Origin of the sequence: Natrinema sp. SYSU A 869, assembly GCF_019879105.1 — an archaeon.
Lineage (GTDB): Archaea > Halobacteriota > Halobacteria > Halobacteriales > Natrialbaceae > Natrinema.
Genome location: NZ_CP082249.1, coordinates 901,788 through 1,130,241, shown reverse-complemented (window position 1 = coordinate 1,130,241; position 228,454 = coordinate 901,788). Strand labels below are relative to the sequence as shown.

Annotated in this window: 212 protein-coding genes, 2 tRNA genes, 1 other RNA gene and 13 pseudogenes (1 of these 228 running past the window's edge); 123 read left to right on the top strand and 105 right to left on the bottom strand. The window is 62.9% G+C overall.

Annotation, left to right across the window (positions count from 1 at the left end; all coding sequences use genetic code 11):
- From K6I40_RS13760 to K6I40_RS13740, 5 genes are all read right to left on the bottom strand, one after another.
- A protein-coding gene (locus tag K6I40_RS13760; protein WP_222919604.1) for a PQQ-binding-like beta-propeller repeat protein crosses the window boundary here: on the bottom strand, positions 1–836 show its 5' portion. The gene continues 790 nt to the left of window position 1, outside the view; only the first 836 of its 1,626 coding nucleotides appear in the window; it begins with the start codon at positions 834–836; its stop codon lies beyond the left edge, outside the window.
- A gap of 140 nt (positions 837–976) precedes the next feature.
- Positions 977–2,203: an iron-containing alcohol dehydrogenase family protein gene (locus K6I40_RS13755; protein ID WP_222919603.1), complete on the bottom strand. Its 1,227-nt coding sequence runs from the start codon at positions 2,201–2,203 to the stop codon at positions 977–979.
- A gap of 105 nt (positions 2,204–2,308) precedes the next feature.
- Complete coding sequence (locus K6I40_RS13750) at positions 2,309–3,232, bottom strand: 2-dehydropantoate 2-reductase (RefSeq protein ID WP_222919602.1); 924 nt, start codon at positions 3,230–3,232, stop codon at positions 2,309–2,311.
- Between the two features lie 62 nt (positions 3,233–3,294).
- On the bottom strand, positions 3,295–4,257 hold the full coding sequence (locus tag K6I40_RS13745; RefSeq protein WP_222919601.1) for a ring-cleaving dioxygenase: 963 nt from the start codon (positions 4,255–4,257) through the stop codon (positions 3,295–3,297).
- A gap of 122 nt (positions 4,258–4,379) precedes the next feature.
- Positions 4,380–4,547, bottom strand: a complete 168-nt coding sequence (locus tag K6I40_RS13740; protein WP_222919600.1) for a hypothetical protein — start codon at positions 4,545–4,547, stop codon at positions 4,380–4,382.
- 31 nt (positions 4,548–4,578) lie between these two features.
- Here K6I40_RS13740 and yqeC point away from each other — a divergent pair, with 31 nt between their 5' ends.
- From yqeC to K6I40_RS13720, 5 genes are all read left to right on the top strand, one after another.
- Positions 4,579–5,328, top strand: coding sequence for a selenium cofactor biosynthesis protein YqeC (gene yqeC, locus K6I40_RS13735; RefSeq protein WP_222919599.1), 750 nt, complete (start codon positions 4,579–4,581; stop codon positions 5,326–5,328).
- A 539-nt stretch (positions 5,329–5,867) separates the two neighbouring features.
- Positions 5,868–6,380 carry a multicopper oxidase domain-containing protein gene (locus K6I40_RS28440; protein ID WP_345779436.1) on the top strand — a complete coding sequence of 171 codons (513 nt, stop codon included), beginning with the start codon at positions 5,868–5,870 and terminating at the stop codon, positions 6,378–6,380.
- Complete coding sequence (locus K6I40_RS29005; RefSeq protein WP_345779444.1) at positions 6,365–7,129, top strand: multicopper oxidase domain-containing protein; 765 nt, start codon at positions 6,365–6,367, stop codon at positions 7,127–7,129. Before K6I40_RS28440 ends, K6I40_RS29005 begins: the two co-directional genes overlap by 16 nt.
- Positions 7,130–8,380 (top strand): metal transporter, encoded by a 1,251-nt coding sequence (locus tag K6I40_RS13725; protein ID WP_222919598.1) that lies wholly within the window; start codon positions 7,130–7,132, stop codon positions 8,378–8,380.
- A 29-nt stretch (positions 8,381–8,409) separates the two neighbouring features.
- Positions 8,410–8,832 carry a plastocyanin/azurin family copper-binding protein gene (locus K6I40_RS13720; protein WP_222919597.1) on the top strand — a complete coding sequence of 141 codons (423 nt, stop codon included), beginning with the start codon at positions 8,410–8,412 and terminating at the stop codon, positions 8,830–8,832.
- 186 nt (positions 8,833–9,018) lie between these two features.
- Here K6I40_RS13720 and K6I40_RS13715 read toward each other — a convergent pair whose 3' ends face one another.
- Both K6I40_RS13715 and K6I40_RS13710 read right to left on the bottom strand, forming a co-directional pair.
- Positions 9,019–9,663, bottom strand: a complete 645-nt coding sequence (locus tag K6I40_RS13715; RefSeq protein WP_222919596.1) for a molybdenum cofactor guanylyltransferase — start codon at positions 9,661–9,663, stop codon at positions 9,019–9,021.
- A 58-nt stretch (positions 9,664–9,721) separates the two neighbouring features.
- Positions 9,722–10,288: a hypothetical protein gene (locus K6I40_RS13710; protein WP_222919595.1), complete on the bottom strand. Its 567-nt coding sequence runs from the start codon at positions 10,286–10,288 to the stop codon at positions 9,722–9,724.
- A 192-nt stretch (positions 10,289–10,480) separates the two neighbouring features.
- On the opposite strand from K6I40_RS13710, the gene fdhF reads away from it, so the two are divergent.
- Positions 10,481–12,625, top strand: a complete 2,145-nt coding sequence (gene fdhF / locus K6I40_RS13705) for a formate dehydrogenase subunit alpha (protein ID WP_222919594.1) — start codon at positions 10,481–10,483, stop codon at positions 12,623–12,625.
- Positions 12,626–12,635: 10 nt separating this feature from the next.
- Here fdhF and K6I40_RS13700 read toward each other — a convergent pair whose 3' ends face one another.
- Positions 12,636–13,493: a hypothetical protein gene (locus K6I40_RS13700; protein WP_222919593.1), complete on the bottom strand. Its 858-nt coding sequence runs from the start codon at positions 13,491–13,493 to the stop codon at positions 12,636–12,638.
- 297 nt (positions 13,494–13,790) lie between these two features.
- Between K6I40_RS13700 and K6I40_RS13695 the strand changes: the two genes are divergently transcribed.
- Positions 13,791–15,719, top strand: a complete 1,929-nt coding sequence (locus K6I40_RS13695) for an aldehyde ferredoxin oxidoreductase family protein (protein WP_222919592.1) — start codon at positions 13,791–13,793, stop codon at positions 15,717–15,719.
- A gap of 133 nt (positions 15,720–15,852) precedes the next feature.
- Here the strand turns inward: K6I40_RS13695 and K6I40_RS13690 are convergent, their stop codons facing one another.
- Positions 15,853–16,572 carry a helix-turn-helix domain-containing protein gene (locus tag K6I40_RS13690; RefSeq protein ID WP_222919591.1) on the bottom strand — a complete coding sequence of 240 codons (720 nt, stop codon included), beginning with the start codon at positions 16,570–16,572 and terminating at the stop codon, positions 15,853–15,855.
- Positions 16,573–16,837: 265 nt separating this feature from the next.
- On the opposite strand from K6I40_RS13690, the pseudogene K6I40_RS13685 reads away from it, so the two are divergent.
- From K6I40_RS13685 to K6I40_RS13675, 3 genes and pseudogenes are all read left to right on the top strand, one after another.
- Positions 16,838–17,739, top strand: a pseudogene (locus K6I40_RS13685) (hypothetical protein).
- A gap of 6 nt (positions 17,740–17,745) precedes the next feature.
- Positions 17,746–19,455: a PQQ-binding-like beta-propeller repeat protein gene (locus K6I40_RS13680; protein ID WP_222919590.1), complete on the top strand. Its 1,710-nt coding sequence runs from the start codon at positions 17,746–17,748 to the stop codon at positions 19,453–19,455.
- A gap of 36 nt (positions 19,456–19,491) precedes the next feature.
- Complete coding sequence (locus K6I40_RS13675) at positions 19,492–20,757, top strand: plastocyanin/azurin family copper-binding protein (RefSeq protein ID WP_222919589.1); 1,266 nt, start codon at positions 19,492–19,494, stop codon at positions 20,755–20,757.
- Between the two features lie 299 nt (positions 20,758–21,056).
- Here the strand turns inward: K6I40_RS13675 and K6I40_RS13670 are convergent, their stop codons facing one another.
- Complete coding sequence (locus K6I40_RS13670; protein ID WP_222919588.1) at positions 21,057–21,476, bottom strand: heme-binding protein; 420 nt, start codon at positions 21,474–21,476, stop codon at positions 21,057–21,059.
- 200 nt (positions 21,477–21,676) lie between these two features.
- On the opposite strand from K6I40_RS13670, the gene K6I40_RS13665 reads away from it, so the two are divergent.
- The gene (locus tag K6I40_RS13665; RefSeq protein WP_222919587.1) at positions 21,677–22,837 is read left to right on the top strand and encodes a glutathione-independent formaldehyde dehydrogenase; all 1,161 of its coding nucleotides are present in this window, start codon (positions 21,677–21,679) and stop codon (positions 22,835–22,837) included.
- A gap of 87 nt (positions 22,838–22,924) precedes the next feature.
- Here the strand turns inward: K6I40_RS13665 and K6I40_RS13660 are convergent, their stop codons facing one another.
- Positions 22,925–23,086 (bottom strand): hypothetical protein, encoded by a 162-nt coding sequence (locus K6I40_RS13660; RefSeq protein WP_222919586.1) that lies wholly within the window; start codon positions 23,084–23,086, stop codon positions 22,925–22,927.
- A gap of 218 nt (positions 23,087–23,304) precedes the next feature.
- Here K6I40_RS13660 and K6I40_RS13655 point away from each other — a divergent pair, with 218 nt between their 5' ends.
- Positions 23,305–23,472, top strand: coding sequence for a hypothetical protein (locus tag K6I40_RS13655; RefSeq protein WP_222919585.1), 168 nt, complete (start codon positions 23,305–23,307; stop codon positions 23,470–23,472).
- Positions 23,473–23,475: 3 nt separating this feature from the next.
- Here the strand turns inward: K6I40_RS13655 and K6I40_RS13650 are convergent, their stop codons facing one another.
- A complete protein-coding gene (locus K6I40_RS13650; protein ID WP_222919584.1) occupies positions 23,476–24,597 on the bottom strand; it encodes a GTP-binding protein in 1,122 nt (373 codons plus the stop codon).
- 456 nt (positions 24,598–25,053) lie between these two features.
- Positions 25,054–25,347, bottom strand: a complete 294-nt coding sequence (locus tag K6I40_RS13645) for a winged helix-turn-helix domain-containing protein (RefSeq protein WP_222919583.1) — start codon at positions 25,345–25,347, stop codon at positions 25,054–25,056.
- Positions 25,348–25,461: 114 nt separating this feature from the next.
- Between K6I40_RS13645 and K6I40_RS13640 the strand changes: the two genes are divergently transcribed.
- Positions 25,462–25,764 (top strand): amphi-Trp domain-containing protein, encoded by a 303-nt coding sequence (locus K6I40_RS13640; protein WP_222919582.1) that lies wholly within the window; start codon positions 25,462–25,464, stop codon positions 25,762–25,764.
- A gap of 273 nt (positions 25,765–26,037) precedes the next feature.
- On the opposite strand, the gene K6I40_RS13635 is transcribed toward K6I40_RS13640, so the two are convergent.
- From K6I40_RS13635 to lrpA1, 7 genes are all read right to left on the bottom strand, one after another.
- On the bottom strand, positions 26,038–26,928 hold the full coding sequence (locus K6I40_RS13635; RefSeq protein ID WP_222919581.1) for a DMT family transporter: 891 nt from the start codon (positions 26,926–26,928) through the stop codon (positions 26,038–26,040).
- A gap of 53 nt (positions 26,929–26,981) precedes the next feature.
- On the bottom strand, positions 26,982–27,596 hold the full coding sequence (locus tag K6I40_RS13630; RefSeq protein WP_222919580.1) for a nitrous oxide reductase accessory protein NosL: 615 nt from the start codon (positions 27,594–27,596) through the stop codon (positions 26,982–26,984).
- A gap of 93 nt (positions 27,597–27,689) precedes the next feature.
- Positions 27,690–28,169: an SRPBCC family protein gene (locus K6I40_RS13625; protein ID WP_222919579.1), complete on the bottom strand. Its 480-nt coding sequence runs from the start codon at positions 28,167–28,169 to the stop codon at positions 27,690–27,692.
- A 348-nt stretch (positions 28,170–28,517) separates the two neighbouring features.
- Positions 28,518–29,516: a hypothetical protein gene (locus tag K6I40_RS13620; protein ID WP_222919578.1), complete on the bottom strand. Its 999-nt coding sequence runs from the start codon at positions 29,514–29,516 to the stop codon at positions 28,518–28,520.
- A 215-nt stretch (positions 29,517–29,731) separates the two neighbouring features.
- Complete coding sequence (locus K6I40_RS13615; protein ID WP_222919577.1) at positions 29,732–30,688, bottom strand: hypothetical protein; 957 nt, start codon at positions 30,686–30,688, stop codon at positions 29,732–29,734.
- Positions 30,689–30,690: 2 nt separating this feature from the next.
- Positions 30,691–31,974 (bottom strand): DUF4157 domain-containing protein, encoded by a 1,284-nt coding sequence (locus K6I40_RS13610; protein ID WP_222919576.1) that lies wholly within the window; start codon positions 31,972–31,974, stop codon positions 30,691–30,693.
- Positions 31,975–32,161: 187 nt separating this feature from the next.
- The gene (gene lrpA1 / locus K6I40_RS13605) at positions 32,162–32,590 is read right to left on the bottom strand and encodes an HTH-type transcriptional regulator LrpA1 (RefSeq protein ID WP_222919575.1); all 429 of its coding nucleotides are present in this window, start codon (positions 32,588–32,590) and stop codon (positions 32,162–32,164) included.
- A 152-nt stretch (positions 32,591–32,742) separates the two neighbouring features.
- On the opposite strand from lrpA1, the gene K6I40_RS13600 reads away from it, so the two are divergent.
- From K6I40_RS13600 to K6I40_RS13590, 3 genes are all read left to right on the top strand, one after another.
- Positions 32,743–33,057 (top strand): hypothetical protein, encoded by a 315-nt coding sequence (locus tag K6I40_RS13600; protein WP_222919574.1) that lies wholly within the window; start codon positions 32,743–32,745, stop codon positions 33,055–33,057.
- 177 nt (positions 33,058–33,234) lie between these two features.
- The gene (locus tag K6I40_RS13595) at positions 33,235–34,407 is read left to right on the top strand and encodes an outer membrane lipoprotein carrier protein LolA (RefSeq protein ID WP_222919573.1); all 1,173 of its coding nucleotides are present in this window, start codon (positions 33,235–33,237) and stop codon (positions 34,405–34,407) included.
- 52 nt (positions 34,408–34,459) lie between these two features.
- Complete coding sequence (locus K6I40_RS13590; protein ID WP_222919572.1) at positions 34,460–35,602, top strand: hypothetical protein; 1,143 nt, start codon at positions 34,460–34,462, stop codon at positions 35,600–35,602.
- A 69-nt stretch (positions 35,603–35,671) separates the two neighbouring features.
- Here the strand turns inward: K6I40_RS13590 and K6I40_RS13585 are convergent, their stop codons facing one another.
- Both K6I40_RS13585 and K6I40_RS13580 read right to left on the bottom strand, forming a co-directional pair.
- Positions 35,672–36,607: a thiamine pyrophosphate-dependent enzyme gene (locus tag K6I40_RS13585; RefSeq protein WP_222919571.1), complete on the bottom strand. Its 936-nt coding sequence runs from the start codon at positions 36,605–36,607 to the stop codon at positions 35,672–35,674.
- Between the two features lie 3 nt (positions 36,608–36,610).
- Positions 36,611–38,515, bottom strand: a complete 1,905-nt coding sequence (locus K6I40_RS13580) for a 2-oxoacid:acceptor oxidoreductase subunit alpha (RefSeq protein ID WP_222919570.1) — start codon at positions 38,513–38,515, stop codon at positions 36,611–36,613.
- A gap of 313 nt (positions 38,516–38,828) precedes the next feature.
- Between K6I40_RS13580 and K6I40_RS13575 the strand changes: the two are divergent.
- Positions 38,829–40,657 (top strand): annotated as a pseudogene (locus K6I40_RS13575) (2-oxo acid dehydrogenase subunit E2).
- 82 nt (positions 40,658–40,739) lie between these two features.
- On the opposite strand, the gene K6I40_RS13570 reads toward K6I40_RS13575, so the two are convergent.
- The 5 genes from K6I40_RS13570 to aroC form a co-directional block, all read right to left on the bottom strand.
- Positions 40,740–41,759 (bottom strand): NAD(+)/NADH kinase, encoded by a 1,020-nt coding sequence (locus K6I40_RS13570; protein WP_222919569.1) that lies wholly within the window; start codon positions 41,757–41,759, stop codon positions 40,740–40,742.
- A gap of 12 nt (positions 41,760–41,771) precedes the next feature.
- Entirely contained in the window at positions 41,772–42,779 is a 1,008-nt protein-coding gene (locus tag K6I40_RS13565) for an alpha-ketoacid dehydrogenase subunit beta (RefSeq protein WP_222919568.1), read from the bottom strand.
- Positions 42,776–43,768: a thiamine pyrophosphate-dependent dehydrogenase E1 component subunit alpha gene (locus tag K6I40_RS13560; protein WP_222919567.1), complete on the bottom strand. Its 993-nt coding sequence runs from the start codon at positions 43,766–43,768 to the stop codon at positions 42,776–42,778. The genes K6I40_RS13565 and K6I40_RS13560 overlap by 4 nt, the downstream gene beginning before the upstream one ends.
- A 229-nt stretch (positions 43,769–43,997) precedes the next feature.
- Complete coding sequence (locus K6I40_RS13555; protein WP_222919566.1) at positions 43,998–44,777, bottom strand: PHP domain-containing protein; 780 nt, start codon at positions 44,775–44,777, stop codon at positions 43,998–44,000.
- 89 nt (positions 44,778–44,866) lie between these two features.
- The gene (gene aroC, locus K6I40_RS13550; RefSeq protein WP_222919565.1) at positions 44,867–46,069 is read right to left on the bottom strand and encodes a chorismate synthase; all 1,203 of its coding nucleotides are present in this window, start codon (positions 46,067–46,069) and stop codon (positions 44,867–44,869) included.
- Positions 46,070–46,339: 270 nt separating this feature from the next.
- Here aroC and K6I40_RS13545 point away from each other — a divergent pair, with 270 nt between their 5' ends.
- The gene (locus K6I40_RS13545) at positions 46,340–47,392 is read left to right on the top strand and encodes a hypothetical protein (RefSeq protein ID WP_222919564.1); all 1,053 of its coding nucleotides are present in this window, start codon (positions 46,340–46,342) and stop codon (positions 47,390–47,392) included.
- A gap of 217 nt (positions 47,393–47,609) precedes the next feature.
- Here K6I40_RS13545 and K6I40_RS13540 read toward each other — a convergent pair whose 3' ends face one another.
- From K6I40_RS13540 to K6I40_RS13525, 4 genes are all read right to left on the bottom strand, one after another.
- Positions 47,610–48,797: an MFS transporter gene (locus K6I40_RS13540; RefSeq protein WP_255682029.1), complete on the bottom strand. Its 1,188-nt coding sequence runs from the start codon at positions 48,795–48,797 to the stop codon at positions 47,610–47,612.
- Between the two features lie 310 nt (positions 48,798–49,107).
- Complete coding sequence (locus K6I40_RS13535) at positions 49,108–50,250, bottom strand: thiolase family protein (protein ID WP_222919563.1); 1,143 nt, start codon at positions 50,248–50,250, stop codon at positions 49,108–49,110.
- A 95-nt stretch (positions 50,251–50,345) separates the two neighbouring features.
- On the bottom strand, positions 50,346–51,644 hold the full coding sequence (aroA, locus tag K6I40_RS13530) for a 3-phosphoshikimate 1-carboxyvinyltransferase (RefSeq protein ID WP_222919562.1): 1,299 nt from the start codon (positions 51,642–51,644) through the stop codon (positions 50,346–50,348).
- Positions 51,645–51,740: 96 nt separating this feature from the next.
- Positions 51,741–52,895, bottom strand: coding sequence for a DUF2092 domain-containing protein (locus K6I40_RS13525; RefSeq protein ID WP_222919561.1), 1,155 nt, complete (start codon positions 52,893–52,895; stop codon positions 51,741–51,743).
- 111 nt (positions 52,896–53,006) lie between these two features.
- Here K6I40_RS13525 and K6I40_RS13520 point away from each other — a divergent pair, with 111 nt between their 5' ends.
- On the top strand, positions 53,007–54,203 hold the full coding sequence (locus tag K6I40_RS13520) for a Xaa-Pro peptidase family protein (protein WP_222919560.1): 1,197 nt from the start codon (positions 53,007–53,009) through the stop codon (positions 54,201–54,203).
- 477 nt (positions 54,204–54,680) lie between these two features.
- On the opposite strand, the gene K6I40_RS13515 is transcribed toward K6I40_RS13520, so the two are convergent.
- From K6I40_RS13515 to K6I40_RS13495, 4 genes and pseudogenes are all read right to left on the bottom strand, one after another.
- Entirely contained in the window at positions 54,681–55,697 is a 1,017-nt protein-coding gene (locus tag K6I40_RS13515) for an aldo/keto reductase (protein WP_222919559.1), read from the bottom strand.
- Between the two features lie 946 nt (positions 55,698–56,643).
- Positions 56,644–56,745 (bottom strand): annotated as a pseudogene (locus tag K6I40_RS13505) (LLM class F420-dependent oxidoreductase); the annotation flags it as partial.
- Between the two features lie 149 nt (positions 56,746–56,894).
- Positions 56,895–57,098: a hypothetical protein gene (locus K6I40_RS28425; RefSeq protein WP_255682027.1), complete on the bottom strand. Its 204-nt coding sequence runs from the start codon at positions 57,096–57,098 to the stop codon at positions 56,895–56,897.
- A gap of 15 nt (positions 57,099–57,113) precedes the next feature.
- A complete protein-coding gene (locus tag K6I40_RS13495; protein WP_222919557.1) occupies positions 57,114–58,070 on the bottom strand; it encodes a TIGR03557 family F420-dependent LLM class oxidoreductase in 957 nt (318 codons plus the stop codon).
- Between the two features lie 358 nt (positions 58,071–58,428).
- Here K6I40_RS13495 and K6I40_RS13490 point away from each other — a divergent pair, with 358 nt between their 5' ends.
- Together K6I40_RS13490 and K6I40_RS13485 are read left to right on the top strand one after the other, a co-directional pair.
- The gene (locus tag K6I40_RS13490; protein ID WP_222919556.1) at positions 58,429–59,418 is read left to right on the top strand and encodes an ABC transporter ATP-binding protein; all 990 of its coding nucleotides are present in this window, start codon (positions 58,429–58,431) and stop codon (positions 59,416–59,418) included.
- Positions 59,415–60,188: an ABC transporter permease gene (locus tag K6I40_RS13485; protein WP_222919555.1), complete on the top strand. Its 774-nt coding sequence runs from the start codon at positions 59,415–59,417 to the stop codon at positions 60,186–60,188. Before K6I40_RS13490 ends, K6I40_RS13485 begins: the two co-directional genes overlap by 4 nt.
- Positions 60,189–60,242: 54 nt before the next feature.
- Here the strand turns inward: K6I40_RS13485 and K6I40_RS13480 are convergent, their stop codons facing one another.
- Positions 60,243–60,923, bottom strand: a complete 681-nt coding sequence (locus K6I40_RS13480; RefSeq protein ID WP_222919554.1) for a hypothetical protein — start codon at positions 60,921–60,923, stop codon at positions 60,243–60,245.
- Between the two features lie 108 nt (positions 60,924–61,031).
- On the opposite strand from K6I40_RS13480, the gene truD reads away from it, so the two are divergent.
- The 13 genes from truD (at position 61,032) to K6I40_RS13415 (ending at position 68,295) form a co-directional block, all read left to right on the top strand.
- Complete coding sequence (truD, locus tag K6I40_RS13475) at positions 61,032–62,411, top strand: tRNA pseudouridine(13) synthase TruD (protein ID WP_222919553.1); 1,380 nt, start codon at positions 61,032–61,034, stop codon at positions 62,409–62,411.
- A gap of 131 nt (positions 62,412–62,542) precedes the next feature.
- On the top strand, positions 62,543–62,839 hold the full coding sequence (locus K6I40_RS13470) for a hypothetical protein (protein WP_222919552.1): 297 nt from the start codon (positions 62,543–62,545) through the stop codon (positions 62,837–62,839).
- 86 nt (positions 62,840–62,925) lie between these two features.
- A complete protein-coding gene (locus K6I40_RS13465; RefSeq protein WP_222919551.1) occupies positions 62,926–63,252 on the top strand; it encodes a hypothetical protein in 327 nt (108 codons plus the stop codon).
- A gap of 101 nt (positions 63,253–63,353) precedes the next feature.
- On the top strand, positions 63,354–63,806 hold the full coding sequence (locus tag K6I40_RS13460) for a zinc ribbon domain-containing protein (protein ID WP_222919550.1): 453 nt from the start codon (positions 63,354–63,356) through the stop codon (positions 63,804–63,806).
- Between the two features lie 26 nt (positions 63,807–63,832).
- A complete protein-coding gene (surE, locus tag K6I40_RS13455; protein ID WP_222919549.1) occupies positions 63,833–64,678 on the top strand; it encodes a 5'/3'-nucleotidase SurE in 846 nt (281 codons plus the stop codon).
- A 346-nt stretch (positions 64,679–65,024) separates the two neighbouring features.
- On the top strand, positions 65,025–65,786 hold the full coding sequence (locus K6I40_RS13450; RefSeq protein ID WP_222919548.1) for a DUF2103 domain-containing protein: 762 nt from the start codon (positions 65,025–65,027) through the stop codon (positions 65,784–65,786).
- A 159-nt stretch (positions 65,787–65,945) separates the two neighbouring features.
- Entirely contained in the window at positions 65,946–66,152 is a 207-nt protein-coding gene (locus tag K6I40_RS13445) for a hypothetical protein (RefSeq protein ID WP_222919547.1), read from the top strand.
- A 105-nt stretch (positions 66,153–66,257) separates the two neighbouring features.
- Entirely contained in the window at positions 66,258–66,524 is a 267-nt protein-coding gene (locus tag K6I40_RS13440; RefSeq protein ID WP_222919546.1) for a 50S ribosomal protein L37ae, read from the top strand.
- Between the two features lie 18 nt (positions 66,525–66,542).
- Complete coding sequence (locus K6I40_RS13435) at positions 66,543–66,677, top strand: DNA-directed RNA polymerase subunit P (RefSeq protein WP_124196427.1); 135 nt, start codon at positions 66,543–66,545, stop codon at positions 66,675–66,677.
- Between the two features lie 5 nt (positions 66,678–66,682).
- Positions 66,683–66,949, top strand: a complete 267-nt coding sequence (locus K6I40_RS13430) for a KEOPS complex subunit Pcc1 (protein WP_222919545.1) — start codon at positions 66,683–66,685, stop codon at positions 66,947–66,949.
- Positions 66,950–67,032: 83 nt separating this feature from the next.
- A complete protein-coding gene (locus K6I40_RS13425; RefSeq protein WP_222919544.1) occupies positions 67,033–67,575 on the top strand; it encodes a DUF2243 domain-containing protein in 543 nt (180 codons plus the stop codon).
- 66 nt (positions 67,576–67,641) lie between these two features.
- The gene (locus tag K6I40_RS13420; RefSeq protein WP_222919543.1) at positions 67,642–68,040 is read left to right on the top strand and encodes a prefoldin subunit beta; all 399 of its coding nucleotides are present in this window, start codon (positions 67,642–67,644) and stop codon (positions 68,038–68,040) included.
- A complete protein-coding gene (locus K6I40_RS13415) occupies positions 68,041–68,295 on the top strand; it encodes a DUF3194 domain-containing protein (RefSeq protein ID WP_222919542.1) in 255 nt (84 codons plus the stop codon).
- Between the two features lie 121 nt (positions 68,296–68,416).
- Here K6I40_RS13415 and K6I40_RS13410 read toward each other — a convergent pair whose 3' ends face one another.
- The 3 genes from K6I40_RS13410 to K6I40_RS13400 all read right to left on the bottom strand — a co-directional run bounded on the left by K6I40_RS13410 (position 68,417) and on the right by K6I40_RS13400 (position 71,807).
- A complete protein-coding gene (locus tag K6I40_RS13410) occupies positions 68,417–68,860 on the bottom strand; it encodes a hypothetical protein (protein WP_222919541.1) in 444 nt (147 codons plus the stop codon).
- Between the two features lie 111 nt (positions 68,861–68,971).
- Positions 68,972–71,299 (bottom strand): LUD domain-containing protein, encoded by a 2,328-nt coding sequence (locus K6I40_RS13405; RefSeq protein WP_222919540.1) that lies wholly within the window; start codon positions 71,297–71,299, stop codon positions 68,972–68,974.
- A gap of 1 nt (position 71,300) precedes the next feature.
- Positions 71,301–71,807: an LUD domain-containing protein gene (locus tag K6I40_RS13400; protein ID WP_222919539.1), complete on the bottom strand. Its 507-nt coding sequence runs from the start codon at positions 71,805–71,807 to the stop codon at positions 71,301–71,303.
- A 226-nt stretch (positions 71,808–72,033) separates the two neighbouring features.
- Between K6I40_RS13400 and K6I40_RS28420 the strand changes: the two genes are divergently transcribed.
- From K6I40_RS28420 to K6I40_RS13390, 3 genes are all read left to right on the top strand, one after another.
- Complete coding sequence (locus K6I40_RS28420; protein WP_255682023.1) at positions 72,034–72,462, top strand: hypothetical protein; 429 nt, start codon at positions 72,034–72,036, stop codon at positions 72,460–72,462.
- Between the two features lies 1 nt (position 72,463).
- On the top strand, positions 72,464–73,429 hold the full coding sequence (locus tag K6I40_RS13395) for an alpha/beta hydrolase (RefSeq protein WP_255682022.1): 966 nt from the start codon (positions 72,464–72,466) through the stop codon (positions 73,427–73,429).
- A gap of 171 nt (positions 73,430–73,600) precedes the next feature.
- Positions 73,601–73,738 (top strand): hypothetical protein, encoded by a 138-nt coding sequence (locus tag K6I40_RS13390; protein ID WP_222919538.1) that lies wholly within the window; start codon positions 73,601–73,603, stop codon positions 73,736–73,738.
- Between the two features lie 121 nt (positions 73,739–73,859).
- On the opposite strand, the gene K6I40_RS13385 is transcribed toward K6I40_RS13390, so the two are convergent.
- The 3 genes from K6I40_RS13385 to K6I40_RS13375 form a co-directional block, all read right to left on the bottom strand.
- A complete protein-coding gene (locus K6I40_RS13385; RefSeq protein WP_222919537.1) occupies positions 73,860–74,765 on the bottom strand; it encodes an NmrA/HSCARG family protein in 906 nt (301 codons plus the stop codon).
- 403 nt (positions 74,766–75,168) lie between these two features.
- On the bottom strand, positions 75,169–75,666 hold the full coding sequence (locus tag K6I40_RS13380; protein ID WP_222919536.1) for a DUF892 family protein: 498 nt from the start codon (positions 75,664–75,666) through the stop codon (positions 75,169–75,171).
- Between the two features lie 101 nt (positions 75,667–75,767).
- Positions 75,768–76,322, bottom strand: a complete 555-nt coding sequence (locus K6I40_RS13375; RefSeq protein WP_222919535.1) for a GMP synthase subunit A — start codon at positions 76,320–76,322, stop codon at positions 75,768–75,770.
- Between the two features lie 155 nt (positions 76,323–76,477).
- Between K6I40_RS13375 and K6I40_RS13370 the strand changes: the two genes are divergently transcribed.
- The 3 genes from K6I40_RS13370 to K6I40_RS13360 all read left to right on the top strand — a co-directional run bounded on the left by K6I40_RS13370 (position 76,478) and on the right by K6I40_RS13360 (position 77,618).
- Entirely contained in the window at positions 76,478–76,699 is a 222-nt protein-coding gene (locus tag K6I40_RS13370; RefSeq protein WP_222919534.1) for a hypothetical protein, read from the top strand.
- An 84-nt stretch (positions 76,700–76,783) separates the two neighbouring features.
- Entirely contained in the window at positions 76,784–76,921 is a 138-nt protein-coding gene (locus tag K6I40_RS13365; RefSeq protein ID WP_222919533.1) for a hypothetical protein, read from the top strand.
- A gap of 295 nt (positions 76,922–77,216) precedes the next feature.
- Positions 77,217–77,618: a DUF5684 domain-containing protein gene (locus K6I40_RS13360; protein WP_222919532.1), complete on the top strand. Its 402-nt coding sequence runs from the start codon at positions 77,217–77,219 to the stop codon at positions 77,616–77,618.
- Positions 77,619–77,781: 163 nt separating this feature from the next.
- Here the strand turns inward: K6I40_RS13360 and K6I40_RS13355 are convergent, their stop codons facing one another.
- Positions 77,782–78,999, bottom strand: a complete 1,218-nt coding sequence (locus tag K6I40_RS13355; protein ID WP_222919531.1) for a proteasome-activating nucleotidase — start codon at positions 78,997–78,999, stop codon at positions 77,782–77,784.
- Positions 79,000–79,125: 126 nt separating this feature from the next.
- Here K6I40_RS13355 and K6I40_RS13350 point away from each other — a divergent pair, with 126 nt between their 5' ends.
- The 4 genes from K6I40_RS13350 to rad50 all read left to right on the top strand — a co-directional run bounded on the left by K6I40_RS13350 (position 79,126) and on the right by rad50 (position 85,229).
- Complete coding sequence (locus tag K6I40_RS13350; protein WP_222919530.1) at positions 79,126–79,395, top strand: helix-turn-helix domain-containing protein; 270 nt, start codon at positions 79,126–79,128, stop codon at positions 79,393–79,395.
- A 318-nt stretch (positions 79,396–79,713) separates the two neighbouring features.
- A protein-coding gene (locus K6I40_RS13345; RefSeq protein ID WP_222919529.1) for an IS630 family transposase occupies positions 79,714–80,714 on the top strand; the annotation gives its coding sequence in 2 pieces (ribosomal slippage) (positions 79,714–80,206 and positions 80,206–80,714; 1,002 coding nt in all).
- Positions 80,715–81,114: 400 nt separating this feature from the next.
- Entirely contained in the window at positions 81,115–82,551 is a 1,437-nt protein-coding gene (gene mre11 / locus K6I40_RS13340; protein WP_222919528.1) for a DNA double-strand break repair protein Mre11, read from the top strand.
- On the top strand, positions 82,548–85,229 hold the full coding sequence (gene rad50 / locus K6I40_RS13335) for a DNA double-strand break repair ATPase Rad50 (RefSeq protein WP_222919527.1): 2,682 nt from the start codon (positions 82,548–82,550) through the stop codon (positions 85,227–85,229). The genes mre11 and rad50 overlap by 4 nt, the downstream gene beginning before the upstream one ends.
- A 41-nt stretch (positions 85,230–85,270) precedes the next feature.
- Here rad50 and K6I40_RS13330 read toward each other — a convergent pair whose 3' ends face one another.
- The 3 genes from K6I40_RS13330 to K6I40_RS13320 are packed head-to-tail and all read right to left on the bottom strand — an operon-like array spanning position 85,271 to position 86,500.
- Positions 85,271–85,732, bottom strand: coding sequence for a hypothetical protein (locus K6I40_RS13330; RefSeq protein WP_222919526.1), 462 nt, complete (start codon positions 85,730–85,732; stop codon positions 85,271–85,273).
- Entirely contained in the window at positions 85,729–86,283 is a 555-nt protein-coding gene (locus K6I40_RS13325) for a hypothetical protein (RefSeq protein WP_222919525.1), read from the bottom strand. The genes K6I40_RS13330 and K6I40_RS13325 overlap by 4 nt, the downstream gene beginning before the upstream one ends.
- Before the next feature lie 52 nt (positions 86,284–86,335).
- A complete protein-coding gene (locus K6I40_RS13320) occupies positions 86,336–86,500 on the bottom strand; it encodes a hypothetical protein (protein ID WP_222919524.1) in 165 nt (54 codons plus the stop codon).
- Between the two features lie 550 nt (positions 86,501–87,050).
- Between K6I40_RS13320 and K6I40_RS13315 the strand changes: the two genes are divergently transcribed.
- The 6 genes from K6I40_RS13315 (at position 87,051) to K6I40_RS13290 (ending at position 94,895) form a co-directional block, all read left to right on the top strand.
- Positions 87,051–89,789 carry a DNA-directed DNA polymerase gene (locus tag K6I40_RS13315; RefSeq protein WP_222919523.1) on the top strand — a complete coding sequence of 913 codons (2,739 nt, stop codon included), beginning with the start codon at positions 87,051–87,053 and terminating at the stop codon, positions 89,787–89,789.
- Positions 89,790–90,097: 308 nt separating this feature from the next.
- Entirely contained in the window at positions 90,098–91,006 is a 909-nt protein-coding gene (locus tag K6I40_RS13310) for an ABC transporter ATP-binding protein (protein WP_222919522.1), read from the top strand.
- Between the two features lie 59 nt (positions 91,007–91,065).
- Positions 91,066–92,496 (top strand): Fe-S cluster assembly protein SufB, encoded by a 1,431-nt coding sequence (sufB, locus tag K6I40_RS13305; RefSeq protein ID WP_222919521.1) that lies wholly within the window; start codon positions 91,066–91,068, stop codon positions 92,494–92,496.
- Between the two features lies 1 nt (position 92,497).
- Positions 92,498–93,718, top strand: a complete 1,221-nt coding sequence (gene sufD, locus K6I40_RS13300) for a Fe-S cluster assembly protein SufD (RefSeq protein WP_222919520.1) — start codon at positions 92,498–92,500, stop codon at positions 93,716–93,718.
- Positions 93,719–93,829: 111 nt separating this feature from the next.
- Entirely contained in the window at positions 93,830–94,324 is a 495-nt protein-coding gene (locus K6I40_RS13295) for a ferritin-like domain-containing protein (protein WP_222919519.1), read from the top strand.
- 136 nt (positions 94,325–94,460) lie between these two features.
- Positions 94,461–94,895 (top strand): metal-dependent transcriptional regulator, encoded by a 435-nt coding sequence (locus K6I40_RS13290; RefSeq protein ID WP_222919518.1) that lies wholly within the window; start codon positions 94,461–94,463, stop codon positions 94,893–94,895.
- A 425-nt stretch (positions 94,896–95,320) separates the two neighbouring features.
- Here the strand turns inward: K6I40_RS13290 and K6I40_RS13285 are convergent, their stop codons facing one another.
- From K6I40_RS13285 to K6I40_RS13275, 3 genes are all read right to left on the bottom strand, one after another.
- Positions 95,321–97,147, bottom strand: coding sequence for a phospholipase D-like domain-containing protein (locus tag K6I40_RS13285; protein WP_222919517.1), 1,827 nt, complete (start codon positions 97,145–97,147; stop codon positions 95,321–95,323).
- Between the two features lie 412 nt (positions 97,148–97,559).
- On the bottom strand, positions 97,560–98,903 hold the full coding sequence (locus K6I40_RS13280; RefSeq protein WP_222919516.1) for a HEAT repeat domain-containing protein: 1,344 nt from the start codon (positions 98,901–98,903) through the stop codon (positions 97,560–97,562).
- 66 nt (positions 98,904–98,969) lie between these two features.
- Complete coding sequence (locus tag K6I40_RS13275; RefSeq protein WP_222919515.1) at positions 98,970–99,695, bottom strand: protein sorting system archaetidylserine synthase; 726 nt, start codon at positions 99,693–99,695, stop codon at positions 98,970–98,972.
- Positions 99,696–99,801: 106 nt separating this feature from the next.
- On the opposite strand from K6I40_RS13275, the gene K6I40_RS13270 reads away from it, so the two are divergent.
- Both K6I40_RS13270 and K6I40_RS13265 read left to right on the top strand, forming a co-directional pair.
- Positions 99,802–100,233 (top strand): plastocyanin/azurin family copper-binding protein, encoded by a 432-nt coding sequence (locus K6I40_RS13270; protein ID WP_222919514.1) that lies wholly within the window; start codon positions 99,802–99,804, stop codon positions 100,231–100,233.
- 66 nt (positions 100,234–100,299) lie between these two features.
- Positions 100,300–100,605, top strand: coding sequence for a putative quinol monooxygenase (locus tag K6I40_RS13265; protein ID WP_222919513.1), 306 nt, complete (start codon positions 100,300–100,302; stop codon positions 100,603–100,605).
- Positions 100,606–100,675: 70 nt separating this feature from the next.
- Here the strand turns inward: K6I40_RS13265 and K6I40_RS13260 are convergent, their stop codons facing one another.
- The 6 genes and pseudogenes from K6I40_RS13260 to K6I40_RS13235 all read right to left on the bottom strand — a co-directional run bounded on the left by K6I40_RS13260 (position 100,676) and on the right by K6I40_RS13235 (position 107,378).
- Positions 100,676–101,314, bottom strand: a complete 639-nt coding sequence (locus tag K6I40_RS13260) for a 30S ribosomal protein S3ae (protein ID WP_222919512.1) — start codon at positions 101,312–101,314, stop codon at positions 100,676–100,678.
- Complete coding sequence (locus K6I40_RS13255; RefSeq protein ID WP_222919511.1) at positions 101,307–101,645, bottom strand: KEOPS complex subunit Pcc1; 339 nt, start codon at positions 101,643–101,645, stop codon at positions 101,307–101,309. The genes K6I40_RS13260 and K6I40_RS13255 overlap by 8 nt, the downstream gene beginning before the upstream one ends.
- Positions 101,642–102,865 carry an exonuclease gene (locus K6I40_RS13250; protein WP_222919510.1) on the bottom strand — a complete coding sequence of 408 codons (1,224 nt, stop codon included), beginning with the start codon at positions 102,863–102,865 and terminating at the stop codon, positions 101,642–101,644. The genes K6I40_RS13255 and K6I40_RS13250 overlap by 4 nt, the downstream gene beginning before the upstream one ends.
- A gap of 6 nt (positions 102,866–102,871) precedes the next feature.
- Positions 102,872–103,345 carry a 30S ribosomal protein S15 gene (locus tag K6I40_RS13245; RefSeq protein WP_222919509.1) on the bottom strand — a complete coding sequence of 158 codons (474 nt, stop codon included), beginning with the start codon at positions 103,343–103,345 and terminating at the stop codon, positions 102,872–102,874.
- Between the two features lie 208 nt (positions 103,346–103,553).
- Positions 103,554–105,621: pseudogene (locus tag K6I40_RS13240) on the bottom strand (type II secretion system F family protein).
- Entirely contained in the window at positions 105,618–107,378 is a 1,761-nt protein-coding gene (locus K6I40_RS13235) for a type II/IV secretion system ATPase subunit (RefSeq protein WP_222919508.1), read from the bottom strand. The pseudogene K6I40_RS13240 and the gene K6I40_RS13235 overlap by 4 nt, the downstream one beginning before the upstream one ends.
- Before the next feature lie 143 nt (positions 107,379–107,521).
- Between K6I40_RS13235 and K6I40_RS13230 the strand changes: the two genes are divergently transcribed.
- From K6I40_RS13230 to K6I40_RS13210, 5 genes are all read left to right on the top strand, one after another.
- Positions 107,522–107,992, top strand: coding sequence for a DUF5793 family protein (locus K6I40_RS13230; RefSeq protein WP_222919507.1), 471 nt, complete (start codon positions 107,522–107,524; stop codon positions 107,990–107,992).
- 107 nt (positions 107,993–108,099) lie between these two features.
- A complete protein-coding gene (locus tag K6I40_RS13225; protein WP_222919506.1) occupies positions 108,100–109,272 on the top strand; it encodes an ABC transporter ATP-binding protein in 1,173 nt (390 codons plus the stop codon).
- Between the two features lie 116 nt (positions 109,273–109,388).
- Entirely contained in the window at positions 109,389–110,033 is a 645-nt protein-coding gene (locus tag K6I40_RS13220) for a DUF998 domain-containing protein (protein WP_222919505.1), read from the top strand.
- A 68-nt stretch (positions 110,034–110,101) separates the two neighbouring features.
- Positions 110,102–110,380 (top strand): UPF0058 family protein, encoded by a 279-nt coding sequence (locus K6I40_RS13215; RefSeq protein ID WP_006186471.1) that lies wholly within the window; start codon positions 110,102–110,104, stop codon positions 110,378–110,380.
- A 48-nt stretch (positions 110,381–110,428) separates the two neighbouring features.
- Entirely contained in the window at positions 110,429–113,218 is a 2,790-nt protein-coding gene (locus tag K6I40_RS13210; RefSeq protein WP_222919504.1) for a transcriptional regulator, read from the top strand.
- Between the two features lie 634 nt (positions 113,219–113,852).
- On the opposite strand, the gene K6I40_RS13205 is transcribed toward K6I40_RS13210, so the two are convergent.
- Positions 113,853–114,158, bottom strand: a complete 306-nt coding sequence (locus tag K6I40_RS13205; RefSeq protein WP_006429686.1) for a hypothetical protein — start codon at positions 114,156–114,158, stop codon at positions 113,853–113,855.
- A gap of 397 nt (positions 114,159–114,555) precedes the next feature.
- Between K6I40_RS13205 and K6I40_RS13200 the strand changes: the two genes are divergently transcribed.
- From K6I40_RS13200 to K6I40_RS13190, 3 genes are all read left to right on the top strand, one after another.
- Complete coding sequence (locus tag K6I40_RS13200) at positions 114,556–115,920, top strand: adenylosuccinate synthase (protein ID WP_222919503.1); 1,365 nt, start codon at positions 114,556–114,558, stop codon at positions 115,918–115,920.
- Between the two features lie 78 nt (positions 115,921–115,998).
- Complete coding sequence (locus tag K6I40_RS13195; protein WP_222919502.1) at positions 115,999–116,193, top strand: methytransferase partner Trm112; 195 nt, start codon at positions 115,999–116,001, stop codon at positions 116,191–116,193.
- Between the two features lie 15 nt (positions 116,194–116,208).
- On the top strand, positions 116,209–116,799 hold the full coding sequence (locus K6I40_RS13190; RefSeq protein WP_222919501.1) for a hypothetical protein: 591 nt from the start codon (positions 116,209–116,211) through the stop codon (positions 116,797–116,799).
- Positions 116,800–116,965: 166 nt separating this feature from the next.
- On the opposite strand, the gene K6I40_RS13185 is transcribed toward K6I40_RS13190, so the two are convergent.
- The 4 genes from K6I40_RS13185 to K6I40_RS13170 all read right to left on the bottom strand — a co-directional run bounded on the left by K6I40_RS13185 (position 116,966) and on the right by K6I40_RS13170 (position 121,872).
- Positions 116,966–118,135, bottom strand: coding sequence for a DR2241 family protein (locus tag K6I40_RS13185; RefSeq protein WP_222919500.1), 1,170 nt, complete (start codon positions 118,133–118,135; stop codon positions 116,966–116,968).
- A 3-nt stretch (positions 118,136–118,138) separates the two neighbouring features.
- Positions 118,139–119,056 (bottom strand): CbiX/SirB N-terminal domain-containing protein, encoded by a 918-nt coding sequence (locus tag K6I40_RS13180; RefSeq protein ID WP_222919499.1) that lies wholly within the window; start codon positions 119,054–119,056, stop codon positions 118,139–118,141.
- 157 nt (positions 119,057–119,213) lie between these two features.
- The gene (locus K6I40_RS13175) at positions 119,214–119,558 is read right to left on the bottom strand and encodes a BsuPI-related putative proteinase inhibitor (RefSeq protein ID WP_222919498.1); all 345 of its coding nucleotides are present in this window, start codon (positions 119,556–119,558) and stop codon (positions 119,214–119,216) included.
- A gap of 67 nt (positions 119,559–119,625) precedes the next feature.
- Complete coding sequence (locus tag K6I40_RS13170) at positions 119,626–121,872, bottom strand: alkaline phosphatase D family protein (protein WP_222919497.1); 2,247 nt, start codon at positions 121,870–121,872, stop codon at positions 119,626–119,628.
- 213 nt (positions 121,873–122,085) lie between these two features.
- On the opposite strand from K6I40_RS13170, the gene K6I40_RS13165 reads away from it, so the two are divergent.
- Positions 122,086–122,841 carry a DUF2797 domain-containing protein gene (locus K6I40_RS13165; RefSeq protein ID WP_222919496.1) on the top strand — a complete coding sequence of 252 codons (756 nt, stop codon included), beginning with the start codon at positions 122,086–122,088 and terminating at the stop codon, positions 122,839–122,841.
- A gap of 235 nt (positions 122,842–123,076) precedes the next feature.
- Here K6I40_RS13165 and K6I40_RS13160 read toward each other — a convergent pair whose 3' ends face one another.
- Both K6I40_RS13160 and K6I40_RS28415 read right to left on the bottom strand, forming a co-directional pair.
- Positions 123,077–123,232: a hypothetical protein gene (locus K6I40_RS13160; RefSeq protein WP_222919495.1), complete on the bottom strand. Its 156-nt coding sequence runs from the start codon at positions 123,230–123,232 to the stop codon at positions 123,077–123,079.
- A gap of 5 nt (positions 123,233–123,237) precedes the next feature.
- Complete coding sequence (locus K6I40_RS28415) at positions 123,238–124,392, bottom strand: hypothetical protein (protein WP_255682020.1); 1,155 nt, start codon at positions 124,390–124,392, stop codon at positions 123,238–123,240.
- Positions 124,393–124,520: 128 nt separating this feature from the next.
- Between K6I40_RS28415 and K6I40_RS13145 the strand changes: the two are divergent.
- Positions 124,521–124,918 (top strand): annotated as a pseudogene (locus K6I40_RS13145) (hypothetical protein).
- A gap of 82 nt (positions 124,919–125,000) precedes the next feature.
- Here K6I40_RS13145 and K6I40_RS13140 read toward each other — a convergent pair.
- From K6I40_RS13140 to K6I40_RS13130, 3 genes and pseudogenes are all read right to left on the bottom strand, one after another.
- Positions 125,001–126,707 (bottom strand): ABC transporter substrate-binding protein, encoded by a 1,707-nt coding sequence (locus tag K6I40_RS13140; RefSeq protein WP_222919494.1) that lies wholly within the window; start codon positions 126,705–126,707, stop codon positions 125,001–125,003.
- 230 nt (positions 126,708–126,937) lie between these two features.
- Positions 126,938–127,800: pseudogene (locus tag K6I40_RS13135) on the bottom strand (phosphatase PAP2 family protein).
- A gap of 5 nt (positions 127,801–127,805) precedes the next feature.
- Positions 127,806–129,602: an ABC transporter substrate-binding protein gene (locus K6I40_RS13130; protein WP_255682018.1), complete on the bottom strand. Its 1,797-nt coding sequence runs from the start codon at positions 129,600–129,602 to the stop codon at positions 127,806–127,808.
- Between the two features lie 215 nt (positions 129,603–129,817).
- Here K6I40_RS13130 and K6I40_RS13125 point away from each other — a divergent pair, with 215 nt between their 5' ends.
- The 3 genes from K6I40_RS13125 (at position 129,818) to K6I40_RS13115 (ending at position 131,351) form a co-directional block, all read left to right on the top strand.
- Positions 129,818–130,096, top strand: coding sequence for a ribonuclease P protein component 4 (locus tag K6I40_RS13125; RefSeq protein ID WP_222919493.1), 279 nt, complete (start codon positions 129,818–129,820; stop codon positions 130,094–130,096).
- Between the two features lie 95 nt (positions 130,097–130,191).
- Positions 130,192–130,440 carry a YhbY family RNA-binding protein gene (locus K6I40_RS13120; protein WP_222919492.1) on the top strand — a complete coding sequence of 83 codons (249 nt, stop codon included), beginning with the start codon at positions 130,192–130,194 and terminating at the stop codon, positions 130,438–130,440.
- On the top strand, positions 130,437–131,351 hold the full coding sequence (locus K6I40_RS13115; RefSeq protein ID WP_222919491.1) for a mechanosensitive ion channel family protein: 915 nt from the start codon (positions 130,437–130,439) through the stop codon (positions 131,349–131,351). Before K6I40_RS13120 ends, K6I40_RS13115 begins: the two co-directional genes overlap by 4 nt.
- Positions 131,352–132,005: 654 nt before the next feature.
- Here K6I40_RS13115 and ffs read toward each other — a convergent pair.
- The 3 genes from ffs to K6I40_RS13100 form a co-directional block, all read right to left on the bottom strand.
- An RNA gene (gene ffs, locus K6I40_RS13110) (signal recognition particle sRNA) lies at positions 132,006–132,317 on the bottom strand.
- Positions 132,318–132,625: 308 nt separating this feature from the next.
- Complete coding sequence (locus K6I40_RS13105) at positions 132,626–134,893, bottom strand: CDC48 family AAA ATPase (RefSeq protein ID WP_222919490.1); 2,268 nt, start codon at positions 134,891–134,893, stop codon at positions 132,626–132,628.
- Positions 134,894–135,109: 216 nt separating this feature from the next.
- Positions 135,110–135,478: an Hsp20/alpha crystallin family protein gene (locus K6I40_RS13100; RefSeq protein WP_222919489.1), complete on the bottom strand. Its 369-nt coding sequence runs from the start codon at positions 135,476–135,478 to the stop codon at positions 135,110–135,112.
- Between the two features lie 173 nt (positions 135,479–135,651).
- Between K6I40_RS13100 and K6I40_RS13095 the strand changes: the two genes are divergently transcribed.
- Both K6I40_RS13095 and K6I40_RS13090 read left to right on the top strand, forming a co-directional pair.
- Positions 135,652–135,990 carry a DUF5798 family protein gene (locus K6I40_RS13095; RefSeq protein ID WP_222919488.1) on the top strand — a complete coding sequence of 113 codons (339 nt, stop codon included), beginning with the start codon at positions 135,652–135,654 and terminating at the stop codon, positions 135,988–135,990.
- A gap of 96 nt (positions 135,991–136,086) precedes the next feature.
- A complete protein-coding gene (locus K6I40_RS13090) occupies positions 136,087–137,067 on the top strand; it encodes a PLP-dependent cysteine synthase family protein (RefSeq protein ID WP_222919487.1) in 981 nt (326 codons plus the stop codon).
- Between the two features lie 53 nt (positions 137,068–137,120).
- Here the strand turns inward: K6I40_RS13090 and K6I40_RS13085 are convergent, their stop codons facing one another.
- The 4 genes and pseudogenes from K6I40_RS13085 to K6I40_RS13070 all read right to left on the bottom strand — a co-directional run bounded on the left by K6I40_RS13085 (position 137,121) and on the right by K6I40_RS13070 (position 139,849).
- Positions 137,121–137,531 (bottom strand): CoA-binding protein, encoded by a 411-nt coding sequence (locus K6I40_RS13085; RefSeq protein ID WP_222919486.1) that lies wholly within the window; start codon positions 137,529–137,531, stop codon positions 137,121–137,123.
- A 279-nt stretch (positions 137,532–137,810) separates the two neighbouring features.
- On the bottom strand, positions 137,811–138,443 hold the full coding sequence (locus tag K6I40_RS13080; RefSeq protein ID WP_222919485.1) for a recombinase RecA: 633 nt from the start codon (positions 138,441–138,443) through the stop codon (positions 137,811–137,813).
- Positions 138,444–138,618: 175 nt separating this feature from the next.
- A pseudogene (locus K6I40_RS13075) lies at positions 138,619–139,478 on the bottom strand (geranylgeranylglycerol-phosphate geranylgeranyltransferase).
- 188 nt (positions 139,479–139,666) lie between these two features.
- Complete coding sequence (locus tag K6I40_RS13070) at positions 139,667–139,849, bottom strand: hypothetical protein (RefSeq protein WP_222919484.1); 183 nt, start codon at positions 139,847–139,849, stop codon at positions 139,667–139,669.
- A gap of 149 nt (positions 139,850–139,998) precedes the next feature.
- On the opposite strand from K6I40_RS13070, the gene K6I40_RS13065 reads away from it, so the two are divergent.
- Positions 139,999–140,073, top strand: a tRNA-Arg gene (locus K6I40_RS13065).
- A gap of 79 nt (positions 140,074–140,152) precedes the next feature.
- On the opposite strand, the gene K6I40_RS13060 is transcribed toward K6I40_RS13065, so the two are convergent.
- The 9 genes and pseudogenes from K6I40_RS13060 to K6I40_RS13020 form a co-directional block, all read right to left on the bottom strand.
- Positions 140,153–141,514 carry a restriction endonuclease gene (locus tag K6I40_RS13060; RefSeq protein ID WP_222919483.1) on the bottom strand — a complete coding sequence of 454 codons (1,362 nt, stop codon included), beginning with the start codon at positions 141,512–141,514 and terminating at the stop codon, positions 140,153–140,155.
- 162 nt (positions 141,515–141,676) lie between these two features.
- Positions 141,677–141,919 carry a hypothetical protein gene (locus tag K6I40_RS13055; RefSeq protein WP_222919482.1) on the bottom strand — a complete coding sequence of 81 codons (243 nt, stop codon included), beginning with the start codon at positions 141,917–141,919 and terminating at the stop codon, positions 141,677–141,679.
- A 228-nt stretch (positions 141,920–142,147) separates the two neighbouring features.
- Positions 142,148–142,561 (bottom strand): cytochrome P450, encoded by a 414-nt coding sequence (locus K6I40_RS13050; protein ID WP_222919481.1) that lies wholly within the window; start codon positions 142,559–142,561, stop codon positions 142,148–142,150.
- The gene (locus tag K6I40_RS13045) at positions 142,542–142,871 is read right to left on the bottom strand and encodes a hypothetical protein (protein WP_222919480.1); all 330 of its coding nucleotides are present in this window, start codon (positions 142,869–142,871) and stop codon (positions 142,542–142,544) included. Before K6I40_RS13045 ends, K6I40_RS13050 begins: the two co-directional genes overlap by 20 nt.
- 175 nt (positions 142,872–143,046) lie before the next feature.
- Positions 143,047–144,378 (bottom strand): PQQ-binding-like beta-propeller repeat protein, encoded by a 1,332-nt coding sequence (locus K6I40_RS13040; protein ID WP_222919479.1) that lies wholly within the window; start codon positions 144,376–144,378, stop codon positions 143,047–143,049.
- Positions 144,379–144,512: 134 nt separating this feature from the next.
- A complete protein-coding gene (locus tag K6I40_RS13035; protein ID WP_222919478.1) occupies positions 144,513–145,169 on the bottom strand; it encodes a MaoC family dehydratase in 657 nt (218 codons plus the stop codon).
- A gap of 364 nt (positions 145,170–145,533) precedes the next feature.
- Positions 145,534–146,361, bottom strand: a complete 828-nt coding sequence (locus tag K6I40_RS13030) for an alpha/beta hydrolase (protein ID WP_222919477.1) — start codon at positions 146,359–146,361, stop codon at positions 145,534–145,536.
- A 99-nt stretch (positions 146,362–146,460) separates the two neighbouring features.
- A pseudogene (locus tag K6I40_RS13025) lies at positions 146,461–148,070 on the bottom strand (solute carrier family 23 protein).
- 157 nt (positions 148,071–148,227) lie between these two features.
- Positions 148,228–150,411, bottom strand: a complete 2,184-nt coding sequence (locus tag K6I40_RS13020; protein ID WP_222919476.1) for a VWA domain-containing protein — start codon at positions 150,409–150,411, stop codon at positions 148,228–148,230.
- Between the two features lie 34 nt (positions 150,412–150,445).
- Between K6I40_RS13020 and cobN the strand changes: the two are divergent.
- The 3 genes and pseudogenes from cobN (at position 150,446) to K6I40_RS13005 (ending at position 155,958) form a co-directional block, all read left to right on the top strand.
- Positions 150,446–154,341 (top strand): annotated as a pseudogene (gene cobN, locus K6I40_RS13015) (cobaltochelatase subunit CobN).
- Positions 154,342–154,402: 61 nt separating this feature from the next.
- Positions 154,403–155,152, top strand: a complete 750-nt coding sequence (locus tag K6I40_RS13010) for a precorrin-8X methylmutase (RefSeq protein ID WP_222919475.1) — start codon at positions 154,403–154,405, stop codon at positions 155,150–155,152.
- A complete protein-coding gene (locus K6I40_RS13005; protein ID WP_222919474.1) occupies positions 155,149–155,958 on the top strand; it encodes a cobalt-precorrin-7 (C(5))-methyltransferase in 810 nt (269 codons plus the stop codon). Before K6I40_RS13010 ends, K6I40_RS13005 begins: the two co-directional genes overlap by 4 nt.
- 76 nt (positions 155,959–156,034) lie before the next feature.
- Here the strand turns inward: K6I40_RS13005 and K6I40_RS13000 are convergent, their stop codons facing one another.
- The 6 genes from K6I40_RS13000 to K6I40_RS12975 form a co-directional block, all read right to left on the bottom strand.
- Entirely contained in the window at positions 156,035–156,721 is a 687-nt protein-coding gene (locus K6I40_RS13000) for a hypothetical protein (protein WP_222919473.1), read from the bottom strand.
- 134 nt (positions 156,722–156,855) lie between these two features.
- Positions 156,856–157,023 (bottom strand): hypothetical protein, encoded by a 168-nt coding sequence (locus K6I40_RS12995; RefSeq protein ID WP_222919472.1) that lies wholly within the window; start codon positions 157,021–157,023, stop codon positions 156,856–156,858.
- 60 nt (positions 157,024–157,083) lie between these two features.
- Positions 157,084–157,641, bottom strand: coding sequence for a DUF1802 family protein (locus tag K6I40_RS12990; protein WP_222919471.1), 558 nt, complete (start codon positions 157,639–157,641; stop codon positions 157,084–157,086).
- 85 nt (positions 157,642–157,726) lie between these two features.
- Positions 157,727–158,629, bottom strand: a complete 903-nt coding sequence (locus tag K6I40_RS12985) for an ArsR family transcriptional regulator (RefSeq protein WP_345779435.1) — start codon at positions 158,627–158,629, stop codon at positions 157,727–157,729.
- Between the two features lie 80 nt (positions 158,630–158,709).
- Positions 158,710–159,669, bottom strand: coding sequence for an NADP-dependent oxidoreductase (locus tag K6I40_RS12980; RefSeq protein ID WP_222920362.1), 960 nt, complete (start codon positions 159,667–159,669; stop codon positions 158,710–158,712).
- A gap of 88 nt (positions 159,670–159,757) precedes the next feature.
- Complete coding sequence (locus tag K6I40_RS12975) at positions 159,758–160,357, bottom strand: NAD(P)H-dependent oxidoreductase (RefSeq protein WP_222919470.1); 600 nt, start codon at positions 160,355–160,357, stop codon at positions 159,758–159,760.
- A 301-nt stretch (positions 160,358–160,658) separates the two neighbouring features.
- Here K6I40_RS12975 and K6I40_RS12970 point away from each other — a divergent pair, with 301 nt between their 5' ends.
- The 32 genes and pseudogenes from K6I40_RS12970 (at position 160,659) to K6I40_RS12820 (ending at position 192,095) form a co-directional block, all read left to right on the top strand.
- The gene (locus K6I40_RS12970; protein WP_222919469.1) at positions 160,659–161,966 is read left to right on the top strand and encodes a cobyrinic acid a,c-diamide synthase; all 1,308 of its coding nucleotides are present in this window, start codon (positions 160,659–160,661) and stop codon (positions 161,964–161,966) included.
- Between the two features lie 106 nt (positions 161,967–162,072).
- Positions 162,073–162,978 (top strand): annotated as a pseudogene (locus K6I40_RS12965) (glycosyltransferase).
- Positions 162,979–163,114: 136 nt separating this feature from the next.
- Positions 163,115–163,897: a 3-oxoacyl-ACP reductase family protein gene (locus K6I40_RS12960; protein ID WP_222919468.1), complete on the top strand. Its 783-nt coding sequence runs from the start codon at positions 163,115–163,117 to the stop codon at positions 163,895–163,897.
- Positions 163,898–164,086: 189 nt separating this feature from the next.
- On the top strand, positions 164,087–164,770 hold the full coding sequence (gene cbiT / locus K6I40_RS12955; protein ID WP_222920361.1) for a precorrin-6Y C5,15-methyltransferase (decarboxylating) subunit CbiT: 684 nt from the start codon (positions 164,087–164,089) through the stop codon (positions 164,768–164,770).
- The gene (locus tag K6I40_RS12950; RefSeq protein WP_222919467.1) at positions 164,767–165,681 is read left to right on the top strand and encodes a cobalt-factor II C(20)-methyltransferase; all 915 of its coding nucleotides are present in this window, start codon (positions 164,767–164,769) and stop codon (positions 165,679–165,681) included. The genes cbiT and K6I40_RS12950 overlap by 4 nt, the downstream gene beginning before the upstream one ends.
- Positions 165,678–166,577: a cobalt-precorrin-4/precorrin-4 C(11)-methyltransferase gene (locus K6I40_RS12945; protein ID WP_222919466.1), complete on the top strand. Its 900-nt coding sequence runs from the start codon at positions 165,678–165,680 to the stop codon at positions 166,575–166,577. Before K6I40_RS12950 ends, K6I40_RS12945 begins: the two co-directional genes overlap by 4 nt.
- Positions 166,578–166,774: 197 nt before the next feature.
- A complete protein-coding gene (gene cbiG / locus K6I40_RS12940) occupies positions 166,775–167,773 on the top strand; it encodes a cobalt-precorrin 5A hydrolase (RefSeq protein WP_222919465.1) in 999 nt (332 codons plus the stop codon).
- A complete protein-coding gene (locus K6I40_RS12935) occupies positions 167,770–168,648 on the top strand; it encodes an SAM-dependent methyltransferase (protein WP_222919464.1) in 879 nt (292 codons plus the stop codon). The genes cbiG and K6I40_RS12935 overlap by 4 nt, the downstream gene beginning before the upstream one ends.
- Before the next feature lie 18 nt (positions 168,649–168,666).
- On the top strand, positions 168,667–169,728 hold the full coding sequence (cobJ, locus tag K6I40_RS12930; RefSeq protein WP_222919463.1) for a precorrin-3B C(17)-methyltransferase: 1,062 nt from the start codon (positions 168,667–168,669) through the stop codon (positions 169,726–169,728).
- A 38-nt stretch (positions 169,729–169,766) separates the two neighbouring features.
- Positions 169,767–170,033, top strand: a complete 267-nt coding sequence (locus K6I40_RS12925) for a ferredoxin (RefSeq protein ID WP_222919462.1) — start codon at positions 169,767–169,769, stop codon at positions 170,031–170,033.
- Positions 170,030–170,743: a cobalamin biosynthesis protein gene (locus K6I40_RS12920; RefSeq protein WP_222919461.1), complete on the top strand. Its 714-nt coding sequence runs from the start codon at positions 170,030–170,032 to the stop codon at positions 170,741–170,743. Before K6I40_RS12925 ends, K6I40_RS12920 begins: the two co-directional genes overlap by 4 nt.
- A 56-nt stretch (positions 170,744–170,799) precedes the next feature.
- Positions 170,800–172,032 carry a CbiX/SirB N-terminal domain-containing protein gene (locus K6I40_RS12915; protein WP_222919460.1) on the top strand — a complete coding sequence of 411 codons (1,233 nt, stop codon included), beginning with the start codon at positions 170,800–170,802 and terminating at the stop codon, positions 172,030–172,032.
- Between the two features lie 43 nt (positions 172,033–172,075).
- On the top strand, positions 172,076–172,447 hold the full coding sequence (locus tag K6I40_RS12910; protein ID WP_222919459.1) for a DUF3209 family protein: 372 nt from the start codon (positions 172,076–172,078) through the stop codon (positions 172,445–172,447).
- A 2-nt stretch (positions 172,448–172,449) separates the two neighbouring features.
- A complete protein-coding gene (locus tag K6I40_RS12905; RefSeq protein WP_222919458.1) occupies positions 172,450–173,742 on the top strand; it encodes a PQQ-binding-like beta-propeller repeat protein in 1,293 nt (430 codons plus the stop codon).
- A 111-nt stretch (positions 173,743–173,853) separates the two neighbouring features.
- A complete protein-coding gene (locus tag K6I40_RS12900) occupies positions 173,854–174,825 on the top strand; it encodes a hypothetical protein (RefSeq protein ID WP_222919457.1) in 972 nt (323 codons plus the stop codon).
- Positions 174,822–175,364 carry a hypothetical protein gene (locus tag K6I40_RS12895; RefSeq protein ID WP_345779434.1) on the top strand — a complete coding sequence of 181 codons (543 nt, stop codon included), beginning with the start codon at positions 174,822–174,824 and terminating at the stop codon, positions 175,362–175,364. The genes K6I40_RS12900 and K6I40_RS12895 overlap by 4 nt, the downstream gene beginning before the upstream one ends.
- Positions 175,348–176,274, top strand: a complete 927-nt coding sequence (locus K6I40_RS12890; protein WP_222919456.1) for a hypothetical protein — start codon at positions 175,348–175,350, stop codon at positions 176,272–176,274. Before K6I40_RS12895 ends, K6I40_RS12890 begins: the two co-directional genes overlap by 17 nt.
- A gap of 69 nt (positions 176,275–176,343) precedes the next feature.
- Positions 176,344–177,228, top strand: a complete 885-nt coding sequence (locus K6I40_RS12885) for a hypothetical protein (protein WP_222919455.1) — start codon at positions 176,344–176,346, stop codon at positions 177,226–177,228.
- Between the two features lie 110 nt (positions 177,229–177,338).
- Positions 177,339–177,683 (top strand): hypothetical protein, encoded by a 345-nt coding sequence (locus K6I40_RS12880; RefSeq protein ID WP_255682014.1) that lies wholly within the window; start codon positions 177,339–177,341, stop codon positions 177,681–177,683.
- A complete protein-coding gene (locus K6I40_RS28410) occupies positions 177,656–177,802 on the top strand; it encodes a hypothetical protein (protein WP_255682013.1) in 147 nt (48 codons plus the stop codon). Before K6I40_RS12880 ends, K6I40_RS28410 begins: the two co-directional genes overlap by 28 nt.
- Positions 177,803–177,954: 152 nt before the next feature.
- Complete coding sequence (locus K6I40_RS12875) at positions 177,955–178,872, top strand: substrate-binding domain-containing protein (protein WP_222919454.1); 918 nt, start codon at positions 177,955–177,957, stop codon at positions 178,870–178,872.
- Positions 178,873–178,911: 39 nt separating this feature from the next.
- A complete protein-coding gene (locus K6I40_RS12870; RefSeq protein ID WP_222919453.1) occupies positions 178,912–179,583 on the top strand; it encodes an ABC transporter permease in 672 nt (223 codons plus the stop codon).
- 55 nt (positions 179,584–179,638) lie between these two features.
- Positions 179,639–180,442, top strand: coding sequence for a phosphate ABC transporter ATP-binding protein (locus K6I40_RS12865; RefSeq protein ID WP_222919452.1), 804 nt, complete (start codon positions 179,639–179,641; stop codon positions 180,440–180,442).
- Positions 180,443–180,510: 68 nt separating this feature from the next.
- Positions 180,511–181,227: a TOBE domain-containing protein gene (locus tag K6I40_RS12860; protein WP_222920360.1), complete on the top strand. Its 717-nt coding sequence runs from the start codon at positions 180,511–180,513 to the stop codon at positions 181,225–181,227.
- 537 nt (positions 181,228–181,764) lie between these two features.
- A complete protein-coding gene (locus K6I40_RS12855; RefSeq protein ID WP_222919451.1) occupies positions 181,765–182,187 on the top strand; it encodes a universal stress protein in 423 nt (140 codons plus the stop codon).
- A gap of 50 nt (positions 182,188–182,237) precedes the next feature.
- Positions 182,238–182,738 carry a universal stress protein gene (locus tag K6I40_RS12850; RefSeq protein ID WP_222919450.1) on the top strand — a complete coding sequence of 167 codons (501 nt, stop codon included), beginning with the start codon at positions 182,238–182,240 and terminating at the stop codon, positions 182,736–182,738.
- A 104-nt stretch (positions 182,739–182,842) separates the two neighbouring features.
- A complete protein-coding gene (acs, locus tag K6I40_RS12845) occupies positions 182,843–184,843 on the top strand; it encodes an acetate--CoA ligase (protein ID WP_222919449.1) in 2,001 nt (666 codons plus the stop codon).
- A gap of 132 nt (positions 184,844–184,975) precedes the next feature.
- On the top strand, positions 184,976–187,192 hold the full coding sequence (locus tag K6I40_RS12840; RefSeq protein ID WP_222919448.1) for a bacterio-opsin activator domain-containing protein: 2,217 nt from the start codon (positions 184,976–184,978) through the stop codon (positions 187,190–187,192).
- A 269-nt stretch (positions 187,193–187,461) separates the two neighbouring features.
- Positions 187,462–189,441: an acetate--CoA ligase gene (acs, locus tag K6I40_RS12835; protein ID WP_222919447.1), complete on the top strand. Its 1,980-nt coding sequence runs from the start codon at positions 187,462–187,464 to the stop codon at positions 189,439–189,441.
- A gap of 59 nt (positions 189,442–189,500) precedes the next feature.
- Complete coding sequence (locus K6I40_RS12830) at positions 189,501–189,947, top strand: DUF4212 domain-containing protein (RefSeq protein ID WP_222919446.1); 447 nt, start codon at positions 189,501–189,503, stop codon at positions 189,945–189,947.
- Positions 189,944–191,692: a cation acetate symporter gene (locus K6I40_RS12825; RefSeq protein WP_255682012.1), complete on the top strand. Its 1,749-nt coding sequence runs from the start codon at positions 189,944–189,946 to the stop codon at positions 191,690–191,692. Before K6I40_RS12830 ends, K6I40_RS12825 begins: the two co-directional genes overlap by 4 nt.
- A complete protein-coding gene (locus tag K6I40_RS12820) occupies positions 191,634–192,095 on the top strand; it encodes a universal stress protein (protein ID WP_222919445.1) in 462 nt (153 codons plus the stop codon). Before K6I40_RS12825 ends, K6I40_RS12820 begins: the two co-directional genes overlap by 59 nt.
- Positions 192,096–192,249: 154 nt before the next feature.
- On the opposite strand, the gene K6I40_RS12815 is transcribed toward K6I40_RS12820, so the two are convergent.
- Positions 192,250–192,468 carry a hypothetical protein gene (locus tag K6I40_RS12815; RefSeq protein WP_222919444.1) on the bottom strand — a complete coding sequence of 73 codons (219 nt, stop codon included), beginning with the start codon at positions 192,466–192,468 and terminating at the stop codon, positions 192,250–192,252.
- A gap of 199 nt (positions 192,469–192,667) precedes the next feature.
- Positions 192,668–193,144 carry a cupin domain-containing protein gene (locus K6I40_RS12810; RefSeq protein ID WP_222919443.1) on the bottom strand — a complete coding sequence of 159 codons (477 nt, stop codon included), beginning with the start codon at positions 193,142–193,144 and terminating at the stop codon, positions 192,668–192,670.
- A gap of 154 nt (positions 193,145–193,298) precedes the next feature.
- On the opposite strand from K6I40_RS12810, the gene K6I40_RS12805 reads away from it, so the two are divergent.
- Complete coding sequence (locus K6I40_RS12805; protein WP_222919442.1) at positions 193,299–194,528, top strand: PQQ-binding-like beta-propeller repeat protein; 1,230 nt, start codon at positions 193,299–193,301, stop codon at positions 194,526–194,528.
- Positions 194,529–194,592: 64 nt separating this feature from the next.
- Complete coding sequence (locus tag K6I40_RS12800; RefSeq protein ID WP_222919441.1) at positions 194,593–195,153, top strand: tRNA (cytidine(56)-2'-O)-methyltransferase; 561 nt, start codon at positions 194,593–194,595, stop codon at positions 195,151–195,153.
- Positions 195,154–195,206: 53 nt separating this feature from the next.
- Here K6I40_RS12800 and K6I40_RS12795 read toward each other — a convergent pair whose 3' ends face one another.
- Positions 195,207–195,875, bottom strand: coding sequence for a hypothetical protein (locus K6I40_RS12795; protein WP_222919440.1), 669 nt, complete (start codon positions 195,873–195,875; stop codon positions 195,207–195,209).
- A 157-nt stretch (positions 195,876–196,032) separates the two neighbouring features.
- On the opposite strand from K6I40_RS12795, the gene K6I40_RS12790 reads away from it, so the two are divergent.
- A complete protein-coding gene (locus tag K6I40_RS12790) occupies positions 196,033–197,610 on the top strand; it encodes an AMP-binding protein (RefSeq protein WP_222919439.1) in 1,578 nt (525 codons plus the stop codon).
- Between the two features lie 64 nt (positions 197,611–197,674).
- Here K6I40_RS12790 and K6I40_RS12785 read toward each other — a convergent pair whose 3' ends face one another.
- Positions 197,675–197,857 carry a DUF2080 family transposase-associated protein gene (locus K6I40_RS12785; protein WP_222919438.1) on the bottom strand — a complete coding sequence of 61 codons (183 nt, stop codon included), beginning with the start codon at positions 197,855–197,857 and terminating at the stop codon, positions 197,675–197,677.
- Between the two features lie 2 nt (positions 197,858–197,859).
- Positions 197,860–198,249: a cupin domain-containing protein gene (locus K6I40_RS12780; RefSeq protein WP_222919437.1), complete on the bottom strand. Its 390-nt coding sequence runs from the start codon at positions 198,247–198,249 to the stop codon at positions 197,860–197,862.
- Positions 198,250–198,695: 446 nt separating this feature from the next.
- Here K6I40_RS12780 and K6I40_RS12775 point away from each other — a divergent pair, with 446 nt between their 5' ends.
- Positions 198,696–198,974 (top strand): hypothetical protein, encoded by a 279-nt coding sequence (locus K6I40_RS12775; protein ID WP_222919436.1) that lies wholly within the window; start codon positions 198,696–198,698, stop codon positions 198,972–198,974.
- A 141-nt stretch (positions 198,975–199,115) separates the two neighbouring features.
- Here the strand turns inward: K6I40_RS12775 and K6I40_RS12770 are convergent, their stop codons facing one another.
- Positions 199,116–200,111 (bottom strand): MBL fold metallo-hydrolase, encoded by a 996-nt coding sequence (locus K6I40_RS12770; RefSeq protein WP_222919435.1) that lies wholly within the window; start codon positions 200,109–200,111, stop codon positions 199,116–199,118.
- Positions 200,112–200,442: 331 nt separating this feature from the next.
- Between K6I40_RS12770 and tfe the strand changes: the two genes are divergently transcribed.
- From tfe to K6I40_RS12755, 3 genes are read left to right on the top strand one after another with little or no spacing between them, the layout of a single operon-like run.
- On the top strand, positions 200,443–200,967 hold the full coding sequence (tfe, locus tag K6I40_RS12765) for a transcription factor E (protein WP_222919434.1): 525 nt from the start codon (positions 200,443–200,445) through the stop codon (positions 200,965–200,967).
- Positions 200,967–201,650, top strand: a complete 684-nt coding sequence (locus K6I40_RS12760) for a DUF2110 family protein (protein WP_222919433.1) — start codon at positions 200,967–200,969, stop codon at positions 201,648–201,650. The genes tfe and K6I40_RS12760 overlap by 1 nt, the downstream gene beginning before the upstream one ends.
- 1 nt (position 201,651) lies before the next feature.
- Positions 201,652–202,422 carry a DUF5803 family protein gene (locus tag K6I40_RS12755; protein ID WP_222919432.1) on the top strand — a complete coding sequence of 257 codons (771 nt, stop codon included), beginning with the start codon at positions 201,652–201,654 and terminating at the stop codon, positions 202,420–202,422.
- 51 nt (positions 202,423–202,473) lie between these two features.
- On the opposite strand, the gene K6I40_RS12750 is transcribed toward K6I40_RS12755, so the two are convergent.
- Positions 202,474–202,926 (bottom strand): chemotaxis protein CheW, encoded by a 453-nt coding sequence (locus K6I40_RS12750; protein WP_222919431.1) that lies wholly within the window; start codon positions 202,924–202,926, stop codon positions 202,474–202,476.
- 254 nt (positions 202,927–203,180) lie between these two features.
- Between K6I40_RS12750 and K6I40_RS12745 the strand changes: the two genes are divergently transcribed.
- From K6I40_RS12745 to K6I40_RS12705, 9 genes and pseudogenes are all read left to right on the top strand, one after another.
- Positions 203,181–203,972 (top strand): chemotaxis protein CheW, encoded by a 792-nt coding sequence (locus tag K6I40_RS12745; RefSeq protein WP_222919430.1) that lies wholly within the window; start codon positions 203,181–203,183, stop codon positions 203,970–203,972.
- A gap of 135 nt (positions 203,973–204,107) precedes the next feature.
- Positions 204,108–204,470, top strand: a complete 363-nt coding sequence (gene cheY, locus K6I40_RS12740) for a chemotaxis protein CheY (RefSeq protein WP_006181855.1) — start codon at positions 204,108–204,110, stop codon at positions 204,468–204,470.
- Entirely contained in the window at positions 204,467–205,621 is a 1,155-nt protein-coding gene (gene cheB, locus K6I40_RS12735) for a chemotaxis-specific protein-glutamate methyltransferase CheB (RefSeq protein ID WP_222919429.1), read from the top strand. The genes cheY and cheB overlap by 4 nt, the downstream gene beginning before the upstream one ends.
- Complete coding sequence (locus K6I40_RS12730; RefSeq protein ID WP_222919428.1) at positions 205,614–209,420, top strand: chemotaxis protein CheA; 3,807 nt, start codon at positions 205,614–205,616, stop codon at positions 209,418–209,420. Before cheB ends, K6I40_RS12730 begins: the two co-directional genes overlap by 8 nt.
- A 34-nt stretch (positions 209,421–209,454) precedes the next feature.
- Complete coding sequence (locus tag K6I40_RS12725; protein ID WP_222919427.1) at positions 209,455–210,060, top strand: chemotaxis protein CheC; 606 nt, start codon at positions 209,455–209,457, stop codon at positions 210,058–210,060.
- Complete coding sequence (locus K6I40_RS12720; protein WP_222919426.1) at positions 210,057–211,325, top strand: chemotaxis protein CheC; 1,269 nt, start codon at positions 210,057–210,059, stop codon at positions 211,323–211,325. Before K6I40_RS12725 ends, K6I40_RS12720 begins: the two co-directional genes overlap by 4 nt.
- Entirely contained in the window at positions 211,322–211,837 is a 516-nt protein-coding gene (locus K6I40_RS12715; RefSeq protein WP_222919425.1) for a chemotaxis protein CheD, read from the top strand. Before K6I40_RS12720 ends, K6I40_RS12715 begins: the two co-directional genes overlap by 4 nt.
- Complete coding sequence (locus K6I40_RS12710) at positions 211,834–212,742, top strand: protein-glutamate O-methyltransferase CheR (protein WP_222919424.1); 909 nt, start codon at positions 211,834–211,836, stop codon at positions 212,740–212,742. Before K6I40_RS12715 ends, K6I40_RS12710 begins: the two co-directional genes overlap by 4 nt.
- A gap of 126 nt (positions 212,743–212,868) precedes the next feature.
- Positions 212,869–214,160 (top strand): annotated as a pseudogene (locus K6I40_RS12705) (hypothetical protein).
- A gap of 48 nt (positions 214,161–214,208) precedes the next feature.
- Here the strand turns inward: K6I40_RS12705 and K6I40_RS12700 are convergent.
- From K6I40_RS12700 to K6I40_RS12665, 8 genes and pseudogenes are all read right to left on the bottom strand, one after another.
- Positions 214,209–214,970, bottom strand: a complete 762-nt coding sequence (locus K6I40_RS12700; protein ID WP_222919423.1) for a hypothetical protein — start codon at positions 214,968–214,970, stop codon at positions 214,209–214,211.
- Positions 214,967–215,461 carry a hypothetical protein gene (locus tag K6I40_RS12695; protein ID WP_222919422.1) on the bottom strand — a complete coding sequence of 165 codons (495 nt, stop codon included), beginning with the start codon at positions 215,459–215,461 and terminating at the stop codon, positions 214,967–214,969. Before K6I40_RS12695 ends, K6I40_RS12700 begins: the two co-directional genes overlap by 4 nt.
- A gap of 1 nt (position 215,462) precedes the next feature.
- Positions 215,463–215,966, bottom strand: coding sequence for a hypothetical protein (locus K6I40_RS12690; RefSeq protein ID WP_222919421.1), 504 nt, complete (start codon positions 215,964–215,966; stop codon positions 215,463–215,465).
- Between the two features lie 11 nt (positions 215,967–215,977).
- Entirely contained in the window at positions 215,978–216,328 is a 351-nt protein-coding gene (locus tag K6I40_RS12685) for a hypothetical protein (protein ID WP_222919420.1), read from the bottom strand.
- Complete coding sequence (locus tag K6I40_RS12680; RefSeq protein WP_222919419.1) at positions 216,322–216,963, bottom strand: hypothetical protein; 642 nt, start codon at positions 216,961–216,963, stop codon at positions 216,322–216,324. The genes K6I40_RS12685 and K6I40_RS12680 overlap by 7 nt, the downstream gene beginning before the upstream one ends.
- Before the next feature lie 4 nt (positions 216,964–216,967).
- Positions 216,968–217,489 (bottom strand): hypothetical protein, encoded by a 522-nt coding sequence (locus tag K6I40_RS12675; RefSeq protein ID WP_222919418.1) that lies wholly within the window; start codon positions 217,487–217,489, stop codon positions 216,968–216,970.
- Position 217,490: 1 nt separating this feature from the next.
- Positions 217,491–219,544: pseudogene (locus K6I40_RS12670) on the bottom strand (type II secretion system F family protein).
- Positions 219,541–223,407 (bottom strand): ATPase, T2SS/T4P/T4SS family, encoded by a 3,867-nt coding sequence (locus tag K6I40_RS12665; RefSeq protein WP_222919417.1) that lies wholly within the window; start codon positions 223,405–223,407, stop codon positions 219,541–219,543. Before K6I40_RS12665 ends, K6I40_RS12670 begins: the two are co-directional and overlap by 4 nt.
- A gap of 413 nt (positions 223,408–223,820) precedes the next feature.
- Here K6I40_RS12665 and K6I40_RS12660 point away from each other — a divergent pair, with 413 nt between their 5' ends.
- On the top strand, positions 223,821–224,588 hold the full coding sequence (locus K6I40_RS12660) for a glucose 1-dehydrogenase (protein ID WP_222919416.1): 768 nt from the start codon (positions 223,821–223,823) through the stop codon (positions 224,586–224,588).
- 162 nt (positions 224,589–224,750) lie between these two features.
- Positions 224,751–225,514, top strand: a pseudogene (locus K6I40_RS12655) (acyl-CoA dehydrogenase family protein).
- Between the two features lie 272 nt (positions 225,515–225,786).
- Here K6I40_RS12655 and K6I40_RS12650 read toward each other — a convergent pair.
- Both K6I40_RS12650 and K6I40_RS12645 read right to left on the bottom strand, forming a co-directional pair.
- Positions 225,787–225,859: transfer RNA gene (locus K6I40_RS12650), tRNA-Arg, on the bottom strand.
- Between the two features lie 15 nt (positions 225,860–225,874).
- Positions 225,875–226,189 carry a twin-arginine translocase TatA/TatE family subunit gene (locus K6I40_RS12645; protein ID WP_222919415.1) on the bottom strand — a complete coding sequence of 105 codons (315 nt, stop codon included), beginning with the start codon at positions 226,187–226,189 and terminating at the stop codon, positions 225,875–225,877.
- Positions 226,190–226,484: 295 nt separating this feature from the next.
- Between K6I40_RS12645 and K6I40_RS12640 the strand changes: the two genes are divergently transcribed.
- Together K6I40_RS12640 and K6I40_RS12635 are read left to right on the top strand one after the other, a co-directional pair.
- Positions 226,485–226,964, top strand: a complete 480-nt coding sequence (locus tag K6I40_RS12640; protein WP_222919414.1) for a redoxin domain-containing protein — start codon at positions 226,485–226,487, stop codon at positions 226,962–226,964.
- A gap of 66 nt (positions 226,965–227,030) precedes the next feature.
- Positions 227,031–227,846 (top strand): HD domain-containing protein, encoded by an 816-nt coding sequence (locus K6I40_RS12635; RefSeq protein ID WP_222919413.1) that lies wholly within the window; start codon positions 227,031–227,033, stop codon positions 227,844–227,846.
- A 303-nt stretch (positions 227,847–228,149) separates the two neighbouring features.
- On the opposite strand, the gene K6I40_RS12630 is transcribed toward K6I40_RS12635, so the two are convergent.
- Positions 228,150–228,374: a helix-turn-helix domain-containing protein gene (locus K6I40_RS12630; RefSeq protein WP_222919412.1), complete on the bottom strand. Its 225-nt coding sequence runs from the start codon at positions 228,372–228,374 to the stop codon at positions 228,150–228,152.
- Positions 228,375–228,454: the final 80 nt, after the last annotated feature.

The window sequence follows — 228,454 nt, the reverse complement described above, 5'->3', positions numbered from 1 at the left end:
CCGGAAAACGTGCTCGAGGCCCAGTCTTCGACGCGGTCCGTCCACCGCTCGTCCCCGGTTTCGATGTCCAGGGCGAACAGCTGATTGATGCCCAGGGCGAACACCGTCCCGTTAGCGACGGCGACGGAGTCTCGCTGAAGGTAATCGCCCCGTTCCTTCCCGTCGTCAGTCGTCACCGTGCCCGGCTCGAACTGCCACTGCTGCTCGCCGCTGTGTGCGTCGAGCGCGTACAGGACCTTGTCGGCGACGAGAAATACCAGTCCGTCCGCGACCGTAGGTGATAGATTCGTCTCGGACCCGAGGTCGCTCTTCTGCCAGCGGGGCTCTCCGGTCGCGACGTCGAGCGCGGTCAGATTCGGCTCTCCCCTCTTGCTGGTGACGTAAACCGTGTCGTGTGCGACCGCCGGTGGCCCCATGGCGACCACCGGTTCCTCCCGACTCGCCGTCGTGATTTCGGTTTCCCAGTGGAGCGACCCGTCGGCCGCGTCGATCGCACGCACTTGGCCGTCGTCAGCGACGAGGTAGACCGTCCCGTCGACGACGGCGAACGTTCCGCCGTGGTCGTACTCCCAGTCGACAGCGACCGGCGATTTCGGCCCGGCCGCCCCCGGAACGAAACCCGTGTTTCCCGCATCGCCGCGGATCGACGACCAGCCGCTCGCGCCGTTCGTGGTCGTCGATTCGTCGGCCGTCGATTCTCCGCCCGCGGTTTCGTTGTCCCCGGCTCCGCCGGCGTCGGTTTCTTGGGCTGCTACCGTACCCGTCGTTGCACCTGTTCCGACAGCAAGCGTGAGTCCGGCGTACCGTAGCACGTTCCGTCTTGCGTACTCGCTCATACTCTATTCGGACGGCGGTATCGAGTACTGTTACTTATCGGTTCGATAACACCGTCCCATCTGGGAAACACGGGAGTGAGAACGGTTGCTACAGCGGAAATACGTGGCAGTGTAAGTGGGTGCTGCTGTTTTTCAGGTACTTACCACGCCCGCTCGAGCACGCCTTCGATCTCTTCGACAGTCGGGTCCAATCCCGGCGGCGCGTTGGCCATGAACGGGTCCTCGAGAATCGCTTCGGCAACCGCGGTGAACTCGTCCGGTTCGGGGCCATCGACATCCCGAAGCCGCGAGGGCAGGCCGAGCGCGTCCCGAACCTCGGTGACTGCCTCGACGACCGCAGCGCGCTGATCCGCGGCCTCCCCGACGCCGAGCGCGTTCGCGAGCATTCCCGATCGGGCGTCCACGCCCTCCTGCCCGAAGCAATACTCGAGGACGCGGGGGACGACGATGCCGTGTGCGGCTCCCTGCTGGACATCGTATGTCCGCGTAAGTCCGTGGCCGAAGGCGTGGACGATCGAGGCCGTCGTCTCGCCGGGCCGCGAGATACCGTACTGGACGAGCACGATCCCCTCGAGGATCGTCTCGAACGTCCCGATATCGCGGTCGCCGTCGCCGAACGCGCCGAGGCCGTCCTCGAGTTTCTCGAGGCCATGTCTCGCCATCGCGTCGGTCACCGGCGTCGCGTTACTCGCGTAGAGCGTCTCGATTCCCTTGTCGAAGCCGTTCATCGCCGAGCCCGCGAGCACGGAGTCGGGCGTGGTCGCGACCAGTTCCGGATCGTAGAACGCGGCCACGGGCATCAGTCCGGGATCGGAAACCCCGCCACCGATCTCCTCATCGACCAGCCCCGACTCGGGCGCGGCGGTGACGCCGGCAACCATCGAGAGGTCGGCACCGGCCAGCGTAGTAGGGATCGCGACGATCGGGACCAGTCCGTCCTCGGGGACGCTGATCGCCCCCGTCTCGGCGAACTCCTCGGCCACGTCCGCCGCCGGTCGGTCGGTCGCCGCGAGAACACTGATGACCGTTGCGACGTCGAGACTGCTGCCGCCGCCGAGGCTGACGAGGACGTCGGCGTCGTCTATCCGCAGTTGCTCGCGGCCGTCGACCGCCGTCGCGAGCCGTTTCTTCGGCGTCGTCTCGTCGAAAACGCCGGCCAGCCGATCGCCGAGGCCCGTCCTGACCGGGTCGATGACTTCGGGCGTGCTCCCGACGGTCGAGCCACAGACGACCAGGGCGCGCTCGAGACCCTGTGCCTCGAGTTCGGTCGCGAGGTCGTCGACGCAGCCGGAACCGAACCTGATCGTCGCGGGGTCGTACTCGAATCGGAAGGCCGGATCACGGTCGCTCGAGTCGGCTCTCGTCATGGACTCCTATACGGGGCGATCGGTGTTAAAAGCGAGAGCAGCGGCCACCCGTTCGTGGCCGCAGTCGATATCGAAATCTCTCGAGCGTCGAGTCCCGACGCCGGATTACCGCTCGTTTCGGTCGGCCCAGGGACGCAGGATCGCGTGGACCGCCTCGTTCATCGGCGTCTCGACGCCGACCTCGTCCGCGTGTCGAACGACGGAGCCGTGGAGTGCCTCGAGTTCCAGTTGCTTGTCGTGTGTCAGGTCGTAGTGCAGCGACGAGTACATCCCCGGATCGAGGTCGCGAGCGAACTCGAGCCACCCGTCGACGGTATCTTCAGGGATGTCAACGCCTTCCGCATTCCCGACGGTACAGACCTCCTCGATGAGTCGACGGTACATCGTCCAGGAGGCGTCGGTCTCACGGAGTTCGCCGACCGGGAGCCGAGTCGTTGCGGTCATCCCGGCATGTGCACAGATGAACGCGAATTTCCGCCAGCGTTCGACGGTGATGTCCTCGGCGAGTACGGCGTCAACGCCCTCGCTCTCCGAGAGTGCGCCATCGAGTCGCTCGATTCGGTCAGTTCGCTCGTCGTCGAGTTCACCGTAGATGAACCGGGCCGGGCCGCCGGTGTGCTCGACGACGCCGGGTGCGCCGATAGTCGAGAAGATGTAGGCCACCCCGCCGACGACGTGGTCCTCGCCGATTTCCTCGGCAAGCCACTGTTCGTTGTCGACGCCGTTCTGGAAGGTGACCACGGCCGTGTCGGCACCGAGCAGTGGCTCGAGATCAGTCGCCGCATCTCGCGTGTCGTGGGCCTTCACGCAGAACAGGACGTAATCACAGGCCCCGATATCCGCCGGGTCGTCGGTCGCCGGTAGCTCGACAGACGTATCGCCGCGGATGCTCTCGACGCGCAGGCTGTCGGACTCGAGGGCGGCGAGGTGGTCGCCCCTCGCGATGAGATGGACCTCGTGGCCCGCATCCGCGAGTCGGGCTCCGAGGTAGCCGCCGACGCCGCCGGCACCGAAGACAGCGAATTTCATACCCGCAGTACGGACAGATCGATCAAAGGAGTTGTGGCGGGCAAGCGGCCCGATGACTCGACTCAGTCCTCGCCGGATGCGACGTTCGGGCCGTCGAACTCTGGCAACTGCGCCTCGATTTGCTCGCGCTCGTCCTCGAGTCGCTCCGGGAGTGTGAGCCGCGAGCCGAGTTCCTCGAGGGCCTCGTCTTCCGTGAAGCCGGGGCCGGTCGTCGCCATCTCGAAGAGGATGCCGCCGGGGCCGCGCGTGTAGATCGACTGGAAGTACTTCCGGTCGATAACCGCCGACGGAGCGAGTCCCGCATCGGCGAAGGCCTTGCGCCACTGCTCTTGCTCTTCGACGCTCTCGGCTTTGAACGCGATGTGGTGGACGGTTCCGACGCCCATCTGCCCGCGGCCGGCGTCGGTCTCGACGAGGTCGACGATCGAACCGGGGCCGCCGGTCGCGCTCCGGTAGCGATGACGGCCGTCGACGTTGACCTCGAGTTCATAGCCGAGGACGTCGGTCAGGATCGTCTCGGTGGGGCCGTAGTCGTCGACGGCCAGCGTGACGTTGTAGAAACCCCGTAGCTGGTACTCGGTCGGAACGGGGCCGTCCTCCCACGGCGTCGCGTCGAACGCGGCGTCTGTAGCCGCTACCAGTTCGAGTTCGATCCCGTCTGGGTCCGAAATCCGGAGGACAGTCTCGTCGAACCGTTCTTCGTCCTCGAATTCGATGCCGTTCGACTCGAGGCGGTCGCGCCAGTAGTCAACCGAATCCGTGGGAATCCCGTAGGCGGTCGTCTGCGTCTGGCCGGCACCGAATCGGCCCTGCCGACCCTGATCTGCCCACGGGAAGAAGGTGATGTTCGTGCCGGGCGACCCCTCGCCGTCGCCGAAGTAGAAGTGATCGGTACCCGTATCGTCGTGATTGACGGTCTGCTTAACGAATCGCAGTCCAAGAGTCCCAACGTAGAAGTCGGCGTTTTTCTGGGGGTCGCCGGCGATTGCGGTCACGTGGTGGAGTCCGGGCGTGTTCGGTGACATTACTGTCGCTAGGGATCCACTGCTTGAATCGTTTGCTCGCGTCCGCGTCACCCGGGGACACGAAGGTTACCGCCTCAAATCAGCCGCGGTCGACTTCACATATCCGCGACTCGAGACGCAACTCACCGCTCGATGGAAACGACTGTTAACACCCCACGGGCGTAACAGGACGTCGCGTCGCCGAGGAACTGGGCTGAGAGGTCGCGACGCCGGCGCGAGCGCGGGAGATCCTCAGGCTGTGACCGCGTCCCCTCGAGCATCGACCGGCCCGCATCACCGGATCGACCCAAATGATTAGCGTGAATCCGTGGTAGTACCGTTATGAACGTCCTCGAAGCGCTTCGAGCCGAGTCCGGCGTCGTCGCGGTCGTCGGTGCGGGCGGCAAGAAGACGACGCTCTATACGCTGGCCACGCGGGCCGCTCGCAGCCACTCCCTGCGAGCGGTCGTGACGGCGACGGTTCGAATCCCCATCTTCGACCGGCACGTCGAGGCGGTCACCGTGACAGACGACCCGGTCGCGGCGCTCGAGCAAGCGGACGAATGGCCGGTCGGCGTCGTCCCGGAACGGGAGGGGGAAGACCGGTACGTGGGATACGACCCCGCGGTCGTCGACGACCTCGCGGCGGCCGACGTCGCCGATCTCGTCCTCGTCAAGGCCGACGGTGCGCGGACGCGGGAGTTCAAGGCTCCCAACGAGCGCGAACCACAACTCCCCCGGCGCGTCGACACCGTGGTCCCGATCGCGAGCGTTCAGGCCGTCGGCAAGCCGCTCTCAGCCGAGCACGTTCACCGACCGGAGCGAGTGACGGCGATCACCGGACTCGATCGCGGTGACACGATCCGCCCTGTCGACGTGGCCCGCGTGCTCGCGAGCGAGCGCGGCGGACTGAAGAGCGTGCCGGCGGGGGCGACGGTCGTCCCGCTGCTCAACAAGGTCGACGACGACGATCTGCGGGACGTCGCCGCAGAGATTGGGACGGAGGTACTCGAGCGAGCGCCGGCCGTGAGGCGAGTCGTTTTGACGCGGATGGTCGCGGAGGAACCGGTGGTCGACGTCCTCGAGAACTAGTCTCCGACTCGTGTCACGGTTCGAGGACCGGAGTCGGATTGTTTCCTCGAGCCGATCCGCTCCGCCTCGATCGCGAGTGCAATCGCATTTCATCGTTCGAAAACGGGGTTGTCGGCCGGAATCTCTCACGAGACACGGATGGGCCGGTCTTTCAGCGAGGCTGATCCGGGTTCGAATTCCCCGCCTGCGTCAAGCGGGGGATCAGGACCGAAACATAGGTTTAGCCCCGTCTAATTATAGTGGGTTCAAGTGACACCACGATGAGTCGCTCAAAGCGACCGATTCCTTCCGCGAAGAATCAGCCGAGCGGGTGAAAACCTCTGCTACCGCCGAATGCATACGCACTGATACATCGTCAGTGACCAGTAGTAACGAAGGAGCTGTCCCGTCGAGGACGTCATCCGCTACTTCCCATCTGGAATTTTACCAGCCCCTACTTTCGATTAGACTCAACCTAGGTTTAGACGCGTCAAATTAATATAGAAGGTTGTCTAACACCCGAACGTGAACAGTCGAGTTCCCAGGTTGGAAACGAGAAAATGCCATCGATAGATTATAACAGCGCAGCTGAACTGACAGAACAGCTCGAGGAGCGACTCGTCGAGGCAGTCGGTGAGAAGCCGGACGTCAGCCGACGAACGGTGCTCGGCGGGCTGGGGATCGCCGGGAGTGCAGCTATCGGGATCGGGAGCACACAGGCGGGTGCCAATTCCGGTCACGATGACGAGGACGAACACGGTACATTCGGTGCCGTCGACGAATATCGCGATGCGAATTTCGATCCCCACGAGTTCCTGACTACGTTCAACACCGGGGACGGCGGTCAGGACACCGTCCCACAGCGGGTTTACGAGGAGGACGGTCGAACCGTTCGAGAGTTCGAGTTCACCGCAGTCGACACGACGATCACGATCGCACCCGGCATCGAGTTCGAAGCCTGGGCGTTCAACGGGCAGGTGCCGGGGCCGACGATCCGCGCCGTCGAGGGTGATCTCATTCGAGTCACGTTCGAAACCTCGGGCGGCACGCCCACACGATTCATCCTCACCTGAAGAATCTCAACCCCGAAATGGACGGGATCCCCCAGAACGGACCCGGCGTGCTCGAGACCGGCGAGTCGTACACCTACGAGTGGATTGCACAGCCCGCCGGCGTGCACTTCTATCACTGCCACTCGCTGCCGTTAAAAGAGCACATCCATCGAGGCCTTTACGGCACGATCATCGTCGACCCGGATCCCGAACGAGTCAGGAATACCCCGGCCGACTACGTGACCGATCATCCGAGCCAGATCACCGACACGATGGTCGATGACCTGGTCACCGAAGCCAGGACGCGCAACCACGAGTACGCCGAGAACGACGCCGTCAACGAGCTGGTGATCGTGATGAACTCGTTCGACACCGACTTCGACGGCGAAAACGAGGTGTACGCCGCGAACACGCGGGCCTTCGCCTACGGTGTCGGCGAGACCGACGGGAACGGCGACTGGAAGGCTGGCGAGACGAAACACCCCATCCAGATCGACAAGAACGAACGTCAGCGGGTGTATCTCGTGAACACGACGGAGTTCGACCCCATCAATTCCTTCCACACCCACTCGCAGTTCTTCGAGTACTACGACCACGGAACGACATTGTTGCCGACGCGACAGACCGTCGACACTATCATGCAGACGCAGGCGCAGCGGGGTATCATCGAACTCGACTACTCCGATCACGAACCGGGGCTGTACATGTTCCACGCTCACCAGTCGGAGTTCGCCGAACTCGGCTGGATGAGCTTCTTCGAGGTGGTTTAAATGGCGGATAACCGACGAGAGACGACGACGGACGGAGGCGTAACGGCCGAGAACGAGCTCGGGCAGCCATTCGGCGTCCCACGATGGGTCACCGCGTTGCTCCCGATCGTGTTGCTCGTACTCGTCTTGGGCGCGTTCGTGTTCACCTCTCCCCTCGCAGGGGTACAGAGCGGTGAACCGCTCCCCGACGTGACGGTCACTCACACCACGCTGCCGAGTGATGACACCGTCGTCCTGCACGTCACGAACAACGGCCCGGAGGAAGTGACGATCTCTCAGGTCCTCGTCGACGAGGCCTACTGGGACTTCCGCGTCGAGGGCGCTGGTGGTGACCGGACGCTCGAGCCGCGAGAAAGCGCACGCGTCACTGTTCCGTATCACTGGAACCCGGGCTGGGATCTCGAAGTCGATCTCGTGCTCTCGGACGGCACGACGATCGGTCACGATATCGAAGCACCCCAGCAGACGCCCGGATTCAGCGCTGACGTCCTGTGGACGCTGGCGCTCATCGGACTGTTCGTCGGGGTGATTCCGGTCGCGCTCGGAATGCTCTGGTTCCCGTACATCCGGACGATGAGTGACCGCACTTTGCACGCCGTTCTCTTGTTTGCCACCGGCGTGCTCGGCTTCCTTGCGTTCGACGCCGGGTTCGAGGCGTTCGAACTCGCCGAGCGAATCCCGGGTGCCTACGAAGGCAACCTCCTGGTCGTCTCCGGCATTCTTGGTGCCCTGTTACTCGTCCAGTCGATCAGTTCGTGGCGGGAGGGACGCGCCGCCGCCGGTGACAGTCGAGCGAGCAGCGGTCTCTGGGTCGCGTATCTGGTGGCGCTTGGAATTGGCTTACACAACCTCGCGGAGGGACTCGCCATCGGGAGTTCGTTCGCGCTCGGTCGCGTCTCGCTCGGTGCGTTCCTCGTCATCGGGTTCATGCTCCACAACGTGACCGAAGGGCCGGCCGTCGTTGCGCCGGTCGCGCGCGACGAGCGCCCGGCCTGGTGGCACTTCGTGGCACTCGGTCTCCTCGCCGGCGCACCCGTCATCCTCGGCGGATGGATCGGGAGCCTCGCCTACTCGCCGACGGTCGGTGCGTTCTTCCTCGCGATCGGTGTCGGTGCGATCCTCCAGGTCGACTGGGAGATCGCACGGATGGTTCGTGACGCGGGTGGACGCGTCGGAAGCGCCACAAATCTGCTGGCCTTCCTGATCGGCTTCGGCGTGATGTACGCGACCGATCTCTTCGTCGCGATCTAACACGACCCACGTTTCATCCATCGTATCCAATGCCATCCGACTGCTGTGATCGGCGGACGATCTTACGTCTCAGCGGTGCCGCGCTTGCGACGATCGGTACCGCCGGGTGTCTGAACAGGCGGTCGTCGACCGATCGGACCGTCACGATGACCGGTGATTTCGGGTTCGATCCGGCGGTGATGACGATCGGAACCGACCGGACCGTGATCTGGGAGAACACGAGCAACGTCGATCACACGGTCACCGCTTCCGAAGCCGAGCTCCCGGACGATGCCGCGTACTTCGCAAGCGGGGGCTTCGAGTCCGAGCGTGCCGCGAGAAATAACGTGACAGCGGGCCTCTTCTCGCCGAATTCCGAGTACGAGCGGACATTCGAGGTACCCGGAACGTACGAATACTACTGTATTCCCCACGAGAGTTCCGGGATGGTCGGGACGGTTCAGGTCGAGTAGCTCTGGACACGCGTCAGGCACGGAGAGGCAGAATCGACGAGAGCAACGCGCTGTGCTTCGTCGCAGCGGCGGCAGTGGACTTACGGCTGCCCCGGTGGAGTCGTAGTGCACCGAACCGATGGGGACACCCCGATTGTACCGGCAGTGTGGACGTCCTCGAGCGGTGACAGCCGGACGTAATCGGCGTTACGTTCGGTCCTCTTGAAGCCGCTCAGTCGCGTCCTCGACCTCCTCGCGGGTGTTGATGTTCTCGAAGGTCTCGAGCGCTGCGTGGTCGCGAATCTCGTCCTCGTCGACGACGACGTAGTCGAGGTCGAACAGTGGTTCGACGATTTTTCGCTCGTCGCGCTCGAGGGCGCGCTCACAGGCGTCGATCATCGGCTCGGCCCGGTAGACGGCTTGGGTGGTCTGGAACCACTGGTCGTCGAGCCGCGGAACCGCGGCCTCGTGGCCGGCCGCTCGGTCGAAGAGGTGGTCGACGAGGGCGGGATCGACGAACGGCATGTCGCAGGCGACGACGAGAGCGTACTCGCCCGCGGCTGCTCGAAGCCCGGTCATGATTCCCGCCATCGGCCCGCGGTCGGGGATTGGATCGGTTGCGAACGAGGCGTTGGGTCCGCCCTCGAGTGCCCTGCGGATCGCCGGGACCTGCGCTTCGCGGCAGTTGACGACCAGGTCGTCGACGACGGGCTCGATCCGGTCGGCGACGTGGCGGATCATCGGTGTTCCGGCGAGGTCGGCGACGGCCTTGTCGTCATCACCGAAGCGGGTCGAGTGACCGCCTGCGAGGACGACCCCCGTGCGCTCGTCTCGGCCAGTTTCGCGGTTCATGGTCGACCGTTCGTCCAGCGATACCAAAAACTTCTGGTCGAACACCCGGGTCATAGTCCTACTCGGTCGCGTATTCCGATAGCCGCCAGAGCGCCCGGTACAACGTCCACAGATCGCAATCAAAGCGGGCTGCAAGCGAGCGGCAGCACTCGAGATAGGTCTCGTACTGCGAAACGGACGGCGGATCGGGATATGGCCGGGAGAGTTCGCCGGCCTCCCGGAGTGCCGACCACTCTCGAGGGCCGACGACGACGTATTCCTCGGGGTCGATAAACATGAGGAACGCCGAGGCGACGGGCACGTCGACAGCCTCGAGAGTGGTCAGCGAGTCAACTCCCGCGGCGGCGTCGCTCGCGTCGACGGCGTCGGCGATGGCGTCTCGGACGGCCTCGACGTCGTTGTTCCGGAACCGCTCCTCCGCGTCCCGTCGCTCGTCGTCAGGGTAGTCCCCGAGGAATCGTCGGTAGTACCATCTGACGACCCAGACCGCGTCCCGCCGGCCGTACTCGCCCGACGTGAACGCCGACGGGAGCGTCTCGAGTTGTTCCTCTTCTACGGCGTACAGGGGTTCCTGCTCCCGATACTCGTGAGCCCGAGAGTTCACGAGCGAACGCGTGAGCACCATCGTTCGAGGGTTTTACACGCATGGTCGTCAGCGTTACCCCACCGCGTTGGTCTCGGCCGACGCCGCCAGTATTTGGTCGATCCGGTCGCTCAACCCGTCGCTCGCGGCTACATACCGTTCATGTGGTAGAAAGTATCATGCATATGCAGGTAGTTTGATTCGACTAACGGGTGCGATACCTGGAGGAGACCAATGTCCAGTGATCAGCAAGAACCAGTCAAGACGATCTGTCCGTACTGCGGTGTCGGCTGTGGAATCAAGGTACAGCCAGGCGAGGAACCCGGCGACGTCCGATTCATGCCGTGGGGTGAGGCCCCGGTCAACGAGGGCCGCATCTGCATCAAAGGCGGGGCGGCGACGGAAGTCGTCGACCACGAGGACCGACTCACCGATCCGCTGATCAAGGAGGACGGCGAGTTCCGCGAGGCCACCTGGGAGGAGGCCTACGAGTACATCGTCAGCGAACTCGAGCGGATCCACGAGGAGTATGGTCCGGACGCGATGGGCTTTTTCGGCTCCTCGAAGGTGATGAACGAGGAGAACTACCTCCTTCAGAAACTGGCCCGCCGCTACGGGACCAACAACGTCGACAACTGCACGCGGATGTGTCACGCCTCAACGGTCTGGGCGCTGCGGACAAGTCTGGGTGCGGGGGCGATGACCAACAGCATGCGCGACCTCCGCGAGGAGGCCGACGTGTTCTGGATTCAGGGGGCGAACCCTGGCGAGCAACATCCCATCGCAAACAGCCAGTACTTCCGGCAGGCAGTACTGGAGGGGGCGACGGTCATTCAGGTCGATCCACACGCCAACAAGACATCGCGGTCGTTCCAGATCGACGACACCGACCGTCACCAGCACCTCCAGTTGAACCCCGGCACCGACATCCCGCTGTTGAATATCGTCCTCAAGACGGTCCTTGAGAACCACGAGGAAAACCCCGACGAGGGCTGGATCGACGAGGAATTCATCGAGGAACGCACGGAAGGGTTCAACCACCTCAAAGAGACGCTCGAGGACTTCGACAAGGAGGCCGCCGCCGAGGAGTGCGGCGTGCCACTGGAGGAGATCGAACTGGCGGCGGAGAAGTACGCGATGGCAAACAACGCGGCCATCTTCACCGGGATGGGGATGAGCCAGCACGCCTGCGGCGTCGACAATGTACAAAACGAGATCAATCTGGCGCTGATCACGGGTAACCTCGGCCGGCCCGGCACGGGCGTCAATCCGCTGCGCGGTCAGAACAACGTGCAGGGGACCTGTGACGTCGGTGCGATGCCGAACGTCCTGCCGGGCTACCAGCTCGTCGACGATGACGAGGCCCGTGAAGCCGTCGAGGAAGTCTGGGGCTTCGAAATCCCGGACGAGCCCGGCCTGACGAACGTCGAAATCTCCTACGAGGCAGGCGATTCGATCAAGGGCCTCTACGTCATGGGCGAGAACCCAGTGATGAGCGAGCCCGACGCCAACGAGGTCGCGGAACGGCTCGCAGACCTCGAGTTCACGGTCGTCCAAGATATCTTCCCGACCGAAACCGCGGAGTACGCCGATGTCATCCTCCCTGCCACAACCTGGGCCGAGCGCGGCGGCACCGTCACCAACACCGACCGTCGCGTCCAGCGGATGCGCGGCGTGGGGAAAGTCCACGAGAACACGAAACACGACCGCGAGATTCTGAGCGAGATCGGAACGCGTCTGTTCGGCCCCGGTGGTTTCGACTTCGAGGACCCCGAGGAAATCTTCGAGGAGCTCCGGCAGGTCTGTCCGAGCTACCACGGAATGACGTACGACCTGCTCGGTGAGGAAGGACTGCACTGGCCCTGCTACGAACCCGGCGACGAAGGTGATCCGTTCCTCTACGAGCACGAGTTCGACACCGAGAGCGGACGGGGCCACATCGAGGGCGTCGCCCACCAGCCGCCAGCCGAGACGCCCGACGACGAGTACCCGCTGATCCTCACGACGGCGCGCCTCGAGGAACACTACAACACCGGGACGATGAGCACGCGATCGCCGACGCTCAACAAGCAAACGCCGGAGAACTTCGTCGACGTCCACCCCGCCGACGCAGAGCGCTACGGGATCGAAGACGACGAGTACGTCCGACTCCGCTCCCGGCGCGGGGAGATCACGCTCGAGGCCCACGTGACCGAGGACACCAAGGAGGGCGTCGTCTGGACGACGCCGCACTTCGCCGCCGCGTCGGCGAACAAGCTCACGAATCACGTCCTCGACGAGCGGTCGAAGATCCCCGAGTACAAGGCCGCCGCTGCGGAGATCGATGTCGATATCGAACCCCTCGGCGAGACCGCCGATCCGGCGGCCGACGACGACTGAGCCGCCGTGCCTACGGCCGAGACACCTGGCCGTTCGCGGCCGTCACTCCGGCCAGTTCGAGCCAGGGATCGGCGCTCGACTCGGACACGACGAGTTCAACCAGCGGTCGGTCACAGCCCTCGCAGACGGATCGAATCCCGATTCGGGGCCGTCGACAGCAGTGCTCGAGTCGCTCTGCGGTCGTCAGCAGCTCGCTGCCACAGACCGGACAGCGGTCACGTACCAGTCGCAGTCCCGTCAGGAGGTCGCGTCGTTCGTCGACCTCGAGTTCGGTCCAGCCGTCGATTCGGGTTCGGAGTCCGGGTGCTGCGGCCACGTCCGCTATGAGTGCCGCGGACGATTCCCATCGAACCTGCTTCTGCCCGTCGAGGACGAACGAAGTCTCGTCGAGACGGTCGACCTCGGTCGCGCCGAGCATCGATTCGATCTCATCCGTGCTTGAGTCGGCCGCGCCATCGTTTGCGAGTCGGTCGTCCCACCGCGTTTCGAACGCGGCGGCCAGTCGGATCTCGTCCCCCTGATCGGTCAGGATACCGGCGGCGATCAGGACGGTTGTCAGTTCTTCGGGCGATACCGTCTCGATCGTCGGGCCCGCCTCCGTCGACTTGCCGAACCTCTCGAGCACGCGCTCGGGAAGGTATCGCCGGGTGATCGTCGGAGTACCTGGGATCAGGTAGCCCCGGAGACCGATGAGCACCAGCGAGACTGCAAACGCCAGCGTGCCGGCGAGAGCCGAGACCGCGACGCCGAGACCGGCTGCAAGAGCGAGCGCGATGATGACGTTTACCGCCGTACACGGGAGACACCGGTTCGCACCGGTGTATTCTGGTTGCTCGAGCCGTACGAGTGCATCGGGGATGTCGATCACCGGCGATCGCTGTGATAGTACGCTCCGAACGGTGAAAAAACGCCCTCGCTCGCACACGCTCATCGAGCACGTGACGATCGGCCTCGAACCGATGGCCGATCGCGCCGATTGTCGGCCGTCCGAACCGAGTCCTCGCGTCGCTGACCGTCTGGGTGGGTTCGTTTCCTCATTCGTGACCCAGTATAGTCAAACGAATATCGTAAAAATGGTAATGTTAGTGAACGAAATGGTCGTCCGTTATTGGTTTGTGGTAACAATTAACACGACTCGACACAAAGAGAACGAGTTAGAGGAACCATGACTGAACTTGGCGGTTTCCAGGACCGCGTCGCACGAATCGATCTCTCGGATGGGGAGGTCGCGTACGAGTCGATCCCAGACGAAGACGCGAAGAAGTATATCGGCGCGCGGGGACTCGGGGTGAAGTACGTCTTCGATCAGGGGCCGGACGTCGATCCGCTCGGACCCGACAACCTGCTAGCGTTCATGAACGGCCCGTTGTCGGGGACGCAGGTCACGATGAGCGGCCGAATTGCTATCTGTACGAAGTCGCCACTGACTGGCACTGTCACCGACAGCCACCACGGCGGGTGGTCCGGTGCCCGGCTCAAGTGGGCTGGCTTCGACGGGTTGCTGTTCGAAGGGCAGGCCGACGAACCCGTCTACGCCTACGTCGAGGACGGGGAGGTCGAACTTCGAGACGCCTCCCACCTCTGGGGGAAGGGGTTCCACGAGACCCGTGATACGATCGAAGAGGAGGTCGACGGCTCCTACGGCAAGAATCTGAGTATCATGGGGATCGGGACCGCAGGCGAGAACCTCGTCCGATACGGTAACATCATGAACGAGGACGACCGCGCCTCGGGACGCGGCGGCACGGGCTGTGTCGCCGGCTCGAAGAATCTCAAGGCGGTCGTCGTCAAATCTGGGACGAAGATGCCGAAGCCGGCCGATTCGGAGACCTTCAAGGAGGGCCACATGCAGGCGATGCAGGCCATTCAGGAGTCGGAGGTCACCGCGCCCAACGAGGGCGGCCTCTCGATGTACGGGACGAACGTCCTCATGAACATCACCGAGGAGATGGACGGGCACCCGACGAAAAACGGCGTCTACACCTCCGGCGATTCCTACAACGAGGGCGAAGCGGACCGACCGCACGATCTCGACGCCGAGCGCATCAGCGGTGAGAACGTCCGGGAGAACATCCTTGTCGACGAACCGACCTGTCACTCCTGCCCGGTCGCCTGCAAGAAGGAGGTCGAGGTCCAGACCATGCACAAGGGCGAGGAGATGAACGTTCGCATGGAGTCCTTCGAGTACGAGTCCGCCTGGGCGCTCGGGACCAACTCCGCGAACGACGACCGCGACAAGATCGCGGTCATGATCGATCGGTGTAACGACTTCGGCATGGACACCATCGATACGGGCAACATCCTCGCAATGGCCATGGAGATGAGCGAGAAGGGGTACATCGACGAAGAGATCGACTGGGGCGACCCCGAGCAGATGATCGACATGATCGAGCGGATCGCCCACCGCGAAGACGATCTCGCACACACGCTGGGTCAGGGTGCAGAACGGATCGGCGAGGCGTTCGACGCCCACGACAGCCGACTGGACGTGAAAGGCGAGACCATCGCCGCTTACGACCCACGCTGCATGAAGGGCATGGGCATCGGTTACGCCACCTCGAACCGCGGGGCCTGCCACCTGCGCGGCTACACCCCTGCCGCAGAGATCCTCGGGATCCCGGAGAAGGTCGATCCCTACGAGTGGGAGGGCAAGGGCGAACTCACTGCCCAGTTCCAGGATCTCCACGCCATCAGCGACTCCTTCGATATCTGCAAGTTCAACGCCTTCGCGGAGGGGATCGAGGAGTACGTTCTCCAGTACAACGGCATGACCGGACGCGACGTCACCGAGGAGGAACTCCTCGAGGCCGGCGAACGAGTCTACAACTTAGAGCGCTACTACAACAACCTCAACGGCTTCGACGGCAGTGACGACTCGCTCCCAGCACGCTTCCTCGAGGACGGCATCCGCGGCCAGGGTGCCAGCGAGGGCGAGTACTGCGAACTCGATGAGATGAAGGCGGAGTATTACGACTACCGTGGCTGGGTCGACGGCATCGTCCCCGACGAGAAACTCGACGAACTCGAGATCGAAGTCGGACCCGGAACGGGCGTCAGCAGCGAGGGCGGTGCGCCCGCGGCAGGCGACGATTGACGGCGTACTCGCCTCGCGCCTCGCTCTCGATCGATTTTGCAGTTCGTGATTGTGGTTCGTAACTCGTGACTGATGGCCGCCCATCTCGCGATCCGATTTCGGGATCTCGCACTGGTGGCGACGGTTTCGATCGCTAGCAGCGGGGGATCGCCGTGATAGTCCTCGATGGTAGCTGTAGCGGCGGACGGGCGATTCTCTCTCGGCTCGCCGCTGGTGGACTGACGATGGAGTCGATCGTTTCCACGACCCGGGTTCTGACGGATTTCTCTTGAACGCTGTAGCCGCTCGAGCGGATCGAATACGACGATGTCGGCCCGTAATCGCGATCTCGGGACTCTACGTCGAACGCGTCGTACCACGCCGCCGCGATCGCCGCGTGGAACGGCAGGTGAAGGGCGTTCGACCGCCAACTCAGGGCGACCTCGAGCGGCGGGGACGGCGACGAGCTAGCACTTCGCGCTCGCTGCCCCGTCGACTCAGGCTCCCGGAGCGCGTCGGCGAGATCGAGCAACGCCTCGGCGTGTCCGTCGTACGTTTCCTCGAGCGTCCATTGGGTGCCGGCGGTCGGCAGCCATGCCGTTCGCGGCCGCCCGCCGGCAGAATCCGACGGTCGAACGGTCGTCCGTTCGACCAGATCGCGGTCCTCGAGTCGCGTCACCGCCTCGTTGATCGTCGTTCGATCCACTCCCGTGCCGATCTGGAGATGGATGCTCGTAGTCGGGTCGTCCTCGCGGTCGGTTCGCAAGAGCAGGTACGCGAGGAGTCGCGCCGGCGTCCGGCCGAGTCCAGCCGCGAGCCGACTGACGAGCGGGTCGTCCTCCTCGTCGAGTTCCCAGAGGGACCGCGAACGCATTGTGTGTCGTGTTATCTATCAACGGTATCGGACATAAGGGCACCACTACGGTCCGGTAGCCCGTTCGAAACGGACGACGGGCCTGAGTATCGGTCCTGAGAAACGAACCAGACTATGTGAAAATTACATTCTCCTACTGATGATGGACACCAAGTAGACATTCATTTCTACCTTACCCAAATACATTTAGATAGTCCATATACATCGGGATATCATTGATAAGTATTATCAAATCCGATAGTGGCGTACTATGCGTGGTGTCAGCATGAATCAAACACTCACTATATCGAACACGACAGTCGCGGACCACCGCGATCTGGCAACAACGCTCGGCGTCGATGCGCCGGACGGTGGGGAGGTAACGTGGGAGCTACTCGCGGGCCAGATTGAGCCGCGGGCCGAATCGGTATTCGCCTCGAGGGGCGAAGCGATTCGGACCGATCTGGCCGGACAGCTCGATCACGACTTGCTCGAGCGGGAACGCGATAACATCGCGGACGAAATCGGTCGCTTGCCGACCGTTCGCGATGCCGGCGTCCCCAACGGAGAAGCGGGACCGTATACGGCGGCCGCAGCACCGGGCTGGCGGCTCTATGACCACTTGCTCGAGGTCGGGTTCTTCGAGAGTCTCGACGAGAACCTGCCGCGGTTTACGGCGGACCACATCGAGACGACGGCGCGCGAACTGGTTTTGGCGGATCCGCTGTCGTCAGCGCTCGATGATGTCGGTTTCGAGGAATCGGAGAAGACGTCGTTACTGATCGACGTCGCGAACAACGACGAGCGACTCGCCCGATGGGTTCCGTCGAATCAGATCCCCGATGGCGTCGAGTTCGACACGGCGAACGTCCCGCCGCTCCATCAGCGCGCGATGGGGGGGCATTGCTGTGGATTCGGGGGCTCGACAGGCACCTCTGGCAAAACGAAGTGATGATCACCGACGAGATCCTCGACGACGCGGTCAGGTACGTCAAGGCGATGCTGGGCGGACTCTTCGTCTCGGCGACCGCCGCCTGCGATCTCGCCGGCGACGGACAGTTGACGGACGAACAGCTGACAGCAGCGCTCACTGCGGGCTCAGCCGTCCAGATCGTCAGCCAGGAGGAGCTGCTCCACTCCGTCTTTTACATTACGGACGAGATGCGCGCGCCGAGCGAACTGAGGTGATAACGCATGGCATTACGCAACGACAAGGCCGTTCAGGCCGCACGAGACATCGAACTCAAAGAAATCGAAGACGGTTATACGCTGGTCGGAGGACCCGACGAATCGATCACCGAACAGCACAACACCGACCGGATTCCGGAGGGCGACGTCGACCAGGAGATGCTGAGCAACACCGGGGACGATCCCGAGTCGTGGCTCATGTACGGCGGGAACTACGAACAACACCGGGCCACGACTGCCGACGTCATCACCCCCGAGAACGTCGGCGACCTCGAGCTCGAGCACGAGATGTCGGTCGGGACGGGCTCGAGCATGGAGGGGACGCCCATCGTGATTCCGGGTGACCCGCCGATCATGTACCAGACGAACGGGCCGAACCACATGAAGGCGATCGACCCTCGCGAGGGGGAGATCCTCTGGAGTTACACCTACGCGCCGCCGGTCGGGGTCGAACTCTGCTGTGACGACAACAATCGCGGGGCCGCCGTCCTCGGCGACAAGGTGTACATGACGACGCTCGATTCGGGAGTCACTGCACTGGATCGCTACACCGGCGAGGAGGTCTGGCATACGAGCACGGCCGATCACGAGGAGGGCTACTCCGCGACGTGGGCACCGGTGATCCGGGACGGGACGCTGTACACGGGTAGCGCCGGCGGCGAGTACGGCGTCCTCGGGTTCATGGCCGCCCTCGACGCCGAGAGCGGCGAGATTCAGTGGCAGACCGAGACGCTTCCGGAGGACGAGTGGGTGGGCGCGAGCCGCGAGCACGGCTGTGGCACGACTTGGATGACCCCGACGATCGATGAGGAGCGCGGCGTCCTCTACACGGCGGTCGCAAATCCCGGTCCCGACTTCGACGGGACGGTACGGCCGGGACCGAACTTCCCTACCTGCGGAACCATCTCGCTGGACCTCGAGAGCGGCGAGTGGGAGTGGGGGTTCCAGAGCAGCCCGCACGACGTCTGGGACTACGATGCGGTCGCGCCGCGGGTGCTCGTCCGCGACGTGGAGACCGACGACGGAACGATGGATATGGTCGCTGGCTCGGACAAGACCGGCTGGGTCTACATGCTGGACGCCGAGTCCGGCCAGCTCCACGAGCGCAGCGAGGAGATCTGCCAGCACATCAATATGTGGGAGATGATCCCCCACATCAGCGAGGACGAACGGACTCCGTTCGTCCCCGGTGCGCCGGGTGGCAACGACTGGCAACCGCCGTCGTACAACCCCGAGACGGGACTGGTGTACGTCGTCCACCAGAACTACCCGCAGGACCTCTACTGGCGCTACGAGGAGTACAGCGAGGGCAACCCCTACTGGGGCGGCAACCTCGACGATCCGGCCAGCGAGTTCCCCGACGAGTGGAACGAGTCGATCACCGCCTTCGCGGCGGTCGATCCGGCGACGGGTGAGCGCGTCTGGCGCGAGTGGATCGAGAGCGAGGAAGAACGGTACATGTGGGGCGGCTCGCTGTCGACCGCGACCGGACTCGTCTTCAACGGGACCCAGAACGGCAACTTCGTCGCCTACGACGGCGAGAGCGGCGAGCGCCTCTGGGAGCACGAGTTCGATGTGCCGATCAGCGCGTCGCCGATGAGCTGGTACGATCCAGGCGAAGAGACGCAGTACGTCGCCGTGCAGGTCGGCGGCAGCGGCTGGCTCCGACAGGGACCGCGCGGCGACACGCTCGCCGTGTTCTCGATGGGCGCCTGATAACAACTGAACCTACAACTGACACACCACACAACGATGACGAACGAACAACGTTCACGCGACGACGTTTCGCGCCGCAGGCTGTTACAGGGAACGGCGGCGCTCGCCGGAACGGCCGCGACCGCCGGCAGCGCGAGCGCGTACCGCGACACCGACTTCCTGCTTCCAGCCACACAGAACGACGGCGGGGGCCGGACGTTCCAGCTGCTCGGCATCGTCGGCGGCTGGATGGGAGTCTCCCCCCATGACATCGACGCCGTCTCGAACCCGACGCTGCGGTTGATCGAAGGCGAACAGCACGAAATCATCTGGACGAACGGCGACGGCGCGACCCACAACCTCAACATCACCAGCGGCAGCGCCGTCAGCGGAGACGGCGAGGTACTGGAGTCGACGGAGACGGTGTCCGAACAGGGAGCGACAACCTCCCTCGAGTTCACCCCACAGGAGGGAATGGAGGAGTACTTCTGTGCGCCGCACCCGGCCCAGATGCGCGGCCCGGTCGAACTGATCAGCCCGGACGAGGCTCACGAACTGGTGATCCACGTCGAAGACGAGAACGGCGAGCCGCTCGGCGCGGAGGTGTTCATCGGCGACCGACACTCGTTCTCGAACATCGCTGCTCGGCCGACCCCGCCCGAGGAGACATCGGACGAACAGGCGATGGCCCGCTTCGATCTACTCGAGGACGGCGAATACGACGTCGAGATCTGGACCTACGGCCACGAACGGATTACGGATACGGTGACGATCGACGGCAGCGACAGAGAGTTCGTCGCGACGCTCTCACCTATCGAACCCGGCGAGCCGACCGAGACCTACTCCATGCAACTCGAGGAGGGCCAGTGGGTCGGCCAATCGCCCGACTCGATCGCCGACGAGACGAACCCGACGCTCGAACTCGAGGCGGGTGAAACCTACGCGGTCGAGTGGGAGAATACGATCGGCCGCCTCCAACCGGAGGCGGAGAACAGAACGTACGAACCCCTCCCCGGCCACAACTTCGCGATCGCCAGCGGCGGCAACACGAACCAGTGGAACACGTACCTCCGATCGGACTTCACCGCCGAAGAAGGTGCGACCCAAAGCGTCGAGTTCGTCGCTAACGAAGCGATGGCCGTCTATCTCGACCAGTCACAACTCGATGCGCTCGGTGAGATCAGCGTCAGCGGTGGGGGCGGCGAGACGACCGCTCCCGAGGATGCGACGACCGGTACGAACGGAAACGAGACGGCCACCGTCGGTGGTAACGAGACGGCCACCGTCGACGGTAACGAGACGGCCGGAACGGACGGAGACTGAACGGACGACGGCGACCGACGTCGCTTCTCCGTTCGGCGGGCCTTCGTTTTCTTTGGAGCGGTTCCGACTCGGTCATCGAATCCACCGTTGACACTGCTGTTCGGGTCGATGACGCGCACCGTCGTCGAAGTTGACGCCGAGGATGAGGAGGGAGTGTGCCCCGATCGGTCCGGCGAGAGGCCGCCGGCGAGATCGTCGAGCGGACCGGACCATCATCGACAAAGCCAGTCCGCCTGTTTCGGCGCGATAGTCCGTCGTTTGCGTCGGATAGCGACGGACGCCGTACTCGTAGCGGGTCGTTACGACGAGAGTTCGTCGAATCTGTCGACGCCGGATTCCGCGACGTCCATGTCCTGCTCGACCGCTCCCCCGCTCACACCGATCGACCCGACGACGTCACCGTCTCGCATCAGCGGGTAGCCGCCGCCGAAGATGACCATCCGTCCTTGGTTGGTGTTCTGCAGACCGTACAGCGATTCGCCCGGCCGGGTCGGCTCCGCCAAGTCGTCCGTCGGCATGTCCAGGGCGGCCGCCGTGTAGGCCTTGTTCCGCGAAATATCGACCGACGCGAGCCACGCACCATCCATCCGGTGTTGGGCGATGAGGTTGCCCTCGGAATTCGCGACCGTGATCACCATGGGATTGTCGATCTCTTCCGCTCGCTGTTCAGCCGCGTCAATGACCTCCTTCGCCGTTTCGAGGCTTACTGTGTCTACCATGCGAGTTTGTTCCACACTCTAGAGAGCTATAAACACCCTTTGTGAAAATCTCCATATATCAGGTATATCCACATGTGAGTTCTATATGATATACATATCCACACTCAGATGATGTGAACATCTTGGTTATCGTCGGTATCCACACGAACATTTACAACGGCGCTTGTGGTCTGTTCACTGAGGTCTGATACCAAATGTCAATGGACGCCGTCGTATACCAGGGACCGCACGACGTGGCCGTCGAGGAGGTGGAGGAGCCCGAGATCGAACACGAAAACGATATTCTCGTCGACATCACGACGACGTGCATCTGTGGCTCGGACCTCCACATGTACGAGGGACGAACCTCGGCCGACCCGGGGATCGTCTTCGGTCACGAGAACATGGGGATCGTAAGCGAGACTGGCGATGCCGTCACGTCGCTCGAGGAGGGCGACCGTGTCGTGATGCCATTCAACGTGGCCTGCGGGTTCTGTCGAAACTGTGAGAACGGCTACACCGGCTTCTGTACCAACGTCAACCCGGGCTTCGCCGGCGGTGCGTACGGGTACGTCGCGATGGGGCCGTACAAGGGCGGCCAAGCCGAAAAACTCCGAGTGCCGTTTGCCGACTTCAACGCGCTGAAGCTGCCGGAGGGTGATGAGCACGAGGACGCCTTCTCGCTCCTCGCGGACATCTTCCCGACGGGGTGGCACGGCACCCGGCTCGCGAACCTGCAACCCGGTGAGTCGATCGCAATTTTCGGGGCCGGCCCCGTCGGTCTGATGGCCGCCTACAGTGCCAAGATTCAGGGTGCCTCCGAGATTTACATTGTCGACCGCGTGGAGAGCCGCCTCGAGTTAGCCGAGGACCACTGTGACGCGCGTCCGATCAACTTCGAGGAGAGCGATCCCGTCGAACAGATCAAAGACGCACACGGCGGCGGCGTCGATACTGGCGTCGATGCCGTGGGCTATCAAGCGATCGACCCTGAGACGGATCCGGGCGACGACGCCTACGATCCGGCCCGCGAAAACCCTGCAGTCGTGCTCAACCAGCTCATCCAGGCTGTCCGACCGACCGGCGAGCTCGGGGTTCCGGGGCTGTACGTCCCGTCAGACCCCGGCGCGCCCGACGAGATGGCGGCCCAGGGCCGACTCGGTATCGACTTCGGCACACTCTTCGAGAAGGGGCTGAAGTTGGGCACCGGCCAGTGTAACGTCAAGGAGTACAACCGGGAGCTGCGAGACATGATCATCGAGGGACGCGCCGACCCCAGCTGGGTCGTCTCCCACCGCGTTGACCTCGAGCGCGCACCGGAGATGTACGAAAAGTTCGACGAACGCGAGGAAGGCGTCATCAAGGTCTTGCTCGAGCCGTAGCCATCCCGCTGCCGTTTCCGATCGGTCTCCGTCGATTCAGGCCGATCGGATCGGTACTTCACCTCGATCCGCGAGCGAGCCCCAGCGTCAGCTTCGCAGCCACACCGTCGGGTGTTCGTCGCGAAGATGATCCTGATACTGTTCGATCAGGTCCGGGTACGATCCCGCAACCGCGTGCCACTCGCAGTGATCACAGTCCCGTTCGATCGTGTCGGTCGCGTTTCGCATGTATCCACCCCGTCGAGTCATGTTCACCGTCCCTCTCCGGTAACGAAATGATTCTTCCGGCACATCCGGCTATCACTCGCGTTCGATGCCGCCGTGACTTCCCCCTGTTGCTTGCGACCGATCCGAGTGAGCCTCGATCGTCGTCTGAGATAATGGAACGTGCCTCGATCGCCGTCCGGGATACTGGAACGTGCTCGATCGGAGAAACCGGTATACCGTCGACCGACGTAGCCGGATGTATGTGCCAGTACTGCAGCTACTCCCTGCACGACGGCTGGACGCGGCTGCTCGAGTACGACGATGTTTACCAGAACGCCCTCCCGGACCGGACGGTGGATCAGTCGACCCACGGCTTTCACGAGTCCTGGGAAGAACTCAGTGACCAACTGGAACCGTCGAAGCCGTAACGGCTACAGTGGGAACGGATCGGCCATTGCTTCCGTCTCCGCCGCTTCGTCACCCGCAACCAGACACGCCTCGAGCTCCCGGCGAATTCGATCCTCGTTCATTGCTCGGCCGATGAATACGAGCTGCGTGCGATGGTCGTCGTCCGGTCGCCACTCGCCGATGGGGCCAGCCCTGACGGACGGGCCAGCCTGACTGACACCGATCACCTCGTCGTGGTTTGCGACGTAACAGACGCCTTTCGCTCGGATGATCGCTCCATCCCAGTCCTCGAGCCAGGCTGCGAGTCGCCCCGGGTCAAACGGCTGGTCGGACCGGAAGACGAACGATGAGACGCCGTGGCGCTCGGCAGCGCTTGGTTCTGTGTCGTGGTCGTCTGTATCGCCGCCGTGATCGTGACTCTCTCCGCGTAAGTGACGTTTCCACCCCTGAGAGCGCTTCGCCGTCTCGAAGTCGAACCGGCCGGTGTCGAGGACGACATCCGGATCCACCTCGCAGTAGGCCGTTCGGAGCCGTTTCGCTCGCGGTTGGAGGGTCTCGACGACCGCTTCGATCTCCTCGAGGACGTCGTCCGGGACCATATCGGACTTGTTGAGAAGCAAGACATCGCAGAACTCGATCCCCTCGACGAGGACCTCGCTCAACGGTCGGTCCTCGTCGGGTTGGGCACCCTCCGGTAGCTGCGCCCCGGCGTCAAATTCTTTCCAGAACCCGTACGTGTCGAGAACGGTGACCATTGTATCCAACCGAAACAGGGTCGTCGGATCCACGTCGCTGGCGTCCGTCCCTTCGGTAAACACCTGCGCGACGGGAACCGGTTCGCTGATCCCCGAGGATTCGACCATCAGGTAGTCGAACGCCCGACTCTCCGCCAGCCGCGCCGCTTCCTCGAGAAGATCCCCCTGTAACCGACAACAGATACAGCCATTCGAGAGGTCCACGATTCCCTCGTCCTCGTTTTCTCGTGCGATTAGCTCCGCGTCGACGTTCACTTCTCCCATATCGTTGACGATCACCGCCACTTGCCGATCTCCCGGATTCGACAGCACGTGATTGATCAGCGTCGTCTTTCCTGCCCCGAGGTAGCCGCTGACAACGGTTACGGGAATTGCGCCGTTGTGAGTCATACGATATCGGATGTCACGATCGGTGCGATACTAAGTAACCGGGTTGATCTCGCCGACAGTATCGATCGCGAGACGGTTCCGCATCGATCGGGAAGCACTCTCGAAGCGCTTTCAGTCACGGAAGCGCGCACCTAAGCAGTCATCGAACCCGATCCGGCACCGTCGCCACCACTCCGACCCACAAACTCCTCGCAACCCATGAACTCCTCGAGGAGTGAACTGATCGTCTTCAGGCAGTTCAACGGCCGTCAGGTCGGGACCGGAACGAACTGGACACCGATGATCTCGTCGAGAGTCGCAATCCCACAATGAACGGTTTGACCCCGGCACGGCGGTGACGGTCTCGGTCACTGCATTTCACCAGTTGCCGGTCTTTGGGCATCATCCCGTCCGATGACAGAACTGTCGGTCTGTCGATCGCGAGGCGCGTGAGCCGTACAGATCGCCTCAAATCGATCACTGATCCGTCGAATCTGGCGCGTCGACCTCGTCAGCCTGAAGGACGAACTGCCGTTCCGGCGGCGGCGCGATTCGCAACTCGAGGGTGCTGGTGAGCCGATAGTACTTGCGGTTGCCCCGCATATACCACTCGACCAGCTCAGCATCCTCGAGCGTCGATAGGTGGTGGACGGCACTTTTCCCGTCCATCCCGACTTTCTCGGCGAGTTCAGAGACGTACTTCGGCCCCCGTGAGAGTTCGCGAAGGATCTCGAGTCGCGTTCCGTTCCCCAGCACCTCGATCAGTGACATGCCCACACAGTGGGCGGCCGGAGGGAGAAGGATTTCGCAGGTATGGTCCCCTTACATACAGTTTCTGAAGGAGGTTGGTCCAGATTTATGCCGCTTCTCGTGGTGTTTGATACCATGTCCGACCGAGTGACGCTCCCCGAGGATCGCGATCACGAACTGCGAACGATCACGGACGGCTTCTTCGAACGTGAGGTATACCTCTCACGCGAGGAAACGGCCGCGTTTCTCCGGGACCTCGCCGACCAGCTCGAGGCCGAGACGACGGTGACGGTCGCGGGGTCAACGTGGGAGATCCCCTTCGAATACCGGACCCCGATCGAGGTCGAGATCGAGTTCACGGGCCAGCGTGACCGCGAACTCGAAATTGAACTCGAGTTCTCCGAGCAACGCGGCGGGTCGGATCTCGCCGTTCGATAGCGCGGAGGAGACGCCATTCGATACACAGACGGTTACCCCCTCCCCCGACCCCCGGAACCGCTAGCCGACGCAATAGGCATCCCGACGCTGTAGTCAGACCGGTCGCCATGCGAGCGGCGGGGCTCTCGGACACTCCTGTAGCCGCGCCGGATGGCGACGCCGAGTCCGCCGTCTCCCACTCGAGGCAGGCAGCGAGTTCGCCGTCGGGTCGTGCTTTCGGGTCCGTTCTACACCGTTACTTGCCCTCGAGAGCGAATTCAGCAGTCCCTCGGCTCAGCCACTGCGCTCTCGGTCGAGCGTCGTCACGGCGACCCCTGCGATCACGACGACGCCGCCGACGATCGTGATCGCGTCGGGAACCTCCGCGAGCAAGACGAGTGCGAGCAGGGTCGCGCCCACGGGCTCGCCGAGCCAGGCGACGCTGACGACGACCGACTCGAGGTGCTCGAGGACCCAGTTGCTCACGGTATGGCCGAAGACGCCCGGACCGACGGCCAAACCGAGAAAGAGTATCCACTCTCGAGCGGGGTAGCCGACGTAGGGGTGGCCCTGCACGCCCACGAGGAGGAACAGGGCCGCAACGCAGGCCCCGTAGACGACGGTCACGTAGGGAAACACTGGGACGCGCTGGCGGATCGAGCGGCCGGCGAGCGTGTAACAGGCGATGGTCACCGCACCCAGCAAGGCGAGCGTGTTGCCGTACACCGTCGCACCGGAGAGGGCCGCGTGGTCGGTGTCGCCTAGCGACATCGCAACGGCCCCGGTGATCGCGACGACGATCCCGACCACCGTCGCGCGGTTGATCCGTTCGCCCAGAAAGAGCCCTGCGCCGATCGCTACGAATACCGGCTGGACCTGGACGATCGTGACGCTCGCGGCGACGCTGGTATGGGAGAGGCTCTCGAACCAGGCCGCAAAGTGGATCGCCAGCGCGACGCCGGCGACGACGGCACCCACGAAGTCGCGACGCGAGAGCCGCGCGAAGGCTGCTCGATGGCGGGTCAGGGCAATCGGGGCGACGAGCACCGTCGTAAAGAGGACGCGGTAGAAGGCCGCGACAGAACTCGGCGCTGCACTCCAGCGCACGAGAATAGCGCTGGTGCTCGCCGCGAAGATCGCGATGGCGAGCGCGATCAGCGGCGTGGCCTCGAGGTCGACAGTCACGTCGTCTCACATTCGTCTGCTGAGACAAACGGCTACCGAAAGTGGCCGGAGCGCTACTCCGGACGTTCGTCGGGAAGCCGGCTCTCGCGGTAGATCGACGCGAGTTCGAGGTCGACGTCGTCCAGCCCGACGATGATGTCCTCGTCGGGCGAGAGGTCCTCAGCCTCCCATTCCTCGAGAAAGGCGACGGCGTGTTCGCGGTCGGCGTAGGGTCGCGGATCGATCCCCATCAGGTCCTCGGCGGCCTCCTTGTCAGTGATGAGGACGAAATGGGCCTCGGTCGCGTCGATCAGATCGCCAGTCTCATAATCAGTCGTCCAGGCACCGGCGATCGGCGAGTCCGGCATCGACGAGGCGAGATAGGCGAACAGACAGCCCGGCGATTCGACGGTCGCCGCCAGCCCGTTCTCGTGAACGAGTTGCCCATTGCCGAAATACTGGGTCAGCGACATGCTACAGACCGCACAGTGGTGCTCGTCCGTGATCTCTACCGGTCCCTCGGCCACGTCCTCAAGGTTGGGTTCGTATACCTTCGCCGGGGAGCCGTCGGTGTCGTCCCCGCCGCTGCCGGGTCGGTCACCGCCGAAACAGCCCGCGATGCCTGCAGTCGCGCCCGCTCCGAGCGCACCCAGAAGCCCCCGGCGCTCGAGTCCCTCGCGTTCAGTCATGGCCGGCTCTATTATCCCGATCGGCAAAACGAGCGTGGTACATCTCTCGAATCCGATCGGCGTGGCTCGGGGTTCCGGCTGCGAAACTGCCTGTCATTCCAACTGCGCTTTCGTCAGCCGATGGCGCGCTTGGAACATGGCCTCGAAGCCGAACCGCGAGAGCGGCGCGACCGCGTCGCCGAGTCCGCCCAGCGGGAGTTCGTATTCCACGTGATCCCGGATGACCGTCCGAGTCCCGTCGGCGAAGAAGGAATGTGTGTGTTCCCAGTGATCGAACGGCCCGTGTACCATCTCGTCGCGAAAGTACGCCGATCCCTCGTCGCGCTCCCGTGCCGTAATCACCGACGTCCAGTGCTGGCGGGGCCCCACTCCGAACGGCCGCATCGACAGCGCGATCTCCGAGCCGGGCTCGAGCACGTTCGGATCCGGCTCCCCGTCCGGGCCGATCACGCGCTCGACGCGCAGATGCAGCCAGTCGGGCGTCACCGCCTCGAGGCCGGAAATCCGTGAATTGAACGCCCAGACGTCCTCGAACGGCGAGTCGACGGTCGTTTCGCGATCGTATGTCTGCATGTTCCGTTGTCTCTAGGTCGGCGACCGTCAAAACAGCCATCCGTGGGTCACTCGTGGTCACAGGCACTCAGGACAGGTGCGTTCTAACTGCATTCCAAGCCCGACGGGCTTCGAAAGTCACGTTTCGTTTCCGCCCCTCGAGAGAACCGCCCCACAGGACGACAGCCGCTTCGGCGTCTGCGCTGTGCTCTCCCCAACACCGGTCGTCAGTACGGGTCGACAACCGACACGGTCACGCCCTCTGGCCGTCCGGCACGGCGGATGTTCTCGAGGGAAACATGGGCAACACGCGGGACGGAAATGAGGGCGGCGGACTCCGTTTAGTGCCGTCAGACCGAGACAGCAGACTCAGATGCGGAGTTCTTCGGGCGTGTGTTCTTCCTGCCAGTCGTCAATCTCGACGCGGGTGTCGTTGTACGCGGGGTAGAAGTCGTCCATTTTGTAATTCCCGATGTAATCGTAGAGACCGAGTCCCTGTACCCGAGCGTCTTCGGGTGGAGCGATCCCCATTCCGATATAACAGTCTCGAATCTGGCATCGGAGATGGTGGATGAGTGACTGCTGGAACCCGTCGATGTCCGTGAATTCGTAGAGGTTCGTGAACATCTGCAAGCAAACGTCGGGGTCGTCGTCAGGAACAGTACCGGTTCCGGTACCAGCGACGGTTTTGCTCCGTCGATTCGATCGACGGGGGCCATCCTTCCAGCGGACTCGCAGCGGTCCGCACGCCTCAAGCAGTGATTCTCCGAGTGTCGATGTTACAGTTTCTACGTCGATCCCGTGGTCGGCTAACTGCGCTTCGATCTCCGACAAGAGAGCAGCTGAGGAGTCACCAGCAGTCTCTTCAAGCGACTCGAACAGACCGGTTGCGGCGACATCTTCAGCCGTCGACTGGGCCAGTTCTGTGTCACAGTCGAGGTAGATGTCCTGCTCGAGCCAACTAATATCTCCGGCAGGGATTTCGGATGTCTCGACGATAGGCTCGCTAGCACCGTCGTAGTAGCGGAGTTGCTGGTAGTAGTCACCGAAATACTGCTGGAATGTGTCGCTATCTAGGCTGCCAACTGCAAGCAGGAACGTGGCGATCCGGTCGGGATTCTCCACAGGGGGAAGCGTCTCGTGGCCGCGCTCACGGTAGACGTGAAACTTGGCGAACCGACGAGCCTGATTGACGTGTTCGTTCCCTTCGGACGTTCGTTTCGAGGCATCGTCCGGATACCCGTCTTGTTTGTGTGCCGTTATCTCGCCGTCACTGTTCCGTACATCTAAAACATGCTCTATACCATTATTGTCAATTATACTTAGTCCAACTAACTCATCAGTTTCACCGGTGATTTGTGCATCCATACTTAGTCACCTGAACTTCGACTTTGACCTGCTCGAGATTCATCGCCAGTGCTCTGCTCAGCCCGATACTCAGCAACCTGTTCTGAGATATCGGCAACCTGCTCGTCCGAAAGGGAGATCGGACCATCTTCAGCAGCGGACTCGATACCGTGTTTGACCGCCATACCGGTTGCCATGGGTTGGGTGAGCGGAATCCGGAATACTCATCGATCGAATTATGGGATCAGTGAACGGTGATCTCCGTCTCGCTTGTGCAACTGCGGATACATCTCGAAGTGATCGTATCGGCGTGCGTCACGGAATTTGCCAAAGCCAACTACCTGAAACGCCTCGGGCGGAACAACACCCATCTTGACGAAACAGTCCCGAATCTGGCAACGAAGATGATGGTCGAGGAATTCTCGAAACTCATCGAGGTCGGCAGGAGCGTATGGTAACAATTCCACTCGAGCATCGGTCTGACGGTCAAGTGGGTCGTCACCCTTCTGAATCCGATGTTGCTCGTTCGCATCGGGGTAACCCACACGAATTCCAGAGACCGCACTGATCGTCAGTTCGGGATCGAGAGTATCACGCTCAACGATCTCTGCCAGATCATCTCCAAACGACTGCCAGCGCTCGAGGTCTGTTTCGGTCAGATCTGACATCGGCTGAATACCCCCGTTCTCATTCAAATCTAGTCCGTGAGTGTTTGCCAGTCTACGTCCTTGCTCGGCGATCTCGTCATCCTTCAGGTCGATTCCCAAGTAGAGTTTCTGTTCGTAGAACACAGCATCTGGCTTCCGAACGCTCTCCGGAAGTTCGATGAGACGCTCAACATCCTCATGGTGGCTTCGTATCTGTCGATGCAACGCACCGAAATACCGCTCAAACGCTACCGGAGATAACTCGCCGATCGCCCGCCGTACCGCGTCAATGTAGATTGGGTTTTCCGTGTGCTCGAGTGTGTCATAGCCTTTTTCAAAGAACACGTGGTACTTTGCAAATTGACGGGCTTGGTTATTGTGTTCATTTTCGTCAGATGTTCGATTTTGGGCATTATCTGGATAGCAATTACATTCGTGATATTTTATTTCCCCATACTCCGTCATTTCAATGAGGTGTTCAGCACTATTATTATCGATAACGCTCAGACCTACTCGTTCGGACTCTCCTGTAATTATGGCATCCATATTTAGTTCCCTCTGCTCTGAGCATCGCCCGTAGATTCGCCACCGTGATCTTCTCTGGTCTCAAGGAAGTCCTCGTACATTTGAGCCATTTCCGCGTACATCGCCTCGATTGTATCCGCTTCACCACCAGGGCGGTTACTCATGAGCGTATCGAGCGTTTCTTTGGCGACATCTCCGGCAACGGCACTTGCTACGCCGGCAACTGCACCACTGGCACCGGTTACAGCTGCACCGGGACCAAGGAACGACCCAGCGGCTGTACCAGCGGCAAAACCGCCAACCCCCTTCACTGCTGCTTCGCTCAAGTCGAAGCCATCAGAGGTACCAGGCGCGGTTTCCAGAATCGTCTCCATAATCTGGCCCTGCCGATTTTCTATCCCCTCAACCTGATTCTGTAGGTCCTCTACGGCTTCGTACAACATTCCTTCACCTTTTGTAGCCCGCTGAATGCGTATCGATGCACCCATCCGATTGATCGTCACCGGCCTGTCGGCCATCGTCTGCTGGGCCGCGTCCTCGGCTTCCTGCTCGAGTTGGGGATCGGGATCGATTTCCAACCCGCTATCGTCTTGGGGCATCATGCTGATATCGGCCCCAGTCTGCTGACGGACATGCGCGAGTTCGTGCGCGAGGATGTGCTGCCCTTCCGGCGATTTGGGATCGTACTCACCGTGATTGAACGCGATGTGATTCCCGACTGTAAACGCCCGCGCGTTGATCTCCTCGCAGGCCTTCGCGGCGGTCGCGTCGGCGTGAATCCGCACGTTGCCGAACGAATCGTCCATTCGCTCTTCCATCGCCCGCTGGATGCCGTCATCCAGCGGTTGGCCGTTCGACTGAATCACGTCTCGGACTGGGCCGGGAACGCCCGCATTTCCAGCAGGACCCGTATCACTGGCGGCCTTCTCGCTTCGCTGGAGCGAGCGTTTGTTCCGTCGTTCGATGTCGTCGGGGACGTCCTCGGGTCGCTCGGCCTGCCGTTTCCGAAACGCATCGATCGTTTGTGGGACGCCCATATCCTCGACGGTCATTCCCTCCTCGATCCACTCGTGGACTGCGATCGGATTCCCCGCCTCGAGCCGTTGCAACTCGAACAGCGTCTCTTCGTCCGGGATCGACATCCCGTACTGGTCCTCCGCCTCCTCGAGTGGCATCCGCTGGAAGCAGTCCAACGATTTCGACTCGTGGTCGGGCGACGACCGGACGGCGTCCACCTGCTGGGACCGACGGTCCGTGGTAACGGTCTCGGTGTCTCTGCTGATCGAAATCCCATACTGTGTTCGCATTCCGATATTCAGACCAAAGTTATATAAATGTTGGTTGGATGGCAGATTCAAATAACGAAGCCAGCGGAGAACGATCCGGTCCCAGCGACGTATCGGGACGGCGAAGGCGAAGCGACGGCTAGCGAGCAGGGCTGGCAGTGAAATCGTACCGCAACGATGGCCGACGGTGGGTCGATGGCCGAGCGAGTTACTTCAGTCGCTCCTGCAGGAAAGACGGATGGGCGGCGGTGACGCCGTCAATTTCGAGGAGTTCCTCGGAGATAGTTTCGCCGAGCGAGTCGCCGTCTTCGGCGCGTACTTCGGCCATCAGCATGTGGTCGCCGCTGGAACTGTACAGCGCTTCGACTTCTTCGAGGTCCTTGATCGCCTGCGTTGCCTCGACGTAGCGTTCGCTCGCGACGTCGAGTCCGACCAGTGCGATGGTCTTGCTGGAGAGTTTCTTCGGGTCGATATCGGCCGAATAGCCGACGATAACGCCCTCCTCCTCGAGTTGATTGATATACTTTCGAACCGTTGGTTTCGAAACGTTCGCCCGATCAGCGATCTCGGCGTAGGACGCTTGGGCGTCCTCCTCGAGAACTTCGAGGATGCGATCTTCCGTCGCCTGAGTGCTCATGCGTATACGTTTTGCTCCGGCGGAAAAATATCTTTTGTATACGAAAACGACGGATATCCGAACGGAAGACGGCGCGGGGGTGGTCGTGAGGATAGTCGTTCGGATCGGTAATCGGCGGACTTATCGCCCGCTGGGCGCAGGACCGACACGGAATGGTCGATCCGAATCTCGTCAGCGGCTCCGTCTGGGTCCTCTGTGGGCTTGCAATTCTGGGTCTCGGCTCGCTCATCACCTTTCGCGGCCGAGTCGAACTGCACGCGAACTACGACGAGTCGGTCGACCCGGCACACGTGTCTCGGTGGGCAGGCGGGACGGCCCTGCTCATGGGAGTGCTCGTCGTGGCCTACGGCGTTCGCGAGATTCGGTACGGCTTTCAGCCCCGTCTGCTCGCCGGCCTGGTCGTCGCATTACTCATCCTGAGTCACCTCTCAAAGCTATTCGCCGGCGGGTTCGGGGCCGGCAAGTGATCGATCGCCACGTCTCCGCTCGAGAACTATCGACGGTTGTGAACCGGTGGATGGCACCGCGGCTATCCTGGTCGGAGTGAGACTGTTCGTTCCTACTCTCCCGTCACTGCTCCGATGGCCCAACCGATACTGGACAGACCGACGAGTTAATAACGACATACAAGTGAAGTAACTAACATGTTGGCCAGCGATAGCGCTCCCTCCACTGTCCTCCTCGCCTTGGCGCTGGCGCTCCTGCTGCTGACGGCGGGTTGTGTCACGCTGCCGAGTAGCGGCCCTGCGCCGTCGGACCTCGAGCGAGAGGTCACCGCGGCCGAGCCGCCCGACGAGATCACTGCGACGGTCGAGGTTCGTCGGACAGTCGACGGTGAGACGACCCAATACACGGACACCGTCTGGCTTCGGGCCGACGGCGCGAGTCGGATCGAAACGGGTACCGGCGACGCCGACGCCGATACCGTCATTGTCAACAACGGCGACCAGCGGTGGCACTACGACGCCGCCCATGACTGGGCGACGCGGCTCGAGACCGATCCGAACGCGACGCCGTACCTCGAGGGACTGTACACGCAGCAAGCACGGTATTTCGATACCTACGAGATCTCGGCGGTCGAGGAGACGACGGTCGATGGCCGAGACACCTATCACGTCACGTTCAATCCACCGGCCAACGAGACGGTCGAGCGGTCGATCAGCGTGTTGATCGAGGACACAGAGTACGTTGTTCCGCTGGCGACCAGCGAGCGTGACCCCGCCAAACGAAGCGCCGATCGCGTCGAGGTCTGGTACGATCAGGAGACGATGTTTCCGATCAAACACGCCATCGAGGGCGACGGCGTGACGCTCGAGCGGACCTACCGAAACCTCTCGGTCGATGGCGGGATCAACGACGAGCGCTTCGCGTTCGACCCGGCGACCGATGGGAACGGAACTGACGTCGAGAACGTTGCACTACCGTCGATCGACTCGTATGAGCGTCTCGACGAAGCTACTGCGACTGTTCCGTTCGCAGTCGCCGAACCGCCGGCCGACGCGGTGCCGGAGACGGTCGACCGCGATTCAATCACGAGATACGAGTTCCCCGACGAAAACCGAACGCAGGTATCGATTCGGTATCGGACGCCGAACGACGAGACGATCTCGGTCACGACGAGCGACGGACCACGGCGGTTCGCGACCGGCGGTGATGCAGTTACGGTCGGGACCGCGACGGGGACTATCGCCGAGACCGACGAGGGGACAGAACTGCAGTGGTCGTGTGACAACCGCTACTATTCGGTGTTCGCCAGTCACGTCGTCGACGACGGCACGGCCCTGCGGATCGGAGAATCGCTCCCGACAGGCTGTTAATATCGTTCGGAACTCGACACAATAATACATGCCGGCAAGAGACAATCGAAAAATGACACGACTGAGTCCGGCACTGGGGCTCGCCGTCCTCGTCGTTCTGGCGGCGGGATGTGTCACGCTTCCGGGCGGCGAGAGCGGGCCAACGCCGACCGCAGCGGAGCTCGAGGCGCAGGTGGACGACGCCGACCCGCCGAGTGCTGCGACGGCGACGGTGGTGTCCGAGCGCGGTGACACTGTCGCGTACACCGAGGAGATGTGGCTACGAGACGACGGTGCCACTAACACGGAAACGACCGACGGTCGGTTCCGCAACGTCAACGACGGCGAGTGGGCCTGGTTCTACGATGTCGGTGCCGACCGAGTGACGGTGATCGACGCGAACCGAACGCCGGACAGTCACTTCGCGTACCTCTACGACACGCAACGGACGTACTTCGACGAACTGGACGTCGCCGCCATCGAGGAGGCGACGATTGACGGCCGTGACACCTACCACGTGACGTTCGAGCCCCCTCGAGACGAGACCGTCGACACCGACATCACCGTCCTGGTCGGCGACACGGAGTTCGTGATTCCGCTCGAGACGAGCGAGGCCGACGAATCCGCCGAACCCGTCGCGGACCGAATCGACGTCTGGATCGACCAGGAGACGCTGTTCCCGATCAAACAGGAACTCGAGGGCGAGGGGATCGACCGGACGTGGACCTACACGGACCTCTCGTTCGGCGACGATATCGACGACGAGCGCTTCACGTTCGAACCCCCCGAAGACGCCGTCGTCGCGCAGAACGTGCACCCGTACGGCCGGTCGGTCGATTCGATCGCTGCCGCCGAGTCCGAGACGAATCTCACGGTTACCGAGCCGACCCACCTCCCCGCGGGCCTCGAGCGCGACTCGATCGAGGTCTCACCGTCCCTCGCAGGGGACACGATGACGGCTACGCTCCGGTACGTGGCCGACGACCGGCGAACGCTCCTCGTGAGTACGACCACGACGACCCGGTTGCCTGACGGAGCCGGTGAGTCGGTGACCGTCGGCGGCCGGTCGGTGACGAAAGTCGAGAGTCAGTTCGGAACCCAGCTCGCGTGGACCTGCGGTGAGCAGGTGGTCTCCATCTTCGCAAGCGCAGAGTTCGATCTCGAGACAGCGTTCGCGGTCGCGGAATCGATCGAGTGCGGGGCGGAGTCAAACTGAGGCGGTTGTGCCCGTCTTCGAGACTGCGACACTGCGAAAAGACGAACCGCGAGACAGTCGCTGTCGGTTCTACTTGTGTCGATCGAGTAGGTCGTAGCTGCGTTCCCACTCGGCGTCCTCGTCGAAGTAGCGTTCGGCCAGCGGCTGGTCCGGGAGCTCGCCGACGGCGGCCTTCTCTTCCTGGTAGGACGGCCGGTCTTCGTCAACGTAGTAGCGACCGGTCAGGACGGTCCCCTCGTTGAGGACATCCTCGGTCTCGTGCATCATCTCGGCGGCCTCGCGCCGGTCGGTGATGTCGAAGTCGTAGTCGTCGGACTCCTGAACGTCGATGTACGGGACGTACTGACGCGCGTCCTTGTTCCAGGTCGGACACTGGGTCAGGAAGTCGACGTGGGCGAAGCCGTCGTGTTCGATGGCTTCGGCGATGATCTCCTTTGCCTGATTCGGGTTGACCGCGGCGGTGCGGGCAATATAGCTCGCGCCGGAGGTCAGCGACTGCGACAGCGGTCGAATCGGCGTCTTCGCGCTGCCCGATGGCTGGGTCTTGGACTTGTGACCCTTCGGGCTCGTGGGCGAGGTCTGGCCCTTCGTCAGGCCGAAGATCTCGTTGTTGAACACGATGTAGGTCATGTCGTGGTTCTCTCGAGCCGTGTGGACGAAGTGGTTGCCGCCGATGCCGTAGCCGTCGCCGTCACCGCCAGCGGCGATGACCTCGAGGTCGGTGTTGGCGAGCTTTGCGGCTCGAGCCACGGGCAGCGAACGCCCGTGGATCGTGTGGAACCCGTAGGTGTCGAGATAGCTGTTTAGCTTGCCCGAACAGCCGATCCCGGTGACGGTCAGCACTTCTTCGGGGGTCTTGCCGACTTCCGGCAGGGCCTGTTTCAGGGACTTCAGAACCCCGAAGTCACCACAGCCCGGACACCAGGTCGGCTGCGGTTCGACGCCGGGGGTGAACTCGTCCCGGTCGATCTCCCGTTCCTCTCCGATCGCGTTGAATGCACTCATTGGTCAGTCACCTGCAGCGGGTTCGATTCGTACCTGTGCGGTCGGTTCGCGGTCTTCGTCGGCGAGGTTGACCTCGTAGCCCTCGACGATCTCGGCGGGCTCGAAGGGGTTGCCGTTGTACTTCAGCAGGCTGGTCATCTTCTCGCCAAACCGGCCCAGTTCCTTCTGGATCAGTCCGCGGAACTGCGCGGTGGCGTTCATCTCGACGACCATCGCCTCGTCGACGCTCTCGATGAATTCGGTCACTTCGGTCTCGGGGAAAGGCATCATGTCGGAGACACTCATTCCCTTGACAGGGTGGCCGTTCTCGTTGAGTCGTTCGACGGCTTCGTGGACGGCACCGTGGGACGAGCCCCAGGTGATGATACCGTACTCGGCGTCGTCGTCGCCGAAGTAGGTCTGGTTCGACTCGTGTTCCTCGTTGAGTTCCTCGCGGATGGAGTCGAGTTTCTCGATGCGTCGCGTCATCTGGGCGACGCGGTTGTCGGGATCCTCGCTGATGTGGCCAACGGGCGAGTGCTCGTTGCCGGTTGCGAGGTAGCGGCCGCCCTTCTGGCCGGGCAGCGACCGCGGAGCGACGTTGTTCTCGGCATCCTCGTAGTTGAACCGCTTGAACTTGCCACTCGCGTCGTGGGCCGCTTCCGCAAGCTCGTCTTCGGTGAGCGTCGATCCCAGATCGGGCTGGGTCTCGCGGTCGAAGAACTCGACATCGACGTTCTTGTTCTCGCCGGAGAGCTTCTGGTCGTAGATGACGATCGCCGGGAGCTGGTAGTCCCAGGCAATCTCGAAGGCGAGTCTGGTCTGCTCGTAGGCCTCCTCGATGCTGCTTGGAGCGAAGACGACTCGCGAGGAGTCACCCTGGCTCGTGTAGAGGACGAACTCGAGGTCGCCCTGTTCGGGTTTCGTCGGCATCCCGGTCGAGGGGCCGGCCCGCATCGACTCGACGAGGACGAGCGGTGTCTCGGTCATCTCTGCCAGCCCGAGCGGTTCGGACATCAGTGCGAAGCCACCACCGGAGGACCCGGACATGGCCTTCGCACCCGCGTGGCTCGCACCGAGTGCGAGCGCCGCAGCGGCGATTTCGTCTTCGACCTGCTCGGAGACGCCGCCCATATCGGGGAAGTTCTGGCTGAGGATGGTGAACACGTCGGTCCACGGCGTCATCGGGTAGCCGGCGATGAATCGACAGCCGGCGTCGATCGCGCCGTAGGCGATCGCGTTCGAGCCCGACAGCAGCGCCTGCTCGGTCTCGTGGGAGCCCTCCGGTGCACGCAGATCGTGCTCGAACTCGTACTCCTCCCGGGTCGTCTCGTAGGCCTCGTGGAGGATTTCGAGGTTCGCCTCGAGGACGTCGCCGCCCATGGCGTCGGACATTAGGTCCTCGATGTGATCAAGGTCCATGTCCAGCAGCGCCGCGGTGACGCCGACACCGGCGGTGTTGCGCATAACCTCGCGGCCATGTTCCCGCGCGAGTCCGCGCAGATCCATCGGGAAGACGTGCCAATTGTTCTCCTCGGCACGAGCCTCGAGATCGATCGCTTCGACGTCCTCCTCGCTGATGAGACCCTCGTCGTAGACGATGATCCCGCCCTCGCGGAGTTCGTCGAGGTTCTCCGAGAGGGGTTTGATTTCTTCGTTTCCGTAGTAGGCTTCTTCCTGCGGGTTGCGGGCGAACGAGTCGCCCAGCGAGAGTAGGAAGTTGTAGCCGTCACCACGTGACTGTACCTCGCGGTCTGCGGCTCGGATTTCGACGTAGGTATGGCCACCGCGAATCCGCGACGGATAGTGGCGGTGTGTAAATACGTCGAGTCCCGAGCGCATCAGCGCCTTGGCGAAGTTCTGGCTCGTCGAGTCGATCCCGTCACCGGAACCCCCCGCGATTCGCCAGATAAGTTCATCGCTGCTCATAGGTGGATCAGTGGCCGATGGGCCAACCGTACCCGAAATTTCGAACCACCGGGCCTAAAGCCTTTGCTATAGATTACCAAGGATCTTTCGTGAAGAATGAACCACCTTTGAAGAATATGTATGAACGATCATTACTGTCGTTGGGCAACTCGTTCATGATTGTCCATATTTGTACAGCCGTCCGACACCATCGACGGCGAGCCACCCGCCAAAACTGCCCCGAGTCGTCCGTCAGTACGGCGTTTGTTCCCGTCGCCGACCGGCGGTTTCGATGAGCGATACCTTTTACACCCATTCCATGGTGTGCTGTCACATGGGCTACATCGTCCGGATGCCAAAGCTTGGACTCGAGATGGAACGCGGGACGCTCCTCGAGTGGGCCGTCGACGAGGGAACGTCGGTATCCGAGGGCGACCTGCTCGCCGAGGTGGAGTCGGAGAAGAGCGTCGCCGACGTCGAGGCCCGCGAGGACGGGGTTCTCCGACGGATGTACCTCGAAGTCGACGAGTCGGTGCCGCCCGGAACGCCGATCGGGATCGTCGCGCCGCCCGAGAGCGATATCAGCGAACTCGAGGCGGAGGCGACGGCCGATCTCGAGGCCAACGTGGCGGTGGAAGACGAGATCGAACTCGGCGGAGACGAGCGGTCGGTCGGCTCGGCGTCGGGCGGGAGTGGAAGCAGTGCGAGAGGGGGGCGGAGGCGAGCGATAGCAAGGCTTCCCCCCGGGCGCGAGAGCGAGCAGCGGAGCTGGATGTGGATCTCTCGATGATCGAGGGAACCGGCTATCAGGGGTCGATCACCGAAGAAGACGTCGAACGAGCGGCCGCCGAGGCTCCGGCTGAGAGCAGCGACCCCGACGCGTCGCCGCGGGCGCGCAAACGCGCCGAGGAGCTTGGCGTCGACCTCGCGACCGTCGAGGGAACCGGCTATCAGGGAGCGATCACCGAAGAGGATGTCCAAGCAGCCGCGGCGGAGACCGGTGGCACGAGCCGGACCCTCGCGGACAAGCGCCCGTTCGACGGAATGCGCCGGACGATTGCCTCCCGCTTGAGTGAGAGCTACCGCGAGGCCGTTCACGTGACCGTCCACCGCGAGGCCGACGCCGAGGCGCTGCTCGCCGCCGCCGACGCCGCGGACGAGGCCCTCGAGACCGACGTGTCGGTTCAGGACGTCCTTCTCCGGGCCGTCTCGGCGACCCTCGAGTCACATCCCTCGTTCAACGCTACGTTCGAGGACGGGGTTCACAACCGCTGGGAAGAACACAACGTCGGCATCGCCGTCGACGTCGAACACGGGCTCATCGCCCCGGTACTGCCGGACGTGGTGGCAAAGTCGCTCGCGGAGATCGCCGACGGGCGACGGGACCTCGTCGACCGCGCGACGAGCGGCGACTACACGATGGACGATCTGCAAGGCGGGACGTTCACGGTGACGAACCTCGGCGTCCTCGGCGTAGAGTCGTTCGATCCGATCATTAACCCGCCGCAGGTCGCCATCCTGGGCATCGACGCCGTCGCAGAGCGGCCGACCCGCGGCGCGGACGACGGACTCGAGTGGCGACGATACCTCCCGTTCGACCTCACGTTCGACCACCGGGTCGTCGACGGGGCGGACGCCGCCCGGTTCCTCGAGACGCTCGTTGACCACGTCGAGGAGCCGTGGCCGCTCCTCCCCGAGACCGTCGCCGCCACGGCTGACCGAGCGGACGAGAGTGAGGCCGATACCGGGGACGAGACGGAGATGCCGGGTCGTACCGTCACCGCCACGAACCCGGAGGGCATGCAGGGTCGCATCGAGGCTGGGTCCTTCGAATGGACGTACGACGAACCAGAATCGAGCGGCGGCACGGAGACCGGCCCGACCCCAGTCGACGTCTTCCTCGGAGGGTTCGCGTCGTGTCTCTCGCTGAGCACCAGATATCAGGCGAACAAACGTGACGCGTCGATCGACGAGATCCGAGTCGACGTGGACGCGATGCCGGCGGAGGGGTCGGTCGAGCGGATCGAGACGACAGTCAGGATCGACACCGACGCGGACGACGAGACCATAGAGCGGATTGTCGACCTCGGCGAACGGGGCTGTCACGTCTCGGAACTCCTCCGCGAGGATCTCCAGCTGGACCTCTCCTGGGATCGCATCTGAGGGAACCGGTGTCGCGAGCCCGGTGACGGTTTCACGTCGCCGGTCGCGGTCCGTCACGTCTCGTCCGACCCTGCTTTCGACCTCACTCGTCCTCGATGAAAGAGCCGACCGCGTCGAAGCAGCCGGCGGCCGCGCCCGCCTCGAGCGCAGCGTCGATATCGATGAGTCGCGGCCCGTCCGAAACGGGCGTCAGTTCGACGGTCGCATCCGTGAGCTCGAGTTCTCGTTCGCCGTCGGCACCGACGACGCCGTCAGGCACGTCGAACGCGACGGCATCGTTCGGACCGAGCCGTTCGGCCGACGTGACGCCGATCGTCGCGGTGACCCCCGGAGCGACGATCGATCGAACGGATCGCGGCGCGTCCTCGGCCCCGGCGAGTCGGAGCGCGACGCCGCCCCGCTCGTCGGGCGCGAGCGACTCGAGACCGCCCGCGACGGCCGGCAGTCCGATGTCGCCGGGACGGGCCCGCGAGACGACCCCGCCCCGAAGGTCGCTCGGATCGAGCAGTGCGCGAGTCCCGATGAACGACTTCGCGGAGACTTCCACGGCCGCGAGTCCGGTCAGCCGTCGCTCGCCGGTCGGCGTCTCGGCCCGAGCCTCGACCATTCCATGTCGCGTTGTCACCACCTCGGCCGAGACCGCGTCGGTCGCGACGAGCGCTGCCGCCGCGCCCGCGACGGTGCCGTCGACGGCTGACGGGACGACGTTGTTCGTTCCCGTCGAAACCGCGATGAGCGGGACGTCGCCGAGTTCGAGCGCGGCGTCGCGGGTCGTCCCGTCGCCGCCGAGGATGACCGCGACGTCGACCGCATCGCGGAACGCCGCTGCCGCCCGCCGGGTATCCGCCGCGGTCTCTTTGACCGGCATCTCGAGCGTCGACGCATCGATTTCGTCGGGAGCCTCCGCGACCGCATGATCGGCAATCCCGGTTCGGTCCGGCATGACCAGGACCTCGAGCCGATCGCCCGCGACGGTCAGGCCGTCGAGGACGCACTCGGCGACCCGGCGCTTCGCGTAGTCGTCCACGACGCTCGCGCCGCCGGTGAGGCGGCGGATGTCGCGGCCCGCAGCGGGGTTGACGATCAGACCGATGGATCCCACACGCGGCCCCCGCTACGCGATCCGCTGGATCGCCGCCTTGACGTCGTCATCGCCGGGCAGGACCTCCTGCTCGAGTTGCGGGCTGAACGGGATGTGCGTGTCGGGGGTTCCGACCCGCTGGATCGGCGCGTCGAGGCTGAAGAAGGCGTCCTCCTGGACGCGCGCGACGATCTCGGCGTGAGTGCCGTACGAGAGCGGGCTCTCATCGGCGACGACGAGCCGTCCCGTCTTCTCGACGCTCTCGACGATCGTATCGACATCTAACGGATACAGCGAGCGCGGATCGATGACCTCGACACTGACCTCGCCCTCGAGGGTTTCGGCCGCGCCGAGGGACTCGCCGACGAGTCGCTGTGTGGCGACGACGGTGACGTCCTCCCCCTCGCGCTCGACGGCCGCCTCCCCGAGCGGGACGGTAAACTCCTCGTCGGTCGGTACCTCGCCCGACTGCTCGTAGATCATCTTGTTCTCGAAGACGAAGACAGGGTCGTTCGATCGGATGGCGGCCTTCGTCAGCCCCTTCGCGCTCGCGGGAGTTCCCGGAACGACGGCCTTCAGCCCCGGGAAGTGCGCGATCCAGGAGTGGACCGTCCCCGAGTGCTGGCTGGCGGCCCCCATGCCGCCACCCTCGGTCGTTCGGACGGTGACCGGCATGTCGGCCTTCCCGCCAAACATGTAGCGCATCTTCGCCATCTGGTTCATGATCTGCTCCATCGAGACGCCCGCGAAGTCCGAGAACATGAGTTCGACAACCGGTCGCGTCCCGGTCGCCGCCGCGCCGGTCGCGGCCCCCATGAAGCCGGCCTCGCTGATCGGCGTGTCTCGGATCCGTTCCTCGCCGAACTCCTCGAGCAGGCCGCTGGTCACCTCGAGGACGCCGCCGAAGAGCCCGACGTCCTCGCCCATGACGTAGACATCCTCGTCGCGCTCGAGTTCCTCGCGGAGTGCCTGCCGGATCGCCTCCCGAACGGTCATCGTCTCGGTCTCGAGTCCCAGTTCTGCTTCCGTCTGTGCGGTCATCGGTGTTCACCTCCGTTCGCACCGCCGTCGGTACGCGCGGTCGCGGCGAACTGATCGAGCTCCGGCGGCCGGTCGGCGAACATGTCCTCGTAGGCCGCGCTCGGCTCCGGCGGGTCCGCCGCCTTCGCGTACTCGACCGCGTCCTCGATCATCGACTCGACCGCCGAACGCAGCTCCTCGAACTCGTCGTCAGTCAGTTCGCCGCGCTCGATCAGTCGGTCTTTGAACGATTTGATCGCGTCCCGGTCCTTCCAGCGTTCGATCTCGGACTCGTCGCGGTAGGGTTCCTCGTCGCCCTCGTAGTGGCCGCGGTAGCGGTAGGTTTGGGCCTCTACCAGGGTGGGGCCGTCGCCGGCGCGGGCCCGCTCGCGGGCCTCGGCGACCGCTTCCGCGACGGCGGTGACGTCCATCCCGTCGACCGTCACCCCCGGAATGTCGTAAGCCTGGGCCGTATCGCTCAGGTTGTCGACGTTGTGCTGTTTCTCAACGGGGGTACCTTCCCCATAGCGGTTGTTCTCGACGACGAAGATCGCCGGCAGGTCCCACGTCGCGGCGAGGTTGATCGCCTCGTGGATCTGGCCCTGTGCGACGGCCCCGTCGCCGAGGAAGCCAACCGCGACCTGGTCGCGGTCCTGATAGTCGATCGTCAGCGCCGCGCCGGTCGCGAGCGGCGGTCCGGCACCGACGATCCCGTTCGCGCCGAGCATTCCCTCGTCGACATCGGCGATATGCATCGAGCCGCCTTTGCCGTTACAGTAGCCCTCGGCCTTGCCGTAGAGTTCGGCCATCATGTACTTCGGGTCGAGCCCTTTCGCGATGCAGTGACCGTGACCGCGGTGCGTGCTCGCGATGTAATCGTCGGGCTCAAGCGACGCACACGTGCCGACGCCGACCGCCTCCTCACCGATGTAGAGATGGACGAACCCCGGTATCTCTCCGTCCGCGAACCGTTCCCCTGCTTCCTCGTCGAACGCCCGGATAGTTACCATTCGACGCAACGCCTCCCGTCGGCCGTCCGTACTGTCGAGGTCAAGTTTGCCATGCGACCTATCTAGTGGTACGATACCATGCCCCATATATCTAGTAGATCCAAATTAGTTATACCACCGGTTAAACGGTACAGAACGGTGAATTTCACCAATACGCGGTAGTCGTGTTCGGCGGCCAACGGCGGTCGATCACCGCGAATACTACTGTCGCCTCCGTTCTGTTTGCCGGTTACCGCTCGAGTCCGCCGGGAACGACCGGCTCAAGGCCGGTCTCCGAGACGAACTCCGCGAGAAAGTCAGCGCGGTCGGGTATCTCGGTCGGGTGATGAGAGTCGGTACCAACAGTTACGGCCACGTCGTGTTCGCCCAGGATGGTCAGGAACTGGTCGGCGGGATGGACGATTCCGGCGTCGGTCAACGCCCGACCGGCGTTGATTTCGGGGACCGTCCGCGAATCGGTGAACGCCCGCGCCACTCGCCGGTAGTGATCCGCTGTCGCCTGACCTCGCAGCGGTGGCGTCCGCTCGAGCAGGTCAATGTGGGCTGCGATGTCGAACAGTTCGGACTCGACGAGCGCGACGAGTTTCTCGAAGTAGTCGTCAACGACCGCATCGCGCTCGGTGTCGGGCATATCCGCGAAGTGGGAGGCGACCTGTACATTGTTCCCGCCAACGGCGTGAACGCTCCCGATCGCGTAGTCGAACCCCGCCTCCGAGAGGAACGCATCGATGGCTGCCTCGTCACGCGGATCGTAATCCATCTCGACGGCATCGTAAATCTCGAGGTCGAAGTCCTCTCGCAGGCGTTCGATCCCCTGCCGCCGGCGCTCGTAAGTAAGATCGAGATTGAACCCATAGACGCTGCGCATCGATTCCGCTCGCTCGCGCGAGGCCACGTTACAGTGGTCGGTGAAGCCGACGCCCTCGAGGCCAGCCGACTCCGCAGCCCGGGCCATCGATCTGAGGAAGCCGCCGTCCGAGTAGTTCGAGTGGACGTGAAAATCCCGCATATGTCGTCGACCACGGAGGCCGAGTTAGTAGTTACGCTTACAGGAATCTGGCCGCTGTTCCGGCTCGGCGACTGCGCTCTCGACCCGACTTACTCGTTCCGCGGGCTGCTCGGGTGATAGTCGGTGTCGTACTCGCCTGGCTGGTCGTCGACGCGGTCGGGGTTGATTCGACCCGACAGGAGCATGAAGTCGACCAGCGTGAGCGCGAGCATCGCCTCGACGACGGGGACCCCCCGCGGCGGGAGGACGGGGTCGTGTCGGCCGATGACTTGCTCCTCTTTTAGCTCGCCCGTCTCCCAGTCGGCAGTCTGCTGGGATTTGGGGATCGACGTGGGCGCGTGCAGCGTGACCTCGCCGTAGATCGGTTCGCCGGAACTGATCCCGCCCTGAATCCCGCCGTGGTCGTTCTCGACGGGCGTCGGGTTCCCCCACGTTCGCGGCTCGTCGCCGCTCTCGTCGTCCGAGGCGCGATGCGCCTCGCTGTCGTCGAACTCCCAGTCGTCGTTCCGTTCCTTGCCCGTCCACTCGGCGGCGTCGGTACCGAGGCCGAATTCGAACGCGGTCGTCGCCGGTACCGCCATCATGGCCTGTCCGAGCCGGGCGGAGAGGGAGTCGAATCGGGGTGCGCCGAGGCCGACCGGAACGCCCTGTGCCTCGAAGTAGATGCTGCCGCCGATGGAATCGCCTTCCTCCTGGTACTCCGCGATCCGCTCTTGCATCCGTTCGGCGGTCTCGGGATGGGCACAGCGGACGTCGTTCTCCTCCGAGTGCTCGAGAATCTCCTCGAAGCTCACGTCAGGCGCTTCGATGTCGCCGATCTGATTGACGTGGGCCTTGAGTTCGATTCCCTCCTGTGCGAGGATCTTTTTCGCGACCGCGCCAGCCGCGACCCAGTTGACCGTCTCACGGGCCGACGAGCGGCCGCCACCGCCCCAGTTGCGCGTGCCGAACTTCGCCGAGTAGGTGAAGTCGCCGTGGCTCGGCCGGGGCGCGGTGATGAAGGGTTCGTACTTGCCCGAGCGGGCATCCTTGTTCTGGATGATCAGCCCGATTGGCGTCCCCGTCGTGTATCCGTCTTGAATCCCCGATTTGATCGAGACGGCGTCGGGTTCGCCGCGACTGGTCGTGATCATCGACTGGCCCGGCTTTCGCCGGTCGAGATCCCCCTGAATGTCCTCTGCCGAGAGCTCGAGGCCGGCGGGACAGCCCGAAATAGTACAGCCCATCGCCTCGCCGTGGCTCTCGCCGAACGTGGTCACCTGAAAGAGGCGACCGAAGCGGTTGCCGTTCATTACCACGTCCTCTGGGGCGCGGCCACTTAGCGGTACAGGATTCACGCAAACGACGTCGTCGGTCCAGCGTGCGCTCAACCCGTTCGTGCTCTCCTCAAAGACTGCATGCTCTCCGGAGCAGTGTTCTCGTTCTTTTCAATCAACATGTTCTTCACTATCGGAGTACATGGGTACACTGGTAGAGACATGGGGCGTCGTCGAAGACGGTCTCGAGGGGGGTGGACGAAGCGAGGGCTTCTCGCGAAAGGGGCACTGATTAGCGGGGGCGCTTTGCTTCTCGGTGGGACGGACGCGTTCTCCCGAGCCGGCACTAACCGGTTCGTATCCGTCCGGACGGCCGACGACAGCAACGGGTTGCTCGGTCTCGATGTCACCGCGTCAGTACAGTCCGGGATGGACGACCAGCGCCTCGTCGACGTAACGAACAACGCCGACGGAACCATCGCGGCGACCCTCACCCTCTCGGAACCCAGCCAAGGATCGATCTCGGAGACCGATCTATCGCTCGACAGTGGATCGACGCGTTCGGTCCACGTCTCCGTCGAACAGGATAGTCCGACCGGCAGCGACGCACTCCCGTTCGAGATCAGTGCCTCGAATGAGGACGTGAGTATTTCCGTAGCACGCAGCGTCGCAGTCAACGCCTCACCGGCTTTTAAGCAACAGATTCGCGATTACACGCAACACGGCAACGCAGCATTCGGTCTCTCCTATCGAGTCAGTCGCCTTCCGAACTTCGAGAGGGTCGAAATCGAGGTCGAGAACGTCGATGCCGGCCACATCGGTCAAGAGAGCTACGTCGAGTCGGACGCGGAACAGACGGTATCGTATCCGCCGAGCGGTGGCAGCGACGGCGGTGCCGGCGGGGATACCTACGAATTCCGGTTTCGCGTCTACGATCAGTCCGGCGAGGTTACCGAGTTGTCTACGGAAGTGCGGACCACTGCTAACGGTGAGAATCCACCCGGCGACGATCTCAGCGACGAAGACGATCCGAAACTCGTCGGGTTTACCGTCACTAACGACGAGCAGCACACGAACAACCGGTTCACCGTCGAATACGAAGTCGATCGACTCGAGGAGTTCCGCGACGTTCAGGTCGAATTCGACAACACCGAGAACGACTGGTCCGATAGGACGAAATCGAACGATGCCGCCCCGACCGGATCGGTCGCCTATCCCGAAGCAGGGCAACGGCAGGGCGGTGTAAACGGGAATACGTACGACGTCGCCGTTGAAGTGTACAATCAGGGTGGCATCCCCGTTGACAGTGGGACCGTCTCTATCGAAGCCGGGTCCAACGAAACGGTCGACTGGCCGTGAGGTCGACTGGCCGTGACCGATATACGTGCGTGGCTGTCGCTCGCTCGTTGACCCCGAAGACCGATAGTCTGCCCTGGGGACGGTAGTGACTCAGTCTCTCCGTAATCGGGAAGCGGTCGGTAGCCGTTCTCAGATGACCGATTTCGAAGCCGTAACTCGAGAGCGGTGCGTCTCCCTCGGCTGCAGGACGGCGGAACCGTATCACCGGGTCCGAGGGTTACGGCCGGGCGGTTCCGGCGACCGTCGCCCACAGCGAGACAACGGTCATGACGAAGGTCAGCAGAATCGCGACGGTGTAACCACCCGTGTATGCGATGCTCGCGGTCCCGAGTAGCGGCATGACCAGGGCGCTGGTCCCGATCGCGATATTGAAGACGCCGACGATCGCGGTGTCCATCTCGGGATCGTAGATTCCCATGAGTAGCGGCACGTACAACGTCGCACACCCGCCCAACCCGATGCCGATCAGGAAGACCGCGGCTGCGAGGACCGACATCTGTGGCGCGAACAGCAGGACGATACCAACGGCCGAACAGCCGAGTGACGCCAAGAACGCTCGTCTCGAGCCGATGATATCGGTCGCGTAGCCGCTGCCGACCCGCGAGATAATGCTGACGCCGCCGATCAGCCCGAACGCGGTCGACGCGTTCGCTTCCGTCAAGCCGCGAGACGCGAACAGATCGATCGCGAACGCCGCGAGGAGCTGATACCAGGCGAACGCGAGTCCGATACCGACGAACAGCAGTCGGAACGTCCGGGTCCCGGCCAACCCGCTGGCCCACTCGAGGAGTTCGCCGGGCGTTGCCGCCGACTGGTCCGCCCATTGCGGCCGTCGACACGTGATACCGGCGAGAGCGAACGCAACCGCGGTCACCGACATAACGACGAGAAAACCGTAGCGGACGCCGAACTGCGCGAGGACGCGTTGCCAGAGGGGTGGCAGTACGAACAGCCCCAGCCCGTTCCCGACGAAAATGAGCCCCGTCGCGGCACCGCGGCGCTCCTCGAACCAGCGCGGGATGACCGACGCGAGCAGGACGAACACCGTCCCGAGAGCGAGTCCGAGCACAGCGAACACGGCCGTCAGTCCGAGTTGGGTGTCCGTGACGTACAGCGACGGGGCGATCGCGCCGGTGGCCCCCGCACAGACGAGTATCACGGCTCGAGCCGGCAAGCGCGAGGCGAACACGCCGACCGCTCCGGATCCGATGAAGAACGTAAACAGCATGACGGCGAAGACGGTCGAGAGCGTCACCTGCGGAACTCCGAAGGCCTCACTGAACGGCCGCTGAAAGACGCCATACGAGAACGGCGTTCCGAACGTAAACACCATCGCGATCGCACCAACGAGCGCGACGATCCAACTGCGGTGGCCGTCCGGCGTCTCTTCGTGAGCAGTCGTCACGTAACCGCCTCGCTCGTACGACGGCGAAAACATTCTGATTCGCTACGATCGGGTGCGGCATCCAAGCTCGATCTTCCGTTGGTCACCCGATGGTCGCTCTATAACTGATTCTAATCGATATAAATCATAGATAGCTATGATAACACATAGCTAAATAAGATCATCTACGATAGGCTTGCTCGAGCGTCTCAGGGGAGTTCGAACTCGATCGCTAGACCCTGACGCGACCACCTTTTGTCTCGGCCGCTTCGCTCACTTCGTTCGCGACCGGCCTCGCAAAATCTGGACCAAAAAACCGAGACCGAGCGTCTCAGGGGAGTTCGAACTCGATCGCTGCACCTTGTCCGAAGCCGACGCACTCGGTCGCAATGCCGCGGTCGACGCTCTCGCGGTTCATCTCGTGGACGAGCGTTACCGGCAGCCGTGCACCGGAACAGCCGAGCGGATGGCCGATCGCGATCGCGCCGCCGTTGACATTGAGCTGGTCGTCCGGAATGCCCAGTTCGCGCTGGGAGTACAGCGTCTGGCTGGCGAAGGCCTCGTTGATCTCGACGAGCCCGTAGTCGTCGATCTCCCGGCCTGCGCGCTCGAGCAGGCCCTCGGTCGCCGGTACTGGTCCGACGCCCATGACGGTCGGGTCGACGCCAGCGACGTAGCTGGTACCGACTTCCGCGAGGACCTCGAGGTCGTTGTCGTCCGCGAACTCGCGGCTGGTGAGCATCACACCGGCGGCCCCGTCGGCGATTTGGGAGGCGTTGCCGGGCGTGACGGTGCCGTCTTCCTTAAAGACAGTCGGGAGTTCGGCGAGCTTCTCGGGGGTCGTGCCGGGGCGGAGGCCCTCGTCCTCGTCGTGGACGCCGTCTTCGGTCTCGATCGGGACGATCTCGTCGTCGAACGTGCCCGCCTCAGTCGCTTCGACCGCGCGCTGCTGGCTGCGCGCGCCGTACTCGTCTTGCTCTTCTCTACTGATGTCGTACTCCTCTGCGACCTTCTCGGCGGTCATCCCCATCTGGAGGTTCCGCATGCCGTACTTCTCGTCGAGTTTCGGATACATGTCACCGCTGTCGGCCGCGCCCATCTTGACGCGGCTCATGCTCTCGACGCCGCCGGCGATAACCGCCTCGTGTCGGCCCGCGGCGATCGAGTCCGCGGCGCTGATGATCGCCTGCGCGGAGGAGGCACACTGGCGGTCGATGGTCGTCGCGGGGACCGACTCCCCGAGTTCGGAGAAGAGCGCGATCTGTCGCGCGATGTTCGTCCGCTGTTCCGAGCGCTGCTGGGCACAGCCCCACATCAGGTCGTCGACATTATCTCCTTCGACGCCAGTCTCGGCAAGCATCTCGTCGACCAACGGGATCGAGAGATCCTCGCTGCGAACGTCCGCGAGCGCACCGTCTTCTTTCCCCTGTGCTGTTCTAACAGCGCTAACAATTACCGGCGTATTAGTTGCCATTGTATAACATCATTTTTCGTGGACATAAATAGCTACCCATGCCGGAAAGCCTCTGATGAGAACGACGACAAATCGAAAAATAGCTGACAGCGGTACTATTCCTGTCGCTCGAGCGCGACACCCAACTCCTCGAGCATGCCGAAGAAGCCGGGGAACGAGACGTCAACGTGGTCGGCCCCCTCGATGGTGGTCTCGCCGTCGGCGACGAGGCCGGCGAGTGCGAGCGCCATGATGATCCGATGATCATTGCGGCCCTGTACGGTCGTGCCCTCGAGCGTCGACTCGCCGCCGTGGACCGTCAGCGAGTCCTGTTCTTCGGTGGTCTTAACGCCCATTTTCCCCAACGCTTCGGCCATCGCGCTCACGCGGTCGGTCTCCTTGTAGCGGACGTGCTCGGCGTTCGTAATGTGGGTGTCGCCGTCGGCGACCGCGCCAAGCGTCGCGATCGTCGGCAGCAGATCCGGTGTGTCCTCGACATCGACCTCGATTCCGGAGAGCGGGGCCTGCGAAACGTCGATCGTCCCCGCGTCCCGATCCCAGTTGACATCGGCACCCATCCGCTCGACGATCTCGACGATGGCGCTGTCGCCCTGTGCGCTGGGCTGGGCACCGTCGATACGGACGCCCGCACCCGCATCGCCGGCGATCGCACCCGCTGCGAGGGGGTAGGAAATCGACGAGAAGTCGCCGGGAACGGTGTACTCGCCGTCCACGGGTGCGTAGGACTGTCCGCCGTCGACTTCGAATCCGGCATCCGTGTGGCGAGCCTCGACGCCGAAGTCCGCGAGCACCTCGAGTGTGATATCGACGTACGGCGCGGACTTGAGGTCCGTCTCGAGGTCGATCGCGATCCCCTCGTCGGTGACCGCGCCGGCCAACAGCAGGGCGGTGATGTACTGCGAGGAGACGTCGCCTGGAATCGACACCTTGCCGCCCGATAGCGGGCCGGTGACGACCAGCGGTGCCTGGCCGTTCCCACGGGTGCTGTCGGCATCGGCCCCGAGATCGACCAGCGCCTTGAGCAGCGGGCCCTGGGGTCGGGAACGCAGCGATTCGTCACCGGTCAGCACTGAGGTGCCGTCCGCGAGCGCGGCTGCCGCCGTGACGAGTCGCATCGTTGTCCCGCTATTCGCACAGTCGATGATGTCCGCCGGCACGTCGGGGCGGCCGTCGAAGCCGTCGATCTCGAGGGTCCCGTCGTCCCGTCGGTCGACGTCGCCGCCAAACAGGTCGACCGCGCGAGCGGTCGCCTGTGTATCTGCACTCCAAAGTGCGTCTCGGACGGTCGCCTCGCTGGCGTACCCCGCTGCGAGGATCGCCCGATGCGTGTAGCTCTTCGAGGGCGGTGCCCGTGCCGTCCCCTCGACGCTTGAGGGCGTGATCGTGACGTTCATGGTCTCCCTGTGGGGTGGGCCCGTCTTACCGCTACCGATCCCAGCAGTCACGGAGCAACCTAATGGCGGCGGCGGACCGTTCGCTCGGCCGCAGACTTACGAACAGTCGACCGATTCAGCGATCTCGAGGAGCGGCGTCTCAGCTCGCAGGCTCGAGACCTCGTAGGACAGGTTGCCACAGTTCCAGAAGATGGTCCGGACCCCCTCGTCGCGACGGTATGCAGTCCGGCCGTCGAGATCGATCTCTTCGAGGGCTGACGAGTTCGGATCGAACCGCTGGGACTCCCGGACGGTCACGTAGAGTTCGCGCGCGATCACGTTCGGATCGTTGTACCACAGCGTCGTGGTCAGCCCACCATACTGGTCGCCCATTTCGACGACAGTGATCCGATCCAGCATGTACGCGTCCGGCACGTCCGGCTCCGGCAGGTCGTATGGAATTCCCGCCGCGGCGGCCGATCGGGAGTCGAAGACGCCGTCGGGTTTGGGGCCGTCGGTGACGACTGTCGCGTCCGCCGGCGGCAGGTACGTAAACGCGTCCTCCTCGAGCCCCTCGTCGATCGCGAGGTCCTCGTACGTGACGGTCAGCTCGTAGCGCGTCTCCTCGTCGTCGGCAATCGCGGTTCGCTCCTTGATCGGATACTGGTACTCGTCGTCGATCCAAACGGTTCGTCTCACCGACACCTCCTCGCGGTCGTCAGTCGCATCCAGCGGGATGACGAACGTCGTGTCGCCGACGACGAGGTTGATTGATCGATCGACGTCCTCGACCGGCGGTCGCGTCTCGATGACGTGGGCCGTGCGGCCGTCGACGGTCGCCGCCCCCTCGTAGCTGAGCCGATACGCCGACCGCAGTTTCTCGAGTTCGCGTTTCGTTCCGTCGCTGTCGACCTTGTTCGGGTGATACTTCCTGTCCGCGACGTCCGTCGCCGGGTTGTACTCCCAGGTTGTCGTCCGGTTCGTCACGGTGATCGAGCCGGCCGGGACGTCTGGATCGGTCGATTCGACGACCTCGATGCGCTGCTTGGCCGGGGGCTCCCGAGCGATCGCTTCGGTCCGCTTGAAACCGTCCCCGGTGGTTTCGACCCGGATGGTTCGCCGCGCTTCCAGGTTGGTCATGCCTCGCCGCCGCTCGATCGCATCCTGAATGAGCGCCTCGCTCGAGGGAGTGTCGTCGGTATCGGACGTATAGCTCGTACAGCCGGCGAGTACGACTGCGGCCCCCGTTGCCAGGATCCGGCGGCGATTCATACGCGGGGAATTACAACCTTTATTGATAAGTTTGTGGGTTTGAATCGATTCGCTGTGACCGGAATGACCGGGATCCCCGGGATTATGTAGGCCGCCGTCACACGTCCGTCTATGAACGTCGACGTCGATCTCTCGACACTCCGCGAGTATCTCGCGGCCGAGGAACTAGACGGCTACTTGATCGATGACGATGCCTCGGACTCGGACCAGCGGTACGTCTCGGGCTTCACTGCGCCCGATCCCTACCAGACACTCGTCACGGCCGACGGCGTCCACCTCCTCGTCTCCGGGCTCGAGTACGGTCGTGCGAACGCGGAGGCAAACGCCGACTCGGTCACCCGCCGAGCCGCGTACGACTACCAGCGACTGGTGGCGGAATACGGCCAGTATGAGGGGAAGATACGTATGCTCGCGGCGTTTCTCGAGGATCACGACGTTGCCTCCCTCGCGGTCCCCCGAAATTTCCCGACGGGGACCGCGGACGGACTCCGCGAGCACGGCCTCGCGGTGACGGTCGAGCGTCAGGGTATCGTCACGGACATCCGCGCGACGAAAACGGACTGGGAGGTCGACCAGATTCGGGCCAGCCAGCGGGCCAACGAGGCCGCGATGGCGAGGGCAGAGGAGTTGATCGCGACCGCGGACATCAAGGACGGGATCCTCGTCTCCGACGGCGAGCCACTTACCAGCGAACGCGTCACTGAAGAGATCGAGGTCACCCTGTTGCGCCACGGCTGTGCGTTAGACGAGACAATCGTCGCCTGCGGGGCCGACGGCGCGGATCCCCACGATCGGGGCAGCGGCCCCCTCGAGCCCGATGAACTGATCGTGATCGACATCTTCCCACGGGACAAGGAGACGGGCTACTTCGCCGATATGACACGGACCTTCGCCCGGGGCGACCCTGGCGAGGAAGCGCGACGGCGCTACGAGGTCACACACGACGCCTACGAGGCCGCCCTCGAGACAGTCGCGGCCGGCGTGACGGGTGCCGACGTTCACGGCGCAGCCTGCGACGTGATCGAGGACGCGGGCTACGCGACGCTCCGAAGCGATCCGAACACCGAGACGGGATTCATCCACAGCACCGGCCACGGCGTCGGCCTCGACATCCACGAGGAGCCCAGCGTCTCGCCGTCCGGCGGCGAACTGAAGCCGGGACACGTGATCTCGATCGAACCCGGCATCTACGATCCCGCGGTCGGCGGCGTCCGCATCGAGGACCTCGTGGTCGTCACGGCGGGCGGGTACGAGAATCTGACCGACTATCGAATCGGGCTCGAGCCGACAGCTGGTAATAGAGAGTAGACGGTAATCGTGGTAAGAACAGGCAAGGTATGTCTCACTCCGTATCTGGTTCTCGGCGTGCGGTGGCACGCGCTGTTGATTGCCCGAGCGACAGCGAGGGCAGGCGATGACCTCGTGCGAGGGATGAGTGAGCGACGATAGGAGCGAACAAATCGGCTGGGGTGGGCGTGGATGCTCCTTGTTGCCACGATAGCAGGACACTTTGCTCCCCGGTCATGCAGGGGTCACCGGCTCACGCTGTATTCGACTGCCAGTAATCGAATGGCAGTGTCCTGCTATCGTGGCAATGGTGAGAACCACGACCTCCCCAGCCGATTCGCTCGTTTCACTGGCTCATCCCTCGCGCAGTTTCGGCCCGCGTCTCACCGTTCGTTCGACGCGGTCCAGCGCGCGCCACCGCAGGCCGGACGATCAGTCTGCACCTCTAGTAAGCAAATCGTACTGTGGTTACTGAACCTGCAGTACCGACTCCCGAAATCAGCGATAGCCGTCGGCGTCCGCATTGCGAGCCGCGTCGATCCGGTCGAACTGGTCGTCGCTGAGTTCGAACTCGACCGCGCCGATGTTCTCTTCGAGCTGGTCAGGCGTCCGTGCGCCGACGATCGGAACGCAGGTAAACTGGTCCTGTTCCATCAGCCAGCGCAGGGAGACCTGTGCGGGCGTGGCGTCGACCTGATCGGCGACGGATTTGACTGCCTCGAGCACTTCCCAGGCGGTCTCGCTGGTGTAGCGGTCCTCGAAGAGGTCCGTGAGGGTGCCCCGGGAGCCGTCGGGCGCGATCACGCTGCCGTCCTCGCCCCGCTCGTACTTCCCGGTGAGAAAGCCGCCGGCCAGCGGCGAGTACGGACAGACGGCGATATCCTGGTCCGCACAGACCTCAAGGTAGTTGCCCACGTCGTCCGTGTCGGCCGCGTTGAACATCGGCTGGGTCACGTCGAAGCGCTCGAGGCCCTCGACGTCGCTGGTCCACAGCGCTTTCGTGAGCTTCCAGGCGGCCATGCTCGAGGCACCCAGATAGTGGACCTTCCCCTCGCGGACGAGTTCGGTGAGCGTCCGCATGGTCTCCCGGATCGGCGTGTTCTCGTCCCAGCGGTGGATGTAGTAGAGGTCGAGGTAGTCGGTGCCCAGCCGCTCGAGGGTGCCCTCGATCTGTGCGCGGATGTGCTTGCGCCCTAGTCCGGAGTCGTTCGGACCGGGCTCGCCGCGACCGTCGAACGGGAAGTAGACCTTCGAGGCGATGACGACGTCCTCGCGGTGGATATTCCGGTCCGCGAGCCACTCGCCGATCCACTCCTCGCTGGTGCCGTTCGGATCGCCGTAGACGTTCGCGGTATCGATGAAGTTGATCCCGTTATCCCAGGCGGTGTCGAGCAGTTCGCGGGCCTCCTCGCGGTCGGTTTCGACGGTGCCGTCGCTCTCCTTTCCGAAGCGCCAGGTGCCGAAGCAGAGCCTCGAGACCGTCGTGCCCGTGTCGCCGAGCGTGGTGTACTCCATGGTCGTGGATTTACTCGCGAGGGGCAAAACGGATGGGGAACCGGCGAACGGCGAGCGGTCCAGTCAGTGCTGTCCGCGCCTGTGACGGCCACGACCCGTGCAAGAGCCTACTCTGTTTCGCGCGTGTTCGGGACGAACAGTTGAGTAAACAGCCCTGGATTCGGTTCGTACCGTAGTCGAAGGAGGGCCCGATCAATGGCGAGTTTCGCTCCAAGAAGTAAAAGGAAAAACCCAAGCCGACAGCGCCACGTCCACTATCAAATAATATCGTTCCAGCATAGACAGGGACCAGCAGCAGCAATACGACGAACCAGACGCCGACGATGCGAATCGGCAGTTCCGCTAGCATCGCCGCGGAGTACCGATCAACGAGTCGCCGAGAGAGAAAGTCGCGACCGAGTAAGGACAGCTGGATTACCGAGGCGATCGCGGCGGTCATGAGCCCCTCGGGTGTGTAGGATAGCGCGATGTACCCAACGATCGATTCCGCAGCGGGTCGCCCCTCAATCATGACCCCGGTGTTCGGGAAATCCAAAAATGCACGCGAGAGAAAAAACCAGATGATCGCGACGAGAGGGACAGTAGCAGGGATATACCGCGCGTTTCGGTCCGAAGCGGCGGCAGCGATCGAATCGGTCTGAAGGATCCATCGGGTACAGGGAGTGGTACCGGCCCGGGATACGATCCACCACCTTTTTCCTCAGGTTTGGAGTCTCGCTGTCCGAACAACACGACGACGTAGTACCCTAGAAGCGTTACGCCGATTTCCACCCAGTAGACGAACAGTGCTTGAAACGGCCGCCAGCCGAAGCCGATCAGCCCCGCGATCGGCAGAGTGTTCACCACAAAGAGTAGTGTTCCCGTTCGACGGCCTGTTTTTGATTCGATCACTCTCATAAATCAAATTTTGCGCATCACTTAATAACGGTAATCCGTATTTGGCCCGTCACCGGAACGACGGAAGCACGTCCTCCTCGGAGAGTTCGATCGGCTTCTCCTGATTGTCTCCGATCCAGTGGAAGTAGACGTGGTCGTAGCCGGCCTCGAGTTCGGTCGCAGTCTCCGCAGCCAACGCGCCATGGTACTCCTCGAGCGGGACTGGCATATCGGCTAGGTGCGTTTGGGACCGTCGAAACGCCCGCGAATCGATAGCAAGTGCGACAAGTTGTGAACCCCCTCTGACGGCCGACCGCGGCGCTACCAGCGGTGGTGGACGTGCTCCGCGACGTACTCCTCGTAGACGCCGCGTGCTGCGCCGTGGGCCCGGTTCGACAGTGGCTCGAGGTCCGATACCGCGGCGTTCGAGCGGACGTGGTCCGGCGAGGTGACGATGGTGTCCGAGTCGGATATCGAGATCGAATTGCACTCCGACGCGTAGCGAGCACCGAACCGGCGCGCCACTTCGGTCCCCTCTCCTCACCGGAACGACGGCAGCACGTCCTCCTCGTAGAACTCGATCGCCTTCTCCTGTTCGTCCCCGATCTGATGGAAGTAGACGTGATCGTAGCCGGCGTCGATTGCCTGCTCGATGCTGTCGATGTGGGCCTGCGGATCCGGTTCGGTGGTGGTCCCTGCTTCGGCGATATCCTCTTTCTCGACCATTTGCGCGGCCTGTTCGAAATGAGCCGGCGTCGGCAGTTCCTGGCCGAGCTCCCCCGGGAGCGAGCCGTTGGGCCACTGCTCGTAGATCGTCTCGATCGCTTCCTCCTCGCTGTCGGCGTAGCAGCCGTGGAGTTGGCTGTATTTCGGCCCGTCACCGCCGGCGTCCTCGTAGGCCTCGACCGGCTCCGATTTGGGGCCGGAACACCAGAGTCCGTCCGCGGTTTCCGCGACCCACTCGGCCGTCTGCGGGCCGAACGCGCTCCCGATCGTCGTCGGCTGCTCGTCCGGCATGGTGTAGAGGCGCGCGTTCTCGACCGTGTAGTGCTCGCCGTGGTGGCTCGTCGGTTCGCCGGTCCACAGCGAGCGCATCACGTCCATTGCCTCGTCCAACATCTCGAGGCGAACGTCGTGTTCGGGCCAGCGCTCGCCCGTGACGTGTTCGTTCAGGTTCTCGCCGGTGCCGACGCCGAAGGTGAACCGATCGCCGAACATCTCGTCGACGGTAGCGACCGCATGGGCGACGTTGACCGGATGGATCCTGATCGTCGGACAGGTGACGCCGACGCCGACCTCGATTTCGTCGGTCGCTGCCGCGATCCCGCCGAGCGTCGACCAGACAAACGGCGACTCCCCCTGGGCGGAGACCCACGGATGGAAGTGATCCGAAATCGAGAGGAAATCAAAACCGGCGTCCTCCGCGATGCGGGCGATATCGACCAGTTCCGTCGGGCCGAACTCCTCGCTTGAGAGGGTGTATCCGAGTGTCGTCATTCCCGATTCGGTACCACGAATCAGTGGGTAATAGTTGACCCTGCGAGGGCAAGAACTCGAACGAGTGACGGTTCTGATTGCGCGTTTTCTGCTCTCCTGCTGTCTCAAATTGCTGTCGGTACGGCAATAACTCGAGCATCGCGTTAATAGAGGATCTGAAACAATAATCGGGTATGGACTTCCCTGAGATGATCAGGTCGATACGAGAGATGGAGGCGTGGCGATATCATGTGCCACAATAGTGGGGAACGTGGTTTTTCGAACGCGTCTGAATCCCGATCCAGCAACGTATCCACCCGCGAACGTATTGGCTCCCCGAACCGAACCCCTTACCCACACTGCGCCGGAACCGACTCGTATGGAAGCCGTAGTCGAAGCGACAGACCTCGAGAAGGCCTACGGCGAGACCGTCGCCCTATCCGGGGCCTCGCTGTCGGTCTCGAGCGGCGAGGTCTTCGCGCTGATCGGTCCGAACGGGGCCGGCAAGACGACGCTCGTCCGCGCGCTGACCGGGACGACCGATCCCGACGACGGGACGGCACAGATCCTCGGCGCGTCGCCGTCGGCCGTCGATCGCGACCGGCTCGGCGTGTTGCCACAGGCGTTCTCGCCGCCCGGCCGGCTCAGCGCGAGGGAACTGCTCGCCTACTATGCAGGACTCTATGACGACCCGCGCGATCCCGACGACGTGCTCGCGGCCGTCGGCCTCGTCGATACCGGTGACACCTGGTATGAGGACCTCTCGGGCGGCCAGCAACGCCGGGTCTGCGTCGGCTCTGCGCTGGTCAACGACCCAGATCTGCTCTTCCTCGACGAGCCGACGACCGGCATCGATCCCGCTGGCCGGCGCACCGTCTGGCGACTGATCGAAGATCTCGCCGCCGATGGAACGACGGTCGTCCTTACCACTCACGACATGGCCGAAGCCGAACGGCTCGCCGACCGCGTCGGCCTGCTCGCCGACGGCTCGCTCGTCGCACAGGGACCCCCTGAACGCCTAGTCCGCGACCACGGCGGCTCGAGTCGGCTCACGATCGAGACGGCGGCCGACCCAGACGCCTTCGCAGACCTCGAGTACCCGGTCGCTCGTCCGGAACGTGGCCGGAATCGAAACCCGGATAGCGCGGTGGTCATCCGGGACATCGACCCCGCCGCGATCGGGATTGTCGTCGACTACCTCGAGGCCCGCGACATCGAGTACACCGAATTCTCGTGGGCCGAACCGGACCTTGAGGACGTCTATCTCACGCTGGCCGACGCGACGGAACGCGAGCGAACCGATCGGCTCGAAAGCGGAGACGGTCAGGCTGACGGTTCGGACGTCGCACACGCGGGTGAGACGGCATGAGTCGAATGGGTCGCGTCGAGGCCGAGACAAGCGCCGGCTGGCGGTCGTTCATCCGCCGGCGAACGGCGGTCTTCTTCACCTTCTTCTTCCCGGTGATCCTGATCGTCATCTTCGGTGCGCTGATCCGCACCGATCCGACCGGCGAGGGCCTGTTCACCGAACCGGCGGCCTACTACGTCCCGGGCTACCTTGCCGTCGTCGTCCTCTTTACCCCGCTATCGCGGATGGGGAGCGAGGTCGCACGCCACCGCGATGGTAGCCGCTTCGAGAAACTCGCGACGACGCCGTTGACTCGAGGCGAGTGGTTGCTCGCCCAGACCGTGGTCAACGCCGCGATCATCGGACTGGCGAGCCTGCTCATCCTCGGACTGGTAGTCCTGCTGACCGGCGCGGAGATCACGTTCTCGCCGCTGTTGATCCCATACGTCCTCGTCGGCGTTGTCTGCTTTTGCGGCGTCGGTGCGATGCTCGGCAGCTACACCGATTCGCAGGACGGCGCGGTCGCCGCCAGCAACGCGATCGGGCTCCCGCTGCTCTTCCTCTCGGAGACGTTCATCTCCCTCTCGCAACTGCCCAGCTGGTTCGAACCGCTCGTGAACCTCTCGCCGCTGACGTACTTCGCTCGCGGCGTGCGGGCCGCAACCTATTCGGGCGCGGAGACGCCGACGGTCGCCGGTATCGATCCCGCGTTCGCGAACCTCGGGATTCTCGCCATCCTCGCCGTCCTTGCGTTCGCGCTGGGCGCGCGGTCGATCCCACGGACGGACTAATTGAGATTTTGATGTTTTAGACAGATCATCATTCTATCTGTTCTATTTCTGATTTCAGACCTTCGTTTGCTTTCTGAGCCTGATTGATTGCATCATTATATACTTCATCCGGGGGTTTGGACATCTGAGGGTGATTCCTATACGTTTCTGTGCGGGTTCTCCATAAGAGCTCAATATGTTCCCAGAGGGGTCCCAATCGTTGATTTCAGAATGGATTTGATCGCCTTTCGCTTTCCAGCATAGTCTTTTCCAGAGATCACTCTTTTCAGTTGCAGTAATAATAGTCTCTCCAAACTGATTGACAAAATCTTCTGTTGGAATTTTCATTTTATTCTTCGTTATGGCAATCTCACACTCCTTATCTGAATCTTCTATTAGATTTGACTGTGTCGACGTGTTATCTAAGGAATTTAGGTAATCTCTCAGAAAATTATTGAGTGTGGATATTCTCCCATCTAACATTACAAGTTCGCCGGGAATGTTGGTATTTCCATCAATCCTTTGTTGAATATCTCCGTCAAAAGCACTCCAGACCTTTTGGAATTCACCTACCTCTTCATCATATTTTAGGGAGTGAGAAATACTGTGAACCTTTTTGAAAATTGGAATATATACGTCATTTTCTCGTGATCTATTTCTGGCAAACTTATCTGTCAGAAAGGACCCAATAATTGCTCCGATAATACCAATGGCAAGTGATTCGACTAGCGATGATTCCATCTCTAAATAGATCATAGTGGCTACATCTATTACATGTTTGTTGCTCTATCTGGGAAGGTGGTAAAGCACAAGACTCGAGAACGAACCGATTTACGCGCGGCACTCGAATCGACGGCAATCAGTATGCGCTCAGGCCACCCCACGGAGCAGGCCGTCGGTATGGAGTACTACGTCAGCGACGCGGACGGCGTCGGCGGCCGTCTCCGCGAGGACGACGCCGATTTCCGGGTGCGCGAACTCGAGCGCTTTGACACCGAACCCGTCGACGCGCCGACGGACGCCTACCCACACCTCGTCTTTCGAGCGACGCTGCAGGGGTGGGACACCAACGACTTCGCCTCGCGGCTCTCGGACGCGCTAGGAATCTCCCGCGAGCAGGTCAACTGGGCCGGGACAAAGGACAAGTACGCCGTGACGACCCAGTTGTTCTCGGTCTACGGAGCCGATCCCGAGGACTTGCCGGAGATCAATGGCGTCGAGATCGAGGTGCTCGGCAAGGCCGGCCGAAACCTCGAGTTCGGTGACCTCGCCGGTAACGCGTTCGAACTCGTTATCACGGATCCCGAACAGCCGGAAAACGCCGCGACGATCACGGACGAACTGAGCGAGTTCGGCGGACTCGATGATCGACACCGGAGCGGTGGCAGTGCAGACGGCTCGAGCGGGGACGCGACCTCGATCGGCGTCCCCAACTTCTTCGGCCAGCAGCGCTTCGGCAGCCGTCGGCCGGTCACGCACAAGGTGGGGCTCGCGATCGCCCGCGACGACTGGGAGGGTGCGGTGATGGCTTATCTAGGGAACCCGACCGAGGCGGAACCGGAGGGAACCCAAGAAGCCAGAACGTTCGTCGAGGAGACTCGCGACTGGCAGGCGGCCCTCGAGCGCGTCCCGCACCGCCTGCGCTACGAGCGGTCGATGATCCACGCACTCGCCGAGGACGACGGCGAGCCTGGTCCTGCAGAGTTCAGAGAAGCTCTCGAGCGGGTCCCCTCGAATCTCCAGCGGCTGTTCGTCCACGCCGCCCAATCCTACGCGTTCAACCTGATGCTCTCCGAACGGCTCGAACGCGGCCTACCGTTCGATCGCCCCGTCGAGGGCGACGTCGTCTGCTTCTCTGATACCGACGCCCCTGACGGGCTCGCACTGCCCGATACGGACCGACTCCAGCGCGTCAACGAGCGCCGGGTCGACTCGGTGACCCGCCACTGCGAGCGCGGCCGGGCGTTCGTCACCGCGCCGCTGGTCGGCACCGAGACCGAACTGGCCGACGGCGAGCAGGGTGAGATCGAGCGCGCCGTCCTTGACGACCTCGGCCTCGAGCCCGCTGATTTCGACCTCCCCGGCGAGTTCGACTCGACCGGGACGCGGCGAGCCATGCTCCTTCGAACTGATCTGCGCCTCGAGACTGACCCGCTGACCCTCGAGTTCGCGCTGCCGAAGGGGTCGTACGCGACCGTCGTCTCGCGGGAGTATCTGAAGGTCAATCCGGTCGACCTCGGCTGACATCGCTTCGCTCGAGGCCGAGTCTCGCCGCTCGATACCCTCGCCGAAGCCTTTAGCATGCCATCACGAGTGGTATTCGAACGAATGGTCCACGTCACTCGTCAGCCGGCAAATCGGGGGAATCCCCGAATATGATCGGAACGAACGAGACCCGCGAAATAGTTGACTGGCGGAAGACGACCGAAGACGGGCAGACGGTGTACGAAATCGAGTACAGCGAGCCCGTTCCGGAGCCGACAGGGCGATCGAAGTCACTGTTCGGTGCGAGCAGCGGCGGGACGGTTCCGGCCGGCGATCAGTACTTCCACCTCCCGGACGGCGAGCGGATTCCCGCCACGGAGGCGGTGTTTGACGCCGAGGGAACGACGCTCTGGGTCCGACACGAGCCATCGATGGTGGCTCGTCTTCGGCGGTACCTGCCGTGGTGACGGCGATGACCGGTTCGGCTCCCGGTCGAACTGCTGGGGGAGCGATCGACAAAAGAATTAACTGATTGTCACGAATAGCGTCCTATATGTTCGAGCTGTTCTTCGTATTTATGTCGGTAGTGTACGTCGTTCAGGGATCACTAGGGCTGGCCGAACAGCGCATCTATACCACCGAACAGCGATCGCGCGAGCCGCTGGTCTCGAAGCTCCATCTCGTCAGTTCGATTCTGTTCACCGCCGTCGGCGTCGCTAGCGCGTCGTGGGTGCACTGGAACGGAATCCCGACGACGTGGTATCCGATGATTCTCGTCTGCGGACTGTTCGTCTCAATTCTCGTTCAAGGGTGGATGTACCGCGCGATGGACGTCCCACACAGTCCGGTGATTGACCGGGTGTCAGCACGCCTGCACTGACCCCAAACGGCTTCCCTGAAGACTCATCCGGAATATAAACGGGGCAGTGACAACTCCGGTTTCACTGACACCCTTTTGCTCGCTCGAGTCCTACCACGTCCATGCACAGTAAACGGCTGCAACGAGAGATCGATGACCTCGTGGCGCAGGGCTGGGCGATCGAGGAGGAGACGCCGGATCGTGTCGTGATGGTCGACCGGGAGTTCGGTTCGGTCGTCTCGCACATTCTGGTCGCGGTCCTGACGTTCTGGTTCTCGATGGGACTTGGCAATGTTGTGTGGGGCGCGTACAACTACATCTCGAAATCGAAGCGTCGCGTTCTCTGGGAGGACGCCACCGGCTGTCCGAACTGCGGCGCGGATGTCCCGATGTCGGCCGACTACTGCCCGTCCTGTGGCGAGGCCCTCGAGGCCGTCGCCGACCCGGACGAGAGTCTAGCCTGTCCCGACTGTGATGCGCTAGTCGCCGACGGCTCGCGGTACTGTCCGGCCTGCGGGACGAAACTCGCGGACACGGTCAGTCGGTCATCGTCCGGGAACCGAACTGCTACGTAGCTCGCCCGCTATCGAACGACCAGCCAATGGACCTGGACTCGGAACCCCATATTCTCCTGACGAACGACGACGGAATCGACGCGCCCGGCATCCGGGCACTGTACGACGCCCTCTCAGCGGTCGGCACGGTCACCGTTGTCGCGCCCGACCGGAATCGGAGCGCGGTCGGCCGATCACTCTCCTACGGCCGGACGAGGTCGTCGCGCGACGATGCTGACGACTTCTCGCTGGACCTAGAGACGGACTCGTTCACCTCGCCGGTCCCTCACACCGACCACGAACTCGGGTACGCCGTCGACGGCACTCCCTATGACTGCGCCATCGTCGGCACGAAAGGCCTCGAGCCCGAACCCGATATCGTCGTCTCCGGCTGTAACTCTGGCGCGAACCTCGGGGCCTACGTCTTCTCTCGATCGGGAACCGTCAGCGCCGCCATGGAGGCTGCCTTCCTCGAGACTCCATCGATCGCTGTCTCGATGGACACGCTGGGCTACGATGACGACCTCGAGCCCGCGGACTTCGAACGAGCGGGTGAGATCACTGCCGATCTCGTCAGCGCCACACCCGGCACCGGCCTGTTCGATCGGGTGGACTACCTGAACGTCAACGTCCCCCGACCGGATTGCGAGCCCAACGGCTTCGCGATTACGCGCCCGACCGAAGTCTACGAGATGGACGCGGCGTTCGAGGACGGCGCGTTTCAGTTGACTAACCGCCTCTGGCAACAGATGTCGAACCGGGACATTCCCGACGGCGAGGACACCGACCGCCACGCCGTGCTCGAGGAAGCGGTATCGATCTCCCCACTTCGGGTTCCCTACGACGTCGTCGATACGGAGCCGGTGCAGAACGTCTTCGATCGAATCCTGTAATGACTGACGGTCATGGTCTCCTGGTATTTCAAAGCCACACCATTTAGGGAGTCAGTTCCAAGGGATATCCAATCGAACGCTGGCTCGGAGCCGTCGCTCTCGGAAGCAGTACGGGCGAGAAGACGGCAGTGTGTCTCACCGATATCGAGGTAACGTGACGGCGTCACGGAGAGCGGTCGGGAGCGACGAGACGATGCGGACGGGAGCGGCTAATCCGGACTCGGCGTCGGTCCGAGTTGTACTCTCTGGGAACTGAATTTCGGTCCGTTCAAGCGGTGTCCGACCGACGACTACCGCGTCCGGTCGGAAACAGACCTGTTTTACATCCGTCCCGCCAAGAACGACTATGGAGTGTCGCCACTGCGCATCGCCGCTCGAGAAACCCGGGGACTTCTGTCTGGTCTGTCGAGAGACCAACACCGAGGCAATCGTCCTCGAGGCGGCGCGCGATAGGGCGACCATCACGATGCTCGCTGACGAGCCCGACGAGCCGACAGCGAGAGACGCCGAGATCGATGCAGACGAGCAGGTGCTCGGCGAGACGGCGATTACGACAACGCCCGAAGACGGCGAGAACGAACCCATCGAACTCCGAAACTTCGCCGGACTGATCGGCGACGAGATCCGCCGGAAGCGTCCTGAAGAGGTCTACGCCGGCGGCGTGCGAACGGTCATTCGCGCCGTCCGGGAGGACATCCATCACCCCTTCTACCGCGTCGACGACGACGATCCCGTTCGGGCGGTCCTCGAGCGCCGCGGAAATCGCGCGCTCGATGTCGTCGAGACGCCGCCGGCCGAGAAGATCAGCGGCAGTCACTCGACGCTCATCGGCGGCCGAACGGGGATGCGAGCCATCCACACTGTCGCGGACCACCCCCACGTCAAGAAGGTGATCCCCGGGCCCATCGACGCCGGCGGGAAGGGCTCTCAGTCGGGCATGCGCGCGAAAGTGACTCGCGCCGACGATGGCGGCAACGTTCGAATGCTCCTCCGGAACGGCTCGAGCGTACAGGAAAACCGCGTCGTGACGACCGCTCGCGACCGGGAGATGGGAGAGCGAATCCGGGACGATCTCAACGACGTGCTCGCCGACTCGGAATTCCAGTAGCCACTGCCCGTTCGAGTCAGCGTTTTGGACTGCCAACCGCCGATATCGGTTCCGCAGCAGGGAGTCCCGCAGCAAATATTGTAACGAGTCGATGGAAGTGTCAGTTCCTGCTGGTTGTCCGAGCCTTAACGGCCCGGCCGTAATTAGATATAATTAGCCATGGTCGAGCGACCAGACGCCGTCCTAACCCTGATCCCGCTGTTAGCGGTGAGCGGCCTCGCCGTTCGTACGCTGCTTGCGGCCCCAGGCGTCGGCATGGGACTGCTCACTGCGCCGCTCGCGATCGCCGGCTACCTCGCCGCGCTCGCGCTCGTCTTCCTGGAACTACTCGCGTGGCCGGTCGCCGAGCGGATCGGCGACTCCTGATCGGAGACCGGCGACGGGCCAGTCAGCCCGCCGGAGCCATCAGGACTGCGGGAACCGTCGCGACTCAACAGGTTTAAGAATCCGCTGGCGATAGAGTGGACCACTATGGCCAACAAAGGAGAGGTCGGTAGCGCTGGTCGGTTCGGTGCCCGCTACGGCCGCGTCGCCCGACGTCGCGTCAGCGAGATCGAAGATGACATGCAGAACGCCGAAGTCGACGGCGACGACGTCACCCGCGTCGGCACTGGCATCTGGAAGAACGAGGAGACTGGCAAGGTCTTCACCGGCGGCGCGTACCGTCCGGAGACCCCCGCCGGCCGTACCGTTCAGCGCTCCATCCGCGCTGCTCTCGCAGAGGACGACGACGAATAACGCGTTTCGAGACCCAGTATGAGTTACAAATGCTCCCGCTGTAAACGCGACGTCCAGCTCGACGAGTACGGCGGCGTCCGCTGTCCCTACTGCGGCCACCGCGTACTCCTGAAGGAACGCAGCCGCGACGTCAAGGAAGTCGGCGTCCAGTAACCGGCGTGTCTTCTCACGACGCGACCCTCGAGTTCGACTACGAGACCTCGTCGCGTGCCGAACTCGTCGCCGCGAGCGTCACCCGCGAAATCGGCGAGATCGACGACGAGCGATCGCAGACGACCCTCGAGCGGGACGGCTCGCGCGTTTGCATCGACATTGCCGCCGAGGACGTTATCGCCCTTCGAGCAGCGCTGAACACCTGGTTTTCGTTGGTCGATGTCGCCGAACGGACCGCTGACGCCGGCGAGGCTATTCTCGCGTCCCAGTAAACGGGGAGTCTCGACTGAGCGCATCGCGCCATCCCTGTACCGGCAGGCAACGCGGTCTTCGTCGTCGTCGCCGAACCCGCCGTATGGCCGACCGGAACGGAACGTGGCTCGGGCTGCGGCGGGATGCCAAGCCGCTGGTGATCGCCGGCCTCGCGCTCGGACTCGGGTTAGGCGGCTTCTTCGACGGCATCGTCTTCCATCAGATCCTCCAGATCCACCATATGCTGTCGTCCTACCCGGACTCGAGCGTTGCGACCGATCTCGAGCTCAACGTGCTGGCCGACGGGCTCTTTCACCTCGCGACGTACGTGTTCACCATCATCGGCGTCGTACTACTCTCGCGGGCGTGGCGCTTTCATTCGGTTCCCGACTCCGGACGGACGCTGCTGGGTGCGGTGATCATGGGCTGGGGCGTCTTCAACCTCCTCGAAGGGCTCGTGAATCACCAACTGCTCGGGATTCATCACGTCTGGCCCGCCGGACCGGGACCGATCGTCCTCTGGGACGCGCTCTTCCTGCTCTGGGGTGCGCTCTTCCTCGGTGGCGGGTATCTCGTGATCCGGACCGACAGCGCCACGACGCCGACGACCGGCGACGAGACGGTCGCGACGGGCGGACGCGGATAGGGATCTGGGCCGCCGGGACGGAAGACAAAGCTTGGCTTTATCAGTCCGGAGGGCGACGGTCGAGATATGCAAGGAAACCTGCCACCGGAAGCACAAGAGAAAATCGAGCAGCTACAGGACCTGCAGGAGACGGCACAGGAAGTCGCCGTCCAGAAACAGGAAGCGGAATCGGGTCTCACCGAGGCACAGAACGCCCTCGACGAGCTCGAGAACATCGACGAGGGAACGACGATGTACCGAAACGTCGGCGAACTCCTCGTCGAGACCGACTACGATCAGGCCGAAGAGGACCTTGAGGAGAAGGTCGACTCCCTCGAGATCCGTCTCGAGACCCTCGAGAAGCAGGAAGAGCGCGTTCAGGACCAGTTCGAGAGCCTCCAGGAGGAGCTCGAGGACATGCTCGGCGGTGGCGGCATGGGCGGCGGTCCGGCCGGCCCCGGCGGCCCGGGCGCTGGCGGCGCGTAAATGTCGACTGACGAGCCGACGGACGAGACCGTCGTCCAGACGGCCTCGGACGCCGCGGAAGGCGTCATCTTTTCACAGTACAAACAGTCCGACGTGCGCGATTACGACGTGACCGTCGTCTTCGAGGACGGCATCCTCGAGGTCGACGTCTACCTCAACGCGCCCGAGGACGACGACGAGGCCGACCCCGAACAGGTCGCTGACGACGCCGCGCTCGCGGCGCGGCACGCGGTCGACGAGCTGTTCGAAGGGTAGCGGAACGGTCTCGAGGTCCGTCTCACGGTGTCGATCACTCACCGACGGGTGGCGACCGGCTATTTCCTGTCGGGCTCCGAACGTGACCGAGTCGGAGACCCGTCTCCGAGCAGCGCGGACGCTACCGACTTAGATACCCGCTACCGACGTATGCGAGGGAGACGACACCGGCGAACAGCGCCACGCTCGCGGCGGTTTCCGAGAGCGGCCCGATCGAGTCACCGGCGTAGCCCATCGCGACGAGCGCCGCGGCGACGGCGGTCGGGAACGGGTGCGCTGCCAGTTGCTGCCCGAAGGCGCGAAACCGCCAGTAGAGTATCTCGAGGCTCGAAATCACGCTCGCTCCGAGCCGTCGGTTCCCGTCCGGGTTTTTGGCCGGTTCGAACGCCTCGAGTTCCGCGTCGTCGACCGTCACGATCTCTCCGGTGGTGACCCGTCGACCGTCCGCGTCACCGACCTGGAGCAGGGTGATGGTATCGTCGCCCGTTCCGACGACGCGATAGATCCCGTCCGGGTAGTCGCTGTCGGTCGGTCGGAGGTGATCGCGTATCGATGGCGAAGTCATTACCCGAGTGATATTTCTCCCGCCACGTAACGATGGAGGATCCGGTTCGACCGACACCGCTCCGGACGGACCCCGACCGGCGTCTGACCCGGACCCGGCAGCGCGCCGACGTTACGCTCGAGCGCCGGGCGCGAGTAACTCGATCGGATGCGACACGTCCCGCTCGAGCAGCGTCTCGAGTTGGTCGCCACACGAGGTGCCCGATGCGACGATGGTCTCCGCGCCGTCGACCTCCCCCGCCAGCCGCTCGCCGACGTCCACACTGAGCTCGTAGTACTCCCGTTTGTAACCGAACGAACCAGCCATCCCACAGCACTCGGCGCTCGAGGTTTCGGGCGCGTAGCCACAGCGCTCGAGGACGGCGACGGTGGGCGCTTCGAGGTCGAGCGTGCGCTGCTGGCAGTGGGAGTGGTAAGCGACCGGTTCCGCGCCATCGCCACTCGACAGCATATCCGAGTCGGCTCCGTTCTCGAGGAGGCCATAGACGTACTCGCAGATCTCGTAGCTGCCGTCCCGGAGTCGTGCGAAGGATTCCTCGGGCAGCAGGCGCTCGTACTCGCGGTGCATGGCCGCCAGATCGGAGGGTTCGATGACGACCACGTCGCGCCCGGCGTCTAAATCTTCTGCCAGCGTGGCGTAGAGCTGGCTGGCCTGCCGGTCCGCCGTTGCGATCATCCCCTGGGAAAGCGCCGCACGCCCACTCTCGGGCAGGTCCGGCACGCGGACCGGAACGCCCAGTGCCTCAAGCGTCCGGACGGCGGCCTTCCCGCGGTCGACGTCGACGTAGTTCGTGTAGACGTCGGGGTAGAGGACGACCTCGCGGTCGATGTCGACCCCACGGTCCCGGGAGTTAGCCCGCTCCGCACGCTGACTCGAGGCGGCGAAGCCGCCTCGCCTCTCGAACCAGTCGACGAGCGACTCGCGCTGGAAGGTCGGCAGGTCGCGCCGTCGGTCGATACCGAGGGTTCGCTCCAGGAGCGCACGGACAGGGCCGGCGTCGGCGAGCCAGTTCGAGACCGGCGCGGTCGCGCTGGCGGCCTTCGCGACGGTGCCGATGTTGCCGAAGAAGCGCTTACCGGGGTCGAGGCCACCGTTCTCCTCGTCGGGGGTGAGCCCGTCGACGAGGAAGTCGTAGGACTCGGGCTCGCTGCTCCGGTTGACTCGATCCCGGACGACGGTGTTGATCCACGGGATATCGATCTTCACTGGACAGGCATCGACACAGTTCGTACAGCCGGTACAGAGGTCGTTGAACTCGGCCGCGGAGTCCTGACCGTGGACGCCGGCCTCCCAGCCGGTGGCGATCCCGCCCGAATACGTCTCGCCGCCGAAGCCGTGGCCACCGACGGACTGGAAGTTCGCACAGGAGTTCGAGCAGGCCCCACAGCGGATGCAGTACAGCGTCTCCCGGAGCTGGTCGTCCTCGCGCATGTCCATGCGACCGTTGTCAAGCAAGACGAGGTGGAAATCGCGGTCCGGGTCTCCGGTGTCGTCCGCCGTCTCCGCGATGTCGTCTGAACCGTCGGTACCGGCCGTAATCGGCTTGTCCGGTCGATCGAAGTCTACCGTCGGCGAGTCCGTCGGCGGGGTCAGCATCGTCACGTACTGGGAGATCGGCTGGCCTGTCGCGCTCTTGGCGATGATATCGACGAACGGCTCGAGGTCCGGGAGCGACGGAATAAGTTTCTCCACGCCCGCAACCGCGATGTGGGTATCGGGCGTGACCGCGCACTTGCGGGCGTTGCCCTCGTTCGTGATGAGGGTGATCGTCCCGCTGTCGGCGACGACGAAGTTTGCACCAGTGATTCCGACGTCGGCTCCCTCGATGATCTCACCGAGGTGATCGCGGGCGAAGCGAGTCAGTTCCTCGGCCGTCTCAAAGGGGTCACTGGGATCGAACCGCTCGTTGAACAGGTCGGCGATCTCCTCGCGGGAGATGTGCATCGCCGGCCCGACGATGTGGGAGGGCGTGTCGTCCGCGACCTGTAGCACCCACTCGCCGAGGTCGGTCTCGGTGACGTCGATCCCGTTGGCCTCGAGCGCGTCGTTGCAATCGATCTCCTCGGTCGTCATGGATTTCGATTTGACGACCGACGGCTCCGCGGTCGCCGCGTCGGCGTCGGCTCCGTCTGCGGCCTCGCTTCGGACCACGTCGGCCACGTACTCGTTCGCGTCCGCGGCGTCGTCGGCGACGTAGACGGTGCCACCGTTCGCCTCGACCGCGTCCCGGACCGTCTCGATCAATTCGGGAAGCCGATCGATGGCGTCTTCCTTGATCGCTCGCGCGTCGGTCCGGAGGGCCTCGAGGTCATCGGTTCCGCCGTAGGTCTCCTTTCGGCGGGCGTTCGAGGCGCTCGCGTGAGCGTGGATCGCCGGCCCTTCGGTCTCGAGCAGGTGCCGAATCCGGTCGGCCTGCTCCGATCGCGTGCGTTGGGCCATCCTATCGGTCCTCCAGGGCGATTACGTGGACGTCGCCGGGCCCGTGTACGCCGTGGACGAGGTCACCCATGTCCGCGGTCGCGCTCCGGCCGGTCGCGAAGACGACGCTGTCCCGACCCGTGTCGAATCCGTCCGCGAGTCGGTCGAAGCCGGCGCTGATGTTCGGCACGATGTCGCTCTCGGCGACGACCGCGACGTGTCGCTCCGGGTAGAGACTGATCGGTTCCGCCCCGTCGGCCGTCGACTCGACGGCGACGGTGCCATACTCTGCGATCGCGAACCCAACCGGGGTGACGCCGGTCCGAGCATCCGCCAGCTCGGCAGTTGTCGGATCGGTCGTTACTGACTCCGGGAGCGATACTCCTTCAAAGGGCAGCGGGGCACCGACCGCTGGCTCCTCCGCCATCGTTCCGATCCGCTCGCTCGCGTCGGCAGCCGCGACGCGCTCGAATCCCACCTCGAGTCCCTCGAGTGCGCGTTCGAATCGACCGACTGTGTCGACTGTCATCGCCTCACACATCCAGATGAACGGTGAAGAGACTGATGGTAATCTCAGTGTCACTTCGTGGGAGAGTACGACTAATCGGCTCACGGTCGAATCGCGACCGAACTGCCGGCCGTGCTCGGCGTCTCCGCGTCCGTTCGCGCTTTCCGCGTTGTATTCGCGCTCGAGTTGTCGGATTCCATTGTGTGAGGTACTTTGAGCCGTTCGGAAAACGTGCGGTGTGGTTTCAATGGCTGACACTGAACTCGGCACCCACGAGTGGTGGGAGTCGTACAAAGAGACGGTAAACGGCGATCCAGAGATGGAGGTCAGGGGCCACGACAAATTCTCCGAGAACTTCTACGTCGAGATCGGGGACGAGCGCGTCCTCCTCGAGATGGACGGCGGCGAGGTCGAGAACCTCGTGCCGAATCCGACGATGAATCACCAGTGGTCGTTCGGCGTCGAGGGCGACCGCGAGACTTGGGAGGAGTTCGTCCAGGAGACGCCGCCCGCGTTCAACCACGAAATCATCGCGTCGCACTATCGAACCGCGGTCCGCAACGAGGACGGCCACCTGCAGTTGACCGGCGACAACAAGCGGATCTTCCAGCACCTGCGCGCGTTCCAGCGGACACTGGACCTGATGCGAGTCGCCCACAACGACGGGGGGAGCTGAGATGCCCGAAAACTACCAATCCGGTGATGTCGAGCCGATCAGCGGCTCGTACGTCCACACGGAAGTGGAGGGCGTCGACCACCGAATCTATTTCGAGGAAAACGGTCCGGAAGACGGCGTTCCGCTGCTCTGTCAGCACACGGCTGGCAACAACTGTCAGGAGTGGCGCCACCTCCTGACCGACGAGGCAATCACCGAGGAGTTCCGCGTCATCGCCCACGATCTGCCCTATCACGGGAAGTCGGTCCCCCCGACCTCTCAGAAGTGGTGGACCGAGGACTACACCATGACGGCCGAGAAGTTCACCGAGACGCTCGTCAACCTCGCCGACGCGCTCGAGCTCGAGGACCCGATCTATATGGGATCGAGCATGGGCGGCAACATCGCGCTCGAGCTAGCCGACTGGTATCCCGAGCGATTCCGGGCGCTGATCGGTCTCGAGTGCGGTGCACACAGTCCGGGATTCTATATCGACTGGCTCGACCATCCGGAAGTGAACACGACCGAGGTCAACGCCTACTCCTGTTGGGGCCTGATGGCACCGCAGAGCCCCGAACAGACACGTCGGGAGACGATGTATCTCTACGAGCAGGGGGCGACGGGCGTGTTCAAGGGCGACCTCTACTACTACTCCGTCGATCACGACTATCGCGACAAACTCGATCAGGTCAACGCCGACGAGTGCCCCCTCTACATCGCCAACGGAGAGTACGATTATCTTACCACGCCCGAGGACGGCCGCCAGACCGCCGAGGGGATCGGCGATGGCGCGACCGCTATCGAATTCGCCGAGATCGGCCACTTCCCGATGAGTGAACACCCCGAACTGTTCAACGCTTACATCACGGAAGTGCTCGCCGACGTCACCGGTGATCGGGACGAAGAGCTTCCGGACGTCCTCGAGCCGGATGACGTCGGTATCGAACTCCACCAACAGGGGCCGGCCCGCGAGAAACCGGCCGAGTAATCGTCCGTCGCCGGTCGACCGCCGCTCCGTCGGCTCCCGTCGCGACTCCGCGTCGCTTTCCGTATCGGGTCGTCCCGTCGACCGTCGGTCTCGCCGCCTCGAGGCCGTCGCCGTCTCTCGGACGATACACAAGAGCTATACTGTGAGTCTAGTTCTCACCTGACACTCACTATGTCAGACGCAACGTCCGGACCCCACCGATACGCCGAGCGAGAGGCGGACGACGGGACCGTCCGCATCTTCGATACGACGAACGATGCCGCTTGGATCGAGTCGGACACGTCGCTCTCGATCGCCTGGCAGACCTGACCGGAACGACTCCGCCGTTCGTGAGCGGTCGGGAATCGACGCTACCTCGCGGCTCCATCGGAGAATCGACGGTCGGAGTCGATACACCCCGACCGTTTCCATCGACGGTCGATCCGAGGGACTACTGCATCGCCTTGACCCAACCGGGAACCGACGCCATCCCCTCTTTGTCCTCCCAGCCGTTCTCGCGGAAGTAGCTCTCGAGATCGGTGAACGCGAAGCCGAACCGTTCCTCGAGGGCGTCGATGTCGGCGTCGTAGCCGACCTCGTTGAACCACTCGCACATGACGGTGAACTCCTCGCCGAAGGAGTCGTAGGCGTCCTCGATGGGGACGTGGACGGGGTCGACGTCCCGCCCGGTGACCTCGGAGAGGATCTCCGCCGTCTCGGCCAGCGTCTTGTCGTCGCCCGCGAGTTCGATACGCTCCCCGACGAACTCGTCGGGTTCGTCGAAGGCGACCGCGGCGGCGCGGCCGACGTCGTCCACGTCGATCATCTGGAGGGAGACGCCCTCCTCGAGGGGGAGCGCGATCTGGCCGTCCTCGACGACGTCCTCCGCGAAGGCCTCGAAGTTCTGGAAGAAGAACACGGGCTGGAGGACGGTCAGCGGGAGGTCGAGTTCCTGGGCGTGTTGATCGATCTCCCACGCGGAGTCGAAGTGGGGAATCCCCGTGTCTCGCTCGTGGCTGCCGACGCCGCTGAGGACGAACTGGTCGACGCCCTCTTCGGCGGCGACCTCGGCGATGTTCTTCCCCTGCTGGACCTGCGCGTCGTACCCCTGCGTCCAGAAGTTCGTGACGGCGAAGACGGCGTCGACCTCGGTGACGTGGGGCGTCAGCGACTCCGTCTCGTTCAGGTCGCCTTCGACCATCGTCACGCCGCGGTCGGCCAGTTCTTGGGCCCGGTCCCCCGAGGCGTCGCGGGTCAGGCCGTAGACGTCGAAGTCGGCGTCGGCCTCGAGCAGATGTTCGACGACCGCGCCGCCCTGATTGCCGGTCGCACCGGTGACGAGAACGCTCGTCGTCATCTCAGTTCACCCCCGCTCGCGGGCGCTTCGTCGGTTGCGTGCGATACGGCTGCAGTTCGAGCGGTGTCATCGGCCGGGTTCATCACGTACCGCACTTCGGTCCGAACGATAATATAGCATCTTGGACATTACAGTCACCAGCTAACACTGATGTCACCGATGTCTCAGCGAAACGATCGCTCCGGATCACCGACGAGGAGACTCCCGAGTACACCGACGGCCACGACTCCCTCGACTACTGAGCCCTCGCGCACGTCGACGGCCAAGTAGTGATGGCGATGGCGACCGATCCCGCAGGCGACGCCGCGGCGACTGATCGCTACTCGCGGCTCTGGATCTCACCGCTCGAGCGCAGATCTACCGGTCGACGCGGTCCGGAAAGAAACTGGCGGATATATCGGCGTTACTCCGAGACCGACAGTTCGCCGTAATCGAACTCCTCGCCCATCTCCGAGAGACTGTCGAGTTCGTCCTGTTCCTCGCGGAGGTTCTGCTCTAAGGTGTCCGCGGCGTCGTCGAGACCGATCTGGTCGGCCATCGGAATCAGGTTTCCGTAGACGGCGATCTCGTAGTGTTCGGACTTCTGGCCGGCGGCGATGTTGAACCGGTCGAGCGCCTCGTCGCTGGGATCTTTGTCCATGAACTCCTCGTGAGCCTCGATCATCCCCTTGACGACCGGATCCTCCTCACCCTCGGCATCGGCGTCGATCTGTTCGAATACCTCCTCGAGGCGGTCGATATGATTCTGGGTCTCCTCGCGGTGCTCCGCGAATCCCGACTTGAGTTCCTGGCTCGAGGAGGTCTGCTCGAGTTCATCGAGAGCGTCGACGAGGCGCTGTTCGGTGTAGTACGCGTGCTTGAGTCCGTCTACGAAGAGGTCTTCGGTTGAATCTACGGTCATAGGTGCTCGTCCGAGTGGACAGCGCTGAGTTCAATAAACAGGTGGCTTGCATCTGAGACGGTCATCGTCCGCCGTCACAGTGTCCGAATCGGACTACGAGACTACTGCGATTCGCAGATCGCCAGGAAATTCTCGAAAATCTCGTCACCCTCCTCAGTGTGGGCGACCTCGGGGTGCCACTGGACGCCGTAGAGATCGCGGTCGGTGTCGCTCATCGCTTCGACGTCACAGACGTCGCTTTTCGCGGTCAGTTCGAAGCCGTCGGGCAGTTCCGTGACCTCGTCGGCGTGGCTCGCCCAGACGCGCGTCTCAGGATGGAGGGAACCAGTCAGCGGGTCGTTGTCGTCGAAGATATCGACGCTAACGTCCGCGTAGCCGCCGTACTCACCGCTTCCGACGCTGCCGTCGAGTTCCGCGGCGATCAGTTGCATTCCCAGGCAGATGCCCAGAACCGGCACGTCCGCCTCGAGATAGTCGGCGGACGTCCCGATCCGATCCATGTCTGGACCGCCGGAGAGGACGACGCCGTCGGCGTCGACGTCTTCAGGCGGCGTGTCGTTGTCGATCAACTCCGTGTCGACGCCGAGGTCGCGAAGCGCTCGGCGCTCTAGATGGGTGAACTGTCCGTGGTTGTCCACCACGACGATCTTCGTCATTGGGTGCTCGTAGCGGGTCACCCGGTAAAAGCAGTCCGGAAATCGATCTCGAGTCCAGCGCTGTGTCGGGTCGATCACGGCACCGGCGGATAAACGATGCACCACTCGAGGCGTGGTTTTTTCAGTATTTGCTCCAATCCCGGCGTAGAATCAGTATGAATCGCCCGAGTATAGACGCCGGCGATATGCAGTGGGGATGGGCTTGTCCGCTGTGCGAAACGGACGCATCGGTCACGAGGGATCCCGATTCCGGGACCTTCCGGTGGGAGTGTGACGATGAGGACTGTGAGGCGGTCGGCTTCGGATTTCCCTCGCGGCGCACAGCCAGACTCGCCCTCCAAGAGTACCGCGAACGGTACCAGAACATCTACCGGTAGTCCGGGCGCGTACCGTGACGGAAACGGCGAGTTTCAACTCGGCGTTCCGGTACGTTTATGCATTCATCGCCGGATGCAACCCATATGGCAGTCGATCTCAGCGAATTCGAGCATCCGTCGTGGCTCACTGCGGCAGGAACGGGTATCGGGTACGGTTTGATCCTTGCACTGCTGGTGTTAGTTATGTTCATCGTCCCGTGGCTTGTCTTCTCGGCGCTGTAACACTGAAACTAGTTTCGACGGCTGATCCGTGCCAAGTTGTTCTCGAGTGGGACCACGTGAGGAGGGTTGTGGGACGTCTCCGATTCGGCCACGCGAGTAGTGTTCGGTCGCGGTTGACGATGGAGCACGCTGTGCAGGATTTTCTCGGACCCTATCAAGAGCGCCGAATAGGGCGAATGTCTGCTGCAGACCGGTCCTTCTCGATCGTTCGTCTCTGGACGATCGGTCTCCATGAGACAGCAGAATAATTCATCTAACCGGAAAGATTATCTGTGATATGTTTAAAGGAAAACCGATGTCATTTTTGGATTCGGCAGCAATCATCTTGCAACAAGGTGGCGGTGGAGGCGGCAGTATCGTCGCTCTGATCATTGGGATAGCATTTACCGTGGCGTATATCGCTGGCACGTGGAAAACCTTCGCGAAAGCCGGGCAACCGGGATGGGCGGCGATTATTCCGATCTACAACTGGTATATCATGTTCAAAATAGGGGGCAACGAGTGGTGGTGGGTCCTCGTACTGTTCGTCCCACTCGTGAACATTTACGCCGCGTACAAAATGTTCGCCGGCGTCTCGAACGCATTCGGTCAGGGCATCGGATTCACTCTTGGGCTGTGGTTCTTCGGATTCGTCTGCTTCCCGCTGCTTGGCTTCGGCGACTATCCGTATCGGGGCTCACTCGCATCGAGAGCGTAGATCCTGAGTAACACGGGTTGGACGGCTCAGCTACCACTATTTTCGCCGAGAGATAACGCAATGGTCGGTTCACACTGCAACTATACAGTGATCGCCAACGCCGTCGCTCGAGCGAACGAAAACCAAAGAGAGAAAGAACTATCGTCGACCTCGAGTCAGTCGTTCAGGCGAACGTCTTCGAGACCTCTTCGGTCTCGTCGGATTCGGCCTGCACTTTGTCCCACGCGTTGAGGAAGTCCTCCATCCGGATCTCGGTGCGGTCGTCGCGGATGGCGAACATGCCGGCCTCGGTGCAGACGGCTTTGATGTCGGCACCGGAGGCGTCCTCGGCGTCTTCGGCCAGTTGGGCGAACTCGACATCGTCGGCGACGTTCATCCCGCGGGTGTGGATCTCGAAGATGATTTCGCGACCCTCCGCGTTCGGCTTGGGCACCTCGATCAGGCGATCGAATCGGCCGGGGCGCAGAATGGCCCGATCGAGCATGTCGAAGCGGTTGGTGGCGGCGATGATGCGGATCTCACCGCGCTCCTCGAAGCCGTCCATCTCGCTCAGGAGCTGCATCATGGTCCGCTGGACCTCGGCGTCGCCGGAGGTCTTGGACTCGGTCCGCTTGGCGGCGATGGCGTCGATCTCGTCAATGAAGATGACGGCGGGCTCGTGCTCGCGGGCGACGTCGAAGAGGTCGCGGACGAGCTTTGCACCCTCACCGATGAACTTGTGAACCAGTTCCGAGCCGGCCATCTTGATAAAGGTGGCGTCGGTCTGGTTGGCCACGGCCTTGGCGAGCATCGTCTTCCCCGTGCCCGGCGGCCCGTAGAGCAGGACGCCGCTCGGCGGGTCGATCCCGACGTCGTCGAACATCTCGGGCTTCTCGAGGGGCATCTCCACGGTCTCGCGGACTTCCTGCATCTGCTCCTCAAGACCGCCGATGTCCTCGTAGCTGACGTCGGGGCTCTCGGTGACTTCCATCACGCGAGCCCGGACGTCGGTCTCGTTCGAGAGCGGTTTGACAATCGACAGCGAGTTGTTGACTGCGACCCTGGCGTCGGGTTCGATGTCCTCGCGCATCTCGTCGGTGACTTCGGTCAGTGCCTCCTGATTGTTCCCGTGTTGTTTGATGATGACGCCCTCGTCCGTGACTTCCTGGACGGTGGCGACGAACAGCGGGGACTGCTTGAGTTTCTTGTTCTCGTGTGTGAGTCGCTCGAGTTTCTGCTGGTACTTGTTGTTCTCGGCGTTGGCGTCGAGGAGCTTGTCGCGCATCTCCTCGTTTTGCGCCTCGAGGATCTCCAGCCGTTCCTCGAGCGCCTGGATTTTCTCCTGTTGGGACGCCTCGTCCTCGTCGTATGGGAGGTCGACGTCGTCCACGGTGTCGCTCATCACCCGTCCTTTGGGTGCTGGTTCATAAGAGACTTCGGGTAGGTGCATTCGCGCTCGAGGTATAACTGATGGGCATTAAACGGAATAGAAAATATTATCACCTCGTATTCGGAATGGGGAGATAGGATGAGTGCTTCAGAGTCGCTTCAACAGGAGACCAGCGAGCGGGGAACGTGGGACGATGTTCGGGATCTGCCCCCGAGTGCGAAACTCGTCGCGAAGGTCCTCGAGTACAACGATACGATGACCCAACAACAGATCGCCGATGAGACGCTCTTGCCCTCGCGGACGGTCCGGTACGCGCTGAACCGGCTCGACGAGGAGAGCGTCATCGATTCGCGCTTTTCGTTCTCGGACGCCCGCAAGCGTCTGTACAGTCTGGATATCGAATCGTAAGATCGCCGCTCTACGTCGCCGATTTCTCTCCGTCTCGAGGGCGTCCAGTGTATCGCCTGATTTCGTGTAGTGGCGCGCCTGTGTCGTGATGGACGACCAGCGAATCGCGGTTCGACACCGTGTGAGGCCGTCGCGAGTACAACGAGCGACTGCGTGGAAGATGTAGCACGTCTTCCACTGGATGAGCGAGCGATTTCCGGAGCATTAGCGCGGAATCGGATGCTCTGCGAACCAGACGAACGAGTGCTTGCGCGCGTGAGTAGAAACCGGCTATAGTAACCGTTAGAATTTTTCGCCCGTAGATTGTTACTGTAGACAATGGACCATCTCGACGAGATTTCCGTTGAAGAACTCCAAGACGCCCTTGACAAGGTTAAGGGAAACAAGCCGACACAACGGTTGTTAGCGGCGATTGCGTACAAGAACGGCGTGACACAGACCGAACTTGCAGAGTGGCACGACACTGGTCGAAGGACGATCTACAGTTGGCTCATGCGACTCGATACGGACGAACCGCTTGAGCAAGCCGTCTCTGATGCTCACCGATCCGGGAGAAAACGAAAGCTCTCAGAAACACAGCAAGAAGAGTTTGAACAAACCGTTCACGAACCTCCCGAGGAAGTCGGGATCGACGCGCCGGCATGGACGCCGGCGCTCGTCCAGGAGTTTCTTGAAGAAACCTACGGCGTCGAGTACTCCTATCCGAGTTGCCGGCGGTTGCTCAAAGAAGCTGGATTGAGTTACCAAAAACCGCGCCGCACAGCCGACGAAGCCGAGGAATCCGACACAGAAGAGTTCCGTGACGAACTCAAAAAAAGCGAGCGGAGATGGACGCCACAGTAGTCTGCATCGATCAGACCAAGAAATCCGTCCAGGTTGAGCCGCGTGCCGCGTGGTTTCCGCGCGGCACGCGGCCGAGCGTCGAACTTTCTGGCCAACGCGACTGGACGTGTCTGCTCGGCGCGATCACCGAAGACGGCGAGTGCTTCTTCTCACGATTCACCGAGTACGTCACTGCCGATCACGCGAAACATTTCATTCTCGCGTTATGCAAAGAATTCGAAGAAGATCTAATCATCGTGCTCGATGGAGCGCCGTATTTCCAGGCATCGGCCGTCACGGACCTGGCGGCCCGTGACGACCTCGCCTTCGTCACGTTACCGGCGTACTCTCCTGAACTCAATCCGGTCGAAGAGTGCTGGCGACAGCTCCAAACGGCTCTCAGCAATCGGTTTTTTGACTCACTTGGCGAGTTAACAACGGCGATCGATACCGCACTTAATCACCTCTCTGTACCAAAGATGAGCAGTTATTTCTAACTCCTACTATAGGAGGACGTGGTGCCACCAGTATCCGCGCTAGTAGAGTGTCCGTCTGCAGTATCGTGATTTGGCTGACAGTGATCGACCGTGGCGATTGGGTGTATTGAGCGCGACCGTAGCGATTGGGCGTATTGAGCGTCCTGCTCATACTGGCAACACGGAATATCCTTGTCCTCCCCAGCCGATTCGTTCAGTCACTTCGTTCCTTCACTCATCCCTCGCACGGTGTCATCGTCCGCCCTCACTCTCGTTCGGACGGCTGACAGCGTGCGCCACCGTCGGATAGTTCGTCAGGACAGTTCGATGGGGACTGCCGCCTCGAGGTCGCTGAACTGTCGCTTTCACTTTCACTTCGGTCACGGAACCCCTTTAGGGGCGGCCTGTCTACGACTGGCCAATGACGCGGGTTATCCATACGGGCGATACCCATATCGGGTACCAGCAGTACAACTCGCCCGAGCGACGACGGGACTTCCTCGAGGCGTTCCGGTACGTCGTCGAGGACGCGGTCGCCGACGACGTCGACGCGGTGATCCACGCCGGCGACCTCTTTCACGATCGGCGGCCGGGACTGGTCGATCTGCAGGGAACCGTCGAGATCCTCCGGACGCTCTCCGACGCCGACATTCCCTTTCTCGCCGTCGTCGGCAACCACGAATCAAAACGCGACGCACAGTGGCTCGATCTCTTCGCGGATCTCGGACTGGCGACGCGACTAGGTGCTGACCCGGTCGTCGTCGACGACACCGCTTTCTACGGACTCGACTTCGTCCCCCGCTCGCGCCGGGACGACCTCACCTACGACTTCGACGCACTGCCGAACGGTGCAGCACACGCCAGTCTGGTGAGCCACGGCCTCTTCGACCCCTTTGCACACGCAGACTGGGACACCGAAACCGTCCTCGAGGAGTCGACGGTCGACTTCGATGCCGTCCTGCTGGGGGACAACCACAAACCGGACACCGCCGAGGTGCTGGACACGTGGGTCACCTACTGCGGGTCGACCGAGCGCGCGAGCGCCAGCGAACGCGAGGATCGAGGCTACAACCTCGTCGACTTCGAGGACGACGGAACGGTCGGCATCAGCCGTCGCGGTCTCTCCTCGACCCGCGAGTTCGTCTTCGTCGACGTCGAACTCACCGAGGACGAAGGAATCGACCGCGTCCAAGAACGGGTCCGCCAGCACGACCTCGCGGATGCGGTCGTCATCGTCACCATCGAAGGCGAGGGGCGACCGATCGCCCCGGCGGCCATCGAGGAGCTCGCGATCGACCGTGGGGCACTCGTCGCCCGGGTCAATGACCGCCGGGACCTCCCCGACGAGGACGTGTCGGTCAGCTTCGCCAACCCGGACGACGCCGTCCGCGAGCGGGTGCGCGAGATGGGGCTCAGTAACGCTGCCCTCGAGATCGACGAGACCGTCCGGAGCGGTGATCTTGCCGATTCAAACGTCCGCGAATCCGTCGAGCGGCGGGTTCGAGACCTGCTCGAGGACGACGAGTCGGCGTTCGAGCCCGCACCGGAGCGTGAACCGGGCGACGAGGACGTGACGACAGTCGCCGATCACCTCACCGAGGAGACGGATTCTGCGGCCGGTTCAGCACCCGACACCGAGCCGGACAGTGCAGCGGAAACCGTCGAGACTGCAGCCAACGGTGGCGCGGAACCAGTAGACGCCGCCGACGCCGAGCGATCAGCGGACGCCGCTGACAGCGAGGAGCCAGTGGACACCGCCGACCGTGCGGAACCGACCGAGGACGACGTGGCCACCGAGTCGGCCGATGATGCCGACGACGCGAACACCGATACCGCCTCGCTTGGTGATTTCGCATGAGGGTCGACCGCGTTCGGTTGCTGAACTTCAAGTGCTACGGCGACGCCGACCTTACGCTCGAGCGCGGCGTCACGGTCGTCCACGGCGTCAACGGCAGCGGGAAGTCGACGCTGCTCGAGGCCGTCTTCTTCGCACTCTACGGCTCGAAGGCCTTAGACGAACGAACACTCGACGACGTGATCACCACCGGTGAGGAGGAAGCCGAGGTCGAACTCTGGTTCACGCACGACGGCCGTGAGTACCACGTCGAGCGCCACCTCAAACTGCGCGGCGACCGCGCGACCACGACAAAATGCGTCCTCGAGACGCCGACGGAGACGATCGAGGGGGCCCGCGACGTTCGTCGGGAAGTGACCAAACTCCTGCGGATGGACGCCGAGGCGTTCGTCAACTGCGCGTACGTCCGACAGGGCGAGGTCAACAAGCTCATTCACGCCTCGCCGAGCGATCGCCAGGACATGATCGACGACCTGCTCCAGCTCGGCGCGCTCGAGGATTACCGCGAGCGTGCCAGCGAGGCCCGACTCGGCGTCAAAACAGTCCTCGACGGCCAGCAAGAGGTCCTCGAGGACGTTCGAAATCAAGTCCAGCAAAAGGAGGAAAAGGACCTCCACGAGCGGCTGAATAGCCTCGAGTCCCGCCGAACTGACGTCGTCGAGAAGATCGATCACTACGAGACACAGCGCGAGCAGGCCCAAGAGACCCTCGAGACAGCCGAAGACGTTCTCGAGCACCACGAAGAGACCCGCGAGGAGATCGCAGACCTCGACGAGGAGATCGACGAACTGCGGTCGAAGATCAGCGAGACCGAACGTAAGCGCGAGGAAGCGAGTGACGAAATTAGCGAGGTTCGGGACCAGCGCGAGAACCTCGCGGCCGAGCGCACCGAACTCGTCGACGCCGTCGATCTCGAGGACGACCCCGACGAGGACGCGGTGCAGAGCCGCATTGCGGACCTCGAGGCTCGCGACGAGGAACTCGGCGACGAGCTACAGGAGCTGACGGTGACGATCGAAACGGGAACCGACGAGATCGAGCGACTCCGCGAGGAGGCCGACGACCTCGATGCACAGGCTGAAAACGCTCGCGAGGAGGCTGACGAACTTGACGAGCGAATCGATGCCGACGAGGAAACGATCGCGGACCGCGAGACGAAACTCGAGGAACTCAACGAGGAGATTGAGGCCGCGCGGGCGACGTTCGAGGACGCGCCGGTCGCGTTCGGCGCGGCAGCGTCTCACCTTGACGACCTCGAAACCGAACGCGAGGAACTGGTCTCAGCTATCAACGACGTCACTGCCGACATCCGGACCGCCGAGAACGCGATCGAAGAGGGCGAACGCCTGCTCGAGGAAGGCAAGTGCCCCGAGTGCGGTCAGCCGGTCGAGGACTCGCCCCACGTCGATGTGCTGGATGAGCGCCGGGAGGAACTCGCCGACCTCGAGGCCGAGCGTGAGGACCTCGAAGCGGAGCGCGACGACATCGACGAGCGGATCGACCGCGCCGAGGAACTCCGAGAGGCCGAACGGCAGGTCGACCGCCTCGAGGAGAACCGCAACAACATTGAACAGTTGCTCGCTGAGAAACGGGAGACCCTCGGGGACCGACGCGACCAGCGCGATCAGCTGCGAGCCGACGCCGAGGAGTACGCGGCCGACGCCGAAGAAAAGCGATCCGCGGCAGCCGAACGCGAGGACGAGGTGGCCGACGCGCGGGCGGAACTTGGCGAGCTCAACACCGAACGCGGGGATATCACGGAGACGCTCGAGTCTCTGGAACGCGTCTCGGAGATCGCCGACGAGCGGACAAGCCTCGAAAGAGAGATCGAAACGCTTCGCGAACGGCGACAGGACTGGGCGGAAATGAACGACGAGCGCCGCGAGACACTCTCGGCAAAGCGCGATCGCAAGGGCGATCTCGAGTCGGAGTTCGACGAAGAGCGGGTCGAGACCGCTCGCGAAGACAGGGCGAACGCCGAGACCTACATCCAGCAGGTCGACGACAAACTCGACGACCTCGAGGAGCAACGGAACGGGATTCAGAACGCCATCGGCGCTGTCGAGAACGAACACGAGGAACTCGAACGCCTCCGCGAGCGCCTCGAGACGGTCGAGGATCGGTGCGAGCGCCTCGACTCGCTCTACGAGGAGGCCGAGACGCTGCAGACGACGTACGGAGAACTGCGCGCGGAACTGCGCCAGCACAACGTCGAGACCTTAGAGCGCCTGCTGAACGAAACGTTCGAACTGGTCTACCAGAACGACTCCTATGCGGCGATCGATCTCGACGGCGACTACCGATTAACCGTCTACCAGAAAGACGGCGAAGCCCTCGAGCCCGAGCAGCTATCCGGCGGCGAACGGGCGCTGTTCAACCTCAGCCTGCGGTGTGCGATCTACCGGCTGCTCGCCGAGGGAGTCGAGGGAACGGCTCCGATGCCGCCACTCATTCTCGACGAGCCGACGGTCTTCCTCGATTCGGGCCACGTCACCCAACTCGTCTCGTTGGTCGAGTCAATGCGGGATCTCGGCGTCGAACAGATCGTCGTCGTCAGCCACGACGAGGAACTCGTCGGTGCGGCGGACTCGCTCGTCCGCGTCGAAAAAGATGCGACGTCGAACCGCTCACGACTCGAGCGCGGCGAGCCGCCGGAGGCGGAATTACTCGCGTCTGACTAACGGCGAGAGTGTGTCCGCCGGTTAGTTCGGCCGGTTCGGATTCAGGAACCGTCCCCCGTCGTCTCGGTTCCCGAGCCGATGCTCGGCCGAATCGTTTCGAGTGCGGTCTCACAGTCCTCGGTGAGCCGATAGCCGCGTTCGCCGGCGATCTCGGTTTCCTCGAGTAGCCCGGCGGCGGAGAGGACCGTGAGACGACCGTGCAGGTCGCTCTCACAGAAGTCGTAGCCGCCGAGCAGGGTGCGAACGCCGAGTGGGCCTCGCTCCGAGAGTTCGACCAACAGTCCGAGCGTCTCTTCGTCGTGGACGTTGGTCAGCAACGTCACGACTGGATCACTGACGCTTCGCGCGGCCGTCTCGAGGGCGGATTCCTCGCCGACGGCATCGAGACGGTCGTTCTGGATGTAACACTCGTTGCCGTTTTCTGGGTCGCGTACGAGACTCGCACTGTCCGATTGTTTGAGAAGCAGGTACCGTTTGCCGGTGTCGTCCTCGACTGTTTTCATGGGCTGTCGTTCGGGTCCGGTGACCGGTTTTGGGGAACGTCCCCTGAAGTAGTTTCGGCTGCGTCGGCCGGTCTCGCGTCGGCATCTGTCCTGTCGTCGGTGTCGGTATCGGTGCCGTTGTCGGTGTCGGTATCGGTGCCGTCGTCGGTGTCGGTATCGGCCGCCGTGTCAGCGCTGCCGCCCCGCTGGAACTGCCTGTATCGTCGACCGGCGAAACCGAACAGTACGATCCCGGCGGCGACGAGGACGCCGCCGCGGAACAGATCCGCCTCGAACACGATCAGCAGCAGTCCGAGTGACACAACCAGCACAGCGGCGTTGAGGACCAACACCAGTGCCCAGAAGGTCTGGAGAACGTCGCTGGGAACGTCGGTCTCGGCGGTAGAAACGGTGGGCGGGTCGATCGTGTTCGACAGGTCGCTCAGATCGTCGTCCGGACCGTCATCCCCCGTCGACACCTGCGGGATCGTGAGCCCGCCGCTCTCGGCATCATAGAGGTCCTCTTCGGGGTCCCACTCTTCGGGTTCGTTCTCGGTCCGGTCGAATACCACATGCGGCACGATGCCCAGAGAGCGGAAAAACGTTCGCTTCGCGAGTGCTGTCTCAGGCCAGATCCTCGAGCGTGAGCGTCCGGGAGGTTTCTACCCACGCGAGCGGGTTTTGGGCGTCGTAGAAGACGATACCGTCCTCAGTCTCGTATGACTCGATCGTTGCGGTCCCCGCGGGTTCGCTACTCGGCTCGCTCCGATCCGTCGCGTCGTCGTTCATATGGGTGGACACATCGATCACCTGTCCCCATGCTATGTGTTACCATGTTATATGTCTTGTTGCTCCTGCAAGCCTCCGTCTGCACCCGGATTCTATAAATAATCTGTCGTATATAGAAAAAGTCAGAACCTGGAATAACGGATCGAAGCGCGCATCATTCATGACGAGAACCAGATCTTCGTAGCTCGATCCGACGGTGACGACTGAGAGCGGTCCGATCAGCGGTGAGCAGGTCGGTGACGCGGACGGCTTCAGAGACGTTCCGCCTACGGGAGCCCTGTCGGTCTCTGAACGGTTCGGGTCCACTATAGTACACTGAAAGTCAATGCACATCCGATCGCACGACGGTAGCGCGGTTCGGAGCGAGCTACGTGAGCGAGAACCACGGACTATGCGATCGGCGTGTAAATCGTTCCAGTTGTTACTATACTCCGACCGCTCGTATCGATAGCACTGCTCGAGTATATCACGGCTCGAGTACACCCACACGAGGGTGCTCGCGGACGGGGATTGCAGGGGTTTTTATCCGCCGACTGCAAATCTCGGTATCATGACTGAGGCGGGCCAGACCGGACTCGCGGCGTTCGGCGGCGACTCCGACGAGACCGACGACCGGCCGGAGGAAGAGGCGGTTGCCATCGCCGGCAACGGCAGATCGAACGCTGCGGAGGTGATCGACGTCGTCGAGGAGACCCTCCCCGAACCCGAGGGCAACCTCGAGCTCGCAGTGATGCAGGTCGACTACACGATCGCTGGCTACGGCGACGAGGAGCGTCCGATCATGCACGTGTTCGGACGCACGCCTGATGGCACGCTCGAGCACGTGCAGGTCGTCGGCTTCAAACCGTATTTCTACGCGCCGACGGATACCCTCGATCGAGCGCCAGAGGAGCAGTACGACCGTCTGACGGGGAGTCGGGAGTACGGCGAGGACGGCGAGCCCTACGAGAGTATCCGCGGAGAGAAACTCACCAAGATCTTCGGCCAGACGCCCCGCGACGTCGGGCAGATCCGTGACGACTTCGAGCACTACGAGGCCGACATCCTGTTCCCGAACCGGTTCCTGATCGACAAGGATGTCCGGAGCGGTATCCGGGTGCCCGAACGGCGGGCCGACGACGACTCGCTAGTCGTCCCCCACGACGAAGTCGAAGCGGTCGACGTCGATGCCGACCCGCGCGTCAACACCTTCGACATCGAGGTCGACGATCGCTCGGGATTCCCCGAGGACGGCGAAGAACCGATCGTCTGTCTCACCAGCCACGACTCCTACCGCGACGAGTACATCATGTGGCTCTACGAAGCCCCGATCGGCGACGGCGAGATACCCACCGAAATCGACGAGTACGATCCCATCGAGGGCGAGATCGATCACGAGGTTCGCAGCTTCGACGAGGAGGAGGCCATGCTCGAGGCGTTCATCGAGTACATCGACGAAACCGATCCCGACATCCTCACGGGCTGGAACTTCGAGGACTTCGACGCGCCGTACTTCCTCGACCGGCTTGAGGAACTCGCCGGCCCGGACCACGAGTATGACCTCTCGATCAATCAACTCTCTCGAGTCGACGAAGTCTGGCGCAGCAACTGGGGCGGCCCCGACATCAAGGGTCGCATCGTCTTCGACCTGCTCTACGCCTACCAGCGGACGGTCTTCTCCGAACTCGACTCCTATCGCCTCGACGCTGTCGGGGAGGTAGAACTCGGCGTCGGGAAAGAGCGCTACGCCGGCGATATCGGCGACCTCTGGGAGGGCGATCCAACTCGACTGCTCGAGTACAACCTGCGGGACGTCGAACTCTGCGTCGAACTTGACCGCCAGCAGGAGATCGTCGCCTTCTGGGACGAGGTACGTTCGTTCGTCGGCTGTAAACTCGAGGACGCGCCGACGCCGGGCGACGCAGTCGACATGTATGTCCTCCACGAGGCCTATGGGCGATTCGCGCTCCCGTCGAAGGGCCAACAGGAGGCCGGCGAGGAGTACGAGGGCGGCGCGGTGTTCGAGCCGATCACGGGTGTCAAAGAGAACGTCACCGTACTCGACCTGAAGTCGCTGTACCCGATGTGCATGACGACGATTAACGCCTCGCCAGAGACGCGGGTCGATCCAAACGAGTACGATGGCGAGACGTTCGTCGCCCCGACCGAGCCAGAACCGACCCACTTCCGGAAAGAACCGGACGGCGTCATGCGGGAGATGATCAACGAGTTGCTGGCCGAACGCGAGGAGAAGAAGTCCCAACGCAACGAGTACGAACCCGGGACTCGGGAATACGAGCAGTACGATCGCCAGCAGGGCGCGGTCAAGGTCATCATGAACTCGTTGTATGGCGTGTCGGGGTGGGAACAGTTCCGACTCTACGACAAGGACGCCGCCTCCGCGATCACCGCCACTGGTCGTGAAGTGATTGAATTCACGGATACTGCCGCAGGCGAGTTGGAGTATACCGTTGCGTATGGAGACACGGACAGCGTGATGCTCGAGCTCGGTCCCGACGTCTCGAAGGAGGAGGCACTCGAGCAGTCCTTCGAGATAGAGGAGTACATCAACGGCCGCTACGACGATTTCGCACGCGAGGATCTGAACGCTGAGGATCACCGCTTCCAGATCGAGTTCGAGAAGCTCTATCGACGATTCTTCCAGGCCGGCAAGAAGAAGCGCTACGCGGGCCACATCACCTGGAAGGAAGGAAAGGACGTCAACAACGTCGACATCGTCGGTTTCGAGTACCAGCGCTCGGACATCGCGCCGATCACCAAGGAAGTCCAGCATCGGGTCATCGAGATGATCGTCCGCGAGGGCGATATTGAGGGCGCGAAGGAATATGTCAACGGCGTCATCGAGGACGTACTGGCGGGTGAAATCTCACTCGAGGACATCGCAATTCCGGGCGGGATCGGCAAGCGACTGGACAACTACGACACCGACACGGCACAGGTCAGGGGCGCGAAATACGCCAATCTCCTGCTCGGAACCAACTTCCAGCGCGGGAGCAAACCCAAGCGGCTCTACCTCGACCGCATCGATCCATCGTTCTTCGAACGCCTCGAGACCGAAGAGGGCTTCGACGCCCGTACTGACCCTCTCTACGGCGCGTTCAAGCGCGATCCTGACGTCATCTGCTTCGAGTACGAGGACCAAATCCCAGAGGAGTTCAAGGTCGACTACGACAAGATGCTCGAGAAGACGCTACAGGGACCGATCGAGCGCATCCTCGAGGCGCTGGATATCTCATGGGACGAGGTCAAAAACGGCCAGGAGCAGAAGGGGCTGGATAGCTATATGTAAGCGCTTGCGGTGTTGTCCCGATTTCTGCGTTCCCAATGCTGACTCGCAGTCGTTCTCAACCGTACCGCTTTCAGGGTATCGTACTGTCCAAACGATGTATAATACGCTCTATACCGGATATCACCCGAAAACGCCCAGTAGACACGGCTCACATGCCCGTGAGTACGTAGGTCGCATACGCGATTATCTCGGAGTATCCAAACCACGGTTTTCAAATTGGAAACTTATTTTGCGTATGGGGAACTGTATCCAATTGGATACGAAACCGTTATCAGTCATACGACCCACTGTTCACACGACAGAATACTATGGCACGCCTCGAACTAAACAACCTGCATGCGGAAGTGGCGGAGGGCGACGAGACAATTCTCGAGGGCGTTAACCTCGAGGTTCAGTCGGGCGAGATTCACGCCCTGATGGGGCCCAACGGCTCCGGGAAGTCAACGACGGCGAAGGTCATCGCCGGCCACCCTGCCTACGAGGTCACCGAGGGCGAGGTCCTGCTTCACTTAGAGGAGGGCGAGTTCGGTGAGGACATCGAGATCGACGAGGATCTACGCACCTGGAACCTCCTCGACCTCGAGCCAAACGAGCGCGCCGCGCTCGGCATCTTCCTCGGCTTCCAGTATCCCGCCGAGATCGAGGGCGTCACGATGACGAACTTCCTCCGAACGGCGCTGAACGCCAAGATCGAAGAGCGCGAGGAGCTCTTCGAGGATGAGGAGGCAGAAGCCGAAGAAGAGGACGAGGAAGGCTTCGAGTCTTCGCCGATGGAAGGCCCTACAGACGAGGGCGAGGTCGGCGTCGCCGAGTTCCAGCAGATCCTCCAAGAGAAGATGGAGCAACTTGAGATGGACGAGAAGTTCGCCCAGCGCTACCTCAACGCCGGCTTCTCCGGCGGGGAGAAGAAACAGAACGAAGTGCTGCAGGCCGCCATCCTCGAGCCATCGATCGCCGTCCTCGACGAGATCGACTCCGGGCTCGACATCGACCGGCTGCAGGACGTATCGAACGGGATCAACGCGCTGCGCGACGAGCAGGGCACTGGTATCCTCCAGATCACCCACTACCAGCGCATCCTCGACTACGTCGAGCCCGATCACGTCCACGTGATGATCGACGGCCAGATCGCCAAGAGCGGCGGTCCGGAGCTCGCCGAGAAACTCGAGGACAAGGGGTACGACTGGGTCCGCGACGAAGTCTACGGCACCGCGTAACCGAATTCAGCTAGAACAACCGTAATAACGCTGCAGCCGTAAACACAACTACATCAATCATGAGTTCCGATCAAGATCACCTACAAGAGACAGATACTGAGGCCCGGTTCGAGTTCAAGAAAGAGGAGAACTCCGCCGTCAGATCCGGCAAGGGCCTGACCGAGGAGGTCATCCGCATGATCTCCGACGACAAGGACGAGCCCGACTGGATGCTTGAGCGGCGTCTCCGCGCCCTCGAGCAGTATCACAACATGCCGATGCCGTCCGACTGGCCCGGCATGCCCGATCTCTCCGAGCTGAACGTCGAGGAGATCATTCCGTATATCCGACCGGACGTCGACAAGCGCGAAGGCGTCGACGACTGGACGGAGCTGCCTGACGAGATCAAGGACACGTTCGACAAACTTGGCATCCCGGAAGCGGAGAAAAACGCCCTCTCGGGCGTCGGTGCCCAGTACGAGTCCGAAGTCGTCTACCAGAACATGCAGGAGCAGTGGGAAGAGAAAGGCGTCATCTTCTGTAACATGGATGAGGCCGTCCGGGAGCACCCCGAGCTCGTCAAAGAGCACTTCATGACGACCTGCGTGCCACCGAGCGACAACAAGTTCGCCGCGCTGCACGGAGCCGTCTGGTCCGGCGGGTCGTTCGTCTACGTTCCAGAAGACGTCACCGTCGAAATGCCCGTTCAGGCCTACTTCCGGATGAATTCGGAGGGTATGGGTCAGTTCGAGCACACGCTCATCATCGCCGAGGAAGGGTCGGAAGTCCACTACATCGAGGGCTGTTCCGCACCCAAGTACGGCACCCACAATCTCCACTCGGGCGGCGTCGAAGTCTTCGTCGGTGAAGACGCACACGTTCAGTACTCGACCGTCCAGAACTGGTCGAAGAACACCTTCAACCTGAACACCAAGCGTGCCATCTGCGAGGAGAACGCCACGATGGAGTGGGTTTCGGGCAGCATGGGATCGAAAGTGACCATGCTCTACCCGTGTACGATCCTCAAGGGTCGTGGATCGACTGACACCCACATCACCATCGCCCTGGCGGGCGAGGGCCAGAACATCGACACCGGCGCGAAGGTCTATCACAACGCCCCCGACACCAGCTCGACCATCGAGTCCAAGTCGATTTCCAAGGACGGCGGCCGAACCAACTACCGCGGGCTCGTCCACATCGCCGACGGTGCCGAGAATGCGAGCACCGCCGTCGAGTGTGACGCCCTGATGTTCGACAACGAGTCCACGTCGGACACCATGCCGTACATGGAAATCGAGGAGTCGAAGGTCGACGTCGCTCACGAGGCGACCGTCGGCAAGATCGGCGACGAAGACATCTTCTACCTCCAGTCGCGCGGACTGGACGACGACGACGCCAAGAAGATGATCGTCGCCGGCTTCATCGAGCCGATCACGGAGGAACTGCCGATCGAATACGCGGTCGAACTCAACCGCCTCATCGAACTCGAGATGGAGGGGAGCCTCGGATAATATGAGCGCAGGAACACAGGTACACGCCAATCTAACGGAAGAACAGGTACGCGAAATCAGCGGGGACCTCGACGAGCCCGAGTGGCTCCTCGAGACCCGTCTCGAGGCGCTCGAGGCGCTCGAGGACCTCGACATGCCCGACGTCATCCGGACGCCAGGTCGGGACTGGACGAACCTCCACGATCTGGACTTCGAGTCCCTCGTGGACCCGCTGAATGCAGCCGAAAACAAGGACCAGGTCGGTCCCGATGAGGCCGAAATCCTGTCCTGGAGCGACGCCGTACAGGAGCACGAGGACCTCCTGAAGGAGCACTTCGGCAGTATCGTCGACCCGCAGGAGAACTACCTGACGGCGCTCTCGACGGCACTGTTCAGCACCGGGACGGTCGTCTATGTGCCCGAAGGCGTCGACGCTGAGGATGTCGCCATCCGGACCGAGCAGAACTCCCGCTCGCTGTTCAACTACACGCTCGTCGTCACCGAGGAATCCTCTTCGGTCACGATCCTCGAGCGCCAGTCGACCGGCGAGGAAGCCGAGGAGCAGTACTACAGTGGCGTCGTCGAAGTCGCCGCCGGCGAGAACAGCTACGTGCAGTACGGTAGCCTCCAGAACCTCTCGGAGGAGGCCTACAACTTCACCGTCAAGCGCGGCGTCGCCGACACCTACGCCACGATTGACTGGATCGAGGGCAACCTTGGCACGCAGCTGACCAAGACCGAGGTCTCGACGACGCTCAGCGGCGACTCGTCGGAAACGCAGATCGTCGGGGCCTTCTACGGCCACAACGATCAGCACTTCGACCTCGACGCGAAGGTCTGGCACCGTGCCGAGCACACGACGGCAGACCTCGTCACTCGCGGAGTCACCGACGATGTCGCCCGCTCGGTTTACGAGGGCGTCCAGGACGTCGGTGCCGATGCCTGGGACACCAGCTCCTACCAGCGCGAGAACACGCTGATGCTGAGCGACGAGAGCGAGGCCGACGCCTCCCCGAAGCTGATCATCAACAACCACGACACCGAGGCCAGCCACTCCGCGACGGTCGGCCAGATCGACGCGGAGGACCTGCTGTACATGACCTCCCGTGGTGTCGACCCGCGCTCTGCCCGCAACATGCTCGTCGAGGGCTTCTTCGTGCCAGTCCTCGAGGAGATCGACGTCGACGAGCTCCGTGACGACCTCGAGGGTCTGATCGGTGCTCGACTGCGCCAGCGAGAGTAATCGCTGTCGCAGCCGTTTCGATTCGATTTATATTCTACCCACGTTTCGACCGTCCGTTTTCGCTGTCCGCGCTCCGAGACGACTAAGTAACAGCGGCTCACTTGTCGAACCATGAGTCTGGGACAGCGTGTCTCGAGCGACCACCAGCTGACCCGATTGCTGCAGATCGGGGTCGTGCTGGAGGAACTCGTCGAGTCACGCGCCGCCCACCACATCGAGTCCCTGCCCCCCGAAGAGCGGGCGGAATTCGACGAGGAGGTGGAAGAGTTGCTCGCCGAGGCCGCCACGGAGTCGGCCGAGCACCGCGAGCGACTCGAGGCGCTGATCGACGATCTCGAGGCCGAAACGGTCGGATACGAAGAAATCAACGCACTGGTCGACGCACAGTACGGACCGCCGGAGGACACGGACGGTGTCCTCTACGATCAGCTGGCCAACGAGGAGACGGCCTACAAGTTCTACGATGACCTGATCGAGGCGATCGAGGCGTCCGACGCCGAGTTCGCCGTCGACCGCGACCGACTGCTCGAGACGCTGTACAGCATCCGCGAGGAGGAAAAGGAGGGCGTCGAAGAAGTGACCGAGATCATGGAGCACAGAGCATGATCAGGGTAACGAGCACGCCGGTCACAGCAGCCGTTACCGGCGGTGAAGTGCCGTCCACGACGCGAATCGGCCCCCAAGTTCGGTTACACCGGCGAGCGACTGACGCGACACGTACCACCACTGACGGAGGGACGCTATGAACACTGCCGATCAATATCTCAAGGCGATCTATCTGGCGCAGCGAATCGAGGACGGTCCCGCATCCACCGGGACGCTCGCGGACCTACTCGAGGTGAGCCCAGCCAGCGTCAACGAAATGATCGGAAAACTCGAGGAGCGCGAACTCGTTGACCACGAGAAGTACAAGGGGGCTAGCCTGACTGACGAGGGACTCGAACGAGCCCACAACGCCCTTCAGACCTACTGCATCATCGAGCGATTCCTCGCAAACGTCCTCGAGGTCGAGGAGTTTCGCGACGAGGCCCACGCGCTGGAGAGCGTCATCGACGATACGGTCGCGGAGCGCCTCGACACCATCATCGATCGACCCGACCAGTGTCCCGACTGTTTCGACGCCGAGCAAGACTGCTGTGAACTGCTCGAACTCGAGGCCAGCGGACGAGCGGACTGAGTTCCCGTTTTCTCGAGTTTTACCGACGCGTTTCCGTACTCATTGCGTTCAACGAACAGGACGGATGGGGAGTCACGGAACGCTCACTCTATCCAGTCGCTCCTCGAGCGATGGCTCTCGACGGACCTGCCGCTCACCGGACCTGTGTATCGGAGGTGTTTTGTAGTGAGAGACCAGAGGGACTGGTAGACGGCACGGTCAGACAGCTACCTTTCAGCACACGTGGTTTCCACGTGTGTTCACCTGACTGACCTACCCCGTCGCTTAAACAACCATGAGCGGTTGCTATCGCGATATCCGGAATACACTGAACTCCGTCTAATCGAGAGAGACGCCTCCTGCATCGCTACTTCTGGACTGATCAGTGAATTGAATACAGTGAGAGTACTGGTCAAAGTGAAAATTTTATGATGACCCGCGTCTGTTCACGTGTGGTCGGACGCGTCCCGATCACCGAATCGGACGTATCGTCGGCCGACGATCGCAGCAGCCACGAGGGCGACGACGACCGCGACGCTGAGGCCAATCGGAAACGACCACGAGCCGCCCGTCCAGTCCGCTTCGAACACGTCGGCGTAGTAGTTTGCGGCCGCCTCACCGTGGAGCGCGACGAGTATCTCGCGGTTGTTCTCGAGCGAGTTCGAATTCCAGTTCGCACTGCCTACGATTGCCGTCTCCCGATCGATCACGACGCCCTTCGCGTGGATTTTCGCGAATCGATCAGTGTCTTCGACGAGGCGGACCTCGAGCGAGAGGTCCTCTCGGTCGGCGATCCGCTCGAGGTCGGCGGCTAGCGCCTCGTTTTCGTCGGCGTTGTACCACGTCGAACCGAGCAGGAGTTTGACGTTGACGCCGCGGCGGGCCGCCTCGAGGGTCGATTCGAGCAGCGAGACGTCGGCGGCGATACTGGGCTGGACGATGAGGATTTCGTCGTCGGCTGCGGCCAGTAGCTCCTGTATCCGGACGTCTGCGTTGTCTGGTGCGATCAGGAGTTCGGCCGACTCGACGGGCACCGTCGCCGGCTCGTAATTTGTCGGATACTCGGACTCGGACTCGGAGTCAGACGAGACGCCCTGATTCTCGTCATCGACGAATGAGGTGTTCGCGCGGTAGGCCGCCCCGGCTGTCGTGTCCCTGCCCTCGAAGTCAGCCCGGAAAACCGTCGCGAGCTTGGTCGCGAGCGCCTCGTTCTCGAGACGGACGCCCCAGCCGCGGCTGCTCTCGCCGCCGACGCCCGCGGGCTTCCAGTTCTCGGTCGTGACCAGCACGCGGTCGTCGGCGACAGCGTATTTCGGGTGATGATACCGATAGCGCGCGCTCTCGCCACCGATGGCGCGGACGTCGACGCCGCCTGCCTCGAGCGTCTCGAGGACGCCCTCGGTCGGTGCCGGCGTGCCACCGACCGGGCTCGCCTCGAGGAGGACTGCGACGTCGACGCCGCGCTCGGCCGCGTCGACGAGGGCGGCGGCGATTGCTTCCGAGGTGACGGTGTAGCCGGCTAGCAGTAACCGGTCGTCAGCGTTTCGGATCGTTTTCCGCGGAACCTCAGGTCCGTCGGGGAGGACGAACGCCGTCGCCTCGTCGCCCGCGGCGCTCGCAACGGGGAGACAGGTCGCGCCGGTGGGCCACCACTGACCGCCAGTATCGTCGTTGTCGCTGTTCTCTCCATTGGTGGCCGGCTCCGTTCGATACCATCGCTCTGCTGTCGGTGCGCGGTCGTAGGATACCGAATCGATCCCGGCCGTCGCGTTCCGAAGTCGGAGGTCGTCACCGTCGTTCGCGAGTTGGAGACGGCCCTCGAGTGCCAGGACAGGCGCGTCGGTCAGCGTCTCCGTGACGTTCGGCGCGGTACTCAGTGCGACGCGTCCCGAAACCGTCTCGTTCGGGAGGTGTGCCGTCGTGTGGCCGTCGGTGAGCGTGACGTTCTCGAGTCGGGTTTCGGGCGGCGTCTCGAGGACGACGAACTCGCCGACGTTACCATCGGTTGTGGGATTCGGGGAGAGGCCGACGATTCGCGGTCGCTCCGGCGTGTCGGTTATCGGTGAGGTCGTGGCCGTCGTCGAATTTGCGTCGCCCGCTCGAGGTGGACAGGCGATGGCGGTCGCGTTCGCGTCCGGGTCGGTAGGTGCTCGAGCGGCCGGCTGGTCGGCTCTCGTCGTTCCGTCGGCGACGGGAAAGCCCGCGAGTATCGCGGTGCTGACGACGAGACAACAAGTGAACGCTACGACGAGGGCCGCCCGCCGGCTATCCATCGCTCCGTCTGGCCGTCCGTTCGTACTTAAAGTGTCGGAGTGACTCGGTCAGGTCGGTCCGATTGGTGTCCGAATACGTTGGTAATGGGACGGAGTCTTTCTGCGACGACTGGCTGCTAGGAGGGCCACACCCTCCCCAGCCGATTCGCTCGCTGCTCACAATTCCCACTGGTCACCGTTCGCTTTCCGAGGCGCTCACAGTGTTCGCGCCTCGCTCCGCTCGCTCATCCACAGGAAGACGCGAAGCGTCTTCCACGCCTTCGCTCACGCGTTCGCGAAGAGGTCGCGCAGGATCGGACACAGCTGTTCTTCGGTTCGCTGCGGCCCAGTGCGCGCTACCGCAGGTGCTTAGATCATCTCAGAGCAGTATGAGAACCAGCGCGTTTGAATCAGGATTGTGTAACCGCGATCGTCAGGCTGCCGGCTCGAGATCCACGCTCTCGGCTTCGGCTTGGACAAGATAGGCGCGGTCGTCGTCGTAGTCGGCGACGATCTCGAGGGCCTCCTGAGTGCCGATGCGGTTGAGCGCCCACGCGGCGCTGGCGCGGACGCGGTCGGCGTCGTCATCTTCGAGGACGTCCGCGAGCGGCTCGATAGCGCGGGTGTCCCCGATGAGGCCGAGCGCGCGGGCGGCCCAGCTACGGACGTCCGCTTCGTCGGCGACGAGTTGCTGTGCGATCGGCTCGACCGCGTCTGCGGCACCGATCTCGCCGAGCGCGCGGAACGCGGGCTGCTGGAGGTTCGGATTGGAGTCGACGTAATCGACCAGCGTATCGACGATCTCTTCGTCGTCGACGCCGATCTTGCCGAGGATCCGCATCGCGGCTTGATCACGGCGGTTGGCCTTCTGGAGCATCGGGTCGATGGCCTCCTCGGGACCCATCCGCTCTAAGGACTCCATGCAGTGGTCCTCCATGAAGTCGGAGTCGAAGGTCTCGAGTGCGAGCAGGATCTGGTCGACGTTGCCCTGCTTCTCGTGGACTTTCAGTGCGTGCCACTCCGGCGGGAAGTCCTTGACGTGGTCGAGCACGTCGTAGTAGCCCTCGCGGCGGAGCTGTTCGCGGATCTCGAGATCCGTCCACTCGGTCGCGTCGTCGATATCGCTCTGGAGGTCGTCGGTCGTCTCGAGCAAGCCGGCGATGGTCTCGGAGTCGTCGTCGGCGTCGAGTTCGGCGTCCTCGACGGCGTTGGTGGCGTTGTCGAGGGTCGCGTCGAGTTGCCCGGCGACTTCGTCCCCCTCGTCGACCAGCGCAACTGACGTTCCGAGCAGGCCGTTGAGTTCATCGAGGAAGTCGTCGACCGCCTCGATCAATTCAGCGTTGCCCTCCTCGGTCCAGCGGGTGCTCGTGATCGTGCTGCTCGCGTCGTCAATCTCGCCCACGACGTCCTCGCCGTAGGGACCGCGCTGGTCCTCCAGATCGGACTCGAGGTCCGAGAGATCGCTCTCGATCTCGTCGTATTCCTCCTGAAGCTCTTCTTCGGGGGCAGGTTCCTCGTCTTCTGCTTCCTCCTCGTCGGTTTCGGGCGGCTCCGGAACCTCGACGCTCTTGAGTTCGGCGCGGAATGACTCGAGATCAGCTTCGACGACGTCCAGGTCGTCTTCGGTATCGGCAGCCTCAAGGGTTGAATCGAGTTCCTCAAGGTCGGTCGACAGGGCCTCGAGTCGCTCGCGGATGGCCTCAAGGTCGACGGACTCCGTCTCGTCTACTTCTTCCTCGGCGGCCGCGTCGTCACCGTTCGCCTCGTCCTCGCTCATGGTCCCACCTCAGGACGACGCCGACGCGTGACAGTGTACATACTCTACGGTCGTGTCAGCACGGCCCTAAGCGTTTCCATGCACGTCGACCTCGCCGGCTCGTTCGGCGTCGCCCCAGTACAACACGGGACTGCATATCATGTACGCCAGCCCGAGCGTCAGGAGGGCGTAGGGAAACGTCCGACCGGCGAAATCGGGAACGAGGATTGCGAGCGCGTGGACGACGCCCATGATCGCGGCGTCTCGAGTCAGTAGATCGGGGTACTGGATTCGCGAGACCATCAGGTAACAGAACGCGCCGGTGACCGCGAGGACGAGCCACGGCTTCGGTTCGCCCGCGAGGATTGCCGCGCCGAGTACCGTCGCGGCCAGCGTCGTCTGGACGCCCTCGGTGTGGCTCCCGGCGACGTCGTAGGCGGTGTACATGCCCAGCCGAGTGACGGCCATGGCGACAAATAGCGCACAGACCGCCGTCACGAGCAGGAGTTGGGGCGTGATCGATTCGAACCCGATCTTGAGGCCGCCGGTGACGACGACAAAGGAGAGGACGGCGGGGGCGACGGCGAAGGAGGCGACGTCGGCGAGCGAGTCGAGATAGGGGCCGGCATCGGTGCCGCCGTAGCGGCGCGCGAGGATGCCATCGAGACCGTCCGCGATCGCTGCCAGGAGGATGAGGCGGGCGGCCAGATCGATGTCGACGACCGCGACGACGACCGCGACGAACCCCAGAGCGGCGTTGGCGATCGTCACCGCGTCGGCGACACCCAGCCGACCGACGAACCGGGGAAGCATATGCCCGGATTCGACGGGGAGTTACCTTACGTGTTTTCGTTTCCGCAGGCGGGTTTTCGAGAACTGAACCGGGGCGGTTATACCGCGACTCTGCGTACGATGCGGTATGCAACGGCGCGCCTGTCTCGCCGCCGTCGGAACCGCCGTCACAGCGAGCTTGGCCGGGTGTTCGTCCGTGCTCAGCGCGTTCGACGACGATCCCTGTCGCGGCGAGGACTGCCACATCGGGATGAACCGCACCGAGTTCATGCCCGACGTCTACGAGGTCGCTGCCGGCGACACGGTCGTCTGGAAGAACACCAGCGAGGCCGACCACACCATCACGGCCTACGAGGGCGGGATCCCGGACGAGGCCGAGTACTTCGCCTCCGGCGGCTACGAGAGCCAGACGGCCGCGTACGAGGCCTGGGAGGACCGCGGTGGTCGACTTGGGACACGCGATACGTTCGAACACACCTTCGAAGTGCCGGGCACCTACGCGTACTTCTGTATTCCTCACGAAGGTGCCGAGATGATCGGCGAGATCGTCGTCGAGTAGGTCGTCAACCGGTCCGACCCCTGCGGGGCCAGTTTTATCCCCAGACGAGCGAATAGTTCTGGCACAATGATCGTCATCCACGCGAGTTTTCCGATCGACCCCGACCACCGCGAAGAGGCACTCGAGCTGATCGACGACCTCGTCGCCGAATCACAGCAGGAAGCGGGAGTAATCGACTATCGGGCCGCAACGGATGTTTCCGACCCGACCGTCGTGCGCTTCTTCGAGCAGTACGAGGACGAGGCAGCGTTCGGCGCACACGCACAGGCGGACCACTTCCAGGAGTTCGCGGCGGCGCTGCCGGACCTGCTCGCCGGGGAGCCTGACGTCACTCGGTTCGACGTCGAGTCGGCGGAAGACGTCGAGCTCTGAGCGGTGGCTATCGTACTGTAAAAAAGCAAATCGCGTCCCAACGAAAATCGAGTCGATTCGCTGACCGCGATCAGTCCGCGGAGACGTCTTCTTCGTCGACGTCGACCGCGGTCGCTTCCTCTTCGGCGACTTCTTCGGGGTGGGCCTCGAGGGTGGCCTTCTGGATTTCGACGCGGCGCAGCGGGTAGATCGTCTTGGCCTCGCCGTAAATGCCGGAAGAGAGACGACCTTCGACGACGCTGTCGATGAGTTCCTCGAAGGACCGCTCTTCGGCGGCCTCTTCGATCATCTGGACCATTCGTTCGCGGATGGCCTTCTCCTGGCTCGCGTCGGCCTTTTTGGTCGTGAAGGCGACGGGCTGGATCTGGACGCGGTAGTCGTCCGTCGTGAGGACGGTGACGTAGGCCTCGATTTTCGAGGCACCGCGACGGACCAACGAGCGCAGGTAGTCACGGGTCAGGGAGTGTTCCACGAACTCCGTGTACGCGCTGTCGCTGCCGACATCGTTGATCTTGAAGGTCAGCTTGGTGTTGTTCTCGCTAGCGTTGTTGTTGAGTTCGCCGAGCGTCGTTTCGAGCGTTCGGCCGTAGACTTTGTCCGGTTCGTCAGCGGGGGTTTCGCCGAGTTCCTGGCGGTCGAACTGCTCGGGTGCCAGGACGGTGTACCACCGCTTTTCCTGTTTCGCACGTGAAACTGATCGTTCACTCATTGTGTGTTGTGTCTGAGTCGGTATCGTGGTTGGACACAGGTCCCGTGTCCGTTGGTCGGTCATCCTGTACGGTTCGTGCCTGCGAAGTGACGTCGATCGCGACCGAGAGGTTAACGACGTAGTCGTCGACCGTCGACTGGAGTCCGCTGGTCGTCTCGCGGTCGATCTGCGTGATGATCGTCCCTGCATGGCCGTCATCACTGTTTACCGTGTCGACGGCACCGTCTCGTTCGACGGCCGTCGTCATCTCGTCGGTATTGTCCGGACTGAGCGCCTGCGCGACGAGTGCTGCGTCGTCGTGGTCAGTCCGAATCGTCGCTCGCCGGCTCATAGCAGGTCCCTCGCTGCCGCGATGATCGTCGAGTCGTCCACGTCTGTGTCGTATCGAAGGTAGCCGCGTCGATGGCCAACATCGTATTCGACGGCGATGGCGTCGGAATCCGTCTCCGAGTCCGCGTCCGCCCCCGTGCCCGCGAGTTCGCGAGCGACGCCCTCGACGGTCGCGCCGAGGGGGTCGGCCTCGCGGGTCGCAATCGCCGCCTCACCGTTTCCGACGGCGAGGACGGCTGGTTCCGGCGACCGGTAGGCCGCTGCAATCGTCGCGACTGCCTCGACGGGGCCGTCGTCGATGCCGACGACGAACAGTCCGTCGTAGCGGCCAGTCGACGCGTCCTCGAGTGCTGCGTGGGCACGGCGTCCGCGCTCGCGCCATGCGTCGAGTGCGGCGTCGCGGACGTTGTGTCCCATCGCGAGTGCCGTCCCCGTGCCGGGCTGGGTTCGAGCCAGCGCCTCGAGCACGTCGGCGACGCCGCCGAGCGTCGCGAAGGCGTGCTCGGGCGTGGCATACGGCCGCAGTGCCTGACCGATCGTCTCCGCGGCAGCATCGGTTGCCTCGTCGGTACCGACGACGTCGAGTGCGACGAGCGAGCCAATCGCGCGGCGGTCGTCCGCGTCGAGCGCGTCGAGATCGCCGTCGTAGGCGTCCGAAAGCGCCTCGCGCGTCGCGTCGGGGTCGCCCGACCACGGCGCGCGGACCCGCGTCGAGTGTGCAAGCCCGTCGACCGGGTCAACAGTCGGCACCGCGACGCCGGGTCGCTGCTCGACGAGTCCGCGTTCGAGCGCGGTCTCGAGGAGCCACTCGGTCTCGCCCGCACCGGGATCGCTCCCGCCGGCAACGACGCCAGCGAGCGCGAGCACCGGATCCGGGGTTACACCGAGTTCGCGGACGAGGTCGACGGCCTCGAGGGTCGCCGGCCGGTCGGTTCCCGCGAGTCGGATCGTATCGTCGGTATCGGCGGCCGCATCGGCGGTGCCGACGACGACCGTTACGTCGCCCTCGTTGGGTGGTGTACGGACGCGTTCGGATCGCTCCGCGACCGTCCGTCCGACGGTCACCTGAAACGGCGTCTCGCGGTCGGCCAGCGCCGTCGCGAGGAGGCCACTCGCCGCGAGCCCGTCGCCGTCCGCGCGTGCGATCAGGCGGACGAAGCCGGCGCTCTCGAGTGCGCTCGTGGCGGACACCGGCTCGGCGGATCGACCCTCGGTGGACATGTGACGTTATTCGGCGTCTTCGATGAGTTCCTTCGCGAACTCGGGGGTGTACGTGAAGTCTGGGTTAAGCTTGTCGCCGCGGTAGTACTTGACCAGGCGACGGACCTTCGCTTCGGTGTTCTGCAGGGCGCGCTTGTTCTGGTAGTCCTGCTGGTTCTGCTGGACGTGCTCGCGCAGGCGCACGGCGCGTTCCATCAGGTTCCAGAGGTCCTCGGGGATATCCGCTCGCGCGTCGTTCTCCTCGAGGATCTCGGTGATCTTCTTGCCGGTCGCCAGCTTGACGTCCGGAACGGGCGTGCCGGTGACACCTTCGTCACGCAGCTTCATCCCGATCTGGCTGGGTTCGTGGCCCTGTTCTGCTAGTTCGACGACCCGGTCTTCGATGTCTTCGGGGTCGACGTCGCTCCACTCCGGTGGTTCGTCTGCCGACGGCTTGTCCGAGCCGGACGAGCCGCGACGGCGGGTGTGCATTCGTGCCATTGTTGAGGATAGGAATCGCACTGACCGCTCGTTGCGCTGTCTACTGACAGCATCAGGCTCTCGCCGTGCACTTCCGCAATCCCAAGTCACCCGAAAGAGGGGGTGACACAGTCGGATTTGCGGCCGTGCGCTTCCCACGCTCACTTCTTGCGTCGGGGACTAAAGGGTTTCTACATCGCCATTGACGCCGAGCGCGTTCGGACGGCGTTCAGGTGAGGATCGCGAAGAGCACCACGGCGAGTCCGATCATGATGGCGGCGTGTTTCGCGCCGGCTCTGACGTCCCCGGTGCTCAACTGGCCAGCGATCACCCCCGAGAACGATCCCTGGACGAGCGCCGCGTGGTAGAACAGCGTCGTGTAGGCGTCGCCGTCGGAGAGCCCGCCGAGTTCGCTGATATCCGACCCGGCGGCCAGCTCCGCGCTCTCCGTCGGAAGGTTCGGCAGCAGGTAGCCCGCGAGCACCCCGATGATGAAGAGGAAGACTAGGAACGAGACGTAGACGACGACCATGTACTCGAGCATTGCCTGTCTTCGTTCGCGCTCGAGGCGGCGGTCGGCCGCGGCCTGTCGCGCGGCGATTCGGAGCGTCGTCGCGAGGGTCCCGGTCGCGTTCATCGATTCGGTGAGTAACGTGACGACGCGGGAGATCGATCGGGTCCCGACCCGCGCCTCGAGTCGCCGGAGCGCCGTCTGGAGATCATCCCCACTCGACATCGGCCCAGACCCGGTCGAGTTCGGCGCTGAGCGGCCCCAGATCCGACTCTCTGACCCGGTCGATCGCCGCTATGATCGATAGCCCGGCCTCGTTGACGCTGGCAAGCCGATCGAGCAGGTCCGGCACTGCGTTCTCGATCGCCGTGAGCCGTCGCCGGTGGAGTTCGTACGCGATGGCGAAGACGGTCGCGACGCCGAACGCACCCACGGCGATGATATCGTCGACCGCAGTCACGTCGAACCCGCCGTCACGGGCTGCGGGAAGCCGGTTGAGAACGGCTGCGAGCGCGATCGGAACGGTGATCGCGAGCGTGAGTGACGGTCGCTCGATGAGCGTTCGAATCGGATGGCCAAAGCGATCACGGAGCCCCTCGAGCCGACGATAGCACCGCACCCGTTCGATGTTCGAATGGGGACGCGGCCCCGTCTCATTGCTGGCGACGTCCGTCGCTCGGCTCGATCGAGCCGCGGACGGCGGATCGATGCCGTCTGGCTCCGCGTCGACCCCGTTGCTTGTGTCGAGTTTGTCCGTCACCATACTCAGGTACACCATGAATCCGACGTTAGCGACCGGCAAGATCGCGTAGACGACGACCTGCAGTTGTCCGAACGTGTCGCCGGCGGCGATTCCGATGACGACCAGAATGGTGATGAGAAAGAGCGGGCCCGCGACCAGCACCGTGACGTAGGCCTCGGCTAGCGTCGCGAGTAAATCGAGGATGCCCTCCTGTTGGGACTCAGCCACTTCGCGGTACTCCTGATACTGCCGCTCGAGAAACCCGGACAGTCCATGGCCGCTCTGGAGGACGCCGACGAGGTTCTCGGTGAACTCGCGGAACTGTGGACTCGGCGAGCGCCGCCCCATCGTCTGCAGAGCGGTGATGACATCAGTGCCGAACGTGTCCATTTCTCGAACCGCGACCGAAAACTCCGCGGCGGCCTCACCGTAAGTGTCCTCCTGTGCGGCGACGACCCTGACAACGTCCGGGAACGCCATCCCGCTCTTCGAGAGCGCGTAGACGAACGCGACCGTCGCGGGCAACCCCGCTTCGATCCGCCGCACGCGCCCGTCGGCGACGTAGCTCGGGTACCACCACCGGAGCCAGTAGACCCCACCGCCGGTGACGGCTCCCAGCGCGAGCGAGGAGACGGCGAACAGCACAGCCAGTTCGCCAGTCGATAGCGATGGGACGCCGCTCAGCGCCACGAGGAACTCGAGGACGCTCGGCAGGGCCGTGCGCAGGGTTTCGGCGTCGACCGAGCGGAGCGCCAGTAGCCCCCAAACGGCATAGGGGCCACTGATCGAGCCGACGATGGCCGCGACGGCTGCATAGAGCAGGGTCATCGACCCGTACTCGCGGGTCGTCGTCGGAACGTGTGCGGCCCGCAACGACGCCGTTCGTTCCGAGCGCTCGCCTTGGACGGCGGCGACGTGGTTTCCGGCGACCTCGATCGCGATCCGATGCAAGGCCCGGTCGATGCGGCTCGAGTAGCTGGCGACGAGGAGGGGAACACAGAGGAGCGCCGCGAGTCCCAGCGGGACGACGGTCACGACCCTCATCGATCTCGAGGCGCGTCGTTATCGGTTCCTGCTTCCGTCGTGGCACCGTGCTCGGTCGCTGATTGCGTCCCGCTTTCGCCGTCGGTACCCTCGTCGGCATCGTCGTCCGAGATCGTCTCGAGGATCCGGTCCGGGTCGCTGTAGTACTGGTTGACCAGCGCAGTAAACCGCCGGTAGCCGGAGATTCCGTTTTCCTGGAGATACTCGAGGAACCGCTCGCGGCGCTCGAGTTCGGTCAGCAGTTCCGTCTGGCTCCAGCCGCGTTCGTCACGGATCTCCGAAAGGACATGACTGCCGCTGCTCCGGAATGTATCGCTCTCGCTGTCCCACGTGTAGGCCGTCGAGTAGTCGAGTTCGCCGGTTCGCTGGTCGACGCCCTCGATCTCGGCGAGTACTTTGTTTCGACGCACGCGCTGGTCGCCAGAGCGAGTCAGCGTCTGAACCGAGAGGATGTCGAGGCTCCGGACCATCGACCGGGGGACGTTGATCGGTTCGTTCTCGAGCCGGTTGATAGCCGTCTGCACCGAATCGGCGTGCATCGTCGAGTAGGTCGTGTGGCCGGTATTCATCGCCTGGAAGAGGGTCATCGCCTCCTCGCCGCGGACCTCACCGACGACGATGTACTCAGGGCGGTGACGCAGGGCCGACCGCAGCAGGTCGTACATCGTCACGTCCGTGCCCTCGTGGATACGCTCGCGCGTGATCGAGGAGAGCCAGTTGTCGTGGGAGAGTTGGAGTTCTCGGGTGTCCTCGATGGTCACCACCTTCGACCGCGGTGGAATGAACATCGAGATGGCGTTCATACTCGTCGTCTTCCCCGAGGCGGTGCCGCCCGCGAACACCAGGCTCTTATTGTGCTCGATCGCGAGCCAGAGGTAGGCCAGTTGCTCGACGTTGAACGTACCGTACTCGAGCAGGTCGATCGGCGTGAAGGGGTCGTCGGCGTACTTCCGGATCGTGAATGCGGAGCCCCGCGGCGTCACCTCCTCGCCTAGCGCGAGTTCGGCGCGCGAGCCGTTGGGCAGGGTCGTCTCGACCATCGGGTCGCCGATGGAGATATGCCGACCGGAGTGCTGGGCCAGCCGAACGACGAAGCGATCGAGATCGGCCTTTCCGAAGGAAACCGATGTTTCGATGTCAGTGTACTCGTCGTGGTAGACGAAGATCGGCAGGTCGTAGCCATCACAGGAGACATCCTCGACGTGGGGATCGCGCATGATCGGGTCGAGCGGCCCGTACCCTCGGAAATCCCGGTGAATGAAGTAAAACAGCCGGTAGAACGTCGCCGCATCGATCTCAGCCCCGTAGCGCTCGAGCGAATCCTGGATAGTCTCCCGCAACAGCGTCTCGACGTCGTCGCGCTCGTCCTCGCGGTAGAGCAGGGGATCGCGAACGTCCTCGAACAGCGTCTCGAGCAGGACCGATTCGTCCTCGCGGAGCGTGGGTTCGACGGTGTGATACCGGTGTTCGTTCGCCTCGTGATCGTACCCGATCGAGACGAACGAAAACGGTGCGTCAACCCAGTAGCGCTCGACCTCCTCGAGCCCGTCCGGGCCGTCGCCCGTGACCAGCGGTCCGTGGGCGTCGGGATCGTAGGCTCCGATATCGACGGTCGATCCCCGCAGGGTTTCGACGACGCGCTGGACCGTTCGACGAGCAGCGTCGATGGTCGATTCACGGTGACTGTCGCCGGTACCGTCGGTTTCGACGGCATCGTCCCGATCCGCGTCTGCGTCGGTGTGTGCTGGAGGTTCCATTGAACGCGATTTCGTGACACCTGCGGACCCGATCAGCATAAATCGGGTGGCCGATCAGTGACATTCCGTCCGATGGATTGTCCGCTCGGCCTATTTTCGTGCGTTACGTTGATACGGTGGGAGTCCGAAGTTACCGATACGGAATGAGGCGCGAGCACTTCACGTTAGACGTCAACAATATCGACTGGGTCGAAACCAGCAGCGAGCCAGCGAAGCCCTCGGTATCGATCGATTTCACCGGCCCGGCGACCATGCTTCGCGAGCGCCTCACTGGTCCTGACGGAGACGTTCTCGAGGCAAGCGAAACGGACGTGGCCCTTCGCCTGCAGGGACCGCTCGGGGACGACACCACGGGGGTAGTGAGCGTGACCAACCGCATCACCGGCGAGTTCATCCTCGAACTCAACGAGGATGCCGCCGACGTCCTCCAGTTCATCCGGGCGGCACGGGGCTACGGAGAGGACGCTGCCGACGAGGAGGGCCGCTACGAGGTCGCGATCACGCTCGACGGCGACCCGTTCGTCAGCTACGACAAACGAACGTTTCTCGTCTACGACGACGAGGGGAGCCTGCTCCGCCAGCATAGTTTGATCCCTAGCGGCGTCGAGCTCTAGCCGTCTCCGTTCTGTCCATTCTTCCACCGGCTGGGACCGACCGGCAGTTATAAGTGTTTTAGGCCCGCCTAAAGGAAGCATACGCCGGCAGACGGCGGAGTCGATTCATGGCAAACGGACAACTACTCACGACGGCGGTCGAGAACAAAGCCCAGGAACCGATGGCCTCGGAGACAGTTCTCGAACTCGATGGAATCGTGAAGCGTTTCGGCAGCGAGGACGTCATTGGGGATCTCTCGCTGTCCGTTCGCGACGGCGAGATTTTGACGCTGCTCGGTCCGTCGGGCTGTGGGAAGACCACGACGCTGCGTCTGATCGCCGGCCTCGAGAAACCCAACGCCGGACAGGTCCGGCTTCAAGACGAGACCGTCGCTGGGGACGGTCGCTTCGTCCCGCCGGAGGAACGCGGCGTCGGCGTCGTCTTTCAAGATTTCGCACTCTTTCCCCACCTGACCGCTCACGAGAACGTCGCCTTCGGCCTGCAGGAGTGGGACGAGGCCGACCGCAACGCTCGCGTCGACGAACTCCTCGAACTCGTCGGGCTCGCGGACCACGGCGAGGACTACCCGGACGAGCTCTCAGGCGGGCAACAACAGCGGATCGCGCTCGCGCGCTCGCTGGCCCCCGAACCGGAGATGCTGTTGCTCGACGAGCCGTTCTCGAACCTAGACGTGGACCTGCGCGTCGAGATGCGCGAGGAGGTCCGCCGGATCATCAAGGAGACGGGTGTCACCGCTATTTCCGTCACGCACGATCAGGAGGAGGCGCTGTCGATCTCCGACCGGGTCGCCGTGATGAACGACGGCGATATCGAACAGATCGATACCCCCCAGCAGGTCTTTCAACAACCCGAATCGCGGTTCGTGGCCGGCTTCCTCGGTCACGCCAGCTTCCTCTCGGGCGAGGTTCACGGCGATCACGTTGACACCGCGCTCGGTCGCGTGCTCCGCGACGACGTCCACGGACTGGCCCACCAGTACGACGGGAGCGTCGTCGACTTGCTGGTACGCCCGGACGACGTGACTGCCTACACCGCGACGGAAGCGGAGGCCGACGGCCGCGTCGTCTATCGACGCTATCTCGGCCCGACGGTTCTCTATCGGGTGGAACTCGACGGCGGCGAAACTATCGAGTGTATGCACAACCATTCCGACCGGATCGACTTGGACGAGCGCGTCGGCGTCCGCGTGACCGCCGACCACGAACTCGCGTGGTTCCCCGCCGACCACCGCGAGGACACCGACGCGGATGCGGACGCAGTTTCCACCGACGCAGACTGATCCATCCCGAAACGCTACCGGCTCCGGTTCACTCTTTCGTCTCTTTGTGACCCGTGATCACTCGAGTTAGCGACCAGAACAGTCACGTTGATACATACGCACACGGGAGCAGGCATATGGCTGATAGGCGGGAGATCGCGACGTACTGTGGCATCGCCGGTGCGATCGTGTCGCTGGGCGCGATCGCGCTCGCGACGATCGTCGCCTCGCCCGAGACGTTCACCTGGCAAGACCGAGCCCTCTCGGATATGGGTCGCTACGGCGCGCCGACGTTCCCGCTATTCAACGGGGGGTTGGTCATCGGCGGACTACTGGGGTTACCCTTTGCCTGGCGGTGCTGGATCGCGAGCCACAACGTCCTCGAGCGCCTCGGCATCGCGTTGCTCGCGATAGCGGTCGTCGGACAGATCGGCGTCGGGATCTTCTTCCTTGAACACACGGCGGTCTACCTCGAAACGAGTCTCCACGGGCTCGCGGCGCTGACTGTCTTCGGTGTGGCCCCGTTTGCAGGGTGGATCTACGGCTCCGGTGCAGCGCTGGCCGGCGACGGTCGGCTCGCAGTCGCGTCATTCTGGTTCGGGATCGTCCATCCCATCGCTTGGTTGGGGTGGCTGCTGTCACTCGGCGGCGATGCAGACTCCGGGACGTGGTTCGCTGTCCCCGAATTCGTCGCTGCTGTCGCATTCGGCGGCTGGATCCTCGTTCTCGCGATCACTCTCATCCGTCGGGACGACAGCGAACGTACCATCCCAAACCGCTGAGCGCTCCAGTCCGGTTTGCGACTCTCGGCCACACAACGCTTAAATCGAAACCGTCCCTAACGATGTGTATGCATAAAGACGAACTCCTCGAGCTCCACGAAGAACTCGTCGTCATCATGGAGTACTTCTCGGATCGCGAGGAGGTCGACGAAACGCTGTTCGATCCCTACCGACAACTCGATGTCGATCCCTCACACGTCCACAAGTCGAAGAGCGAACACAAACACGCCGTCTTCGTCCTTGGGAACGCCCTCGCGAGCGCGATGAGCGAAGACGAGTTCTCGAGCGCTGGTCGGATCGGCAAGCGGATGAAGGAACTCGCCGAAGACGCAGAGTCAAAAATATAGACAGTATCTAGGCGAAACGTATTTAGTGTGGTTCTCGCTTGTTGAACTATGGACCCGCGCACGCAAGAGCGCGTTGAGGAGTGGGACTCCCGCCCGTTCAACGGTGGGTTCGATGGTCTCTCCGATCTCGCTGCCGCTGATTTCTCCGGTGCCGTGTCGGCAGTTGGCACGTGGTTATTCATGCTCAACGGCCGTATTATCGGCATCGTTGACGGCGATATCGAGGACTTCGAAACCACCTCGGGCACGCGGTACGAGGCACCCCACCCGTCGCTTCCTCTGCTCTGTGCAATGGAGGAACGCGGCGGCGAGACGCGAGCGAAATACTACACCAACGAGACGCCGCTCCGAGAGGTCGATAACACCCTCCAGAGCGGCTCGTTTACCGGCTACGTCGAACTGAGCGAGAACGTACTCAGCGGCGACTACTACGCCGTCTACTACGGTGGTCGCCGCATGGCCGCCGCCTATATCGGCAACGCTGAACGGCTACTCACCGGCGACGAAGCCTTCGAGCGCGCGGCTGACGAAGTCGGCATCTATGAGGTGACCGATGTCGAGATCAGGGTCACCGACGTACCGGGGATGGCCGACGCTGCCGCCGGCTCCGGATCCGTGGACGGGACTGATTCGACCAATCCGTCGGTGTCCGCCGTCGGTTCTAACGCGTCCGATCGGGACAGTTCCGGGTCCGAGCCGGCCGTCGATACGTCGGGCTCGGCGATCGATCCCATCGACGTCTCGAGCACCGAATCGACCAGCACCGCCGGCGCGACGGAGACCGATCCGATCGAGGACGGTACCGCGGACGACCCATCGTCACTGACGACGGATATCGATCTGACCGGCGAAGCATCCGGCATTACCGCGACCGACGACGCCGCGACGGAGCCGGAATCAACCTCGGCCGGAATCACCGATCTGGAGCCGTCCGATACCGATTCCGGTTCGACTCTCGATACCGATTCGGCTTCCGAACCTGATTCCTCCATCGGGACAGACCCATCCGACGACCACGTCGATCATCAGGACGGAGGTACCGAGCAAGTGTCGCAGGAAGATCGGACGACGGCTGACGAAACGGCCGGACCTGCAACCGACGACGCGCCAGAGCCGTCGACTGACGGACCCGCCGGCAGCGACTCGCCGGCCGGCGAGTCCGGCGCGACCGACGCCGAGCCGGTCGCCGGCGACGAGAGCAACCCGGCCGCAGCTTCGAACTCGGCCAACAGGGGCGAAGCCGAAGTGAACATCGATGTCACTCCCGCCGACGAATCGGAAATCGAGTCCGAGACTGACGCTGACACCGAGGCGGCGTCGGACTCGAGCCCGGACCTCGCGGAGGTCGAGGCGGCGGCTGAGGAGTTAGAGCGCAACGATATCTCCTGGGTCGACGAGGAACGAGATGGCGATCGGTCGGACCGACCGGCGGCCGACGAATCCGCCACCGAATCAGAGGACGCTCCCGCAGAAGGCGAAGAAGGGGATCTCGACGAGCAACTCGAGCGCGAAGAAGCGTGGCGGGAGACGCGACGCATTCCATCGATCGACCCGGACGACAGCGAACCGGCGGACACAACGGGCTCGAGCAAGAGCGATCGTCGCGCGCGGACGAACCGCTCATCCGAATCGTCGGCGAGCACGGACACCGTAGACGCCGCCGCATCGGACGGAACACAGACCGCTTCGAACGGCAGGGAGCGGACAGCGACGTCAACGACATCAGCCGCCTCGTCGGCCGCGACGTCGGCTGAGACTCGCGAGGACCGCTCCCAGGAGCAGACCCGCCAACAGGAGTCAGCCCAAGCACAGCCGGAGTCAACCCAACCACAGTCGGAGTCAGCGGCTGACCGGCAGACCGCCGAGCAGGAGCGACAACGGATCGAAGCACTCACCGAGAAACTCGAGGTGTTAGAGGAGCAACGCGATGCCCTCGCGACGAAGGCCGAGGAGCTGGAGGCCGAACGCAACCGGCTGCAGTCGAAAAACGACGAACTGTCATCGACGGTCGAGCGGCTCCGATCCCGGATCGAGGAACTCGAGACGGAACTGGAACGCGAACGGCAGCGGACCAGCGATCCTGACGCCGCGGGCTCCGAGGTACACGCTGGAACTCGGCTCTCGATCCAGCAGGCGCTCTCGGGGACCAACCTCTTCGTCCGGTACGCCTCGAAGAGCCAACCGACCCTCGAGACGGCCCACGACGGCGACGCCGATCGCAGCGAGGTCGCGTCAAACCTCCGGCTCGAACACCATACTCAGTTCGACTCGGCTGACGCCGCGGTCGATGGAGAGCCGTACGCGGACTTCCTCCCGTCGTCGATGGAGTTCCGGTTCGTCGACTGGCTTACCGCGGTCGTCCTCTACGAGATCCGCGACACCGGTAACGCTGACGGCCTGGCTGACCTCTATGACGCCATTCCCCGCATCGATCGGGCCGAACTCGACGCGACCATCTCGCTCGAGGACGACGATACCGACGACGTTCCCGATCAGGTGACCTTTGATATCGTCGTGTTCGACAAGATGGGGAATCCGCTGGTCCTCGTCACCCTCAATGACTCGCGAGAACCGGCGACCAAGGACATGCTCGGGGAGTTAGAAGAGGCTGCCTCCGCGGTCAAAGCGAACTATCCGGATCTCGCAGCCGCGTTCGCCGTCACCTCGAGTTACTTCGAGCCCGGCGCGCTCGAGGTCACCGAGCAGGCGACCAGCGGCGGGTTCCTCAGTCGTGGCTCGAAACTGAGTTACGTCAACCTCTCGCGCAAGGATGGCTACCACCTCTGTCTGGTCGAGTCGCGCTCCGAAGGGTTCCACATGAACGTGCCAGAGCTGTAGGCCGTCGAACGGACAACTGATTTTCCGGTTTTGACCCCCGCGAGCGGATCACACTGGTTCCAATCGATCAACCGCCCGACCGCCTGTTCTCGTTTCGGATCGGCATTTCGTTCCGGATTGACGGGCCACTAGCGATGGCGCGCGCTGTGTCGCGATGAGTGATGAACAACTCGCGACACGAACTGTGCGAGGTCGTCGCGAGTACAACGAGCGACTGCTTGGAAGACGCAACGCGGCTTCTACTGGCTGAGAAAGCGGTGCGAGGGGTGACAGACGAGACCCATAAGCGGCGAGCGCTAGCACGGAACCGACAGTCCCGCGAACCAGACGACTAGTGCGTGACCTCTGGTCTCGCAGACGGCGGCGGAGCCGCCGTGAGTAGAAATCGGCTGGGATGAGTGTAGCTCTCCTTGTGTCAGTGATAGCAGACTGCTCCTCGTCAAGATACGACCGTCTCCCGTTATCCGATCCGTTGTAGCTCCTATTCGACGTGGGACGTATCTCTCAACGCGGGGTCAGTAGCGACAGAGAAGCGATCCGCTCGCGGACCCGAAAACGGCGATAAGATGATTAGTCGGCGTCACACCGACTATCGATCGCGGGGACGGGCGACAACGTCCGAACTGGACAGAGACTACCCTTCGATCTCCGCGACGTCTTCGATCTTCATGCCGTCGAGCTTGTCGACGATGTCGTCGATCTTGCCGTCGAGTTCGTCGACGAACTCGGCGGTGCGCTCGGTCTTGATCGCACCCTGGCTCGAGGGCTCGATTAGGTTTTCTTCCTCGAGGACCCGAAGCGAGTAGCGAACCTTGTGGTGGGGGTAGCCCGTCTCGTTGGACATTTTGACGATCCCGATCGGTTCGTTCTCGATAACCATCTTCAGGACCTGGAGATGACGTTCCAGCATATCAACTTCCTTCTCGAGTCTATCTATCATGGCATTTGTTAACTTGTCTTTGGACCTTTTAAAAGTTACTCTCGGCGACTGAAAGGACCACTCTCAACTAAATGGTCGATCCTGTCAGTAGTTAACGTTTCCGATCCCGGTGGTCCCCGGAATCGTCGGCTCTCGGATCCGGTTAGCCCCGTGGGTCGCGAACGGCCGCGGAGCGGAACTCGGATCGCACGGTCGACCACCGTCGCCAGTCGTCTCGTTCCCTCGACCGAAGACGGTCGGTACGCGTCGTCTATCGATCGTTGGAACCACTCACATATATACTGGTAGCTCTCGGGACGAAAGCTGTCGACCGCCGGCTCGTCGAATCCGTTTGCTGACTGCCAGCCACCCGTATACCGAAATCTGTTTATCGGCCGGGCAAGAATCCGCCGCTGTTATGACCGTCACTATCGTCGGGTCGCAACTCGGCGACGAAGGCAAGGGTGGTGTCGTCGACCTCTACGGCGACGCCGCCGACGTCGTCGCCCGCTATCAGGGCGGGGACAACGCTGGACATACCGTCGTCCACGACGGTACGAAGTACAAACTGTCGCTCGTGCCGTCGGGTGCCGTCCGAGGGAAAGTCGGCGTGCTCGGCAACGGTTGCGTCGTCAACCCCGAGACGCTGTTCGACGAGATCGATACCCTCCGCGACCGCGGACTCGAGCCGGACGTCCGCGTGGCCGAGCGCGCCCATGTCATTCTCCCCTATCACCGTGCGCTTGATGGCATCGAGGAGGAGGAAAAGGAAGATCTCGCTGCCGGGACGACCAAACGCGGCATCGGACCGACCTACGAGGACAAGGCCGGCCGCCGCGGCGTCCGAGTGGGCGATCTGCTCGATCCCGACGTGCTCCGCGAGCGCCTCGAGTACGTCGTTCCGCAGAAGACGGCCCTCGCCGAGGAGGTCTTCGACAAGGAGACCGGCGAGGAGTTCGATATTGATCACCTCTATGAGACCTACCGCGAGTACGGCGAGCGCCTCGCGGAAGAGGACATGACCGTCGACTGTGGCACCTTCCTCCAGGACCGCATCGACGACGGCGACAACGTCATGCTCGAGGGGGCACAGGGGACCTCGCTCGACATCGACCACGGGGTCTACCCCTACGTCACCTCCTCGAACCCGACCGCGGGCGGCGCGACTGTCGGCACCGGGCTCGGTCCGACCGTCATCGGCGACGGCGAAGTCATCGGCATCGTCAAGGCCTACCTCTCGCGGGTCGGGACCGGTCCGCTGCCGACTGAACTCGGTGGCGTCGAGGACCAGACGCCCGACTACGACGCGGATCAGGGATCCAGCGAGGACGAAGAGGAACTCGCGACCTACATCCGCGACGAGGGTGGGGAGTACGGCACCGTCACCGGCCGCCCGCGGCGGGTCGGCTGGCTCGACATGCCCATGCTCCGCCACGCGGCCCGCGCGAACGGCTTCACCGGGCTCGCAGTCAACCACATCGACGTCCTGTCCGGACTCGACACGGTCGACGTCGGCCACAGCTACGAGTTCGACGGTGAGGAAATCTTCACGATGCCCCCGACGACCGAACAGTGGGGGCGCTGTGAAGCCACCTTCAAATCGTTCGACGGCTGGCCAGCGGTCGACTGGGCCGCGGTCGCCGAGGACGGCTACGAGGCGATCCCCGAAAACGCACGCACCTACCTCGAGTACATCAGCGACGAACTCGACGCACCGATCTACGCCGTCGGCGTCGGCCCGGGTCGCGAAGAGACCGTCGTCGTCGAGAACCCGTACGAGTAAGCCGCGAGGGGACGGTCGCACGCAACTCGCTCGTGCCGTTCCCGAAACCTTTTGCTGCAGGCGGCAAGCCTACGTAGTATGAAGGAGTCGTTACTGGACATTCTCTGCTGTCCGCTCGACAAACACGACTTGGTGCTCGAGGACGCCGAGTACGACGACGAGGAGGTCGTCGGCGGCGAACTCGTCTGTACCGAGTGTGGCGAGGCCTACCCGATCGAAGACGGCATTCCAAACCTGCTGCCACCGGATATGCGAGAGGAGACACCGGCCTGATCGGCCCCACTGACTATGTCCGGATCCGAGGTCACCGTCCACGTCAACCGCGGGGCCGCCGACGCGCTTGAGGCAGCGAGCGAGACGCTCGAAACCAGCGAGCCGTTCGCGGTCCTGTTATACGGCCACGAGACGCCCGCGCACGTTCACTGCCGTCTCGACGATGACCTCGAACGGATCGCATCGCTCGGCGAGACCAACTACTACGTCGAACCGGATACCGTAACCGCGGTTCCGGTCGCCGTCAATGTCGACGTCATCGACCGCCCCGTTGACGGCCGCCTCGAGGTACTGACCGGCTACGGTTCCGAATCGGTCTCGATCGGCGTCACCGTCGTCCCCGGGACGCCGGACGTCGATGTCGACGAATCGCTCGCCGAACCCGCTCGACCGGAGCCCGACCCGACGGCACTCGAACGGGGCGTCGACCGGTTCACCGCCGTAGGCGGGCTCGAGCCAGCGACGCTCGTTGTGCTCGCGCTCGGCGCGGTCGCGGTCGGTGTCGCAGCGCTGACGACAGCGACGATCGGTGGCCCCGTCGCGACCGCCGGGATGGGGATCGTCGTCGTCGGCGTTCTCGTGGCGCTATTCTTGCTGATACAGTAGCATCTTCGCCGACCGAGAGACGAAGGGCGTCATCGGTCGGCGAAGGCTATCGTCGCTACTGACAGTCACTGCACACCCGATCGCATGACAGCTATGCGATCAGCGTGTTACTCGTTTCAGTGGCTACTATACACTCAGAGCAGAGGTGGAGCCAGCGGGTCGGTGGTCACTCGTCGACCTGTGTCGCCTCGAGGTCGCCCTCGTCGTCGAACCGCTTCGCTCGAAGGTAGCGCGCCCGGTAGCGGTTCGCGCCGTCGTTGACGTCCGCCTCGCGGATCTCGTCGGTGTGACCCTCTGCGACCGCGTCGATTAGTTCTTCAAGCTGGTTGAGTTCGCTGGTCGTCAACTCGAGTTCGTAGGTGCGTTCCGACTCGGACTCGAGGATGGCCCACTTGCGAGCGGCGGCAATCACGAGCGAGCACGGCTCGCGGCAGGGGAACGGCCCGTCGCCGCCGTCGACATCGAGGTCGTCGCCCTCCTCGTACTGCCACTCGCGGCGGCGGAGACACTGGGAGTCGACACAGCAGGCCTCTACCATCCACTCGACGGCCTCGCGGGGGAGTTCGTCGATCACATCGTAGATCCCTGTCTGTCGCTCGGCGGTCTCGAGCCAGTGGTCAACGTCAAGGTTGCCCCGCAACTCGCGGTGCCAGTTGGCGACCGTCGCGGGATAGAAGAACTCGACCGTTTCGACGAGTTCGTCCCCCGAGAGGCCGGTAAACGTCCAGCCACCGGGCAGCGTCGGCGCGGTTTTCAGCGGCCGATACCGGCCGTCCTCGTCGTAGGTCGCGAGGTCGCGTGCATCGCGAGGGTCGTCGTAAACCTCGAGGTCGCCGAGATCGGTACCGGCGTCGTCGACGTGCCAGAGATCGTAGACGCGCTCGCCGTCGGGGTCGTCGATATCGACGAAGCGGGCAGTGATAGAGAGTTGGCCCCACTCGCGGTTGATGCCGTCGCGGAGCGCATCGTACCGTTCGTGGACTGGGAGCGCATCTCCGTCGGCATCCGCGTCACCGTCACCGTCGCTCCAGGGACCGGTCGTCGCTTCGTCCGGTTCGGCGTCCGTGACCGGCGCTCGCTCACACCACCGGAGGAAGGCCCGACGAGCGGTTCCTTCGCTGCCGATCTCCTCCTGCCAGTAGCGCCAGTTCGTGACGTACTCATCGGCGGATTCAAGCGCTTGACGGAGGTCGGTCTCGTTGAGGCCGGTCCACTCGTTGACCGGTGTCTCGAGGGTGTACTCGCCGTCGGTTTCCGCGACGTGTAGGCCGTCGAACGCGACGCCAGCGGACGCGCGTTCGAGCAGTATCTCGAGGTCGTCCGTCGCCACCGTCATGCGTCAGTCCCCCGCGCCCGCTCCCGCGTTCGGTTCTGGACCGGAGTCGGCCCCGGTTTCGGCGACCGATGCGGCGAGTTTCTGGACCGCCTCGCGGGCGTCGCCGATGTCGGCCCCGGCGTCGGCCGCCCGCTCGAGGAGGACATCGGCCAGCAGGTCCTCCGTGCCGACAGCACCGGTGTACCAGATCTGGTGACCGTCGACCTCGCTCGGCACGTCCCAGCCGAGCCGGTAGTCCTCGGTCAGCCCCATGTCCTCGGGGATGTCCTCCTGGGTGTGGTAACCGTCGGCGATGAACAGCGGGACGACAACGATGTCGTCGCTCTCGAAGTAATCGGTGACGTCGTCGACCTCCGGCTCCTCGTCCATGAACAGCGCCGTCACCTCGTCGAAGCGGTCGCGCTCGGCGATGCGGTCGCTGTGGTACTCGATGGCCTTCGCGGAGTTCTCGTTCCGGTCGGTACCGTGGCCGACGACCGTCAGCCCGAATCCGTCGCCGACGTTCGGATCCTCCGTCGCGGTCTCGGCCCGCTGGATGATCACGTCCGTCATCGCATCGTGGGTCCCGACCGGACCGCAGTAGTGGATCGTCTTCCCGACGTCCTCGGCCTCAAGCGTGGCCTGTGAGGCACTGGTACCGTCGGACTCCCACTGATCGGGGTCCCAGTCATCGAGTCGCAGTTCCCGCGGAATGATCTGCTCGGTGAAATAGCCCTCGCTGATGAAGAGCGGGACGACGAACACTTCGTCGGACTCGAGGGTGCGGATCACCTCGCGGAAGTGGGGTTCCTCCTTCCAGAACGCCTCGCGGACCTCGTCGAACGCGCCCGTTTCGCGGATCGTGTCCGCGTGGGCGTAGGTCGGGTCCGACGCGTCCGGATTCAGGTGCGATCCGTGTGCCGCGATGACCAGCGCTTGCATGGTCGATCGTTCGGACGGAACTGGTATATACCCTATGGAGATGCACAATAGTTCCTCTTCGATAGCCGAAATATAATTCTGGTTTGGATAAAATAGGGTCCGTAAAGCCGAACCAGTTCGGATGAACGACTCCGTCCCGGACGGTGTCACCACCCGTTCATCCCGAGACGGTGACCGGAGTTGTCGCCTTACAGGTCCGCTCTCTCGCTTGCAACGCCGCGGTAGCTGTGTACTCGCCCGGCTCGAGGTCGGACCATTCCGCCTCGTAAGTCGTCGACTCGCCGGGGTCGAGCGTTTCCGAACTGAGTACCTGCGCGAACATGCGCTCCTCGCTGAATCGCCAGACCTCTTCGTCGTCAGCTGCGAGCACGAACTCCGCCTTGCACGCGTCCGAGAACTCGAGTTCGACGGGCTCGTCGCCCGTATTGGTGACGGCGAATACGAACATCACGGCATCTCTGGACCCGTCAGCCGGCGTCTCGAGCGATCCCTCGAGGCTCATGACTCAGGTTTGGCGGCCGTCGTGGATAGGTCTTCCCCGTGGCCCGAAACAGGAGTGCAGTGTCGCGCTATCTCGAGAGGACGACGTTGTCAAGGTAGCTCGTGTCGTCGCCTGACCGGTACTCGCCGCGAATTCGGAGGGCCTCGAGATTACCAAGGACCTCTCGGAGCCGCTCTTCGGTGGCAAGTAGCTCTTGGCTCGTCAGATTGATCCAGGTCGCGTCGGCCGAAAGCGGCACCTCGAAGTCGGTCCACTCCTCGCCCGGCGTGCTCTCGGGGCCGCGGAACTCGTAGACGAGTTTCGTGTCACCGTTTGCGAGCAGAACGTCACCGCCTTCGACCGGTTCGGCGTCGAACTGGCGGTCGATCTGGACCTGCCGAACGTCGAAGGAGAGGGAACCGCCGTAGAACTCCTCGCGGTCGCCGAGGAACTTGAACGGCGCTTGATAGTACCAAGCGACTCCGCCCTGATTTTCCTCGTCGCTGACGTGGCCGCCGGAGTTGCCGCCGCTCTCGCGGTAGACCGGATGATTGCTCCCTCCGTTCTGCGAGATGAGCCAGCCGTCGCCGTCCTCGTCAAACGTGCTCTCGACGCGGTCGACCGACTCGGGACCGGTACCGGCGTCGATATCGTCAGCGTGAATCGTCTTCGTGAACTGTTCAGTTCCCTGTTCGTCGTAGATGCCGATCGTCAGGGTCTCACCCGATTCGTCGACATCGACGGTGCCGAAGTTGGCGTACTCGCCCTTAGCGAAGAACTCCGTCGGGTTCAGCGCCGGATAGAGGTCGTCGGGTTCGCCCGCCGGCGCGCCCAGTGGTCCAGCGATGGCCTCAAAGAACTCGAACTCGCCGTCGTCGTCCGGATCGAACGCGCCCACGACCGACTTGTGAACATCGCCGGCGACGACGACCAGGTTCGAGACCGGTTCCGTCCGGACGTGCTCGACGACCTCGAGCAGTTCCGCCTCGTAGCCGGTTCGATCGGCCGGCGTCGCCCACGAGTCCGACGGATAGCCAAGCGGGGCCGGCGAGGCGAGGACCTTCCAGGTCGCGTCGGAGCCGGCGAGCGCACCTTTCAGCCACTCGAGTTGCTCCTCGCCGAGCAGCGTCTTCGAGTCGAGTTCGACGTTCGGATCGCGGTACTGGCGGGTGTCGATGACGAACAACTCGACGTGTTTCCCCCAGCGGAACGAGTCGTAGAACCGATTTGACTCGCCGGGATCGGCCCCGTCGTCCCGGTCGAGCGGCCAGTACTCGCGGAAGGCCCGCCGACCCTCGGGCATCAGCGGCTCGATTGGCCCCGCGAAGTTGTTGATGACCTCGTGGTCGTCCCAGACGGTATACACCGACGTCGTCTCGAGCAATTCCCGCAAATTCGTCCGCTCTGCGACCGCTTCTGGCGGATCGCGCATCTCCTTGTACTTGTCCCGATAGATCTCGAGGGCGTCGTCGATCGGCGTATCCTCAGTGATCTTCCCGGCCGGCGTCTGCGCGTCAGCGTAGATCGTGTCGCCGTGATACAGGAAGAAGTCCGGCTCGCGCTCCGCGATCGTCCGCAATCCCGGGAACGGCGGCTCGATAGGATCGTCACCGTAGCCCCACGTGTCGCCGCTCCAGGCGAAGGTGACGCTCGCTTCGTCGTCAGGGGCCGGTGCGGTGACGAAGGTCCCGCTTTCGACCACATTGGGGATCAGATCGTCGGGAACGTCGCCGTCGGCCGGCCCGTTTCCGCCTTGACCGCCGCGTTCCGGATTCTCACCGGGGCCGCGCCCCGTCTCGAGAGAGTCGTCTTCGCGCGGTCCGCGGCCGTTTTTACCTGCCCCGTCCGAGTCGGGTTCCCGTCCACCGTCTCGGCCTCGAGCGCCGTTACCGTCGTCTCCGTCGCGCAGTGTTCGATACGCCGTCTCAGACCGCGTAGCCCAGACGTGGTACCGATACCGGGTCCCGGACTCGAGGAACTCGAGTCGGACGCGGCCGGTGTAGTCGGTCTCGGGGTCGACCGTCGTTCGATCGTAGCCGACATCGTCGAACGACCCGTCGTGGCCGTACGCGATATGGATGGTCGCGTCGCCATCCGCACGTCCCCAGATCGTCGCCGTCGTCGCCGTGACGTCGCCCGCGGCGACGCCGTGCGTGAGCGCGACGAGGTCTCTGTCGGCATCACGTTCATTGACCGTCGATTCGCCTGACTCGGGATCCGCGGTCGCGGTGCCGACGAGACCGGTCGACGCCGCGGCTAGTCCGATCGTCTGCAGAAACGTTCGCCGATCGTTCGTCGTCGAATCCGCTCGTCCGTTGGAGTGTGTACCCGACATATCTCCGATAGATACACCCCCGAACTAGCACAATATCTTGTATATTTTATATAAATTGGAGTGTTTACAACACGAATTAACAACTTCGTCGTCGTATCGGTATGTATTCGACAGTAGCGACAGGGACCGTATCCCTGACGCCGAGACACGAACGGAGCCCGTCCATATCCCGAGAGCGCTACGTCTATTTGCGCCCGACTCGAAGGTGGCGGCGTGCAACTGGTCGGCTACGAACCGAGTGGACGGGGATCGGCGCTGCTGATCAGCGACGGCAGCGGCGATGTCGACCACCGCCCGCTCGAGGCCGGCGACGACCTCGCGTACGCGCTCGAGGATCGCCACTGTGCTGGCACCATCCATGACGGCGAACACGTCTCCTGTAACCGGCCGTCGGTCCCCTACTGCGACTACCATACGAGCACGTGGGTCTGTGCGCGCTGTACCGGCACCTGCCTGAAAGACGAGATGGACTGTTACGAGGAACACGCCGTCTACATCGCGGCTTTCGCCCCGGACACGTTCAAGGTCGGCGTCACGAAACACCGGCGACTCGAGACCCGCCTGCGCGAGCAGGGGGCCGACCGCGCGGCTCACGTCCACACTGTCTCGAACGGCCGGATCGCCCGCGAACTTGAGGCCGAAATCGCGACCCGGCTCGTCGACCGTGTTCGAACCGGCCCGAAGGTCGCCGCGCTCGCGGCCGACATCGACGAGGACGCCTGGGAGTCCGCCCTCACGGCGTTCGACGTCATCGACCGGTTCGAGCTCGACTACGGGATGGAGCTTGCGGCTCGCCCGGTACGTGAGACGATTGCCTCGGGAACCGTCGTCGGCGTCAAAGGTCGGCTGCTGGTCCTCGCAAACGGCGGGACGACCTACGCCGTCGACATGCGCGATCTGGTTGGATACGACCTCGAGGCAGGCACATCGGATCAGGATCTCCAGTCGTCACTCGGATCGTTCGAGTAACGACTAGTAATCATCTCCGTTCGGTAGAGTGGGAACCGGTTAAACGAGTATTCGACCGTCCCCAGTGGACTGACAAGGAGAGCGATCTACTCATGCTGGCAACAAGGCGATGCCACACCTACCCCAACCGAGTTCTCCTCACGGGCGCTGTGAGACGGTTTCACCGTCGTCTCACGAGTGCTTCGAACCCGTTCGACTGCTCGCGGAACCGGGGTTCCGCGCTACCGCTCACTCACTACGTTCGTTCGCTCATCCACCGGAAGACGCAGTGGTCTTCCGAGCAGTCACTCACGAGTTCGCGACGACCTCGAACGGGTTCACGCAGCGGTTCGCTGTGCTCACGGTTCCCTGCGGTCACCGTTCGCCAATCGAGGACTTCGTTTCGCTCCATACCGATCAGCCGGAGACATACTCGAGTTTCGTATCTCCCGTCGGGCCCCAGGTCGCCCGTTTCTCCTCGTCGACGCCATACTCGATGCTGTAGGGCGTTTCTCGTCGCCAATCGTTCGCGGTGAGATGCTCTCGGACCTGCCGCGTGGCAACGTCGTAGTGAGCGCCGCGGTGGAGATACGCGTACTCTAGATCGATGACGTCTAGGTGTGCGTGGATCGCCACTTGGTCCGCATCGAGTTCCCAGATGTGGACGTGAGTCCACTCGTCGCCCAGCCGCGGCCGGCGAACCGAGTAGTTCGGGGCGACGAGTTCCTCGCTGTCGCTGTCCCACGCCACGGTCTCCGCGTTGGGAAAGACTCGCGTCCAGCGCGGATTCTCGAGGCCCGTAAACTCGGCTTCGATCGCAGTGAGCGCTCGTTGCTCGCCCGGAACGGCGACATGCATGGTGATCGGCATCGTGACGTCCCACCCGCCGTCACCGTCCGGCTGATACACGCAGCGAGGGTAATCGGTCTCCCACTCCGTCTCAAGAACGGCCGCTGAATCCGTCGGTCCGGCGACGACGCCCGTCTCGCCGACGGTCGCCACCGACGTTCCAATCCCGACGATCGTCTCCAGTCTTGTCGGCCGCGTCATCGTACACTCCGTTGGCGTTCGGAGACCGACCGGTAGCCGCGTTTTCGTGTCCTCTGAACCATGCTGACTCGGATGTCTCGATTCGACGCCGCCGCTCACAATCGTTCGGCCTTCGTGCTCGTGGTGGCGATGGCCCTCAAGGTCTGTCGTTACCCGTGCAATCACACACTCACGGACCGATCCCCTCGGCGGGAACCTCCGTCTCGCAGTTCGGACACGACGCGTGCTCGTCCGACCCGGTGTATGTCCACGTTTGCCGCACTCGTGGCAGGTGAGCTCGACCGACTCCGACGCGTCCTTGACGTCGGTTTTCAGTCCTCGAAGCCGCGAGACGGCGGCGTCGAGATCGGCGATCGAAGTGTCGTCGATCGGGACGCCGCGCTGGTGGTCAGCCGCGTCGCCGATCCCGTCATCGTCCGTCGAGACGAGCCAGTAGTCCGCTCGTTCGCCGTCGCTCGCGTTGACGATCGCGTACGGCCCCTCGCTGACGATCGGTTCTCGGTCGGATCGGTCGTCGTCCATACGATGGGTACCGGATCCTCTCGGGTCGGTTTTGTGCAAGCATTGATCGCCGAGTGAATACGGGAGACGGTCGCACGAGTATCCGAAACATGGCAACCCTTTTCCCTCACGCAACGGAATCCGATAGTATGACGGACGAAAACGAATCCCCCGACGGAGACGCAGGCGAGGAAAGCGAGGAGAAATCCTTCCGCGAACGCGTCGAGGAAATCCGAGAGAAGCGAGCCGAGGAAGGCGAGGGCGAGGGTGAGCCCCCGAGAGTCCGTTCGGCGGCGGCGGCGGCGGTGGCGGCCCCGGCGGCCCCGGTGGCATGGGCGGCAACCCGTTCGCGCAGATGATGGGCGGCATGATGGGCGGCGGTGGCGGCCCCGGTGCCGGTCCTGGTGGTCCCGGTGCCGGCGGCCCGAGCGCTGGCGGACAGGACGAGAGCAACGAAGAACTCGTCCGCGAGGTCCGACAGATGCGCGACGAACTCCGCGACCAGACCCGCGCGCTGAAGCGTATCGCCGACGCGCTCGAGGACTAACGGCTGTTCACTTCGTTTTTGTCGTTTTTACGCCGACCAGCGACGGCGCTATCGACGCGTCTCGAGAACGAAGATCGACCTGTTACTGTCTGACCCGAAGCCGGCCGTGGTCGTCGTATCGGAAGCCGGCAGCTTTGAACGCCGCCTTCGCTGCGCGGACGTCGACCTCGCCCTCCGAGCCCATGAACGGCGTTTCGGGGTCACTACCATCCCACTCGAGGCTCTTGGGTACCCACTCGTCGGTGACGGGGGTTGCGACGGGGCTGGCGTAGCCGTGGAATATCTCGCCAATCAACCACTCCTTGTCGAGTAACTGTGCGATCACCCGCCGGAACCGGTAGTTGCTAAATGGTGCGTCGCGGGTGTTGAATCCAAGACAGTAAAACGACCACGATGGCGACTCGAGCAACTGTACGTCGTCGGACGTGTCGACACCGCCGATATCAGTGGGGCCAAGCGGGAGACTCGTTACGTCGGCGTCACTGTTTTCGACAACCTGTGCCGCCGTGTCGCCGCTCGGGTGGATTCCGACGGAGTACTCGTCGACAGTCGGTTCCGGGAGATCGACGGACGGGCGACGTGTGAAGTGGGAATCGAACCGCTCGAGCGTCAGTTGGGCCCCCTCGGTCCGACTGTCGAACTGGAACGGGCCGCTACCGATCGGCGGGATGTTGTTCGTGACGACGGCCTCCGTGGTCCCTTGAGCAATGCTGGGGCTACCGGGTCCCATGACGTCGGTCGCCCGATCACGCCAGAGATGGGCGGGGAGTATCGGAACGAGAAGCGCGCGTTCGCCGACCGCCGGCGACGTTTCAACCGTGAGTTCGATGCGGTGGCCGTGGTGGATATTGATCGATTCGATGGCGTCGACCTGTCCCCGGTACAGTGGTGCGGGCGAGGCCGTGTCGTGATCACCAAGCGAGGTATCCTGGAGGAACCGATACGTGAAGTCAATATCCTCGGCGGTCAACGGCTCCCCGTCGTGGAACTCGCAATCATCACGGAGGACGACATCGACCGTCCGGCCATCCCATTCCCACGATTCTGCGAGCCACGGCTGGATAGCGCCGTCGCCGTTCTGGGTCGCCAGCGAGTCGTACAATAGATCGGTGATCGTTCCGCGATGACGGTAGTCGGTCGCGATCGGATTGAGGTTCTCCGTCAGCCTGGCGTCAGTGTGGGCAACTCGGAGCGTATCGACGCCGTTAGCCGGCTCGAGACCGAGATAGCCGTGGCGTGTCGCGAGATGGCCTTCTTTCCAGCCGTCGAGCCGATTCGTCCTGACGACCCGGTGTTCCTCGGGGATACAGATCGGAACGAACGGCTGTTCGGTCGCGATCTCCTCGAGCATTGCTGTGACGGCTTCGCGGCGCGCATCACCCTCGGCGTTGCGCTGGTCCTTGAGGAGTTCGTCGATGTTTTGGTTGGTGAACCCGAACGGGTTCTGCCATCCCGATTCATCGATATACCGCGAGTACAACGCCTCGTAGAGGAAGTCGGGATCGGTCCCGCCCGGATGACGTCCGATGCAGATATCGAACTCGTGGTTGTACAATACGGCTCGGCGGAACTCGATGTCGGATCGAATGTCGAGGGAAACGTCGACTCCGACGGCCTCGAGGTTCTCCTCGAGGTGACGGGCGATTCGAACGGGTTGTCTGTCCGCGTCCGCCGGGACCGTCGTGATCGTCACGGAGAGCTGCTTGATGTCGTCCGACCTGACGATGTTCCGAACCTGGCGGAGACAGCCGCTGCTCGAGACGGTCAGTCCGGCCGTCGCTGCTAACATGGCACGACGACTGAGGGCTCCGCTATCACCGCCGCGGTTATCTCGATTCGGGGCGGCCCGTCTCCTATTCATTTCGTTCGTTTATCATAGTTGAAGAGCCATGATATAACAGTATTGCGCTCTCCCAGATTGTAGGAGCGCTACCGATCGCTTGCTAGAGGGCAATTCGTAGCCACGTCGTTGCGGCTATCAATCGTGTTCCCGGTCTATTGGGCGGCACGACATCGCAGTTACTCGCTTCGTTCCATCCACGGTATCCAGTCCTCGAACTGCTGGAGTCGCTCGTCGAGGAGTTCGGACACGGACCAGCGATCAACGAGTCGATCCGAGAGGATGACACTGAGGGCTGCGAGAAGCATTCCGGCGATCACGTCGATCCCCCAGTGGATTCCGAGGAACATCGTCGAAATCGCGACGCTGGCCGCCAGCACGATTGCGACTGGGAACCACTTCGGAAACGCCGAGCGCGTTATCGCTGCGAACGTCGCGACGGTCGCCGAGAGCGAGGTGTGAAGCGACGGGAAGACGTTAGTGTTACTGTTGACCTCGCGGGTAAGATATTGATACTGTGGATTGGTATCAAAAATCATCCTTTCTGCGACTTCGGCGGGCATCACGTTTCGGGGGCCGTACGCGATAACGAAGATATAGAGAACGAGCCCGATCACATAGTTGAGCGCGTACGCTGCCAACAACCGACGAAACAGTCGCGTATCTGGCAGTGTAAAGTACGCGATAACTGGGAAGATGAGCAGGAAGACGTAGCCGTAGACGTAGATCGTCGTGAAATACGCCGTCGTCTCTGGGGTCGCGATTGACTTGAAGATCAGGATAAACTCCCCTCGATATTGTAGAAACTCGCAGTGAGATGGTATCCGATCTCTCGGGAGAGCCGCGGTGCACGTTGTCTGGCGAAGCGATTGATCAACAAGACGACGAGCAAGACGGCGATAGCCGGTGCTGACGTTTTGAGTCGGGTTCGCCACTCCGACCGCGTCTGTACGAGGCGCTCACGGCCGATGAAGAGTGCTACCGAGATCGGGATAAGGAACCCGATCACGACGACGAGTTGAATCAGCACATCGGCGAGCATCGCTCCTAATAGCCTCCAAGTAGTCGCCCGTTATCATCGTATCGAAACCCGGCTCGCTCGAACGCCACCTTTGCGGCGTCGACATTGAGGTCGCCATCAGTGCCGGCAAACGGCGTCACTGGATCGTCGCCATCCCACCCGAGGCTCTCGGGAACCCACTCATCGGTCACCGGCGATGCGACGGGCGTTGCGTTCCCGTAGAACACGTCCGTCGCGATCGCCTCCTTGTCCAGTAACTGCGTGATCGCCCTGCGGACGTGGGGGTTGCTGAAGGGTGCGTTTCGGACGTTGAATCCGAGATGATAGAACGTTCGCGACGGGGACCGGAGCTGCTCGAGTTCCGACGAGTCGGGAATTGCTGGCACCGAGTGTGCACTGAGCATCGTCGCCGTGACATCCGCCCCACCGTCTTCGACTCGAGTGATCGACGAGTTGCTCGCGGGATCGACGGTGAACTGCACTTCCTCGACCGTCGGTTCGGGGAGTTCGACGTCGTCCCGAAGCGTAAAGTGGTCCTCGAAGCGCTGGAGGACGAGGGACTCGTCTTCGGATCGACTGTCGAATTGGAACGGGCCGCTGCCGACGGGTGGGATATTGCTTCCGGAGACGACTGTCCACCGTCCCTGCGGTGCAGTGAAATCATCGCCCGTGGCGTACTTATCGATCAGTTTGAGCCAGATGTGTCTGGGCAAAATCGGTACGGTAAACGCCCGCTTGACAGTCTCTTGGCCGCCCGTCACGGTGACCGTGAGCTCGCGGTCGCTGTCGACCGTCACTGCCTTGATCACGTCGGCATACCCTCGGTACCGCGGTGCCGGTGACGCGACCGGTGCCCGACCCCACGACGTATCGCTGAGGAACTTATAGGTGAAGGCGACGTCCTCGGCGGTCACGGGTTCACCGTCGTGGAACTGACACTCCTCTCGAAGTGTGACCGTCGCCGTCCGCATCGTCTCTCCATCTGCTGTCTCGGAGCCCGAACCCATCGTTTCCTCCGGGAAATCCCACGACTTGGCGAGCCATGGTTTGACTTCACCCTCGTGTTCGGTCCCCAGAGAGTCGTAGAGCAGATCGATGGTCGTCCCGCGGTTCCGGAACGTCGCCGAAAGCGGATTGAGGTTCCGGGTCATCCGACTGTCGGTCACGAGCGCGTGCAGTCGGTCGACATCGTCCTCGGGCTCGAGGCCCAGATAGCCGTGGCGGGTTGCGAGGTGGCCCTCGCTCCAGCCGTCGAACCGATTCGCTCGGGCGACGCGATGTTCCTCGGGAATACAGATCGGGTCGAACGGTTTTGCCTGTGCCAGTCCCGTTAGGACGGACTGGACGTGTCGTTTGCGTTCGTCACCGTCGGTTTGCCGCTGGTTCTCAAGATGCGTATCGAACGCCATATTGGTGAACCCGAAGGGGTTCTGCCGACCGGCTTCGCTCGCATACGTGGAGTGGAGGGCCTCGTAGAGGAAGTCGGGGTCGTAGTCGGCGGGATGGAGTCCGACGTAGCAATCGAAGTCGTGGTCGATCAAGACGGTCTCTAGTAACTCGGACCGAGACCGCATATCCAGCGAGACATCGATACCCACCTTCTCGAGGTTCGCCTCGAGCCGGCGGGCGATCCGGATGTTTTGTCGGTCCGAGTCTGCTGGAACCGTCGTGATGGACAGCGAGAATTGATCGTCTCCGTCCTGATCGACGACGCTCTGAACACGATCAATACAGCCACTCATCGTGAGGGCCGCCCCGGTTACACCGGCAGCCAGAAACGACCGTCTGCTCACGCCGTCGTTAGGGGAGGGCTTTCGACTCATACCGTTATGTAACACCTCTTCTCATTTGATATATAACATATTGCGTATTACAAACGAATACGTGGCAGGGTAAAGAATCTTTTCAATCAGCAGCATAGTCCTCTTAACTGTATTCTGACGTGGGATTGACTAACAGACAGCCTCCAGCGAACGCGGTCGACTCCATCACACCGTCGGAGCGCAACATCAATAGGTCGACCGACGAAAAGGTGGGCATGGACGTCGCTGTCGAACGGATCGAGCGACTTCACGGCCTTGCTCGAGCGGCGGCAGCGGACGGTTCGGACGATCGGGCCCGATACTACGTCCGGCTCGCCCGGCGGGTCGCAGAGCGAAACCGGCTGACGCTGCCGCGGGAGTTTCGTCGGTTTACCTGTGACCGGTGTGACACATACCTCCGCCCAGGAAAGAATGCCCGTGTGAGAGTACGGGACGGCCACGTCGTTATTACCTGTGACTGCGGTGCACACGCGCGGTATCCCTATGAGGAGTGATTGCCGTTTCGCCCCGGGTTCGGTGTTCTCGACCGGGTCTTCAATCAGCTTCCGAATCGGGAAGATTGAAGCGCCTTGGTTCGTTATTCGGGTCCATGGATAAACAGGAACTCAAGCAACAAGCACACGATCTCGACGTCACCGTCTGGGTTGGGAAGAGCGGTATCGACTCGGTCGTCGACGAACTCGACGACCAACTCTCGAGCCGGAACCTCGTGAAAGTGAAATTCCTCCGTGCTGCCCGTGCAGGGAGTTCGACCGAGGAGAAAGCGGCGGACCTCGCTGAGCGCGTCAATGCCGAGCTAATCGATACGCGCGGCCATACGGCAGTCGTCCATCGATGAACGGCGGCGGGATAGTCCCGTTGCAAGCCCTCGGTCCGATCGGTCGTAGCCTCGATGAGTTCGGACTCACCGTCGCGCAGGCCGCTGCCGCGGAGAGCGCAGTTAAGTTCGCCATCGCGCTCGTCGCGATCTGGGTCGTCGGCCGAGCGGTCGTCTTACCGCTTGTCAAGCGAACGTTCGATACGCGCGGGATCGACGAACACGCCCAGAACCCGCTGTTGATGCTGACGCGGTTCGGCATCGGGTTCGGTGCCGTTGCGGTCGCCTTCGGGTTCGCCGACTACGGAAACTTCCTCGTCTCGATGGCCGGCATCGCGGCGGCCGGGGCGCTCGCGATCGGGCTCGCAATGCAGGACGTGATCTCGAACTTCGTCGCGGGTGTCTTCATCTACACCGACAAGCCGTTCCGCATCGGCGATTGGATCGAGTGGGACGACGGCACGTACTCAGGCACCGTCGAGGACATCAGTCTCCGAGTAACTCGCGTGCGAACGTTCGACAACGAACTGCTTACCGTGCCAAACTCGGCACTCACCGACGGCGTACTCAAGAACCCCGTTGACGCCGACAAACTCCGGCTAAAGTTCATCTTTGGGATCGGCTACGACGACGACATCGAACGGGCGACCGAGATCATCGTCGAGGAAGCCGAGCGCCACCCTGACATCATGGACGACCCCGCGCCCTCGGTCCGACTGACGGAACTTGGCGACTCCGACGTTGGCCTCCAGTCCCGGTTCTGGATCTCGAACCCCTCCCGTTCCGACTTCGTTCGAACCCGCGGGGAGTACGTCACCGCAGTCAAACAGCGCTTCGACGAGGACGGGATCGACATCCCCTACCCCGTCCGCACCCTCGAGGGCGGTTTCAACCTCGAGAGCGGGCAAAGCGTTGTACAGCCCGCCGAATAATCCGCAAGGAGGAGGTAGGACCAGACGGCGTGTCGTAGCCATGCTACATGCCAGTCTTCTCACCGCTCGTTATTTCGACTCGATTTCGTGTAGTCTCCTCGAACTGTGACATAGAGGAGAACTCCAATTACCCCGGGACCGAGCCCAGCGAGCAATAAGAAGACGATGCCGACGGCCCACTGCCACGCCCAGTTACTCCCTCGCGCTTTCGCATCCCGGTAAATCCGCCTGCCGACGATACTGAGTACGATCGCCACTGCCGCGAAATAAATGGTCAGTTCGATCGGGCCGAGAGGGAGTTGCAACAGACCTACCAACATACATTTTGGCATCGGTAGAACGTATATAACCCCTGACAAACGGAGAACCGCGTTACAGGATCCGAATCGAACACGACTCGAGGATCGAGGAGTTCGATGGCCGAGAGCGCGGCTCGAACAACGGTGAGAACCGCGTGACTCTACGGAAGAGCACGTTTCTTGAGCGGCGAGGGACCTCGGTCCCTCGAGCAGTCGGCGCGAAGCGCCGACTGCAAGCGATTCCGACGGAATCGCCCAGTCCAAAAGAGCGCGGAGTGCTCTTTTGCGGATTTTGTCGAGCGAGCAAGGCGCGTAGCGCTGCCGCTCGCGCAGAACAAAGTTTCCTTGTGTATGAATGCGGACGGCCGCAGTTGCCCGACGTTCCGATCGGGGGAATCTCGGTTGCCTTCTCCACCCCGCAACCCGTCGAGCGACAGGTGTCCGGCGGTCCACTGCTCGCTTCCGCGCCTGATGGGCTGTCGCCGACTAACCGCGATGGGTCGTCCCTGCGGACGGCCATCGCGGACCGCTGTCCCCGACGGACGAGGCTTCTCTGTTGGCTCCCGAGGCCCCGGTCGGTCTGACCGGACGCCTGCGGTGTTCGGTCCCCGCTAATGACCATAGCGCGGGTAATGAGCAGGGCCAAACTGCCCGACCTAGTCCATCCCATTATTGGGGGCTGGGACTTAAGGACCTTTCGCCTCTCGGATCGCCGGACAGCACACGGGTCGGGCGTGAACGAGGAAGCGAACGACGGCGCTCTCGAGCCCATCGCTGCGTTCGCGGCGACCGATCTCTTATTGCGCCGGTGCTTTGAGGTCGAAATTGGCGTCAGATCTGGCGTCGCCCATCTCTACTCACCTCGAGCGGAACGAATTCCGTTCACTCGTTGTTCGATACGGACTGATAGGCCCGACGCCGACGGAACCGGCGACGGTGACCGCGAAGCGGCAACGTGTCGGCGGGACCGATCGGTTACTCCGCCTCGGTTTCGGTCTCGGAACCCTCGAAGACCTCGTCGAAGTCGCCGGCCCGTGGGCCGGATTCGAACTCGGCGGCCGATTCGGGCGAAATCTCTGCGAGCGCTCGCTCGAAGTGATCGGCCGTCAGTTCGATCTCGTCGACATCGCGCTCCTCGCCGGTCGCCGCGGCGCGGACGTGTTCGCGGACGGCGATCGTCGCGGCCTCGCGGCAGACGGCCTCGACGTCCGCACCGGTGTAGCTCTCCGTCTTGGCCGCGAGCTCGTCGAGATCGACATCGTCGGCCAGCGGTCGGTCCTGAGTGTGAATCTCGAAGATTTCGCGGCGGGCGTCCTCGTCGGGTTCGCCGACGGAGACGTGGCGGTCGAGCCGGCCCGGCCGGAGGAGCGCATCATCGATCAGTTCGGGCCGGTTCGAGGCCGCGATGACGACGACGTCCTCGAGTTCCTCGAGCCCGTCGAGTTCGGTCAGCAGCTGGGAGACGACGCGCTCGCCGACGTTGGAGTCGCCAACGCCGCTGCCGCGCTCGCTCGCGATAGCGTCGATCTCGTCGAAGAAGACGATCGTCGGGGCGTTCTCGCGGGCCTTGCTGAAGACCTCGCGGACGCCCTTCTCCGATTCGCCGACGTACTTATCGAAGAGCTCAGGGCCCTTCACCGAGATGAAGTTCGACTGGGACTCGTTGGCCACCGCTTTCGCGAGCAGGGTCTTCCCGGTGCCTGGCGGCCCGTGCAGCAGGATGCCCTTGGCGGGCTCGAGCGCGACTCGCTCGTAGGCGTCTGCGTGTTCCATCGGCCACTGGACGCTCTCGCGTAGGCGTTCCTTGGCGTCCTCGAGGCCGCCGACGTCCTCCCAGCTGATGTCGGGGACCTCGACGAAGACCTCGCGCATCGCGGAGGGTTCGATCCCGCGAAGGGCGCTCTTGAAGTCGGCCTCCCCGATCTCGATTGCCTCGAGCGCCTCGGCGTCGATCTCGTCTTCGTCGAGGTCGAGCTCGGGCCGCACTCGCCGCATGGCGGTCATCGCGGCCTCCTTCGCGAGGTTCTCGAGGTCGGCCCCGACGAAGCCGTGGGTGTTCTCGGCGTAGCGCTCGAGGTCGACGTCCTCGGCCAGCGGCATGCCGCGGGTGTGGATCTGCAGGATCTCCTCGCGGCCCGCGGCGTCGGGGACGCCGATCTCGATCTCGCGGTCGAATCGGCCAGGACGGCGCAAGGCAGGATCGATGGCGTCGACGCGGTTGGTCGTCCCGATGACGGTGATCTCGCCGCGCTGCTCTAAGCCGTCCATCAGCGAGAGGAGCTGGGCGACGACGCGGCGCTCGACGTCGCCCTGGACATCCTCGCGCTTGGGTGCGATGGAGTCGAGTTCGTCGATGAAGACGATCGATGGCTCGTTTTCGGCCGCTTCCTCGAACACCTCGCGGAGCTGCTCTTCGCTCTCGCCGTAGTACTTCGACATGATCTCCGGCCCGGAGATCGTCTGGAAGTGAGCGTCGATCTCGTTGGCCACCGCGCGGGCGATCAGCGTCTTGCCGGTGCCCGGCGGGCCGTGGAGCAGGACACCCTTCGGCGGCTCGATGCCGAGCGCTCTGAAGAGTTCGGGATGGCGCATCGGCAGTTCGATCATCTCGCGGACCTGCTCGAGTTCGTCGTCTAAGCCGCCGACATCCTCGTAGGTGACGTCCGGCGGCTGGCCGTCGGCGTCTCCCTCGCCCTCGAGCGGGCCGGTCGCTTCGACCGAGAGCTCTTCGCCGCCGCGTTCGGTCACCTCGACATCGGTGTCGCCGCCGACGATGACGGAGCCGCTCGGTTCGGTATCGATGACGGTGACCGGCAGCCGCCGGCCGGAGCGCGTCGAGAGGAGGCCGAAGCCGAGCGACAGTGAGAACGTATCGCCGGGGCTGACGGCCCGTTCGGAGAGCTTGTCCTTGAGGTAGGAACCGACGTCACCCTGAATGCGGACGTTCTCCGGCAGTGCGAGCGTGACTCGCTCGGCGGGTTCGACGTCGGCCGCCTCGACGTCGACCGCGTCGTCGATCCGAACGCCGGCGGCCTGCCGGAGCTGGCCGTCGATGCGGACGATTCCCCGACCGGTGTCCTCGCTGCGGCCCGGCCAGACGCGCGCGACGACGCGACCGTCTGGACCCTCGATCGCGACGAACTCGCCGCTCGAGACACCGAGTTCGGCCATCGTTTCGCGATCGATCGCGGCCAGATCGCTGCCTGCGTCCTTCCGTTTGAGCGGTTTCACTCGGAGTCGCATGGTCTTATGTTGGATTTCGTAACGGTCGTCTGGAATTCCCTCGCCGACGCGAGCGACCGTGTGAACGACGAAGTCAGGACAGGGACCGACCGGTCGACGCGCGCGAACCGTTAATTGCGTCGACGGGGAGGTAGTTCACCGAGCGGAGCCGGGGAGCGGTTCGTCTGCGGTGATAGGACGGAGCCAGGACGTCGCGACCGCCGAGTCAGGTGGCGATTAGCCCCCGAGTGGGATCTCCTTGCCATGGGCAGTCGACTCGGCCGTGGGCAGCCGGACTTCGAGCACGCCGTTGGTGTACTCGGCAGCGATTTCCTCGTCGTCAACCGTCTTGGGGAAGCGGAATCGACGGTGGTACGTCTTCTTGCGTCCGCGACTTTCGTCGGTGTGTTCGGCGGCGACGTTCAGGACACCGTCGTCCCATGCCAGCTCGATTTCGTCGGTCTCGAAGCCCGGCATGTCGATCGTGAGGACGAACTCGTCGTCCTCCTCATACAGTTCGTAGTCGCTGCCTCCGGTGTCTCCGAATAGTTGGGACGGGAGGTCGAGGCCTTGCATCCAAGTGCTAGGTGGGCTTGCTCGCACCATAGCTGATCACCTCGAGTTCAGTAGGAGATTGTCCACGGTTCGTAATAAATCTGTCGAATCATGCGAGTATTTGGCAAACAAGTCTGACCAGTTGGGAGGACTGTCACGGGTCGAGCACGCGGCATGTCCATCGGAGGAAAAGGCCCATTAGTACGTCGACAAATTGATTACGTATGGGACTTGGCAGTACCGCAAAGAAGATTCAGAGCCTCTCGGACCGGGCCGAGGCGATGTACAAGCAAGTACAGAAACTCCAGCAGCGCATCACCGGACTGGAGGAGGAAATGGACGAAACTCACGATACGGTCACGCGCATGGACCACCAGCTCACTGAGCAGCGCGCGCTCTTGCTCGCGATCGCCGAAGAACAGGGGATCGACGGCGAGGAGATCCTGGCAGATGCCGCGATCGACGAAGCCGAACTCGAGGCCGAGAGCGAGGCGGACGCCGAATCGGCGGCGAACGAGGACGAGACGACTGACGCAGCGGCCGGGGAGACGACAGCCGAATAACGTCTCCATCGAGTCGAGCGCCGTCCGCACGCAGGGCCGTGTCCCGATTCCCCGCCGGGACAAAAGCTAACAACGCGGGCAACTTTTGCCGAACCGATGACGACCCACGAGGAGCCGGTGGATTCGGTACTCGAGACGATCGGTCGAACGCCGCTCGTTCGGCTCCAGGACGGTCCCAACACGGTCCCGATCTACGCGAAACTCGAGTCGTTCAATCCCGGGGCGAGCATCAAGGACCGTATCGGTCGATACATGCTTGAGCGGATGCTCGAGCGCGGCGACGTCTCGCCGGACGGGACGATCATCGAGCCGACGGCTGGCAACACGGGCATCGGGCTGGCAATCGCGGCCGAACAACTGGGACTGGACGCGATCTTCGTCGTTCCCGAGCGGTTCAGCGTGGAGAAACAGCAGTTGATGGCGGCACTGGGCGGGGAGGTCATCAACACGCCGACGGAAGACGGAATGGAGCGTGCGATCGACCGCGCTCACGAGCTCGCAGCGGAACTCGACAACGCAGCCGTCCCACAGCAGTTCTCGAATCCGCTCAACACCGAGGCGCACTACGAGACGACGGCCCCCGAAATCTTCGACGCGCTGGACGGACGGGTGGGAGCGGTCGTCGCCGGCTGTGGCACCGCCGGCACCCTCATGGGAATCGCTCGCTACGCCCTCGAGCAGGATCCCGAGACCCACATCGTCGCCGTCGAACCCGAGGGGTCCGTCTACGGCGAACTTCTCGGTGAGGACCGCGCCGAAGACGAGTACAAGACCGAAGGGATCGGCACCCACGACACCGCGACCAACGAACTGTTCGAGCCCGATCTGGTCGACGACGTCGACGCCATCCCGGATCGCAACGCCCACGACGAACTCAAACGCCTCGCTCGCGAAGAGGGCCATCTGGTCGCCTCGAGCGCGGGTGCCGCGAGCGTGGCCGCGAAACGAGTCGCTCGCGAGATCGAGGGCGGCGATCTCGACGTTCCCCACGAGACGGTCGTGACGCTCTTTCCGGACTCGAGCGAACGCTACCTCTCGAAGGGGATCTACCGCTCGTTCGAGGAGTGGACGTCGTAGGTTCGATCAGTCGTCGGCGCGGGTCGTCGTACGGACGTTCGAAAAATTGGCGTCTAGGCGACGAGCCGCCGGTGCTGGACCTTCATACACCGATCTTGGACGACGGCTCGACCCGCAGTCTCCGCGCGGGCTGCCGCCTCGTCGTCGCGAATCCCCTGCTGGGTCCAGATGACTGTCACGTCCTCGCGCTCGAGGGCCGCATCGACGATCTCGCTGACCTCTTCGCTGGGCCGGAAGATACAGACGACATCGATCTCTTCCTCGACGTCTGCCAGCGAGTCATAGACGTCGCGGCCGAAAATCTCATCCGCGAATGGATTGACCGGAATTACGTCGTAGCCGTGATCGAGCAGGTACTTCGGCACGTCGTGGGCCGCCTTGCCGGGCGTGCTCGAGCAGCCGACGACGGCGATCGTCTCGTACTCGAGAATTTCCTCGAGCTCGTCCGTGGATTCGACTGGCATACACGAGTATACGGGTTCGAGGGCTAAACGTCTCAGGGTCGCGGTGGCAAACAGACGGGATCTCGTAGCGGTACCTATCATCGGCGCAGTGATACCAGCCCGAAAGCCCCCTCACGCTCGCGGCCTGCACCTCGCTGTGCGCGGCCTGTCGGCCGTGCTTGCGTCGGTTCGGCTCGCGACCGTTCGGCCCCTTTTGATTTCCCACCCGATGGTGGAAGTGTGGACGGCTGTAGTGTATCTCATCTCACACCGTCGAATACAGCACGCTGCAACAGAAGCCTACGTCGACAGCCCAGCCGTCCGGATCTCGAACTCTTCGTCGTCGGCCGTCTCCTCGAGTTCGACGACGGCATCGAAGAGCTGTTTGAGCGTGTTCATCGTCTGGTCGTCGTGGGCCGTCGAGTCGATGACGTAAACGCCCAGCGCGTCAGCGCTCTGAATCCGGCCCGTAAAGACGTGGAGAAACCGGAAGACAGTCTGGAGGTCGGAGTACATCAACAGCGTCGAGACGGAGTGAAGGAGGACGCGATTTTCGGTGAGCCCACGGGTCTCGTAGAACTCCTTGAGGAACTCCGAGAGCTTGATGCCGATCCCGGTCATGTCGACGGGCGAGGAGGCGTACTTGATCCGCGGATCGTCGTCGATCGTTCCGATGCCACGCTGTTTCGTGACACAGTCGACGACGCCGATGTCGGGCTCGACGCCGTCGTCGACGTGATCGTCGAAACTCTCGAGGACTTTGTCGGCGCTATCTTTCGTGGTGACGACAATCGAGCCGTCACCGCGGTTCGCGCCACTCCCGAGGATATCGAAGGCGATTCGCCGTTTCCCCGTCAGTGGCGGGCCCGCGACAAGTACGTTCGTCCCCGGATCGAGTTCGGCGTCCGGAAGGACATCTGCGAGGTCATACATGCGGAATACTCACATCCATCGCCGTGGCGACGAGCGTGAACCACAGCCCACTCCGATGGCCGGCGTGTTGTATGAAGATATGCGAAGTAGCTTATAGTACTTTGATTATAAAACCCACTGGTCACGTTCGCGGTCGGACCAGCCACTGATCCGTCGTGAACGCCGTTTCTGCGTGCTATATTGGCAGGGGAAGGTCGAGGGCGGCGCGGCCGACGATAAACGCTAGCGAGGCGAGAAACATTCCGTACTTGAGACGCGATTGACCGACGGTCGGGTCCTCGAAACTCACATACGCAGCGGCGAGCATGACGATGTCGGCCGGGATGACGACCAGCAGGTAGGCGACGCCGAAGTCCCCCGGAGAAACGGCATCGGGCTCGCGACGACTGCGAGGACGAGGAGGACGGCAGCGACGGCGAGCGCTCGCCGTTCCCCGATTGCGATCGGAAGCGTGTGCAGCCCCTCCTCGCGGTCACCTTCAATGTCCTCAACGTCCTTGATTATCTCCCGTGTCAGCGTCGCGATCGCCGCGAGCACGAAGAGGACGACCGCTGGACCGATCTCGGCCTCGTCGATTGCCGCGGCCCCGAAGAGGAACGTGCTTCCGACGAGGTAGGCGACGAGTGCGTTTCCGAGCCCGGGAAGCCCCTTGAAGATCTCAGTGTACGCGATCAGTGCGAGAAGATTGACGGCCGCGATGGCAATCGCCAGCGGAGGTAGCGTGAGTGCGAGTCCGACCGCACTGACAAAGAGAACGATACTGAACGCGAGCGCACCGCGCGGACTCACGGCACCGCGGGGGATCGCCCGCTCGGGCTGGTTGATCCGGTCGATCTCTCGATCGAAGTAATCGTTGATCGCGTTTCCCGCACCGACTGCCAGCGCCGTGGCTCCGACCGCTGCGGCGACCCCGGTCGGTTCCCCGGTTACACCGCCCGCGACAAACGAGCCGATGAACGTCAACACGCTCGCCGCGATCACGTTCACCGGCCGCGTCAACTCGAGCAACCCGCGACCCGTCTCCCCGACTGTCATACGCGGGAGTGGTCATGCGGGCTGGTTAAACGGTGCGGTCCGCCGTCGTGGGTTTCGGCGGCTCGAATCAGCCGTGGACTCACACGACGCCCAGCGATCGAGCGAACACGGACGAGATCAGGAGTAACAGCGGAATCGAACGTGAGCCGCCTGTCTCGACCGGCCACCACCGCATGCTGGCCGGCGTCTCAGCGCCACTCCTCGAGATCACAGAGCGTGTCACTCTCGATCTCGAGCCACTTGCTCACCCGCTCGTCGCCGCTCGCATCCGCGGGAACGGCGGTCCAGCCACCCTCGTCGTCCGAGAGTAACTCGAGCGGTGTCGCACCGGACTGCGCCTCGTCTGGAATGGGGGCTTCAGCTTCCGTCATGACATGCATAGACGTTGGAACTACATAACAAAGACCCCCGGCGGCGATTGTCATGGGCTGAGAATTCCCGATTGGTGAGTGTGTCGATCCCTGTCGGAATCGGTGAAAATCGAGTGACTTATACGGAACCGCACGGAATAACACGATGCGGGCGCTTAGCTCAGTCTGGACAGAGTACTTGGCTTCGGACCAAGCTGCCACGGGTTCAAATCCTGTAGCGCCCACTCGCAAACGGCCCGCTTCTCGACTACTACTAACCGCCCCGAAGAGGTATCAAACGATTCCGACCAGTAGTGTCTCTTCTCAAAGGAGACCACTCGAGACGAGGAGCATGGCGACGACCAGGAGCGCTGAAATCACTGCGCTGGCCGCGAGCGGTTTGTTTTCCATCGCCTTCCGGTGGGGAGCCATTGCTTCGTACTCTTCGCGGAACGTCTCGAGGTTCTCCTCGTCGGAGAAGTATTTCGTCTTGAGCGCGAACCGCTCGGTGATCGCACAGCCGGTACAGACCGGATCCTTCTCGAGGCGTTCGGTTTGGATGTGGGTCTCACAGTTGATGCTCCCACAGTGATCACAGTACGTGAACGTCGAGGCTGACTCGTCGTCGCAGTGAACACAGCGATGGATTCCGTCTTCGGTGGTGATCCGGGACGGGCCTGCAACGTAGTACTGGTAGGGGTAGGAATACTGCTGTAGGCGCGTCGTCTGCCGAACGTCGGGGAGATAAACAGGGGTGACCGACTGTACTGCGATGTCGGACTGGGTCGGCTCGCAGGTTTTGTTGTAGGTGACGTTGTTGTCGCCGGTGTAGGTCACGGTCGTCGTGTGATACTCTCGGAGTCGATCGACCGTCCACTCCTTGTACTCGGTTTCGGTCTGGCCGAACCGGTTCACGTCGACCGCGTCAAACTCGGCCTCGAGCGCTCTCTCGTCGAGTTCGATCGTTCGTCGCAGGTTGTCGGTGACGAGTCGGCTGACATCGTTGTCTAGAACTCGCGGGTGCGTCCGGCCGGCGTGGACGACGAACGAGGTTGTCTCGTCGAGGCGGTGAATAATACCGACTGATGTCTCGAAGGTGGCGTCCGCCCGCGCAGTGACGACGACGATCGGCTCGAGCGATGCCTGGGCGTGAGGCTCGGGAAGCCTGGCAGGATCGATGTTTTTCACGTCTCGAAACGCTTCGCGGACGGGGGCGTCGATGTCGCCAGCGGGATCGAACGGGCGGTGCGTTTGGGTACAGAGGATCTCGATGCGACCGTTGTAGAGGTCGATCCCGACTTCGTCGGCGATTTCGCGGAGGTCCCGTCCGTCGATGAGTTGGATTGGGTATGGGTCGTCAGTGTCGTCGAGACGCTCGGCGTACTCCCGAGCGGGGCCGGTGAACCGTCCCGTCGTGGCGACCATTCCTCGCTTGGGGCCGTCGAAATCGAAGGTCGCGATCGCAGAGTGAAGCTTCTGGATGACGGGGCGACCGACGGTTCCGGTGTGCTTGCACTCGATGACGATCCCGCGTCGAGTTCCGTCGACGACTTCTTCCATGATGATGTCCCGCCCCTCGTCGGCTGTTCGCGACGCCTGGCGAACGTTCTCGTAGCCGAGATTTCGGAACACGTCCTCCATCACGTCCTCGAACTCGAACCCGGACAGATCGTCTAGCACTGCCATGTGTGGTCTGCCTGAATATTCAATTCTGATGACAAAGTTGTTGGGTACTGGAGTCGCAGATATTCCGGATTCGATCGTAGAACGACAGGGTACGAGCCACTCGTAGAGAGACGGTCTTCGAAACACCGGAGAACCGTCCTCGATCCCGTCTCGGACCGTCGATCAGAGCAACCCGTTCTCGGCTGCATACGCGAGCCCCAGAACGACGAGGATGACGAGGACGGGCAGCAGTGATCCGCTGTCATTCTCGATGAGGTCACTGTGCTCGTTCCGGACCTGGCTGACGTACGAGGCCGATGCATCCGTTTCAACGGCGATTTCCTCGTTGCTCTTGTTGGAGTTTTTCCTCGCTTCCGTGACGATATCCCGCTGTTTCTCCGTCAGATCGTTCAGATCGGTTCCCATAGATTTCCTCCCATGTACGTAGCTCTGAAATGGTAATAACCCGTAATGAGCATTTCGCTGTTATATCGTCGATGACCGATGGCACGTCGGGAATAGCAGACGGTCTCCGTGTGTACCTGAATTTCGAGGAACGAATATACCGTCCGTTGATGGGAGTTGCGACCAGACGGCACGGAGTTCAGTGACGGCTCAGTGCACGAGAGCTGACGGGTTCAACGGGCTGTGTTGTCATCTGTGGCGAGACCGCGATATCGGCCCGGGGTCGACAGGTACCGCTTCCCGACCGTCGCGAGGACGGCCGTCAGCTCGAGTCAGGCAAGATCCTGCCGATGCAGATCCGCAGGCCTCCGACGAACGGAACGAGGATCTCGAACAGGTTCCGGGCGCGATCGATTGCATCTCCTCGTTAATCGAGAACGGCTCGCCAGTCGTTCGGTCCTCGAGTCGTGTGTCAGTAATCTCGACCATCGTCTCGGTATACTCGCGGATATAGATTGGTTCGACGACTGCCTCCATCGCGTTGTGCTGGTACTGGCATTGTTCGCCCTCGGCCAAGAGATGTGTCTCTCCGAACGCGATCTCGAGGTCTTCGATCTTGACGAACGTTACCGGTAGCTGTCGGTCACTCGTGGCCGTCCGCATCACTCGCGAGCCACGACTCGAGCCGATCGACGACGGCTGTAGCGATGGCCTCGCCGATGCGGTTGGGGGACTCGGAGAGGTCCCAGACGTAGTCGCCGGTTCGGGTGACGGTCACCCAGTCGACGTAGCCGTGGCGGTCGAGTTCGAGCAGAAGGTTCTCGAACACTGGTACGTTGAGCCGATAGCCCAGCGAGTCTTCGATCGACTCGGCGAGCTGGGACGTCGTCGCGACGATGCTACTCTCGAGGCTGCTGTCGACGGTCATGAGGCCGGTCGTCGGTGCCGGCGGGGAGGGCGGCCGATCGGTCATGGTCGAACACTGGTTGTCGTCCGTGTAGTAATAATTCTGGTGGTAGTCACGGGGGAGCGAAGATACGCGTCGTGAGGTGCTCTTCTCCTCATTGATCGAGAGCGACCAGTGACGGAACGGGGTGTCTTGCTCGTGCTAGCGCTCGGGGTCGACCGCGAGAAGGCGTGTCGTGCGCTCACTCCGCGGCCACGAGCTTGTAGCCGCCGCCGTCGTCGTCGATCCCCTCGTCGGATGCGTCCTCGCCGTCCTCAGGCGGGTTCGGCGCGCGCTCGGCGTAGTAGATCGCCCCATCTATCACGCGCGGCGTACTCGTTACGTTACCATCGTTATCGACCGTCCAGACCAGTTCGCCGGTCCGTTTCTCGAGCGCGTAGAGGGTGGTGTCCTTCGACCCGACGAGCACCCGCTCGTCGGTGACGGTCGGACAGTCGATGATCGCCCGGTCGGTCTCGAACGACCAGTGTCGGTCGCCGGACTGGGCGTCAAGCGCGTACAGGTTGCCGTCGTGGCTCCCGATAAAGACCGTGTCCAGGACGGGATCGAGCGCCGGGCCCGACATCACCAGATCGCCCGTCTCGTACGACCAGTCCTCGGTGCCGTCCGCGAGATTTACCCGGTAGACGCGGTGGTCCCATGAGCCGAAGTATGCCCCGCCGTCGTAGGTCGCGATTGGACCCTTGATCTGGTTGCTCCCGCTATCGTCGGTTTCGAACGACCATTCGAACTCGGGATCGGGATAGGACCAGCCGTAGAGAATCCCGTCGTTCGACCCGCAGACCAGCCGCCCGCTCTCGAGATCGACCGCCGGCGTCGAGTGGGGGTGATCGGTCGGCCGATGCTGTGGATCCTCCCAGACGACGGACCCGTCGCTCGCGTCGACGATGAACGTACTTCCCTCGGGATCGGAGTACTCGACCGCCATGACGAGGGTTCCGTCGTGGTAGAGCGGACTCGAGCCGATGGAGCCGCCGAGGTTTGTCTGCCAGTCGATGTCGCCCGACTCGGCGTCGACGGCGTAGAGTTCGCCGTCGTACGCGCCGACGTAGACCCGCCCGTCGGCGACGGCGGGCGTGCCATGGATTCCCCGGCCGTCGGTGTCTGTTCCGGTCCGCCACCGCTCCTCGCCGTCCGCGTCGAGGGCGACGAGAAAGCCGGTGTCTCCCGGAAAGACCAGACCACCATCCGGCAGGGGAACAGCGCTCGCCTTCGCGGCAGTGTGCGATCCCGTGTTGAGTCGATCGAGTCGCCAGTCCCGCGTTACGTCGTCGGGAACCGTGGCATCGGGGTAGTACCCCCACCGCTCGAGGGAGCGCCTGAACTGGACGACGCCGTCCGGAATCGTCTGCTCGAGCCCGGTTTCGACGCGAGGAATCGCTTCTCGCTCGGTTCGACCGAGACAGCCCGCCATCCCGGCGGTCGCGGTGACCGCGCCGGCGGCCGCTTGGAGGACTCGTCGCCGACTGTGGGTCCGCTCGAGCGCCCCCGACACGTGTGACTCATCTGCCATTGCGCGGATGGTCTCGCTCGAGCGATACCTGTTTTGTGTTGTCCGCGTGAGAAGCAGCCGCCGGTCGCCACTACCCGACCCGATACGAGAGTGGGCGCCCTGTCCAGATACGTTCCGCTTCGGACGGCTGACGATTACTTGCCGGGAAGTTCGTTGATGATGACGACGGCCTCGCCGTCGATGACTGTCTCATCGTCCCCGCCGATGACCGTCGTGTGTAATCGGTATCGGTCACCACCGAGTTCCTCGACGATTTCGCACTCGGCGGTGACCGTCTCGCCGATTCGGACCGGCCCCGTAAACTCGAGGTCCTGCGAGAGATAGACCGTCACGCCGGGGAGTCGGGCCAGCGCGGCGCTGATTGTCCCGGCCACGAGCGTGCCGTGGGCGATCTGTCCCCCGAACTGGGTGTCTTCGGCGAAGTCGGACTCGAGGTGGAGCCGGTTGGTGTCACCGGAGACCCGTGCGAACGCGCTCACGTCGGTGTCCGCGATCGGCTTGCTGAAGCGGACGTAGTCGCCGACGCCGAGCGTGTCGTAGTCGTCCGTCGAGCGCTCCATGACCCAGTTTTCGTCGCCAAACGCGATCTCGGCGGTCGGCGACGGCGTCGTCGTATCGACCGCCGACTCCGTTGTGGGTGCATCTTCTGCCGTGGAACTAAATCCCATTGCGGCGAGGAGCGCGTTGTTGGCTTCGAGATAACTATTGACGACGTGTTTCGAGATGCTGGTCCACTGCTCGGTTGCTGGGGTGGCATTGGCGTTATCGGCGTCCGGACATTGACTACTCATTGGTTTAGGTGGGTATGGACCGTTCGACGGGAGTGACGATTCCGGATAGAACTAGTACGCTCCCTGCCTTTGTGGTATCGCCAAATTACATTGGGTGGCTGACGATAACACTCTTGAGCGCTGATCGATTCTCTCGTCACCATACTCGATCCATTCCGCCGAAGACGGTATGTGATACCGAACCTCTTCGACGCGCGGCCGACTACGGCGGTGGAATACCGACTCGAGGTAAATAGGGTGTTTCGACTGATGGACACCCGGGTCGCTCGACGGTCACCGTGGACGCTCGATGGCCATAACGATCGCTCGAGCGATATTCAACCAAAACCGGCCGGTATCTCGTTTCAGACGACCAGTCTGCGGCCTAGGCGGCGGGAAGGTCCGCGAGAAAGTCGGCCGCGATCTCGTTGAACGCCCGCGGTCGGTCCTGATTGACGAGATGGCCGGAGGCGGCGAGTTCGAACTGGTCGCCGGTAGCGACCGCCGACGCGATCTGCCGACCCTGTCGCTTGACCAGAGGGGCCTCCTGCTCGCCGTGTACCACCAGCGTCGGCGTTTCGACGCCGGTCAGCGCCGGCGGATCGTAGCGGTAGAGCGCGTCGAAGATCTTCCGAAATTCGGTTGCGGAGATGTCGCCGACCGCCTCGATCGCCTCGGCCCTGATCTCGGGATCGACCGATAACCACCGCTGGCCGGTCGTCGCCTGAATCGAACACAGCATCGACCGGAACGTTCCCGCCGAGCCCGATACCGACAGCGACGCGGATAGCGCCGGCAGCGGCGACCAGAACGACTTCACTCCCGTCGGCATCTCGATTGGGGGCATCGACCGCACTGCGCCGCCAAGAATCGCGCCCGCCGCATCGTCGGGGTGACGGTCCAGATACTCTTGCACGACCATCGATCCCAGCGAGAGCCCACAGAGGGCCGGCCGCTCGATCTCGAGTTCCGAGAGCAGGGCCTCGAGGTCGTCGGTGAAGAGGCCGATCGAGTACTCATCCGGATCGGTTACGCCGGTCTCGCCATGGCCTCGAACGTCGAGCGTGACAACCTGGTGGTCCTCTGCGAAGCGTTCGACCTGGGGCTCCCAGGCCCGGCCGTTCATCCAGCCGCCGTGGACGAAGACCAGCGGCGGGCCGTCGCCGCTCGTCTCGTACCAGATGGTCCCGTTTGCGAGTTCGAGTTCTGCCATACAATCCCTGCGACCCGCTCGCTCTTACAATTCCGGGTTGCGTTTGACGTATTGAGAAACTGCCAAAACGACCACTGAATCGCGCGATCGGCCTCGCGATCAGTCCTCAGTGTGGGTCTCGGTCCGAACCCAGCGGTCCCAGAACGAGTCGAAGTCGGCCTCATCTTCGGTGATCCGGTCCCACTCTGCCAGCCCGCGCTCCTCTCGAGAGCCTGGAATCGTGTTGTCGAGGACGAGCGCGGCAAGACCGCCGACGGCCATCCCGGTCGAGCCGATGATGAAGACGGTGTCGACGACGGCCTGTGCGGCGGCTTCCACCCAGATCGAAGCGGCTGTCTCCGAGATCCCGATCCCGGCCAGTAGCGGGTCGATCGCGTTGACTAGCGAGGCGACCGTCGCCTCGAGCCCAACGGACTCGCGGAACGCGAGTGTGCTCTCGAAGTTACCCATGTACGCTGGGATCGCCAGGCCGATGAAGAGGGCAAAGCCGATGACGAAGGTGTTGCGCGAGGAGTCGAGGTCGACGTGACGCAGGTTCGAGATCCCGACGGCGACGATCTGGCCGAACATGGCGATGAAGAGGCCGCCGATGATCGGGTCCGGAATCGTCGCGATCAACTGGCCGAAATAGCCGATAAAGCCGACGAACAGCATGACGACGGCCCCGATCTGGACGACATACCGCGAGGCGACGCCGGTCAGCCCAATCGCGCCGATGTTCTCGGAGTAGGACGTCGAGCCGGCAGTCCCCATGATGCCCGAGAAGACGTTCATCAGTCCCTCCATCCCGATGCCGTGGTTGATCCGCTTCCCGCTTGGAGCCCCCGACCCAGTGATGTTCGCCACCGCGTAGTAGTCCCCGATGCTTTCAACGATCGATGCTAGCACGCCGGCGAACATCCCGACGACGAAGGCGGTCGTCACCTGCGGCACGCCCCACTGGAAGGGGTAGATCGGCAACAGTAGCCGGGTGTCCGCGACCCGCTCGAGGGGGACGTAGCCGGGATGGCTCCCCCAATGACGCCGAACACCGACAGCGCTGCGGCGGCGAACCAGGCGACGATGAGCGCGAGAATAACCGGATACAGACGGAACGCCTTGTGTTTGACGTCGAGATACTGTGAGAACAACAGAATGAGACCGAGCGTGAGCCCGAGTAGCCACCAGCTCTGGTTCACCGCCGTGATCTGGGGTGCGCTGAACAGTGATAGACCGATCAACGCGATCGTGGGAGCGATAACCACCGGCGAGAGGTATCGTCGGAGTCGCCCGACCAGTCCGAAGTAGCCCATCGCGACCTCGACGACCGACGCGACGATGATCGCGCCCTGTAACTGCAACAATGCGGCCTCCCAACTCGGCTGTCCCGAGACGCCGCCGGCGGTGACAACGCCGACGATGGCCAGCGCCGGTGCGAGCATCGAGAACGGCGCACCCTGGACGATCGGATACCGGTTCCCGAACGTCGTCTGGGCGAGCGTCGCGAGCCCCGAGACGACGAAGAAGGTCCCGATGAACCGAGCGGTCACGCCGGACGGCATCCCCATGGCGTCAGCCAGTATCAGCGGCACGGCGATGTTCGCGCCGACCATCGTCAGGTAGTGCTGGATCCCCAGCACCATCGATTCGCCGAGTGGCGGCTGCTCGTCGATTCCGTATTCGATATCGTCACCGACGGACTCGTCGGCGACTGGCTCGTCCCCCGTCATCAATTCTCGTCGGATAACGACGGAGGGTATTCAAAGGGGTGTTGGTCCGTCCCCGTCGTTCCCGTCCGTGGGCCGTCGTGCCGTCCCAATTCACCAGTGTCTCTCCGAACGCGCGAAGTCGGGGTCGACTCGAGGATGGCACACATCTCCACGGGACCTACCGCTTGGTCTCGTCCGCCGCGGTCTCGGCGGCGGCTCGAACGGTCTCGACCGAAAGCGAGTCGAGATCGACCAGTTCGCCCTCGGTTTCGCTCGCGACCAGTTCTGAGAGGCCGGCGCGGGAGTCCTCGCCCGCGTCGACCACGATCACTCGAGCGTCACTGGTCGCGAGCGCTCGAGCCGCGGTCCGCGTCGCGTCCGTCGGACTCCCGTCGGCGACGTTCGCCCGTCCGTCAGTGACGAGGACGACGACCGAGGCGTCGGTATCGGCGCGCTCGAGCACTCGGTGCGAGGTCTCGAGGCCGGCCGGGAGTGGCGTTCGGTCGCCCGAGGGGAGGTCCTTCAGATGGCGGGCGGCCAGCGAGACGCTGTCGGTCGGCGGGAGCAAGACGTCGGCGTCTTCGCCGGCGAAGGCGACGAATGAAACCTGATCGCGATGTTCGTAGCTGTCCCGCAGGAGTTCGAGGACGACACCCTTGGCGGTCCGCATCGCCGGCCGCATCGAGGCGCTGGCGTCGACGGCGAAGACGATCGTCACCGACGTATCGCCGGTACGGACCGACTGGCGGAGATCCTGTTCCTCGACACGTGACTCGCCGCGGGATGCGGCCGACCGGACCGACGCCGCGGCGTCGATCGCCCCCTCGCCGGACGCGGGCTCGGTGCGGATCCGAGCACCACGGTTGTCCGTACTCGGTGCCGTACTCGCACGCGATCCCGTTCCGGCCGCGCTCGCGTCGCTTTCGGCGGTCGGCGTCTCGAGGTCGGGTGCTCGCGCCTCGCCGACCCCGGCCCGTTGCTGGCCGGGGACCAGCGGCTGGGCGGTTTCGTCCTCCCCCTCGTCGTCCGGTGACTCGTTCGACTCGGAGTCCTGTTCGCTCGAGTCATCGGCCGAACTCCCGTCACCGGTGTCGGCAGACGACTGGGTCGGCGATGCCGGGTTCTCGCTGTCCTCCGGTCGTCGTTCGGATCCGGAGCCGTCATCGCCGTCGGAGTCGGAAGCGTCGCCGTCGTCTCCCTCGTTCCCGTCCGTGTCGTCGCCTCTCTCGTCCCCGTTCCCCTCGTCACGATCACCGCGTTCGTCGCCGTTACCCTCGCCCGCGTCACTCCCGTTGGACTCGTTTCCCTCTCCCTCGTCCGGCGACTCCTCGTCGAACCGGTCCTCTAGCAGATCATCGAGATCGGGTTCGTCCTCGAAGGGGGTGCTCCGGAGGCGGTGGGGGAGCGTGTACGTCGCGGCCTCGTGGATATCGGACTCGATGACCGTCTCCCGGCCCTCGAGCGCGGCCAGCGTCATTGCTGTCCGGGCTGTCGCCACGTCGCCGCGGTGGCCGTCAACGCCGGCCTCGAGACAGACTTCGGCGATTTCGGCTTTGAAATCGCTCGGAAGATCGACGCTCGAGAGGCGGTCTCGAGCCGCGTCGAGGTTGTCGCGGAGGGTCTTGACCTCGTCGGCGTAGTCTGTTCTCGGGTCTGGACCGGTGCCGCCGTCGACTGCGAGCGCCCGATCGATGATCTCGACGCGGTCGTCGATCTCGCGGCAGCCTTCGACGGTGGCCTGCAGGGCGAAGCGGTCCCGCAGTTGGGGGCGCAGATCACCCTCCTCGGGGTTCATCGTGCCGATCAGGGTAAAGTTCGCAGGGTGGGAGACGCTGACCCCGTCCCGCTCGACGGTATTGACGCCGCTCGCGGCCGAGTCGAGGACGACGTCGACCAAGTGGTCGTCCAGCAGGTTGACCTCGTCGACGTAGAGGATGCCGCGGTTCGCGCGGGCCAGCAGGCCGGGATCGAAGTCGGCCTCGCCGGCCAGCGCGTCTTCGACCGAGAGGGTCCCGACGACCCGATCGCGGGTCGCTCCGAGCGGGAGGGTGACGAGGGGGACCGGCCGGGTTTCGACCGGCAACTCGTCGGCGTCGCATTCGCGGCAGTCCGCACATTGCAGATCACGATCATCGGGCGAACAGCCGTACGGACAGTCCGCGACGGCCCGCTGCTCGGGCAGGAGATCGACGAGCGCGCGAACGGCGGTCGACTTCGCGGTTCCCTTCTCGCCGACGATCAGGCCCCCGTCGAGGCCGTCGTTGGCCGCGACGGCGAGCAGCACGCGCTTCAGATCGTTCTGTCCGACGATCGCCGGAAAGGGGAGTGACGATAGCTTTTTGCCCCCGGCGTTTGCAACCATACTTGAGCTAATACAACAGAGGTTTAAAAGTACGATGACACGGATTGGGATCTATACTGCGACGGAGAACGAACTTGGCTCGATCGGCCGGGCCGCGAAGCGTCTCGAGGACGTCGAGCTGGTCGTCCGCTCGGAGAGCGACCTCGAGGACGAGGCCGACGTCGAGGAGTTCGTCGAGGAATTGCACGACGCCGCGGCGGCAATCTTCTGGCTGCACGGGGCCGAAGACAGCATGCCGGGCTACGACTATGCGACGGGCGCACTCGCGGAGGCGGGCGTTCCGCTGATCGTCAAGGCGACCGGCGACGCCTTCGCCTTCGAGGACACGACGGTTTCGGATGCCCATCGCGACCTCGTCTACGAGTATCTGGAGAAAGGCGGGACGATCAACACTGCGAACCTGTGTCGGTTCCTCGCCGCCGAGTACGAAGGACAAGACGTAGAGTACGACGAGCCCACCGAACTGCCCACGGAGGGTGTCTACCACCCCGACCATCCGGGAATCGAGTACGAGGGGCTGCTCGCAACCCACGACCCCAACAAACCAACGGTCGCGGTCTGGTTCTACGAGTCCCACTGGACCCACGAGAACACCCGGTACGTGGACGCGCAGGTCCGGGCACTCGAGGAACAGGGAGCCAACGCCCTGCCGATCTTCTGTAACCCAGCGACGGACACCGACGAGCAGGAAGACGCCGAGTGGGTCACGGACAATTGGCTGCTCGACGGCGATGGAAACTCGATCGTCGACGCCGTGCTTTCCTCGTTCATGTTCTCTCTCTCGATGGACGAGCGCGGCCGCAGTGCCAGCGACGAAGGCAGTTCCGCGGAGGACGTCTTCCTCGACCGCCTCGGCGTCCCCGTCCTGCAGACGGTCACCACGATGCGTTCTCGCTCGCGCTACGAATCCAGCGACACGGGCGTGATGGGCTTCGAACTCGCCCTCTCCGTGGCGCTGCCGGAGTTCGACGGGAACGTGGTCACGCACCCGATTTCCGGCAAAGAGCGAACTGACGACGAGGCCGGGATCGGCAGCGCGCCGAAACACCACTTCCCGATCGAGGACCGGATCGATCACGCGACCCGGCTCGCGGTCAACTGGGCCGAACTGCGTCACACACCGAACGAGGACAAACAGGTCGCCGTCGTCCTCCACAACTACCCGCCGAGCGACGACGGAATCGGGACCGCGTTCGGGCTCGACAGCCCCGAGTCGACGGTCAACCTGCTTGAGGAACTCGACGCCCGCGGCTACGATCTCGGCGACGAGATGCCGGACAGCGGCCAGACGCTCGTGGAGAAACTGACCGCACAGCTCACGCTCGAGGACCGGTGGGTCGCGCCGGAGGACGTTCGGGACCTGTCGGTCGACGTGGTCTCCTCGGATACGTACGAAGAGTGGTTCAGCGACACCGACGAGCGGTTCCAAGAGAATATCATCGAAGAGTGGGGCGAGGTCCCCGACCGCCCGTTCGCGATTCCGGGCGTCGAGTTCGGCAATGTCCTCGTGACGGTCCAGCCGCCGCGCGGGTTCGGGATGGACCCCTCGAAGGTCTATCACGACTCGAACCTCCAGCCACCACACGACTACTTCGCGTTCTACGGCTGGCTGCGCAATAGCTTCGAGACCGACGCGGTCGTCCACCTCGGGACCCACGGCAGCCTCGAGTGGCTTCCCGGGAAGACCGTCGGGCTGAACGGCGAGAGCGCGCCGGATCAGTTGATCGACGATATCCCGAACGTCTACCCCTACATCGTCAATAATCCGGGGGAAGGAACGCAGGCCAAGCGCCGCTCGTATGCGGCGATCGTCGACTACCTGACCCCCGTCATGCGGAACGCGGGTACCTACGACGAGTTATCGGAACTCGAGGAACTCGCCAACCAGTACCGCGAGGCCGGGATGGAAGACGCCCGCGCGGACGACGGCGAACATCTCGCAGACCTCATGCGCGAGAAAGTCGAGGAACTCGATCTCGCCGTCGAGTTGGGTATCACGGGCACGATCGACGAGAAGGCCGACGTTCGCGGGCCAGACGAGGCCGGCTCGAGCCTCGCAGAGGGCGAGGTGTCGGGAGATGAGGTCGACATCGACGAACTCGTCGAACGCATCCACGAGTACCTCACGGACGTGAAGACAACCCAGATCCGGCTCGGGCTGCACACCATGTCCGAACCGCCGGAGGGGGAGCGCCTGACGGAGTATCTGGTCGCGCTGACGCGACTCGAGAACCCCGGCGCGCCGAGCCTTCGAGAGAGCGTTGCCGGCGCGCTCGGTGTCGACTATCAGACGATGCTCGACTCGCCCGGCAAGTACGACGAGGCTCTCGGGATGACCTACGCCGAGGCCGCGGACATCGTCTACGAGACCAGCGTCGAACTGATCGAGACGCTTGCCGAACACGACTTCGATATCCCCGTCTCCGAGCGCGAAGCCGGTCCCGACGACGAGGTGAACATGAATCTGCTCGTCGTCGACCTCGAGACCATCGGCGACGGTCGTGCGAAGTCAGGTGCCCACAACGACCTCCGGAAGGCCCTCGCGTACATCTGCGAGGAGGCCCAGCCCCGCGTGCAGGGAGCCGAAGACGAGATCCCCCGGACCGCGGACGCCCTCTCGGGCGAGTACGTACCCCCGGCGGATCGGGCGCGCCGACCCGCGGCGGCGTCGACCTGCTGCCGACCGCGCGGAACTTCTACACGCTCGACCCGCGCAAGGTGCCGGCGAAGACCGCCTGGCAGGTCGGCAGCGAGGTCGCTGAGGGAGTCCTCGAGCGCCATCACGACGAGAACGACGCGTACCCCGAGGAGATCGGTGTCGTCGCATGGGGCACTCCCACGGTGCGAACCCGCGGCGAGACCATTGCTCAGGTGCTCGCGATGATGGGCGTCGAACCACAGTGGACGGACGCCGGGCGGATCGACGACGTCGAACCCATCCCGCTCGAGGAACTCGACCGACCCCGAATCGACGTGACGACGCGCGTCTCCGGCCTCTTCCGGGACGCGTTCCCGGCAGCGGCGGGCGTCATCCACGACGCCGTCGATGCTGTCGTCGACCTCGACGAGCCCCTCGACATGAACTACGTCAAGAAGCACGTCGAGGAAGAGCAGGAAGAATTACAGGACGAAGAAGGACTCGACGAATCGGACGCACGAAAAGCGGCGAAACACCGCGTCTTCACGACCCGGCCGGGCGGCTACGGTGCCGGGACGAACAAGGCCGTCGACGAGGGTAACTGGGACGACCGCTCGGATCTCGCCGACGTCTACGTCCAGTGGGGCGGCTACGCGATGGGGTCGAGAGGCCGCGTCTCGGACGCCCACGCATCCTTTGAGCGCCGTCTCTCGAGCGTCGACGCGACGGTCAAGATCGAGGACACGATGGAGCAAGACGAGTTCGACTCCTCGGACTGGTACGCCTTCCACGGCGGCTTCATCTCTGCCGTGAGCGAGATTTCGGGCGAGGAACCCGCCTCCTACGTTGGCGACTCCTCCGATCCCGACAACATCGACGTCTACACGAACGAAGAGAAGGTCCGCAAGGCCATGCGCTCGCGCGTGCTGAATCCGGACTGGCTCGAGTCCATGGAGGACCACGGCTACAAGGGCGCGGGCGACCTCTCGACGACCGTCGACGTGACGCTTGGCTGGGACGCGACCACCGGCATCGTGAGCGACACCCTCTGGGAGGAAGTTGCCGAGAAGTTCGCCTTCGACGAGGATCGTCAGGGGTGGATGCGCGACGTCAATCCATGGGCGCTCGAGTCCATTACGGACACCCTGCTCGAGGCCATCGAGCGCGACCTGTGGGATGCAGACGACGAGACGGTCGACCAACTTCGCGATCTGAACCTCGAGGTCGAGGGTGACCTCGAGGCGCGGACGACCAACGAGGGCGTCGGTGCGGAGGTGTCGACCGATGACTGACGACGGGAGCGAACGAGTTCGGCCAACAGTCGATATTCGGGGGACCGGAGTGTGATACCAAATGAATGACAGTAAAGAGTTCGAGGAGGAGTACGCCGATCTGGGCGCAACGACGCAGAACGCGATGGACATCGCCGAGACGAGCATGGACATCGTTCGGCAGTTCGTCCCCGACGAAACGCTGGCTGACCGAATCCGGCAGAAGTCGGTTCACTCGATGGGCGACATCGAGTTCCAGCACTTGATCGAGTTCACTGGCAGCGACGAGCTCGGCGACGACGAGGACGCGCCGGTCCGCGCCGGCGCTCGAGCCGTGCTCGACGAGACGACTATCGTGACTGACATTACGATGTCGAAGGCCGGCATCACCGGTCGCGGTCACAACTGCGAGAAGCGCAAGGCGATCGGTAACGGCGCTGAGCTAGCAAAGGAGACTGGCATGACCCGAACCGCAGCTTCGGTGCTCGAACTCGACAAGCAGGGCGTCTATGACGGCGCGATCGCGACGATCGGCAACGCGCCGACGGCCGCCTTCGCGCTGGCAGACTGCATCGAGGACGGCACCCGACCCGCCGCCATCGTCGCGACGCCCGTCGGCTTCGTCAAGGCCGAAGAGAGCCGCCAGCGGATCCGCGAGGTCAGCGAGGAGTATGACGTCCCGGCGATCACGAACGTCGGCCGCCGCGGCGGCAGCGGCCTCGCCGCAGCGCTGACGAACGAACTGATCCACGTCGCGAAAGATGTCCGGACCGACGAAATCGACCTCGAGCTCGACGCCGAGACGCGAGCCGCGGACGGCCGGAACCGATGAGCGGTGAATACAATCTCGATTCAGGGCCGGACCCGGCGACGTTCGCCGCGGGAGCGGCGGAACCCGATATCGACGAGGGGGCGGACGATCCGGTCTATGCCGTCGGCGTTGGTCCCGGGAACCAAGAGTATCTCACGCCTCGCGGCGAGCGGGCGATCCGCGAGGCGGACGTCGTCGTCGGCTTCACGACCGTTGTCGAGTTCATCGAAGACTTGACTGACGCCGACCTGCTGACCTGTGGCTACAAGGACGAGGCCGAGGCGCTCGAAGAATTCGGCGAGCGCGTCGCCGCCGGCGAGGCGGGGGCTGCCGTCGCAATGGGCGATCCCAACCACTCGGGCTACCAGTTCGTCGGGAAAGTCCAGGATGCTGTGGAACGCATGGATTCCGAGATTCCAGTCCGCATTATTCCCGGCATCTCATCGCTCCAGATGGCCGCCAGCCGCGCCCGAACGCCGATGGAGGACACCGAGTTCGTCACGCTCCACAAGAGCGGCGACCTCGAGTCGGATATGGACCGACTCGCTGCCGCAGTGACAGCGGATGACCGACACCTGCTCGTGCTCCCGCGGCCGTACGATCGGATGCCCGGCGATATCGCGGCGTTTTTGCTCGAGGCAGGCGCTGATCCCAGTCTCGAGGCGCTGGTGCTCGAGAAGTTGACGCACGATGATGAGCAGATCCACCGGTTCACGCTCGCGGAACTGGCAGCACACGCCGGTGGGAGCGGGACGGACGACACGCCGTTCTCCGATCTGGTCGTGCTCGCGGTTCGACGGCCGGTCGCGCCGTCGTCCTCGCCGTAGCATCATCGGTTCCGGTGCCGGAATTCGTCGCGGTCTCCGGCGGCTATCTCTACTGACTGCCGGCCGACCGGATCGGTCACGCGGCAGAGCGCTGTTCTTCCGGGACTGCCCAGCCGAACTCGAGCCACGTGATGCCGAGACCGAACAGTAACATACCGATCGCGTCCATGGGGGTGCTTCCGTGGGCGACGATACTGATCGGCGAACCGAAGAGCAAGGCGAGCGGGATAACGGGTGCTCCCGATCGACGCAGGAGGACGGCGATCGCGAGAACTGCGACGAGGTTGCCGACGGTCCCGAGGAGCGCCAGGATGCCGGCGACGCCATCGATCGGCTCCGTGAAAATCACCTTGATGACCGTTGCAACGCCCTCCTGTTGGTCGGTAGCGAGACCTCGCGACTCGCGGAGCAGGACGGCCGTCGCGATGCCGGCAATCGCTTCGAACGCGAGGTAACAGACGAGATAGATCGCGATCCCGATTCGCCCGATCGTCGCGATCAGTCCCTGATAGCCGATCAGTAGCATATACAGGGCAACGCCGAGCAGACCGAACAGTGGAAGCAACAGGGCGTGAACGATGAACCACGTGTCCGCGATCGGTGCGAGGGTCGAAAACGGTTCGTCGCCGGCCGCCGGATGAAACCACAGTACGATTGCGAGGAGGAGCGGTGTCCCCAGGAGGACGAGCCAGCGGCTTCCGAGCCGTAGCAACGGTTCCCGCGTGCCAGTTCCTGTCGCCCATACTGGTTTTCTGTCTGTCATTTATCTGGGCGATACTATTCGGCAATCGCTCATAAAACTCAGGACAACGTACCACAGACGGTTTCGTTGGGCCGTCGAACGCGATCCAGCCTGCTCTCCGTCACGGAAGATTCCCGCCGAAAATAGTCCGATTGCTACTTGTTGCCCTCGTATTCGCGCAGCACTGACGACACGGTGTTCGACACTTCCTCGAGCGCGACGGAATGGGTCTTTCTGAGGTCATCGTCGTCCTGTGCCTCGCCCAGGTGTCGGAGCGCCTCACGGAGGTGCCGTTCGGTGTCGGTTCCTGTTTCTTCGTTCATAGTTCGAGCGGCGAATCGTAGCCGACTCGAGCGGTTAAGTTCGTTGGTGGGGGTGCCCCATCACTCGAGCGCATCCCGAACTGCTGCCTGCCGTTCGGCGAACGTCGCGTCGTCCAGTACGGGCGCGGTTGCGTCGGGATCGACCTCGACGTCGCCTTCCAGTTCGATCCAGGCACGACAACCGCGGTAGCTGCCGCGCTCCTCGATGAGCCGCGGCGACTCGAGTGCTGACACGCGGAGCAACAGGACACGCAAATCATCCTCGGGATCGTACTTGTCGCGTAGGCCGTCGGGAGTGTAGACGTAGTGTCTGGCAAGGGCCTCGAGATCGTTGCTCGAGACGGCGTACTCCTCGCGGATCTCGGCGACGGCGTGGATCGGCACGCCCGCGTCGGGTTTGGCGCTCGCCCGGTGGTAGTAGTCCTCGTATCCGGGCTGATAGCGATCCGACTCCTGGTGCGTGTAGGCCGGATAAAGGACGAACCGGTCGTCGATCATCCCTGAATCGAGGGTCGGATGGCGAACGAGTACCGTCTGTTCGCCGTCGATCAGGGCGTTGACCACGCCGGCGCGCTCTTTCAGCGCCGGAACCGTCTCGTCCGTCGTCGCGTCGCTCATTGGTCTCGGTCCTCCGAACGCGGGCGACTCACAACTCGGTTTCGGTCGCTTGAGCGGGGCGTCGCCAATGACGCTCGCACAGTCGTCAGCCGGGACACGACTCGCGGCGCTGGGACTCGATAACCGAAAGCTTGCCGTCGAGTGTGAACTCGAGGACCTCATCTCCGAGGGGGATCGACATGTCGAGCCGCCACGGATCGGTTGACCGAACCGTCGTGGAATCGTCGCTGACACACCAGTTCAACTGCCAGTATGGGACGGTCCCGACATCGATACCGTGGTCGCGATAGAACGCGACGAGCGACGACTGGTCGAGCAGCGCGATGCCGACCGTCGAGCAGAGGCTGTGCCGGCACTGTTCGCAGACGTACTCCACTCGGAGGTCGGTATCCAGACAGCAGCCGCCCTCGCGGACGAGTTCCGTCCGCATCCGGCCGCTACACTCGGGGCAGACGCCGTCCTTGGCGAGACAATGCAAGTGTCGGACGCGCTGGTTGAACGCGTCGAGAACCTCGTTACGGCTCCGGTCGAGGAGGCCGCCGGGCGGGAACGCGTACTCCCCATGGGTCCGGCCGCAGGACCGACAGGTGACGGCGAGTTGCTCGTCCTCGTAGCTCGCCGTCAGCACCTCGCCACATCGCGTACACTCATCGCCGGTCTCGAACGGCTCAAGCCGGGGATGAGCGGTGAACGAGCCCGCGACGATGGCCCGGACGACGTTCTCGCCGGCCGTGCGGAGTTCGTACCCCGCGTCGGTCTTCCGGACGAACTGGCCGGTAAGCCGATCCAAATGATAGTTGAACTGCGGGCTGGTATCGATCGGAACGCGGTCGTAGAGCGCCGAGAAGCGCAGCGGCGTTTCGTCGGCGTTCCACAGCGCCTCGAGGATCTTCACTCGGGTCTCGTCGCCGATGAGCGAAAAGGCCTCGGCCGGCTGCATGCAGTGCTCGGACTCCCGAGCACACGCCATGGCCTCCAGACTGTTCATAGTCGTTCCGTCTCCCAGTAGCCGCTAAAGTGTTCCCACAACACCATTTTTGTAACGGATCTGGTGTGACGCCGTCCGAGTCAGTCCGTCATCGTCGGCTCGGTTTCGAGGACGAGTTTGCCCCGGACGTGCCCGTCTTCGCTTTCCTCGTGTGCCGCGGCGGCCTCGGAAAGCGGTCGGATGCCGCTGATCGTCGGCCGGATGTGGCCGTCGTCGACGAGCGCCCGGATCTCACCGAGCGCCGACGCGTCCGGTTCAACGCTAAACCAGCGGACGGTCGCTCGTCGCTCCCTCTGGGCGGTCTCGATGACCCTCTCCGACGGCGGTTCTGGCAGCGTGACGATGCGTCCGCCCTCTCTCAGGACGGCCGTTGATCGCTCGAGCACGTCGCCCCCGACCGCGTCGAGCACGAGGTCGACGTCGTCGACGGCCGCCTCGAACCGCCGTTCCCGGTAGTCGACGAACTCGTCGACGCCGAGGTCGCGGAGGGACGCCTCGTTTCGTCCGGACGCGGTCCCGATGACGGTGGCCCCGGCGTGGGCCGCGAGTTGGACGGCCACGTGGCCGACGCCGCCGGCAGCGGCGTGAACGAGCACCCGTTGTCCCTCGCGGAGGTCCCCCTCTTCGAAGAGCGCGCGCCATGCAGTGAGTCCGACCATCGGGAGCCCCGCGGCCGCTGTGTGCTCGAGCGTCGCCGGCTTCCGGATGACATCGTCGGCCGGGACGGTCGCGTACTCCGCGTACGTCCGTCCCGGATCGGGCATCCGAACGAGCCCGAAGACCGCGTTCCCGGGTTCGAGTCCGGACACCGCCGATCCAACCCTTTCGACGACGCCCGACAGGTCCCAGCCGGGAACGTACGGCAGCGACGGAGCGAGCGCCTCGTCGGTGTACCCCTCTCGCACCATCCAGTCGATTGGGTTGACCCCGGCAGCGCGAACGCGAACGAACAGTTCGTCAGCCCCCGGCTCCGGTCGGGGGACCGACTCGAGGGTCAAGACGTCAGAATCACCGTGTTCGTGGACCCGGATCGCCCGCATACGGTCCCGGTCCGTGCGGTCTACCCTTTCCTCGGTCGAGTCTCGCGTCGAAGCCCCGTCCGCTGGCTCGTCGCTCATCGCGGCCCGGTCAGTCATCGACCTCACCGCCGGCCGCCGTCGGTGATCGCTGATTGATACGCTCGGGAGAGGCCGACACACCGGCGTACGCGACGAGTTCCTGCCCGAGGCGACGGGCGCGTGCGGCGACCGCTTCGTCGCCGATGCCCTCGTCAGTGATCGTCTCGTGAGCGTTCGGAACGGCGACCTCTGTTGGCAGCGTCCACGCGCGCAGCGTCCGGCTGACGGTCCGGAGATGCACGAGCGCAGATCCGGGGAAGTCACCGCCGGCCGTCTCGAGTAGTCCGACAGTCGTCCCCGCGAACTCGTCGCGACCGCAGTGGTCGAGCGCGTCCTTCAGCGCCCCTGCGTACGACCCGTGGTAGTTCGGCGTCCCGAGAACGACGCTGTCCGCGTCGTCGACGGTCGTGCGGAGGGCATCGGCGTCAGACAGCTCGGAATCGGCGGCGTACAGGGAGGGCACCTCGTACGACCGCAGATCCACGAGTTCCGTCGTCGCTCCGGCCGTTCGCGCGGCGGCGAGGACCTCCTCGAGGGCGATTCGCGTGGTGCTCCCATCGTGTACGCTTCCACAGATCGCGACGACGCGTGGGTCCGTTTTTCGTGACATCTCGTAGACGTACGACGCTGCCGTAGTAAAGAATTCTCTAAGCTGACATTTTGTAACCGTAGTTTCAAAACGACGGTCCTGTATTGAAATCGACATACCGCCATTCGAATTCGGTTTCGGGTCCAGTGAGTGCCGTATCGAACCACGCGTCGGGTCGTCTGTTCTGCCGGCAGTCGATCGACGCCACCGACGGATTCAAGTCCAGTTGTACTAACCCAACGACAATGAACGCCGTGCGTACCGCGGATATCGCGGACGAACGAATCGTTGGGACAGCCGACTGCGTCTCGGAGGGGCCGCGATGAAGGGGTTCGTCCTCGGCGGCGTTAGCTCCGGTGTCGGGAAGACGGTTGCAACGCTGTCGATCGTGCAGGCGCTCGAGGACGCGGGACACAAGGTCCAGCCCGCCAAGGCGGGCCCGGACTTCATCGATCCGAGCCACCACGAGGCGGTCGCGGGCCGCCCGTCCCGGACCCTCGATCTGTGGCTCTGTGGCGAGGATGGCCTCCGGCGGAACTACCAGCGCGGCGAGGGTGACGTCTGCGTTGTCGAGGGCGTGATGGGCCTCTACGACGGCGACGGCTCGAGCACCGCGATGGTGGCCGAAGCGCTCGACATTCCCGTCGTCCTCGTGGTCGACGCGAAAGCGGGCATGGAGAGCGTCGCAGCGACCGCGCTCGGATTCCGCGAATACGCCGAGACGATCGGTCGCGATGTTGAGGTCGCCGGCGTCGTCGCCCAACGGGCTCACGGCGGTCGCCACGAGCAGGGAATCCGCGACGCATTGCCCGACGACCTCGAGTACTTCGGTCGGATTCCGCCGAACGACGACCTCGAGATTCCCGATCGGCATCTCGGACTCGAGATGGGCGAGGAGGCGTCACTGCCGACGGACGCACTGCGGGAGGCCGCTGAGTCGCTCCGAGCCGAGCGGCTGGCCGACGTCGCGAGCGAACCGCCGGCCCCCGAGACGCCGATCGAACCCGCGGCGTCGGTCGACGCCACGATTGCCGTCGCCAGCGACGCGGCGTTCTGTTTCCGGTATCCAGCGACCATCGAACGGTTCCGCGAACGGGCCGAACTGGTCACGTTCTCGCCGGTTGCGGGCGATTCCGTTCCTGACGCCGACGGAGTTTACTTGCCCGGTGGCTACCCCGAACTCCACGCGGCAGAACTCGAGTCGAGTGGCACCCTCGACGAACTCGGCGACCTCGCGAGAGAGGGGCTGCCCGTCCTCGGCGAGTGCGGCGGTCTGATGGCCATGAGCCAGTCGCTGACGACCACGGAGGGCGAACGGAGCGAAATGGCCGGTATTCTCCCCGCCGACGTGACCATGCACGACCGCTATCAGGCGCTGGATCACGTCGAACTCGAGGCCACCGCGGGAACGCTCACTGCGAACGCCGGTGAAACGATTCGGGGCCACGAGTTCCATTACTCGAGCGCCGACGTCGACGGCGACGCCCGATTCGCCTTCGAGACGGTCCGCGGCGACGGTATCGACGGCGACCACGACGGCCTGACCGAGTACGAGTCGCTCGGGACGTACGTCCACGTCCATCCCGAGAGCGGGGCCTTCGATCGATTCCTCGAGGAGATCGGTCGCTGACGCGGCGATCGTATTCGATCGCTACGTCGGTCTCGATCGCCATGCTAATAGTCGATTCCGGCTCGATTACCTGTCATTTAATCACTAACTAGGTCGATGGGAGGGTATGGCAGATCCAACGCTAATCAGTGTCGTTCTGCCCACGATGGGGTGAAACGATACCTGTGAGGAGATCGTCGCGCAACTCCATCCAGCAGACGAACTCCTCGTGGTCTGCGATACGGCGGTCGAGTCGGTCGCCGAGCGAATCGATGACTGTCCGGACACCGTCAGGCTGGTGGTCGCAGGCGAACCCGAGGGATGTTCCGGGAAGGCGAACGCGATCGCGGCCGGGATAGAAACGGCCGAACACGATCGACTCGTCTGGTCCGACGACGATTTTCATCATCTCCCTGACTGGCTCGATGGGTTACGCAACGACTACGAACGGAACGGTCCGACCACGGAAGTTCCGATCTTCGTCGGCCAGGATCCGCTCGCCGTGCTTCTCGAACCGGCGCACGTTATCAGTGGAACACTCGCCGTCTCCCTCGCGGACGTTCCCTGGGGCGGTTCCCTTGTCTTCGAACGCGACGATATCGACGAGGAGGCCTTCCTCGCGGACCTCCGGCGGACGGTGAGCGATGACGGACTCCTCATGGAATACGCCGATATCACGAGCGTCGAGCGGACGCGTCGCGTCGAGATTGGGGGCTCGTTCCGCGAAACGCTCGAGAACCAAGTCCGATTCACGAAGATCGTCCGTCACCACGATCTGACTGGGATTGTCGGCCAGTTCGTCGTCAGAACGGGACTCGCTGCCGGATGTGTGCTGTTTCCGCTCCCTGCGCTGGCGTTGGTGACAGTGGCGATGGCCGGTGTCTACGCCGCGTTCGGTATTCGCCGGTGGATGTTCCTCGCAGCGTATCCGGTCGTATTGGCGGCGATACCGCTTCTCGTGTACGGCCTGGTTCGACAAACATTCGTCTGGGGCGGGCGGCGCTACCGGTGGCACAGCACGTTCGACGTCTGAGTCGAGACGGCGTAACACGGACCATCGAGATGCCTCATTTCGCCCTCCCGAATCGGAAACGAATTACAGAGTGGTATTCACGGTTGTTGATAGACGGTAAAGTAGTTAACACGAATGGGGGTGTAGTGTCGACTGTATGTCCGAAACAGTCCAGCGCCTCGAGCCCCTGTCGCGTCGCCCACTGACTGATCGAACGTGCCTCGTAACGGGATCCTCTCGCGGGATCGGTCGCGAGATCGCGTTCGAACTTGCCCGCTGTGGTGCCGACGTAGCGGTGAACTATCGATCGTCCGAAGAACTGGCACGTGAGGTGACCGAGACGATTAAGGAAAACGGTGAGTCGGCAGTCCCTGTCCAGGCGGACGTCTCGGAGCCGGCACAGGTCGAGCGGATGGCCGCAGAGATCGGCAACGAACTCGGCGAAATCGACGTCCTCGTCAACAACGCGGGGATCACTATCGATCGGACGTTCGAGGACATGACGTACGAGGACTGGCAGACCGTCATCGACGTCAATCTGAACGGGACGTTCAACTGTACGAACGCGTTCTACGAGGACATCAAGACCTCCGACCACGGACGCCTGATCAACATCTCGAGCGTCGTCGGTCAGCAGGGCAACTACGGACAGGCCAATTATGCGACCTCGAAGGGTGGCCTGTTCGCCTTCACCCGGACGCTGGCGCTGGAACTCGCTAGTCACGGTTCCACGGCAAACTGCGTCGCACCGGGATTCACGGAGACGGATATGCTCGAGAAGGTCCCCGAACGGGTTCAGGACAAAATTCGCAAGGATATTCCGCTGGAGCGGTTCGCCAAACCCGAGGACATCGTCGGCATGGTTCGGTTCCTCGCCGGCGATCAGGCGGAGTACATGACCGGGCAGGTACTCGGAATCAACGGTGGGATGGAGTGGTAGGCCGAGTGAGCACGTCGGGTTGGTCGGTCGGATCGACCTGACAGTCGCTCGAGCGACCGTTTCGTTTCGACCGAACAGTCCGATCGAATTCGACAACTCTTGTTGTCCTACTCCAACTCCATATGGGCAATCGCAGTTGTTCTACCCCAAACAAAATTGTTTTAGGGACGGGCTCTGTTCCAACGGATGATGCCACCCATCGCGCTTCCATACGATGCGAAGGCCGGACCAACGAAGTCTGAGGTCCGAGCTGTCGTCCACTCGAAGCTCGCGCTCGAGTCGGACGACCACTTCGCGGAGGTCGGCTCCTGTACGGGAGCCATCACGATCGAAGCCGCACAGCGAGCCGGGCGGGTGACCGCTCTTGAGCGGAAATCCGAGCGGCTCGAGACGACGGAGCAGAACCTCGCCGCGAACGAGGAGTCGGTACGCGCCGACGTCGACCTCCGGAATGCGGAAGCGCCCGAGGGGCTACCCGACGACGCCGACGCGCTCTTCCTGGGCGGGAGCCGGAACTTCGAAGAAGTACTCGACCACGCCGTCGAGACCGAAATCGACCGCGTGATCATGAACGTCTCGCGACTCGAGGTCGCGGGCAAGGCCACGGAGGCCTTCCGCGAGCGTGACTTGCTCGAGGAGGTCGTCCAGTTTCAGGTGAGCCACGGCTACGAACTCGCCGGGGCGACGAGTTTCAACTCGGACAACCCGGTCTACATGCTTGTCGGGAGCGCGACGCCCGACGAGGACGACGGCGAGAAGGTCGTCACAGACGGGGGTGAGCGATCCACCGGATCGCGATCCTCGTCGGAGCTATGCTCCGACGTAGGTCAAATCGCCGCAGACGATTCGACAGCGCGAGGTACCGAGCGATGACGCTGTACGGCGTCGGTCTCGGTCCCGGCGAAGCTGACCTCGTCACGGTTCGCGGGAAGGAGATCCTCGAGGAGTGCGACGTGGTCTACTCACCCGGCCGTCTGTCGCGGACGGTCGCGCTGAAACACGTCGACGAGGCAAAGATCGGGGATCTGGACTTCCCGATGACGAAAGACGAGGAGAAGCTGCGAACGGCCTGGAAGGAGGCCGCCGCGGAGATTGCCCCGAACGCACGCGACGGCGACGTTGCCTTCGTCACGCTGGGCGATCCGAACGTCTACTCGACGTTCGGCCATCTACGCCGGACGATTGATGCCTTCCATTCGGATGTTGACCTCGAGATCGTCCCCGGCGTGAGCGCGGTGACGGCCTTCGCGACCGCGATGGGGGTCGAGATCGAGGCCGGCGCGGGCCTCTCGCTGCGGGAGGCTGCGTCCGGCCACAGCCCGACCGGGCCGGACCGGATGATCCTGTTCAAGGTCACCGACGCGCCGGCGACCCACGAAGGACTCATCGAGGCCGGCTACGACGTGACCTACGGCCGCCGGCTATTCATGGAACAGGGCAAGACCCTCGTCACCGACGACCCCGCGGAGATCGACGAGCGCGACTACTACACGCTCGCCTACGCCGAGAAGGAAGGGCTCGAGGTCGAACAGGCGACGGCCGCCTTCGAGACCGACGACGAGGCCGAATCGCGGGATGCGACGACGGACGGTGAGCCGGTGACCGATGGCGGTGAGCGAATCGAAGGTGAGCGCGAGCGAAGCGAGCGCGATCCACATCGGAACGCGAAGCGTTCCGAGGACGGTTCGCGATCCTCGTCGGAGGGACCCTCCGACGGAGGCGAAGTAGTCGACCTCGAGCACGCTGAGGGCTGCGAAGGTGGCGATTGCGGAGGACACCGATGACTGACGACGAGACACCCAACGACCCGCAGGACGCGATCGACTCCCAAGGCGAAGCCCGCCGCGAGGAACTGGACGACCGGATCTTCGAGCACAGCGCCGGCGACGAACAGGAGGGGATTCCCTTCGTCGGTGCTGGCCCCGGCAACCCGCGCTTGCTGACCGTCGCGGGCAAGGAACTGCTCGAGGACGCAGACCTCGTCGTTCACGCGGGCTCGCTGGTCAACAGCGAACTCCTCGACGAGTACTGTTTGCACGCCGAACTGGTGAACTCCGTCGGGAAGGACCTCGAGGAACTGATCCCGCTGATGCGAGACGCCTACGAAGAGGGACGGAACGTCGTCCGCCTGCACAGCGGCGATCCTGCCATCTACGGCGCGGCGCTCGAGCAGATGGACGCGCTGGAACACGAGGGCGTTCCGACTCACTTCGTGCCGGGCGTCACCTCGGCGTTCGCGGCCAGCGCGACGCTGCGGACGCAACTGACGCTCAACGAAGTGTCGAACCACGTCGCGTTCACCCGGCCGCAGGGGAAGACCCTAACCCCGGAGGAAGACCACATCTCAGATTTCGTCGAGATGGGCGACGTGACGACCTGCATCTACCTCGGAACCCACGCGGTTCGGGATACGATGGACCGCCTGCTCGAGGACGACCACGACCCCGAGACGCCGGTCGCGGTGATCTACCACGCGTCTTGGCCGGATGAGGACGTGATCATCGGCTCGATCGGCGATATTGCGGACAAGGTCGAGGAAGCGGGGTATCGGGCGTCGGCGCTGGTCGTCATCGGCGACGCGGTAACCGGCGCGGGCTACAAGCGATCCTTCCTCTACGGTGACTGGGCGAGTCAAGGATCGTCGGAAAATTCGGCTGAAACGGAGGCGAGCGATGACTGAGACGATTCGGTCTCGAGACCGTAACCACGGTGAAAGCCCCCAGTCCCCTCGATTCGGGGGCCTCGCTGCGCGTCTCGGTCGGTCGCGGGGCTCCCTCCCTGCGGTGCTTGCTTCGTCCGCCTTCGCCGAGGGGACTGGCCCCTTTCAGTCCCACCCCGCGGTGGACAGGACGATTTCGATACGGTGGAGGTTACACAATGAGTTCAGGAACTGAGAACGCGGATACGACGGACGATGGTGGATCGGACTCCGGCGGCGGACACTGTTCGACGGCGGATTCGGACGGCGAAGTCGCCGAGGAGATCGCGATAATCTCCTTCGGGCGGAAGATGGACACCGCCGAGGAGATCAAAGACGAGATCGGCGATCGCTACGAGGCGATCGACATCATCGAATACCACGGCGACGTCTTCGAGGAGTACTGGGGAGAGTACGACTGCTTCATCGGCCTGATGGCCTCCGGGATCGCGATGCGGAAGACGGCCCACCTGCTCGACGATAAGTGGGAGGACCCCGCGATCTGCGTCGTTGACGAGGAACTGACGTGGGCCATCCCGATCACGGGCGGCCACCACGGCGCGAATCAGGTCGCACAGGACCTGGCGACGATGGGCGCGATTCCGGCGATGACCACCGCTTCCGAGGCGGCCGGCAAGCAGGGCGTCGAGTCCCGCGCGAAGGCGATGGACACCCACGTCGTCAACGGCGACTCGACGATCAAGACCAACCTCGCCGTCCTCGACGAGAATCTCGGTCCTGTGGCCCGAGTCGACGGCCCCAAAGCGGTACTCGTCGGTGACGACGTGACGGTTCTCAAACGGAACAAGGACGAGGGCTGCGTCCTCGGCACCGGCAGTGTTTCGGGGGCGAGCAAGGAGTCGTTCCTCGCCGCGTGGGAGGAAGCCCTCGAGCAGACCGACTACGACATCTCCGACGTCGAGTTCGTCGGGACCGCGACCCGGAAGGAAGACGAGGAAGGCCTGCTCGAGGCCGCACAGGAACTCGATCTCGGCGTGGTCGCCTTCGACAAGGAGACCCTGCTCGAGAACGAGGGGCCGACGCCCTCCAAATCGAAGGAATTGATCGGCTGGCCCGGCGTCTCGGAGGCGAGCGCAATTGCGGGCGGGGCCGAACAGGAACTCGTCCTCGAGAAGATCAGTTACGAAAACGAGGTCACGGTGGCGATCGGTGAATGAGCGGGACCGAAAGCGAATCAGCGGACGCCGGCGGCGGCACCCCCGACGACCACGGCACGCTCTACGTCGTCGGTATCGGTCCTGGCCTGCCGGATCATATGACCAAGCGGGCCAAGGAGGTCATCGAGTCGTCGGAAGTCGTCATCGCCTCGAGCCTCTATCAGGAGTTCCTGCGCGACGACGGGACTCTGCTGCCGGAGGAGCAAACCGACGAGGACGGCATCGCGGTTCGAGACGATGGTTTCGAGCAGGAGATCATCCGCTCGACGATGGGCCGGCAGATCGAACTCGCTCGCGCGGCGTTCGACCACGTTCGGGAGGGGAAGGATGTTGCCCACGTCTCCGGCGGCGATCCGTCGGTCTACGGCAAGTCCGACCTCATCTTCAAGATGGCCGACGAGGACGACGCGACGGACATTCCGATCGAGATTATCCCCGGCATCACCGCGGCACTCGGCGGGTCGGCGAACGTCGGAGCGCCGCTGTGTAACGACTTCTGTACGGTCTCGCTGTCGGACAAGTGGCGCGGCTGGGACGAGATCGAAGAGAAACTGCGTGCGGCGGCGATCTCGGGCTTCGTGATCGTCCTCTACAACTGCTGGCGCAACTACGAGCAGGCCGTCGAGATCGTCCGCGAGGAGCGGACCGACGACGCCGCCGTGGCCATCGTCAACGACGCCGGCCGCGCGGATGCCGGCCGTAACGGCGAGAGCCAGTTCATCACTACCCTCGGCGAGGCCGCCGACCACGACGACAAGGTCTCCGGGATGGGCACCTCGCTGATCATTGGCAACCACGAGACCGAGACCTGGCGCAACGACGACCGAACGTACCTCGTCACCCCGCGCGGCGGGCGTGACGTCGACGACTTCTGAAACTGATACCACATATCCATGAGTACGGATACCAACGCGGACGCCGACGACGAATCGACTTCCAACTGCGGTGCCTCGAGCTCGGAGAGCAGTTCCGGAGAAACGAGCACCGATAGCTCGAGTTCGAAGTGCGGTGCCTCGAGCTCGGAGAGCAGTTCCGGAGAAACGAGCACCGATAGCTCGAGTTCGAAGTGCGGTGCCTCGACCGAGACTGACGACTCGAGTAGCTGCGGTGCTTCCTCGAGTTCGGACGACGACAGCTCCAACGAGAAGGAGGTCGGCTCGACGGTCGACGACTTCGACGCCGAACCGGGCCAGCTGAGCGCCGTCGGTCTCGGTCCCGGGCATTCGGAGGGAATGACAGACCGCGCGAAGACGGCGCTGCTCGAGGCCGACCACATCGTCGGCTACACGACCTACATCGATCTCATTCCGGACGAGATCACCGCGGAAGCCGACGAGCTGTACGACACGCCGATGTGCGGCGAAGTCTCCCGGACCGAGGAGGCCATCGACCGCGCGCTGGCTGGTCACGACGTCGCCATCGTCGGCAGCGGCGACCCCAACGTCTACGCGCTCGGCGGGCTCGCACTCGAGATTCTCGAGTCCAAAGGCGCGACGGCGTCGATGGTCGACTTCGAGGCAGTGCCGGGCGTCCCGGCGGCCCAGTCCTGTGCGGCTCGACTGGGTGCACCGCTGGTGAACGACACCGTCTCGATCTCGCTGTCGGACCATCTCGTCCCGATGCCGGAAATCGAGTCGCGACTCCACTCCGCGGCCAAGGAGAGCTTCACGATCACGATCTACAACCCCTGGAGCCGCAAGCGCCGGGAGAACTTCGAGAAGGCCTGCGAGATCCTGCTGGCCCACCGCGACGAGGACACGCCCGTCGGCATCGTCCACGGTGCTGGCCGCGACGACGAGCAGGTGATGATCACCGAACTCGGCGAACTCGTGGAGTTGGGTGAAGACGAGATCATCGACATGACGACGACGATCGTCGTCGGCAACGAGGACACCTACGTCTGGGACGACCGGATGGTGACTCCGCGCGGCTACGAGACGAAGTACGACTACTGAGCAGTTCGATCGAAATCCGACCCAGACGCAATTCACCAATGTCACGATACGAAGTCACTATCGAGAAAGACGCCTGCGACGGCATCTTCGCCTGTCTGACCCGCGACCCGCGATTCGTCGAGGGCGAGGACGGCCTCGCGACGATCGATCCCGGTGCGGACCCGGTCTACGACTGCGAGGGCGAGGTCACCGACACCGAAGAACGAGTCGTCGCGACGTTCGACGACGACCGCATCGACGAAGCCCGGCAGGCCGCCGCGGCGTGTCCGACGGATGCGATCATCGTCGAGGAGGTGGGCGAATGAGCGACGCGGAACCCGCAACCGAGATCGAAGTCCCGTCGGACCCGCTCGCGGGTCACGCCGCGACTGCGTACTTCTGGGGCCACGTCGCCGGGAGCGGTGACGTTTCCGATGACGGCATCGAAGTCGTCACCAACGACGAGGCGTCCGCGCAGGTACTCGCCGCGATCGCGGGCGGCGACGTAGCGCACGAGACGGCCAGCCGCGAGTACGCACACGATACCTCGATCACGCGGACCGAAGACGAGTACACGCTCTCGATCGGCGGCGACGAGGGAGCCGGCAGCGACGATGCGGGCTTACTGGGTCGCAGCGGCGCGCTCGGTCTCCCCGTCGACGGCCGCGGCAACTACCGCTTCGGAGCCTTCTCGAACTACGACCGGGAACTGCTTCGGGGCCTGCTCGAGGGCTGTGGCACGATCTGCTTCAAGTCCTCGAGTGGCACCGTCGGCATCTCGTTCGTCCACGACGATGCAGCACTGCTCGAACTTGCGCAGGACCTGATCGCCGACTGTCCCGTGGACGCTCCGTTCGGCGAGCTGTCTGAGACCTCGTCGGGCGGCTACTGGTTCGGCGTCGACGACGCCGCCGCACCCGACTTCGGCACGTGGCTCTACGAGAACTGCGAGGAAACGGGACTGTTCGCGCCGAGTCGCCGCCGGAAACTCGAGAAAAGTCTCGAGCAGGCATCGGCCTACGACGGCGACGAATAGCGACGGCCGACCGGTTCGGACTGCAAACCGCATTCGCAATTTCCACATCGAAATCGATGAGTACACCCGACCAGACCACGCCCGGATCCACAGCCGGGTTCGACGACGAGGCCGTCCTCCTGATCGGCCACGGCTCCAGACGCGAGAAATCCAACGAACAGGTCCGCGAACTGGCCGCTGACCTCGAGTCCCAACTCGGGATCCCGGTCGACGCCGCGTTCCTCGAGCTCGCAGAGCCGTCGATCGACGAGGCCTTCGCGACGCTCGCACCGGTCGCGTCCCAGGTCACTGTCGTCCACTGCTCGCTCTTCGCCGCGAGCCACGTCAAGAACGACGTGCCGCTGGCGATCGAGCAAGCGCGGGCCGAACACGACCTCGAGATCACTAACGGCGCACATCTGGGGGTCCACCCCGCGATCTTGGACCTGCTGGACGACCGCGCCGCTGCGGTCGAAGCGGAACTGGACGTCGACCGCGAGGACGACGATGTCGCCGTCGTTGTCTGCGGCCGCGGCTCAAGCGATCCGGACGCCAACGGCGATGTGCACAAGCTCGCCCGGCTACTCTACGAGGGCCGCGAGTTCGACCGCGTCGAAGCCTCGTTCATCGGCGTGACGGAGCCGACGCTCGAGGAGAGTTTGCACGGGCTCTCGAAGCACCGGCCCGACGCGGTCGTCGTCCTGCCGTACATGCTCGGCGACGGCGTCCTCACGCAGCGGGTTCGCGACTGGACGGCGGACTTCGACTCCGACTACCCCTACGTCGATGCGCTGGCCGGCGACCCGCTCGGAACGGACTCGCGGCTGCTCGACGTCTTCGCCGATCGCTGGGAGGAGGCCCGCACGGAGAGCGTGGAGATGTCCTGTGACACGTGCAAGTACAAGGTCGACCTCGAGGGCTACGAGGAGGACGTCGGGGGCGCTCGGGCCATGCTCCGCGCGCTGGCCCATCAGGAGGCCCACGCCGACCGCGACGACATCGACGAGGAGCCCGACAGCCACGACGCGCCCGAAAAACACGTCGCGGTCTGTACCAACCAGACGTGTGCCAAGATGGGGTCGCCGGCGGTCCTCGAGCGCCTCCGTCAGGAGGTGCGGGACTCCGAACACTGCGACGCCCGCATTACGCGGTCGTCGTGTCTGGGGCGCTGTGGCGACGGGCCGATGGTCGCGGTCTACCCGGACGGGATCTGGTACGGCGGCGTCGAGGACGGCGACGCCGAACGGATCGTCGGCGACCACCTCGATCGGGACCGCATCGTGAGCGACCTCGTCGATCAGACGCTGTAACGCGAGCCGAAAGACACGAATTCGATAAGTCATACATTCACCCATGAGCTGCTACGAAATCGAAGCGCTACGACTCGGACTGATGAACGTCCTCGGCGTCGGGGACGACAGCACCCGCGATCACGCGGAGAAAGAACTCGAAGGACACCTCGAGGGTCCCATCAAGGGCCTCGCGGAGGCCGACAGCCTTGCGGAGATCCAGCGTCACCTCGACGCGGCGCTGGTCGATCTCGAGGAGGAGGTGGCATCGATGGACAGCGACGACCCCGAGTACGACTATACTCGGGGGCGGCTGCTGGCGGTCCGCGACGCCGAGCGGGCGGTCCAGCGACTGAGCGCGCAGGGCGAGCACATCGTGGACGGGCTCGGCGACGCCCACGACACCCTCCACGAGACCTTCCCGGTCGAGGAGTAACGATGGCCGAAACTGCCGATACCGAACGCGAGGGGTCCCTCGAGTGCCAGTCGGTTCCGCTCGGCGAGATCGAAGCCGCTCGAAGCCGCCACATGTGGACCCGATCTGCGGTCCACATCGCCGAGTCCGGGGGGCTTGTCGTCACCGGCGAGTGGGACGGGACTGTCACCGCCCGCGACGCCGACTCGCTCGAGGCCCGGTGGTCAGTCGACCATCCGGACCACGCTGTCGGGATCGCGTCGCTCGAGACCGGTGGTGACGACAGCGAGGAAACGATCATGGTCGCCGGCCGCGGCGAGACTGGAACGATCGCCGCCTACGACGCCGCGACGGGTGACCGTCGCTGGCGATACGACGCCGTCGAGGACGTCGGTGAGGCCGTCAAGGACACCGTCTTCTACCTGCCCTACGTCGTGGCGCTCGAGACAGGGACCGACGCCGACGGAAACGAGCGCCTCTACGCCGCCGCGCGGCGCTACGAACGCGACGGCGAGACCCGGCAGTGGTACAGCACTGTCTACGCGTTCGACGCCGACGGCTCGGTTCGCTGGACCTACGAAACCGATGCCTCGCCGATCGCGCTCGATCTCGACGCCGACGGCGAGCGCCTCGCGGTCGGCTACAACCGCTGTATGGGCGAGCACGACACCGGCCTCGTCGTTCTCGAGACTGAGTCGGGCGACCTCGAGTGGACCTGGGACCCCGGTACCGAGGGCGACCGCCGTGTCGGCGACGTGTCGTTCGACAGGGACTCGATCGCCGTCTCAAGTCATGGCGACAAACGCGGCTACCTGCTGGGGCCCGGCGGTGCAGAGCGCTGGAGCGTCGACCTCGCCGTCGAGACCGAGATCGGCGGGGAGACGCTGTACGCCTACCCGAACCACGCCGCTGCCGACGACGGCCGGGTCGCGTTCGTGACCGGTAACACGTACGCGAAAGAGAGCCGGGAGACCGAGAGCCGGCACCCGAACGAACATCGGGTCGCCGCGTTCGACGCCGACGGGACCCTCAGCTGGGATGACGAGGTCCGCGGCTTCGTCCACGGGCTGGCCACCGACGGCGACCGGCTCGTCGCTCCCTGTGCACAGAACTTCCGGGTTCGCGATCCCGATACCCACGCCGTCCGCTGGTTCGATCTCGAGTCCGGCGCAGGTGGACTCGAGTGCCTCAACGGAATCGCGACAGCGGCCGCAGTCGCGGATGGAACGGTCGCGGCCATCGAGGAACCCGTCGCGTACCACGACAACGGCGAGACGCGTGGCGAGTACGCGCTTCGTGTCGGCTCGCTCGAGTAGTGACGATCCGTCGGGACGGTCGCCCGTCACCGGTAATTTTCTGCCGTGCCGAGTAGTCGCATACGCAAGGCCAACCCCCACAACGCTCTCTCTCGTCTGTGTTTCCGTATAATGATCGAGGATGCCACATCTGACGGCAGCGAGGAGCAGTCGGATCTCCAGTGGGTCGAGTGCTCCTCAAGCCGTCAACGAATGGGCGAGCTGACGGACGGACCGTCACGGCGGATACTGACCGACGGCGGGCAGGCAGAGATGGAAGAGAAAGACGAGGACGCGGAGGCAGACTCGAGTGAGGACGACGCCGAAGAGACGCCGGAAGACGAAGAAGACTCCGCACCAGCGGACGAGGAAGCGGAAACTGACACCGAGGAAAGCGACGCTGACGAATCTGCGGACGAGTCCGAGCAACAGGAGGGGGAACCAGAATTGGAATCCGAGGAGGAGGAGGCCGAAGGCGAAGCGGAATCTGCAGAAGACGAGGCGGAAGAAGACGAGTACCACGTCGAGGGTGCCGACGAAGTCTACGAGGGAGACGAGGCATCCGGTGTCCTCCACCTCGACCTCGATGGACTGTTCCTCGACCTACTGGGGCTCGAGGTCAACCTGGATCCAGTGACGCTGGATGTCTCGGCGCGACCGGGGGGAAACAACCTGCTCGGCAATCTGCTGTCGGCGGTGACGGGGCTGCTGGACGGCCCCGGAGCAATGATTGGCAAGGCGAAGTCACTGTTGAGTAAGCCGATCAAGTTCGTCAAGAACCTGCTGAACAAGCCCGTCGAGAAGCTCACAGGACTCTTCGGCGGGGGCGAGGAAGACGTCGAAGACGAGGAAGCGTCCGAGAGCGAAGACGAGTCCCCCGGTCTGCTTTCATCGGCGGTACAGCGTCTGAAGAACGGGGTGTCGGGGGTGGCGAGTTGGGTGAGAAAGAAGTTGGCCGCGCTCGTTCCCAGTTTCCCGACCGAGGAACTCGTGTCGGCGGTCGTCAGCGCAATACTCAAACAGCTACTCGAGCAACTCGAGCCGGATCAGGATGAAGAGACCGGCGGACAGGCAGAGCCGTCACAGGCGGAGGCATCATCATGAGCGACGATTCACTGACTCAACGGATCGATACCGAGGCGATCTCCGACAACATCGACGTCGAGGAACTGGTCGACGGAACGAAATGGGAAGGTGAGATTGACGGGGACAAACCGCTTGGAGAGGCGTTGGGTGGACAGATCGGAGCGATTCTCGGGCGAGCGATCGGCGAATCTCTCGGGCGGACGATCGGAAACATGGTCGTCGACGAACTGCTCAGTTCCGGCGAGGAGGACAAAGCGGCCGAAGAAGGCGAAGCAGACGAAGAAGAAACCGCCGAGGAAGGCGAGGAAGACGAAGGGACCGCTGAAGGGAGGACGAAGAAAGCGAGGCTGGGGAAGACACCGAGGCCGAAGACAGCACCGAATCCGAGGACGACACTGATACCGAAGCTAAAGCGCAAGACGACTCCGAATCGGACGCGGAGGACGAGGAAGCAGCGGACGAAGAATCGGAACAGGCGACCGAAGCCGAGGAATAAGACCGTGATTCAGGGAACACACTCGCTCCACGAACCGACTCGAGGTGATCGTCGTGAGTGACGGATCGGGGCTGAAGAGTATGGTCGCAAGCGAGGTCAGCAACCAGCTCGACGTCGCCGATATGCTCGGCGACGGGAGTATCGAGGACAGCATCGACGGCGGCGAGGTCGGCGCTGCGGTCGGTCGCCAGTTCGGCGAACGGTTCGGGCACGAAGTCGGCGCGGCCATCGGTCGGGAAGTCCACGAGACGATCGCCGCAGGCGTCGACGAAGGGAAAGAATTCGATGAGATCCGTACGGATCTCTCGACGGCGATTCGGGACGCCCTCCGTGAATCGTTCGCGAACGTGGAGGGCCGCGACTCGATCGAGTCGGTGGCGAAAGGTGTAACCGACAGCAGCAGTCTCGAGGGACTCCTCGACGACGCCGGAAGCGACGAGAGCGACGACACCGACGAGGACGAATCCGAGAGCGAGGAGCAGGCAGAATCCGAGGGCGAAGAGCCAGCAGACGAAACGGAAGAACAGGAAGACGAAGGCAGCGAAAGCGACGAAACGGGCACCAAAGAGTCAGTCAAAGACGCCGCCGGTACAGCCAAAGAATCGGTCGAAGGAGCGGCCAGCAAAGCTAAAGAGACAGTCGGTGGGGGTGGCGAAGAAGACGAAGAGACGGCCGACGAAGCTGAAGAATCGGCTGACGAAGGTGAGGAGACGGCCGACGAAGCCGAACCGTCCGGAGAGGGCGAGGACGAGCCGTCCATGGAGGACCTCGAGGACCTCCGGAAGGACACGCTCACGGACTTCCTCGGAGTGATGTCCTACAGCGATCTGCAGTCAGTCGCGAAGGACGTCGGTGTGAAGGCGAACCTCAGCCGAGAGGAGATGACCAACGAGATCATCGAGGCAGTAACGGACGAGGAGTCGGACTCCGACTCGGATGAGGAGTCAGAGACGGAAGCTGAAGCCGAGTAATCGACTGCACTCCGTCGCTCCCGATCCGACTATCGCGCACGACACGGCGGTGATACCTGAGAGCCACAGATGAGCGACACACAACTCCACAATCGAGTGCACGAGGTACTGAACGAGGCCGACGCGTCCAGCGGGTCGATCGTATCCGGCAGTGACTCGGATAGCGAGGACGAGAAAGACCTGCTCGAGACCGCCCAAGAAGCGAGCGACCTCCTCGAGTCGGCCAACCCCGACGAATTGCTCGCGGCGGTCGGACTGGATACCCTCGAAGACGGGTCCGAACCAGATTCGATCCCGGAGGCTATCGCTCACGGCAAGCAGGAGAACCTCGAGGACCTCCAGCGATTGCTCCACCTCGCGAAACTCGCCGATCGGGCCGACAACGGCAGTCTCGAGGGTGCCGTCGGCGACCTTCAGGAGACGATCGGCGAGCGGGCCGAATCCGGGGCCGACGGATCGGCGGGTGATGCCGATCGGCCGCAATCGGACGACGGGACGGCGGGTGCCGAGGGTGAACCGGACGACGCTGCGGGTGACGAGGCGGACGTATCCGAGAGTGAGGGGGCGGACGAGACGACCGACGACCTTGGGGATCGGCTTCGATCATCGATGCAGTCCTCGTTCGAGCAGTTCGGTGACGATATCCAGCAGCTCAAAGAGCGACTCGAGGCGACGAGCGCCGGTACCGCCGGTAACGAGGCAACTGACGGAGCCGACGAGACGGCCGACGCCGAGGCCGCCGACGAAGCCACAGCCGATGACACAGCGGACGAGGAGGACACTGACGATGACGACGAGGATGAGGGACTTCTGGGATCGGGACTCGGCGGCGACGAGGACCGTGGAACGGCGTCGGGCGGTCCGAGCCGCCACTCCACGATGGCACCGCCGCCCTCCAAACGGGCAGATATGCGCAAGACGACACGTCACTCGACGATGCCGGACAAGCACTAATGTGCGGATTCAGTTCGTTCGCTTAGTTCCGGGCTCGAGGCGGGACCTAGTGGACAGAACAGGACATATCCCGCTGAAGGCTTATCCTGCTGCTCGCTGACGGCCTGTGTATGACGAGACACATCAGTGAGACGCAGGTCCGCCACTGGCTGGACGACACGGCCATCCGGAACGTAACCCCTCACACAGACGAGGATACCGAGTTCAATTTTCAGGTCGAACTCTCGCAGTTGCCAGTCCATGTCATCAAAGAAGACGAGTTCGGGCCGGTCCGAATCGTCGGTCGGAACGGGTTCGACACCGAGCGAGCGAAAAACCTGCTTCGCGACGATCAGCGACGCGGCGAGTTGCTCAAGTACGTCGGACCGATGCTGGCGGCGACGCCGGGGTTTACACGTTTCTCGACGAGGAAGGCGTCTCCTGCCAGTTGCGCGAGGCGGAGACGGTACAGGTAGAGTATCGGGTCTATCCCGATGAGGCCTCCCAGCAGGCGCTGATGGACGGAATCATGGCGATTGCCACGAGTATGCGGTACGTCCAGAACGTCGTGGTTGCAGTGGCGGAGTCCGGATGATTTCGCCCGATATCCGGTCGGATCGGATGCAGCGCCGTAACCGGTTACAGTTACCTCTGTATCTAACGTGAACTCGTGAGCGGTATCGATAACCACTGTTGGGTGCCCTAAGCGGTACGTTTATACTCCTGTATTCCATCGTTGTTCCCTATATGGAATATCGACGTCGAGCGCTACTCGGGGCGAGTGCGGCGGGGATCGCTGCAGCCGTTGGCGGCTGTCTCGGATCCGGGGAGGAAGGCGAGGGATCGATCGCCGGCGAGGAACTCGCGCTCGCGACGACAACTAGCACGGAAGCGACGGGGCTGCTCGACGAGATCAACGTGGCGTTCGAGGACCGCTTCGGGACGCGCGTCGCGGCCAACGCGGAGGGGACGGGTGCCGCGATCCGCTCCGCTCGAGACGGTAACGCCGACGTCATTCTGGTTCACGCCCGCTCGCGCGAGGACGAGTTCATGCGAGAGGGCTATGGCGTCAACCGGCGGGACCTGATGTTCAACGATTTCGTGATCGTGGGCCCGAGCGACGATCCGGCGGGCGCGAGCGATGCCGAGGGCGCGGCGGTCGCCTTCAATGCTATCGCGAGCGCGAACGCGCCGTTTGTCTCCCGTGGAGACGAGTCCGGGACGCACACAAAAGAGCTAGTCATTTGGGAGGAGGCGGGCGTCGAGCCCGGTGGCGAGTGGTATCAGAGCCTCGGGCAAGGGATGGGCGAGACGCTGACCCACGCGAACGAGGCGGGGGCCTACACGCTCGCCGATCGGGGCACGTACCTCTCGCGGGACGACATCGACCTCGAGATTTTGATTCAGGGGCCAATCGAGGACGGGCCGGAGCTGCTCGCGAACCCCTACGGGATCATGGCGGTCAACCCCGAGGTCCACTCGAACGTCAACTACCAGCTCGCCATGGCCTACATTGGCTTCGTGACGAGTCCCAAGGGACAGGAGATCATCGAGGGCTTCACAGCGAACGGCGAACAGTTGTTCTATCCCGAGGCGCTGTCATCAGAGCCGAAGTTCCAGCAGTACGTCCCGGAGGGATGGCAGCCGGACTCGTCGGACGAGTGAGTTTCACTCTGCCAACCTGCCCGGTCCGCTTCACTACCAATGCCATTCGACGCCCTCTCCGATCCGACCTACCTCCGAAGCATTATTCGGATATCGCTGACGGTCAGTCTGACCGCAATCGTGCTGAGCACCGTCGTGAGCCTCCCGATTGCCTTTGCTGTCGGCTTCGCGGACTTCCGTGGAAAGCGGTTCGTCACTGCCGTCATCAACACCGGAATGGGGTTTCCGAGCGTCGTCGTCGGACTCCTCGTCTGGTACGTCCTTTCGAATCGAGGACCACTGGGAACGCTGGACCTCATCTATACGCCGGAGGCGATGATCATCTCGCAACTCGTGCTCGCCGCACCGGTCATCACCGGCGTCGCGCTTTCCGCGGTCGAGAGCGTCGACGATGCCGTTCGGGACGCGGCCTACGGTGTCGGAGGAACTCGTGCCGATGTCGCACTGATCACCCTCAAAGAGGCGCGGTATGGCGTCATCACCGGGATCCTCGCCGGCTTCGGCCGTGCGATCAGCGAGGTCGGCTCCGTTCTGATCGTGGGCGGCAACATCGCCTACGCAGACGGGACCTCGAAAACCCGAACCCTGACGACTGCGATCCAGTTCGAGGTCCTGAAAGGCGAGTTCGAGACGGCACTGGTGCTCGGTGTGGTGTTGCTGGTCCTCGTCTTGCTCGTCAACGGGGTCGTCCTGCGACTCGGAGGGCGGTGACGATGAGAGCGACCCCCACCAGTGCGATCATGATCGCGATCGCGGTGAGACAGCTATGAACCTCGAGCTCGAGCGCGCGTCCTACGGCGTCGACGACACAGCCATTCTGGATGACGTCTCGCTCGCCGTCGAATCGGGCGAGGTCGTGACGATCATCGGCCCCTCGGGGGCCGGCAAGACGACGCTATTACGGCTGGCCGCCCTATTCGAGCGGCCGACCGACGGTGCGGTCCGCTGCGATGGGACGAACCCGTGGTCGCTGTCTCGAGACGAGCGCCTCGAGCTCCGGCGGCGGATCGGCATCGTCTTCCAGCGGGCGAGCCTGTTCGAGACCTCGGTGGCGCGCAACGTCGATGCCGGCAGGCGGATTCGTCGGCCGTGGTCCAGACGGATCCGGGACTTTGCCGAGCGGCTCGCGGCCCGCTGGGTTCATGGGTCGCCGACGGTCGATGATCGGACACTTGAGGCCCTCGAACTCGTCGGGCTTCGGGAGGCGTGGGATCGCGACGTGAGTTCGCTGTCGGGCGGCGAAGCCCAGCGGGTGTCGTTCGCGCGCGCGCTCGCGCCGCGGCCCGATCTGCTCGTCCTCGACGAGCCGACCTCCGATCTCGACCCGCGGAACACGGCCATCCTCGAGCGGGCGATCGGTCGGGTGCGCGACCGCGATCACGGCGTGTTGCTCGCGACGCACGACATGCACCAAGCCGAGCGGATTTCGGATCGGGTCGCCTTCCTGCTCGAGGGCGAACTGGTCGAAATCGGCCCGCCAGAGCAGGTGTTCGACAACCCACGTGACGAACGAACTGCCCGATTCGTTCGCGGCGACCTGTTGTACGATGAAAACGAACTTCTCGCGTGATCGTGAAGGGGGACTCGAGTGGGCCTCGTCGCACCCCGTCGGGGCCACCGCGTGAACCACCGATGACCATGGAAAAGGAGTTCGACCCCTATCTGCGGATCGACGACGTGACCGTCGACCGCAGTGACGTCGCGATGTTACGCGCGATTGACGACTGCGGCTCGCTGTCGGGCGCGGCGGCGGCCCTCGAGCGTTCGTACCCACGTCTCCAGCAGCGAGTGGTCGAACTCGAGGAGGCAGTCGGACCGTTAGTCGAGCGCACCCGCGGCGGAGCCGACGGCGGCGGCAGTTCCCTGACAGAGACCGCACGGGACCTGCTGGCGCGGTTCGATCGGCTGGTCGCGGCCTACGAGGGCGTTGCCCGCGTCGACGAGACGGTGCTCACGGGACCAGTCATCGATCGCGATGGCGAACTCGCAACCGTCGAAACCGAGGCCGGGAACATTCTGGCGGTCGTTCCGGCCGACGCCGCGACCGCGTCCGTGACGATCCGCTCCGATGCGGTCAGTTTGCACGCGCCGGCAGACGTGCCGCGAGCCGAAGGGACGAGCGTTCGGAACCGGTTTCCGGGGACCGTCTCGTGGCTCGAGGCCGGTGATGCGGTTGCGAGAGTGGGGATCGAACTCGAGGACGGAGACGGCGGTGACGAGGGCACCGAACTCGTGGCGCTGGTCACTCGGCGGAGCGTCAAGGCGCTGGGGCTCGAGCCGGGTCGGTCGATCGTCGCCTCGGTGAAGGCGACGGCGGCGCGCGGCGTCGCGAGAGACGAACGGAACGATAGATGAGCAGTGCTAGCGGAGTATCGAAACTTGTTTTCCAGTGATGCACGCGATATCAGCAGAACCGAGCATGCTGCTCTAGCTGGCACCGAAGGGTGCCACGGCCTCCCCAACCGATTCGTTCGTGGTTCGAGAGAGCTCTGCTCTCTCGTCATCAAGCAAAGCCGTCGGCTTCGCGGGCAGGGCGATTCCGGAGGAATCGCTTGCAGTCGGCGCGAAGCGCCGACGACCTCGCGAATTCTGGCAGGATATCCGTCCCGCTGACCTCGCGGGAGTGGTTCGAAAGGTGCAAACGCACCTTTCGTCATCACGAGACGTCTCCGCCGTCTCGAACGACTTCGCTCCCGCTTAGCTTCGATTCGCTCAGTCACGAAAGACGCAAAGCGTCTTTCGAACGACTCCTGAGGGCCGCTCACCATCCCTCGCGCAGTATCGAACCGTGGTTCGCAGTTCGCTCACCGCGGTACAGCGCGCGCCACCGCGGATGGGTCCGTCACCTCAACGAGCCCCAACCCTTTCTCGAGGGGACCCGTATCGTCGTCCATGTACGATTCCGTTCTGGTCGCAACCGACGGCAGCGAAGCCGCGGCGACAGCGGTCGATCACGCGATCGCGCTCGCCCGGCGATTCGACGCATCGCTGTACGGAGTCGCCGTCGTCGACGAACGGACCGAGTACGACACGGGTATCGTTGATCCCGAGGAGGCCCGGCAACACCTCGAGGAGCGCGCGGCGGACTGGCTCGCGGACCTCGAGGCGACGGCGGCGGACGCTGACGTGGCTGTCGAGACGGCGGTTCGATCGGGCGTCCCCCACGAGGAGATACTCGCCGACGCGGCCGAGCGGGACGCGGGCGCGATCGTGCTCGGCTCTCGCGGCCGCTCGTCGTTCAAGGGGGCGTTGCTCGGCAGTACCGTCGATCGGGTCGTCCGAACCGCGGATCGGCCGGTACTGGTCGTCGGCTAGCCGAGTGTTGAGGCCGAACATTTACCACACCTGTCGTGTGACGTAGTCGTATGTCACTGCTCGTTCCCTTCGACGGGTCGGAGTTGGCAACGCAAGCGCTCGAGCGAGCATCGACGTTCGGCGACTTGCTCGACGAGGAAGTCGTCGTTCTGACGGTGATTCCGGACGATGCCGACTACGCGCGGGATCGAGGCTGGATCACGCAGGGCGAGCCGTTCAATACGGAGGCGATCGCCGCGGGGATGCAGACCCGCGCCGACAAGGTCGCGCCGGAGGCGACGTTCCGGACCGAACGGGTCAGTTCCGACGAACCAACCGCGACGTCGACGACGAACGTCGTCCGCGAGATACGGCGCGTTGCGGCCGATATCGAGGCATCGGTCGTATTCATCGGCTCAGAGAACGCGGGCTCGGTCATCGCGCCCCAGTCGAGCGTCGGTAGTCCGGTCGCGAGCGACCACCGCTACGACGTCTACGTCGTCCGCGCACCCGGTCACGAGATCGATCCTGAGGATATTTCCGATATCAATTCGACGCAGGACGGTCTCTGAGCGCCTCGAGAACCTCTTGTCGGACAACCGGATGGCGAACTGCCCACTGCACGGCGATTTGGAGGAACGTTTATTCCCCTGACCATCCACGATTCGGACGAGATATGGTCGATCGGAACGGGTGGGATCGTGACGCGTCCGCATCTATCGGGTCCACCCACGTCCCTCCCCAGTCGTTCGTCGAACAGGCGAACGTCTCGGATCCAGGGATCCACGACGAGTTCGAGACGGACTGGCCGGAGTGTTGGGAACGTGCGGCTGCCCTCCTCTCGTGGGACGAGGAGTACGATACCGTCCTCGAGGACGAGGACGCGCCCTTCTATCGGTGGTTCGCGGACGGCCGCCTCAACGCCTCCTACAACTGTCTGGACCGGCACCTCGAGTCGGGGCGGAAGAATCACGCTGCGATTCGCTGGGAGGGTAAGCAGGGCGAGCGCCGGACCTACACCTACCGGGACCTCTACGTCGAAGTAAACGAGTTCGCGGCGGCCCTGCGGGACCGCGGCGTCGAGGAAGATGACGTCGTGACGATCTACCTGCCGATGATCCCGGAGCTGCCGATCGCAATGTTGGCCTGCGCCCGGATCGGTGCGCCCCACAGCGTCGTCTTCGCCGGGCTCTCTGCGGACGCGCTCGCGACGCGGATGGACGCCGCGGACAGCGAGTATCTCGTCACCTGCGACGGCTACTACCGGCGGGGCGACGCGTTCAACCAGAAGAGCAAGGCCGACAACGCCCGCATTGGCCTCGAGCAGGACGTTCGAACCGTCGTCGTCGATCGGCTCGGCGATGACCTGCCCCACGTCCTCGGCGACGACGAGTGGGACTACCACGAACTTCGCGAGGAGTTCGCGGGCGAAACCGTCGAGCCGGTCTCCCGAAGCGCCGAGGATATGCTATTCCTGATGTACACCTCGGGGACGACCGGCGAACCGAAGGGCGTCGTCCACTCCACGGGCGGCTATCTCGCCCACGTCGCGTGGACGAGCCATGCCGTCCTCGATGTCAAACCCGAGGACACCTACTGGTGTGCGGCCGACATCGGCTGGATTACCGGTCACTCCTACATCGTCTACGGTCCGCTCGCGCTCGGCACGACGACGGTGATGTATGAGGGAACACCGGACTATCCGGACCGCGATCGGCTCTGGGAGATCGTCGACCGGAACGCTGTCGATGTCTTCTACACCGCGCCGACGGCCATCCGCGCGTTCATGAAGTGGGGCTCGGACTACCCCAAGGGCCACGATCTGTCCTCGCTTCGCCTGCTCGGGACCGTCGGCGAGCCGATCAGTCCCCGCCCCTGGAACTGGTATCGCGAACACATCGGCGGCGGCGACTGTCCAGTGGTCGATACCTGGTGGCAGACCGAAACCGGCGCGGTGACGATTTCGACGCTTCCGGGTGTCGACGAAATGAAACCCGGCTCCGCCGGCCCGCCGTTGCCGGGGATCGACACTCGGATCGTCGACGAGGCCGGTGAGGACGTCGAGCCCGGCAAAACTGGCTATCTCACGATCGCTCGGCCCTGGCCGGGGATGGCCTGCACGTTGTACGACAACGACGATCGGTTCGTCACGGAGTACTGGCAACGGTTCTCCGACCCCGCCGCCGACGATTGGCGCTACTTCAGCGGCGATACGGCCAGAATCGACGACGACGGCTACATCACCGTTCTCGGTCGAGTCGACGACGTGATCAACGTTTCCGGCCACCGCCTAGGAACCGTGGAGATCGAGAGCGCAATCGCCGACGTCGACGGCGTCGCCGAGGCCGCCGTCGTCGGCCGCTCGAGCGGGACCGGCGACACCGAAATCTATGCATACGTCAGCACCGAGAGCGGCTACGACTCCAATGGAGCGGTTCGACGGGCGATCCGCGACAACATCGAATCCACAATCGGGCCGATGGCCCGGCCCGAAGCAGTGATCTTCACCCCGGAACTCCCCAAGACCCGGTCGGGCAAGATCATGCGTCGCCTGCTCGAGGACGTCGCCAATGGCGAGGAACTGGGCGATACCTCGGCGCTGCGCAACCCGGAGATCGTCGGCGAGATTCAGGCCGAGATCGGCGAGGACGGTGAGCGCCGCGGTTCCGGCCAGTGATTTTCGGACTTTCTACAATCGCGAAATCCATCCATCTCAGCTGTCCGCCACTGTACGCGAATATTTACGAAAAACGAGGCCGATGAGCGATACAATTATGTTCGCATCAGCAGAATAGGCGAACCAGAACCGATGAGCCTCGAGGGGACTGTGGGGGCACTGCTCACACGACAGGAGTACGAGTCGCTACTTGATGCGGCCGAAACCTACCGCGAGGCGCTGGTGATCCGTCTCTGCGGGGACGTGGGGCTTCGACCGGCCGAGCTGACGCGGCTCGCGCTCGACGACATCGAGCAGGTGCGGATCGATCCGCCGCGGTATCTGATCCGGGTTCCGACCGGCGACGGTCACGGAACCCGAACCGCGTACCTGCCGACCCGCGTCGAACGGGAACTCCAGCGATACGCCCGTAGCAACGACCTCTCGACCGACGATCGGATATTCACTGTCACGCCCCGCCGGCTTCAAATGCTGGTCTCGGACGTCGCCGATCGGGCAAGTGACCTGTTCGACGACCCCGCACTCGGTGACGTTTCGACGAGCGACCTGCGGCAGTACTTTGCTCACACCGCTCTGGTCGACCACGACGTCAACCCTCGTGTCGTCAAGACCGCGGGCGGCTGGCGCAGCTTCGAAGCCCTCGAGTCCTATCTGCCCGAGCCGACCGACACCGAGATCGTCGACGCCTTCGACGCCGTTGAGGGCCCCTCCAGTCCTCGCTCCGGCGACCCCCAGTCCGGGCCCGCGGTGAGCGACGACAGCGTCGTTCGGCTCCTGTTGGCCGCCAGCGACCGGTATGCGCTCGTCCGCCTCGATGCTGACGGCTACGTCGAACGGTGGAACCGGAGCGCGGCCGCGATGTTTGGCTACCGGGCCGGCGAAATCGTCGGCACCCACGTCTCTGCGTTCTACACTGACGACGCCGTTGAGGGGGGCGTTCCAGAACGGACACTCTCGACCGCGCTCGACGAATCCGGCTGTGAAACCGACGGCTGGCGCGTCCACAAGGACGGCTCGCAGTTTCGCGCGACCGAGGTCGTCTCGCCGCTCCGGGACGATCAGGGCCACCACCGCGGCTTCGCTGTCTTCGTCCGCGACGGGACGGCCGCACACGAGGAACTCGAGGCCGCCCGCCAGTGCCGTGACGAACTCGAGCGACTGTACACCGTCGCCCGGCGACACCGAGACGTGACCTACGCGCTGCTCGAGTCAACGGATCACGAGGAAGTCGAGACGAGAACGTGTGGCGCGCTCGCCGACGGACGGGCCTACGAGTTCGCCTGGATCGACCGGGCGACGATCTCAGATCGCCGCCGGCAGTGGCGCGCGTCCAGTGGGATCGAACCCAATGCGATCAAGCAGGTCGTCCCCGACGAGTGGCGAGCGGACGATCCAACTGATCCCCTTGTCTCCCCGGAACCAGCGGCTGACACCTACTCGGAGGACGGGACGGTACTGGTTGCGGACGACATCACGGCGACGCTCGAGGACGAGGACTCGTTCGAGGGGGCCATCGCAAGAGTCCCACTCGCCTACGGTGATACCGTCTATGGGATGCTCTCGGTCGCGACCGAGCGCGCGGACGCGTTCGATGACGACGAACAAGCGTGGTTGGCAGTGATCGGCCGGCAAGTCGGCTACGCGATCGGTGCCATCCGCCGGCGGAACCTCCTGCTGTCGGATCGTGTGATCGAACTCGAGGTCGCCTGCCGGGACGCCCGCTCCTTTTTCGTCGACGCCTCACGCCGGCTCAACTGTCGGTTCGAACTCGATTCGCTGGTTCCGATCGACGAGTCGACCCACCTCTACTACGTTCGACTCGAGGGGGCGTCACCGGCCGACGTCTTCGACCTCGCCGATACCACCCCCGAGATTGAGGACTGTCGGCTGGTCGAAACCGACGAGGACGGCTGGCGCGTCGAGTTCGTTGTCGACGGCTCCTGCCCCATCGTCACGCTGACCGAGTACGGTGTGACCGTCCACGAGGCGGTCTTCGAGGGCGGGTCGGCGACGATCACCGGCGACTGTGCGGCTGACGCCGACCTCCGGACGATCCTCGACGGCCTCCGGTCCGCGTTCCCCGACTCCGAACTGGTCGGGAAACGCGATGCCGAGCGGACGGTCCAGACCGCCCGCGAGTTCCGGGAAGGGCTCGAGGATCGCCTGACCGACCGTCAGGAGGCCGCGCTCCGGGCGGCCTACTTCGGCGGCTACTACGACTGGCCCCGGGAGAGCACCGCCGAGGAGGTCGCCGACGCGATGGGGGTCTCCTCGCCGACGCTGCACAACCACCTCCGAAAGGGGCAACATGAACTGCTGCGGACGTTCTTCGACGATCCGGACGGGTAGTCCGGAGACGATACCGCACGGCTCGATACTAGGTCTCTAGATGTTTCGTCCGGTCCAGCAGTAGCCGGGACATACGATCGCACGAATTGCGTGCTCCATCGCGTAATGGGTCATTACGTTGACGATATATCGGGATGAACGGGTGCGACGACCGCCTATCATGTCTTAATATAGTCAATATATGCTAGGTGACCCTGTAAAACTCAGGTCGATTTTGCACAACTAGAGGGCGGCTTTACTATGTGGGTAAACCATTGAGTGGGTGTACCATGTCACAGGACAATGCCAACCTCGAGGCACGACTTGCGGAGCAGGAGGCGTTCGAGCCGCCCGAGTCGTTCGTCGAGCAGGCAAACGTCACTGACCCGGGGATCTACGAGGAGTTCGAGGAGAACTGGCCGGAGTGTTGGGAGCGTGCGGCTGACCTCCTCTCGTGGAACGAGGAGTACGACACCGTCCTCGAAGACGGCGACGCGCCGTTCTACGAGTGGTTCACCGACGGCGAACTCAACGCGTCGTACAACTGCCTCGACCGACACGTAGCAGAGGGCCGCGGCGACAGCGTGGCGATCGAGTGGGAAGGCGAACTCGGCGAGACGCGTACGTACACCTACGACGAACTCTTGGATGAAGTCGAGGACTTCGCCGCGACGCTACGAGGCCTCGGCGTCGAAGAGGACGACATCGTCACGCTGTACATGCCGATGATTCCGGAGCTGCCGATCGCGATGCTGGCGTGTGCCCGAATCGGCGCACCACACAGCGTCGTCTTCGCCGGCTTCTCGGCCGACGCGCTGGCGACGCGGATGAACTCCGCCGACAGCGAGTATCTCGTCACCTGCGACGGCTACTACCGCCGCGGCGACGCGCTTGATCACATCTCGAAGACCAACGAGGGCCTCGAGGGTGTCGAGCACGAGGTTTCGGACGTCGTGGTCGTCGACCGACTGGGCGACGACTTAGAGCACGATCTCGCGGACAATCAGCACGACTACGACGACCTGGTGGCCGACTATGAGGGGTCGACGGTCGAACCAGTCTCTCGGGACGCCGAGGACATGCTGTTCCTGATGTACACCTCGGGGACCACCGGCAAGCCGAAGGGGGTCAAACACACCACTGGCGGCTACCTCGCGTACTCCGCTTGGACGAGCCACGCCGTCCTCGACATCGAGGCCGACGACACCTACTGGTGTTCGGCCGACATCGGCTGGATCACTGGCCACTCCTACATCGTCTACGGCCCGCTCGCGCTGGGGACGACGAGCGTAATGTACGAGGGGACGCCGGACTATCCCGAGAAGGACCGGCTGTGGGAGATCGTCGAGAAAAACGAGGTCGACATTTTCTACACCGCACCGACGGCGATCCGGGCGTTCATGAAGTGGGGCTCGGAGTACACCGAGAACCACGACCTGTCCTCGCTGCGCTTGCTCGGCACCGTCGGGGAGCCGATCAATCCGCGGGCGTGGAAGTGGTACTACAAGCACATCGGCAACGAGGAGTGCCCGATCGTCGACACCTGGTGGCAGACGGAAACCGGGGGCATGATGATCACGACGTTACCGGGGATCAACACCATGAAACCCGGCTCCGCGGGGCCGCCGCTGCCGGGGATCGACGCCCGCGTCGTTGACGCTGAGGGCGAAGAAGTCGACGCTGGCCAGGCAGGCTACGTCACGGTCAACAACCCGTGGCCCGGGATGCTCCGCACGCTGTACAACAACGACGAGCGGTTCATCGAAGAGTACTGGCAGGAGTACTCCGACGAAGAAGCCGACGAGTGGGTCTACTTCCCCGAAGACGGCGCGAAGATCGACGACGACGACTACATCACCATCCTCGGCCGGGTCGACGACGTGATCAACGTCTCCGGTCACCGGCTAGGGACCATGGAGATCGAGTCGGCGGTCGTCGGGGTCGAAGGGGTTGCCGAAGCCGCCGTCGTCGGCGGCGACCACGAGGTCAAAGGCGAGGCCGTCTACGTCTATGCGATCCCCGAAGACGGCTACGAGGATCAAGAAGACGAACTCGAGGAGAAGGCCATGGAGGCCGTCCTCGACTCGATCGGACCGATCGCCAAGCCCGAGGAGATCGTCTTCACGCACGAGCTGCCAAAGACGCGCTCGGGCAAGATCATGCGCCGGCTGTTAGAGGACATCGCGAGCGGGAACGAGCTCGGGAACACCTCGACGCTGCGCAACCCCGATGTCGTCGACGACATCGCAGAACAGGTATCGAGCAACTGACGACTCAGCATTCGATTTTCGATTCCAAACGACGACGAAATCACACGATTCGCACATATATGCCAGATAATAACACCCACGATTCGGCTGACAGACGAGCTGAAACGGACGGTGGCGTGGCCGGACAGCCCGGTCAATCCCACCGAAATACGGACTATCTCAGCGCGGAGGTGAATCTCCTGAAACCGAGTACACCGTTCATGCGCGATCACCTGCGGGTGATCTGGACAGGATTCATCGCCTGGGCAATCCTCGTATTCGGCCCCGTGCTAGCCACGGCCGTCGCGCCGGGCGTGATGACGACGCCGATGCCGGTCATCGAATTCCCGCTGCATTACTTCCTGGTCGCCGTCTGCGGTCCCAGCGGTGCACTGATCCTCTCGGCATGGTACGCTCGCAAGCGCGATCAGCTGGACACGAAGTACGGTATCGATCACTCGGACCACGAGGGGGCGGCCGGAGGCAGCGGCGACGCCACGGCGGCTGACGGGGGTGTCTCCGAATGATGGATGCGGGAATCGTCCTGCAGTCCGGGCTCCTGCCGCAGGGGATGGACGTGTCGTTCAAGATCGGACCGGCGATCCTCGTCCTGGGGATGCTCGCTATCTTCCTCTTGATCGGGTTCGTGTTCCGCGTGGCCGACACGGAAGACATGTGGGTCGCCGGTCGTTCCATCGGGAATATCGAGAACGGGATGGCGATCGGCGCCAACTGGATGTCCGCCGCGTCCTATCTCGGGATGGCGGCGCTGATCGCATTGTCGGGCTTTTACGGCCTGGCGTTCGTCGTCGGCTGGACGACCGGATACTTCATCCTGCTTATCTTCATGGCCGCGCAGATGCGCCGATTCGGGAAGTACACGGCACCGGACTTCGTCGGTGACCGATTCAACTCCGACAGCGCACGCGCCATCGCAGCGATCACGACGTTCCTTATCGCGTTCGTCTACGCGATTGGACAGGCTCGCGGGATGGCACTAGTCGGCCTGTATATCTTCGGCGATCTCGGCTTCGCTGGGTTCAGCGGCTACCAGGCGATGGTCATCTTCATGATGACCATCACGGTTGGCTACCTGACGCTCTCGGGCATGCTCGGCGCGACAAAGAACATGGCCGTGCAGTACGTCATCCTCATCAGCGCCTTCCTGGCCGGCATGTACGTGATCGGCTGGACGCAGGGATACTCGACGCTGCTCCCGCAGATCGAGTACGGGATGCTCCTCAGTGAACTTGGCGACGAGTTCACCGAGCCCTTCGCGCACTCCAGTCCGTACCTGTGGATCGCGACGTGTTTCTCGCTGGTCGTCGGGACCTGCGGACTCCCTCACGTACTGGTCCGGTTCTACACGGTTGAAAACGAACGGACCGCCCGTTGGTCGACCGTGACAGGCCTGTTTTTCATCTGCCTGCTCTACCTCGGCGCTCCCGCGTACACGGCGTTCGGGACGCGTCTCTACGATCTCAACCCGGCCACGGGGACAACGTACGGCGACCCCAGCATGTCCGGATCGACCGCCGACGTCCTCGTCGTGATCGCGGCCCAGTTCGCAAACCTGCCACAATGGTTCGTCGGCCTCGTAGCCGCTGGCGGGATTGCCGCAGCGATCGCGACGACTGCCGGACTCTTCATTACCGGCTCCTCGGCCGTCTCCCACGACATCTATACGAACCTTATCAACGAGGACGCGACCCAACAGCAGCAGATCCTCGTCGGTCGCCTGGGAATCGTCGCACTGGGTGTGTTGACCACGCTGGCCGCGCTTGACCCCGCGGCACCGATCGCCGCGCTCGTGTCGTACGCGTTCTCGCTCGCCGGTGCAGTCCTGTTCCCGATGTTCTTCCTCGGACTCTGGTGGGAGAACACGAACCGCCAGGGCGCACTCGCCGGGATGCTCACCGGGCTGACTATCTGGACGATCCCGATGATTAACGAGGTCGTCCCGAACTACATGAGTGGCTCCGGCGAGGCGTTCGTGCCGGTACTAGAACAGTGGTTGCCGGCGATCGGCTCGGCGCTCGTCGCCGTTCCGGTCGTGTTCGCTGTCACCATCATCGTCTCGGTGATGACCGACGAACCACCGCTCGCAACGAAGAAGATGGTGCGACAGTGTCACAGCCCCGAACCGATGGGCCAGCAACAGGCCGCTGAAGATGTCGTAACCGACGGGGGCGAGACCCCGCGGACGACTGATCATGTACGAACGAATACTCGTTCCGACGGACGGAAGCGAAACGGCCGAACAGGCAGTTGAGCACGCGCTCGATCTCGCCGACCAGTACGGGGCCGAAGTACACGCCCTGTACGTCGTCGACACCAATGCGATGAGTCTCAGCCTCGGTGGCGAGCAACTCGACCGCATCGAACAAGGCCGGTACGACGAGATGGACGAGGTCAAGGAGCGCGCCGATCGCGCCACCGGCTACATCGCCGAGCACGCTCGAGAGCGCGGCCTCGAGACCGTCGAGCACGTCTCAGCCGGGAAACCCCACAAACTCATCGGTGAGTACATCGAGGACAACGATATCGACCTCGTCGTGATGGGGTCCCACGGCCGCTCGGGGATCACGCGTGCACTGCTCGGCAGCGTCGCGGAACGCACGCTGCGGACCACGACGGTGCCGGTACTGGTCATCGATAGCCGCGAAAACGAGTAGTCGGTTCGACGCCTTTTTCGCCGTGCTGCATCGTATTTTTCTCGTTCAGGCGCGGTTGAGAGCGATCGCTGTCGATCCGATTACTGAGGCGATCGGCTTCTCACTTGAGGAACGAAGCTCCTCGAAAATGCGGCGACAGCTCGTCAACAGGCTGTTACTGTGACCCGTCCGTCGCGAGATCGTAACTCCACAGCAACCCGAAGTATGCGACGACTCCGGCGAGCATGAACATGTAGTACGCCCAGTCCGGTCCCTCGAGGACGCGGAAGACGATATCGACTGCGGTCACCCAGAGTATCGCGAACACCAGATCGGTCAACATCCCCCATCGTTCCTCGCGGGCGGTCGCAATCCACTCGCGAACCCCCGTCATCGGGCGGTCACCCGGCTCCCGAATACCATCATTGCGTGTGTGTTTCGCAGGCACTCGAAAAAGCCTATCGGCGTCTCAGCGACGCCGGTTGACTACGCCCTGTCAAACTCGGGATTTCGGCTTCGGAACGCCACCGCTTCGACGTTGAGTAGCGATAGACTCCGGTCGAACGGGGAATCAATCCAGCGGTGACGCGTTGTCACTCGTCCCAGTATTCGGTCTCATCATCGATACGATAGTAGCCCTCGAGCGATCGCTCGTCGCGGCCGCCCGGTGGCGAGCCGACGAAGACGCCGAACTTGTTCATCTCCGGATAGACGGTGATGTCCGGTTCGTTCATCGTCGATATCGCGAGGTACCGAAGCGGCTCTTCACTGTCGTTAACGACTCTGTGGCCGCCGCGCTCGTCCGCCGGGAGGGTCACGTAGTCGCCGGCCGTCAGCGGCTCGAGGCCGTCCTCGGTTTTGAGCTCGCCGTCGCCCGCCAGCACGTAGAGCGCTTCCTCGTTGGCCGTGTGGTAATGATAGGGCCACGACTGCATCCCGGATGGGAGTTCGTAGAGGCTACAGCCGATGTCAGAGGCGTCGGCGGCGTTGGAGAGCTCCTTTCGCCGGAACGCCGTCTCCTCGCGGTCGTACTCGTCCCAGTCGAGATCGGATTCGTTGATCCGTTTCATATCGTGCCACCGTACACGTCAGAGCCAGAAGGGTTTTCGCGGTGCCGAGTTGCCACGTTCGGTCAGTGATCGATATTTGTGCGTAGTACGGGTGCCAACGAACTAGAGCAGATCAATTCGGCCCACAACGTGTTGCGGGTGAAATATTTACCAGATGAAAACTATTCTCCAAAGAATGGATCGTCGTGAATTTCTTGTGGGCGGGTCCACCATTTCCCTCGTTGGTACAGCAGGGTGTACTGATTCCATTGGATTTGACTTCGGTAGCCAGGAGTCACTCGAGGTGACGGGAGCCTGGCCGCGTCCGGAGTTCGATTCGGGTTCGACCGGACACAATCTAGACGTTTCAGGTCCGACGGACGAGCCGGAGATTCGCTGGGAAGCGAAGACACCTGTCGATTCGATGCACGTTCCAGCCGTGGTTGTCTCGGACGGGGTCGCGTTCTTTGCTGGTGGGTCCATTGTGACGGCAATCGATGTGACGGACGGGTCTCAGGTTTGGCAGACGCAAATTGCGGATGAGCACGTTCCCGGTGGCGGTCGAGGAAGACATTGTAGTATGACCGTCGACAATGAGTTCGTCTACGTTGGAACCCACGAAGGGTTAGCGGTACTAACGAAAGAGGGTGAGGAAGTGTGGTCATACGAGGTCGAGGTCGCTCTGGGAGCGAGCGGTGTGTTTCGATCACCGGCTGTAAGCGACGGGACGGTATACTTCGGTACCGCCGAAGAGCAGGCAGTATCCGCCTACACAACTGATGGAGACAAGCAGTGGCAGTACGAATGTGATAATTTGATTATTGGTTCCCCGTCTGTCACGGACGATGGTGTGTTCGTCGCTACGAGTGATGGCGATCTTCACGCCTTCTCCACCGATGGTGAGCACCGGTGGACGAAAGAAATCGGTACGACGAGTTCGAAGGCTGCCGTGACGCCGACGGTTTTCGATGGAACCGTGTATGCGACTGCCGCCGGATCTCAACGTGGCAATGCTCTCGTTGCATTTGACGCGCAAACTGGTGATGAGGTGTGGCGGAATAATTTATCACCGTCGTTTGTCGGATCGATGTCGATATTCGAACGGAGCTCCCTTCGCGAACTCGTGTGCCCGACGTGGCACGGGACGGTGTTCACGTACAACGTCCATGATGGCTCAGTAACGTGGGGTGTCCCGCTCGGGGACCGCCTTTCGGGTTCATGTCCGATTCCAGCAACGGACAAGCAGAGCGTGTACATTGCCGCAGTTGATAGCCTCACCAGAATCGCTCCGCGGCGGGAGCGCGCATGGCAAGTTTCCCTCGAGGATGTCGGAGGCAGTGTTGCCGTCCTCGACGACGCGTTGTTGGTCGGGTCGATCGACGGACGGTGCTATGCACTTGCGTGAGAGTGCACCTCAACAGAAGTTCGAAAACGAAACCCCCTAACCTCGCCCGAGAGTGGATACGGACATGCACGACGACACCGAGGTCGCCGTCCTTCGACTCGGCCATCGGCCCGGCCGGGACGACCGGATGACGACCCACGTCGGACTGACCGCGCGGGCGCTGGGGGCCGACCGCGTGCTCTTTCCCGACAACGCCGGCCAGTCACTCGAGACCGTCGCGGACATCACCGACCGCTTCGGAGGGCCCTTCAAGGCCGAACTCACCGAGGGTCCACAGGGGGTCATCCGCAACTGGGAGGGACAGGTCGTCCACCTCACGATGTACGGCGAGCGCGTCCAGGACGTCGAAGCCGACATCCGAGCGGCCCACGCCGACGAGGGCGACCCGCTCTTGCTCGTCGTCGGCTCCGAGAAAGTCCCCTTCGACGTCTACGAGGAAGCCGACTGGAACGTCGGCGTTACCAACCAGCCCCACTCCGAAGTGGCCGGGCTCGCCGTCTTTCTTGACCGGCTGTTCGAGGGCCGGGAACTCGAGCGGGAGTGGGACGATGCCGACCGAGAAGTGATTCCGATGGAGACGGGCAAGCGCGTCGAATCGGCAGGATCGGAATCCGACTCAGAATAGGGATATCGGCACAGACAGCGATGGCCGTGTGGTCTCGAGGACCGTTCTCGACGTTAGCCGGTACGGCGAAACAGCCGAAACGGGCGGAATATTCGGCCCCCGACTGTCCGCGTGGTGTTTCTGACGAACGCGCTGGCACCCATTTCGTCCTCGTCGAGGGCGTATCCGTTTCCGATCCGTTCGATCGGGCTCGACTCGTCGTGAAACTCGAGGAGGCGCTCGAAATCGTCGTCCATGAGGCCGGTTCGGTCACAGATCTCTGCCTTCGTGAGCGGGCGGTCGGCCTCGCGGAGTTCCTCGAGCAGCCACCGGTTGTGTTGGCTGACGAGGAGTACGTCGTTTTTCGTCATATCGTCGTCTTTGGCGGTGTCACCTCCCTGATCCGCTGCTGACCCGCTCCGCCACGCGTAGACGCCGTCGAGGCAGATCCAGCACCCGATCGCGAACAGCGATCCGCCGAACCAGTGGTTGCCTGCTCGTAGTTCCACGACACCGGCAGCGACGGCAAACAGCCCGAAGCAAAGCCAGGCGAGAGCCGCATCGATATCGGCCCTGTCGAGGGCAGCCTCGACGAGCGGTGCAGCGACGACGACACCGAGGACCATCGCGATCCCGTTCACGTCGACGCCGAGAACGGTGAGAACGCCGACGAGGACAACCGTCGCGACGATATCGGAGCGGTCGATCCGGTTGCGAAACTGGGTGACAGACTCGGGGACCATTCGTTGGATATACGACAGTATGATTACTAAACCTATCGCTCGAGCGATCGGTTCGAGCGTGTATTCGAGCGGTTCGCTGGGTGCGAAGATGCGCGGTTCGGTCCGGTCGCGACCGTGAGAGATAGGATTTTAAGTGCGGCCCTTGGTATCACAATCCATGGATATCGACGCAGTCGACGAATCTGCGCGAACGGGGAACGTCGCGAAGCTGTTCGACCGGACGGCAGCCCATCACGGGGACGCACAGGCGATGGAACACCACGGGCGGCGCTGGACCCACGCGGAGGTCCGTGACTGGACCGCCGAACTCGCCGGCGGCCTCCACGACATCGGGCTTGAGCCCGGCGATCGGATGCTACTCTTCTTGCCGAACTGCCCGCAGTACCTCGTCGCCTCGATCGGCGCGTTCAAGGCCGGCGTCGAGATCTCGCCGGTGAACCCACAGTACAAGCGCCGCGAGGTCGCCTACCAGCTCGAGGACACGGACGCGAGCGCCGTCGTCACGCACCCGGCGCTACGGGAGACCGTCGATCAGGCGACCGAAGACGCCGGGATGGATCCCGAGGTGATCACGATTCAGAGCGAGGACTGGCCCCGGGATCCGGACGACCACGCGTTCGAGGAGCTGCGCGGTGAACCGACGCTGGTCGACTGCGCGGACAACGACGTCGCCTTGCTGCCATATACCTCCGGAACGACCGGCGATCCGAAGGGCGTCCAGCTCACCCACAGCAACACCCGCGCACAGCTCATGTGGCCCCTGACCGCCTCGAACGTCGACGTCGAACCCGAAGACGTCCGTAGCCTCACCTGGCTCCCGCTGTACCACATCACTGGCTTTACCCACACCGCCCTCCAGCCGCTGGTCGGCGGCGGGCGGCTCTACTTCCGCAGCGCGCTCGAGTGGGACGCTCAGGAGTGCATGCAGCTCATCGAGGACGAGGGGATCACCCACTTCGTCGGCGTGACGACGATGTACGCCGACATGGTCGACGCGGACGACTTCGGCGAGTACGATCTCAGTAGCCTCGAGTCGGCCTCTGAGGGCGGCGCGAAGCTCTCGACGGCGGTCCAGGAGCAGTTCGAGGAGACCGCCGGCGTCGACATCTCGGAGGGCTACGGCCTCACCGAGACCCACGGCGCGACCCACACGCAAAGCGGCTCGACATTCGGTCTGAAACACGGGACGATCGGCCAACCGCTCCGGATGACCGACTGTAAGATCGTCGACGAGTCGGGCGACGAAGTCTCATCCGGCGAGGAGGGCGAGCTCGTCGTCCGCGGACCGCAGGTCATGACGGGGTATCTCAACCTGCCCGACGCGACCGAGGCGGCGTTCACCGAGAACGGCTACTTCCGGACCGGCGACATCGCCCGCCGCGACGGGAACAACTACTACGAGATCGTCGACCGGAAGAAACACATGATCAACACCGCCGGCTACAACGTCTATCCCAGCGAACTCGAGACCCTACTCTTAGAGCACGAGGCCGTCGCGGACGTTGCTATCGTCGGGATTCCGGACGAACGGCGCAACGAGGTGCCGAAGGCGTTCATCGTTCCCGCGTCGGGGATCGAGCCCGGCAGCGACGTGACCACCGAGGAAATCAAAGACTTCTGCCTCGAGGAGGTGGCCAGCTACAAACACCCCCGCGAGATCGAATTTATCGAGGAACTGCCGCGGACGACGAGCGGGAAGGTCCAGAAGTACAAACTCGAGGACGGCGAGGAGTAGGCCGGCGATCGCGGCAGTGTGTGCATTCGACGAACGGGACGTACAGGTGGACGAGCGCAGGCCGTTAACAGAAGTACACCCAGAATCTGTGATCGGCCGGACACGAGACGGTGGCGCGATCGCCGAAGGGCGCGACGGAGCGTCTGACTGCCAGTTCGACGTCCGTATTCGGAACTGGAACGGCCGTTTCCCGCTCGCAGAACGGACAGGAGACGGTCGCAAGCTCCTGTTTCGGAGTCGTTGCCATCGTTATTCTTCCATCTTGGCGGCCATGTGGTCGAAGACTTCCATGTGTTCCTCGTGTGGGCTAAACAGGACGAACTCCGCGTCATCGTCGCCAACCCAGAGGGTATGGCCCGGCGGCCAGTAGACGAGATCGCCGGCTTCGTCTACCTCCTCGAAGCCGTCGGAATATTGGACCGTAATTTCGCCAGCTATCACGTACCCCCAGTGTGGACACTGACACGTATCTTCGTGAAGTCCCTCCAGGAGGGGCGTGAGATCGGTTCCTGCGCTAATTCGGAAGTGCTCTGCGGCCATCTCATCGTCTTCGGTCGCCGCACCGAAACCCGCTTGATGTTGGACCACCGCGTCCGGCGTTTCCATGACGACTGTTAGTTCTTCTTTAGATTGCTGCATCGTGTTCAACTCGATTTCGGCACATAGCGTTACGCGTGAGTAGGGTATGTAGGCACCTCGTGACAATCGACCAGGGACTGACCATTCTGCAGACGATGACTGAGATCGTCGATCGCTGGGACACGTACGGGGTTGCACCGAGACACACCGCCTAAAAAACGGGCGTACCGCCGCACATCCCCTCCTGATCCCTTACTCGGTCGAGTCAGTTTTGCCCTCGAGAACGTCAGCGGACACCGGACAGCCACACGGCGCGGCCGTGTGGGTGATCGGGCCGTAACTGACGACCAGTACAATCGGGGTACCCAGTGGGGACACCGAAGCAGGGTTCGACGGTCAATTCGTTTCTGGACGACCCCATGCGCGATCCACCGGATCACAGAATCTGTTCTGAGAATACGCGTGCGACCGGAACCCTTTCGTCCTCGAGTTGAAGAGTATGATTCATGTACGAGGTGTCGAGAGAGCTACTCTACGCGATCGTCGGCATTCCGATACTTGCGGTCGTCGGATACGTTCTGGTCGTCCTCTTAGCGTTCAACCTGGTTGGGTTTTTGGCACTCGGGATTTTCCTCCTTCTCCTCGCACTCGCAATGGACTCGTTAAACGCCGACAGCGAGCCGCCGGCTCGGATCAACTGCTCGGAGTGTGGCGCACCGAACGAAACCGACCGTGACCGGTGTACGCACTGTGACGCGACGCTCGACACTGTCGACGAGACCTGACCTTCGAACCCTCGATCGGGTCTCCGTATCCGCCAGGTTTTCCGAATCTACTCGAAACAGTGGTCGCATGCGACTGCCCAAAATCCGAATCTATGATCTATGTTCTCCCCTATCTTCCACGGCACTGCGACTCGAGCGACCCTACTCCGTCTCGTAGTATCGGACGCCTTCTTCGACCTCGGAGGACACGTTGCCCTGCTTCTCGAGCGTGCCCAGCGCCCCGAGCGTGTCGAGCACCGGCGCGTGATAGCGGACGTTCCCGACGCGTTCCTCGGCGATCGCCAGCGGCGTCGCCGGTTCGATCGCCTCAAGCGCAGTCACCGTCTCCTTGAGCAACGTCTCCAACCGTTCCCGTGTCGTCTCGACGACTCGCTTGGGGTCCTCGAACACGGGACCGTGGCCGGGGAAGACGTGCGTCGCGGTCGTCTCGGTCAGCCGATCCATGGACTTGTCGTAGGCCTCGACGGCATCATAGGCACCGTGGTTGAACCCGACATGGAAGGCCCCCGCACGAAACGGTTCGATGAGCGTATCGCCTGCAAAGAGCACGTCCGTCCCCTCAAGGGTCGTCTCGAAACACAGGTGGTCGATCTCGTGGCCCGGCGTCTCGAAGACCCTGAACTCGCGACCGCCGATGGAGACGGGTTCGGTCGGATCAATTGGCTGGGCGGTCTCGCGGTCGACCAGTCGTCGGTCTCGACGACGCGACTCGAGTTCCTCCTCAATCACGTCGTCCAGAGCCTCACCGCTGTAACCCGCTGACATCGCCGTCTCCCGGAGGCCAGATCGGACTTCCGCCAGTTCGTGCTCGAGCCTCGAGAGTCCTGCCTTTGGCGCGTGGACCGTCGCGCCAGCCTCCCGCAGTGCGGGGAGTTGCCCGATGTGATCGCTGTGGATGTGGGTCACCAGCACGTGATCGATATCAGCCGGTTCGTAGTCAAACTCGGCGAGTCCCTCCCGTAGTTCCGACTCGCCCGCCTCATCCGGCGCGCCCGCGTCGATCAGGATCGGTTTGGACCCCTCGAGCAGGTAGGCAGCGACGTGTTTGGGCGGCCAGGGAACGTCGAACTCGAGGCGATGAATCCGTGAGAGAGCGCGATCGGCCCGGACAGTACCGCAAGAAGCGTCGGTAGTCATTGTCTCCAAACGTGCCAGCCAGCAACATAAGCGTCGCGCTCGAACTCGCCGATGGTCCCCAATAGCGTTGCAGTGATGCCGCCGAACGGCGGATACTGGTGGAGATATGAGCGGGTTGATTCAGGCACTCGCTTCAAAGTCTGGAAGGGTGGCATACCACGGCCATAGAGCTGTTGCAACCGCTGAGGCCCCAACGATCGCATAGATTGTCCCGCCGATACAGCCGACTGACTCCGTATTACCAGATCAGTGACCACACTATCTGAACTCGGATCATCAGCAGCGGGGCACTTGATAAGACTTAATGGCCTCATGCCGTTACACGTAGGTAATGGCTTTTGAGGACCTGCTCGAGGACCCGGTGATCCAGAAATATTTGCACGAGCTGGTCGGTCCCAAGGGGATGCCCGTCGCGGCGGCTCCCCCAGATGGCGAGGTGACCGACGAAGAGCTCGCGGAGGAACTCGACCTCGAATTGAACGACGTGCGGCGCGCGCTGTTCATTCTCTACGAGAACGATCTCGCCACGTACCGGCGACTGCGCGACGAGGACTCGGGGTGGCTGACCTACCTCTGGACCTTCGAGTACGATAACATTCCGGAGAACCTCGAGGAGGAGATGTATCGGCTCCACGAGGCCTTAGACGAGCGCCGGGAGTACGAGCGCAACCACGAGTTCTATCTCTGTGAGATCTGTTCGATCCGCTTCGAATTCGGCGAGGCAATGGACTTCAACTTCGAGTGTCCCGAATGCGGATCGCCGCTAGAATCAATGGATAACAACCGACTGGTCAATGCGATGGACGACCGCCTCGACTCGCTCGAGGACGAACTCAACATCGATGCGAACGCCTAATGGTCGTACTTGCAACAAAACTCTACGTCGAAGGCGAGGCTCGCGAGCGGTCACTGGATTCCCTGCGTTCGCTGGTGAACAACGAGATCGGCGAACTCGACGTCGAGTTCGAGATCGGCATCCGCCACGACGACTTCCCCTCCGTGACGATCGAGGGCGACGACGCGACGGTCGCGCGGAATATCCTCCGCGAGGAGTTCGGCGAGATCGTCCCTGATCTCGAGGTTGGCGAGACGTACACCGGTACGCTCGAGTCCTGGGATGACGACGGATTCGTCCTCGACGCAGGACAGGGCGAGGGCGTACGGATTCCGACCGACGAACTCGGGCTCGGCCCGGGGTCGGCGACGCAGATCCGTGAACGGTACGGACTGGTCCAGCATCTGCCCCTCCAGTTCGTCTACGGCGGAACGGACGACGAACCGTCTCGTCTCTCCGATGCCGAACAGGACCATCTCTACGAGTGGACCCGCGGCGACGGCCGGCTCAACGTCAACAGCGCGACGCGAGCGGAAGTTCGAGCCACGCTCAACCGCGCGGGCCATGCACAGGATTACGTGACCGTCGAGCGAATCGGCCTGCTCGAGCAGAGCGTCATCTGTACCGAGAGTACCGATCCGCCGGGGCTGCTCGCGAGTGTGGGCGAGTATCTCCCGGCCGAACTCCGTTGTGTCGTCCCCTAGCATGAATCGACGGCTCGTTCTCGCGGCGATCGCAATCGCATTGCTCGCGACGCTAGCGGGCTGTTCGGCGCTTTCCGGCGGTATTTCGGACGAACAGCTCGATCAGGATGGGAATTACAGCGATCTGCGTGACAGCGAGGCCGATGTCGCCATCGATCTCGAAGACGGCAATCTGATCAGTGACGGCGAGTTCCGGGCGGTCTACGATCTCAAGGAAACCGAAGAACTGTCGCTGTACCGATCCACGCTCTTCCGCGACGAACCCTTGGAGATCGATAGCGTCCGCTACTGGTATCCGAATGGTACCGAACTCACGGGCTCGGAACTCGAGGTCGAACAGGGCCAGTCAGAAACGACCGTGCAGGTGCCCGACGAGAACGGCACGCTCGCGTTCTCGGGCGACGCCGGCCGGAAGACGTTCCAGCTGCCGGCCTACGTCGAGGGCTCCTACGAAGTGACAGTCCCCGAGGGCCATCGAACGTCGAACTTCCTGTTCGGGGACGTCTCGCCGAACGGGTACGAACGCGAGGTCGTCGACGATCAGGAGCGCCTCTCCTGGAACGACCTCGATAGCACGATTTCGCTCCGATACTACCTCGCGCGGGACGTCCCGCTGTTCCTCGGTCTCGTCGGGACGGCCATCCTGCTCGGCGGAATCGGGATCGGGTACTACTACCGACAGGTCAAGCGACTCCGGGAGGAGCGCGAGGAGTTCGGCCTCGACGTCGATACCGACGACGATTCGGGCGGCGGGCCGCCTGGTCTCCTGTAGCTCAACGACAGTTCACTTCTCAGGTCGGCTATCGGCTCCGAAAACCGGATGTTACCCGTGAATTGCTTGCTCGTCGAGCCAGATGACTTCGGTATCGTCGATTTCGAGTCGCCCCTTGACATGGCTCGTGTCCATGCGCGGGGACTTGAGCGAGGCGGTTCGGATCGTTCTGGTCACGTCGACGTCGTCGACGAGCCAGCCGTAGTAGCGGCCGTCGCCGTCAGTGGTCGAAAAGACGAGTAGTCTCGGATCATCGACTCGAGCCGCCGTCTGGAACGACGAGCCGAACACTCGCGGGAGATCGACGACTCTGACCCGTTCGTCGGCGACGCTGAGCGTCCCCGCGTTCCACGGATCATCGGCGTCTACGAGCGGTTCGTCGTCTGTGACGCCGAGTACGGAGGCGATCGATGCGGCCCTGACGCAGTACCGTTTTTCCTCGAGGTCGAACGTGAGTACTGTGATGCGCTCGTCGGTTTCGGTCTCGTTCAAAGCCGATTCCATTCCATTCCATCTGACTGATGATTGGCCGGAAAATAAATCTTCTGATGGAGTAAATATTAGATCAGTGCCGAATGTGCTAGTGTACAGGACAGAGACCGATCTGGGTAGAGTAATAACCAATCGCCACCGGATTGATCGCCGATCGTGACGAAACACGGGCGATCGAGATCACACCGATCCGCAAGTATCAGATAAAGAAACAATCACGGTGGAGTCAACGTTTTATTGGTGGAACCTGATACACGAACAGGACCATGGCCCCGGACCTCTCGGAAAAGCTTCTCGGAATTGATAGCGACGATGCCGATCGGACCGGCGATTCGGACACCGGAGACGGGGAGGATGAACTCCTCCTCCAGTTCCTCTTCGTCGGCCTCGGCGAACACCGGCTTGCGCTTCCGGTCGACGCAGTTAGGACGATTACTGAGCCGCCGGCGGAACTCACTCGAGTCCCGCGCTCACCCCCGGCTATCGAGGGACTGATGGACCTCCGCGGGGAGATCACTGCAGTCATCGATCCCCGCGTTCACTTCCCCGTCACCGAATCACGGACGGGGCGCGAGCGCCTGCTCGTACTCGACCGGGCGAGCGACCAGCAGTCAGTCGCGATCCGGGTCGATGAGGTCATGGGCGTCGAGTCGCTCTCCGAGAGCAGTGTCCTCGACAAGGACGCCGTCGAGGCCAGCGATCTCTCCGGCGATGTCCTCGAGCACCCCCTGATCGTCGCACTCATTACACAGGAGCGGGAGTCGCATGCCGACGCCGGAAGCGGAGTGGCTGACGACGTTGCCGGCGTGACGACTGGCCCCGAAACCGGCGGGCCGGCGGGGGCGGGTGGATCGACGGCACTGTCGTCGACCCGCGGGACAGGCGGCGGAATTGGCGAGTCAGTTGGAGAGGCCTTCGAGGTCGAACCGACCGAGGAAACCGCCGCCGAACCGAACGACGAGGGCGATGACGGCGATTCAACGCGTGAGGTCGTCGTCGAGGTGACCGCGGTGATCGATATCACCAAACTGCTATTGGCATCCGGACAGTCACAATAATTGCCGCAACAGCCGGTTTCGGATCCCGTACCCTGACTGGGCTCTCCGGGGTATAATCGACGTTTATCACGACTGATAATCGAGAGACAGCATTTATGGTAGTTGTATCTCTACGGGAGTTTGGTGTACTACTGAATGTCGACAGGGGTGCTCATCGTGGACGACTCTCATTTTATGCGGAATCTATTGCGCCAGATCCTGGAACAAGATTACCGCATTCTCGGAGAGGCGTCCAACGGCGCTGAAGCCGTCAAGCTGTACAAAGAACACGATCCTGACATCGTCATGATGGACATCGTGATGCCCAAATGCAACGGCATCAAGGCGACCGCGGCGATCAAGAAGATCGACCCGGACGCCCGCGTCATCATGTGTACGAGTGTCGGACAGCGTGAGAAAATGAAACTCGCCGTAAAAGCTGGCGCGGACGGCTACGTCACGAAGCCGTTCGAGGAACCCAGCGTCAGAAAAGCCCTTTCAGACGTCGTCGCTGCATGACGCGAGTACTCGTTGTCGACGACTCGAAGTTTATGCGGACAGTCATCGGCAACGCGCTCGAGGCGGCCAGCTACGATATTGAAACGGCTGCGAACGGATCCGAGGCAGTCGAGACCGTCGCCGCGTTCGATCCAGACGTCGTGACGATGGACGTCGAGATGCCCAAGATGGGCGGTATCGACGCCGTCGAGCGGATCATGGCGACGAATCCGACCGCAATCCTCATGCTCAGCGTTCACACCGAACGCGGCACTGAGGCGACGCTCGACGCTTTGGAGCGAGGGGCCGTGGACTTCCTTCACAAGCCCGACGGCTCCAATTCGCGAAACATCGCTCACCTCACTGACGAGGTCGTCGAAGCGGTCGACGACCTCGCCGAGGCCGATGTCTCGTCAGTGGCGCTTGCACGGGCCTCCGCGACGGCCTACGCGACCCGCTCGAGGGGTGCCGACAGTGCGGGACGAGGGACGACCGCCCCCGATACGGCTCCCAAGATTGGTTCCACCGGCGACCCGGACGAGGACGCGGACCCGATCGCCGTCGATGGCGACCGGGCCGACGCACCGACGATCGTCCTCGGCGCGTCGACCGGTGGGCCGAAGATCGTCGAGCGACTGTTCGAACGACTGCCAGCCGACCTCGAGGCAAAAGTGTTGGTCATCCATCACATGCCTCCCGGATTCACTGAGCGGTTCGCTGAGCGGCTCGACGCACGCAGCGCGTACGACGTCAGCGAGGCAACGAATCGGGATCGGATCCAGTCCGGCGAGGCCGCGGTCGCACCGGGCAATCACCATCTCGAAGTGGCGAGCAACGTCGGTGGCGCTCTTCGCCTGCGACTCGACGACGGCGAGCGAGTCCACGGCGTACGGCCGGCGATCGACGTGACGATGGAGAGCGCCGCCGAACGGGTCTCCGACGCGCTCTGTGGCGTCGTTCTGACTGGTATGGGCCGCGACGGTGCGGCCGGGATCGAGGCGGTCAAGGCCGCTGGCGGTCGGACCATTGCACAGGACGAGGCGACAAGTCCGGTCTTTGGCATCCCCTGTCAGGCAATCGAAACAGGCTGTGTCGATACGGTCGCGCCCGCTGACGGCATCGCCGATGCGATCGTCGACGCGTTCACGACGGACGGTGAGAACGATGAGTGATTATCTGACAGACTTCGTTCAGGAGAGCGAAGAACGGATTACGGAACTGAACAACGCCTTGCTCACCTTCGAGCGCGAGCCCGACGACGAGGAGGCGATGGAGAACATCTTCCGGATCGCACACACCCTCAAGGGGAACTGTGGGGCGCTGGGCTTGGAAACAGCCAGCGACCTCGCCCATGCGATCGAGGACCTGCTCGATGCCGTCCGCCGCGATGATCTCGAGGTGACCGCGGAGCTGATGGACGTCGTCTTCGACGCCGTCGACGAACTCGAGACGATGATCGACGAGGTCGCCGAGACCGGCGAGATCGAGACCGATCCGTCGGCGACGATCGAGGCGCTTCGGAATCACCTGGCTGACGCAGACGGCGCGGTCTCGGGAATCGAACCGCCTACCGCGGACGAGATTGACGATGTCTGTTCCCGATTCGAGCCGCCAGCCGACGACGGTCACGACGTCTATCTCGCCCGCCTCGCGATCGCACAGGAGGAAGGGATCAACAACGGTGAACTGGTCGTCGACGCACTGATCGACGCGTTCGATCTGATCGGAACCGACCCGCCCCGCCAAACGATCGAGGCTGCGGACTACGGCGAGAGCTTCGATGCGGTCTTCGGGACTGCGGTCGGCGAGAACGCGATCGCCTCGGGACTCGAGCCGGTTGAAGAGGTCGACGAGTTCGAGATCGTCGACGTCTCCGATCGATTTGAGGGTACTAACGCGGTCGCGGGCGCGACCACGGCGCAGTCGGCAGACGACACCGAACCGGGTGACGATATCTCTGCCGATGAAGCTCAGGACCTCGAGGTCGACGACTTGCTCGACGAGTTCAACGAGTTCGATAACCTCGATGAGATGGTTGAAGACGTCGAGGACGAGGAACTCGACGCGTTCGAGGATATGGGCGAAGCCGGGTCGTTCGACGACCTGCTTGACGAAGAGGACATCGATGAAATCGATGCCGAACCAGGCGACTCCCCGGCCGATGGCCTCGATGCGGACGACGGATCGACCGCCAAGGCTGCGGAGACGACGGAGTCAGCGGCCGACGACGAGACCGGAGCCGACGCGGCATCCGAATCCGAAGACGAAGAAGTCGACGATGCCGGTGCGGTCTTCGACGAACTCAAAGACGAGGTCGAAATGGTCGGCTTCGACGAGTTACAGGACGAACTCGAGGAACTCGAGTTCGACGAGTTCGACGAGGAAGAGGAAGTCGATATGGACGAACTCCTCGGCAACGACGCCGATGACGACTCGTTCCTCGACGACGAGGAACCGTCAGCGGACGCGGTCGACGACATTCTGGTCGAATCGGAGTCGAACGACGTTCCAAGTCCGGACGACACCGCCGAGGACCGAACCGTCACTGCGGACGAGTCGAGTGCTGACGTCGGCGATAACGACGCGTTCTCGCCGACCGAAGATGACCTCGACGATGCCGTCGACGACCTTGAGTTCGATGAAGAAGATAGCGAAGCGGCGACTGATATCGATGACGCGGGGTCGAGGGACGATACTCTCGAGGCGTCGTTCCCGGACACACCGGCGGATGATTCTGTAGCGGCCGATTCGGAACCCGACGCACCGAGCGACGGGACGGCCGACGTGACCGACCTCGAGGCGGAGACGGTTGACGAAGACATCGCCGACGATTCGGTAGTGGCCGAAGCGGAGAGCGATGAGATGGTCGCCCACGAGACAGGTACTGATGAGACGGTCACCGACGAAGACGTTGCTGCGGAGGCAGTCGTTGACGAGGACGTTGCTGCTGAGGCGACCGTTGACGAGGACGCTACCGATGAGACGGCCACTGCTGCGGACGTTTCCGACGAGACGGTCGCTGCCGATGAGAGTCCCGATATCGGGGAGGCTACCGAGGATGTCGCTTCCGAGAGCGACGCTGACGATATCGAGGATGACACCGCCGACGAGACGGAGACAGCCGACGGCGCTTCGGTCGCCGACGACGGCGACTATGTCGTGGCCGACACTGCTGACTCGGATTCGTTCGACGATGCAACTGAACCCACGACCGACGCTACTGTCGAGTCCGTCGACACAAGTGTCACAACCGACATCGAGGCCGATGCTGCAGCCGAGGAGACCGACGAAACTGCTGTGGTCGAAGAAACGGCCGACGCCGCGGAGACTGCAGCGGACGACGGAGCGACGACCGACTCGTTCGATGACTCCGACGACGACGGGTTCGAGCCAACGGCAGCCTTCGACGACGACTTTGAAACGGCCGACGATGAGTCAGACCCCTTCGACGACGACAGCTTCGCAGCGGATACCGACGACTCGTTCGCGGACTTCTCGGACGATCCCGCCGACTCCGAGACGGAGTCGGAGGACGACTTCGAGAGCGGGTTCGACGAGCAACTGGACGAACAACCCGACGACGAGTCGTTCGCCGGAACCACCGAGTTCGATACCGATACTGCCGGCTTCGAATCGCCGGCGTCGGACGCCGAAACCGATTCGGACTCGAGTCTCCCCGCCGCCGCGTCATTCGGCGACGATGGGAGTGATTCGGATACCGACGGCGATGACGACGATGACGTCGTACGGATCGTCGACGAACCCGAAATGGAGATTCCGGACATCCCGCTTCCGGAGGCGAGTGACCAACCGGACGCCGACGACGAAACTGACGAGATCCAGTCGGTTCGCGTCGACATCGAGCAAGTCGACTCCCTGCTCACGCTCGTCGAGGGACTGGTGACTAGTCGCGTCCGCCTCCGTCACGCGGCCGATGCAGATGACGACGGCACAGCCCTCGAGACAGAACTCGATGCGCTGTCGGACCTGACGACTGATCTTCAGGAGACGGTGATGGACATCCGGCTGGTGCCGCTCCAGACGGTGACGAACCGCCTGCCGCGAGTCGTTCGCGACATCGCTCGCGATCAGGACAAGGAGGTCGCCTTCGAGATGAGCGGCGAGAACGTCGAACTGGATCGAAGTATTCTCGATCGGATCGGCGATCCGCTGATCCATCTGGTTCGCAACGCCGTCGACCACGGGATCGAATCGCCAGAACGGCGCGAGGAGGTCGATAAGCCGAGCGAAGGGTCCGTCGAGGTCAACGCCGACCGCTCGCGCGATCGCGTGACGATCACGGTCGAGGACGATGGGAGCGGACTTGATCCTGATCGACTGCGCGACGAGGCCGTCGAAGCAGGCGTTCTCGACTCGGACGAGGCCGCCGATCTCCCCGACGAGGAGGCCTACGATCTCATCTTCCATCCCGGCCTCTCGACGGCCGAGGAGGTGACGGATGTCAGTGGCCGCGGCGTCGGAATGGACGTCGTCAAACGAACGATCGAGGACCTCGAGGGGACGGTCTCGATCGACAGCGACGAGGGCGAAGGAACGACCGTCACGATGACGCTCCCGGTAACGGTCGCGATCGACGAAATCCTGTTCGTCGAGAGCGGCGGCAAGGAGTTCGGCATTCCAACCAAGGCCGTTCAGGACATCGAACCCGCGGCCGCAGTCGAGACGACCGCCGGCGAATCCGTACTCCGCGACGACGACAACGACTACCCCGTCATCCAACTGACCGACGTCCTCGAGACGCCGACTCCCGGTGCGAACGGCGACGGAATGGTCGTCCGCATTCGCGACGAGGTTCGCGAGGTGGCCCTCCACTGCGATCACGTTCAGGGCCAGCAAGAAGTCGTCGTCAAGCCCTTCGAGGGCGTTATGAGCGACATCCCGGGGCTCAGCGGTGCAACGGTGCGGGGGCGAGGGGAAGTAGTCAACATTCTGGATGTGACGACACTATGAACGAACACGAACACCCACACCTACGGAGGAATCCATGACGATGATGGTCGATATACGAAAGCTGAGCTTCATAAACGAGATGGCAAAGGTCGGGACGAACGGCGTCGCCGACAATATGAGTAAACTGACCGGCGAGAACGCCCAGATGGAGGTGACGAAGACCAACTTCATCGATGTCGACGACATCGAGTCCCAACTCGATAGCGGGAAGCGGGTCGGCGTCCGCGTCCGGCTGCTAGACCCCCCACACGGGCACATCCTCATCCTCTTCCCCGAGGCGAGCGCGAAGAAGATCACGGCGATCATGCTCCGCGACGTCGTCGACGACATGGGCGATGTCTCCGGGAAGATGGCCCGCAGCGCCGTCGAGGAGATGGGCAACATGATGGCAAGTGGCTTCATCGACGGCTGGGCAGACGTGCTCGGGCGCGCGATCGACATCGCCGCGCCACAGCTCGTCTACGCGCCGACGGGTGACATCGTTACCCGGACGGCCAGTCTCGGCGGCGACGATCTGGCCCTGTTCTTCGACTCCGATCTGTCGGTTCCCAGCTACCAGATCGAAGCCGAGATTTACGCATTCCCTGACTTGGAAGAGTTTGTGGAAATGGTCAACGGCATTGAAGTCCAATCCGCATGAAACTCGACGTTAACGCACTCGGCACGTTCTACCGGATGGCTCGAGAGGGAGCTGGATTGGCAGCGGGCCGACTCACCCATATGTTGGGTGTCGAGACGAAAGTCGGCGTGACGAAACTCAACTTCATGCGCGGCCAGGAGATCCGGCGCGATTTCGAGGACTCGACCGAGAAGGTCGGCGTCCGAGTCAAGCTGACCGGCGGGATCGAGGGCTACTCGGTCGTCGTCTTCGAGCGCGAGAACGCGCTCCGAATCGTCGAAACCCTGCTCGCAGAAGCCGGCCCCGATGCGGACGTCGACACCGATGTCGGCGAGATCGACGGCTTCGACGAGATGACTGAAAGCGCCGCGACCGAGGTTGGTCACATCATGAACAGCGGCTTCATCGACGGCTGGGCCGACGTCTTGGAGACCGTCATCGACGTCTCGACGCCGGAGTTCGTCGAGGGTCAGACCGCCGAGCCCTTTTTCGGCGACATCGACGAGGCACCGGCCGACGACGACCTCGCTTTACTCTTCCAAAGCCAGATCGAAACCGTCGGCACCGAGGTCGGCTTCAGTCACTACCTCTTCCCGAAACGCGAGTCGATGTCGAAGCTCTTAGAGCAACTCCGTACCAGCGAGGGCATCGAGTACGACAAACTCGACGGCTTCGACCGGATGGCAGAACGCGGTGCCGAGGAGGTCGCCAAGACGGCGACCACGCTGACCGGTATCGATACCAGCGTGGAGATCCGCCGGCTGAACTTCGTCTCGCTCGAGGCGATTCCCGAGCAGGTAGCTAACGAGAAACTCGTCGGCGTCGCCTTCGAGTTCGACGGGATGCCGAGTGGCTATCTCCTCTTCCTGTTCGATGAGGAGTCGGCCCACGAGATCGTCGACGCGATGGTGCCTATGGAGGTCGACGAGGACGGCTTCGGCGAGATGGGTACCAGCGCTATCAAAGAGCTCGGAAATATCATGGCCAGCGGGTTCCTCGACGGCTGGGCGAACGTCCTCGATACGACGATCGACCACTCGACGCCGGAGTTCATCCACGACATCGGCGCTGCGGCCGTCGACCCGGTCATCATCCAACTCGGCGAGAATCAGGACTTCGCGTTCGTCTTCGACACGGTCGTCATGGCCGACGGTCGGGAGTTCGACTGTGAAGTGTACGCGATTCCTGACGAGTCGGATCTCGAGCGGGCGCTGAACAACTTAGACGTCGATCGGATCGAAGACGCCCAGACGACGGCGGAGTTCCAGGAAGTCGATAACGCATGAAAACGTACGGTACCGAACCAGGTGCACCGACGCCGGTCCAGGTCGGCATCTCCAAACTCGTCGTCAGCGACGGCGACGATACGCTCAAATCCTATGGCCTCGGGTCGTGTCTGGCCGTCGCCCTGTACGATCCGAACTCCAATATCGGCGGATTGGCACACGTCATGTTGCCCGACGGCGACGCCGCGGACAACAGCGAACGCAAACCCGGCAAGTACGCCGATACGGCGATCCGGGCACTCCTCCGGCGCATGGTCGAGCAGGGGGCCAACTACACCGCCGTCGAAGCAAAGATCGCCGGCGGCAGCGACATGTTCGAGTTCGAGAGTTTCGGTGATGGCGTCGGACAGCGAAATATTGCCGCCGCGAAGACGGAACTCGAGAAACTCGGCGTCCCCCTTGAGGCGGAAGACGTCGGCGGCGAATACGGTCGAACCGTCGAGTTCACACCGGGAACGGGCGCCCTCATTGTGAAGACATCCGATGGCGATAACGGAGTGACGGAGTTGTGATTGGCGACGGCGCTGGCGACGCTGGCACTGATCCTGCCGCCGGCGACCGGGACGACGAGGTGTTCGCCGACCTCCTCAGGTTCGTCGAAGATGAACTGTCGTTCGCAACAAGTCATTACAACGACAGCTACCTCGACCGGCGCATCTCCTCACGGATGCGCCGTACCAGAAACGAAACCTACGAAACCTACTTCGAGCAACTACGGCACGATTCCGACGAGCAGGAGGCGCTGCTCGAGGCGATGAGCATCAACGTCACGGGTTTTTTCCGGAATCCGGATGTCTGGACAGGGATTCGGACCGTCCTCCGAAAGCTGTCCGCAAAGGATACCACCGTCCGAGTCTGGAGCGCCGCGTGTGCCGACGGTCGAGAGCCGTACTCACTTGCGATGCTCGCACGCGACGATCCCAAGATCGACGAATCCAGCGTCTACATCCTCGGGACCGACATCAGTACCCCGGCACTCGAGACGGCCCGGGAAGGCGTCTACGAGGAATCCCGAACCGTCGACCTCGACGATCAACTCTCCTTTCTCGACGACTATCGACAGTACGTCGACGTCGACGATCGGACCTACCGCATCAGCGACGAGGTCAAGCAAAACGTTCGCTTCCAGCGCCACGATCTGATCAACGACGATCCGAAGTCGGGGTTCGATCTCGTCATCTGCCGGAATCTATTCATATACATCGATAACGCCTATAAACGGCCGATGCTCGAGACGATCGCCCGGTCGCTTCGGACGGACGGCTACCTCGTCATCGGCAAAGCCGAAACGATCCCACCGACGCTCAAGTCGGCCTTCGCCGTCCGCGAGGCTCGCTTGCGTATCTATCAGCGAGAAACACGCGGCACGAACGGCGGGACGACCGACCGCCGTGCGAACTCGAACTCCGAATCGTAGGGTGGACGAGACGCGGAGCGATCGACGGACGACATGGGGAACCTCCGACCGAGCACTGATCACTGCTGTTCACAGCTCGGAAAATAACCAGTTATTACATGACGGTTCGTCGAATACTCTCAACGAATGCCTCCGCTCGACCTCCGACCGTTCCTCGCCCGCACTGCGGCGCTGATTGACGCTTCGCCGCCGACCTCTCATCAGGAAACCCGTACGTGTCTCGTCGAGCCCCTTCTCGAGACACTCGGCTGGGATTGCCGTGCCGACTCGTGCGTGACTGACCGAACCGTCGACGGCACCCGAGTCGAGTACGTGCCGACGATCGGTTCAGTGCCGGCGCTATTCGCCGCCGTCGAGAGCTATGACGCGTCACTCGAGGAGTCACGAGCAAACGCACTCCGGGGGGCGATGGCCTGGACGGGTGTCGACCGCGCGATCTATACGAACGGCCGTGAATACCTCCTGCTCGCGGGCACGTCGGACGTCGACTACCACGCGCTCAGGCTCTCCGAACTCGCCGATGCCGAGTCGGCGCTGGAAAACTACTCGAGAGCGACCCTCGCTCGCCGACTCGAGCACCACTCGCGGGACCACGTCGCCCGGCGACTCGCCCTCGAGCGACCGCGGCTCGTCGACTCAATCGTCGAGCGGCTGACGACGGCCGCCGTTCAGGGCGACGTCTATGCCGACGAGTTCGAATCCGCGGCCGATCGATTCCTCGACCAACTCGTCGTCGCGTTCGCCGAGGATAGACCGGACCCGGCAGACACCGGGACGGACGTCTCGATTCGGTTCAGTGAATCGACGGTCACCGATGACGGGGAGACGAATGTCGACCGCGAACCCGGCTCCCGATCCGGGACGACACTCGGGCCGGGTGGCAACGATGCCACCGGCCCGGGAACGGACGCAACTCGAGCCGGAAGCGAGAGTGCTGCGGGCTCGAACTCGGACACTGCCGGCGAAACTGGAACGGACGACGCGGCAGAGACCAAATCGGACGATCGATCGGGATCTTCCCCCGACGACGAATTGAGCCAACCGACTGCTGACACCGATACCGGCTCCGAAGGGAGTTCCGACGGCAGCGAATACGTCGTCCGGTTCTTCAACGATCGCGGTTCGATCGGCGCGATCGGCCACTCGACGGCGGAGGGGGCACTCGTCGAGACCGCCGAGTACTTGTTCGACCGAGGCCTCTCCGGCGTCGAAGTCCCTGGAGTCCGGACGACGCCGACCGTACAGTCCTGAACGCCACCCCCGCCCACACCGACGGCTCGCCGATGACCGAATCGACACAGCTCTCGAACGGTCTCTATCTCGCGACGGAAGGTAATCTCAATGATCGAGCCGCACGCATCGAGGCACTCGCCGCTCGAGCGGGACTGCGAACAATGCTCACGGGGGATTGGGAATAACGTTCCGACGGCGACCGTTGACAGTCTCTTGGAAAAATCGTAGTGGAGTCAGTACTCGATGTCGGCTTCGACGACCGTTATGACGACTCGCAGGTTGGTACCGGAACACGTAGCATCGGGATACGAATCAGTGTTCCATCCGGAGCGTTCAAGCGTTGTGTTCCACGCGTTGTCGTAGTCCGTATCCGCATTAATAGACACATCAGTGACATTATTCGCGATTTGCGTGCTGCGAGTTGACTCGGTCATTGTCAATTCCCGTGTGCCGCTACTCTGTATCGACCTGTTGTCCGCTTCAACCGAGGTGAGCGTAATCATAGCCGTTTCGTTTGTTGGATCACACGTTAGTTGTGGCCGTTTGAGAACGACGCTACCGCCGTTTTCGGCGGAGCGAACGATACCACCACCCTCGTACACGATGGTATCGGAACCGGTAGTGTACGCAAGTTCGCCGAGATTGACGGGGCTGGCATCGGCGCTATCGGTATCGAGGGAAATGTTGAGTTCCGTTCCACCGGGTTCGGTCGAAAGCGTCCCTTCCTGAAGCGACAGTTCACCGCGTCGCTTGTCGATTCCGTCGTATCGCATGACGTCGTTGAAGTTCTCCGTGAGCGCCTCCATTGCCCGTTCGGAGTTCCGTAGCTGCTCGTTGTCACTGTAATCGGCCATCGCCTGAAAACCGGTCATGGACAGCAGCATGACGGAGCCGATGATCGTCGCGAACACGAGGGTAAACGCGAGGACATCGGACACCGCACGATCGTTTTTGGCACGTCCAGCGCTCGTCTCCGAGGTTCGATTCCGTTTCATGAGGTCCCTCCGTGGATCGATATCTCACCAGTAGGTCGATATTGGATCTCGATCGTGCCACCTAATATCGGATCCCCGTCGTTTACCGTTGCGTCGACCTTGACAGGGACGTAGACTACCGAATCCGCGTCGGTCGCCGTCAGTCGCAGACAATCGGTCGAACCCTCGAGAAGCGGCGCGTCCTGACAATCGCCCGCGGTGAGTAGTTCGACCATGTACGACGACCCTGCAACCGTTCGCGGATGGTCGGCGGTAGCGGTCACCTCGTCGTTCGTCCCGACCGCGGCCCGGTCGACGTTCGAAATTTCGTCGCTCAGGCGCTCGCCGACCGTCTCGAGCGATGTCTGCGCACTGTTTTCCTTCTCGTTCTCAAGGAGCGTCCCCCCGGCCATCAATAGCATCGCGATGAGTACTGTCGTGATAGCGATCGTCAGTGCATGCGTGACCGTGATCGAAACACCGCGGTCGTCCTGATAGAATTTGGCGTCCATCTTATCTCTCCCTCTCATAGATGGGGATTTGTACTGATCTTGTGTAGGAAATATGGCTAGATTCGTATGTAATATCCACAAGGACGTCCCACGCGCCGTCGTGGTTGTCAACGCTGATCGAGTTTCCACCTTTCACAACGAGTTCGTACGAGCCTGAGACGCCGCTGTTCTTGGAGAAGTTCAATTCGTCGTACGACTCGTTCAGATAGATCAGTTCGGGGTCACAGTCTGTCCCGTTAATCTCTCCGCTAACGAGATCAACTCGTGCAGGTGGTTTGAAATCACAACCTTCAACTACGTATTTATTGTCATCATTATCGTAATTGAATTCTACATTATCGTCCTCAGTAGCTATCTCTAGATATCCCTTACTGTATTCATCAAATTCCAGAGCAAAATGGCCGATCTGTCTCGTCGTATTGACGGTTGAGTCGTTATTCGTCAGATTTAGACTCGAATTGGATATCTTGTTGGTCGCAACTCGCGCCTTCGTGTCAACCGTCACGTTGTCGATCTCTATGATCGCTGGTCGGTTGTTGGCTGTTGTATTCTGATATGCTTGCGCGTATCCTGGGATGCTTTCGTTCCCTCGGTCACATTCTGAAGCGTCTCGTTGTAATCACTGGTCTCAGTCTCATTCCAGTCGATGTTCCCTCGATGGGTGATTCCCCGTATCCCATTCTCGAGTTCCTCGTTCGTAACTTTGGCATCGGATCCGCTCTGGGCCGTGGGCCCAGAAGAGAGCGTTTCGGTGGCGAGCACACCATTGTAGACGACGACGGCCCCCAGAATGACGAACGCGAGGGTAATCGCGCCGACGAGGAGCAATTGACCGCGGTCGCGGTTGCGATTGGAGATGGTTACCATGCGATCACCCGGACTTCGACAACGTTGTAGACATGATTTTCCTCACTGTTGTTTAAGCCCTGAATCATCGGCTTCTCCGATTTATTGGACACACTCCCGTTGAGGTCGCTCAGCGTTTGCTCTCGGTCCGGAACCACATACTGATCGTCGTACAGCGTCACGGTATAACTAGCTGTAATGCTCGATGGCGGCGGTGCCGACTGGAAGACGACCGTTTTCTTTTCCCCGCCTTTCGGATGGAGTTCGACGTTGTATCCCCCGCCACGCTCGTTGAACCGCTTGTTCAATACAGTCCCGAGTATCGATTTATTGGCAAAGGTATCAGGGTGGTACGTCCAGTAGTCGTCGCCGTCTGGTTCCGGTTGCCCGTCAGCCCCTTCGAATCTACCTTCATCATCCCAGCGTCGGATCGTCTCCGAGAGATTTTCGTCTTCGGCTGCGACGACCAGTGCGTCCAGCGCTTCCTGTTGCATCTGTGCCTGATCCGACCGATCGACACCGCCGGTCGACGGCATGATCACGACCGACTGCAATGCGAATAGGGTCGCCATCAACACGACCATCGCGCCGATGAACCCCTCGAGCGTATAGGCCTGTCCGCGATCATCGCTAGACGGAATATCGGTTCCGACCATGGTATCACCAGACCCTCACGACGAGACGACAGGCGGGGTCACACTCATTGCTCCCGTTTTCGAGCGTAATGATCCGTGCCGAACTGGCCGCCGACTGGTTGGTGTACGGTTCCCCGGCGGTGGTACTAGGGTTAAGCGTGGTACTATTGTTCACATATTTAATGGATATATTCAGGTTATCGTAAACGACATCGCCACTGCTTGCCCTGAGCCCAACCTCCTCGGTCAGGTTGTCATCTCCAGCGTAGTCGGTGAAGTTGATCTCATTACCCGATCCCGTCCCGAGGTCGTCGACGATCCGGTCCGCGATCCGATCGGCCTGTGCCGTCTTCGCACCGCCCGACGATTCGTACGGCGTCACGAGTGATGGGAGAAACGAGAAGACGAAGGCGATCGCCAGCAGGAAGACACCGATTCCGACGGCGAAATCCTGCGTAGTCTGGCCTCGTTCTGCGAGTGAGATGGAAATCGTTCGGGGTCGTCGAGATCGGTTCCGCGTTCGGTCGTCTGTTCGTTGTCTGTTCATATTAGGCCACCAGTGTCCAGCCGATAAGAGCGACCGCGGACAGTCCGACCGCGTATTTCAACCCGCTCAATATGCTGGCATCCCGCATATACCCACAGATAAATCCGGAGATGATCGCTTGGAGGGTCACTGCGTGGAAGAACAACACCGCCAGCATGTCGACGTTGATGTTCTCGCTAAAGTTGGCACCCTGCGCATCGCCGCCACCGCCGGATCCACCACCACCACTACTCTCAAGACCGGCCATCGTGTCGATGAACTGCGTCTTGAGAATCGCGATCACTGCGAGCACCGTCATGAACGTCATGATGATGATCACGATCTGCATGCGGGTTCGGGACTTGCGTTCGCGCTGGATGTCATCGTGATTCTCGCTCGCAGTCGCAGCCGTCCGGAGAACATCCGAGATTTCATTCGAGGCCTCCTGAGCTTCGGTGATCAAGCGCATCGTTCTGGCGAGCCGTGGAATGTGGTACTTGTTGTTAAACTCGATGAGCGCCTCTTTCAGACTCGTCCCGTAGTTGACCTTCGTATGCACCATCTCGAACTCGCTGGCAAGTTTGCCATTCGTCGTGTCTGAGACAGCCTTGAACGACTCGAGGAGTGTCAGTCCGGTATCGTTGGAACTCGAGAGTTTGCGGAGGTCTTCAGAGAGTTTGTTGACGACGGCGGTTCTGTGACGAGCGTTCCATTCGCGGAAAATGGCCAACGGAAGCGCGATGATGTACAGCGGAATATAGAGGTAGATGACCGTTCCCCAGACCGGTCTCTCGAGGAGTTCTTCCCACGACATCGGTGTCGCTCCGTTTACCATGGCCGTGACGAGGATGACGAGTGCCGTCGGCACAGTCAACGCGAGGGTGATCAGCGGATTGTCTCTGAAAAGAGATGTGGCTTCCGTAGGACTCCGATCGTCTCGTGGGTCCCCTCGCGGTTCTTGATCCGATCGAAGACGCTGTGGTCGCCCGTGAACTGTTCGACGAGTCCGAGGCCTAACAGGCCGTCATCCTGGCCGGTTTCGGTCCGCTGATCGGTATCTCCCATCGAGAGGTAGCCATCACCAGGCTCGTCGTGTTTGACCGTCGAGACGAGGACGATGAAGGCGACGCCGATCATCGGAATCAGCCCGTAAACGACCATAAAGAGCATCTGGTTCGACACATCCGCGCTTGGGATCATCTGCATGATGACCATAATGATGATCAGCAATAGCGGAAACAGCGACAGCGTCATGTACATCTCTCCGAACAACTCGAGCGTTTCGAGGGTGAGTTCCTGTTCCTGCTTTGCGGTGCGCATGTGCTTTTCCTTCTTGTCCTCGAGGAAACTCTGCATGTCACCGCCGCTGTTGACGATCGAGAGCATATCGGTCAGGAACTGCGAGAGATCGTCGCTGGGCGTCTCCAATGCCTGTTTTCGGATAGCCGTCCGGTAGTCGATGTCGAAGTACTCGGTCTCCTTGACGATGCTCTGGAACTCCTTTGCGACCTCGCCGTAGGTGTCATCAGCATGGGCCATCGTCTCGATGATTTCGAGTTGATTCAGGCCACCGACTGACAGGGCGTACATGAACGAGACCGAGTCGGTCAGAAGCATGTTGATCTCGCGCTTACGGGTGGACGCACCCGAGTAGGGGATTGCGACCATCGATCCGAAACCGATCGCGAACCCGATCGAGCCGAGTATCAGTCCAGTGAAAAAGATGATGGCCGGCACGCGGAGTAGTTCGATGATACTGAGGAGGAGTCCGTTGCCAACCGGAATGCCGATGAGCGCCTCGTTCGAGAGGAGGCCGATGGCGAAGATCCCATAGCCGAGCATCAGCCCGATCAGCCAGAGAGTGAGGCCGCTGATGAATCCGATGCCGAGCGCTCGCGAGAGGTAGAGTTCGACCGTGTCCGTCATCCGGGCCTGCGCGAGTTTCGTCTCGACGTTGGCGACAAACTCGCTGTCGTCCCCGAACAACCTGTCGTAGAGTGGGTAGAACAGATCACCGAGTGCATCGGAACTGGCCGACACGCCCGATCCGCCACTGTCCTTGGTTTGGTGGCTCATGAATCGCTGTCCTCGTCACGTCCATCGACGTCGAAGATGCTGCCGTTGTCCGTCGATTCCGCGTCATCGTTGCCTTTGAAAATCGACTCGTCGTCGTTCGACTCGTCGTCGTCGAACAGTGACCCGTCATCGTCGGCCGTCTCCGCCTCGTCGTCAGTGAAGATCGATTCCGACTCGTCGCCGAATATGGAACCGTCAGCGGCGGGTTCGTCGTCCGGTTCCGATTTCGGTTCGGCGGTCGTCGATTCGCTACTGGCGGCCGGTCCGTCATCGGAGGCAGGGTCAGCCGACGAGTCTCCACCACCGTCATCGATATCAATCGTCGGCGGGTCTTTGCTGGCGGTTCCCGGCGTCGCAGACTGGTCCTCGTTTCCTGTGCCGGTCTCACTGCTCCCATCGTCGGAACGACCGGCAGGCGAATTGTCAGGCTCCGTAGCGCCCGTCGCGGGCGAGTCTGGGCTGGTCTTGTCTGCATCCGTCGACCCGCTGTCGATATCGATCGTTGGCGGCTCCGGCTCGTCGCTCGAGGCCGAGTCCATCCCGGCAGCGAGTTGCTCACTGATATCGTTCGCCGACGTGTCGTTGCCAGATTCCGGGTCGAAGATCGAATCGAGATCGTCTTCCGGGAACATCGAGTCGAATCCGGACGTATCCAGTCGTCCGTTTGCCGCCGACTCTCGGTCGCCAGTTGCCTGCCCCGACTCGGGACTGCCAATCTCATCGATTGTCTCTCCCATATCATCGAACAGTCCACCCAGATCGCTATCGTCGGCGTCGTCGGACGGAAACACCGTCGAACCGTTCGCCGTCGACCCGGCTTCGTTACTCGCTCCAGTACTGCTCGATTCAGTTGTGTTGTCCGCCGAGCGATGCTCGTTGTCCGCGTTCGAATCGGCCGGTCGGGCGTCGTTCCCGCCCGCAGTCGACATTTCGGCTTTGGCTGCAGTACTCTTCTCTGGTGCGCTATTCAATGCGGGAGAATCAGAAGTACTGTCGGGATTATTTCCGGTCGCGGCTTCGCCGGCTGTACTCGATCCCACCCCGGTAGCGGCAGCAGCCGGTTCGCCGGTGGCTGCGTCACTGGATTGGTCGTTCCCAGCGGCCGCGGCCTCTCCGGCGTCGCCATCGACCTCAGATCCTTCGCTCAACCACGCCGGCTCGTCGCCGTCGCTGCCGTCATCGCCGTCGATCGCGAACTCAGTCGAACTGTCGCCCAGTTCCCACTCGCCCTCGTCGACGGTCTCGTCGACATCGCCGCCGAACTCGAACTCGTCACTGTCGGCGCGGTCGACCTCAATCGTACTCTCTGCTTCGACATCGCCAAGCGAGCCCGCGAGGCCGCTGGGAACCTCACCACGGAACTCCTCGAACAGCGACTCCTCGGCCCGTTCTAGGATGTCCATCGAGAGGTTGTACGTCTCGCTGGTCGCCTCGGGCCGTGGAACAAGCTCCTCTTTCTCCGGGTCGACATCGATCAGGACGCTCTCCATCTCGCGGAGGTCCTCGAGACTGTCCTCGAGTTGGCCGTTCGCTATGAGCGTGAGGATGGTCTCAGGATCGTTGATGAACGCCTGAACGGTCGCAGCGACCTGCGCGTACGTGTTCAGTTCGTTCTTGATGAGGTACGCGAGGATGACCTCTCGCTTGAACAGTTCCTCCTCGAGTTTCTCCTTGCTCCAACCGCGGTCGAACTGAATCGCCTCTAGGGTGTTCGAGTCCCCCATCTTGAGGTACTCGTCGGTCTCGGCCTGCCACTGATAGACGTCTTGAACGTTGATCTCGTCGTGTTCGGCCTCGTAGTGGTTGATCTCGGTCAACGACTTGTTCCGGCGGACCTTCCGGCCTTGGACCCGCGTCTGCGTCTGGATCGAGACGAGGTCCAGCGCGGTGAACATCGTTTTCGAGACGTTGATCGGGTCTGTTGTGAACCGCTTGAGTACCTCGTCGACGGAGTCAGCGTGGAAGGTGGTGTAGGTAGTGTGACCGGTCGACATGACCTGGAAAAGCGTCCGGCCCTCTTCACCACGGATCTCACCCATGACAATGTAGTCAGGTCGCTGACGCAGTGCGGCCTCGAGCAGGTCGAACTCGTCGACGTCACCTTGCTCGTCGTCGGAGAACGAGGGGCGGGTGACGCTGGCGATCCAGTTGCGCTGTGGGAGTTCGACCTCGCGGGTGTCCTCGATGGAGACGATCTTCGCACTCGAGGGGATAAACAGCGAGACGGCGTTCAGCGAGGTTGTCTTCCCGGACGCGGTACCGCCGGCGAAGATCAGACTCTTGTGGTTCTCGATTGCGAGCCAGAGGAACGCCATCTCGTCGAGTGAGAAGGTGTTCCAGTTGATCAGGTCGATTGGGGTGAACGGAACGTCCTTGAACTGACGGATGGTGTAGTTAGTCCCGTGGTCGGAGACCTCCTTGCCGAGTGTGAGCTGGGCACGCGAGCCGTCGGGCAGCGTCGCGTCGACCTGTGGGAGTCGTTTACTGATCCCTTTGCCCGACCGCTGGGCGAGTTTGACGACGAAATCGTCGAGCTCCGACTCGCCGTGGTAGATGTTCGAGATGATCTGCTCGTACTCGGAGTGATAGACGAAGACGGGCGAATTGTAGCCGTCGACGGAGATGTCCTCGACATTGATGTCGTGTTTAATGCCGTCGATGCGCTCGTAGCCGATGAAGTCCCGCGTGAGCAGGTACAGGAGCTTTTCGACCTGATACTCGCTTAGCGTGTCCGGATCGTCTATGAGGATGGCCGGTTCGGGCCGGACTTCTATTCCGCCGAGTTGATCTGGGCCGGTATCCTCGGCCTCGACTATGGCCTCTTCGTCATCGTCGAGCATTCTCCGAACCACTTGGACCATTCCTTCGGACGTGCTACCGGAGGTCGCTTCGAAGAGGTCATATCGTTTCAGCAACCGCCGGGTTTCGTCCTCGATCACCGCTCGGCGGCCGCCCTCGTTCGCCTTTTCCTTGATGTCGTCCTCGGAGTACTTGATCGCCTTCCTGAGTTTGCCTGAGAGGAACTCCTTGAGTTCCATCTCGATCTCGTTCTGGTAGGGCTCGATCATGTAGTACTTCTTCTCGTTCTCCTTCTCCGAGTGGAAGATGATGACGTAGGCGTAGGGTTTGTTCACCCAGTAGCGCTCGACCTCCCGAAAGTGGGTCTTCTTCTCGAAGGGAACCGCCTTCTCGAGATCGTAGCGATTAGAGACAGTGGTGTTTCCTGTGGCCGTCGCGAAGAACTCGTCCTCGTCGAGATCCTCCTGGACGTTGACGGTGCGTTCCTCAACGACGTCGTCGAGATCCAAGGCGGCGTCGTTGGCAGCAGCCAGACGTCCCTCTAACGTGTTGGGATCAAAGCCGAGCGCCTCCGATTTGTCGAGCGGCGATGATTCGTCGTGGTCGTATGCCAGCTTATAGTGTTCCCAAGTCCAGATATCCTTGATAACTGGTGTCGTCTCCGGATCAGTGTACTTCTGAACGATCGGCTGGAGCGTGGCAGCGTTATCGCCGGCGATCGGCAGGATCTGTTCCTCGAGGTCGTCGGGGTGGTAGCCGAGGTACGACTTCGGATCGAACTCGACTCGGTCCCAATCGTCTCCACTTGGGAGTGGCCCGATATCCTCACCGGTATCAAGTCCGAGCTGGTCCGTCTCGGTCCCGTCGTCGGGATACAGGGCGGACACTTCGTCGCCGTACCCGTACTCGTTCATGAACTCTTCCCACGTATACTCGCCGACGCTGATCGCCGAATTCGACGTCAGGTCAGATCCTTGAGACCGCTCATCTTCCGACGCAGAGTCGGATGCCTCCCCCTCAGAAAAGTCCCCAGCATCCGATTGGTCGGCCTCGTCAATAGCCATTGCATCCACACTGACGTTCACCCCTCAAAAATCCATCCGCCCATTACCATTTCTGATAATCTAAAATCTACTTGTTTGCGATCAATCCACCTCTTCTTACGCAGGTTTTAGGTCATAACTGATACTGGTCGCCGACAGCTGACCGGTCGAACGTCCCCTCCGCCGCGAGAAGGTCTATCTCGGCACCTCACCGAGCGCGGCCGACCTGCTCGAGTTGATCGAGCAGTCGACGAGCACGGTGACGACCTCTCGAGGCTTGAGCAGCTCGACCAGTGGCTTCTCACCGAAATTCGCGTCATCGAGCGGATCTCGAGACAGCGACCGAGAAGTTCGACCTGAGACGGCGACCGGGAAGTTCGACAAGAAAGGACTGCGCGAAAGCTTGACGTAGGCGACGCCGAAACGGGGGACCGATGAGCGAATTATTCGATCTCGATGGACGGGTCGCAGTGGTCACAGGCGGCGGACGCGGTATCGGCCGCGCAATTGCGGTCGAACTGGCGAACGCGGGGGCCGCGGTCGTCCCGAGCGCTCGATCGACAGACGAAATCGAGGCCGTCGCCGCCGATATCGAAGACGCCGGCGGTGACGCAATCGCCGTTCCCGCAGATGTGACGGACGGCGACGCCGTCACCGAGGTCATCGATCGAGCCGTCGACGAGTTCGGCGGCGTCGACATCGTCATCAACAACGCCGGCTTCAACCCCGACGATGCGCTCGGCCGACCGGAAGACGTCGAGACCGAGAGCCTCGACCGCGTGCTGGACGTCAACTTGAACGGCGCGTACGAGGTCACGCGCGCCGCGGCGGACCACCTCCTCGAGAGCGACGGGGGGTCGGTTATAAACGTCGCCAGCGTCGGCGGACTGGTCGGCCTGCCGCGCCAGCACCCCTACGTCGCGTCGAAACACGGCCTCGTCGGGCTCACGAAGAGCATGTCGCTGGACTGGGCTCCGGAGGTCCGGGTCAACGCCGTCGCGCCGGGCTACGTCTCGACGGAACTCACCGAGGACCTCGAGGGCAACGAACGGCTGCGTCAATCGATTATCGACCGCACGCCGCTGGATCGCTTCGCCGACCCCAAGGAGATCGCCGGTCCTGTCGTCTTCCTCGCGAGCGAGGCCGCGAACTACGTGACCGGCTCCGTGCTCGCGGCCGACGGCGGCTGGACGGCACGGTAGGTCCGATTCCTCACGGCCGCTCTCCGTTCTGTAATCGACGGACAACCGATTCGAACCGATCTGGTTCGGTCCGATCCGTTCTCTACCAAAATCATGGATGTAATTGCGACCGTGTGGGGGTTCTCCAAACGCTTAGCCGTCGATCGGGGCTACCCCCACACTATGCGCTACGATGACAGTGACCAGGCACGTGATGTCGCCGAGCGTGCCAACGCCTTGATGGAAAAAGTCGTCCTCCCGATCGAACGCGAGCGATCCGGCGGGATGGCCGTCTCGAGTGGCACCATCGCAGAACGCCGTGCGGCCGCCCGCGAATACGATGTCTACGCCCGCAGATTCCCGAGGAGTACGGCGGGATGGGGCTGAGCTTCCGCAATTCGCTCCCCGTGTTCGAGGAAGCGGGCCGTAGCCTCCTCGGGCAGGTCGCGATGCGCGTCGACGCGCCCGACGAAGGGAACATGCACCTGCTCGAACTGGCCGGCGACGACCTGCAGAAGGAGACGTACCTCGAGCCGCTGGTCGCCGGCGAGATCAAGTCCGGCTTCTCGAGACGGTGACGAGTGGGTCATCGACGGCCACAAGTGGTGGACTACTCAGGGCGTGTCGAGGCGGACGTCCTGATCGTGCTCGCCCGAACTGACTCGGAGGCCCACATCCCCGTCTCGATATGCAAAGTCTTCACCGCCAACGCCACCCAGGAAGCCATCGACCTCGCGGTGCAGTGTTGCGGTGCCAATGGCATCGGGAAGGATCTCCCGCTGTTGGGCTTCTACGAGTCGGTCCGCCAGTTCCGCATCGTCGACGGCGCGGACGAGGTCCACCGCCGCGTCATCGCTCGTGTCGCCTTCGAGGACGTCCCCGAGGAGGAACTCGAGCCGCTGACCCGGTTCGGAGATCCTAATCGGGAGCGAAGTGGCGGCCACTGACGACACGCTTATCGCCGCCGATTTTCCTGCCGATCGCAGTCATGTCTATCGGTCGCATGGGACGATCGTCTAGATCGCGACGGGTGGGTATCGCTCGAGACGAATCGCCGTCAGTCTCTCGAGCGTCGCCGTCGCTCGTCGCCGGTTGATCTCGAGAAAGTGGCGCATGGGATTCGAACCACGCCTGAGAACCTGCGCCTGCGGCGCAGAATCTCGGTCTGATTCGAACCCGTCAGAGCCGCTCGCACGACTCACTATCGTTCGCCGACGAACGGGCGTGGCGGGATTCGAACCCACGATCAGAAGGTTAGGAACCTCCTGCCCTGTCCGCTAGGCCACACGCCCCGGCGCAAAAAGAACTTAGTTGGTTTCCGTCTCGGTTTCGGCCTCGGTACTCGTCTCTTCTTCGGTGGTGACGGGTTCCGTGTCGACGAACTCGTCGTCTTCCTCAAGGTCGCTCTCAGTGACGTTGCCGCTCCCGTCACGCATTTCCTCGAGTTCCGTTTCGACTTTCTCGCGGCCCTTCTGGAACTCGCCCATCGCCTCACCGGTCGATCGTGCTAGCTTCGGAATCTTGTTGGCCCCGAAGAGCAAGACTGCGATGATTAGAATGATGGCGAGTTCCGGTGGCCCCATGCCGCCGGGGATGAACAGCGGTGCGGTTTCGACTACCATCTCTATACGTGGCTTATCCGCTGGCAATTATAACCTTTTTGGACCACTAAGGTAAGCAAGCGGCCGCGACAGTCCACTTGTGGACGAAATTCGTCCAGATGGACAGTGTGCTGTTTGCTATCCGGCGACTATACCAGGTTTCACCGATCCAACTGGAGTATACACTGTGGCTACGAACACAGTCGCGTAGTCGTCGACACCGAGCGTCTCGAGCCCCCGTTCCACAACGCGCTTTGGCCTCCGTTCGGTTCCGATAACGAAACTGTCTTTCGGGGTTACACGCAATGATAGGACGATGGTAGCAACCGGAGATGCCGCACCCGACTTCACCGCACCGCTCGCAAACAGCGACATCGAGGAGTTCACGCTATCCGAGCGCCTCGCGGACGAAGCACCGATCGTCCTCGCGTTCTTCCCCGGTGCCTTCACCGGCGTCTGTACGACCGAGATGTGTACGTTCCAGGACCGCCTCGCTGCGTTCAACGACCTTGATGCCGCCGTCTACGGAGTCAGCCGCGACTCTCCGTTTACCTTGAACGAGTTCCGCGAGCAGAACGGCCTCGAATTTGGTCTTCTCAGCGACTACAACAAGGAAATCGTCGACGACTACGGGCTCTCGATGGACTTCGCCGATCTGGGCGTCCACGGCGTTGCCAAGCGCTCGGTGTTCGTCGTCGACGGCGACGGCGAGGTCGCCTACTCGTGGGTCAGCGACGACCCCGGCGTCGAACCCGACTACGACGAGGTCGAGGCCGCAGTCGAGAATCTCTCCTAACTCACCACGGGACCGTCGATACACAACCGTCGCAGGGCTTTTTTAGTCCGCAACCGACAGTCAGGTATGAGCGATTCCGCCGCCGATGAGGACTCCCGCCGCGTCTACTCTCCAGACGAGGACCACAACTTTCCCGACGAGAAGGTAAACACTGTCCTCGAGTATGTCGAAGACGACGAGGAGATCACAACCTATCTCGAGGCACAGAACATCAACGCAGTCGACCGAATGCGGTACAACGACCACGGGACGAAACATATCGAAATCGTCCGCAACCGGGCACTGTGCCTGTATGACCTGCTCAAAGCGGGCGACGTCGACTTCAACGGTGCGCGCCAGCAGAACCTCGACGAAGAGGACGAATCGGTTATCATCGCACTCGCGGCGACCCTCCACGACGTCGGCCACGTCGTCCACCGCGATAGCCACGCCTACTACTCGATCCCGCTGGCCGCGGACATCCTCGAGCGGATCCTCCCCGAGTTCTACGACGTCGCCGATACCGTCCGGATGAAAGGCGAGACCCTCCACGCGATCCTCTGTCACCACACCGCCGAGACGCCACTCACTACCGAAGCCGGCGTCATCCGCGTCGCCGACGCCCTCGACATGGAACGGGGCCGCTCCCGAATCCCCTACGAGTCCGGCGGCCGCGGGATCAATACTCTCTCGAGTCAGGCCATCAGCCGCGTCTCACTCCAGCAAGGCGACACTACCCCCGTCATGGTCGAGATTGCGATGACTAACGCCGCCGGCGTCTATCAGGTCGACAACCTCCTCAAGGCCAAACTCAAGGACTCCGGACTCGAAGACCAGATCCGAATCGTTGCGCTCAACACGAACGAGAACCGCGAGCAACTGGTCGAACGGATCGAATTGTAGGTTCCAAATAACCCCACCTCTGCGTATGAGTGGATAACGCAGCTCTCTCTTCTACACCTCTGGTACGTTCACCAACATTACTACCGAACTAGCCACCAGAATAATGTCGCTTACCGGTTTATTTACCGTGGAAACATCCCCCACCGCACCAGGATCTTCTTGATATCGACCTATCTACCCTATATACGACCACGTTCTGTCCTTATAACTCCCTGAATACCGAATATCAGGCCACTTACTGCAATCCAAATACGCTACTCAGTGATTCTACGACTGTCAGAGGCGTACTATTAATCGATCGTCTCAGACGACTTCGAATCCTGCTTCGGTCCGCTCGAGATACCCGCGATCCCGAAGCGTCCCGGTGATCGAGAGGACGGTCCCCTTCGTGACCGCGAGGTCATCACAGAGGTCTTGAGGGGTCGCACCGTCGCTGGCGGCCAGATACACGTACACCAGTTTCGCGCAAGCGGAGTCGAGATCGGTCGGCACCGAGACATCGAGGCCCGTCGTCGCTGTCTGAGTCATACTCGATATTCTGTGTTTCGACGATAATAAATGTCATCTACAACGATCGTCGAAAACGCGGGGCCGAGACGGCCCCCTGT

Coding starts and splice junctions, on each gene's coding strand:
- K6I40_RS12760 (WP_222919433.1), top strand. CDS start 200,967: ATGGTCGTACTTGCAACAAAACTCTACGTCGAAGGCGAGGCTCGCGAG.
- K6I40_RS12925 (WP_222919462.1), top strand. CDS start 169,767: ATGTCACGATACGAAGTCACTATCGAGAAAGACGCCTGCGACGGCATC.
- K6I40_RS13170 (WP_222919497.1), bottom strand. CDS start 121,872: ATGTCGGGTACACACTCCAACGGACGAGCGGATTCGACGACGAACGAT.
- K6I40_RS13280 (WP_222919516.1), bottom strand. CDS start 98,903: ATGAGCGAGGACGAGGCGAACGGTGACGACGCGGCCGCCGAGGAAGAA.
- K6I40_RS13585 (WP_222919571.1), bottom strand. CDS start 36,607: ATGAGTGCATTCAACGCGATCGGAGAGGAACGGGAGATCGACCGGGAC.
- K6I40_RS12875 (WP_222919454.1), top strand. CDS start 177,955: ATGGAATATCGACGTCGAGCGCTACTCGGGGCGAGTGCGGCGGGGATC.
- K6I40_RS12885 (WP_222919455.1), top strand. CDS start 176,344: ATGAGCGACACACAACTCCACAATCGAGTGCACGAGGTACTGAACGAG.
- K6I40_RS13590 (WP_222919572.1), top strand. CDS start 34,460: ATGACACGACTGAGTCCGGCACTGGGGCTCGCCGTCCTCGTCGTTCTG.
- K6I40_RS13750 (WP_222919602.1), bottom strand. CDS start 3,232: ATGAAATTCGCTGTCTTCGGTGCCGGCGGCGTCGGCGGCTACCTCGGA.
- K6I40_RS13600 (WP_222919574.1), top strand. CDS start 32,743: ATGGTCGATCCGAATCTCGTCAGCGGCTCCGTCTGGGTCCTCTGTGGG.
- K6I40_RS12950 (WP_222919467.1), top strand. CDS start 164,767: ATGACGCTGTACGGCGTCGGTCTCGGTCCCGGCGAAGCTGACCTCGTC.
- K6I40_RS12715 (WP_222919425.1), top strand. CDS start 211,322: ATGAAAACGTACGGTACCGAACCAGGTGCACCGACGCCGGTCCAGGTC.
- K6I40_RS13085 (WP_222919486.1), bottom strand. CDS start 137,531: ATGCCAGTCGAATCCACGGACGAGCTCGAGGAAATTCTCGAGTACGAG.
- K6I40_RS12985 (WP_345779435.1), bottom strand. CDS start 158,629: ATGAACAGTCTGGAGGCCATGGCGTGTGCTCGGGAGTCCGAGCACTGC.
- truD (WP_222919553.1), top strand. CDS start 61,032: ATGCGCTCAGGCCACCCCACGGAGCAGGCCGTCGGTATGGAGTACTAC.
- K6I40_RS13190 (WP_222919501.1), top strand. CDS start 116,209: ATGTCCGGATCCGAGGTCACCGTCCACGTCAACCGCGGGGCCGCCGAC.
- K6I40_RS13450 (WP_222919548.1), top strand. CDS start 65,025: ATGGAGTGTCGCCACTGCGCATCGCCGCTCGAGAAACCCGGGGACTTC.
- lrpA1 (WP_222919575.1), bottom strand. CDS start 32,590: ATGAGCACTCAGGCGACGGAAGATCGCATCCTCGAAGTTCTCGAGGAG.
- K6I40_RS13525 (WP_222919561.1), bottom strand. CDS start 52,895: ATGAATCGCCGCCGGATCCTGGCAACGGGGGCCGCAGTCGTACTCGCC.
- cbiT (WP_222920361.1), top strand. CDS start 164,087: ATGCCACCCATCGCGCTTCCATACGATGCGAAGGCCGGACCAACGAAG.
- K6I40_RS12910 (WP_222919459.1), top strand. CDS start 172,076: ATGAGCTGCTACGAAATCGAAGCGCTACGACTCGGACTGATGAACGTC.
- K6I40_RS13200 (WP_222919503.1), top strand. CDS start 114,556: ATGACCGTCACTATCGTCGGGTCGCAACTCGGCGACGAAGGCAAGGGT.
- K6I40_RS13090 (WP_222919487.1), top strand. CDS start 136,087: ATGACGACCCACGAGGAGCCGGTGGATTCGGTACTCGAGACGATCGGT.
- K6I40_RS12880 (WP_255682014.1), top strand. CDS start 177,339: ATGACGAGACACATCAGTGAGACGCAGGTCCGCCACTGGCTGGACGAC.
- acs (WP_222919449.1), top strand. CDS start 182,843: ATGGTCGATCGGAACGGGTGGGATCGTGACGCGTCCGCATCTATCGGG.
- K6I40_RS12975 (WP_222919470.1), bottom strand. CDS start 160,357: ATGTCACGAAAAACGGACCCACGCGTCGTCGCGATCTGTGGAAGCGTA.
- K6I40_RS12645 (WP_222919415.1), bottom strand. CDS start 226,189: ATGGTAGTCGAAACCGCACCGCTGTTCATCCCCGGCGGCATGGGGCCA.
- K6I40_RS13655 (WP_222919585.1), top strand. CDS start 23,305: ATGTGCCAGTACTGCAGCTACTCCCTGCACGACGGCTGGACGCGGCTG.
- K6I40_RS13365 (WP_222919533.1), top strand. CDS start 76,784: ATGGCAGTCGATCTCAGCGAATTCGAGCATCCGTCGTGGCTCACTGCG.
- K6I40_RS13535 (WP_222919563.1), bottom strand. CDS start 50,250: ATGGCAACTAATACGCCGGTAATTGTTAGCGCTGTTAGAACAGCACAG.
- K6I40_RS13620 (WP_222919578.1), bottom strand. CDS start 29,516: ATGGATGCACAAATCACCGGTGAAACTGATGAGTTAGTTGGACTAAGT.
- K6I40_RS12905 (WP_222919458.1), top strand. CDS start 172,450: ATGGCCGAAACTGCCGATACCGAACGCGAGGGGTCCCTCGAGTGCCAG.
- K6I40_RS13350 (WP_222919530.1), top strand. CDS start 79,126: ATGAGTGCTTCAGAGTCGCTTCAACAGGAGACCAGCGAGCGGGGAACG.
- K6I40_RS13185 (WP_222919500.1), bottom strand. CDS start 118,135: ATGACGGTGGCGACGGACGACCTCGAGATACTGCTCGAACGCGCGTCC.
- K6I40_RS13180 (WP_222919499.1), bottom strand. CDS start 119,056: ATGCAAGCGCTGGTCATCGCGGCACACGGATCGCACCTGAATCCGGAC.
- K6I40_RS13415 (WP_222919542.1), top strand. CDS start 68,041: ATGTCGACTGACGAGCCGACGGACGAGACCGTCGTCCAGACGGCCTCG.
- K6I40_RS12840 (WP_222919448.1), top strand. CDS start 184,976: ATGAGCCTCGAGGGGACTGTGGGGGCACTGCTCACACGACAGGAGTAC.
- K6I40_RS13175 (WP_222919498.1), bottom strand. CDS start 119,558: ATGAGCCTCGAGGGATCGCTCGAGACGCCGGCTGACGGGTCCAGAGAT.
- K6I40_RS13645 (WP_222919583.1), bottom strand. CDS start 25,347: ATGTCACTGATCGAGGTGCTGGGGAACGGAACGCGACTCGAGATCCTT.
- K6I40_RS12635 (WP_222919413.1), top strand. CDS start 227,031: ATGAGCGATTCCGCCGCCGATGAGGACTCCCGCCGCGTCTACTCTCCA.
- K6I40_RS13230 (WP_222919507.1), top strand. CDS start 107,522: ATGAGGCGCGAGCACTTCACGTTAGACGTCAACAATATCGACTGGGTC.
- K6I40_RS13070 (WP_222919484.1), bottom strand. CDS start 139,849: ATGACGGAAGCTGAAGCCCCCATTCCAGACGAGGCGCAGTCCGGTGCG.
- K6I40_RS12755 (WP_222919432.1), top strand. CDS start 201,652: ATGAATCGACGGCTCGTTCTCGCGGCGATCGCAATCGCATTGCTCGCG.
- K6I40_RS13385 (WP_222919537.1), bottom strand. CDS start 74,765: ATGACGACGAGCGTTCTCGTCACCGGTGCGACCGGCAATCAGGGCGGC.
- K6I40_RS13580 (WP_222919570.1), bottom strand. CDS start 38,515: ATGAGCAGCGATGAACTTATCTGGCGAATCGCGGGGGGTTCCGGTGAC.
- K6I40_RS13515 (WP_222919559.1), bottom strand. CDS start 55,697: ATGGAGTACACCACGCTCGGCGACACGGGCACGACGGTCTCGAGGCTC.
- K6I40_RS13695 (WP_222919592.1), top strand. CDS start 13,791: ATGACTGAACTTGGCGGTTTCCAGGACCGCGTCGCACGAATCGATCTC.
- mre11 (WP_222919528.1), top strand. CDS start 81,115: ATGACGCGGGTTATCCATACGGGCGATACCCATATCGGGTACCAGCAG.
- K6I40_RS13290 (WP_222919518.1), top strand. CDS start 94,461: ATGAACACTGCCGATCAATATCTCAAGGCGATCTATCTGGCGCAGCGA.
- K6I40_RS13665 (WP_222919587.1), top strand. CDS start 21,677: ATGGACGCCGTCGTATACCAGGGACCGCACGACGTGGCCGTCGAGGAG.
- K6I40_RS12860 (WP_222920360.1), top strand. CDS start 180,511: ATGGAAAAGGAGTTCGACCCCTATCTGCGGATCGACGACGTGACCGTC.
- K6I40_RS12790 (WP_222919439.1), top strand. CDS start 196,033: ATGGATATCGACGCAGTCGACGAATCTGCGCGAACGGGGAACGTCGCG.
- K6I40_RS13650 (WP_222919584.1), bottom strand. CDS start 24,597: ATGACTCACAACGGCGCAATTCCCGTAACCGTTGTCAGCGGCTACCTC.
- K6I40_RS12865 (WP_222919452.1), top strand. CDS start 179,639: ATGAACCTCGAGCTCGAGCGCGCGTCCTACGGCGTCGACGACACAGCC.
- K6I40_RS12915 (WP_222919460.1), top strand. CDS start 170,800: ATGAGTACACCCGACCAGACCACGCCCGGATCCACAGCCGGGTTCGAC.
- sufD (WP_222919520.1), top strand. CDS start 92,498: ATGAGCGCAGGAACACAGGTACACGCCAATCTAACGGAAGAACAGGTA.
- K6I40_RS12685 (WP_222919420.1), bottom strand. CDS start 216,328: ATGGTAACCATCTCCAATCGCAACCGCGACCGCGGTCAATTGCTCCTC.
- K6I40_RS13010 (WP_222919475.1), top strand. CDS start 154,403: ATGAATGACAGTAAAGAGTTCGAGGAGGAGTACGCCGATCTGGGCGCA.
- K6I40_RS13215 (WP_006186471.1), top strand. CDS start 110,102: ATGCATAAAGACGAACTCCTCGAGCTCCACGAAGAACTCGTCGTCATC.
- K6I40_RS13020 (WP_222919476.1), bottom strand. CDS start 150,411: ATGGTTGCAAACGCCGGGGGCAAAAAGCTATCGTCACTCCCCTTTCCG.
- K6I40_RS12630 (WP_222919412.1), bottom strand. CDS start 228,374: ATGACTCAGACAGCGACGACGGGCCTCGATGTCTCGGTGCCGACCGAT.
- K6I40_RS13420 (WP_222919543.1), top strand. CDS start 67,642: ATGCAAGGAAACCTGCCACCGGAAGCACAAGAGAAAATCGAGCAGCTA.
- K6I40_RS12730 (WP_222919428.1), top strand. CDS start 205,614: ATGAGTGATTATCTGACAGACTTCGTTCAGGAGAGCGAAGAACGGATT.
- K6I40_RS12935 (WP_222919464.1), top strand. CDS start 167,770: ATGAGCGGGACCGAAAGCGAATCAGCGGACGCCGGCGGCGGCACCCCC.
- K6I40_RS12795 (WP_222919440.1), bottom strand. CDS start 195,875: ATGGTCCCCGAGTCTGTCACCCAGTTTCGCAACCGGATCGACCGCTCC.
- cheY (WP_006181855.1), top strand. CDS start 204,108: ATGTCGACAGGGGTGCTCATCGTGGACGACTCTCATTTTATGCGGAAT.
- yqeC (WP_222919599.1), top strand. CDS start 4,579: ATGAACGTCCTCGAAGCGCTTCGAGCCGAGTCCGGCGTCGTCGCGGTC.
- K6I40_RS12775 (WP_222919436.1), top strand. CDS start 198,696: ATGTACGAGGTGTCGAGAGAGCTACTCTACGCGATCGTCGGCATTCCG.
- K6I40_RS12680 (WP_222919419.1), bottom strand. CDS start 216,963: ATGGTCGGAACCGATATTCCGTCTAGCGATGATCGCGGACAGGCCTAT.
- K6I40_RS13095 (WP_222919488.1), top strand. CDS start 135,652: ATGGGACTTGGCAGTACCGCAAAGAAGATTCAGAGCCTCTCGGACCGG.
- K6I40_RS12945 (WP_222919466.1), top strand. CDS start 165,678: ATGACTGACGACGAGACACCCAACGACCCGCAGGACGCGATCGACTCC.
- K6I40_RS12970 (WP_222919469.1), top strand. CDS start 160,659: ATGAAGGGGTTCGTCCTCGGCGGCGTTAGCTCCGGTGTCGGGAAGACG.
- K6I40_RS13380 (WP_222919536.1), bottom strand. CDS start 75,666: ATGACCGTAGATTCAACCGAAGACCTCTTCGTAGACGGACTCAAGCAC.
- K6I40_RS13310 (WP_222919522.1), top strand. CDS start 90,098: ATGGCACGCCTCGAACTAAACAACCTGCATGCGGAAGTGGCGGAGGGC.
- K6I40_RS13610 (WP_222919576.1), bottom strand. CDS start 31,974: ATGCGAACACAGTATGGGATTTCGATCAGCAGAGACACCGAGACCGTT.
- K6I40_RS13360 (WP_222919532.1), top strand. CDS start 77,217: ATGTCATTTTTGGATTCGGCAGCAATCATCTTGCAACAAGGTGGCGGT.
- K6I40_RS13680 (WP_222919590.1), top strand. CDS start 17,746: ATGGCATTACGCAACGACAAGGCCGTTCAGGCCGCACGAGACATCGAA.
- K6I40_RS13520 (WP_222919560.1), top strand. CDS start 53,007: ATGAACGTCGACGTCGATCTCTCGACACTCCGCGAGTATCTCGCGGCC.
- K6I40_RS12660 (WP_222919416.1), top strand. CDS start 223,821: ATGAGCGAATTATTCGATCTCGATGGACGGGTCGCAGTGGTCACAGGC.
- K6I40_RS12920 (WP_222919461.1), top strand. CDS start 170,030: ATGAGCGACGCGGAACCCGCAACCGAGATCGAAGTCCCGTCGGACCCG.
- K6I40_RS13710 (WP_222919595.1), bottom strand. CDS start 10,288: ATGGTGCTCACGCGTTCGCTCGTGAACTCTCGGGCTCACGAGTATCGG.
- K6I40_RS12750 (WP_222919431.1), bottom strand. CDS start 202,926: ATGGAATCGGCTTTGAACGAGACCGAAACCGACGAGCGCATCACAGTA.
- K6I40_RS12725 (WP_222919427.1), top strand. CDS start 209,455: ATGACGATGATGGTCGATATACGAAAGCTGAGCTTCATAAACGAGATG.
- tfe (WP_222919434.1), top strand. CDS start 200,443: ATGGCTTTTGAGGACCTGCTCGAGGACCCGGTGATCCAGAAATATTTG.
- K6I40_RS13140 (WP_222919494.1), bottom strand. CDS start 126,707: ATGTTAGCAGCGACGGCCGGACTGACCGTCTCGAGCAGCGGCTGTCTC.
- rad50 (WP_222919527.1), top strand. CDS start 82,548: ATGAGGGTCGACCGCGTTCGGTTGCTGAACTTCAAGTGCTACGGCGAC.
- K6I40_RS12995 (WP_222919472.1), bottom strand. CDS start 157,023: ATGAACGAAGAAACAGGAACCGACACCGAACGGCACCTCCGTGAGGCG.
- K6I40_RS13115 (WP_222919491.1), top strand. CDS start 130,437: ATGAACGGCGGCGGGATAGTCCCGTTGCAAGCCCTCGGTCCGATCGGT.
- K6I40_RS13395 (WP_255682022.1), top strand. CDS start 72,464: ATGCCCGAAAACTACCAATCCGGTGATGTCGAGCCGATCAGCGGCTCG.
- K6I40_RS12810 (WP_222919443.1), bottom strand. CDS start 193,144: ATGAAACGGATCAACGAATCCGATCTCGACTGGGACGAGTACGACCGC.
- K6I40_RS13045 (WP_222919480.1), bottom strand. CDS start 142,871: ATGACCGATCGGCCGCCCTCCCCGCCGGCACCGACGACCGGCCTCATG.
- K6I40_RS13400 (WP_222919539.1), bottom strand. CDS start 71,807: ATGACAGTCGACACAGTCGGTCGATTCGAACGCGCACTCGAGGGACTC.
- K6I40_RS13470 (WP_222919552.1), top strand. CDS start 62,543: ATGATCGGAACGAACGAGACCCGCGAAATAGTTGACTGGCGGAAGACG.
- K6I40_RS13055 (WP_222919482.1), bottom strand. CDS start 141,919: ATGGGAACCGATCTGAACGATCTGACGGAGAAACAGCGGGATATCGTC.
- K6I40_RS13565 (WP_222919568.1), bottom strand. CDS start 42,779: ATGACCGCACAGACGGAAGCAGAACTGGGACTCGAGACCGAGACGATG.
- aroA (WP_222919562.1), bottom strand. CDS start 51,644: ATGAACGTCACGATCACGCCCTCAAGCGTCGAGGGGACGGCACGGGCA.
- K6I40_RS12850 (WP_222919450.1), top strand. CDS start 182,238: ATGTCACTGCTCGTTCCCTTCGACGGGTCGGAGTTGGCAACGCAAGCG.
- K6I40_RS13105 (WP_222919490.1), bottom strand. CDS start 134,893: ATGCGACTCCGAGTGAAACCGCTCAAACGGAAGGACGCAGGCAGCGAT.
- K6I40_RS12780 (WP_222919437.1), bottom strand. CDS start 198,249: ATGCAGCAATCTAAAGAAGAACTAACAGTCGTCATGGAAACGCCGGAC.
- K6I40_RS13195 (WP_222919502.1), top strand. CDS start 115,999: ATGAAGGAGTCGTTACTGGACATTCTCTGCTGTCCGCTCGACAAACAC.
- K6I40_RS13445 (WP_222919547.1), top strand. CDS start 65,946: ATGGTCGAGCGACCAGACGCCGTCCTAACCCTGATCCCGCTGTTAGCG.
- K6I40_RS13270 (WP_222919514.1), top strand. CDS start 99,802: ATGCAACGGCGCGCCTGTCTCGCCGCCGTCGGAACCGCCGTCACAGCG.
- K6I40_RS13675 (WP_222919589.1), top strand. CDS start 19,492: ATGACGAACGAACAACGTTCACGCGACGACGTTTCGCGCCGCAGGCTG.
- K6I40_RS13630 (WP_222919580.1), bottom strand. CDS start 27,596: ATGACTGAACGCGAGGGACTCGAGCGCCGGGGGCTTCTGGGTGCGCTC.
- K6I40_RS13715 (WP_222919596.1), bottom strand. CDS start 9,663: ATGAACCGCGAAACTGGCCGAGACGAGCGCACGGGGGTCGTCCTCGCA.
- K6I40_RS13670 (WP_222919588.1), bottom strand. CDS start 21,476: ATGGTAGACACAGTAAGCCTCGAAACGGCGAAGGAGGTCATTGACGCG.
- K6I40_RS13485 (WP_222919555.1), top strand. CDS start 59,415: ATGAGTCGAATGGGTCGCGTCGAGGCCGAGACAAGCGCCGGCTGGCGG.
- K6I40_RS13375 (WP_222919535.1), bottom strand. CDS start 76,322: ATGACGAAGATCGTCGTGGTGGACAACCACGGACAGTTCACCCATCTA.
- K6I40_RS28420 (WP_255682023.1), top strand. CDS start 72,034: ATGGCTGACACTGAACTCGGCACCCACGAGTGGTGGGAGTCGTACAAA.
- K6I40_RS13125 (WP_222919493.1), top strand. CDS start 129,818: ATGGACGTCGCTGTCGAACGGATCGAGCGACTTCACGGCCTTGCTCGA.
- K6I40_RS12960 (WP_222919468.1), top strand. CDS start 163,115: ATGTCCGAAACAGTCCAGCGCCTCGAGCCCCTGTCGCGTCGCCCACTG.
- K6I40_RS13425 (WP_222919544.1), top strand. CDS start 67,033: ATGGCCGACCGGAACGGAACGTGGCTCGGGCTGCGGCGGGATGCCAAG.
- K6I40_RS13745 (WP_222919601.1), bottom strand. CDS start 4,257: ATGTCACCGAACACGCCCGGACTCCACCACGTGACCGCAATCGCCGGC.
- K6I40_RS12785 (WP_222919438.1), bottom strand. CDS start 197,857: ATGGCAACGACTCCGAAACAGGAGCTTGCGACCGTCTCCTGTCCGTTC.
- K6I40_RS13005 (WP_222919474.1), top strand. CDS start 155,149: ATGAGCGGTGAATACAATCTCGATTCAGGGCCGGACCCGGCGACGTTC.
- K6I40_RS12805 (WP_222919442.1), top strand. CDS start 193,299: ATGAAAACTATTCTCCAAAGAATGGATCGTCGTGAATTTCTTGTGGGC.
- K6I40_RS13555 (WP_222919566.1), bottom strand. CDS start 44,777: ATGCGGGATTTTCACGTCCACTCGAACTACTCGGACGGCGGCTTCCTC.
- K6I40_RS13720 (WP_222919597.1), top strand. CDS start 8,410: ATGCCATCCGACTGCTGTGATCGGCGGACGATCTTACGTCTCAGCGGT.
- K6I40_RS12700 (WP_222919423.1), bottom strand. CDS start 214,970: ATGAAACGGAATCGAACCTCGGAGACGAGCGCTGGACGTGCCAAAAAC.
- K6I40_RS13060 (WP_222919483.1), bottom strand. CDS start 141,514: ATGGCAGTGCTAGACGATCTGTCCGGGTTCGAGTTCGAGGACGTGATG.
- K6I40_RS13755 (WP_222919603.1), bottom strand. CDS start 2,203: ATGACGAGAGCCGACTCGAGCGACCGTGATCCGGCCTTCCGATTCGAG.
- K6I40_RS12675 (WP_222919418.1), bottom strand. CDS start 217,489: ATGAACAGACAACGAACAGACGACCGAACGCGGAACCGATCTCGACGA.
- K6I40_RS13465 (WP_222919551.1), top strand. CDS start 62,926: ATGTTCGAGCTGTTCTTCGTATTTATGTCGGTAGTGTACGTCGTTCAG.
- K6I40_RS28440 (WP_345779436.1), top strand. CDS start 5,868: ATGCCATCGATAGATTATAACAGCGCAGCTGAACTGACAGAACAGCTC.
- K6I40_RS13260 (WP_222919512.1), bottom strand. CDS start 101,314: ATGAGTGAACGATCAGTTTCACGTGCGAAACAGGAAAAGCGGTGGTAC.
- K6I40_RS12855 (WP_222919451.1), top strand. CDS start 181,765: ATGTACGATTCCGTTCTGGTCGCAACCGACGGCAGCGAAGCCGCGGCG.
- K6I40_RS12720 (WP_222919426.1), top strand. CDS start 210,057: ATGAAACTCGACGTTAACGCACTCGGCACGTTCTACCGGATGGCTCGA.
- sufB (WP_222919521.1), top strand. CDS start 91,066: ATGAGTTCCGATCAAGATCACCTACAAGAGACAGATACTGAGGCCCGG.
- K6I40_RS13625 (WP_222919579.1), bottom strand. CDS start 28,169: ATGCAGACATACGATCGCGAAACGACCGTCGACTCGCCGTTCGAGGAC.
- K6I40_RS13560 (WP_222919567.1), bottom strand. CDS start 43,768: ATGGTAACTATCCGGGCGTTCGACGAGGAAGCAGGGGAACGGTTCGCG.
- K6I40_RS13040 (WP_222919479.1), bottom strand. CDS start 144,378: ATGGCAGATGAGTCACACGTGTCGGGGGCGCTCGAGCGGACCCACAGT.
- K6I40_RS13245 (WP_222919509.1), bottom strand. CDS start 103,345: ATGGCACGAATGCACACCCGCCGTCGCGGCTCGTCCGGCTCGGACAAG.
- K6I40_RS13225 (WP_222919506.1), top strand. CDS start 108,100: ATGGCAAACGGACAACTACTCACGACGGCGGTCGAGAACAAAGCCCAG.
- K6I40_RS13490 (WP_222919556.1), top strand. CDS start 58,429: ATGGAAGCCGTAGTCGAAGCGACAGACCTCGAGAAGGCCTACGGCGAG.
- K6I40_RS13080 (WP_222919485.1), bottom strand. CDS start 138,443: ATGTATGACCTCGCAGATGTCCTTCCGGACGCCGAACTCGATCCGGGG.
- aroC (WP_222919565.1), bottom strand. CDS start 46,069: ATGAACGGCAACCGCTTCGGTCGCCTCTTTCAGGTGACCACGTTCGGC.
- K6I40_RS13100 (WP_222919489.1), bottom strand. CDS start 135,478: ATGGTGCGAGCAAGCCCACCTAGCACTTGGATGCAAGGCCTCGACCTC.
- acs (WP_222919447.1), top strand. CDS start 187,462: ATGTCACAGGACAATGCCAACCTCGAGGCACGACTTGCGGAGCAGGAG.
- K6I40_RS12990 (WP_222919471.1), bottom strand. CDS start 157,641: ATGAGCGACGCGACGACGGACGAGACGGTTCCGGCGCTGAAAGAGCGC.
- K6I40_RS13595 (WP_222919573.1), top strand. CDS start 33,235: ATGTTGGCCAGCGATAGCGCTCCCTCCACTGTCCTCCTCGCCTTGGCG.
- K6I40_RS13320 (WP_222919524.1), bottom strand. CDS start 86,500: ATGAACGACGACGCGACGGATCGGAGCGAGCCGAGTAGCGAACCCGCG.
- K6I40_RS13390 (WP_222919538.1), top strand. CDS start 73,601: ATGTCAGACGCAACGTCCGGACCCCACCGATACGCCGAGCGAGAGGCG.
- K6I40_RS13255 (WP_222919511.1), bottom strand. CDS start 101,645: ATGAGCCGGCGAGCGACGATTCGGACTGACCACGACGACGCAGCACTC.
- K6I40_RS13315 (WP_222919523.1), top strand. CDS start 87,051: ATGACTGAGGCGGGCCAGACCGGACTCGCGGCGTTCGGCGGCGACTCC.
- K6I40_RS13120 (WP_222919492.1), top strand. CDS start 130,192: ATGGATAAACAGGAACTCAAGCAACAAGCACACGATCTCGACGTCACC.
- K6I40_RS13250 (WP_222919510.1), bottom strand. CDS start 102,865: ATGTCCACCGAGGGTCGATCCGCCGAGCCGGTGTCCGCCACGAGCGCA.
- K6I40_RS13440 (WP_222919546.1), top strand. CDS start 66,258: ATGGCCAACAAAGGAGAGGTCGGTAGCGCTGGTCGGTTCGGTGCCCGC.
- K6I40_RS12800 (WP_222919441.1), top strand. CDS start 194,593: ATGCACGACGACACCGAGGTCGCCGTCCTTCGACTCGGCCATCGGCCC.
- K6I40_RS12665 (WP_222919417.1), bottom strand. CDS start 223,407: ATGGCTATTGACGAGGCCGACCAATCGGATGCTGGGGACTTTTCTGAG.
- K6I40_RS13460 (WP_222919550.1), top strand. CDS start 63,354: ATGCACAGTAAACGGCTGCAACGAGAGATCGATGACCTCGTGGCGCAG.
- K6I40_RS28415 (WP_255682020.1), bottom strand. CDS start 124,392: ATGGACGACGACCGATCCGACCGAGAACCGATCGTCAGCGAGGGGCCG.
- K6I40_RS13160 (WP_222919495.1), bottom strand. CDS start 123,232: ATGGAGCGAAACGAAGTCCTCGATTGGCGAACGGTGACCGCAGGGAAC.
- K6I40_RS13275 (WP_222919515.1), bottom strand. CDS start 99,695: ATGCTTCCCCGGTTCGTCGGTCGGCTGGGTGTCGCCGACGCGGTGACG.
- K6I40_RS13210 (WP_222919504.1), top strand. CDS start 110,429: ATGGACCCGCGCACGCAAGAGCGCGTTGAGGAGTGGGACTCCCGCCCG.
- K6I40_RS12770 (WP_222919435.1), bottom strand. CDS start 200,111: ATGACTACCGACGCTTCTTGCGGTACTGTCCGGGCCGATCGCGCTCTC.
- K6I40_RS13205 (WP_006429686.1), bottom strand. CDS start 114,158: ATGATAGATAGACTCGAGAAGGAAGTTGATATGCTGGAACGTCATCTC.
- K6I40_RS13660 (WP_222919586.1), bottom strand. CDS start 23,086: ATGACTCGACGGGGTGGATACATGCGAAACGCGACCGACACGATCGAA.
- K6I40_RS12815 (WP_222919444.1), bottom strand. CDS start 192,468: ATGACGGGGGTTCGCGAGTGGATTGCGACCGCCCGCGAGGAACGATGG.
- K6I40_RS12640 (WP_222919414.1), top strand. CDS start 226,485: ATGGTAGCAACCGGAGATGCCGCACCCGACTTCACCGCACCGCTCGCA.
- K6I40_RS12900 (WP_222919457.1), top strand. CDS start 173,854: ATGATCGAGGATGCCACATCTGACGGCAGCGAGGAGCAGTCGGATCTC.
- K6I40_RS13480 (WP_222919554.1), bottom strand. CDS start 60,923: ATGATCTATTTAGAGATGGAATCATCGCTAGTCGAATCACTTGCCATT.
- K6I40_RS12870 (WP_222919453.1), top strand. CDS start 178,912: ATGCCATTCGACGCCCTCTCCGATCCGACCTACCTCCGAAGCATTATT.
- K6I40_RS13285 (WP_222919517.1), bottom strand. CDS start 97,147: ATGGATAGCCGGCGGGCGGCCCTCGTCGTAGCGTTCACTTGTTGTCTC.
- K6I40_RS12825 (WP_255682012.1), top strand. CDS start 189,944: ATGATGGATGCGGGAATCGTCCTGCAGTCCGGGCTCCTGCCGCAGGGG.
- K6I40_RS13130 (WP_255682018.1), bottom strand. CDS start 129,602: ATGAGTCGAAAGCCCTCCCCTAACGACGGCGTGAGCAGACGGTCGTTT.
- K6I40_RS13690 (WP_222919591.1), bottom strand. CDS start 16,572: ATGCGTTCGCGGTCCCTCTGGGAACTCGACGAGGAGGACGACCCGCTC.
- K6I40_RS13330 (WP_222919526.1), bottom strand. CDS start 85,732: ATGAAAACAGTCGAGGACGACACCGGCAAACGGTACCTGCTTCTCAAA.
- fdhF (WP_222919594.1), top strand. CDS start 10,481: ATGTCCAGTGATCAGCAAGAACCAGTCAAGACGATCTGTCCGTACTGC.
- K6I40_RS12980 (WP_222920362.1), bottom strand. CDS start 159,669: ATGCGGGCGATCCGGGTCCACGAACACGGTGATTCTGACGTCTTGACC.
- K6I40_RS13030 (WP_222919477.1), bottom strand. CDS start 146,361: ATGGCAGAACTCGAACTCGCAAACGGGACCATCTGGTACGAGACGAGC.
- K6I40_RS13495 (WP_222919557.1), bottom strand. CDS start 58,070: ATGACGACACTCGGATACACCCTCTCAAGCGAGGAGTTCGGCCCGACG.
- K6I40_RS13295 (WP_222919519.1), top strand. CDS start 93,830: ATGAGTCTGGGACAGCGTGTCTCGAGCGACCACCAGCTGACCCGATTG.
- K6I40_RS13615 (WP_222919577.1), bottom strand. CDS start 30,688: ATGGATGCCATAATTACAGGAGAGTCCGAACGAGTAGGTCTGAGCGTT.
- K6I40_RS13035 (WP_222919478.1), bottom strand. CDS start 145,169: ATGAGTAGTCAATGTCCGGACGCCGATAACGCCAATGCCACCCCAGCA.
- K6I40_RS13000 (WP_222919473.1), bottom strand. CDS start 156,721: ATGACAGACAGAAAACCAGTATGGGCGACAGGAACTGGCACGCGGGAA.
- K6I40_RS13640 (WP_222919582.1), top strand. CDS start 25,462: ATGTCCGACCGAGTGACGCTCCCCGAGGATCGCGATCACGAACTGCGA.
- K6I40_RS13050 (WP_222919481.1), bottom strand. CDS start 142,561: ATGCGGACGGCCACGAGTGACCGACAGCTACCGGTAACGTTCGTCAAG.
- K6I40_RS13370 (WP_222919534.1), top strand. CDS start 76,478: ATGAATCGCCCGAGTATAGACGCCGGCGATATGCAGTGGGGATGGGCT.
- K6I40_RS13725 (WP_222919598.1), top strand. CDS start 7,130: ATGGCGGATAACCGACGAGAGACGACGACGGACGGAGGCGTAACGGCC.
- K6I40_RS12745 (WP_222919430.1), top strand. CDS start 203,181: ATGGCCCCGGACCTCTCGGAAAAGCTTCTCGGAATTGATAGCGACGAT.
- K6I40_RS12830 (WP_222919446.1), top strand. CDS start 189,501: ATGCCAGATAATAACACCCACGATTCGGCTGACAGACGAGCTGAAACG.
- K6I40_RS13405 (WP_222919540.1), bottom strand. CDS start 71,299: ATGGCCCAACGCACGCGATCGGAGCAGGCCGACCGGATTCGGCACCTG.
- surE (WP_222919549.1), top strand. CDS start 63,833: ATGGACCTGGACTCGGAACCCCATATTCTCCTGACGAACGACGACGGA.
- K6I40_RS13355 (WP_222919531.1), bottom strand. CDS start 78,999: ATGAGCGACACCGTGGACGACGTCGACCTCCCATACGACGAGGACGAG.
- K6I40_RS13435 (WP_124196427.1), top strand. CDS start 66,543: ATGAGTTACAAATGCTCCCGCTGTAAACGCGACGTCCAGCTCGACGAG.
- cobJ (WP_222919463.1), top strand. CDS start 168,667: ATGAGTACGGATACCAACGCGGACGCCGACGACGAATCGACTTCCAAC.
- K6I40_RS13265 (WP_222919513.1), top strand. CDS start 100,300: ATGATCGTCATCCACGCGAGTTTTCCGATCGACCCCGACCACCGCGAA.
- K6I40_RS12895 (WP_345779434.1), top strand. CDS start 174,822: ATGAGCGACGATTCACTGACTCAACGGATCGATACCGAGGCGATCTCC.
- K6I40_RS13235 (WP_222919508.1), bottom strand. CDS start 107,378: ATGGAACCTCCAGCACACACCGACGCAGACGCGGATCGGGACGATGCC.
- cheB (WP_222919429.1), top strand. CDS start 204,467: ATGACGCGAGTACTCGTTGTCGACGACTCGAAGTTTATGCGGACAGTC.
- K6I40_RS12820 (WP_222919445.1), top strand. CDS start 191,634: ATGTACGAACGAATACTCGTTCCGACGGACGGAAGCGAAACGGCCGAA.
- K6I40_RS13410 (WP_222919541.1), bottom strand. CDS start 68,860: ATGACTTCGCCATCGATACGCGATCACCTCCGACCGACCGACAGCGAC.
- cbiG (WP_222919465.1), top strand. CDS start 166,775: ATGAGTTCAGGAACTGAGAACGCGGATACGACGGACGATGGTGGATCG.
- K6I40_RS12695 (WP_222919422.1), bottom strand. CDS start 215,461: ATGGACGCCAAATTCTATCAGGACGACCGCGGTGTTTCGATCACGGTC.
- K6I40_RS13220 (WP_222919505.1), top strand. CDS start 109,389: ATGGCTGATAGGCGGGAGATCGCGACGTACTGTGGCATCGCCGGTGCG.